The organism is Haloarcula sp. S1AR25-4 (genome assembly GCF_031624555.1).
Classification (GTDB): domain Archaea; phylum Halobacteriota; class Halobacteria; order Halobacteriales; family Haloarculaceae; genus Haloarcula; species Haloarcula pellucida.
Genome location: NZ_JAMQOR010000004.1, coordinates 57,672 through 288,357 on the forward strand (window position 1 = coordinate 57,672; position 230,686 = coordinate 288,357).

General features: G+C 62.8%; 190 protein-coding genes and 4 pseudogenes (1 of these 194 running past the window's edge). 92 read left to right on the top strand and 102 right to left on the bottom strand.

What is annotated here, in order from left to right; all coding sequences use genetic code 11:
* The first annotated feature begins 69 nt into the window (after positions 1 to 69).
* Both NDI85_RS17205 and NDI85_RS17210 read left to right on the top strand, forming a co-directional pair.
* A complete protein-coding gene (locus NDI85_RS17205) occupies positions 70 to 1,809 on the top strand; it encodes an adenosylcobalamin-dependent ribonucleoside-diphosphate reductase (RefSeq protein ID WP_310916462.1) in 1,740 nt (579 codons plus the stop codon).
* 135 nt (positions 1,810 to 1,944) lie between these two features.
* Complete coding sequence (locus NDI85_RS17210) at positions 1,945 to 2,814, top strand: universal stress protein (protein ID WP_188997127.1); 870 nt, start codon at positions 1,945 to 1,947, stop codon at positions 2,812 to 2,814.
* A gap of 57 nt (positions 2,815 to 2,871) precedes the next feature.
* On the opposite strand, the gene NDI85_RS17215 is transcribed toward NDI85_RS17210, so the two are convergent.
* Positions 2,872 to 3,966 carry a sodium:phosphate symporter gene (locus tag NDI85_RS17215; protein ID WP_310916463.1) on the bottom strand — a complete coding sequence of 365 codons (1,095 nt, stop codon included), beginning with the start codon at positions 3,964 to 3,966 and terminating at the stop codon, positions 2,872 to 2,874.
* 320 nt (positions 3,967 to 4,286) lie between these two features.
* A complete protein-coding gene (locus NDI85_RS17220; protein ID WP_188997131.1) occupies positions 4,287 to 5,018 on the bottom strand; it encodes an SDR family NAD(P)-dependent oxidoreductase in 732 nt (243 codons plus the stop codon).
* Positions 5,019 to 5,561: 543 nt separating this feature from the next.
* Between NDI85_RS17220 and NDI85_RS17225 the strand changes: the two genes are divergently transcribed.
* On the top strand, positions 5,562 to 5,840 hold the full coding sequence (locus NDI85_RS17225) for a hypothetical protein (RefSeq protein WP_188997133.1): 279 nt from the start codon (positions 5,562 to 5,564) through the stop codon (positions 5,838 to 5,840).
* A gap of 397 nt (positions 5,841 to 6,237) precedes the next feature.
* On the opposite strand, the gene ppsA is transcribed toward NDI85_RS17225, so the two are convergent.
* On the bottom strand, positions 6,238 to 8,526 hold the full coding sequence (gene ppsA / locus NDI85_RS17230) for a phosphoenolpyruvate synthase (protein ID WP_310916464.1): 2,289 nt from the start codon (positions 8,524 to 8,526) through the stop codon (positions 6,238 to 6,240).
* A gap of 1,036 nt (positions 8,527 to 9,562) precedes the next feature.
* On the opposite strand from ppsA, the gene NDI85_RS17235 reads away from it, so the two are divergent.
* Positions 9,563 to 10,414, top strand: coding sequence for an aldo/keto reductase (locus tag NDI85_RS17235; RefSeq protein ID WP_310916465.1), 852 nt, complete (start codon positions 9,563 to 9,565; stop codon positions 10,412 to 10,414).
* 55 nt (positions 10,415 to 10,469) lie between these two features.
* Positions 10,470 to 11,285, top strand: coding sequence for a sugar phosphate isomerase/epimerase (locus NDI85_RS17240; protein ID WP_310916466.1), 816 nt, complete (start codon positions 10,470 to 10,472; stop codon positions 11,283 to 11,285).
* A 123-nt stretch (positions 11,286 to 11,408) separates the two neighbouring features.
* Here NDI85_RS17240 and NDI85_RS17245 read toward each other — a convergent pair whose 3' ends face one another.
* Positions 11,409 to 12,338, bottom strand: a complete 930-nt coding sequence (locus NDI85_RS17245; protein ID WP_188997141.1) for an EamA family transporter — start codon at positions 12,336 to 12,338, stop codon at positions 11,409 to 11,411.
* 223 nt (positions 12,339 to 12,561) lie between these two features.
* Here NDI85_RS17245 and NDI85_RS17250 point away from each other — a divergent pair, with 223 nt between their 5' ends.
* Complete coding sequence (locus NDI85_RS17250; protein WP_188997143.1) at positions 12,562 to 13,644, top strand: Gfo/Idh/MocA family protein; 1,083 nt, start codon at positions 12,562 to 12,564, stop codon at positions 13,642 to 13,644.
* Positions 13,645 to 13,663: 19 nt separating this feature from the next.
* Here NDI85_RS17250 and NDI85_RS17255 read toward each other — a convergent pair whose 3' ends face one another.
* Positions 13,664 to 14,770 carry a Gfo/Idh/MocA family protein gene (locus NDI85_RS17255; protein WP_188997145.1) on the bottom strand — a complete coding sequence of 369 codons (1,107 nt, stop codon included), beginning with the start codon at positions 14,768 to 14,770 and terminating at the stop codon, positions 13,664 to 13,666.
* A gap of 71 nt (positions 14,771 to 14,841) precedes the next feature.
* On the bottom strand, positions 14,842 to 15,051 hold the full coding sequence (locus tag NDI85_RS17260) for a hypothetical protein (protein ID WP_188997147.1): 210 nt from the start codon (positions 15,049 to 15,051) through the stop codon (positions 14,842 to 14,844).
* A gap of 109 nt (positions 15,052 to 15,160) precedes the next feature.
* On the opposite strand from NDI85_RS17260, the gene NDI85_RS17265 reads away from it, so the two are divergent.
* A complete protein-coding gene (locus NDI85_RS17265; RefSeq protein ID WP_188997149.1) occupies positions 15,161 to 16,228 on the top strand; it encodes a glucose 1-dehydrogenase in 1,068 nt (355 codons plus the stop codon).
* A 50-nt stretch (positions 16,229 to 16,278) separates the two neighbouring features.
* Here NDI85_RS17265 and NDI85_RS17270 read toward each other — a convergent pair whose 3' ends face one another.
* The 4 genes from NDI85_RS17270 to NDI85_RS17285 all read right to left on the bottom strand — a co-directional run bounded on the left by NDI85_RS17270 (position 16,279) and on the right by NDI85_RS17285 (position 20,772).
* Positions 16,279 to 17,418, bottom strand: coding sequence for an ABC transporter ATP-binding protein (locus NDI85_RS17270; RefSeq protein WP_188997151.1), 1,140 nt, complete (start codon positions 17,416 to 17,418; stop codon positions 16,279 to 16,281).
* Between the two features lie 85 nt (positions 17,419 to 17,503).
* Positions 17,504 to 18,421, bottom strand: a complete 918-nt coding sequence (locus NDI85_RS17275) for a carbohydrate ABC transporter permease (protein ID WP_188997153.1) — start codon at positions 18,419 to 18,421, stop codon at positions 17,504 to 17,506.
* Positions 18,418 to 19,362, bottom strand: a complete 945-nt coding sequence (locus NDI85_RS17280; RefSeq protein WP_188997155.1) for a carbohydrate ABC transporter permease — start codon at positions 19,360 to 19,362, stop codon at positions 18,418 to 18,420. The genes NDI85_RS17275 and NDI85_RS17280 overlap by 4 nt, the downstream gene beginning before the upstream one ends.
* A gap of 96 nt (positions 19,363 to 19,458) precedes the next feature.
* On the bottom strand, positions 19,459 to 20,772 hold the full coding sequence (locus NDI85_RS17285) for an extracellular solute-binding protein (protein ID WP_310916467.1): 1,314 nt from the start codon (positions 20,770 to 20,772) through the stop codon (positions 19,459 to 19,461).
* Between the two features lie 340 nt (positions 20,773 to 21,112).
* Between NDI85_RS17285 and NDI85_RS17290 the strand changes: the two genes are divergently transcribed.
* On the top strand, positions 21,113 to 22,120 hold the full coding sequence (locus tag NDI85_RS17290; protein ID WP_310916468.1) for a C-terminal binding protein: 1,008 nt from the start codon (positions 21,113 to 21,115) through the stop codon (positions 22,118 to 22,120).
* A gap of 68 nt (positions 22,121 to 22,188) precedes the next feature.
* Here the strand turns inward: NDI85_RS17290 and NDI85_RS17295 are convergent, their stop codons facing one another.
* Both NDI85_RS17295 and NDI85_RS17300 read right to left on the bottom strand, forming a co-directional pair.
* Complete coding sequence (locus NDI85_RS17295; protein ID WP_188997159.1) at positions 22,189 to 23,166, bottom strand: TIGR03557 family F420-dependent LLM class oxidoreductase; 978 nt, start codon at positions 23,164 to 23,166, stop codon at positions 22,189 to 22,191.
* 436 nt (positions 23,167 to 23,602) lie between these two features.
* Positions 23,603 to 24,838 (bottom strand): mandelate racemase/muconate lactonizing enzyme family protein, encoded by a 1,236-nt coding sequence (locus NDI85_RS17300; RefSeq protein ID WP_188997163.1) that lies wholly within the window; start codon positions 24,836 to 24,838, stop codon positions 23,603 to 23,605.
* A gap of 339 nt (positions 24,839 to 25,177) precedes the next feature.
* On the opposite strand from NDI85_RS17300, the gene NDI85_RS17305 reads away from it, so the two are divergent.
* The gene (locus NDI85_RS17305) at positions 25,178 to 25,969 is read left to right on the top strand and encodes an HpcH/HpaI aldolase/citrate lyase family protein (protein WP_188997165.1); all 792 of its coding nucleotides are present in this window, start codon (positions 25,178 to 25,180) and stop codon (positions 25,967 to 25,969) included.
* Positions 25,970 to 26,112: 143 nt separating this feature from the next.
* Here NDI85_RS17305 and NDI85_RS17310 read toward each other — a convergent pair whose 3' ends face one another.
* Complete coding sequence (locus NDI85_RS17310) at positions 26,113 to 27,618, bottom strand: CoA-acylating methylmalonate-semialdehyde dehydrogenase (protein WP_310916469.1); 1,506 nt, start codon at positions 27,616 to 27,618, stop codon at positions 26,113 to 26,115.
* Between the two features lie 93 nt (positions 27,619 to 27,711).
* Here NDI85_RS17310 and NDI85_RS17315 point away from each other — a divergent pair, with 93 nt between their 5' ends.
* Together NDI85_RS17315 and iolM are read left to right on the top strand one after the other, a co-directional pair.
* A complete protein-coding gene (locus NDI85_RS17315) occupies positions 27,712 to 28,497 on the top strand; it encodes a glucose 1-dehydrogenase (protein ID WP_310916470.1) in 786 nt (261 codons plus the stop codon).
* A 74-nt stretch (positions 28,498 to 28,571) separates the two neighbouring features.
* Positions 28,572 to 29,729 carry a scyllo-inosose 3-dehydrogenase gene (iolM, locus tag NDI85_RS17320; protein WP_188997173.1) on the top strand — a complete coding sequence of 386 codons (1,158 nt, stop codon included), beginning with the start codon at positions 28,572 to 28,574 and terminating at the stop codon, positions 29,727 to 29,729.
* Positions 29,730 to 29,813: 84 nt separating this feature from the next.
* Here the strand turns inward: iolM and NDI85_RS17325 are convergent, their stop codons facing one another.
* Entirely contained in the window at positions 29,814 to 31,553 is a 1,740-nt protein-coding gene (locus NDI85_RS17325; RefSeq protein WP_188997175.1) for a thiamine pyrophosphate-binding protein, read from the bottom strand.
* Positions 31,554 to 31,617: 64 nt separating this feature from the next.
* Positions 31,618 to 32,595, bottom strand: coding sequence for a TIGR03557 family F420-dependent LLM class oxidoreductase (locus tag NDI85_RS17330; RefSeq protein WP_188997178.1), 978 nt, complete (start codon positions 32,593 to 32,595; stop codon positions 31,618 to 31,620).
* A gap of 293 nt (positions 32,596 to 32,888) precedes the next feature.
* Here NDI85_RS17330 and NDI85_RS17335 point away from each other — a divergent pair, with 293 nt between their 5' ends.
* Positions 32,889 to 33,653, top strand: coding sequence for an IclR family transcriptional regulator (locus NDI85_RS17335; RefSeq protein ID WP_188997181.1), 765 nt, complete (start codon positions 32,889 to 32,891; stop codon positions 33,651 to 33,653).
* A gap of 667 nt (positions 33,654 to 34,320) precedes the next feature.
* Here NDI85_RS17335 and NDI85_RS17340 read toward each other — a convergent pair.
* Complete coding sequence (locus tag NDI85_RS17340; RefSeq protein ID WP_310916471.1) at positions 34,321 to 34,785, bottom strand: hypothetical protein; 465 nt, start codon at positions 34,783 to 34,785, stop codon at positions 34,321 to 34,323.
* Positions 34,786 to 34,896: 111 nt separating this feature from the next.
* Here NDI85_RS17340 and NDI85_RS17345 point away from each other — a divergent pair, with 111 nt between their 5' ends.
* Positions 34,897 to 35,502 (top strand): molybdenum cofactor guanylyltransferase, encoded by a 606-nt coding sequence (locus NDI85_RS17345; RefSeq protein ID WP_310916472.1) that lies wholly within the window; start codon positions 34,897 to 34,899, stop codon positions 35,500 to 35,502.
* Between the two features lie 205 nt (positions 35,503 to 35,707).
* On the opposite strand, the gene NDI85_RS17350 is transcribed toward NDI85_RS17345, so the two are convergent.
* The 4 genes from NDI85_RS17350 to epsC all read right to left on the bottom strand — a co-directional run bounded on the left by NDI85_RS17350 (position 35,708) and on the right by epsC (position 38,949).
* Positions 35,708 to 36,046, bottom strand: a complete 339-nt coding sequence (locus NDI85_RS17350; RefSeq protein WP_396275593.1) for a CBS domain-containing protein — start codon at positions 36,044 to 36,046, stop codon at positions 35,708 to 35,710.
* 140 nt (positions 36,047 to 36,186) lie between these two features.
* Positions 36,187 to 36,474: a HalOD1 output domain-containing protein gene (locus NDI85_RS17355; RefSeq protein WP_188997189.1), complete on the bottom strand. Its 288-nt coding sequence runs from the start codon at positions 36,472 to 36,474 to the stop codon at positions 36,187 to 36,189.
* A gap of 371 nt (positions 36,475 to 36,845) precedes the next feature.
* Positions 36,846 to 37,838 (bottom strand): tetrahydrofolate dehydrogenase/cyclohydrolase catalytic domain-containing protein, encoded by a 993-nt coding sequence (locus tag NDI85_RS17360; RefSeq protein WP_310916474.1) that lies wholly within the window; start codon positions 37,836 to 37,838, stop codon positions 36,846 to 36,848.
* A 247-nt stretch (positions 37,839 to 38,085) separates the two neighbouring features.
* The gene (gene epsC, locus NDI85_RS17365) at positions 38,086 to 38,949 is read right to left on the bottom strand and encodes a serine O-acetyltransferase EpsC (protein ID WP_188997191.1); all 864 of its coding nucleotides are present in this window, start codon (positions 38,947 to 38,949) and stop codon (positions 38,086 to 38,088) included.
* A gap of 136 nt (positions 38,950 to 39,085) precedes the next feature.
* Here epsC and NDI85_RS17370 point away from each other — a divergent pair, with 136 nt between their 5' ends.
* Positions 39,086 to 39,283 carry a hypothetical protein gene (locus NDI85_RS17370; RefSeq protein ID WP_310916475.1) on the top strand — a complete coding sequence of 66 codons (198 nt, stop codon included), beginning with the start codon at positions 39,086 to 39,088 and terminating at the stop codon, positions 39,281 to 39,283.
* Between the two features lie 84 nt (positions 39,284 to 39,367).
* On the opposite strand, the gene NDI85_RS17375 is transcribed toward NDI85_RS17370, so the two are convergent.
* Positions 39,368 to 40,261 (bottom strand): bifunctional methylenetetrahydrofolate dehydrogenase/methenyltetrahydrofolate cyclohydrolase, encoded by an 894-nt coding sequence (locus tag NDI85_RS17375; protein ID WP_310916476.1) that lies wholly within the window; start codon positions 40,259 to 40,261, stop codon positions 39,368 to 39,370.
* Between the two features lie 326 nt (positions 40,262 to 40,587).
* Here NDI85_RS17375 and NDI85_RS17380 point away from each other — a divergent pair, with 326 nt between their 5' ends.
* Both NDI85_RS17380 and NDI85_RS17385 read left to right on the top strand, forming a co-directional pair.
* Positions 40,588 to 42,093 (top strand): anthranilate synthase component I family protein, encoded by a 1,506-nt coding sequence (locus NDI85_RS17380; RefSeq protein ID WP_310916477.1) that lies wholly within the window; start codon positions 40,588 to 40,590, stop codon positions 42,091 to 42,093.
* The gene (locus NDI85_RS17385) at positions 42,090 to 42,662 is read left to right on the top strand and encodes an aminodeoxychorismate/anthranilate synthase component II (protein ID WP_188997202.1); all 573 of its coding nucleotides are present in this window, start codon (positions 42,090 to 42,092) and stop codon (positions 42,660 to 42,662) included. Before NDI85_RS17380 ends, NDI85_RS17385 begins: the two co-directional genes overlap by 4 nt.
* Before the next feature lie 15 nt (positions 42,663 to 42,677).
* Here NDI85_RS17385 and NDI85_RS17390 read toward each other — a convergent pair whose 3' ends face one another.
* Both NDI85_RS17390 and NDI85_RS17395 read right to left on the bottom strand, forming a co-directional pair.
* Positions 42,678 to 44,531, bottom strand: coding sequence for a BCCT family transporter (locus tag NDI85_RS17390; protein WP_310916478.1), 1,854 nt, complete (start codon positions 44,529 to 44,531; stop codon positions 42,678 to 42,680).
* 179 nt (positions 44,532 to 44,710) lie between these two features.
* Complete coding sequence (locus NDI85_RS17395; RefSeq protein ID WP_310916479.1) at positions 44,711 to 45,967, bottom strand: NAD-binding protein; 1,257 nt, start codon at positions 45,965 to 45,967, stop codon at positions 44,711 to 44,713.
* Positions 45,968 to 46,146: 179 nt separating this feature from the next.
* Between NDI85_RS17395 and NDI85_RS17400 the strand changes: the two genes are divergently transcribed.
* Together NDI85_RS17400 and NDI85_RS17405 are read left to right on the top strand one after the other, a co-directional pair.
* On the top strand, positions 46,147 to 46,557 hold the full coding sequence (locus NDI85_RS17400) for an EamA family transporter (protein WP_166973673.1): 411 nt from the start codon (positions 46,147 to 46,149) through the stop codon (positions 46,555 to 46,557).
* Between the two features lie 98 nt (positions 46,558 to 46,655).
* Positions 46,656 to 47,036, top strand: coding sequence for a Rid family detoxifying hydrolase (locus tag NDI85_RS17405; protein WP_310916480.1), 381 nt, complete (start codon positions 46,656 to 46,658; stop codon positions 47,034 to 47,036).
* Between the two features lie 27 nt (positions 47,037 to 47,063).
* On the opposite strand, the gene NDI85_RS17410 is transcribed toward NDI85_RS17405, so the two are convergent.
* A complete protein-coding gene (locus NDI85_RS17410) occupies positions 47,064 to 47,336 on the bottom strand; it encodes a hypothetical protein (RefSeq protein WP_188997213.1) in 273 nt (90 codons plus the stop codon).
* 175 nt (positions 47,337 to 47,511) lie between these two features.
* Here NDI85_RS17410 and NDI85_RS17415 point away from each other — a divergent pair, with 175 nt between their 5' ends.
* The 3 genes from NDI85_RS17415 (at position 47,512) to folE (ending at position 53,120) form a co-directional block, all read left to right on the top strand.
* Complete coding sequence (locus tag NDI85_RS17415; protein WP_310916481.1) at positions 47,512 to 49,035, top strand: NADH-ubiquinone oxidoreductase-F iron-sulfur binding region domain-containing protein; 1,524 nt, start codon at positions 47,512 to 47,514, stop codon at positions 49,033 to 49,035.
* Positions 49,032 to 52,319, top strand: a complete 3,288-nt coding sequence (gene fdhF, locus NDI85_RS17420; protein WP_310916482.1) for a formate dehydrogenase subunit alpha — start codon at positions 49,032 to 49,034, stop codon at positions 52,317 to 52,319. Before NDI85_RS17415 ends, fdhF begins: the two co-directional genes overlap by 4 nt.
* A gap of 159 nt (positions 52,320 to 52,478) precedes the next feature.
* Positions 52,479 to 53,120: a GTP cyclohydrolase I FolE gene (gene folE, locus NDI85_RS17425; RefSeq protein WP_310916483.1), complete on the top strand. Its 642-nt coding sequence runs from the start codon at positions 52,479 to 52,481 to the stop codon at positions 53,118 to 53,120.
* A gap of 101 nt (positions 53,121 to 53,221) precedes the next feature.
* On the opposite strand, the gene NDI85_RS17430 is transcribed toward folE, so the two are convergent.
* Positions 53,222 to 54,949 carry a formate--tetrahydrofolate ligase gene (locus tag NDI85_RS17430; protein WP_310916484.1) on the bottom strand — a complete coding sequence of 576 codons (1,728 nt, stop codon included), beginning with the start codon at positions 54,947 to 54,949 and terminating at the stop codon, positions 53,222 to 53,224.
* A 152-nt stretch (positions 54,950 to 55,101) separates the two neighbouring features.
* Positions 55,102 to 56,301 (bottom strand): DHHA1 domain-containing protein, encoded by a 1,200-nt coding sequence (locus NDI85_RS17435; RefSeq protein WP_310916485.1) that lies wholly within the window; start codon positions 56,299 to 56,301, stop codon positions 55,102 to 55,104.
* A 97-nt stretch (positions 56,302 to 56,398) separates the two neighbouring features.
* Between NDI85_RS17435 and folP the strand changes: the two genes are divergently transcribed.
* The 3 genes from folP (at position 56,399) to NDI85_RS17450 (ending at position 59,740) form a co-directional block, all read left to right on the top strand.
* Complete coding sequence (gene folP, locus NDI85_RS17440) at positions 56,399 to 58,786, top strand: dihydropteroate synthase (protein WP_310916486.1); 2,388 nt, start codon at positions 56,399 to 56,401, stop codon at positions 58,784 to 58,786.
* 89 nt (positions 58,787 to 58,875) lie between these two features.
* Positions 58,876 to 59,466 carry a hypothetical protein gene (locus NDI85_RS17445; protein ID WP_188997238.1) on the top strand — a complete coding sequence of 197 codons (591 nt, stop codon included), beginning with the start codon at positions 58,876 to 58,878 and terminating at the stop codon, positions 59,464 to 59,466.
* 46 nt (positions 59,467 to 59,512) lie between these two features.
* Positions 59,513 to 59,740 (top strand): hypothetical protein, encoded by a 228-nt coding sequence (locus tag NDI85_RS17450; RefSeq protein ID WP_188997240.1) that lies wholly within the window; start codon positions 59,513 to 59,515, stop codon positions 59,738 to 59,740.
* A gap of 64 nt (positions 59,741 to 59,804) precedes the next feature.
* Here NDI85_RS17450 and NDI85_RS17455 read toward each other — a convergent pair whose 3' ends face one another.
* Together NDI85_RS17455 and NDI85_RS17460 are read right to left on the bottom strand one after the other, a co-directional pair.
* A complete protein-coding gene (locus NDI85_RS17455; protein WP_188997805.1) occupies positions 59,805 to 60,029 on the bottom strand; it encodes a hypothetical protein in 225 nt (74 codons plus the stop codon).
* A 169-nt stretch (positions 60,030 to 60,198) separates the two neighbouring features.
* Positions 60,199 to 61,995 carry a BCCT family transporter gene (locus tag NDI85_RS17460; protein WP_188997242.1) on the bottom strand — a complete coding sequence of 599 codons (1,797 nt, stop codon included), beginning with the start codon at positions 61,993 to 61,995 and terminating at the stop codon, positions 60,199 to 60,201.
* A gap of 446 nt (positions 61,996 to 62,441) precedes the next feature.
* On the opposite strand from NDI85_RS17460, the gene NDI85_RS17465 reads away from it, so the two are divergent.
* Both NDI85_RS17465 and NDI85_RS17470 read left to right on the top strand, forming a co-directional pair.
* Positions 62,442 to 62,858, top strand: a complete 417-nt coding sequence (locus tag NDI85_RS17465) for a hypothetical protein (protein ID WP_310916487.1) — start codon at positions 62,442 to 62,444, stop codon at positions 62,856 to 62,858.
* A 55-nt stretch (positions 62,859 to 62,913) separates the two neighbouring features.
* Positions 62,914 to 63,075, top strand: coding sequence for a hypothetical protein (locus NDI85_RS17470; RefSeq protein WP_188997246.1), 162 nt, complete (start codon positions 62,914 to 62,916; stop codon positions 63,073 to 63,075).
* Between the two features lie 30 nt (positions 63,076 to 63,105).
* On the opposite strand, the gene NDI85_RS17475 is transcribed toward NDI85_RS17470, so the two are convergent.
* From NDI85_RS17475 to NDI85_RS17490, 4 genes are all read right to left on the bottom strand, one after another.
* Entirely contained in the window at positions 63,106 to 63,552 is a 447-nt protein-coding gene (locus tag NDI85_RS17475) for a universal stress protein (RefSeq protein ID WP_188997249.1), read from the bottom strand.
* A gap of 147 nt (positions 63,553 to 63,699) precedes the next feature.
* Positions 63,700 to 64,947 (bottom strand): threonine ammonia-lyase, encoded by a 1,248-nt coding sequence (ilvA, locus tag NDI85_RS17480; RefSeq protein WP_310916488.1) that lies wholly within the window; start codon positions 64,945 to 64,947, stop codon positions 63,700 to 63,702.
* 61 nt (positions 64,948 to 65,008) lie between these two features.
* On the bottom strand, positions 65,009 to 67,561 hold the full coding sequence (locus NDI85_RS17485; protein WP_310916489.1) for an FAD-dependent oxidoreductase: 2,553 nt from the start codon (positions 67,559 to 67,561) through the stop codon (positions 65,009 to 65,011).
* A 215-nt stretch (positions 67,562 to 67,776) separates the two neighbouring features.
* Positions 67,777 to 70,350, bottom strand: coding sequence for an FAD-dependent oxidoreductase (locus NDI85_RS17490; protein ID WP_310916490.1), 2,574 nt, complete (start codon positions 70,348 to 70,350; stop codon positions 67,777 to 67,779).
* A gap of 286 nt (positions 70,351 to 70,636) precedes the next feature.
* Here NDI85_RS17490 and NDI85_RS17495 point away from each other — a divergent pair, with 286 nt between their 5' ends.
* Complete coding sequence (locus NDI85_RS17495) at positions 70,637 to 71,056, top strand: heme-binding protein (RefSeq protein ID WP_310916491.1); 420 nt, start codon at positions 70,637 to 70,639, stop codon at positions 71,054 to 71,056.
* A gap of 2 nt (positions 71,057 to 71,058) precedes the next feature.
* On the opposite strand, the gene NDI85_RS17500 is transcribed toward NDI85_RS17495, so the two are convergent.
* Entirely contained in the window at positions 71,059 to 71,793 is a 735-nt protein-coding gene (locus NDI85_RS17500) for a creatininase family protein (RefSeq protein WP_188997258.1), read from the bottom strand.
* A gap of 75 nt (positions 71,794 to 71,868) precedes the next feature.
* On the opposite strand from NDI85_RS17500, the gene NDI85_RS17505 reads away from it, so the two are divergent.
* The 5 genes from NDI85_RS17505 (at position 71,869) to NDI85_RS17525 (ending at position 77,275) form a co-directional block, all read left to right on the top strand.
* Entirely contained in the window at positions 71,869 to 72,825 is a 957-nt protein-coding gene (locus NDI85_RS17505; protein ID WP_310916492.1) for a succinylglutamate desuccinylase/aspartoacylase family protein, read from the top strand.
* Positions 72,826 to 72,964: 139 nt separating this feature from the next.
* Positions 72,965 to 74,029, top strand: coding sequence for a hypothetical protein (locus NDI85_RS17510; RefSeq protein WP_310916493.1), 1,065 nt, complete (start codon positions 72,965 to 72,967; stop codon positions 74,027 to 74,029).
* A 78-nt stretch (positions 74,030 to 74,107) separates the two neighbouring features.
* Positions 74,108 to 74,968, top strand: a complete 861-nt coding sequence (locus NDI85_RS17515; protein WP_188997264.1) for a methylenetetrahydrofolate reductase — start codon at positions 74,108 to 74,110, stop codon at positions 74,966 to 74,968.
* Positions 74,969 to 75,116: 148 nt separating this feature from the next.
* Positions 75,117 to 76,364, top strand: coding sequence for a serine hydroxymethyltransferase (glyA, locus tag NDI85_RS17520; protein WP_310916494.1), 1,248 nt, complete (start codon positions 75,117 to 75,119; stop codon positions 76,362 to 76,364).
* 92 nt (positions 76,365 to 76,456) lie between these two features.
* A complete protein-coding gene (locus NDI85_RS17525; RefSeq protein ID WP_310916495.1) occupies positions 76,457 to 77,275 on the top strand; it encodes a universal stress protein in 819 nt (272 codons plus the stop codon).
* An 89-nt stretch (positions 77,276 to 77,364) separates the two neighbouring features.
* Here the strand turns inward: NDI85_RS17525 and NDI85_RS17530 are convergent, their stop codons facing one another.
* Positions 77,365 to 78,750 (bottom strand): aminomethyl transferase family protein, encoded by a 1,386-nt coding sequence (locus tag NDI85_RS17530; protein ID WP_188997272.1) that lies wholly within the window; start codon positions 78,748 to 78,750, stop codon positions 77,365 to 77,367.
* Between the two features lie 108 nt (positions 78,751 to 78,858).
* Positions 78,859 to 79,362, bottom strand: coding sequence for a dihydrofolate reductase (locus NDI85_RS17535; RefSeq protein WP_188997274.1), 504 nt, complete (start codon positions 79,360 to 79,362; stop codon positions 78,859 to 78,861).
* Between the two features lie 655 nt (positions 79,363 to 80,017).
* On the opposite strand from NDI85_RS17535, the gene NDI85_RS17540 reads away from it, so the two are divergent.
* Positions 80,018 to 80,281: a hypothetical protein gene (locus NDI85_RS17540; protein WP_188997277.1), complete on the top strand. Its 264-nt coding sequence runs from the start codon at positions 80,018 to 80,020 to the stop codon at positions 80,279 to 80,281.
* 27 nt (positions 80,282 to 80,308) lie between these two features.
* Here the strand turns inward: NDI85_RS17540 and NDI85_RS17545 are convergent, their stop codons facing one another.
* From NDI85_RS17545 to NDI85_RS17555, 3 genes are all read right to left on the bottom strand, one after another.
* Positions 80,309 to 80,968, bottom strand: coding sequence for a helix-turn-helix domain-containing protein (locus NDI85_RS17545; RefSeq protein WP_188997280.1), 660 nt, complete (start codon positions 80,966 to 80,968; stop codon positions 80,309 to 80,311).
* Between the two features lie 435 nt (positions 80,969 to 81,403).
* On the bottom strand, positions 81,404 to 81,565 hold the full coding sequence (locus tag NDI85_RS17550; RefSeq protein WP_310916496.1) for a hypothetical protein: 162 nt from the start codon (positions 81,563 to 81,565) through the stop codon (positions 81,404 to 81,406).
* A 127-nt stretch (positions 81,566 to 81,692) separates the two neighbouring features.
* Positions 81,693 to 81,983, bottom strand: a complete 291-nt coding sequence (locus NDI85_RS17555; protein ID WP_310916497.1) for a HalOD1 output domain-containing protein — start codon at positions 81,981 to 81,983, stop codon at positions 81,693 to 81,695.
* Between the two features lie 316 nt (positions 81,984 to 82,299).
* Here NDI85_RS17555 and NDI85_RS17560 point away from each other — a divergent pair, with 316 nt between their 5' ends.
* The gene (locus tag NDI85_RS17560; RefSeq protein WP_310916498.1) at positions 82,300 to 84,279 is read left to right on the top strand and encodes an archaea-specific SMC-related protein; all 1,980 of its coding nucleotides are present in this window, start codon (positions 82,300 to 82,302) and stop codon (positions 84,277 to 84,279) included.
* Here NDI85_RS17560 and rdfA read toward each other — a convergent pair.
* The 5 genes from rdfA to NDI85_RS17585 form a co-directional block, all read right to left on the bottom strand.
* Positions 84,276 to 84,890, bottom strand: coding sequence for a rod-determining factor RdfA (gene rdfA, locus NDI85_RS17565; RefSeq protein WP_310916499.1), 615 nt, complete (start codon positions 84,888 to 84,890; stop codon positions 84,276 to 84,278). The genes NDI85_RS17560 and rdfA overlap by 4 nt on opposite strands.
* Before the next feature lie 81 nt (positions 84,891 to 84,971).
* A complete protein-coding gene (locus NDI85_RS17570; RefSeq protein ID WP_310916500.1) occupies positions 84,972 to 86,912 on the bottom strand; it encodes an acetate--CoA ligase in 1,941 nt (646 codons plus the stop codon).
* 196 nt (positions 86,913 to 87,108) lie between these two features.
* Positions 87,109 to 87,294, bottom strand: a complete 186-nt coding sequence (locus tag NDI85_RS17575) for a hypothetical protein (RefSeq protein ID WP_188997291.1) — start codon at positions 87,292 to 87,294, stop codon at positions 87,109 to 87,111.
* A complete protein-coding gene (locus NDI85_RS17580) occupies positions 87,291 to 87,560 on the bottom strand; it encodes a hypothetical protein (protein WP_310916501.1) in 270 nt (89 codons plus the stop codon). The genes NDI85_RS17575 and NDI85_RS17580 overlap by 4 nt, the downstream gene beginning before the upstream one ends.
* Positions 87,561 to 87,915: 355 nt before the next feature.
* Positions 87,916 to 88,101 carry a hypothetical protein gene (locus tag NDI85_RS17585; protein WP_310916502.1) on the bottom strand — a complete coding sequence of 62 codons (186 nt, stop codon included), beginning with the start codon at positions 88,099 to 88,101 and terminating at the stop codon, positions 87,916 to 87,918.
* 75 nt (positions 88,102 to 88,176) lie between these two features.
* Here NDI85_RS17585 and NDI85_RS17590 point away from each other — a divergent pair, with 75 nt between their 5' ends.
* Positions 88,177 to 88,386 (top strand): hypothetical protein, encoded by a 210-nt coding sequence (locus tag NDI85_RS17590; protein WP_188997298.1) that lies wholly within the window; start codon positions 88,177 to 88,179, stop codon positions 88,384 to 88,386.
* Positions 88,387 to 88,412: 26 nt separating this feature from the next.
* Complete coding sequence (locus NDI85_RS17595; protein WP_310916503.1) at positions 88,413 to 89,468, top strand: glycerophosphodiester phosphodiesterase; 1,056 nt, start codon at positions 88,413 to 88,415, stop codon at positions 89,466 to 89,468.
* 161 nt (positions 89,469 to 89,629) lie between these two features.
* Here NDI85_RS17595 and NDI85_RS17600 read toward each other — a convergent pair whose 3' ends face one another.
* Positions 89,630 to 90,247: a class I SAM-dependent methyltransferase gene (locus NDI85_RS17600; RefSeq protein WP_188997303.1), complete on the bottom strand. Its 618-nt coding sequence runs from the start codon at positions 90,245 to 90,247 to the stop codon at positions 89,630 to 89,632.
* A gap of 188 nt (positions 90,248 to 90,435) precedes the next feature.
* On the opposite strand from NDI85_RS17600, the gene NDI85_RS17605 reads away from it, so the two are divergent.
* From NDI85_RS17605 to NDI85_RS17625, 5 genes are read left to right on the top strand one after another with little or no spacing between them, the layout of a single operon-like run.
* The gene (locus NDI85_RS17605) at positions 90,436 to 92,307 is read left to right on the top strand and encodes an ABC transporter substrate-binding protein (RefSeq protein ID WP_310916504.1); all 1,872 of its coding nucleotides are present in this window, start codon (positions 90,436 to 90,438) and stop codon (positions 92,305 to 92,307) included.
* Complete coding sequence (locus NDI85_RS17610; protein ID WP_188997308.1) at positions 92,304 to 93,272, top strand: ABC transporter permease; 969 nt, start codon at positions 92,304 to 92,306, stop codon at positions 93,270 to 93,272. Before NDI85_RS17605 ends, NDI85_RS17610 begins: the two co-directional genes overlap by 4 nt.
* Complete coding sequence (locus tag NDI85_RS17615; RefSeq protein WP_310916505.1) at positions 93,272 to 94,447, top strand: ABC transporter permease; 1,176 nt, start codon at positions 93,272 to 93,274, stop codon at positions 94,445 to 94,447. Before NDI85_RS17610 ends, NDI85_RS17615 begins: the two co-directional genes overlap by 1 nt.
* On the top strand, positions 94,444 to 95,499 hold the full coding sequence (locus NDI85_RS17620; protein WP_310916506.1) for an ABC transporter ATP-binding protein: 1,056 nt from the start codon (positions 94,444 to 94,446) through the stop codon (positions 95,497 to 95,499). The genes NDI85_RS17615 and NDI85_RS17620 overlap by 4 nt, the downstream gene beginning before the upstream one ends.
* Complete coding sequence (locus NDI85_RS17625) at positions 95,492 to 96,781, top strand: ABC transporter ATP-binding protein (RefSeq protein WP_188997318.1); 1,290 nt, start codon at positions 95,492 to 95,494, stop codon at positions 96,779 to 96,781. Before NDI85_RS17620 ends, NDI85_RS17625 begins: the two co-directional genes overlap by 8 nt.
* A gap of 54 nt (positions 96,782 to 96,835) precedes the next feature.
* Here the strand turns inward: NDI85_RS17625 and NDI85_RS17630 are convergent, their stop codons facing one another.
* On the bottom strand, positions 96,836 to 98,143 hold the full coding sequence (locus NDI85_RS17630) for a cytochrome P450 (protein WP_310916507.1): 1,308 nt from the start codon (positions 98,141 to 98,143) through the stop codon (positions 96,836 to 96,838).
* Positions 98,144 to 98,263: 120 nt separating this feature from the next.
* Here NDI85_RS17630 and NDI85_RS17635 point away from each other — a divergent pair, with 120 nt between their 5' ends.
* Both NDI85_RS17635 and NDI85_RS17640 read left to right on the top strand, forming a co-directional pair.
* On the top strand, positions 98,264 to 98,863 hold the full coding sequence (locus NDI85_RS17635) for a hypothetical protein (protein WP_310916508.1): 600 nt from the start codon (positions 98,264 to 98,266) through the stop codon (positions 98,861 to 98,863).
* Positions 98,864 to 99,084: 221 nt separating this feature from the next.
* On the top strand, positions 99,085 to 99,432 hold the full coding sequence (locus NDI85_RS17640; protein WP_310916509.1) for a hypothetical protein: 348 nt from the start codon (positions 99,085 to 99,087) through the stop codon (positions 99,430 to 99,432).
* A gap of 261 nt (positions 99,433 to 99,693) precedes the next feature.
* On the opposite strand, the gene NDI85_RS17645 is transcribed toward NDI85_RS17640, so the two are convergent.
* The 4 genes from NDI85_RS17645 to NDI85_RS17660 form a co-directional block, all read right to left on the bottom strand.
* Complete coding sequence (locus NDI85_RS17645) at positions 99,694 to 100,947, bottom strand: Glu/Leu/Phe/Val dehydrogenase (protein ID WP_188997326.1); 1,254 nt, start codon at positions 100,945 to 100,947, stop codon at positions 99,694 to 99,696.
* A 123-nt stretch (positions 100,948 to 101,070) separates the two neighbouring features.
* A complete protein-coding gene (locus NDI85_RS17650) occupies positions 101,071 to 101,373 on the bottom strand; it encodes a hypothetical protein (RefSeq protein WP_188997328.1) in 303 nt (100 codons plus the stop codon).
* A gap of 193 nt (positions 101,374 to 101,566) precedes the next feature.
* On the bottom strand, positions 101,567 to 101,710 hold the full coding sequence (locus tag NDI85_RS17655; RefSeq protein WP_166973830.1) for a rubrerythrin-like domain-containing protein: 144 nt from the start codon (positions 101,708 to 101,710) through the stop codon (positions 101,567 to 101,569).
* 112 nt (positions 101,711 to 101,822) lie between these two features.
* On the bottom strand, positions 101,823 to 104,705 hold the full coding sequence (locus NDI85_RS17660; protein WP_188997330.1) for a bacterio-opsin activator domain-containing protein: 2,883 nt from the start codon (positions 104,703 to 104,705) through the stop codon (positions 101,823 to 101,825).
* Positions 104,706 to 105,008: 303 nt separating this feature from the next.
* Between NDI85_RS17660 and NDI85_RS17665 the strand changes: the two genes are divergently transcribed.
* Positions 105,009 to 107,315: a heavy metal translocating P-type ATPase gene (locus NDI85_RS17665; RefSeq protein WP_310916510.1), complete on the top strand. Its 2,307-nt coding sequence runs from the start codon at positions 105,009 to 105,011 to the stop codon at positions 107,313 to 107,315.
* A gap of 33 nt (positions 107,316 to 107,348) precedes the next feature.
* On the opposite strand, the gene NDI85_RS17670 is transcribed toward NDI85_RS17665, so the two are convergent.
* The 6 genes from NDI85_RS17670 to NDI85_RS17695 all read right to left on the bottom strand — a co-directional run bounded on the left by NDI85_RS17670 (position 107,349) and on the right by NDI85_RS17695 (position 112,127).
* Positions 107,349 to 108,338 carry a ring-cleaving dioxygenase gene (locus tag NDI85_RS17670; RefSeq protein ID WP_188997332.1) on the bottom strand — a complete coding sequence of 330 codons (990 nt, stop codon included), beginning with the start codon at positions 108,336 to 108,338 and terminating at the stop codon, positions 107,349 to 107,351.
* A 445-nt stretch (positions 108,339 to 108,783) separates the two neighbouring features.
* Complete coding sequence (locus NDI85_RS17675; protein WP_188997334.1) at positions 108,784 to 109,809, bottom strand: NAD(P)/FAD-dependent oxidoreductase; 1,026 nt, start codon at positions 109,807 to 109,809, stop codon at positions 108,784 to 108,786.
* The gene (gene trxA, locus NDI85_RS17680) at positions 109,810 to 110,169 is read right to left on the bottom strand and encodes a thioredoxin (RefSeq protein ID WP_188997336.1); all 360 of its coding nucleotides are present in this window, start codon (positions 110,167 to 110,169) and stop codon (positions 109,810 to 109,812) included. It lies immediately after the preceding gene.
* Between the two features lie 162 nt (positions 110,170 to 110,331).
* Positions 110,332 to 110,736, bottom strand: a complete 405-nt coding sequence (locus NDI85_RS17685) for a helix-turn-helix domain-containing protein (protein WP_188997338.1) — start codon at positions 110,734 to 110,736, stop codon at positions 110,332 to 110,334.
* Positions 110,737 to 110,914: 178 nt separating this feature from the next.
* Entirely contained in the window at positions 110,915 to 111,973 is a 1,059-nt protein-coding gene (locus tag NDI85_RS17690) for a sulfite exporter TauE/SafE family protein (RefSeq protein WP_188997348.1), read from the bottom strand.
* The gene (locus NDI85_RS17695) at positions 111,963 to 112,127 is read right to left on the bottom strand and encodes a hypothetical protein (protein WP_188997351.1); all 165 of its coding nucleotides are present in this window, start codon (positions 112,125 to 112,127) and stop codon (positions 111,963 to 111,965) included. The genes NDI85_RS17690 and NDI85_RS17695 overlap by 11 nt, the downstream gene beginning before the upstream one ends.
* Positions 112,128 to 112,404: 277 nt before the next feature.
* Here NDI85_RS17695 and NDI85_RS22325 point away from each other — a divergent pair.
* Positions 112,405 to 112,650: pseudogene (locus NDI85_RS22325) on the top strand (universal stress protein); the annotation flags it as partial.
* Positions 112,651 to 112,661: 11 nt separating this feature from the next.
* Here NDI85_RS22325 and NDI85_RS17705 read toward each other — a convergent pair.
* Both NDI85_RS17705 and NDI85_RS17710 read right to left on the bottom strand, forming a co-directional pair.
* A complete protein-coding gene (locus NDI85_RS17705) occupies positions 112,662 to 114,419 on the bottom strand; it encodes a carbamoyltransferase C-terminal domain-containing protein (protein ID WP_310916511.1) in 1,758 nt (585 codons plus the stop codon).
* A gap of 7 nt (positions 114,420 to 114,426) precedes the next feature.
* Positions 114,427 to 115,413: a hypothetical protein gene (locus tag NDI85_RS17710; RefSeq protein WP_310916512.1), complete on the bottom strand. Its 987-nt coding sequence runs from the start codon at positions 115,411 to 115,413 to the stop codon at positions 114,427 to 114,429.
* A 286-nt stretch (positions 115,414 to 115,699) separates the two neighbouring features.
* Here NDI85_RS17710 and NDI85_RS17715 point away from each other — a divergent pair, with 286 nt between their 5' ends.
* A complete protein-coding gene (locus NDI85_RS17715) occupies positions 115,700 to 116,059 on the top strand; it encodes a helix-turn-helix domain-containing protein (RefSeq protein WP_220639439.1) in 360 nt (119 codons plus the stop codon).
* Positions 116,059 to 116,373: a hypothetical protein gene (locus NDI85_RS17720; RefSeq protein WP_188997360.1), complete on the top strand. Its 315-nt coding sequence runs from the start codon at positions 116,059 to 116,061 to the stop codon at positions 116,371 to 116,373. The genes NDI85_RS17715 and NDI85_RS17720 overlap by 1 nt, the downstream gene beginning before the upstream one ends.
* 153 nt (positions 116,374 to 116,526) lie before the next feature.
* Here the strand turns inward: NDI85_RS17720 and NDI85_RS17725 are convergent, their stop codons facing one another.
* Together NDI85_RS17725 and NDI85_RS17730 are read right to left on the bottom strand one after the other, a co-directional pair.
* Positions 116,527 to 117,588, bottom strand: a complete 1,062-nt coding sequence (locus NDI85_RS17725) for a TrmB family transcriptional regulator sugar-binding domain-containing protein (protein WP_310916513.1) — start codon at positions 117,586 to 117,588, stop codon at positions 116,527 to 116,529.
* 32 nt (positions 117,589 to 117,620) lie between these two features.
* Positions 117,621 to 119,678, bottom strand: a complete 2,058-nt coding sequence (locus NDI85_RS17730; protein ID WP_310916514.1) for a glycoside hydrolase family 15 protein — start codon at positions 119,676 to 119,678, stop codon at positions 117,621 to 117,623.
* 97 nt (positions 119,679 to 119,775) lie between these two features.
* Here NDI85_RS17730 and NDI85_RS17735 point away from each other — a divergent pair, with 97 nt between their 5' ends.
* The 3 genes from NDI85_RS17735 (at position 119,776) to NDI85_RS17745 (ending at position 123,048) form a co-directional block, all read left to right on the top strand.
* A complete protein-coding gene (locus tag NDI85_RS17735; protein WP_188997369.1) occupies positions 119,776 to 121,263 on the top strand; it encodes an extracellular solute-binding protein in 1,488 nt (495 codons plus the stop codon).
* Positions 121,264 to 122,329: 1,066 nt separating this feature from the next.
* Positions 122,330 to 122,500 (top strand): hypothetical protein, encoded by a 171-nt coding sequence (locus NDI85_RS17740; RefSeq protein WP_310916515.1) that lies wholly within the window; start codon positions 122,330 to 122,332, stop codon positions 122,498 to 122,500.
* A 125-nt stretch (positions 122,501 to 122,625) separates the two neighbouring features.
* A complete protein-coding gene (locus NDI85_RS17745; protein WP_188997373.1) occupies positions 122,626 to 123,048 on the top strand; it encodes a hypothetical protein in 423 nt (140 codons plus the stop codon).
* Between the two features lie 253 nt (positions 123,049 to 123,301).
* Here NDI85_RS17745 and NDI85_RS17750 read toward each other — a convergent pair whose 3' ends face one another.
* Both NDI85_RS17750 and NDI85_RS17755 read right to left on the bottom strand, forming a co-directional pair.
* Entirely contained in the window at positions 123,302 to 124,522 is a 1,221-nt protein-coding gene (locus tag NDI85_RS17750; protein WP_310916516.1) for a digeranylgeranylglycerophospholipid reductase, read from the bottom strand.
* A 98-nt stretch (positions 124,523 to 124,620) separates the two neighbouring features.
* Positions 124,621 to 124,953, bottom strand: a complete 333-nt coding sequence (locus NDI85_RS17755) for a multidrug efflux SMR transporter (protein ID WP_188997377.1) — start codon at positions 124,951 to 124,953, stop codon at positions 124,621 to 124,623.
* A gap of 83 nt (positions 124,954 to 125,036) precedes the next feature.
* Here NDI85_RS17755 and NDI85_RS17760 point away from each other — a divergent pair, with 83 nt between their 5' ends.
* Complete coding sequence (locus NDI85_RS17760) at positions 125,037 to 125,825, top strand: helix-turn-helix domain-containing protein (protein WP_310916517.1); 789 nt, start codon at positions 125,037 to 125,039, stop codon at positions 125,823 to 125,825.
* A gap of 164 nt (positions 125,826 to 125,989) precedes the next feature.
* Positions 125,990 to 126,666: pseudogene (locus NDI85_RS17765) on the top strand (IS6 family transposase).
* 119 nt (positions 126,667 to 126,785) lie between these two features.
* On the opposite strand, the gene NDI85_RS17770 reads toward NDI85_RS17765, so the two are convergent.
* Positions 126,786 to 130,424 (bottom strand): UvrD-helicase domain-containing protein, encoded by a 3,639-nt coding sequence (locus NDI85_RS17770; RefSeq protein ID WP_310916518.1) that lies wholly within the window; start codon positions 130,422 to 130,424, stop codon positions 126,786 to 126,788.
* Positions 130,417 to 133,604: pseudogene (locus tag NDI85_RS22330) on the bottom strand (PD-(D/E)XK nuclease family protein). Before NDI85_RS22330 ends, NDI85_RS17770 begins: the two are co-directional and overlap by 8 nt.
* A 230-nt stretch (positions 133,605 to 133,834) precedes the next feature.
* Here NDI85_RS22330 and NDI85_RS17785 point away from each other — a divergent pair.
* The 12 genes from NDI85_RS17785 (at position 133,835) to NDI85_RS17840 (ending at position 160,404) form a co-directional block, all read left to right on the top strand.
* A complete protein-coding gene (locus NDI85_RS17785; RefSeq protein ID WP_310916521.1) occupies positions 133,835 to 134,674 on the top strand; it encodes a BrxA family protein in 840 nt (279 codons plus the stop codon).
* Positions 134,674 to 138,429, top strand: coding sequence for a hypothetical protein (locus NDI85_RS17790; protein ID WP_310916522.1), 3,756 nt, complete (start codon positions 134,674 to 134,676; stop codon positions 138,427 to 138,429). The genes NDI85_RS17785 and NDI85_RS17790 overlap by 1 nt, the downstream gene beginning before the upstream one ends.
* Positions 138,426 to 139,016: a BREX protein BrxB domain-containing protein gene (locus tag NDI85_RS17795; protein ID WP_310916523.1), complete on the top strand. Its 591-nt coding sequence runs from the start codon at positions 138,426 to 138,428 to the stop codon at positions 139,014 to 139,016. Before NDI85_RS17790 ends, NDI85_RS17795 begins: the two co-directional genes overlap by 4 nt.
* A complete protein-coding gene (locus tag NDI85_RS17800) occupies positions 139,013 to 142,873 on the top strand; it encodes a hypothetical protein (RefSeq protein ID WP_310916524.1) in 3,861 nt (1,286 codons plus the stop codon). The genes NDI85_RS17795 and NDI85_RS17800 overlap by 4 nt, the downstream gene beginning before the upstream one ends.
* A gap of 145 nt (positions 142,874 to 143,018) precedes the next feature.
* A complete protein-coding gene (locus NDI85_RS17805) occupies positions 143,019 to 143,204 on the top strand; it encodes a hypothetical protein (protein ID WP_310916525.1) in 186 nt (61 codons plus the stop codon).
* On the top strand, positions 143,191 to 145,716 hold the full coding sequence (locus NDI85_RS17810) for an AAA family ATPase (protein WP_310916526.1): 2,526 nt from the start codon (positions 143,191 to 143,193) through the stop codon (positions 145,714 to 145,716). The genes NDI85_RS17805 and NDI85_RS17810 overlap by 14 nt, the downstream gene beginning before the upstream one ends.
* 59 nt (positions 145,717 to 145,775) lie before the next feature.
* Complete coding sequence (gene pglX, locus NDI85_RS17815) at positions 145,776 to 149,984, top strand: BREX-5 system adenine-specific DNA-methyltransferase PglX (protein ID WP_310916527.1); 4,209 nt, start codon at positions 145,776 to 145,778, stop codon at positions 149,982 to 149,984.
* Entirely contained in the window at positions 149,984 to 150,520 is a 537-nt protein-coding gene (locus tag NDI85_RS17820) for a hypothetical protein (protein WP_310916528.1), read from the top strand. Before pglX (NDI85_RS17815) ends, NDI85_RS17820 begins: the two co-directional genes overlap by 1 nt.
* The gene (gene pglZ, locus NDI85_RS17825; RefSeq protein WP_310916529.1) at positions 150,520 to 152,694 is read left to right on the top strand and encodes a BREX-5 system phosphatase PglZ; all 2,175 of its coding nucleotides are present in this window, start codon (positions 150,520 to 150,522) and stop codon (positions 152,692 to 152,694) included. The genes NDI85_RS17820 and pglZ overlap by 1 nt, the downstream gene beginning before the upstream one ends.
* Before the next feature lie 67 nt (positions 152,695 to 152,761).
* A complete protein-coding gene (gene pglX, locus NDI85_RS17830; protein WP_310916530.1) occupies positions 152,762 to 157,054 on the top strand; it encodes a BREX-5 system adenine-specific DNA-methyltransferase PglX in 4,293 nt (1,430 codons plus the stop codon).
* Positions 157,054 to 157,491, top strand: coding sequence for a group I intron-associated PD-(D/E)XK endonuclease (locus tag NDI85_RS17835; protein ID WP_188997402.1), 438 nt, complete (start codon positions 157,054 to 157,056; stop codon positions 157,489 to 157,491). Before pglX (NDI85_RS17830) ends, NDI85_RS17835 begins: the two co-directional genes overlap by 1 nt.
* Positions 157,492 to 157,494: 3 nt before the next feature.
* The gene (locus NDI85_RS17840) at positions 157,495 to 160,404 is read left to right on the top strand and encodes a helicase-related protein (protein WP_310916531.1); all 2,910 of its coding nucleotides are present in this window, start codon (positions 157,495 to 157,497) and stop codon (positions 160,402 to 160,404) included.
* An 18-nt stretch (positions 160,405 to 160,422) separates the two neighbouring features.
* On the opposite strand, the pseudogene NDI85_RS22335 reads toward NDI85_RS17840, so the two are convergent.
* Both NDI85_RS22335 and NDI85_RS17850 read right to left on the bottom strand, forming a co-directional pair.
* Positions 160,423 to 160,865, bottom strand: a pseudogene (locus NDI85_RS22335) (PD-(D/E)XK nuclease family protein); the annotation flags it as partial.
* Positions 160,866 to 161,227: 362 nt separating this feature from the next.
* Positions 161,228 to 161,713: a hypothetical protein gene (locus NDI85_RS17850; protein WP_310916533.1), complete on the bottom strand. Its 486-nt coding sequence runs from the start codon at positions 161,711 to 161,713 to the stop codon at positions 161,228 to 161,230.
* Positions 161,714 to 161,915: 202 nt separating this feature from the next.
* On the opposite strand from NDI85_RS17850, the gene NDI85_RS17855 reads away from it, so the two are divergent.
* Positions 161,916 to 162,200, top strand: a complete 285-nt coding sequence (locus NDI85_RS17855) for a hypothetical protein (RefSeq protein ID WP_310916534.1) — start codon at positions 161,916 to 161,918, stop codon at positions 162,198 to 162,200.
* Between the two features lie 94 nt (positions 162,201 to 162,294).
* Positions 162,295 to 162,723 (top strand): IS1595 family transposase, encoded by a 429-nt coding sequence (locus tag NDI85_RS17860; RefSeq protein WP_396275568.1) that lies wholly within the window; start codon positions 162,295 to 162,297, stop codon positions 162,721 to 162,723.
* Positions 162,724 to 162,884: 161 nt separating this feature from the next.
* Here NDI85_RS17860 and NDI85_RS17865 read toward each other — a convergent pair whose 3' ends face one another.
* From NDI85_RS17865 to NDI85_RS17890, 6 genes are all read right to left on the bottom strand, one after another.
* The gene (locus tag NDI85_RS17865; protein WP_310916535.1) at positions 162,885 to 163,238 is read right to left on the bottom strand and encodes an SHOCT domain-containing protein; all 354 of its coding nucleotides are present in this window, start codon (positions 163,236 to 163,238) and stop codon (positions 162,885 to 162,887) included.
* Positions 163,239 to 163,295: 57 nt separating this feature from the next.
* Complete coding sequence (locus NDI85_RS17870; RefSeq protein ID WP_310916536.1) at positions 163,296 to 163,616, bottom strand: hypothetical protein; 321 nt, start codon at positions 163,614 to 163,616, stop codon at positions 163,296 to 163,298.
* A gap of 233 nt (positions 163,617 to 163,849) precedes the next feature.
* The gene (locus tag NDI85_RS17875) at positions 163,850 to 165,256 is read right to left on the bottom strand and encodes a multicopper oxidase family protein (protein WP_310916537.1); all 1,407 of its coding nucleotides are present in this window, start codon (positions 165,254 to 165,256) and stop codon (positions 163,850 to 163,852) included.
* A gap of 122 nt (positions 165,257 to 165,378) precedes the next feature.
* Positions 165,379 to 165,969: a MarR family transcriptional regulator gene (locus NDI85_RS17880; protein WP_310916538.1), complete on the bottom strand. Its 591-nt coding sequence runs from the start codon at positions 165,967 to 165,969 to the stop codon at positions 165,379 to 165,381.
* Between the two features lie 132 nt (positions 165,970 to 166,101).
* Complete coding sequence (locus tag NDI85_RS17885; protein ID WP_310916539.1) at positions 166,102 to 167,505, bottom strand: permease; 1,404 nt, start codon at positions 167,503 to 167,505, stop codon at positions 166,102 to 166,104.
* Between the two features lie 417 nt (positions 167,506 to 167,922).
* Positions 167,923 to 170,661 (bottom strand): bacterio-opsin activator domain-containing protein, encoded by a 2,739-nt coding sequence (locus NDI85_RS17890; protein ID WP_310916540.1) that lies wholly within the window; start codon positions 170,659 to 170,661, stop codon positions 167,923 to 167,925.
* A gap of 623 nt (positions 170,662 to 171,284) precedes the next feature.
* Here NDI85_RS17890 and NDI85_RS17895 point away from each other — a divergent pair.
* Positions 171,285 to 171,707: a hypothetical protein gene (locus tag NDI85_RS17895; RefSeq protein WP_310916541.1), complete on the top strand. Its 423-nt coding sequence runs from the start codon at positions 171,285 to 171,287 to the stop codon at positions 171,705 to 171,707.
* A gap of 1 nt (position 171,708) precedes the next feature.
* On the top strand, positions 171,709 to 176,208 hold the full coding sequence (locus NDI85_RS17900; protein ID WP_310916542.1) for a S8 family serine peptidase: 4,500 nt from the start codon (positions 171,709 to 171,711) through the stop codon (positions 176,206 to 176,208).
* Positions 176,209 to 176,394: 186 nt separating this feature from the next.
* Here NDI85_RS17900 and NDI85_RS17905 read toward each other — a convergent pair whose 3' ends face one another.
* From NDI85_RS17905 to NDI85_RS17920, 4 genes are read right to left on the bottom strand one after another with little or no spacing between them, the layout of a single operon-like run.
* Positions 176,395 to 176,892: a hypothetical protein gene (locus NDI85_RS17905; protein ID WP_310916543.1), complete on the bottom strand. Its 498-nt coding sequence runs from the start codon at positions 176,890 to 176,892 to the stop codon at positions 176,395 to 176,397.
* A gap of 5 nt (positions 176,893 to 176,897) precedes the next feature.
* On the bottom strand, positions 176,898 to 177,665 hold the full coding sequence (locus NDI85_RS17910; RefSeq protein ID WP_310916544.1) for a methyltransferase domain-containing protein: 768 nt from the start codon (positions 177,663 to 177,665) through the stop codon (positions 176,898 to 176,900).
* Between the two features lie 12 nt (positions 177,666 to 177,677).
* A complete protein-coding gene (locus NDI85_RS17915; RefSeq protein WP_166973893.1) occupies positions 177,678 to 178,283 on the bottom strand; it encodes an OsmC family protein in 606 nt (201 codons plus the stop codon).
* 3 nt (positions 178,284 to 178,286) lie between these two features.
* On the bottom strand, positions 178,287 to 178,460 hold the full coding sequence (locus tag NDI85_RS17920) for a DUF1059 domain-containing protein (protein ID WP_188997427.1): 174 nt from the start codon (positions 178,458 to 178,460) through the stop codon (positions 178,287 to 178,289).
* Between the two features lie 529 nt (positions 178,461 to 178,989).
* On the opposite strand from NDI85_RS17920, the gene NDI85_RS17925 reads away from it, so the two are divergent.
* Positions 178,990 to 179,370: a hypothetical protein gene (locus NDI85_RS17925; RefSeq protein ID WP_188997429.1), complete on the top strand. Its 381-nt coding sequence runs from the start codon at positions 178,990 to 178,992 to the stop codon at positions 179,368 to 179,370.
* 144 nt (positions 179,371 to 179,514) lie between these two features.
* Here NDI85_RS17925 and NDI85_RS17930 read toward each other — a convergent pair whose 3' ends face one another.
* Positions 179,515 to 180,321, bottom strand: a complete 807-nt coding sequence (locus NDI85_RS17930; RefSeq protein WP_188997431.1) for a winged helix-turn-helix domain-containing protein — start codon at positions 180,319 to 180,321, stop codon at positions 179,515 to 179,517.
* 204 nt (positions 180,322 to 180,525) lie between these two features.
* Here NDI85_RS17930 and NDI85_RS17935 point away from each other — a divergent pair, with 204 nt between their 5' ends.
* From NDI85_RS17935 to NDI85_RS17950, 4 genes are all read left to right on the top strand, one after another.
* The gene (locus tag NDI85_RS17935; RefSeq protein ID WP_166973906.1) at positions 180,526 to 180,726 is read left to right on the top strand and encodes a hypothetical protein; all 201 of its coding nucleotides are present in this window, start codon (positions 180,526 to 180,528) and stop codon (positions 180,724 to 180,726) included.
* A complete protein-coding gene (locus NDI85_RS17940; protein ID WP_310916545.1) occupies positions 180,727 to 183,603 on the top strand; it encodes a tyrosinase family protein in 2,877 nt (958 codons plus the stop codon). It abuts the gene before it with no gap.
* A 374-nt stretch (positions 183,604 to 183,977) separates the two neighbouring features.
* On the top strand, positions 183,978 to 184,220 hold the full coding sequence (locus NDI85_RS17945) for a DUF4242 domain-containing protein (protein ID WP_310916546.1): 243 nt from the start codon (positions 183,978 to 183,980) through the stop codon (positions 184,218 to 184,220).
* A 5-nt stretch (positions 184,221 to 184,225) separates the two neighbouring features.
* Positions 184,226 to 184,618 carry a cupin domain-containing protein gene (locus tag NDI85_RS17950; protein WP_188997437.1) on the top strand — a complete coding sequence of 131 codons (393 nt, stop codon included), beginning with the start codon at positions 184,226 to 184,228 and terminating at the stop codon, positions 184,616 to 184,618.
* Between the two features lie 436 nt (positions 184,619 to 185,054).
* On the opposite strand, the gene NDI85_RS17955 is transcribed toward NDI85_RS17950, so the two are convergent.
* The 3 genes from NDI85_RS17955 to NDI85_RS17965 form a co-directional block, all read right to left on the bottom strand.
* Positions 185,055 to 186,155, bottom strand: a complete 1,101-nt coding sequence (locus tag NDI85_RS17955; protein ID WP_188997439.1) for a Gfo/Idh/MocA family protein — start codon at positions 186,153 to 186,155, stop codon at positions 185,055 to 185,057.
* Between the two features lie 121 nt (positions 186,156 to 186,276).
* Positions 186,277 to 188,097, bottom strand: a complete 1,821-nt coding sequence (locus tag NDI85_RS17960) for an asparagine synthase-related protein (protein WP_310916547.1) — start codon at positions 188,095 to 188,097, stop codon at positions 186,277 to 186,279.
* A 779-nt stretch (positions 188,098 to 188,876) separates the two neighbouring features.
* Positions 188,877 to 189,365, bottom strand: a complete 489-nt coding sequence (locus NDI85_RS17965; protein ID WP_188997445.1) for a universal stress protein — start codon at positions 189,363 to 189,365, stop codon at positions 188,877 to 188,879.
* Positions 189,366 to 189,540: 175 nt separating this feature from the next.
* Between NDI85_RS17965 and NDI85_RS17970 the strand changes: the two genes are divergently transcribed.
* Positions 189,541 to 190,956 (top strand): aldehyde dehydrogenase family protein, encoded by a 1,416-nt coding sequence (locus tag NDI85_RS17970; RefSeq protein ID WP_310916548.1) that lies wholly within the window; start codon positions 189,541 to 189,543, stop codon positions 190,954 to 190,956.
* On the opposite strand, the gene NDI85_RS17975 is transcribed toward NDI85_RS17970, so the two are convergent.
* The 6 genes from NDI85_RS17975 to NDI85_RS18000 all read right to left on the bottom strand — a co-directional run bounded on the left by NDI85_RS17975 (position 190,953) and on the right by NDI85_RS18000 (position 195,363).
* Positions 190,953 to 191,699 (bottom strand): 3-oxoacyl-ACP reductase FabG, encoded by a 747-nt coding sequence (locus tag NDI85_RS17975; protein WP_310916667.1) that lies wholly within the window; start codon positions 191,697 to 191,699, stop codon positions 190,953 to 190,955. The genes NDI85_RS17970 and NDI85_RS17975 overlap by 4 nt on opposite strands.
* A 5-nt stretch (positions 191,700 to 191,704) precedes the next feature.
* On the bottom strand, positions 191,705 to 192,679 hold the full coding sequence (locus NDI85_RS17980) for an ACP S-malonyltransferase (protein WP_310916549.1): 975 nt from the start codon (positions 192,677 to 192,679) through the stop codon (positions 191,705 to 191,707).
* Positions 192,672 to 193,109, bottom strand: a complete 438-nt coding sequence (locus NDI85_RS17985; RefSeq protein WP_310916550.1) for a holo-ACP synthase — start codon at positions 193,107 to 193,109, stop codon at positions 192,672 to 192,674. The genes NDI85_RS17980 and NDI85_RS17985 overlap by 8 nt, the downstream gene beginning before the upstream one ends.
* Positions 193,106 to 194,311 carry a beta-ketoacyl-[acyl-carrier-protein] synthase family protein gene (locus NDI85_RS17990; protein WP_310916551.1) on the bottom strand — a complete coding sequence of 402 codons (1,206 nt, stop codon included), beginning with the start codon at positions 194,309 to 194,311 and terminating at the stop codon, positions 193,106 to 193,108. The genes NDI85_RS17985 and NDI85_RS17990 overlap by 4 nt, the downstream gene beginning before the upstream one ends.
* Positions 194,312 to 194,314: 3 nt before the next feature.
* The gene (locus NDI85_RS17995) at positions 194,315 to 194,563 is read right to left on the bottom strand and encodes an acyl carrier protein (protein ID WP_188997459.1); all 249 of its coding nucleotides are present in this window, start codon (positions 194,561 to 194,563) and stop codon (positions 194,315 to 194,317) included.
* A gap of 236 nt (positions 194,564 to 194,799) precedes the next feature.
* A complete protein-coding gene (locus NDI85_RS18000) occupies positions 194,800 to 195,363 on the bottom strand; it encodes an OsmC family protein (RefSeq protein WP_188997461.1) in 564 nt (187 codons plus the stop codon).
* A 213-nt stretch (positions 195,364 to 195,576) separates the two neighbouring features.
* On the opposite strand from NDI85_RS18000, the gene NDI85_RS18005 reads away from it, so the two are divergent.
* The 3 genes from NDI85_RS18005 to NDI85_RS18015 are packed head-to-tail and all read left to right on the top strand — an operon-like array spanning position 195,577 to position 197,642.
* On the top strand, positions 195,577 to 196,551 hold the full coding sequence (locus NDI85_RS18005) for an NADPH:quinone oxidoreductase family protein (protein WP_188997462.1): 975 nt from the start codon (positions 195,577 to 195,579) through the stop codon (positions 196,549 to 196,551).
* A 19-nt stretch (positions 196,552 to 196,570) separates the two neighbouring features.
* Positions 196,571 to 197,101: a GNAT family N-acetyltransferase gene (locus tag NDI85_RS18010; protein ID WP_188997465.1), complete on the top strand. Its 531-nt coding sequence runs from the start codon at positions 196,571 to 196,573 to the stop codon at positions 197,099 to 197,101.
* 40 nt (positions 197,102 to 197,141) lie between these two features.
* Entirely contained in the window at positions 197,142 to 197,642 is a 501-nt protein-coding gene (locus tag NDI85_RS18015) for a GNAT family N-acetyltransferase (protein ID WP_310916552.1), read from the top strand.
* On the opposite strand, the gene NDI85_RS18020 is transcribed toward NDI85_RS18015, so the two are convergent.
* Positions 197,632 to 198,750, bottom strand: coding sequence for a mandelate racemase/muconate lactonizing enzyme family protein (locus tag NDI85_RS18020; RefSeq protein WP_188997470.1), 1,119 nt, complete (start codon positions 198,748 to 198,750; stop codon positions 197,632 to 197,634). The two genes, NDI85_RS18015 and NDI85_RS18020, sit on opposite strands and share 11 nt — an antisense overlap.
* A gap of 182 nt (positions 198,751 to 198,932) precedes the next feature.
* Between NDI85_RS18020 and NDI85_RS18025 the strand changes: the two genes are divergently transcribed.
* Together NDI85_RS18025 and eis are read left to right on the top strand one after the other, a co-directional pair.
* On the top strand, positions 198,933 to 200,159 hold the full coding sequence (locus tag NDI85_RS18025; protein ID WP_310916553.1) for a cytochrome P450: 1,227 nt from the start codon (positions 198,933 to 198,935) through the stop codon (positions 200,157 to 200,159).
* A 119-nt stretch (positions 200,160 to 200,278) separates the two neighbouring features.
* Positions 200,279 to 201,436 (top strand): enhanced intracellular survival protein Eis, encoded by a 1,158-nt coding sequence (gene eis / locus NDI85_RS18030; RefSeq protein WP_188997474.1) that lies wholly within the window; start codon positions 200,279 to 200,281, stop codon positions 201,434 to 201,436.
* Positions 201,437 to 201,463: 27 nt separating this feature from the next.
* Here the strand turns inward: eis and NDI85_RS18035 are convergent, their stop codons facing one another.
* Entirely contained in the window at positions 201,464 to 202,528 is a 1,065-nt protein-coding gene (locus tag NDI85_RS18035; protein WP_188997477.1) for a methionine synthase, read from the bottom strand.
* Positions 202,525 to 203,511 carry a 5-methyltetrahydropteroyltriglutamate--homocysteine methyltransferase gene (locus tag NDI85_RS18040; RefSeq protein WP_310916554.1) on the bottom strand — a complete coding sequence of 329 codons (987 nt, stop codon included), beginning with the start codon at positions 203,509 to 203,511 and terminating at the stop codon, positions 202,525 to 202,527. The genes NDI85_RS18035 and NDI85_RS18040 overlap by 4 nt, the downstream gene beginning before the upstream one ends.
* Before the next feature lie 171 nt (positions 203,512 to 203,682).
* On the opposite strand from NDI85_RS18040, the gene NDI85_RS18045 reads away from it, so the two are divergent.
* The 3 genes from NDI85_RS18045 to NDI85_RS18055 are packed head-to-tail and all read left to right on the top strand — an operon-like array spanning position 203,683 to position 206,101.
* Complete coding sequence (locus NDI85_RS18045; RefSeq protein ID WP_188997481.1) at positions 203,683 to 205,023, top strand: Rieske 2Fe-2S domain-containing protein; 1,341 nt, start codon at positions 203,683 to 203,685, stop codon at positions 205,021 to 205,023.
* A gap of 5 nt (positions 205,024 to 205,028) precedes the next feature.
* Complete coding sequence (locus NDI85_RS18050) at positions 205,029 to 205,586, top strand: aromatic-ring-hydroxylating dioxygenase subunit beta (RefSeq protein WP_310916555.1); 558 nt, start codon at positions 205,029 to 205,031, stop codon at positions 205,584 to 205,586.
* Positions 205,583 to 206,101 carry a hypothetical protein gene (locus NDI85_RS18055; protein WP_188997487.1) on the top strand — a complete coding sequence of 173 codons (519 nt, stop codon included), beginning with the start codon at positions 205,583 to 205,585 and terminating at the stop codon, positions 206,099 to 206,101. The genes NDI85_RS18050 and NDI85_RS18055 overlap by 4 nt, the downstream gene beginning before the upstream one ends.
* 76 nt (positions 206,102 to 206,177) lie before the next feature.
* On the opposite strand, the gene dapF is transcribed toward NDI85_RS18055, so the two are convergent.
* The 6 genes from dapF to NDI85_RS18085 form a co-directional block, all read right to left on the bottom strand.
* Positions 206,178 to 206,990, bottom strand: coding sequence for a diaminopimelate epimerase (dapF, locus tag NDI85_RS18060; protein ID WP_188997489.1), 813 nt, complete (start codon positions 206,988 to 206,990; stop codon positions 206,178 to 206,180).
* Positions 206,991 to 207,097: 107 nt separating this feature from the next.
* A complete protein-coding gene (locus tag NDI85_RS18065) occupies positions 207,098 to 207,694 on the bottom strand; it encodes an aminodeoxychorismate/anthranilate synthase component II (protein WP_188997492.1) in 597 nt (198 codons plus the stop codon).
* On the bottom strand, positions 207,694 to 209,172 hold the full coding sequence (locus NDI85_RS18070; RefSeq protein WP_310916556.1) for a chorismate-binding protein: 1,479 nt from the start codon (positions 209,170 to 209,172) through the stop codon (positions 207,694 to 207,696). The genes NDI85_RS18065 and NDI85_RS18070 overlap by 1 nt, the downstream gene beginning before the upstream one ends.
* A gap of 183 nt (positions 209,173 to 209,355) precedes the next feature.
* Complete coding sequence (locus NDI85_RS18075) at positions 209,356 to 209,724, bottom strand: chorismate mutase (RefSeq protein ID WP_188997498.1); 369 nt, start codon at positions 209,722 to 209,724, stop codon at positions 209,356 to 209,358.
* 4 nt (positions 209,725 to 209,728) lie between these two features.
* Complete coding sequence (locus NDI85_RS18080) at positions 209,729 to 211,126, bottom strand: amidase (protein ID WP_220639443.1); 1,398 nt, start codon at positions 211,124 to 211,126, stop codon at positions 209,729 to 209,731.
* 167 nt (positions 211,127 to 211,293) lie between these two features.
* Positions 211,294 to 211,815, bottom strand: coding sequence for a GNAT family protein (locus tag NDI85_RS18085; RefSeq protein ID WP_310916557.1), 522 nt, complete (start codon positions 211,813 to 211,815; stop codon positions 211,294 to 211,296).
* 170 nt (positions 211,816 to 211,985) lie between these two features.
* Between NDI85_RS18085 and NDI85_RS18090 the strand changes: the two genes are divergently transcribed.
* Complete coding sequence (locus NDI85_RS18090) at positions 211,986 to 213,248, top strand: alanine racemase (RefSeq protein WP_310916558.1); 1,263 nt, start codon at positions 211,986 to 211,988, stop codon at positions 213,246 to 213,248.
* 1 nt (position 213,249) lies between these two features.
* Here NDI85_RS18090 and NDI85_RS18095 read toward each other — a convergent pair whose 3' ends face one another.
* From NDI85_RS18095 to NDI85_RS18110, 3 genes are all read right to left on the bottom strand, one after another.
* Complete coding sequence (locus NDI85_RS18095; RefSeq protein WP_310916559.1) at positions 213,250 to 214,506, bottom strand: dihydrolipoamide acetyltransferase family protein; 1,257 nt, start codon at positions 214,504 to 214,506, stop codon at positions 213,250 to 213,252.
* Positions 214,507 to 214,509: 3 nt separating this feature from the next.
* Positions 214,510 to 216,663 carry a thiamine pyrophosphate-dependent enzyme gene (locus NDI85_RS22340; RefSeq protein WP_396275580.1) on the bottom strand — a complete coding sequence of 718 codons (2,154 nt, stop codon included), beginning with the start codon at positions 216,661 to 216,663 and terminating at the stop codon, positions 214,510 to 214,512.
* Positions 216,664 to 216,758: 95 nt separating this feature from the next.
* Entirely contained in the window at positions 216,759 to 217,892 is a 1,134-nt protein-coding gene (locus tag NDI85_RS18110; RefSeq protein WP_310916560.1) for an acyl-CoA dehydrogenase family protein, read from the bottom strand.
* 282 nt (positions 217,893 to 218,174) lie between these two features.
* On the opposite strand from NDI85_RS18110, the gene NDI85_RS18115 reads away from it, so the two are divergent.
* The 3 genes from NDI85_RS18115 to NDI85_RS18125 all read left to right on the top strand — a co-directional run bounded on the left by NDI85_RS18115 (position 218,175) and on the right by NDI85_RS18125 (position 220,039).
* Positions 218,175 to 218,576: a VOC family protein gene (locus tag NDI85_RS18115; protein ID WP_310916561.1), complete on the top strand. Its 402-nt coding sequence runs from the start codon at positions 218,175 to 218,177 to the stop codon at positions 218,574 to 218,576.
* A gap of 48 nt (positions 218,577 to 218,624) precedes the next feature.
* Complete coding sequence (locus tag NDI85_RS18120; RefSeq protein WP_310916562.1) at positions 218,625 to 219,563, top strand: glutathione S-transferase family protein; 939 nt, start codon at positions 218,625 to 218,627, stop codon at positions 219,561 to 219,563.
* A gap of 95 nt (positions 219,564 to 219,658) precedes the next feature.
* On the top strand, positions 219,659 to 220,039 hold the full coding sequence (locus NDI85_RS18125) for a helix-turn-helix domain-containing protein (protein ID WP_310916563.1): 381 nt from the start codon (positions 219,659 to 219,661) through the stop codon (positions 220,037 to 220,039).
* Positions 220,040 to 220,331: 292 nt separating this feature from the next.
* On the opposite strand, the gene NDI85_RS18130 is transcribed toward NDI85_RS18125, so the two are convergent.
* Positions 220,332 to 220,691, bottom strand: coding sequence for a group 1 truncated hemoglobin (locus tag NDI85_RS18130; RefSeq protein ID WP_188997529.1), 360 nt, complete (start codon positions 220,689 to 220,691; stop codon positions 220,332 to 220,334).
* A gap of 238 nt (positions 220,692 to 220,929) precedes the next feature.
* Here NDI85_RS18130 and NDI85_RS18135 point away from each other — a divergent pair, with 238 nt between their 5' ends.
* Positions 220,930 to 221,172 carry a hypothetical protein gene (locus NDI85_RS18135; RefSeq protein WP_188997531.1) on the top strand — a complete coding sequence of 81 codons (243 nt, stop codon included), beginning with the start codon at positions 220,930 to 220,932 and terminating at the stop codon, positions 221,170 to 221,172.
* Positions 221,173 to 221,415: 243 nt separating this feature from the next.
* Positions 221,416 to 222,669 carry an endonuclease/exonuclease/phosphatase family protein gene (locus NDI85_RS18140; protein ID WP_310916564.1) on the top strand — a complete coding sequence of 418 codons (1,254 nt, stop codon included), beginning with the start codon at positions 221,416 to 221,418 and terminating at the stop codon, positions 222,667 to 222,669.
* A gap of 261 nt (positions 222,670 to 222,930) precedes the next feature.
* On the opposite strand, the gene NDI85_RS18145 is transcribed toward NDI85_RS18140, so the two are convergent.
* From NDI85_RS18145 to NDI85_RS18155, 3 genes are read right to left on the bottom strand one after another with little or no spacing between them, the layout of a single operon-like run.
* Positions 222,931 to 223,251, bottom strand: a complete 321-nt coding sequence (locus NDI85_RS18145) for a DUF5783 family protein (protein ID WP_310916565.1) — start codon at positions 223,249 to 223,251, stop codon at positions 222,931 to 222,933.
* A 47-nt stretch (positions 223,252 to 223,298) separates the two neighbouring features.
* Complete coding sequence (locus tag NDI85_RS18150; protein ID WP_188997538.1) at positions 223,299 to 223,685, bottom strand: ACT domain-containing protein; 387 nt, start codon at positions 223,683 to 223,685, stop codon at positions 223,299 to 223,301.
* Between the two features lie 42 nt (positions 223,686 to 223,727).
* Positions 223,728 to 225,953 carry an AAA domain-containing protein gene (locus tag NDI85_RS18155; RefSeq protein ID WP_310916566.1) on the bottom strand — a complete coding sequence of 742 codons (2,226 nt, stop codon included), beginning with the start codon at positions 225,951 to 225,953 and terminating at the stop codon, positions 223,728 to 223,730.
* Positions 225,954 to 226,322: 369 nt separating this feature from the next.
* Between NDI85_RS18155 and NDI85_RS18160 the strand changes: the two genes are divergently transcribed.
* The 4 genes from NDI85_RS18160 (at position 226,323) to NDI85_RS18175 (ending at position 230,410) form a co-directional block, all read left to right on the top strand.
* The gene (locus NDI85_RS18160; RefSeq protein ID WP_220639445.1) at positions 226,323 to 227,147 is read left to right on the top strand and encodes an IclR family transcriptional regulator; all 825 of its coding nucleotides are present in this window, start codon (positions 226,323 to 226,325) and stop codon (positions 227,145 to 227,147) included.
* A 24-nt stretch (positions 227,148 to 227,171) separates the two neighbouring features.
* Positions 227,172 to 228,512, top strand: a complete 1,341-nt coding sequence (locus NDI85_RS18165) for a sulfatase-like hydrolase/transferase (protein WP_188997546.1) — start codon at positions 227,172 to 227,174, stop codon at positions 228,510 to 228,512.
* Positions 228,513 to 228,634: 122 nt separating this feature from the next.
* Positions 228,635 to 228,778: a hypothetical protein gene (locus tag NDI85_RS18170; RefSeq protein WP_310916567.1), complete on the top strand. Its 144-nt coding sequence runs from the start codon at positions 228,635 to 228,637 to the stop codon at positions 228,776 to 228,778.
* Between the two features lie 435 nt (positions 228,779 to 229,213).
* Positions 229,214 to 230,410 carry a C39 family peptidase gene (locus NDI85_RS18175; RefSeq protein WP_310916568.1) on the top strand — a complete coding sequence of 399 codons (1,197 nt, stop codon included), beginning with the start codon at positions 229,214 to 229,216 and terminating at the stop codon, positions 230,408 to 230,410.
* A gap of 44 nt (positions 230,411 to 230,454) precedes the next feature.
* Here NDI85_RS18175 and NDI85_RS18180 read toward each other — a convergent pair whose 3' ends face one another.
* On the bottom strand, positions 230,455 to 230,686 hold the 3' portion of the coding sequence (locus NDI85_RS18180; RefSeq protein ID WP_310916569.1) for a hypothetical protein. It continues 191 nt past the right edge of the window; only the last 232 of its 423 coding nucleotides appear in the window; the start codon falls outside the window, past its right edge — the gene reads right to left on this strand; it ends in the stop codon at positions 230,455 to 230,457.

The window sequence follows — 230,686 nt, forward strand, 5'->3', positions numbered from 1 at the left end:
GTGGCGCTGATCTCTGCCCATCGCTATCTCTGCCCATCGCTTAATAAGCACTCTCCCCTAGTCTGTGGCATGTCAACTCTAGGCACGGTGGCCAAAACCGTTCTCAGACGCCGCTACCTTCGCCAAGACGAGAACGGGACAGTCGTCGAGACGCCCGACGAACTGTTCCACCGAGTCGCGCGTGACGTCGCGTCGGCCGAAGAAGCGTTCGGTGGCGACGCCGACGCCGTGGAGGCAGCGTTCTACGACGCGCTCAGCGGCCTCGACTTCCTGCCGAACTCGCCGACGTTGATGAACGCGGGAACTGACATAGAGCAGCTGGCCGCCTGCTTCGTGTTACCGATCGAGGACTCGCTCGACTCGATTTTCACCGCCCTCAAGCAGGCCGCACTCGTCCACCAGAGCGGCGGCGGGACCGGATTCGCCTTCTCGAACCTGCGTCCGCAGGGCGACGTCGTGCTGAAGACGGGCGGTGTGGCCTCCGGTCCCGTGAGTTTCATGCAGATATTCGACAGCGCGACCGAACAGATAAAACAGGGCGGCCGACGGCGCGGCGCTAACATGGCCGTTCTCGACGCGACACATCCTGACATCGAGCGGTTCGTGACCGCGAAGGCCGACGAGGGGACGCTACGGAACTTCAACCTCTCGGTGGGGACCGACGAACCGTTCTGGGAGGCCTACGACTCCGGTGCGCGATACGACCTCGTCAATCCTCGGACGGGGGCGGTCGTCGACCAGATGGACCCGGCCGACGTCCTCGCCCGGATTGCCGAGATGGCCTGGGCCACCGGTGACCCCGGGATGCTGTTTCTCGACACGATCAACGAGCACAACCCGACCCCGGCTCTCGGTCGACTCGAAGCCACGAATCCCTGCGGTGAGGTTCCTTTGCTGCCATACGAAGCCTGTGTGCTCGGGTCGATCAACCTCGCGACCCACACCGCCGACGGCGAGGTCGACTGGGCAAAACTCCGCGAGACAGTCCATCTGGCCGTCCGGTTCCTCGACGATGCTATCGAGCGGTCCGCGTTCCCCGTCAGCGAGACCGAAGCGATCATGAACGCCAACCGCAAGATCGGACTCGGCGTCATGGGGTTTCACGATATGCTCGTCGATCTCCGCATACCGTATGCCACCTCGGACGCCGTCGAATTCGGGCGCGACCTGATGTCGTTCGTCCACGACGAGTCGTGGGCCGCCTCCAGGGACCTCGCGGAAGAACGCGGCCCGTTCCCGAACTGGGCGGACTCGACACGAGAGCGACCGATGCGCAACGCGACGACGACGACTATCGCGCCGACGGGTACGATATCACTCATCGCCGGCTGTTCGGCCAGCATCGAACCGATATACAACGTCGCGTACACGAAGCACGTTCTCGGCGGTCTCGCGGTCGTCAACGACCGCTTCGTCGACATGGCGAAAGAGCGGGGGTTCTACTCGGAGGACGTACTGGAGGCGGTCCACGGCCGGACCTCCATTCAGGACGCCGAGGGGATTCCCGACGACGTGAAACCGCTCTTTCAGACGGCACACGACGTCTCCGGTGCCCACCATCTCCGCGTTCAGGCCGCGTTTCAGGACCACGTCGACAACGCGGTCAGCAAGACGGTGAATCTACCACAGTCTGCGTCTATCGGCGACGTCGAGGACCTGTTTCTCACCGCCCGAGACCTCGGGCTCAAGGGTGTCACCGTCTTCAGGAGCGGTGCCAAGAGCGAACAGGTGCTCGGTGACGACCCACGCAAGGAGCAGTGTGTGGGAGAGTGTTCGTACACCACTCCCCCGAACAGCGATTCGCGGTAGCGTGGACCGACCGCTGATACACGGGACGGCGGGACACGAGCGGAGGCGATGCCATGCTCGGGACACTGTTCCCGACGAGTGAGAACTAGTCGCATGACTTACGCCGTGGACGACCGACGGGTCTACTAGACGGCCATGTTCGATACCATCCTCGTTCCGACCGACGGAAGCGACGTCGCCACTGCCGCGGCGGACGCGGCGATCACCCTCGCAGACAGGTTCGATGCGACGCTCCACGTGATCCACGTCCTCGAACCGTTCGAACTCCCGCCCGACGTCGTAGACGAGGGCGCGGGAGCGCTCGCTCACTCGGGTGAAGCGGCGATAGCAGATGTCGTGGAGACGGCGACGGCGGCGGGCGTCGAGACCACGTCGACGGTCATCGATACGTCCGGCCAGATTCACGAGAACATCATCGCCTACGCCGGCAAACACGACGTCGACTGTATCGTGATGGGGACGTACGGTCGGACGGGGCTGGACCGATTCGTCCTCGGAAGCGTCGCAGAACAGACGCTCCGCGAGTCACCGATACCGGTCCTGACCGTCCACGAGGAGACGAAGATAGGGGCGTTCGACTCGGTGCTGGTTCCGACCGACGGCAGCGACAGTTCACGGGTGGCCGCCGACGACGCAATCGAGTTCGCACTGTCGACGGGGGCGGCACTTCACATCGTCCACGTGGTCGACGTTGGGGTGGTTCCTGACGGTGTCAACGTCGGACAGGTCATGGCGGCGCTGGAAGATGCCGGTGAACAGGCGATAGACGACGTCATCAGCGCCGCCCAGAACGCGGGGGTTTCGACCATCGAAGCCTCCTTGATGACCGGACGGCCACATCGTGCGATTACCGACTACGCGGCCGACAACGAGGTCGCCTGTATCGTGATGGGGACACACGGCCGAACCGGAATCGACCGGTATCTCCTCGGGAGCGTCACCGAGCGCGTGGTCCGACTGAGTGAGGTTCCCGTCCTGACCGTGAAAGGGGAGGACAGCGAGTGAAGCACCAACTCCGACCGCACCGTCGTCCCGGCACTCTCCGGCGGGCAAGAACCGGCGTCACCCGACGACGAGCGGCAAGACGAGGAGTGCTAGGGGCACGAGGACCAGCGACAGCACGAATAACACGAACACCCTCCGGTCGGCGAGGAGGCGGTCGTTGACGTTGCTGATGACACGACTGTAGGTGTCGTAGGCGAGGAGGGCGACGACGGTTGCGATGGTCGCGACGGTGAGGAGTTCGAGTACCACAGCGACGCCGGCCGGTGACGCCAGTGCGACGGCGACCACCAGCGTATCGAACAGCGTTCCGAGGTTCGCACCCAGTACGTACGGGATGAGTTCGTTTCGCTTGACGTAGCCACGGTTGTACAGCGGAACGACGATACCGAGCGAGAACGCGACGCTGGTGGTGATCCCGGTACCGACGAGTCCGATGCCGAAGGCGACCCACGTCCGTTCGAAGTGGCGGAAAACCCGCCGTCGAACCGTCGACGTATCGACGCGCTCTAGCACCGTATCGAAGACTCTGAGGCTGCCGAACAGGAGACCGACGGCGAGAACGAACGCGGGGACGGGACCGAGACGGTTCGTGATAGCGACGGTGACCGGGTCGAATAGGTCGAGCGTCCGGGCCCCGACCGACCACTCGCGGCCGACGCGCCGGAACGAACCGTGGACAGTCGGCAAGAGCACGTATCCCAGCACTGTCACGGGGACGTATATCGAGTGGGTCAGTAGGAACGTCAGCAGGCCCATGCTGACCGACTCTCGAAACGAGTACTCCGCCTTCTGTACGTAATCGAGCGTCCCGATGAAAACGACGACGGCGGCCGAACCGAGCCGTGACCCGGCAACCATCAGGAACAGTTGTGATACCGAGAGGATGTCCGCCGCGAAAAGCGACAGTGACAACGCGGCGACGACCGACCCGTTCGCGAGAGCGTAGGTCCCCAGCCAACCGAGTCCGAGGGCGGAGGCATCGTCGAATATCATCCGGGAAAAGACGTCTCCCAGAAGCGGTGCCGCCGCGTTCGTGGCCGTACCGAGCAACCGGACGGTAAACAGGAAGAGGACGACACTGCCTGTGATTCCGACGAGCAGGACCCGCGTGGGACCGAGTCTGGTGAGTACCCGGGTCAGCAGTGACGTCATGACGCCGGCGTGCTCCCGATGACACAAGCGTCGGCCCGGACGAGAGCAGATTGCGGGTGTCCCGATTTTGTCAGGGGATGTGTTAGCGGGCACTGTCCACCGAAACGCTCAGTCACAGCCGAAGATAAGTCGACCAAATCACATTAACTCTGGCGGTGGACGGTCCGAAAGTCGCGCACCGAGCGCCAGGCGCACCGCGCTCCTGAACGTCGCTCTGTCCCGGCCGGACCGCTCCAGATGGTTGTTGGACACCCGGTGTATCCAACCCCACAGCGGCCACGATGACCGTCTCACCCGCGAGACGACGTCGCCGGTCGGTCTCAGTGTGCCGTCCACCCGCCGTCGATGGGGATGTTCGCGCCGGTGATGTAGGAGGCGTGGTCGCTAGCGAGAAACACCGCCATCGGGGCGATCTCCGCCGGTTGTGCAGGCCGGTTCATCGGCGTCTCCCCCTTGACGTAGTTGTAGAACCGTTCGGTCTCGAGCAGCGGTTTGGTCATCGGGGTCTCGACGAAGCCAGGACAGATACTGTTGACCCGGACCCCGTCGTCCGCGTAGTCGACGGCGACCTGCTGAGTGAAGTTGACGACACCGCCCTTAGCCGCCGAGTACGCCGCAGCGCCTTTCCCGCCGACGAGGCCGTATATCGAGGCGATGTTGACGATACTGCCCTCGGACTCCATCAGGTGCGGGAGGGCCGTCTTCGTCCCGTACATGACGCCATCGAGATCGATGCTGACGACCCGCTCCCACTCGTCGAGTTCCATCTCTGTCACTGTCGACTCGCTCCCGATGCCGGCGTTGTTCACCATCACGTCGAGTCCGCCGAACTCGTCGACGGTCGCCTCGACGAGTGACTCGACCTGCGCGTACTCCGAGACGTCCGTCTGTACGAACCGACAGCCGAGGTCGTCTGCGGCGGCCTCTCCCTCGGACGCCGTCCGGTTCGCGATGACGACGTCCGCGCCGGCGTCGACGTACGCGTCGGCGATAGCCCGTCCGATGCCCGATGACCCGCCCGTGACGATCGCGGTTTTTCCGTCGAGTTCCATGGGTGACTCCGAGTCGAGGATACTACGACCAGCGAGAAAAAGGATGGGCGTAATTCTCACGGGACGACAACGATCGGCCGTGACGACCGATTACGACGCTGTCGGCGTCGTAACGAACTCCGCACTCGAACCGGAACGCGGTCGACTAGCGGCGGTGAGGAAGTGACAACTGCGGCTAGTCGTTACCGACCTCGACATTCGTCCATCTCTCGATCCGAGCAGGTGTAACTGGTCTACGCGAATCCGTCGACGAATCTCGCGAGCGACCGTGTTGCGACGACAGTCATATCTCACGGCCGAAAAACCTCACAACAGTACGTCTGTTAGTGGTCCTTACTCGACGCAGGAGGTTGGTAGGGCCTCTCTGAACGTACTGCCGCGGAGAACGGCAAACCGGTACGAGGTGCTTTCTGTGGCACACCAGCAGAGTCCGATAGGCCCGACGGACGGACTTATCGCCCGCCCGGCTGTCACGGTTCTTCGTGCAGACGCCGGTGCGGAGAAACCAGAACCTACAGGTCGGTGTCGGGCCTCGTTCGACGTATGTCACCGACCGTAGACGAACTCCGGAACGAGATTCGACAGGCAGTGGGACGATACGAACGCATCGAGTCGACGGCGTTCACCAAGGAGGCCCTCGCGGCGATTTGTGAGGCCGTCGGTCACGACGTCGACTCCAACCGACTCCCACCGAAACCGGAGATGCGGGCCGGAATACTGCGGTGTATCGGTGAAACCGAAGATGACGACCCGGCGGTGGCCGAACGCCCCTTCCGAAAGGCGGAACTGACGGCTATCGCTGCGGCCCTCGACTCGGAATGACCCTGGCTGTGGGTGTTATGTACACACTCACGGCCAGCCGTCGGTAGAATAGAACGGCAACCCGGATTTGGACAGGAAATTCGGTGATACGCCTCCAATATGTGCGGATATGAACATTTTGTGTTCTATTCCGATAGCGAAATGTAGTGTCTGCAGACATCTGTGTCTGCGTACTTCGTCCTCTCTCTCTCAAGTAGCGACACACGTGGTGGACGGACCAACGTATGGTTACGTCTGGGTATCGTAGCGACGAGGCCGAATTCGAACTGTGAAGCGAGTGGCCTGCGGTATCGATGCGCCCCTTCGTCGATGCGCCCCTTCGTCGATGCGCCCCTTCGTCGATGTGGTCGTCCCCCCATTGGTTCCGCATCGGCCGGTAGCCGTCCGGCGTCTGCCCTCAATCCCGAACAGATTCGAGAATGAGGCGCTGTTCGACGCGCTTGGCTTCGCGCTGGGCGTCGTGGACGGCGTCGACGTTGACGCTGACGGAGGTGATGCCGGCGTCGACGAGTTCCTGAATCATGCGCGGCTTCGAGGCCGCCTGCCCGCAGATACTCGTCGATACGTCGTACTCTCGGCACGTCTCGATGACGTCGTGGAGCAACCCCATCACCGCCGGGTGGAGTTCGTCGTAGCGGTCCGCGACCGTACCGTTGTTGCGGTCGACGGCGAGCGTGTACTGGGTGAGGTCGTTCGTGCCGAACGAGACGAAATCCAGCCCCGTCTCACAGAGCTCCTCGATGCAGAGCGCGCTCGCAGGTGTCTCGACCATCACGCCCCAGTCGCGCTTCTCGGGGTCGATCCCGACCTCTCGCAGCGACGCCGTCGCTCGGTGGACGTCTTCGGCGTCGGTCACCAGCGGGAGCATCAACTCCAGACTGTCGTACCCCATCTCGTAGAGTTTCTTGAACGCGCGCAACTGGAGTTTGAAGGTCTCTGGCTCTTCTAGCGACCGGCGGATGCCGCGATACCCCAGCATCGGGTTGTGTTCGCTCGGTTCGTCGTCGCCGCCCTCCAGTTGCCGGAACTCGTCGGAGGGGGCATCGAGCGTTCGAACGCGGACGGGCCGTGGATAGAACGCCTCGGCGACGGTCCGCATGGAGTCCGTAAGCGTGTTCACGAACGCCTCTTCGCCGTGGTCGTCGACGTACTGCTGGGGCGTCTTGTTCGTCGACAGCACCATGTGCTCCACCCGGAGCAGACCGACGCCGTCGGCGCCCGTCGCGGCCGCCCGCTCGGCTGCTTCGGGAATCGAGACGTTGACCTTGATGTCCGTCGCCGTCATCGGTTTGGTGTCGCCGGCCGACCCGTCGGGTCGGCCACTCGACGCCGACCGTGGCTCGCCATCGGTCGCAGGCTCCCTGTGTCCGTCGGCGACCACGCCGCGGTCACCGTCGACCGACACCATCTGGTCGTCGGTCAGCGTCGAGGTGGCGTTCTCGGACCCGATGACCGCAGGGACGCCGAGCTCGCGGGAGACGATGGCCGCGTGACTCGTCATCCCGCCCTCGTCCGTGACGAGCGCCCCGGCTCGTTTCATCGCGGGGACCATGTCGGGCGTCGTCATCTCCGTGACGATGATGTCTCCCTGATTGACTTTATCGAGTTGGTCGAGCGTGCCGACGACGCGGGCCGTGCCCGTGACCGTGACCGTGCCGGGACTCGCGCCGAGTCCGTCGACGAGTACGTCGCTGGTCCCGCCACCGTCCGTATCGGCGTGGTCGTTACGAGACTCGTCGGCAGACCCCTCGATAGTCGTTATCGGCCGCGACTGGAGGAGGTAGATACTGCTGTCGCTGGTGGCCCACTCGACGTCCTGTGGCTGGTCGTAGTGGTCCTCGATCAGTTCCCCGAGGGAGTGTAGCTCTGCCAGTTCCGTCTCGTCGAGGACGCGTTCGTCCTGCTTTTCGTCCGGAACCGACCGTTCGACCGTCTCACCGGTCTCGTCGTCGCGGACGTGCATGGTCTTTTTCGTCGCGACGGTCACCGTCTCGATGGACTCCGCCTCGCGATCGTAGGAGTAGTTGTCCGGCGAGACGGCACCGGAGACGACCGCTTCGCCGAGGCCCCACGCGGCTTCGACGGTGATTTCGGGCTCACCGGTCGAGGGATGCCGGGTGAACATGACGCCGGACTTCTCGGCGTCGACCATCCGCTGGACGACGACGGCGATGTCGACGGTCTCGTGGTCGAAGCCCTGTTGGTCGCGGTAGTAGATGGCCCGCTGGGTGAACAGCGACGCCCAGCATCGCTTGATTCGGTCCAGCAGGTCCGCCCGGTCGACGTTGAGGAACGTCTCCTGCTGGCCGGCAAAGGAGGCGTCGGGCAAGTCTTCGGCCGTCGCCGAGGAGCGGACCGCGACGAACGGGTCACCCTCGAAGTCGTCGTAGGCGGCCAGAATCGACGACTCGACGCGCTCGGGGATGTCCGTATCCACGATGAGTTCGCGCGCTCGCTGTTCGGCTGACGCGAGGGCGGCGGAGTCCTCGCTATCGACGTCGACGGCCTCGAACAGGTCGTCCGCGATGCCGGCCTCCTCGATGAAGGCCCGGTACGTCTCGGCGGTGACGACGAATGCGGGTGGCACCGGAAGCCCCGCGTCGCGTAACTCGCCGAGCGAGGCGCCTTTGCCACCGGCGCTATCGACGTCGCTGGTACTAATCGCACTCAACCAAGCTACTGGCATGTACCTACGATACAGACGTACCGGTATATAAATTCCGTGCCGGGCCGCCGTCACACGACCGATGAGTGCGCCGACAGGACAAGGTTCGACCTACCGCTCCGGCCAAGCGTCACCGGTGTCGTCGTGGATGCCGGGCGTGTCGCCGAGGCGCTCGATATCGCACACGGCCTCCTTCGAGACGCGATACCTCGCCAACGCCGGCGTCGCCAGCCCCGAGCGCCACTAGAGTAACAATTGAAACGGTTCACACACCGACCGCACCGCCGTCGTGCGGTCGGGTGTGCATCGATTTTCGATGGCTACTATAGCAGCTCAGACGGTCCGCTACCGATATCTGACACATACGCTCTGGAACCGGAAGCCGGCACTCGGTCGACTACCGTTCGAAGTGTTGGTAGTTCGCAGAGGCCGAACGAATGCGGCCGCGAAGTCACGCATCGACGGGGACGCTGTCGCCGGACAGGAGGGGGAATCGGCACGAACGGTCGGCATACGACCCGACACGATAGACCCACGCCTGTGACGTCAGTCCCCTGTGACGCGGCGGTATCGGCCACAGAAACGACACGCCGCCCGCACCGGCCCACGTCGGCAGCGACCGACCGGTCAGGGTGGCTGTGACCAACTCCTTGCTATACGTTCACGTGCGGCGGTTGTGTTCGCTACTGACGAACGCTGTGGTCGACAGCGTTCCGACGATTCGCTGATAGAGCGACCACCGTCCGCCTTACGGGACCGCGATATCGGACCGCAGACGGCGGATTCGATGGACTGCCTCGGGCCGTCCCACCGGCCGCGACGGTAATAACGCGTGTACGTATGTTATCCTCTCGTGCCGAAGGCGTTCGCACTACGCGAACAGGTGGTTCGAACGGGACCAACCCACAGACGTAGTGACTCCGGGACTTGTGTGGTCGGAGTATTACGATCGCACGGCTCCCGCTCGTATGGGTCGGAGACGCGACCACGTTGTAGACTCCGGAACAGTCGCGTCGACCGGTATCAGCGACGTCGCGGCCCCGCCAAGGCCCGAGTGATGGCCGTACCCGTCACAGATTTAATCCTCGACCGAGAAGGCCAAGACGTGTTCGACCAACAGACACGGCTCGGCTTGGGAACGTACTCTCTCACGGGAGAGACGGGACGAGACACCATCGCGGCGTCACTGGACGTCGGGTACCGGCACCTCGACACCGCCCGACTCTACGAGAACGAACGCGAGGTCGGGGAGGCTATCGCGGACAGCGACGTCGACAGGGACGACCTCTTCGTCGCCACGAAGGTCGCACACTTCGAGGAGCCAGCGAAGACCGAGTCCTACGTCCGTCGCGCCGTCGCGGAGAGCTTCGACCGCCTCGGACTGGAGCGCATCAACCTGCTGTATCACCACTGGCCGCGAAGCCAGGCCGACATCGAGACGGTCCTCCCGGTTCTCGAAGAGTACGTCGAGGACGGCGTCGTCGACCATCTCGGCGTGAGCAACTACACGATAGCGGACATGGAACTCGCTCGGGACCTCGTAGACGTCCCCATCGACGCCTTGCAGGTGGAGATGCACCCACTGCTCCAGCAGGACGAACTCCGTGACTTCCTCTCGGACACCGACACGCAGGTCGTCGCGTACTCGCCGCTGGCACAGGGCGAAGTGTTCGAGGTGGACGCCATCTCGGCGGTCGCGGAGAAACACGGCGTCTCCGAGGCGGTCGTGACCCTCGCTTGGCTTCTCTCGAAGGACGACGTCGCTGCTATCCCGCGGACGAGTTCGGTCGACCACCTCCGGGACAACTTCGAGGCGCTCTCGGTCGACCTCGACGCCGAGGACATCGCGCGCATCGACGACATCGAGCGGACCCATCGCTGTGAAGACCCCGACTGGATGAGTTGGTAGCGCCGTCGACGGAGCCACCCGAACCTATTTACCGTCTCACGCTCCCTGATGGTGTATGGGCGTTGGATACACGACTATCATGTACGACGCGGCGGACATCGACCGAGCGCTCCGTGACATCGCTGCCTGTCAGTACGACGGCGCAGAGATCGGCATTGAAAAGATCAGGACGACGGGGTTCGACACAGTCGGACGGCTACTCGAGGCGAACGACCTCGACCTCTACTGCGTGATGAGCGAGTGGCTCGAAACCGAGGCGGCTGTCGACCGAGTCGTCGACGACGTACCGAGGGTCGCCGACCTCGGCGCCGAGTATCTCGGGCTCTTGCCACCACAGCGTGGGCGACAGGACGACGAGACAGTCCAACAGTGGTTCACCCAGATAACCGAGGCGGCGACCGACGCCGGCGTGACGCCGCTCGTCCACCACCACGGCGCGACCCACGTCGAGAACGCGGCGGAGGTCCGACACTTGCTCGACGCCGTCGACGGCCTCGAACTCCTCTGGGACACCGCCCACTACTACCCCTATGGAGAGAACTTTCCCGACGGTGACGTGACCGACGGTATCGAGCGGTTCGCCGACGACATCGCGTACGTCCACCTCAAGGACGTGGCCCCGCCGACCGGTTTCGCCGACGTTCGTGACAGTCTCACCGAGGGGGACTTCCACCTCGACAACGTCATCAACTACTTCCGTTCGTTCACGGATCTGGGCGAGGGCATCATCGATTTCGCCGGGGTCTACGAGGCGCTGGAGGCGGTCGGCTACGACGGTCACTACACCATCGAGATGGAGAACCAGACCGAAAAGCCGCTCGTCCACGCGATGGAGAACTACGACTACTGGCGACAACTCACCGCTGAGTGAGGCGGCGAGTTCGGTCGTCTCCTCGGACCCGACGGACCAGTCTCATACTGGTGGCTGTAACAAACTGAAGTAATTCGTCACCCCGGGGTGGCGAATATCTGTACGAACTTACAGCCACCAGTATCAGGCTAACTGCATCAGCGTCGCCCCGACGACGATGCTCGTTATGCCGGAGAGAACGCGGGGCGACTGCGGAACTTGTCGTGCGAGAGCATACGAGAGCGCGACGACGACGAGCGGGTAGACGTTCGAGAGCGGGACGACGGTCACGACGGTCCCGATGCGAAGCGCGGAGAACCACGCGAGCCAGTTCCCCGCGACGAAGACGCCCGCGAGGGTGAACGCGACGAGCGCCACTCGGTCGCGGATACCGACCCGACGGCGCGACGCGCTGGAGGCGCCAAACAGCAACACGAACGCGACGAGCCCCGACGTCTGTCCGACAGCGGTCCCGACCAGCGTGTTACCGTAGCCGTTCAGTCCGATCTTCACGAGGACGAACGAACAGCCGAGTAGTAGCATCGCTCCGACGGGGAGAACGAGGTCACGAACGCCGACGCTCGCGAGTTCCTCCACGAGGAGGTCGTCGTGTGACTCGTCTGCGCCCTCTGTGACCTGTAACACGACGCCGCCGCCGACGATACACAGCAGGCCGATACCCGAGACCACAGTGAAGGGCTCACTGAACAGCGGCACGGCGAGTATCGCGGCGATGGCAGGGTTGGCACTGACGATGGCCGCGGAGACGCGCGCGCCAATGCGGTCGATGCTCTGGAAGTACAGCAGTCGGAACGCCGCCGGATTCGCGAGCCCCGCGACGACGAACGGTGCGGCCGTCTCGATCGTCAGCGAACCGAGCGCGGCACCTCGGACGAACAACAGGCCCCAGAAGACGAGGACGCTGACGAGAATACTGATGAAGGCGGCCGCGAGCGCGGGCGACCGGTCGTCGTCGTACTCCCCGCTCGATAGGCCGTACTCGACGCTGATGGCCTGCAGTCCCGAGAAAACCGATGCGAGTAGCGCGAGCGCTGCGCTGAGTTCGACGATCATCGTCGCCGCTGTTCGGTCGGTCCGTCGTGGCTGTCGGTCGGCGTCTCGATGCGTGATCTGTCGCGGCGGTCTGTCTCTGTGCTCATGATTGTCGGAACTGGTGTCGGTACGTCTCTGGCTCACTGTATCAATGTTACTCCTGTGGACGGTCGGTCGACACACCAGCAGTGGCCGGACCGCGGCCACCAGAAAGTATAAACCTCACGACAGAGAACTGCGGACAATGCGATTTGGAATCGTCGGCTGCGGCCTCGTCGCACAGGTCATGCACATCCCCTACCTCGCCGAGCTACAGGCGGCAGAACTCCACGCCTTCGCCGACCCTGCGGAGGATAGAGCGGAGACGCTCGCAGAGCGGTACAACGTCCCGAACGTGTACGCGGGACACGAGGAACTCCTCGCCGACGTCGGTGACGAACTCGACGCCGTCGTCGTCCTCACGCCGTCACACGCACACGCCGATGTCGCCGTCGATACGCTCGGTGCGGACATCCACACGCTGATCGAGAAGCCGATCGCGGCGTCGCTCGAAGACGCAAACAGGATGGTAGAGGCGGCAGAGGCGAGCGATGCGACGGCGATGGTCGCCTACATGAAACGCTACGACCCGTCCTACGAGCGAGCCCAGGAGGTCGTCGGCGAGTTAGACGAGATAGACCTCGTCACCGCCTACGACGTCGACCCCGACCACTTTCGAATCGTCGAGGAGGTGTACGATCTGGTCCCCGGTTCGCCGCCCGAGTCGGTCATCGAGGAGAGCGGCGCCAAACGGCAGGCCGACATCGAGCAGGCCATCGGCACGGACGACGAGATGCTCGTCGACGCCTACGACTTCCAACTCGAACACGTATGTCACGACGTGAACGCGCTCCGAGGGCTGTTCGGCGACGTCGAACGCATCGACCACGTGAACGTGCTGGCCGACGGCCGCTACGCGACGGCACACATGACCTACGAGGACGGCACCGAGTGCATCTTAGAGACCGGGGACTCCGACCGGAAGTGGTTCGAGGAGTTCATCCGCGTCGACTCGCCGGACGGGATGGTCTCCATCGACTTCTCGAACCCGTTCATCAAGAACACGCCGACGGAACTCCGCATCAAACAGGGGCTCGAAGAACTGACAGACACGGTGGAGACGCCATCGTACGAGGAACCGTTCAAGCGAGAACTGGCGTACTTTATCGAGGCCACCGAGGACGAGTCCCCGGTCCGAACGACGTTCGCAGAGGCGCGAGAGGACCTGCGCGTCATCGTCGACCTGTTCCGGACCTATCGCGGGGAGACGCCGCGCACCGACGACTGACGCGGTCGTAGTCCGGTTCTCACTCCCGTCGACGCAGAGAAACCCACGTCTCCTGACTGTGGCTCCGCTCGATGGCGTCGACGACGCGCTGTGCGGCAAGCCCGGCATCGAAACTCGGCTCGTAGCATCCCCCGTCTGCGATAGCCGACAGGAACTCGAAGTTCTCGTGGACGAAGGTGTGCTCCCAGCCGATGATGTGGCCGGTGGGCCACCACGCGTCCATGTACGGGTGATCGTCCTCCGTGACGAGGATGCGGTCGAAGCCGTCGGTCGTCTCGGTGGTCACTTCGAGTTCGTTCAGCCGCTCCATCGAGAACTTGAAGCCGCCCTTCGACCCGTACACCTCGACCGTATTGTCTCCCTTTCGCCCCGTTGCCACCCGGGACCCCTCGAAGACGCCCATCGCACCGTTCTCGAAGGCGGCGAGGGCGGAGTACTCGTCGTCGGTCGTGACCGGTTCCCTCTCACCGTCGCCGGTCGGACGCTCGTGGATGAACGTTTCGAGGTGGCCAGAGACCCGTTCGAGGTCGCCGACGAGGAATCGAGCGAGGTCGATGGTGTGAGCGCCGACGTCGCCGACGGCACCGCTGCCGGCGCTCGCCTCGTCGTTTCGCCACGTCCACTCGTCGTCGGGGTCGGCCTGCCAGCCCTGCAGGTATTGGCCGTGGAACCGACGAATCCGGCCGAACTCGCCGGCGTCGAGCAGCCGCTTCGCGAGTTGTATCGCTGGAAGATAGCGGTAATTGAACGCCACCCCCGCTATCGCGTCGCTCGCTTCGGCCGCGGCCGCCATCTCCCGAGCGCCGTCGAGCGTCGGCGCGAGCGGTTTCTCACAGAAGACGTGGACGTCGTTCTCCAGTGCCCGAACCGTCGGGTCGACGTGGACGTGGTTCGGTCCGAGGTTGTAGAGTACGTCGACGTCGTCGACGGCGTCCGCCCAATCCGTCTCGACTCGGTCGAACCCCAGTCTATCTGCGGCCGACCGGACCGCGCTCTCGGTCCGGCCGACGAGTACCGAGCGGTTCACCTCGGGTGCGTCCGGGAAGAACATCGGCAGGCGGGCGAGCGCGTTCGCGTGGGCCTTCCCCATGAAACTGTAGCCGAGGAAGCCGACGTCGAGCGTCATCAGTGACCTCGCTTGCCGACCGGCGTATCGAACGATGCCGTCCAGTTAGGGTCGTGTCGTTGCATGCCCACTCACCTCGTGTGGTCGACGACCGCAGTGTCGGCTCTCTGTGTGGACTCGTCGGCTGTCGCCGTGACGCGCGGCGCGTCCCGCGTCGCCGCGAGTGCTGGACCGCCCCGCTCGATAGTGCCGACGACGCTTCGTCCGTGGGGATACCGTTCAGTCCTCGGTCCGCCCTCTCGCTCGGGTCGATACGTTCTCGAACTGGTAGCTGCTACCATACGACAGCATTCGACCGAGGCGATGAAAAATCTATGTGCTGTCGCCGACCGCCGCACGAGCGCAGGCGAATGATTATTACTCGGCGGACTGAACTCTCTCCCTGTTCCAATGCAAGCCGTCGCACTCTATCCTGAGGGGCCGGACCTGCGCGTCGTCGAGAAACCGAAACCAGTGCCGGCCGACGACGAAGTGCTCGTACGGACGCTCCACGTCGGTATCGACGGCTCCGACAGGCGAATCGTCGCCGGCGACATCGGCGGCGACCCTCCGGACGGCGACGACCACCTCGTCGTCGGTCACGAGGCCGTCGGCGTCGTCGAGGACCCGACCGGCAGTTCCTTCGAGCGGGGAGACGTCGTCACACCCATGGTCCGCAGGCCGAAAGACCCGCCGTCGCGCTTCGCCGAGAACGAGGAACTGGACATGGCGCCGCCCGGAACGTTCCACGAGTGCGGAATCACGGGCGCACACGGATTCATGGCGGAGTACTTCACCGTCGAACCGGAATATCTCGTCTCCGTGCCGGACGACCGCGCCGACTACGGCTTCTTCGTCGAACCGGCCAGCATCGCAGAGAAAGCGCTCGATCAGGCGTTCACGGCTCGCTCGGGGTTCGACTGGCGACCGGAGAGCGCGTTCGTCCTCGGCAACGGCAACCTCGGGTTGCTGGCGCTCGCTCGCTTCTCGACGGGCGACGAGTTCGATCGGACGTACTGTCTCGGTCGGCGTGACCGGCCCGACCCGACCATCGAGTTCGTCGAATCGGTCGGCGGGACGTACGTCGACTCGCGGGAGACCGAACTGAGTGAGTTTCCCGCTGTCTACGAACCGGCGGACTTCGTCTTCGAGACGACCGGCTATCCACAGCACTCTATCGAGGCAGTGAGCGCGCTGGGTCCCAACGGCATCGTGACCCTACAGGGGATACCGGGCGATAGCACGTTCGAGGTAGAAGGTGGCGGCTTCCACTCGGACCTCGTCGTCAACAACAAGGGCGTCCTCGGCGTCGTGAACTCGCGCCGACCTCACTTCGAGGCTGCGGTCGAGTGGTTACAGGCGGTGCCTACGTCGCTCCTCGACGGCCTCGTCAGCGGCGTGTACGCCGTCGACGGAGTCGAGGACGCACTGAGCGATACGGACGAGACGATAAAGACGGTCGTCTCCTTCGAGAAGTGACGGACTCTGTCGCGAGCGGACGGGACGAGCGGTAGTCGAAGCGCTTGAGTCTATGACTTCGACCCCGCCGACGAGGAAGCACGCGTCGTCGCAACCATCTCTTCGGGGTCGCCGATTCGGTCGCCCGTATCGGGATCGAAGCCGTGGACGAGTTCGTCCTCCAGCGTGAGCCACACTGTATCGCCACGCGTCGTATCGATGGTACTCGGCGCAACGATGGTCAGGCTCACGTCGCCAGCGGCCACTTCGACTATCTGTTCGTCACCTTGTGGTTCGGTCACTTCGACCTCGGCCTCGACAGCGTTGGCAGTCTCGTCCGTGTGGATGGTGAAGTACTGCGGGCGGACGCCGAGCGTCATCTCGTCGGTGCCGCTGTATCGCTTCGTGACGGCGTCGTCGAGCGTCACGTCGAAGGCCGCCGGCGCGTCGACGGCCTGAATCTGGCCCTCCGAATGCGTGACCTCGATGAAGTTCATCGAGGGCGACCCGATGAACCCCGCAACGAACCGGTTCACCGGCTGGTGGTACACTTCGTCGGGGCTCCCGATCTGTTGGATGTTCCCCTGGTCCATCACGACGAGTTTGTCACCGAGCGACATCGCCTCCTCCTGATCGTGGGTGACGTACAGCGTCGTGATGTCCATCTCCCGCTGGAGCACCTTGATTCGACTGCGCATGCTGATCTTCAGCTTCGCGTCGAGGTTCGCCAGTGGCTCGTCCATCAGGAACACCGCCGGGCGGCGGATGATGGCCCGACCCAGCGCGACGCGCTGTTGTTGCCCACCGCTCAGGTTGGCGATGTCCCGATCGAGCAGTTCCGGAATCTCCAGCGTCTCCGCGACCTGTTCGATGCGATTCTCGCGTTCTTCTTTGTCGACGTCGGCGACTTTCAGCGGGTAGCCGATGTTCTCTCGGACGGTCATGTGCGGGTACAGCGCGAAGTTCTGGAACACCATCGCGATGTTCCGGTTCTTCGGGTGGACGTTGGTCACGTCGTGGCCGTCGAGCGTGATCGTTCCCGAGGTGGGTTCGGTGAGCCCTGCGAGACACCGGAGCGTGGTCGTCTTGCCGCACCCGCTCGGGCCGAGCAGAATCGTGAACTCGCCGTCGTCGACCTCGAGGTCGATGTCCTCGATCGCTATCGTTTCGCCGTACGCCTTCTTGACTGAATCGTATTCGACAGTTACCATTGCTTGTCAACCTCCGTTGTCGCAGTGACTCGGTTCGGTGCCGACCGTCCGGCACGCCCGCTCACCTGTAGACGGCAGTAGGCGGTCATTTGCCGACTGCCCCCATGCTGAACCCTCTGACGAGTTGCTGGCGCGCCATGAACGCGAACAGCAAGACCGGGACGAGGGCTATCGTCGCCGCGACGCTCATGTTGATCCACTGCACCGAGAACTTCGTCACGAACGAAGCGAGTCCCACAGGGACCGTGATGGCCTGCGAGCTCTGTGCGAGGATCACGGCGAACAGCAGTTCGTTCCACGTGATGATCGTCGTGAAGATGGCCGACGCGATGAGCCCGGGCTTTACGAGTGGCAGCACGATTTTGAAGAACGCACCCAGGTGGGTGTGCCCGTCGATCATCGCTGACTCGATGAGACTCTCTGGTACCTCCTCGAAGAACCCCTTCATCATCCACACCGCGAACGGGATGTTGAACATCGTGTAGACGAGGATGAGTCCCCGAAGCGTGTTCACGAGCCCGAACCCGCGGAAGATGACGAACAGGGGAATTATCGTGACGATAGGCGGCATGAACCGCGTCGACAGGATGTAGAACGGGAGGTGAAAGTCCAGATTGTAGGGGTAATCGAACGTCACGAACGCGTACGCGGCCATCGCACCGATGGTCGTCGCGATGACCGTCGTGACGACGGTGACGATGACGCTGTTCGTGATGAACGTCACGAACTCGGGCCGCTCTGCGAACAGTCGCGCGAAGTTGGCGAACTGCGCGTCGACGGGTATCCACTGTGGCGGGAACGACAGCAGCGTCTCGCGCGTCTTCAGGGTGGCCGTCACCAGCCAGTAGACTGGGAACAGCGTCCAGACGAGGAAGACGGCGAGCGCGCCGTAGACGCCGGCCTTCGTGAGTCCCGTCTCCGTGAGGCGTTCGTGTAGCTTTTCGAGCCCCGACGGTTCCGTGTAGGGCATCGTTTCGACCGGGGTGTCTTGTTTCGTCGTCATGAGCCGAACTCCACGTTAGCGATATTGACGAAGCTCATGGCTAGTATCAACACCAACACGAGGAGCGATACGGCCATCGCGGACGCTTCGCCGAAGTTGTTGAACCGGAACGCGGTCCGGTACATCTCCATACTGATCACGTTCGTCGCGTCGGACGGGCCGCCGCGAGTGAGGATGAACACCTTCGCGAACACGCGGAGGGCGTCCACCAGCCGGATGATCAGAATCAACACGATCAGCGACTTGAGGTACGGCAGCGTGATGTCCATGAAGCGCTGTCGTCGAGACGCGCCGTCCATGATCGCCGCCTCACTGATGTCGTCCGGAACCGACTGCAGTCCCGCGAACAGCACCAGCACCACGAGGGGCGTCCACTGCCAGATGTCCGTGAGGATGACGGAGTACAGCGCGACGCTCGTCTCGCTGATCCACCCGACGTTCGCCCCGCCGGTCAGCGGCGCGGCGATGTAGTCCAACAGGCCGTTGGGCGCGTACATGAGCCGCCAGATCAGTCCGATGACCGTCGGAGAGAGAATCATCGGAATCAGTATGAGCGTCTGCCAGAGGCCCCTGACTTTGATCTTCTTGTTCAGCACCAGCGCCATGGCGAACCCGAGGATGAACTCGAGCGTGACGGCGATGCCGACGAACTTCGCCGTCACGACCAGCGAGTTGATGAACGCCCCGTCGCTGAGCAGTTGCACGTAGTTCTCGATACCGACGAAGACCGTCCCGGTCGGCAGATACGATTGCGTCGAGAACTGCAGCGCACGAAGCAACGGATAGAACGTCAGCGAGAACAGAATCAGCACCGCTGGAATCGTCATCAACCACTTCAGGTGGTCGTCGACCCACAGCAGCACCTCCTCACGGCTAGAGGTATCCGTGCTGAACTGCGCGACCTCCGAGGTCACTGTCTCGCCGTCCGTGTCAGTCGCCATCGGTCTCCTCTCTGGACGGTGATGGGGCTATCGCTACGTGACGGGCACCGGGGCACGTCAGGGTCGGGCGTGAATCGCGTTCCATAGTTGTCTGTTTCACTCGTAGTAGTTCGCGTTTGCAAGGATGCCTTCGACCTGCTCTTTTGCCTTCTGGGTCATCTCGCTCGGGGAGAGGTCGCCGGCGAGCGCGGCGTTGAGCAGTTCGCCGTGCCCGATGCCGAACTCCGAGTACAGCGGCGTCCGCGGCCGGTACTGTGCGGTCTGGAGACTCTCGTACAGCGCGGGGAACCACGGCTGGGCGTCCATGTTCTCCTCGAAGGTGTCGTGGCGGAACGGCACGCCACCGAGTTCGACGTATTTGTTCTGTGCTTCCTTCGAGATGGCCGAGCGGATGACCTCGCCGGCCGCCTTCTTCTTCGAGTCGTCGATGTAGCTGTTGATACCCATGATCCAGTTCCCCTGGGTCGGCGCCCGTCGATTCGCACCTTTGTGGCCTTTCGGGATGGGGGTGAACTTGATGTTGTCCGCCTCGTCGGACTCCTCCGAATCGAGGAGGAGCGAGGCCGCCGACGGCCACGCCGGGGCCTGCGCGGCAGATCCGCTCGCCAATCCGTTGAGGATTGCGTCGCTGTCGAACGAGGTGACGCCGTCAGGGCTGATGGACTTGAGGTCCTCGGTGTAGAACCGGACCGCCTCCGTGCCGTTCTCGCCGGCCCAGTTGTACCGCCAGTCGTCGTCGAACATCGTCCCGCCGATGGCGTTCCCGAGGGCGAAGAAGTTCGCCATGACCGGGTTGCCACGTTTCCCACGGATGATGTACCCGTTCGCCCCGTCGACCTGCTGGGAGATTTTCTGCCCGGCATCGTAGACGTCACCCCACGTCTCGGGCGCATCCGCGCCGACTTGGTCGTAGAACCCGCTGTTGTAGGCGAACAACTGCGTGTTACCGACGATGACCTGCCCGCGAATCTGCTGGTCCATCCCTTCTGCGGACGGGATGTTCGGCGCACCCGGCGTGGGCCACGTCGCGATGTCGACGGTGGTGTCGATGAGTTGGTCCGTCGGCAGGTCTTCCGGGAGCCACTGCTGAATCGGATCGACGTGCCCGGCGAACTGCGGGAACCACGGGTCGTCCATGAACGCGATGTCGTACGCATCGCCCTGTGTCGAGAGGACGCTGTTCGTCTTCTCGAAGAGGTTCGCGTACGGGAACAGTTCGACGTTGACCGTGATTCCCGTATCCTCGGCCACGTACTCGTCGACGAGACGTTTGAACAGGCGTCCCGACCCCTCGACGGCCGCGATAGACAGTTCCTGTGCGGTCTGGTTCGATCCGGACCCGGTCGAACCGCCGTCGCCGCCGGAGCCACCGTCACCGCCTCCGCAACCGGCGAGGCCGGATAGGGCCACGACACCTGCGGTCGCACCGATGAACTTTCGCCGTGACGTGGGCCGTCGTCCAGATGAGTCGTTCGTCTCACTGCCACTATCCGTCTCCTCATTGCTAACTCGGGTCACATCACCACCCTATCTTTCCTACGTAATAAATCATGCTGTTGAGTTCAACTGTTTATTTCGAAACTAATGTTTCGAGGTCCGATTCGGGCGTGGAGGACGTCCCGGGCGTCGGGTCATGCTGCTGGTCGGCCCTCGACTCACCGCGACCCTCCGGCATAGTGGCAGCGCAGCGAACGCGACCGACGGCATAGAAAACTACTTTTCGATCGGTCCGAGAAGAGCACGCAGCGGTATGACTAAACCAAACCGTACCAGAACTGTCGGTGTCACCGCGGGGAGCGCGTTCGACCTGCGCGTAGAAGAAGCAGTGTTCGACGGCCTCGACGTGACGCTCCGTCCAGTCGACATCGAAACCACCGACGACCTGAAACGGGAACTCGCCGACGTCGACGCCGTCATCGACAGGCTTCTGGCCGCCCCCTATACGTCTGCTGTCATCGACTCACTCGACTACTGTGGGGTCATCGCCCGCTGTGGCATCGGCGTCGACGGTGTCGATACCGAACGCGCCGCACAGCGGGGGATGTACGTGGTCAACGTTCCCGTATACTGTCAGGACGAGGTGTCAGAGCACACCATCATGCTCTTGCTCGCTCTCGAGCGGAATCTCTCGACGTACGATACCGCCATGCACGACGGCGTGTGGGCACAGGACGTGACGACGACACAGGTTCACCGGCTTCGGGGACAGACACTCGGACTCGTCGGGTTCGGGACGATAGCGAAACTCGTCGCCGAGAAGGCACAGGCCTTCGGGATGGACGTCGTCGCGTCAGACCCGTACATCGACGCCGAGGAGATGGCCCGAGCGGACGTCGAGAAAGTCGAGTTCGAGGAGCTGCTGGCTGTCTCCGACGCCGTCTCGCTGCACGCGCCCCTCGTAGAGGAGACGAAGGGCACCATGGACGCTGAAGCGTTCGAGCGAATGAAGGACTCGGCGTTTCTCGTCAACGTCGCGCGCGGCGGACTCGTGGTCGAAGACGACCTCGTCGACGCGTTGCGCGACGACGAGATCGCCGGGGCCGGACTCGACGTATTCGAAACGGAACCGTCCAGTCAGGACGATGCGGCCCCGCCGTTCGAGAGCCCGCTCCGCGACCTCGATAACACCGTGTTCACGCCGCACGTCGCGTGGTTCTCGCAGGAAGCGAACGAGGAACGACGACGGACGGCCGCCCGGGACGTCCGTCGCGTCCTCGAAGGGACGGCTCCAGAGAACCCGGTCAACGAGCCACAGTAGGTCCCGGCACCGCGGTTTTCGCTGGCAGATGGTTACACGAGAGGCCCGCTCGAGAATCGGTGACGGCGTTACAGCGACGGGATGACGTCGTCGCCCATCACTTCGAAGAACCGCTCGGGTTCGGGGCTGGTGTTCCCGAGGGTGATTCGGTCGAAACCGAGTTCGGCGTACGCCTCCAGTTGTGCGGCGACGTCGCTCGGGTCGTCGGCGATGAGGAACTTGTGTTCGACTTCCTCGCGAGTGGCGTTCTCGCCTTCCGCCTCTATCTCCTTCGGGTTAGCGAGTCCGCGGCCGAAGACGTCCTGTGTCGCGGCCCACCACGGCTTCGTCGCCTCGTAGGCCGTCTCGTAGTCCGGGTGATACGACGCCGTGACCAGCAGCGTGGTCTCGACTGCATCGGGGTCCCGTCCCGCGTCTGCGGCGTGCCGACGGACCGCCGGATAGAGCTTGTCGGTGTACTCCTCGTCTTTCAAGACGGTGATGAACCCGTCGCAGTACTCGCCGGCGAGCGACGCCGTCGCCGGCCCGTTCGCCGCGACGTGTATCTCGGGCGGCGTCTCCGGCTTGGTGTATAGCCGCGCGTCGTCGAGTTGGTAGTACTCGCCGTCGTAGTCGACGAAATCGTCGGATTCCCAGAGCAAGCGGCAGATTTCGAGTGACTCCTTGAGCCGCTGTCGTCGCTCGGGATACTCGGGCCACGGGAACCCGAGTGGCTTCTCGTTCATCGCCTCGCCGGTACTAACGCCGAGGACGACGGTTTCGTCGTGCATCACCTGCAGCGTCGCGAACGCCTGTGCGATGAGTCCGGGGTGGTAGTGTCCGGTCGTCGCCGTCACGCAGGTCCCCATCGGGAGGTCGGTCCGTTCGCTGAGTGCTCCCAGCCAAGACCACGCGAAGCCGGACGACCCCTGACTGTGGAACCACGGGTGAAAGTGGTCCGACGTCCAGATCATATCGAACCCGGCCGTTTCGGCTAACTCGGCGTAGCGGAGTAGTTCGTCGGGTTCGTACTGTTCTTGATGTGCGTCGTAATCGATGGCAACCATGGGTTGTGAATCAAACGGCGGTACCAGTCGTCACGCCGCCCGTCTCTGTCGTCTCTCGCTGGCGACTCGCCCAGCGCCGGCCCGTCGTGTTCGACCGCCCCCCGAGAGAGCGGCGTCGCGTTCGCTCGGCTCGGAGACCCGCTCGGCGAACCGACGGCGGCGTCGTCGACCACGTCTATCAGCAGGATGCTCCCGCGACCCGGGATACCGACGAGGTACCCGACGCTCCTTCTCGAGGCACTGTGCGATGCTTTCACTGCCGCTCTCCCGTGGCATACGCTATCATTCATCGAGAATCGTTATCAGTGTTCTGGTCACACCGGGCCGTTCGGCGTCTGGAACGCTCGGATCGCTCGTTTCGACGGCGAAGACACTGCGGGAGGCGAACGGAGTCGCATACAGAAAAGGGAGCAGGTGTCTGGGCGGCGCGACGCTGCTACTCCTTCCGGTGGGCCTCGACGACGTCCCAGTCCAGTTCGATGCCCAGACCGGGGGCGTCCGGAATCTGAATCCGGCCGTTCTGGATGAAGTCCTCCTCGCGGGCGAGCAGGTCCTCCCACCATGGCACCTCGCGAGCGTGGTACTCCAGTGCGACGAAGTTCGGCACCGTCGCGCCGACGTGAGCGGTCGCCGCCGTCGCAACAGGACTCCCGATGTTGTGCGGGATGAGCGCCTGATAGTAGGATTCGGCCATGTCGGCTATCTTCTTCGTCTCGGCGATGCCGCCGGTCTTGGGGACGTCCGGCGCGAGGAAGTCGACGGCTTGCTCCTCGATGAGGTCCCGGAAGCCGTGGCGGCCGTAGCGGTTCTCGCCGGTCAGGATGGTCGCGTCGACGCGGCGCTTCAACTCTCGCATCGCGTCGGTGTTCTCCGGCGGGAGCGGGTCCTCTATCCACGCGAGGTCATACGGTTCGAGCGCGCGACAGAGTCGCTCTGCGGTCTCGGGGCTGAAGTTCCAGTGGAGGTCCACGGCCACCTCGGCGTCGTGGCCGATCTCCTCGGTGACGGCCTCGACGACCTGCCGCTTGTGTTCGATTTCGGGCGGATCGAAGTGTCGCGAGAGCGTGTCTATCTCCCGCCCCGACGGCACGTCGAGGTCGAACTTCACGACGTCGAAGCCGTCGTCGACGGCCGCGCGCGCCGCCTGTGCGTACGCCTCCGGTTCGTAGGTGGACTCCTCTTGGCCCTCCTCGGCGGACTCGACCATCGCCTCGCCGGCGTGACAGTCGGCGTAGACGGTGACCTCCTCGCGCATCTTCCCGCCGAGCAACTGATACACCGGTTGATCGAGGAGTTTGCCGGCGGCGTCCCAGAGGGCGAGTTCGACCCCGCTGATGGCGATGGTACCGACGCCCTCCTGTGAACCGCGCCCGGAGAGACTCTCGCGCATCAGGTTGTAGAGCCGTTCGACGTCGGTCGGGTTCTCGCCGACCAGTACGGGCCGCAGATAGTCGGTGATGATCTCGTGGACGCCGGGCGAGGGGTAGGCCTCGCCGATGCCGGTGACGCCCTCACTGGTCTCGACGGTGACGATGGTCCACGGGAAGTTCCCGTCGACGACCACCGTCTCGAGGTCAGTTATCTCTGCTGTGGGGCCGTCGGTACGACGGGGCGTCTCGTCGAAGTCGGCCCACATGGTCGCTGCGAGTTTGGAAGCGAAATCTTCGTACATAGTTGTGGTTCGGGATTGCCGTGTCGGCGTCCGGTCGGCCGTCGACCGGGGTGGGTACCGGCGATTCGGCCGTCGCCGAGTAGCGGACGCGTGATAGCCTCGTACGCGGCGACGCCGAATCCCATCGTTTCCCGTATCATCGCTCGGCCTGTTATAAGTTCCGGTGGGTATCCCGCGTCTGACCGGTCGCCTATCGGCGCGGATTCGGAAGCGCGTGGGTGCCACGAACTGTGAGAAGCATACACATTTTTGTGCCTCCGACTAATGAGTCGATATAGGGAGCCAGTATCCGTCGGGGGAGACTCTCGTCTCGGCGATACTGGCCGGACGAAAACAGCTATGACCGATATCAAGGACTCGATCGACGCAGGCGGCCATCCGCTCGGCACGTGGCTCTCCATCGGCCACCCGAAAGTCGCGGAGGGACTGGCACAGCTAGACCTGGACTTCGTCTTGGTCGATATGGAACACACGACGATGTCGCTGGAGACCGTCGAGAACATGGCCCGCGGCGTCGACGCCGCGAGAAGCGGGACGGAGGCCGTCGTCCGCGTCCCGTGGAACGACCCCGTCCGTCTGAAACGGGTGGTAGACATCGGCGTCGCCGGCGTCATGGTGCCGATGATAGACAACGCCGACGAAGCCCGGTCGCTCGTCGAGTCGATTCGGTATCCGCCCGAGGGTATCCGGGGCATCGCCGGGAGCCGCGCGACGGGCTACGGCCGGAACTTCGAGGAGTACGTGAGCAACGCTAACGGTTCCATCCTCACGATCGCACAGATAGAGACCCGGCAAGGGCTCGAAAACGCGGAGGAGATTGCCAACGTCGACGGCATCGACGCACTGTTCGTCGGCCCTGCCGACCTCTCGGGGTCGCTGGGACTGTTTGCCGAGTGGGACTCCGACGAGTTCGGTGAGGCTATCGGACAGGTCATCGAGGCGAGCCAGAACGCCGACGTCCCCGTCGGAACGCTCACCGTCGACATCGACGCTATCGATTCGCGACTGGAGCAAGGATTCGACTTCCTCATCGCCGGCAAGGACATCTCGCTCCTGATGGACAGCGTCGACCGAGCGATAGCGGACTACGCCGCCGCGCTCGACGAACGAGTCCCCGCGTCGTCGGACTGAGCCGTTCAGTTTCTGCCGAAGCGCTCACGACCGAGACACCGCCTCGTGGAGTCGCTGCCAGCGACGAACCGACCGCTTCTCGATCCGAACTATCCCGGAAAACCGCCGTCGCGCTCGAAATTTGGAGCTGGGGCCGCAGGAGTTCAGTCGTTGCTGTACCAGCGCTGGATCTCGATGGTCTTGTCGGTGTAGAAGTTCACCGCGTCCTCGCCTTGGGCGTGTAGGTCGCCGAAGAACGACCCCTTCCGACCGCCGAAGTGGAAAAAGCCCATCGGCGCACAGACGCCGACGTTGATGCCGATGTTGCCCGCGTCGACCTCGTAGCGGTACTTGCGCGCTTCGGCACCGTTCTCGGTGTACAGCGAGGAGGCGTTGCCGTACTCGGTGCTGTTGACCATCTCGATGGCCTCGTCTAGGTCCTCGGCCTTCGTCAGGGCCATCACCGGGCCGAAGATTTCGGTCTGGGTGATGTCCATGTCGGTCGTGACGCTCTCCAGCAGCGTCGGGCCGAGGAAGTTCCCGTCGGGGTAGTCCGGGTGTTCGAAGTCACGCCCGTCGACGACGAGGTCCGCGCCCTCGTCGACGGCGTCCTCGATCATGTCGATGACGCGCTCTGCGGACTCGCCCGTGATGAGCGGGCCGACGTCGGTGTCCTCGTCGAGGCCGTTGCCGACGGTGAGTTCGTCGACGTCGTCGAGAATCTCCTCGCGCAGGTCGTCGTAGACGTCGCCGACGCCGACGACGACGTCGTTGGCGAGACACCGCTGGCCGGCGTTGCCGTAGACGGAGCCGATGATGTTGGGCACCGACGCTTCGAGTTCGGCGTCCGGCGTGACGACGGCGTAGTTCTTCGCGCCGCCCTGTGCCTGCACGCGCTTGCCGTGTTCTGCGGCCGTCTCGTAGATGTGCTGTGCGACGGGCGTCGACCCGACGAAGGAGACGCCGGCGATGTCGTCGTGTTCCAGCAGAGCGTTGACAGTGTCGGCGCCGCCGTTGACGAGGTTGACGACGCCGTCGGGGAAGTCGACGGCCTCGATGGCCTCGAAGATAATCTGGGAGCTGAGCGGGACCTTCTCGCTGGGCTTGAGGACGAACGTGTTGCCCGTCGCGACGGCGTAGGGCAGGAACCACAGCGGAATCATCGCCGGGAAGTTGAACGGCGTGATAGCGGTAAAGACGCCCAGCGGTTGGCGGACGGCGTGTTCGTCCATGTTGCTCGCGACGCCCTCGACGTTGCCGCTGCCCTCCCGGAGCATATTCGGGATGCCGGCGGCGACTTCGACGTTCTCGATGCCGCGGCGAATCTCCCCGCGTGCCTCGCCGAGCGTCTTGCCGTGTTCGCACGTGAGCGCCTGTGCGATGTCCTCTTGGCGGTCTTCGAGTTCCTGCTTCAGATCAAAGAGGTACTGGACGCGATCGACCGGTGAGGTCGCGCGCCAGTCCTCGAAGGCTTCGGTGGCCGTCTGGACGGCCTCGTCGACGGTCTCGGGGTCGGAGAACGTGACGTCTGCCAGTGTCTCGCCCGTCGCCGGGTTGACGACTGGCTGTCCCGCGTCGCCCTCGATCGTGACCCACTCGCCACCGACGTAGTTCTCTACGGAGTCGGGTACGGCAGTCGCCGCTGGCGACTGCTCTTGCTTGCTGGTCATGCATTGGGAACGTCTACACCGAGCTACATAGATGTTACGCACGTAGGGGGTGTGAATCGGCCCATTTAACTGGAACGAACCGTAGATGAGCCTATGGGACGCGTTACCTTCGAGTTCGAGGGAGAGACGGTCATCGTCACTGGCGGCAGTTCCGGTATCGGTCGCGCCATCGCGCTGGCGTTCGGCGACGCCGGTGCGACAGTGTTGAACGCCGACGTCGACTCGGACCCGAAAGACACCGACGCCGACCGCCCGACCCACGAGGCCATCGAGGCCGCCGGCGGGACCGCCGAGTACGTCGAGACGGACGTCTCCGATCCAGCCGCGATCGCGGCCGTCGTCGAGGCGGCCCGCGAGTACGGCGGCGTCGACGTGATGGTGAACAACGCCGGGTGGTTCACCCGCGGCGACCTGTTCTCTGTGGACCCGGACACGTTCGAGACCATCCACGGAATCAACACGAACGGCGTGTTCTTCGGGACGCAGGCGGCCGCCGCCGACATGCGCGACCGCGGTGATGGCGGCGTCATCGTCAACACGGCCTCGATAAGTTCGACGCACGCACAGGCGGACCAGATTCCGTACGACTCCACGAAAGGTGCCATCCGCATGATTACCCGGGGGGCCGCGCTCGAACTCGCAGACCACGACATCCGGGTCAACGCCGTCGCGCCGGGCCACATCGCCACGGAGTTCGGCGCCGGTGCCGACCAGAAAGAAGCGTCCGTCGCGGCGGGCGACCTCACGAAGCCGATTCCGCTCGACCGCCCCGGCTATCCCGAGGACATCGCGCCGACGGTGCTCTTCTTAGCGAGCGAGCAGGCCGACTACGTCACCGGCGAGATGGTGTACGTAGACGGCGGGTGGCAGACGTTCTGAGTGGGGTCGAGACGGCGATTTTCGAGAGGCCTGACCCCGTACAGTTATATTGCGCTGGGTGTTCTGTGCCAACGATGCGAGCACTCGTACTCGACGCGGAGTGGAGTCCGCGTCCAGACTACGACCTGTCCGAGGACGAAGCGAACCGACACCGCGCGATGAACTCCTCACAGGTCTGGAAAGACCCCGAGCTACGTGTCACAGAGCGGGAGCGACCCGACCCCGCCGACGACGAAGTACTGGTTCGCGTAAAGTACGCGGGCGTCTGTGGCAGCGACGTCTCGATGCTGGAGACGGACGACGACGGGTACATGCACTACTCGGCGTACACGCGGTTCCCGACCGTCACCGGTCACGAGTTCTCCGGGGAGGTCGTCGAGACGGGCGCCGACGCCGACCTCTTCGAGGAGGGCGAACCGGTCACCGCCGAGGTGACGGACTACTGTGCCCGCTGTCAGATGTGCCGGCAGGGGTTCCACGGCCACTGTGAGAACTTCGAGCAGATCGGGTTCACGATGGACGGCGCGTTCGCGGAGTACGTCACCGTCCCGGAGAAAATCTGCTGGAGCGTCGCGTCGCTCGAACGGACCTACGACGACGAGGACGAACTCTACCGCGCGGCCGCGACCGTCGAACCGAGCACTATCAGCTACTACGGCCTCTTCGGGCGGGCCGACGGCATCTGGCCCGGCGACTACCACGTCTACCACGGCGTCGGGCCCATCGGTCTCACCGGGATGAACGTCTCCCGGGCGGCCGGCGCCGGCAAAGTCATCGCCTTCGAACCGTCCGACCAGCGCCGCAAGATCGCCCACGACCTCGGGTTCGAACACGTCTACAACCCCATCGAGGTCGATCCGGTCGAGACCGTACAGGAGGTCACTCACGGCGAAGGCGCCGACGTACACGTCGAGACGAGCGGTGCCGTCTCACAGACGTACCCGGTCATCGAGGACACGCTAGCCGAGCGTGCGAACGTGGTTCACATCAGTAACGCCGGCTCTGACCCCGAAATAGCGCTCCGGAAGTATCAGGGCAACAGCGCCCAGTTGTACGGCTCCGAGGGCCACACCGGCCAACAGGTGTTCCCGAGAGTCATCCGTCTGATGGCGAGCGGCCAACTCGACAACCGCGGCATCGTCACCTCGACGTTCGACCTCGAGAACGCCGATACGGCCATCGAACAAGCAACGAAGCGCGTCGACGGGAAAGTCCTCGTCAAGATGAGCTAGGTGGCTATACACTTGCGTATAGCCGATACGTATAGCTAGCGAGTATAGCTAAAGGGGCAGAACCGAAACGCTGCTGTGGGCCGATTACGTTTCTAGGTCCGCGAGGTCCCATTCACCGGTGACGATGGCCCCGGAGTCGGGGTTGTCCGGCTCGACGACGGCCTCGACGATGGCCGGGCCATCGTGGGCGATGGCCGCTTCGAGGACCTCGTCGAGTTTCTCCGGTTTGACGACCCGTTCGGCGAACTCGACGCTGAATCCGTCGGCCATCGACATGAAGTCGATGTCCGTCTCCTCGTTGAACTCCGTGTTGAGTACGCGGTCCCAGCCGTACTTGTCGACCTGCAGGTTCCGGATGGACTTCCAGCCGTGGTTGTTGACGATGAGGTAGGTGACGTCGACGTCGTGTTCGACGGCGCAGGCGACTTCCTGATTGCACATCATGAAGCTCCCGTCGCCCTCGACGTCGACCACCGGACTGTCCGGCTTGGCGAGTTTCGCGCCGATAGCGGCGGAGACGCCGAACCCCATCGTCGAGAACCCGCCACAGGAGATGTTTGTACGGGGTTCGTAGACCGGGAACTCGGGGTTGACCGTCTCCTGTGGTTGGCCCGCACTAGAGACGATGACGCCGTCGCGCGGCAGGACGTTCCGGAGGCTGGCGAGGGCCCGCGAGATGCTCATCGGGACGCTGTCGTCCTCCCAGCGCTCGGCGACCATCCCTTCCCACTCCTCCCAGAGGTCCTGCATCTCTTGGTAGTATTCGTTGTCCTCCCGGGAGACGGGGTCCATGCGCTCCTGGAGTTCCTCGGTAATCTGACGCGTGACGACCTTCGCGTCGCCCTGGATGCCGACCTCGACCGGGTAGTTCTTCCCGATCTCCTCAGGGTCGATGTCGACGTGGATGAGCTTGCTCGGCGGAATCTCGAAGCTGACGCCCTCCTCGAAGGAGGAGGTGTGCATGTCGGTGAATCGACAGCCGACGGACAGAATCACGTCGGCGTTCGAGGCGAGTTCGTTGCCTGCCGACGACCCGATCCACCCGGCGTAGCCGACGAACAGGTCGTGGTCCTCCGGAATGATGCCCTTCGCCTGGAACGTCGGGATAACGGGCGCTTGCAGGTGTTCGGCGAGTTCCTGCACCTCGTCCCACGCCTCGGCGAGCATCGTCCCGCCGCCGGGGACGATGACCGGGCGCTCGGCGTCTTCTAAGAGTTCAGCCGCGTCGGAGACCGTCCGCGGGTCTCCGCCTGGTCGACTGTGGGGCCGGGTCTGTGTGGGTTCCGGCAGTTCGACGTCGGCCGCCGCACCCTGTACGTCCATCGGCACGTCGACGTGGACCGGCCCGGGGCGGCCGGATAAGGCGACCTGGAACGCGCGCCGGAGGATACGGGGAAGTCGTTCGACGTCACTCACCTCGAAGCTCTGTTTCGTCACTGGCTCCATCACGCTCGGGAAGTCGCCGGGCTTCTGGCGCTCTATCTCCTGTAAGATGCCCTGCCCGTACTCGTGGGTCTGTGGGGCACCCGTGAAAATGACCATCGGGATGGAGTCGACGTACGCCGTCGCGGCACCGGTGACGGTGTTGGTCGCGCCCGGCCCGATAGAGGTGAACACGGCCAGTGGCTCCCCGCTAGCGCGGGCGTAGCCGTCGGCGAGGTGTGTCGCCCCTTCCTCGTGTCGTGGTTGTATGACCTCTACGTCGGAGTCGTTGAACGCGTCGAGCAGGTTCGTACTCCCGTGACCGGGGATTCCGACCAGATATTCGACGCCCTCTTTCTCCAGATACTTCGCGATAATCTCGCCACCGTTCAGTCTGGGCATCTCGTTCAGAACGATGCAGGCCCCGTTTATTAAACGTTCCCCCCGACCGCCAGAAGTTCGTGGGTTACAGCGACGGGATGACGTCGTCGCCCATCACTTCGAAGAACCGCTCGGGTTCGGGACTGGTGTTCCCCAGCGCGATGCGGTCGAAGCCCATCTCCGCGTATTCTTCCAGTTGCGCGGCGACGTCGCTCGGGTCGTCGGCGATGAGGAACTTCTCCTCGATTTGCTCCTCGGTGGCGTTCTCACCCTCGGCTTCGATTTCCTTCGGGTTCGCCATCGCGCGGTCGAAGACGTTCTGCGTCGTCGCCCACCACGGCCGGGTCGACGCTCGCGCACGCTCGTAGTCCTCGTCGTAGGACGCGATGACGAGGAGCGTGGTCTCTATCTGGTCGGGGTCGCGGCCCTCTTCCTCGGCGTAGCGCCGGATAGCCGGGTACATCCGCTCGGTGTACTCGTGGCCGGTCTTGACCGTGATGAAGCCGTCACCGTACTCGCCGGTCAACGACGCCGTACTCGGGCCGTTGGCGGCAATCTGCACTTCGGGTCGCTCTTCGGGCATCGTGTACAACTTCGCGTCGTCGACGGTGAAGTGCTCGCCCTCGTAACTGTAGAAGTCGTCGTTCTCCCACAACCCGTGGACGATTTCCAGCGTCTCTTCGAGGCGCTTCCGTCGGACGCCGTACTCCGGCCAGTCGTGGCCCATCGGCTTCTCGTTCATAGCCTCGCCCGTCGAGAGACCCAGAACCACCCGTTCGTCGTGCATCTCCTGTAGGGTCGCGAAGGCCTGTGCCATCAGCGCCGGGTGATAGTGTTCGCCCGCCGGTGTCACACAGGTGCCGATTGGGACGTCGATGCGTTCCGTGGCGGCGCCGAGCCACGACCACGCAAACCCTGCCTCGGCGTCCGTATGGAACCACGGGTGAAAGTGGTCGGAGGTCCAGATGAAGTCGAATCCGTTGTCGGCGGCCGACACAGAGAAATCAAGCAGTTGCGAGGGGCTATACTGCTCCTGATGGGCCATATAGTCGATGCTAACCATCGTGAGTGCACACTGTGGTCGGCGCGTATTATTTGTTTTCCCCGCCGACCGAAATTCGGCGACTCGAGCGCCGGTGAGCGTCTCGTCGGCGCACGTTCGGCTGCTGCGAACGGCCGTCGAACGACTCCGATACGACGCAGTTATTTCCGCCGCTAGGTCTCGCGTATCGGCCTACGAGCACGCGAACGCCGAGCGATTACGGCCAACCCGCCCCCCGGCGTTCGTCACCTGCGAACGCGAAAAACCGTTCGCAACGGACGAACATTTATGACGGTGTACTCGCAACGACGACTATGGGAACGACGTCGACGTCACGAACGGTGGACGCGGTTCAGATCTCGCTGAACATCATCGAGTTCCTGCAGGAACGGGACGGAGCCGGTATCACGGAGATCGCCGAGGCACTGGAGTACTCGAAAGGGACAGTACACAGCCACATGGCGACGCTCGCCGAGAACGAGTACGTCGTGAAACATGACGGCCTCTACCGTCTGAGCCTCAGATATCTCGAACTCGCCGAGACGGTCAAGGACAGACTCCAGATATACGACGTCGTCCGCGAGGAACTGGACGAACTTGCAGCCGACAGCGGCGAACTGGCCCAGTTTGCGACCGAGGAACACGGCCGCGCGGTGTACATCTACAAGACCGGCGGCGAGAAGGCCGTCCAGACGGCGTCGTCGGTCGGCGACCGGGAGTATCTACACTGTATCTCGCTGGGTAAAGCGATGATGGCGCACATGGACGACGACCGTGTCGAGGAGATAATCGAACAGCACGGCCTCGCGGAGTTCACCTCGTCGACGATAACGACGCGAGAGGAGCTATTCGCGGAACTGGAGACCATCCGCGAACAGGGATACGCCTTCGACCGCGAGGAGAAAATCGAAGGACTCCGCTGTGTGGCCGCCCCCGTCGTCACCAAAGGGGAAGTCGTCGGCGCCCTCAGCGTCTCGGGACCGGCAAGCAGGTTCGAGGGCGAGGTCTACGAGGAGGAGCTACCGGAGATGGTGACGCGGTCCGCCAACGTCATCGAGATCAACTCGCAGTTCTCGTAGGCTGTCGCCAGTTTTCGGGTGATCGGCCGTCTCTCGCGGGGGAGCCATCGGGCCCTGTACTCGGCGGACAGATACACACCGCAGCAGCCGCCGGGGCCTACGACTGTCTTGGACCGCTCCGCCGAACGTCGGACGTCGCCATCCCGTGCTCGCCGTCGTCGCACCGCCCATCCTGCGCTGTTCGGACTCCCCTTGTTCGTCGGTGGCACGTTCGCTGCCCGCCGTGGTATCTCCGACGCCGAAACTCGTCGTTCGGCTCTCGCAAACCGACGGCACGGAACGCGAGTAGACGGAAGCGAGCACCGCCATCACTGTAACAAATGTACTTGTGTTAGTGCCGTCTTCGAGGTATCGCGCCGCCGCGACCGACCGACCGACGACGATTGTCGCCCCAGCGGCCGACGGTAGAGAACGCTGATCGAGTTCGCCGATATATCGACATACGACCGGATATGCACCTCTACTTCCCGACATCCACACTCGTATTAGCGCATATCGCGGACGCCCGCTGGCAAATTCTGCAATTCACACTTCCAAATCACCAAATCGCGGTGATATATGCGGAGAAGAGAGCTACCACCGACATTTCGACACTCGAACCGGGATACGGCCTGTCGCTGGGAACGAAACAGACGCGTCGAGTGGTCTCCGCGCCTCGATGGGCAGTCTATTCGTTAGGCGTCGATGTCGAGTCGCTCGCCGCCTCGAGGATAGTCTGTCGGTCCTCGAAGTACGCTGGGGCGTCGTGTTCGTGTTCGAAGTGGACGATACTCGTGAGCGCTTCCTCGCCGTCGTCGACGCTCGCGTCTAGGTCTTCGGCCAGTTCGAGGTAGGCCGAAGCTAACTCTTGAAACGCGGTGCGGCGTGCCTGCTTCGCCTCGGCGACGGCCTGTCTCTCTTCGAGTTCCGATTCCAGCGCTTCGAGTTCGTCGGTGTCGTCCGTAGCCGACCCGCTGCCGGCCGAGTGCTCGTCGAGTCGTGTTCGAACGTCGGCGATGTCGTCGTCTATCTCTGTCAGTATCTCGTCGGTCTCCTCGTCGAGCGTCTCGACGCGCCCCCACAGCAGTCTCGCCTGTGTCTGACAGTATTCGACTAGTTCCCCCACCGAGAGCGCTGTGTCGTCTTCGCTCATTGTCACGCGTTCGCGCCCCGGGTAGAAGGGCCTTGTCACACGTCTGTCCCGGGGACAGTCGATAGCGCTCGGGGTGAAACCTTCTTGAGGTCGAGTCGAGTAGGGACGAACATGCGCGCAGGCGTCGTCATCGCCGGAGGTCGCTCGACGAGATTCGGTGACCGCGATAAGGCCGTCGCGGACCTCGCTGGAACGCCGATGATTCGGCGCGTCGTCGACCGAATCACGCCGGTCGTCGACGAACTCGTCGTGAACTGCCGGACCGATCAGGCCGACGACATCGAGACGGCTCTTGCGGGTTGTGGCGTCGCTCCGACGTACGCCTTCGACGACACGCCCGACGAGGGGCCGATGGCCGGTATCGGCCGTGGTCTCCGTGCCACCGAAAGCGACTACGGTCTCGTCGTCGCTTGTGATATGCCGTTCGTCGACCCGTCGTTCGTGGACTATCTCTTCGACCGGGCGGCGGGGTACGACGCCGCAGTGCCGCGTCCGGACGAGTGGTTCCAGACGACACAGGCGGTCTATCGCGCCGACGAGATGGCGGCGGCGTGTGAGCGAGCGCTCGGTCACGGTGAGCACAGAATCGTCGAGGCGCTTTTCGACGTCGACTACGTCGTCGTCGACCGCGAGGAGATAACCCGTCACACGACCATGGCGACCTTCGAAAACCTGAACACGCGCGAGGAGTTCGAGGCGGCCGTCGAGCGGTTCTAGCGGGCGTCGGTGGCGATACGGCCGCGGGAGCTATCGACTATCGCCGTCCCTCGTCGACGAAGGCGTCACAAAGCGGGTGATTGACCCGTCCCAGAGAGTGAGGGGCGTCGCTTTCACACGTAGGCGGCCGGACGTATACACGAAAATACACCGTGTGTTTCCCCGTCGAGCGGTCCGAGTGACCAAAGATAGCCGGGGCCAGCGACTACGAGAGCGTGGCCGTGATGTCCGTAGAGGAGATCATCCCGATGAAGTCGTCTTCGACGACTGGGAGGTGGTTGATACCGAAGTTCTCCATCATCGCCGCCGTCTCTACGAGGCGGAGGTCCGGCGGGACCGTCTCGACGGACTCGGTCATGATATCGGCGACGTCTAGCTGCGACGTGTCTCGTTCCTCGGAGACGGCGGCGATGATGTCGGTACTCGTCACGATGGAGGGCGGCGCCGTCGTGACCAGCAATGCGCTGATGTCACGCTCTCGCATCTCTTTGGCCGCTTCGACGACCGTCGCGTCGGGTGCTATGGTCACGAGCGGCGTCGACATCACGTCTTCGACGATTGCCTGATCCTGTGATGGCATGCACCTACCAACGGGTACAGGGGTCTTCGTTCTTGTTCTTGGCCGGTTGACTGTCTGTGGCCGCGACAGGCCCGCAGCACGTGGTGTGGGGTCCTGTCTTCGAATCAGGCGTAATTCGGATCTGACTCTAGGTCCTCTACCTGAATCGTGACGTCACCGTTGCCCCACAGAACCACGATCGCGCCGTGAGTCGTGAACTCGACTTTGACTGTGTCGTCGTCGCTCCGATCTCTGAACAGTTTGTCCAGCGCGTCCGGGTCGATACTGTCGTACAGGACACATTCGTCCTCGGTGATGTCCCTGCCCTTGGCGTCCGAGAGCGCCGACACGATAGCGGTACTCAACTCCTCGTCGTCGTCGGGCGTGTATATCAGGGTCGGACTAGCAGTCACGTACACGGTGTAGTCACACTGGCGGCAAAATAATGTGGCCTTACTCTTCAGGTACTCACGTCGTCTTTGCGGCGCTGTTCCAGTCGGATCGGTTTCAGACCGTGTGGACGCCGGTCGTCACGGCGACACGCGCAGTGGGGGAGACGACGCTCTCTCCCGTCGTCGGTATCGTGCGTCTCCGAAGAAGTGGATGCGTCGGAAGCACCCACAGTATGCCAGAGGGATCCGCTACCAGCGTTCGGGAGTGGGCTACGACGCTCGACCGCTCACGGAACCCACCCGGACGCAGACGGAGCTCCTACTTAAAGATAGGTCGGGAGATGCGTTGCGATTTAAGTTCGATGTGGGAACGGTGCCGTCGGGGACGACACTCAGGGACCGTCGACGACGTCGACGCCGGTCTGTCTCGCGGTCACGTCGACGACGTTCCGGAGGACGAACGCGAGCGTCAGCGGGCCCACGCCGCCCGGCACGGGCGTAATCGCGCCTGCCACCGATTCGACGCGCTCGTAGTCGACGTCCCCGACCAGTTCGTACCCGCGCTCGGTATCGGCCGGCACGCGGTTGACGCTTACGTCGACGACGCTGACACCCGGTGACACCATCGACGCGTCGACGAGTTGTGGAGTGCCCGCGGCCGTCACGAGGACGTCCGCAGTGCGAGTCTTCGCGGCGAGGTCCCTCGTCGCGGTGTGACAGACAGTCACCGTCGCGTCACCGTCCGGTCCGCGGGCCAGCAACAGGTTCGCGAGCGGTTTGCAGATGGCCGTGGTCCGCCCGACGACGACCACGTCTCGGCCCGCCGTCTCGACGTCGTACGCCGAGAGGAGCTTCAGGACTGCCGCGGGCGTCGGCGGGACGACCAGCGGGTCGCCAGCGACGAGTCGCCCCAGCGTCGCCGGGGCGAAACAGTCGATGTCTTTCGCCGGGGGAACCCGTGCTCTGACGGCCCCGGCGTCGACGTGGTCGGGGAGCGGCACCTGCACGAACAGGGCGTTCACTTCGTCGTCGGTCGCCAGCCGCTCGACGGCGTCGTAGAGCGCCGCTGCCGAGTCGTCGGGAGAGAGGTCCGCTCGCTTCGTCCGGACACCGACGGCGTCACACCGCTCGTGTTTCCGGTCCATGAACGAGACGGCCGCGTCGTCGTCGCTCATGAGTACCGTACCGAGCGTCGGCCTGACCCCGTGGGCACGGAGCGTGCCGAGATCCGTCTGTACGTCGTCGAGGACGTCGTCGGCGAGCGGTCGGCCCCGGAGGAGCGTCGTCTCTCTCACTCGTCGTTGTATCTCCTCGCGGCGAATAAAGCCGTCGGCGAACCGATCCAGACCCGTTCTGCCGGTGTCGAACGTCGACCGTGCGCTCACGACCACGGCCCGTATAAAACGGTGTACATATCGCTGTCAATCTTGAACGGTCGGCCGACCGAGCGACTCCGTATGATCCATCGGTCCGTCCGAACAGATGGGGGCGGCGGGGTCGAGCGTGAGAACGAACCAGTGGCCTGTCCGACGTGTCGCGGGACGCTCGAACACCGCTCCGGGCTCCTCGTCTGTCGCTCGTGTAACTGGCACTGTCGACGCCCCGCAGACTGAACGGCTGCACACCGCCGAACTAGTCGTTACGCTTTCGCTCCTGCTCCGGGTGTTCGCTGACGAACACCTTGGTGTTGTCGGGGATGTCCTCGGTGACCCACGAGTTCGCGCCGATGCTAACGTGGTTCCCGACCGTGATGTCGCCCAATACCTTGGTGCCGGCACCGATGACGACGTGGTCGCCGATGTCGGGGTGGCGCTTGTACCCCTTCTTCAGCGCGTGTTCCTCGCCCTCTTCTTCCTCGAAGTGGAGCGCGCCGAGGGTCACGTCCTGATAGATGCGGACCCAGTCGCCGACGGTCGTCGTCTCGCCGATGACGACGCCGGTGCCGTGGTCGATGAAGAAGTAGTCGCCGATTTCGGCCCCCGGGTGGATGTCGATGCCCGTCTCCGTCTTCGCGTACTCGGTCAACTCGCGGGCGTACTCTGTCGCACCTAATTCGTACAGTTCGTGTGCGACGCGCTGGACTTCGATAGCGAGAAAGCCGGGGTACGAGCGGATGATCTCCATGTACGTCTTCGCCGCCGGGTCGCCCTTGTAGGCGGCTTCGACGTCTTTCTTGAGCCGACGCCGAATCCCCGGGAGGCGGTCGATAGTCTTTGCGACCGTCTCCGAGATGTCGCCGTTGGAATAGGGCCGCATACCGGCATAGAAGAGCGCACCGAGTGCATCGAGGTTGTTCAGCACCGCCAGTTCGTCCTGTATCAATTCGTCGGAGTTCCAGCAGGTGGGGAAAAACAGTCGCTTGAGGATGTCGACCTCTTTCCGTCGATGTTCCCGTTTCGGGAACTCCATCGGCGTCTGTTCCGGGAACGGCTCCGAGTCCGCCTGATACGACTCGAACAGCCGTTCGTGAGCGTCACCCGTGTATCCGTATTCCATACCCGACGTTTCCACTGCATAGCCTTAGTTGTGGCAGTGTTAAGACGGCTTAATCTCCCCACAAGCGAGCACCGCCGTCGGAGCCTGTGACGGTCTGTGGGCTAGTTATTTATCGTCGGGTTCCCACCGTTCCTGTATGAGCGGAGAGTGCCACTACTGTCACGGGTTAGTCTCGGCGTCGGAACGGGACCACATCGTCCTCGACCAACACGGGAACCACGAGGTGTACTTACACGAGCAGTGCGCTGACGGGCACAACCTGATCGGGTCGTCCGCGGCGTCGGGTGAGGTCGAAATCGTCTGTCCCGAGTGTGGCACAGTCGAGACACACTGACGTGACCGACCCGACGAACCTCGTCTTATCGGGTTCCTAATACGACGTGGAAGCGGCTACGCGGGTCGCGAGCCATCCGCTCGGCTAGGGGAGTTCCACCGCGACGCCCGACTGGTGACTCGCCGCCTTGACGGTGTTGTACAGCAACATCGCGATGGTGAGCGGTCCGACGCCGCCGGGGACGGGCGTGATAGCGCCCGCCGTCTCCCGACAGCTCTCGAAGTCCACGTCACCGACCAGTTCGTACCCCTTCTCCGTGTCGGCATCGACGCGGTTGATCCCCACGTCGATGACCGTCGCGCCCTCCTGAATCATGTCGCCGTCTATCATCTCGGGGACGCCGGCCGCCGCGACGAGGATGTCGGCGTTCCGGGTCTTTTCGGCGAGGTTCCGGGTCCGGGAGTGACAGACTGTCGTCGTCGCGTTGCCGCCCTCGCCGTACTGAACGAGGAGGTTCGCCATGGGCTTGCCCACGATGTCGGAGCGGCCGACGACGACGGCGTCTTTGCCCTCCGTCTCGATGCCCTCCGCGGCCAGTATCTTCTGGACGCCGTGAGGCGTACACGGCTTGAACCGCGCGTTCCCGGCGACCAACCGGCCGACGTTCTCGGGGTGGAAGCCGTCGACGTCCTTCCTCGGGTCGATGCGCGCTAACACCTCGCGCTTGTCGACGTGGTCCGGCACCGGCAGCTGGACGAGGATACCGTGTACCGTCGGGTCCGCGTTCAGTTCGTCGATGCGGTCATACAACACCGCCGCTGGCTCGTCCGGGTCGATCTCGTGGTGGAAGCCGTCGATACCCGTCTCCTCGCAGGCCTGCTGTTTCATCGAGACGTACGTCTCACTGGCCCCGTCGTCGCTCATAAGCACCGTCGCGAGTCCCGGTCGGACGTCCGACGCCGCGAGCGTCTCTGTACACGCACTGACCTCGGCCCGAATCCGGTCCGCGATTTCGTTGCCGTCGATTATCGTAGTCATAGTGATGTCACTGTCGTGGGTGGCGACGCTCGGTCTCCGTGCGCCGCTGGAACGGGACGGGACCGACACCAGTCGACCCCTGACTGTGTGGCCACCGCACTCGCTCACCACCTCAGTCCCCGACGACATAACCGCGGATGGGGAATAGTCCGCCCGTTGAAATACCGTCGGATGTTCGTCGCGGAACCGACCCTATTGCGCTCCCAATCCGGAACCGTTTCGGCGGAATCCACCGTTCACGCAAGGTTTTTGTCGGGTCCAGTGCTTGGTGTTAGGCAACCACATCGAGGGCTGCATATCGGCCCTCGCGGAGGCTCTAGTACCAGATGAGTGATATACGAACCGTCACGGAGCGAGCAACGTTCGTCGAAACTGCCGCGTCGGCACCGGACGGTGCCCGCGTGCCCGTCGAAGTACGCATCACCGTCTCGGACCCGTTCGAGGCCTACCGCCGCGCCCGGACGGGCGAGGACGGCGTCTATCTCGAAACCACCGGTGGGCAGTCCGGATGGGGGTACTTCGCCGTCGACCCGGTCGAACTGGTAGAAGTCGGGGCAGACGCGACGCCGGACGGCGACACAAGCCCCAGTATCGAGGCCATCGACGCCGTGCTGGATCGTGAGACACTCGTGCGCGGAGAGTGTGACGTACCCTACCCCTGTGGGGCGTTCGGATGGCTCTCCTACGACGTGGCCCGCGAACTCGAAGACATCCCGGCGACGACGGTCACGGACGGCCTCCCCCGTCTCCAACTCGGCGTGTTCGACTGCGTCGCCGCGTGGGAGGAACCACACGACGGGGAGGTGACCCTCCGGGTGACCGCGTGTCCGGTGGTCGAGGACGACGCCGAGGCGGCCTACGACGCCGGACTGGAGCGGGCGACGGCGCTCGCCGAATCGGCGCTCCACGGCGACCGGCACGTCCAGTCGCCCCCCACCGCGAGCCAGCAGGCCACCTTCGAGAGCGAGTGTGGTGAAGCGGCCTACGCCGACCGCGTCCGGACTATCAAACAGTACGTCCGCGACGGCGACACCTTCCAGACCAACGTCTCCCACCGACTGACGGCCCCGGCGGCGGTCCACCCCGTCGAGACGTTCGACGCCGTCCGGCGGGTGAACCCCGCGCCATATTCGGGACTACTCGAGTTCCCGGGCGTCGACCTCGTCAGTGCCAGCCCGGAACTGCTGCTGGACGTCGAGGGCGACCGCCTCCTCACCGAACCCATCGCCGGCACGCGTCCCCGGGGTGACACGCCCGAGGAAGACGCCGATCTGGAGCGTGACCTCACGACCGACGAGAAGGAACGGGCCGAACACGCGATGCTCGTCGACCTCGAACGCAACGACCTCGGAAAGGTCAGCGAGTACGGCAGCGTCGACGTCGCGGAGTACCGCCGCGTCGACCGCTACTCGGAGGTGATGCACCTCGTCTCGCTGGTCGAGGGTCGGCGGCGCGACGACGTGAGCATCGCCGACGCCGTCGCCGCCGTCTTCCCGGGCGGCACCATCACCGGCGCGCCCAAACCACGGACGATGGAGATCATCGACGAGGTGGAGACGACCCGGCGCGGCCCGTACACGGGGAGCATCGGCGTCTTCGGCTTCGACGACCGGGCGACGCTGAACATCACCATCCGGACGCTGGTCCGCCACGAGGGCGAGTACCGTCTCCGCGTCGGCGGCGGCGTCGTCCACGACTCGGTGCCGGCCAAGGAGTACCAGGAGACGCTGGACAAGGCCCGTGCGCTCGTCAACGCCGTGGACGAAGCGCTCGGTGAACAGGGGTCGTTCGCCGTGGAGTCCACCGCCGACCCGATGGAGGGCGTCCGATGATACTCATCGTCGACAACTACGACTCCTTCGCGTACAACCTCGTCCAGTACGTCGGCGAGTTCGACGACGTGGAGGTCCGGCGCAACGACGCTATCGACGTCGCCGACATCCGCGACCTCGACCCGGACGGCATCGTCGTCTCGCCGGGCCCGGGGACGCCGGCCGACGCGGGCGTCTCTATCGACGTGTTCGCCGAGACCGCCTACCCGGCGCTCGGCGTCTGTCTCGGCCATCAGGCGCTGTGTGCGGCCCACGGGTCGCCCGTCGGTCACGCGCCCGAGGTGGTCCACGGCAAGCCCTCGGAGGTCAGACACGACCACACCGGTCTCTACGAGGGTGTCGACGACCCCTTCGAGGTCGGTCGCTATCACTCGCTGGCCGTCGAGGACGACGACCTACCGGACGAACTCGTCGAGACGGCCCACACCGACGACGAGCAGAGCGTCGTGATGGGGGTCAAGCACGTCGACCGCCCGCACGTGGGCGTGCAGTTCCACCCCGAGAGCATCCTCACCGACGCCGGCAAGCGGATCGTCGAGAACTTCTGTACGAACGTCGCCGGCGTCTGAGTGAGGTCCGTCGGATCACTTCTCCTCGGGCGGGTCTACGTCGTGGTGCGTCTGAATCGACGGGAGTCGGTCGAGCCCCCGTCTGAGAACCGACGTGTGGCCTCGCTCGTGTCGGTACCACGTCAGCGTCAGGCCACCGACTGCGACCACCGAGATGACGGCGAACGGCCCGCCGGTGAGCACGGCGAGCGCCTGTAACGTCCCCGCACCGCCGACGAGCAGTACCGCCGTCGCCACCGCGCCCTGAAAGACGCCCCAGAAGACGACGCTGCCCGTCGAGGGGACCTGTCCCCGTCGGGTCGCGAGCAGCGAGACGACCAGCGTCGACGTGTCCGCAGAGGTCGTCATGAACACCACGATGAGCGCCAGGAACAGGAACGAGAGGAGGCGTCCGAGCGGTAGCGACGCGAACAGTGCGAACCCGGCGACGGCCTCCGAGGCACTACTGCCGGCAATCGCTCCGAGGATGTCCGCTCGCCCCGTCTGCTGGACGAACAGGGAGGCCCCACCCAACAGGAGGAACCAGACCGCCGTCGCGGCGGCGGTGGCGACGACGCTCGTGAACACGACGGTCCTGACGCGCCTGCCCCGGGAGAGCGCGGCGACGAACAGGCCGGCGAACGGCGCCCACGAGAACCACCACGACCAGTTCCAGACCGTCCAGTTGGCGACCCACTCACCGCCGATGTGGAGACTCAACGGGACGAAGTGGACGACGTAGCCACCCAGCGCCCGAGTACCCCGTTCGACGACGAACGCACGCGGGCCGACGGCGGCCAGTACGAGAGCGAACAGGCCAAAGAGCACGACGTTCAGCCCGGCGATGCGGCGGATGCCGCGGTGGATGCCGGTGACGGCCGAGAGGACGAAGACGGCCGTCAGGCCGCCGACGAACAGCAACGGCCCGGTCCCGCCCACGGTAACGTCCCACTGGAACGAGATACCCGCGAGGAACTGCTGGCTCACCAGCGCCACCGACGTCGCGATACCGCCGATGGTGGCGAACACGGCGAGGGTGTCGACGAGGCGACTCCACACCGAGTCGAGGCCCGAGACGCCGAGGAACGGGGCCAAAATGGTCGATACGCGCAGCGGTGCGCCGCGCTCGAACACGAAGTACGCGATTGGGACGCCGATGACCGCGTACGCGCTCCACGCCGAGACGCCCCAGTGAAACAGCGAGTAGACCAGTGCGTCGTTGCTAGCGGCTGTGGACCGTGGCGTAGCGCCGAAGTACGGCGGCGGGTCGCCGTAGTGAAACAGCGCCTCTGCTGGCCCCCAGAACACCAGTCCCGCCGCGATGCCGGCAGTGAAGACGAGCGTGAAGTACGTCGGGTATGTGTACGTCGGGTCCGTATCGTCCGGCCCGAGCGTGATGTCGCCCCACGGGCCGAGCAACAGAAACAGGCAGTAACAGACGGCGATGAAGACGGCGACGACGAACAGTGGGCCGCCGGTCCGCAGAACCGTGCCCGTTGCGGCGTCGACCGCCGCCGACGTCCGGTCCGGTAACGCGACCTGCAGGCCGAAAAACAGCACGAACACGACGACGGGCAGTCCCAGCGTCAGCGGGTCCTGTCCGGCGAGGAACGTCCGGATAGCGTCCCGCAGTCCGGTCTGTCTGATCTTCAGGAGGTAGCGGTCGGCCGACTGCGCGTCGTCCGGTCGATGGGGCAACACCGCGAGGTATCCGAGCCCGGAACTGAAAAACAGGAGTGCGAGTGCGAGCCACGCCGCACCGCTCACCGCCTCGCCGACGAACGCCGGAAAGAAAAAGCCCGAGAGGACGATGGCCCCCGAGACGACACACAGCGGTGCGAGGACGCTCGCGACGACTCGCCCGATGCCGCCTCCCGCTGACGTGGCCATACACTGACAATCAGTCTCGGATCGGTTTATTAGTATCGTAGCCACCGACACGCTGTCGGGTCCGCGACGCGGTTCGGCACCGTGACACGCGGTCGGGTGTCGACTTGCTCACGGGACCGGTCGACGGCCCGACACCCTCCCGCTGGTCCCGGTACCCACGCACGGGCCGGACGGCGCACTCAGTTTCCGGCGTCCCCGCCGTCCGGGTCTGTGGACCGCTCGGGGCCGGCGTCGTCGGTCACGGACAGGGTCGTCACCTCGCCCAGTACCGATCGACCGAGGAGGCGGCCGCCGATGGTTCGAGGATTGAGGACCTCGTCCGCACCGACCGAGTCGAACTTGTCGACGTGTTTCTCCTCCGTTGCGGCCGCGACGACGCGGACGTCCGGCGCGACGTTCTTGGCTGCGATGACGGCGAGGACGTCTCTCGCGTCGTCGTTGCTCCCGACGACGACTCCGCGGGCAGTGTCGACGCGGGCGTCCGAGAGGACGCTCTCGTCCGTCGGGTCCTCTGTGAGGACGCTCACCCCGTCGGTCTGGAGGGCGGCGGCCGTCTCGGCGTCGTCTGTCACGACTACGACGTCCGTCTCGTCTCGCAATTCGTTCAGTAGCGATTCCGTCACGTCGCCGTACCCGAGCACCACGACGTGGTCCTCGAGGAGTGTGAGTTCTGCGGCAGTCATGATTCCGAACGCTGTCGCCATCCGCGACTCGATGACCGGGACGATGAGTGCCCCCACCGCCACGGTGAACGCACCCGTACCGAACAGGATAACCGAGAGCGAGAACCACCGTGCCTGCACCGTCGTCGGCGTGATGTCGCCGTACCCGACCGTCGCGATAGTGACGATGACGTAGTACACCGCGTCGCTCCACGTATCGAGTTCGAGGAACTGGGCACGGAGCGTATAGGAGCCGACGACGCCGTAGAGGCCGACGCCGACCATCGCCGCTAGCGACGCTATCTGCAGCGGCGAGAGGTCGACAGGCTGATCGAAGGCGGCCCTGTTCCAGACCAGCGAGGGAACGGCGACGACGACGAGGACCAACAGCGGCACGTCCGTCGTCTGGAGCGTCGCAAGCGGCAGGAGCGCGAGGCCCGGCAGCGCGAGGACCGCCGCGCGCCAGGCGAGTCGCTTTCGCCGCTGTAACCCGACGGTGACGAGGCCGAGTACGAAGGCAAAGAGGACGCCCGAGAACCGTGCGAACCCGACCGGAACGGTCACGACTGCGGTGAGCGGACCGTCGAGAGCGAAGGTCGGTTGGCTGAGGTTCGACAGGCCGGTCACGAACGCGAGCAGCGTGATGGCGCCGGTCAGGACGACGGTGGGTCTGGCACCGGAGAACTGCTCCCACTCGACGAACGGCACCCGATCCGTCGGATAGAACACCTCTTCCAGCGCGGGTTCCCGGCGCTCGTCTGGCACGTCAACCATTACCAAGCTATTGGCCGTCTCGACATAAAAATACCCGCGCAGTACCGCTGACGCTCCGGCACGAGATTCAATACCCCGGGGGGAGAACTGCCGACGATGCATCAGTGTGAGACGGGCGTGTTCGCGTGGACCGATCTCTTCGAGACCGACGTGTCGGGGCCTGAACCGGGTGATGCCGAATGAACCCGGCCGTTCTGTTCGGCCTCGGTACTATGATCGCGTGGGGGTTCTGGATAATCCTCGGCGACGTCGCCTCAAACAGCATCGACCCCGTGATGGCGGCATTCCTCTCCTACGCGACGGCCGCAGTGGTCTCCGGTGTCTACGTTGTCACCTCGGACGCCTCGCTAGCCGTCACTAATCGCGGATTGGTGTACTCCGGTGCGGCGGGTATCGCGGCCGCCATCGGCGTCGTGTCGACGTTCATCGGCGTCTCAGTCGGCTCTACGGCCGTCGTCTCGACCATCGGGGGCATGTACTTCATCACGGCGGCGGTCATCAGTACCGTCGCGCTGGGCGAACCGGTGTCGGCCCAGAAAGTCGCCGGCATCGGACTCGCGCTGACCGCTATCGTCGTCATCAATCAGTAACTGGCTCGCATCACACAACACATCACACCGTTGACGTGCTGTGGCGCCAGCGGGCCGCTCGACCGGGGTTTAAGAAACCGGCCCGGCTACGGGCGAGCGTGAAGCGCACAATCAGTACCGACGATGCGCCGGCGGCGGTCGGCGCGTACAGTCAGGCGACGACCAACGGCGACCTCCTCATCACGGCGGGGCAACTGCCCCTGACGACGGACGGCGAACTGCTGGACGACGAGTCCGTCGCCGACCAGACACGGCAGTGCATGGAGAACGTCGAGGCCATCCTCGAATCCGAGGGCCTCTCCATCGACGACCTGCTCAAGACGACGGTGTTCCTCGATGACATCGACGACTTCGACGAGTTCAACGAGGCGTACAGCGAGTTCTTCGACGAGGACCCGCCGGCCCGGAGCGCCGTCGGTGCGGGCGCCGTCCCGAAGGGCGCCGCCGTCGAGATAGAGGCCATCGCGACGACGGCGTAACGTCCCTCTGCGAGCGGTCTCGCGCCGTCACCGCAGTTCCATGTTCTGGGCGCGCTCGGCGGCGAGGTCGGTTATCTCCGCGACGCTGCTGTCCGAGCGGTCCGCGAGCACGCGCACTAGCATGCCGAGCTGGACTGCGGCAGCCTCGCGGAGTTCTTCGGCCGATTCGGTGTCGTTGCCGAAGTAGTACTCGTGTCGGCCGTCTCCGTGGACGAGGCCGGCGTACACCGAGTGCAGGTCGTCCTCGGTGATGGCCGCCGCGGCGTCCGTCTTGACCGACTCGAATTGCGGGTTCGTCATCACCTCAGATACGGTGACAGAGGTCCCTAATCGCTTCGGTGGGCCGTGCGGTCCCGTCCGCCAACGTTTCGGCGAACGGACTCGTTGTGTCGGTGGTCGTCACCTGCGGGTCGTCGACGGACGACTGCCGGGCCGCGTATGGGATTTTTATCCTTCGGGCTCCTCGTGCGAGCCAATGACACGAGGTACAGGTGCCGTCGGCCGCTCACCCCTCGTCCGCGTGGCGACAGACGTCCGGACGGACGCGGGCGAGGCGGTCGTAACTGCGGCACAGAACTCCGCCGACTCGGTCCCGGTCGTCCGGACGGGGCCGACCGGCACCACGGCGTACGACCCGCTCGTCATGCTGACGAGTGCGGGCCAGACAGCACTGTTCGGCGGCCCGTCGCCGTCGCTCGTCCGGGACCTCGTCGCGACGCTCGAAGACGGGGACCTCCCGACCGACGGGGCGACGGCCGTCGTCGGCCACGACCCGGAGACGCCGACGCTCCCGATACCGGACGCGGGGCCGCTCTCGGTCGGCCGACGGACCGTCCTCGGTCCCTGTGGCTGGGCCGACCCGCTCGAACCGGACGACTGGTCGTTCGTCTCACCCGACCGGACCGCGGAGGCGGCGACAGCGTTCGGGATTCTTGGCCGCGGCCGCGGCGACGCGGCGGCCGACGACCCGGTGATCGACGTGTGGGAAACCGCACGCGAGGCCGACGGCGACCCGGTGGTCGTCGTCAACGCCAACGACGCGAGCGACCTGCCGCGGGCCGACGAGACGCTCCTCACCGCCGCGCCGTTCGCCGTCCTCGACGGGCTTGCGGCGGTGGCCGAGTACGTCGGCACCGAGGACGCCGTCGTCTACCTGAACGAGGCTGACTCCCCGCTACACCGGCATCTGCAACGGGCCGTCGACGCCGCCGCGGAAGCGCTTCCGGTCGTCCCCCAACTGGTGGCCGGTCCCGACGAGTATCGGGCGGGCGAACCGACGGCGGCGCTCGAAGCGCTGGAGGGCGCAGACCGCATCGAACCGCGGCTTCAGCCGCCGACGCCGGCCGAACGCGGGCTCTACGGCCGACCGACGGTGATTCACACGCCCCGGACCGTCGCGCAGATTCGACAGGCTATCCAGGCCCCAGCGACGATGGACACCGACGTCGCCGACCCCGGGACCCGACTCGTCACCGTCACCGGCGACGTGGCGAACCCGGCGACCGTCGAACTGGGGTCGGGCGGGAGCCTCGCCACGGTACGGGAGGTAGTCGAGATGGACGGCGCGTTCAAGATGGCCTGCGTCGGCGGCGTTCTGGGCGGTATCACCCGTGACCTCGACGTCGCCCCGACCGCACAGTCCTTGCGCGCCGCCGGTCTCGGCACGGACGGCGTCGTGGAACTGCTCGCCGACGACCGCTGTGCGCTGGCGACCGTCGGCGAGCGAGCGCGGTTCGCCGCCACGGAGAACAGCGGTCGGTGCGTCCCCGGCCGCGAGGGGACCAAACAACTCGCCGAACTCCTGCGCGAGGTGTACGACGGATCGTTCGACACCGAGAAGATACGCGAACTGGGGCGGGTGATGCGCCGGTCCAGCAACTGTCAGGTCGGCGCGCACGCGCCCCGGCCCGTGACCACCGCCATCGAGGAGTTCGAACCGGAGATTCGCGCACACGCAGACGGCCACTGTCCGGCCGGCACCTGTACGGAGCAACTATGAGTACCGACGAGACACTCCCCGGCGTTCCCGACCTCACCGATCCGCGATCGGAGACGCCGGTCACGGCCGAGTTCGAGACAGGCACCGCCAACGACCCCGACGTGGGGACCATCGGCGACGCACCGACGACCGTCACCGTCGACGGCGAACCCGTCACCGTCCCGCCCGGGTCGACGCTCGTCGACGCCATGGAAGCGGCGAGTGGCGTCTCGGTCGACCCCGGCGCCGACGGCTTAGAGGACGCGGACGTCCCCGCGCTCTGTTACTACGACCGCGAGGGCGACTGCAGCGACGAGGTCGGCCCTCGTAGCGAGTGTCGTACTTGCATGGTCGAGACGGACGCCCACGGCCTCGTCCCCTCCTGTTCGCATCCTGCCGAGGACGGCCTCAACGTGCGAACCGACACCCCGGACGCCGAGGAAGCGCGAAGCGTCAACCTCGATCTGGTCCTCTCGAACCACAACCTGCGGTGTACGACCTGCAACGGCAACGGCCGCTGTGAACTGCAGGACGCCGCCATCAGCGAGGGCGTCGACCACCCGCGCTACGGCGTCTTCGACGAGCGAGACGAGTACGAACCTATCGACGACACGTCGTCGTTCATCCAGATAGACCGCAACAAGTGCATCCTCTGTAACCGTTGTGTCGACGCCTGCAACGACGTGCAAGTCGAGGGCGTCCTCCGAATCGAGGGTCACGGCGAGGACACCCGCATCGGCTTCCAATCGGACGCCGAGACCATGGGCGATTCGGAGTGTGTCTCCTGCGGGCACTGCGCCACAGTCTGTCCAACGGGGTCGCTCACCGAGAAGGGTATCGGCGGGGCCGCGACGCTCCCGCTCCCCGGATTCACCCAACGCAACTCCGTCGGGAAGGTCATCGAACACGAGGACGTCGAGACCATCGACGACACGACGGCACCGAACCGCACCTTCGGGGCCGCCGAACCGCTCGACGGCGACGAGAAAGGGCTGGCGAAGTTCGTCTCGAAGGCCAAGCGCAACGCGGGCGACCTCGCGAAGCAGTTCGGGAACGAGGCGTTCCTCGCGGCGGAACACACCGCCGAGAGCATCGCCGCGAACACGCTCCCGGAGGGCCGCCTGTTCGACGTGGCCAGCATGGTGAGCAAGTACCGCCTCGGAAAGATAGACAAACAGGAGACGACCTGCGGGTTCTGTGCCGTCGGCTGCCGGTTCGAGATGTGGGGCAAAGACGGCGACTCGCTGGGGGTCGTCCCCGTCGACGACCCCGATACGGCGCCGGCTAACAACTTCTCGACCTGTGTGAAAGGGAAGTTCGGCCACGAGTTCGCCAACAGCGGGAAGCGCGTGACCGAACCGCTCGTCAGGAACGACGACGGCGAGTTCGAGGCCGTCGAGTGGGACGAGGCGCTGGACTACGTCGCCGACCGACTCTCACAGATACAGGACGAGCACGGTATCGACGCGCTCGGCTGTCTCGCCTCCTCGAAGGGAAGCAACGAGGAGGCCTACCTCGTTCAGAAGTTCGCCCGGCAGGTGCTCGGGACGAAGAACATCGACAACTGCGCGCGCCTCTGTCACTCCTCGACCGTGGCGGCGCTCCAACAGACGGTCGGGTACGGCGCGATGACCAACCGCATCAACGAGGACGTCGGCGAGGCCGACGCCTACCTCATCAGTGGGTCCAATACGACAGAATCGCACCCAGTGCTGGCGACTCGCATCAAGCAGAACGTCCGCGACGGCGCGGACCTCGTCGTGTTCGACCCGCGCAAGGTCGGCATCGCCGAACACGCCGACCAGTACACCCGCACGAATCCGGGGTACGACGTGGCGTGGCTCAACGGCCTGATGCGCTACATCATCGAGAACGACCTGCACGATACGGCGTTCATCGAGCGCAACACGAAGAACTTCGAGGACCTAAAGGAGAAGGTGCAGGCGTTCACGCCGGAGACAGTCGAGGAGTTGGCCGGGGTCTCTCCGGACGAACTCGCCTCGGCCGCCGAGACGCTGGCCGAGGCCGACACCGTCGTCTTCGGCTGGGCGATGGGGATGACCCAGCAGTCCCACGGCACCGAGAACCTGCTGGCGATGGCCGACCTCGCGCTGTTGCTCGGCCAACTCGGCAAGCCCGGTGCGGGCCTCTCGCCGTTCCGGGGCCAGAACAACGTGCAGGGCGGCGGCGGCGACATGGGGACTCTCCCCGGGAGTCTCCCGGGGTATCAGGACCCCGCTGACGACGAGGTGGGCGAGAAGTTCGCCGAGGCGTGGGGCGAGCGCCCGCCCGAGGAACCCGGGCTGAAAGTACCGGAGATGCTGGCCGAAGCCCACGAGGGCAACCTCCGCGGGATGTACGTCGTCGGGGAGAACCCGGCGCTGTCGGAACCGGACATCCAGCACGCCGCCGAGGCGCTCGAAGACTTGGAGTTCCTCGTCGTGCAGGACATCTTCATGACCGAAACCGCGGAGTACGCCGACGTGGTTCTGCCGGCCGCGACGTCACCGGAGAAACACGGCACGTTCACGAACACGGAGCGGCGCGTCCAGCGGGTGCGCCCGACGGCGGAGCCACCGGGCGAGGCCCGGCAGGACTGGGAGATCACGCAGGCGCTTGCGAACCGACTGGGATACGACTGGGACTACGACCACCCGCGCGAGGTGATGGACGAAATCAACTCGCTCGTGCCCATCTACGGCGGGGTCACCTACGACCGACTCGAATCCGGCGAAGAACACGGCCTCCAGTGGCCCTGCTGGGACGAGGACCACCTAGGGACGCCGTACCTCTACGACTACGAGGAGGGGAACTTCAACCACGACGACGGCCTCGCCCGGTTCGTCCCCGCGGACGGCGGCCATCCCGGCGAGTTGCCGGACGAGGAGTTCCCGCTGACGCTCACCTCGGGGCGCGTGCTGTACCACTGGCACACGGGCCAGATTACGCGGCGCGTCGAGGGGCTGATGAGCCACGTCGGCGAGAGCTTCGTGGAGATTCACCCTGATACGGCGGAGCAGTTGGGCGTCGCCGACGGCGAGTACGTCCGGGTGGAGTCCCGCCGTGGGTCCATCGTCGTCAAAGCGCAGGTCACCGACCGAGTGGGGCCGGGGACGCTGTTCATCCCGATGCACTTCGCGACCGGCGCGGTGAACAAACTCACGGGCGAGACGTTCGACCCGACGGCGGGCATCCCCGAGTACAAGGTATCGAGCGTGCGTCTGGAACCGCTCGGTCCCGAGACGGACGAGACGGTGCTGCGGACGCCGGACGCCGGCGCCGGGAGCGTCGCCGGCGACGACTGAGGCCGACTCGCTCCCGAAACTCTACCGTTCCGTATCTCGACAGTTCACTCTGAGTTACGTATTTTTCACAGCGTTAACGCTGTTACGCACACCGGTCGAACGGCGGTTCGGCCCCGCTCGACAGTAGCTTTATACGCTGGATTCCGTTTGTCCGACGTAATGGATTCGCAGGAACAGCAGGCCGAGTTCCAGTACGACACTGGCGGCGAGACGACCGGTCCGATGGCCGGGTTCGACGAACAGAAGGCCCGAGAGGGCGCACGACTGCTTCTGGAAGCGGTCGGGCGGAACCCCGACGAGGCAGGTGTCTACGATACGTGGTACCGCCGCGTCCCAGCGATGCTGGAGACGCTCACCGAGGGGACGAGACACGAGGAGAAGCCAGTTATGCGAACGTTCGAGGCCGAGACGGACAGCCTCGTCGTCAAGACGAGCATTCCACTGCACAGCATGTGCGAACACCACCTGCTGCCGTTCGACGGCGTGGCCCACGTCGCGTACCGACCGGACGAGGAGATGGTCGGCCTCTCGAAGCTCATCCGCTACGTCCGGTGGCAGTCCCGACAACTGACCACACAGGAGGCGCTGACCCACGACATCGCGACGGGGCTGGCCGAGGAACTGAACGCCGGCGGCGTGACCGTCGAGGTCACGGCGACGCACATGTGCGAGGTGATGCGCGGCGTCGAGACGGCGACCGAGACGACGACCAGAGCGGAAGCCGGGTCGCTCACCGACGCCGACCGCGAGCAGTTCCGCGAGTCGGTGCGGCGACAATCCGCGTCGGCAGCGACTCGCTGAGGCGCCCGGCCGACGGCTACGTATTTTGAGACAGTCTACGAACGAAAACGGGAACGAACAGCGGCGCACGAAACGGTTAGGACAGCGTGAGGCTCGCCTGTTCAGAACAGGCCGGTGATGTTGCCGTCCTCGTCGATGTCCATGTCGGCGGCGGCGGGACGCTGTGGGAGTCCCGGCATCGTCAGCGCGTCGGCGGTCAGCGCGACGATGAAGCCGGCACCGGCCGACGGGTACACCTCGCTGATCTCCAGTTCCCAGCCCTCGGGTGCGCCCTTCTTGCTTGCGTCGTCGCTGAACGAGTGGAACGTCTTCGACATACAGACCGGCACGTCGTCGAAGCCGAGGTCCTGCATGCGGTCGATGTCGTCCAGCGCGCCCCCGGTGAACTTCACGCCGTCGGCACCGTAGATTTCGGTGGCGACGGTCTCTATCTTCTCCTTGATCGGGGCCTCCTCGTCGTATAGGTACTCGAACTCGTCCTCGTCGCTCTCCTCGACGGCGCTGATGACGTGGTTACCGAGGTCCTCACCGCCCTCGCTGCCCTTCTCGAACACTTCGGATTCGGCCACTCGCACGCCGAGGTCGTTCTCGCAGTGGTCGAGCACTGCCTGTACCTCTTCCTCGGTGTCGTCGGGGAAGCGGTTGAGCGCGACGACGACCGGGACGCCGAACTGCTGGAGGTTCGAGACGTGCTTGTCGAGGTTCTCGAAGCCCTTCTCGACGGCGTCGACGCCGGACTCGTCGATCTCGTCGAAGTCGACCGGCCACTGGTCCAGTCCGTGGTACTGGAGCGCACGGATCGAGGAGACCAGCACGACGGCGTTCGGCGTCATATCTCCCAGACGGCAGACGATGTTCATGAACTTCTCGGCGCCGAGGTCCGACCCGAACCCGGCCTCGGTGACGAGGTAGTCGCCCATGCCGAACGCGGCCTTGTCGGCGATGAGCGAGTTCGTCCCGTGGGCGATGTTCGCGAACGGGCCGCCGTGGACGAACGCGGGCGTCCCCTCGATAGTCTGGACGACGTTGGGCTTGATGGCGTCTCGGAGGAGCATCGTGACCGGCCCCGTCGCCTCGATGTCGTCGACCGTGATGGTCTCGCCGTCCTCGCCGTAGGCGACGATGATACGCGAGATGCGCTCCTTGAGGTCTTCGAGGTCCGAGGCCAGACAGAGGACGGCCATCAGTTCGGAGGCTGCGGTCAGTTTGAACCCGTCTTCCCGCGGGGTCCCGCCGCTCTCGCCGCCCAGTCCGACGACCGTCTCGCGGAGCGCGCGGTCGTTCATGTCCAGCGCGCGCTTCCACGCGACGTCGTTGACGTTGATGTCGAGGTCGTTACCCTGCGAGAGGCGGGCGTCGAGCATCGCCGCGATGAGGTTGTGGGCCGCCGTCAGCGCGTGCAGGTCGCCCGTGAAGTGGAGGTTGATGTCCTCCATCGGAAGGACCTGCGACCGGCCGCCGCCGGCCGCGCCGCCCTTGACGCCGAACACCGGGCCGAGCGACGGTTCGCGGATGGCGATCATCGCGTCCTCGCCCAGATGGTTGAGCGTCTGGCCCAGACCGACTGTCGTGACGGTCTTCCCCTCGCCCTTCGGCGTCGGCGTCATCCCCGTTACCAGCACGAGGTTCTGCTCGTTGTCCTCCGCTCGTTCGCGAAGACGGTCGATGGCGTGATGTTTGACCTTCGCGGTGTACTCCCCGAAGTACTGGAGGTCGTCGAGACCGAGGCCCCACGGCTCGACGAGTTCCCAGATGGGTTCCATGTCTGTCGACTGTGCGATGTCGTAGTCCGTCGGAATCGGGTCCTGTGGGTCGTCGTCTAGAGACATCTCACCCGGACGTTCCCCGCACCGCCGTAATAATGTTAGTGTAGCTGACAAGTGGGGGATAGGATGTGTTCGCGTCCACCGCGTTCACTCGTCGTGTCCGCCAGCCGACGTGACGAGGTTCCGGCCCACCGTACTCGTCGCTGGACCCCGCGTTACTCGCCGCGCAGATACTCGACGACCGTCTCGGGGTCGGCGCCGAGGCCGCCGCCCTGTGCGAGCGTCGGTTGGCCGCCGCCGCCTCCGCCGAACTCGCCGGTCACGTCGTCGATAACGTCGTTCGCGTCCGTCTCGCCGTCCGTGCCGACGACGACGAACGTCGCCCCGTCTCGTCCGACGAGGACGACCACGTCCGCTACGTCGTCGTCCAGCGCTCCCACGCGGTCGGCGACGGTGTTGGGACCGACGCCGTCGACGGTGCCGACCAACCACGCCGCTCCGTCTCTGGCCGTCGTGTCGGCCGCCAGCGACGAGATGCGCGCGTCCAGCAGGCGCTCGCGGAGGTCCTCGCTGTCGGCCTGTAGCGACTTCTTCTCCTCCAACAGCCCCTGTGCCCGCTGTGCGAGGTCCTCGACGCTCGTATCGAGTGTATCGGCGGCACGGGACGCGCTCCGTCGTCGGTCTATCTGGCGCTGTATCGCCGACGGTCCGACGGCGTACTCGACGCGGACGAGGTCTGCACCCGGGTTCGAGACGTCGACGACCTCGATGGGTCCGATTTCGTTCGTGTTCCGAACGTGCGTGCCACCACAGGCCGAGACGTCCCAGCCGTCGATTTCGACGATGCGGACGCCGTCCGCCGGGTCGGCGTCGCCGAGGTTGAACACGATGTCGTCGTCCGCGCGTGCCTCCTCGACGTCCATCTCGTACCACTCCACCGACCGACTGTCCCAGACGGCCTCGTTGGCCATGCGCTGGAACGTGAGGGCGTTTACTTCGTCGGCGTCCGCGTCGGCGTCGAAGTCGAGGCGGACGGTGTCCTCACCGATGTCGAACCCGCCGTAGCCGTGACTGTCGAACAGTTGCCGGCCGACGCCGTAGACCACGTGACTCGCGGTGTGGGCCCGCATGCTGTACGTCCGGAACTGCTCGTCTATCTCGCCGCTTGTCGTCTCGCCGACTTCGATTTCGGGTGTCTCAGCGAGTGTATGGACCGTTTCACCGTCGCGTTGCTGGACGTCGACGACGTCGACGCCGGCGAGTGTGCCCTCGTCGGCCGGTTGGCCACCCCCTTCGGCGTAGAAGTACGTCCTGTTCAGCGTCACGTCGCGGCCGTCGACGGAACGGACTGTCGCGTCGAACGACGTCACGTATGGCTGGTCGCTGGCGAGGTTGGCTGTCGCTTCCACGGTCATGCCCGTCGCCTCGCGGGCCGTGCCAATAAATCACGTGTTCGAGGCCGCTCCGTCGGACGGCGATAGCTTAATCAGGCCGAAGCCGACCATATGTGCTATGGAGTACCACGAGTCAGCCGACTACCTGCAGTCACTACAGCGCCGTCGGCCCAAACTCGGGACGGAGACGACGGCGCGGATGCTCTCGCACCTCGGGACGCCGCAGGCGTCCCTCGACTGCGTCCAGATTGCCGGGTCGAACGGCAAGGGTAGTACGGCCCGCATGCTGGAGAGCGTCCTCCGAACTGCCGGTCTGGACGTAGGGCTGTTCACGTCGCCGGCCCTGAACGACTTTCGCGAGCAAGTGACGGTCAACGGCCGCAAGGTCCCCAAAGCGCGGGTCACGGAGTTCGTCGAGCGAATCGACCCCTGTATCGAGCGGTTGCGAGCGGACGACGACATGCCCACGCACTTCGAAGTCCTCACTGCCCTCGCGCTGTACCACTTCGGCGCCGAGGACGTGGACGTCGCCGTCCTCGAAGTCGGCATCGGCGGCCGGTACGACGCGACCAGCGCCGTCGACCCGGTCGCGAGCGCCGTCACGAGCGTCAGTTTGGAACACACCGACCTGCTCGGTGACACCGTCGAGGAGATCGCTCGCGACAAGGCACAGGTCGCGCCCGCGGACGCACCGCTGGTAACCGGTGCCGACGGTGCGGCGCTCGACGCCATTCGGACGGAGTCGGACGTGATACAGGTCGGCGGAGACGAGGCCGACGTTTCTGCCGTCGAGGACGGGATGTCTTCCGCCGTCGAGAATCACGTCTCGATAACCGGGTCGGAGTGGGCCGTCGAGACGAACCTCAAACTGTTAGGCCAGCATCAGGCGACGAACGCGGGCGTCGCCGCGACGCTCGCGAGACAGGTCGCGTCGGTAACCGAACGGACGATAGCACACGGGTTGCGAAAGGCGACGTGGCCCGGCCGGTTCGAAGTCCGCTCGACGGAACCGCTGGTCGTCCTCGACGGGTCGCACAATCCCGGCGCAGTAGCGACGCTCTCCGACTTGCTCTCGCGATACGACTACGACGACCTACACCTCGTCTTCGCGGCGATGGGTGGGAAGGACATCGACGGTATGGTCGCCGAACTACCGCGGGTCGACACTGCGTACGCGACACGGCCGGATGTCGACCGCGCGGCGACTGTCGAGACGCTCGCCGACGCCCTCGACGGTCACGCCGAGACCGTCCAGCGTATCGAGCCCGTCCCCGAGGCGACGGAGCGAGCGCTAGCCGCCGCCGACGAGTCCGACTGTGTCCTCGTCGCCGGGTCACTGTACGCCGTCGCGGAGGCACGGGACCGCTGGACGCGGAGCGTGGTCCCCAAAGACGCCGGGGCGTCGAGTTCGGTGACGCCGACGGCCAGAGCCGACGGAGGGACGACCGCCGACGGCGTCGACAGTCGCGTGCTCTCGACGACACTTCGACCCGAACAGGCGGCGGTAGTCGACGAGCGCCTAGCGGCCATCGGCGGCACGTGTGTACACACCGAACGCGAAGCGCCAGAGAAACTGGTCTCGACGACCCTCTCGGGGACACCCGCACAACTGCGTACCCTCACGAGCGCCCTCGAAGACGCGGGTCACGGCCTCGGCCGTCTCGCCGAGCAACTCCAGACGGTGCTGGACGGACCACCGTCGGCCGAGGCGGTCGATACCGAGGGGACGGCGGTGATGGGTATCCTGAACGTCACGCCCGATAGCTTCCACGACGGTGGCGAGTACAACCGTCTCGACGCGGCGGTCGAGCGCGCCGAGGAGATGGTCGCGGCCGGCGCGGACATCGTCGACGTCGGTGGGGAGAGTACTCGTCCCGGCGCCGACCCGGTCTCCGTGAGCGAGGAAATCGACCGGGTGGTCCCGATAATCGAGGCGCTCTCGTCGCTAGAGGTACCCGTCTCTGTCGACACCCGGAAAGCCGCCGTCGCGGACGCCGCACTGGCCGCCGGTGCCGACATCGTCAACGACGTGTCGGGACTGTCGGACCCCGAGATGCGGTTCGTCGTCGCCGACCACGGCGCCTCGCTGATCCTCATGCACAGCCTCTCGGCACCCGTCGACCCGGACCGGACGACGACGTACGACGACGTGGTTACAGACGTCGTTTCCGACCTCCGCGAGCAGGTGTTGCTCGCCGAACAGGCGGGTATCGACCGGGAGCAGATTATCGTCGACCCGGGTTGTGGGTTCGGCAAGGACGCGGCCGAGTCGTTCGCGCTGGTCGACCGCCTCGCGGAGCTACGAGCGCTCGGCTGTCCCGTGATGGTCGGCCACTCCCGGAAGTCGATGTTCGAGCGAGTCGGCTGTCGGAGCGGGGACCGTCTCCCGCCGACCATCGCCGTAACGACCATGGCGGCCGAACGGAGCGCCGACGTGGTTCGGGTTCACGACGTCAGCGAGAACGCGGCGGCGGTGCGAACGGTTTCGGAAGCGGACGACGTGTAACCGACCCACCGCTGGCGACGGAGACACGGCTACCGCAGCGGACGATGCCGACCGACAGTTTTTCACATCCCGTCGAGAAACTGCGTAGCATGCTAGCAGCAGACGTGGCAGTCGTCGCGGCGGCGGTTCTCGGGCCGTTCTCGACGCTCTCCCTGCAGGCGTTCGACCCGACGACGGTCACCGACGCATCCCCGACGTTTCGGGCCGCGGCGTCGTTCTTCCTGACGGTGCTGTTCGGCGGCGCCGTCATCTATCGGGACGGCGGCCGCATCGAGGCGGCCGTCGAGTCGTCGCGTCGACGGCCGCTCGTCGCCGCCCTGTACGGCTTGATGGCCTTCGGTGTCGTCACGTTCTTCGTGGCGTACGCGCTCAGCCAACTCGCGAACCTCGGCGTCGGCGCGACGGCAGTGGGCGTCATCGGTACCGTCGTCCTCGGTGTCGCCGTACTCACGCTGGGCGGTTTCGGCTTCGCCGTCGTCGGCGTCTGGGTGACCGAGGCCGTCGGCGGGCGAGACCCGTGGATCGGGCTGGTCGGCGTCGGCGCCGTCAGCGCCATCGCGTGGTTTGTCCTGCCAGTCGTGGTGAGCCTCGTGGTGTGGCTTGCCATCGCTGCCGTCGGCATCGGCGGGTCCGCACGAGAGTGGGTCCACGGCAGTGCCCGCCCCGCGAAATCCGCATAGCGTCGGTCTGCCAACGCACAAACGTGTGCGGTCCATAGCGGTCAGCATGGAACCGCTTCAGCTACCGTTCGATTCGGGATTCGTCGAGATAGCGGCTCAACTCGTCGGGGCTGTCGGCGCTCTCGTTCTCCTCCTGTTGCTGGTCGCCTTCGGTGGGTTCGCCTACAAGAGCCTCGCTGGCGACGGCATCCGCTGGCCCGACGAGACGGAGGAGGCCGAAGAGGAGGACGGCGTCACGCGAGGGTCCGACGAAGACGACTGGAAGTTCTATTGAGGGCCCTCATACTGATGGCTGTAAGTTCGTAACGATATTCGCCACCCCGGGGTGGCGAAGTACTTCAGTTTGTTACAGCCACCAGTATCAGTCGCCCTCGGCGCTCGCCGTCGAGCGGAGCGCTGATACCCCCGCCGACGATGAGCAGGGACGGACCGCCCATCAGACCGCCCCAGATGACCCGATTGACCGTCGAGGGGTGTTGCTTGCCGCCGGTCGCGAGCATGCCCAGCGCGAGTGTCGAGGAGTTTCGGGGCCCGGTGGTCGATCCTGCGACGATATACGACACCCGTTCAACTGTGGCTGGTCGATCGTGGGATGTCACACTGTCGCTGTTTTATTCTCGCGTTGCAATGACTGCGTACAGAACTCTCGGTGTCGTCGGCACGGTGCTGCCGCTGCTTTCGGGGTACGGCCCTCACCGTCGTCGCGAAACCGAGAAAAACCGCCAGGACGGATCAGTCGCTTCCTTCGGCGTCGGGGTTGCCGGTTACGTCCGTCACCACGTCGCTACCGGTTTTCGTGACGTCGACGTCTTCTTCGGCGGTCATGTCCTGGATGCGCTCCTGGAACTGTTCGGACTCCAGAATCTCGTACTCGTTGTCCAGTCCCAGATAGACCGTATAACACATCAGACACAGGATGACCGCGAACGGCAACCCGGTCGTGATTGCGGCCGTCTGCAGGGCGCCGAGGCCGCCACCGACGAGCAGACTCGCGGCGACAGCACCCTCGGTGATCGCCCAGAAGACCCGCTGGACCTTCGGCACGTCGTGTTTGCCGCCCGAGGTCAGGTGGTCGACGACCAGCGACCCCGAGTCAGAGGACGTGACGAAGAACGTCACCACGAGCAGGGTCGCGAGCAGGCCCGTGACGGCCCCAAGCGGGAACTTGCTCAACATGGCGAACATCGCGACCGTCTGTCCCTGATTCGCGACGGCCGAAGCGATGCCACCGCTGCCGACGAGTTGGACCCAGAGGGCCGACCCGCCGAACGTCGCCAGCCAGAGGAACGAGAACATGGCTGGGAGGAACAGCACGCCCAATACGAACTCTCGTACGGTCCGTCCCTTCGAGATGCGCGCGATGAACATCCCGACGAACGGCGACCACGCGATCCACCAACCCCAGTAGAACACGGTCCAGCTCCCCATCCAACTCTTGACGGTGTAGCCGCCCAGTGCCGCCGAGCCACCGATGGTGCCGGTGAAAAACGACAGCGACAGGAAGTTACCGAGGTACGCACCGAGTCCGTCGGCGAACGTCCCGAAGATGTACACCGTCGGGCCGACGACGAGCAGGAACGCCAGCATAGTGAACATCAGGTAGAGGTTGAAGGTGCTCAGCCGTTTGACGCCGCCTTCCAGCCCTGCGGCGACGGAGGCCGTCGCGATGCCGGTGATAACCGCGATGAGGATGACCTGTGGCACCGTCCCGGTCGGCACGTTCACGAGACCGAGGATGTCACCCCCGACGTAGGACAGACCGGTGTTGATCTGTGCGACCCCGAGCCCCAGCGACGTCGACAGGCCGAACAGCGTCGCGAAGACGGTCACGAGGTCGATGACGTGGCCGGGCCAGCCGTAGATTCGCTCACCCAGCAGGGGCCAGAAAATCGACCGGAACGTCAGCGGGAGCCCCCGGTTGAACGAGAAGAAGGCCAGTCCGAGGCCGACCAGTCCGTAGATGGCCCACGGGTGAAAGCCCCAGTGGAAGAACGTCTGTGCCATCGCGGCGCTTGCGGCCCCGGCCGTGCCGCCCTCTGCACCGAACGTGGGCGGGACGACCATGAACTCCGATGCGCCGGAACCGAAGTGCCACATCGGCTCGGCCACGCTGAAGAACATGAGTCCGATACCCATGCCCGCGCTGAACAGCATCGCCATCCACGAGAAATCGCTGAACTCCTTTTCGGCCTCTACGCCGCCGATTCTGATGTTCCCGTACTTACTGACGGCGAAGTACAGTATCGTGACGATAAACAGGTTCACCGCCAGGATGTAGAACCACCCGAACGTTCCGTTGATGAAGTTGAAGACGTCCGTGTACACCGTCGACGCCTGATCGCCGAGGGCGATGGTCGCCGCGACGAAGGCGACGATTATGACCAGCGATATCGGGAAGACGATCGGATGAACGTCAAAGCCCAGCCGCCGGATGTTGGTGTCGCCGGGTTCTCGGTCGGACTCCGGATGGAACAGCTCCACCTGCAGCCCGTCAGACATCTGGCCAGTCGTCTCGTCACTCTCTGACATGCGTTACCCCCGTCGTGTGTATCCGCGTTGTCCGTGGTTTCATTCTCGATGTTCCCGTCGTTTCGGGTCGTTTTTCGCCCGATTCTCCGTGTCGTTCTGGCACGTGGCCGAAGTCCTTCCCGGACGAACCTGAGTCGTTCACCGGGCCAGTGTACGCGGTACGACGAGTCGCACCGCCAGTTTGGCCGTCGGTGTCCGAGCCACTGTGGTGTGCTACACTACCTCAACCCGAAGGTGCGATTGGACTATATTAAAACTTCGCCTGTATACTGCGGGTAAGGACCTACTAACCTCCGTCTCCGAGGACGCTATCCGAGCAGACACCGGGGCAGCACGGTGGTTTTCGTTCGACCGTCGCTGCGCGTACCGGTGACCGTCTTCGCACGACCAGCGTCGGAATCCGGTGACCAGTGCGAATTAAGACGGCGAGTCTACAATAACCAATAATGATAGAATTCCTGAAGGTCGTGTTTGCTCGGCTCGGAAAGGCCGTCGAGGCGGTCCTCGAACCGCTCAGGGCCGACCCGGAGTCGGACCACTTCCGGCTTTCGAGTCCGGAGACACACACGACTACTATCGACGGCGACGTGGGGTGGGGCCGTCGCCCTCCGGCGGTGGTGCGGTGTCCCCGCTGTGGGGCAGACATCGACCAACGCGACGCACGGGACGACATCGACTGTTCCCGGTGTGTCGCCGAATTTTCCCACGAGGACTTTCCCGAACTGGCGTTGCAGTATCTGGTCTGTCCGGTCTGTGGCAACCGGATGGAACACGGTCAGCGTCACCCACACGCCCTCGACGTGCCCGAGTGGGCGACGTGTCACGGCTGCCGCTATCACTGGGAGTTCAGACACTCGTACTGAGGCCGGCCGCTCGGTGTCGGGGTGGCTTTATTTATCAGCCGACCGTCCTGTCCGCATGGAGAACCTGTTAGGGACCGTCGCGGCGGGTCTCGCCGTCCTGTTGATAGGGACGGCGCTGCTCGCGATGTCGAACGGCGACTTGCAGGTGGCGGGATTTAGCTTCCTGTGTGCGAGTCTGGTCATCTACCTCCGCGAGACGCGACTCGTCGACACCTGAGTGCCGGACCATCGAGCGGCGTCGCCGTGGTCACGACAGTTCGTCCATCTCCATCCGCTGTGTGATGACCGGAACCGTCGCGGTCCGGACCACCTTGTCCGTCGTCCCCCCGAGGATGGTTCCTATCTTCCCGCGATACGCCGACCCCATCACGATGACGTCGAGGCCTTCCTCCTCGGCGTAGTCGACGATCTCCTCACTGGGCGTGCCTGTCCGAAGCGCTCGTTCGCACTCGACGCCGTACTCCGCTGCCACCTCCGCTATCTCGTCTAGGGTCTCCTGCCCGTACGTTTCGTACTCTTCCCGGACGCTCTCCTCGTCGTCCCGTATCGACATCGCCCGAGGAACGCCGGGAAGGTCCATGACGTAGAGCGCGTGGACGGTCGACCCGAGTTCGGCAGCGAGTTCGATACCGTGTGTCGCGCCCTTCTTCGATTCTGCGCTTCCGTCGTACGGAATCAATATGTGCTCGTACATACGCTACAATACAGTCGTACTTCCACGACTGCGCAGAAATAATTTCCCCCGTGAACTATCACTATTCGATCAACACGCGGGTCGGGAAACCGGCTCTCAGGCCCCCTCTAGCCCCGACTAACTACGGGAGGACGTGCTACCTATCACTCAGACAGTCCTGGCAATGTCCTCGACGGGGTAGCCGGTCTCGCGGATGGCCTCGACGATGGCGTCGGCGTGTTCCTGTCCGCTCGTCTCGACGTTGAACACCAGATAGGCCTCGCCGACGTCTAAGTCCTCGACGGAGCGCTCGTGGCGCACGTCGTGGATGTTCGCGCCTTGGTCCGCGATGGTCCCGGAGATGTCCTCCATGACGCCCGGTCGGTCGTCGATGCGCACCCGCAACCGCATGAGCTGGCGGCGCTCGGTGAGCGCGTGGATGAGCACCGTCCGGAGTTGCGTCATGTCGAGGTTCCCGCCACAGAGCAGGGGCATCACCGTCTCGTCGGTGACGTCCAGATCGTCGCTCAGGATGGCGGCGACGGAGGCGGCGGCCGCGCCCTCGACGACCTGTTTGGCGCGCTCCATCAACAGGAGGATGGCCCGGGCGATCTCGGTGTCGGTGACGGTCACCACGTCGTCGACGTTCTGCTCGATGATGCGCAGCGTCGTCTCGGAGATGCCGCCGGTCGCGATGCCGTCGGCGATAGTGTCGACTTCGTCGAGCGTCACGGGCATCCCCTTGTCGAGGCTCTCGTGGACGGTCTCCGCTCCGGTCGCCTGCACGCCGACGACGCGCGTCTCCGGCGAGAGGTGCTTGATGGCCGTCGAGACGCCGCTGATGAGGCCGCCGCCGCCGATAGGGACGACTACGGTGTCCACGTCGGGACAGTCGTGGTACATCTCGGCGCCCAGCGTCCCCTGCCCGGCGATGATGTCCGTATCGTCGTAGGCGTGGACGAACGCGGCGTCCGTCTCCTCGACTTCGGACTTCGCGTGGGCCATGGTCTCCTGAAAGTCCTTGCCGACGAGTTCGACCGTCGCGCCGTACCCTCGGGTCGCGTCGACTTTCGCCTGCGGGGCGTTGACCGGCATGAAGATGGTCGAGTCTGCTCCGCACTTCGTCGCGGCGAGGGCGACGCCTTGGGCGTGGTTGCCCGCGCTGGCGGCGACGAACTCGTCGACGCCCGCTTCGACGTCCTGTGAGATCTTGTTGTACGCGCCTCTGGTCTTGAACGACCCCGTCCACTGGAGGTGTTCCATCTTCAGGTACACCTCGCCGCCGACGAACTCGTCGAGCGACGAACTGCGTTCGACCGGCGTCTTCTTGACGACGGTGTCGTCGTCGAGGCGTTCACGCGCCCGTTCGATGTCGGCGTAGGTGACGGGCAGTTCCGCGGATTCTGTCGTTGTCATGAGTGGATTGTCGGTGCCGGGACTTACCCCCGGTCGGTCGTCGAGCGATGCCGGCGACGGCTCATCGGAGTAGCTTCTCCCGGCCGGGGTCGAACAGCGGTTCGTCTCGGACCGTCGCGTCGTAGGTCTCGCCCTCGCACTGGATCTGGACCGACGTGCCTGCATCGGCGTACTCGCTCGGGACGTACGTGTAGGCGATGGACTCGCCGATGCTGTAGCCGTAGTCGCCGGCCTGCACGTAGCCGATGGCCTCGCCGTCCTTCAGGACGGGACGTCCCGAGAGCATGATGTCCGACGAGCCGTCGAGTGTGAGCGGCGTGATGCGGTTGTCGATGCCGTCGGCTTTCGCCGATTCGAGTGCCTCCTTCCCGATGAAGTCGGTATCCATGTCGACGGCGAAGGGCAACCCGGCCTCGAACGGGTTCGAGTCGGTATCGATGTCCGTGCCCCAGAGCCTGAACCCCTTCTCCAGTCGCATCGAACTGAGAGCGCCGCCGCCCATCGGCCGGACGTCGAGGTCCTGTCCGGCCTCCCAGAGCGTCTCCCAGAGGCGCTGGCCGTACTCCGTCGGCGTCCACAGTTCCCAGCCGAGTTCACCCACGTAGGAGACGCGCAGGGCGACGACTGGCACCTCGTCGACGTACATCTGCTTCGCGCGGAAGTACGGAAAGCCGTCGTCGGTCACGTCGGCGTCCGTACACCGCTGGAGCAGGAGGCGCGATTTGGGCCCCCAGAGGCCGATTGTGGACTTCGCACCTTCCTCGATGTTGACCGACACCGTCTCGGGTGCGTGGTCTTCGAGCCACCCACCGTGGATGCCCGGCGAGTTGCCGCCGCCGGTAGTGACCATGTACTCCTCGTCGTCGAGGCGGACGACGGTGACGTCCGCGAGGATGCCGCCGCCCTCGTTCAGCAGCAGCGAGTAGCGGACCTGTCCGACGTCGATGTCCACGTCGTTGCTGCACACTCGCTGGAGGAACCCTTGACTCCCCTCGCCGGAGACCATGATGGAACTGAACGAGGTCATGTCGAACATCGACACGTTCTCGCGGGTGTGGAGGTGTTCGGCGGCTTCGATTTGCGAGCGATTGATGCCCTGCCAGCCGTCCTGTTCGGAAATCTGGTCCTCGTAGCGGTCCACGAGGTCCGCGTTGGACTCGTAGTACTGTGGCGACTCCCAGCCACCGCTCTGGTAGAACTCCGCACCCAGTTCCTTCTCCTGATGGTAGAACGGACTGGTTCGCAGGCGGCGGTGGTCGTCTGGTTGCCAGCGTGGTTCGACGATGCTGTACACCTGCTCGTAGCGCTTCGCGCCCCGGTCGACGAAGTAGTCCTTCTCGCCCGCGTGGGGTTCGAACCGCCGGACGTGGATGCCGCCGGTGTCGACGGGACCGGACGGGAGGCGGGGCGTCCCGTTCTCCATCCACTCCGCGAGGATGCGGCCGTACCCGCCGGAGTGGGTCCACCAGATGGCGAGCGCCGTCCATAGGTTGTCCACCTGCGCTGTCTCACCGACTGCGGGCATCCCGTCGGGCGTGAACACGAAGATGCCGTTCTCCGTGACCTCGTAGTCCACGTCTCGTGTCGCCGGGAGCAGTTCGTCGAAGGCCTGCTTCGCGGACTTGTCGCGATTGCGGTGGGTCGGCTCCGTCCAGTGTTCCTCGGTGAACCCGCGAACGGAGGCCTGTCGCTCCTCGGAGTTCTTTCCCATCGCCTCCGGGTCGACCGAGAGCGTCTCGTGGTTGTACGACCCCATCCCCAGCGAATCGCCGTGGGTTCGGAAGTACAGCGAGTGGTCCTGATCGCGACCGACCGGTTGGTGTGGCCCTTCGCTCATGTACTCCGCGATGGAGCGTTCGCCCGGCACGTCCAGTCCGGTCGTGTTGTCGCCGACGGAGGAACCGGCGTCGGCCAGTTCCGACATCGGTTCGGTGACGACGTACTGGTGTTCGACGGGCGCGATAGGCAGGTCCAGACCGGCCAACTGCCCGGTCTGGTAGCCCCAGTTGTTCGTCGCGATGACACAGCGCCCGCACTCGATGCGCCCCTTGTCTGTCTCGACGGCCTGAATCTCGCCGCCGGAGACGTCGAGGTCGGTCACTTCGGTGCTGCCGTAGAAGTCCGCAGACGATTCGCCGATGTACCACTGGAGGGCCGCGATGCCGTCGACGCGGCCGTCCGTCGGGGAGTAGTAGCCGCCGAGAATCTCGTCCTCGTCGACCATCGGCAGGTGGTCGGTGACCTCCTCCGGCGAGAGGAGTTCAGGTTCGGGCAACCCGTAGGAAGTCGCCCACTCCTTCCGACGACGGAGGAAGTCCATCCGGTCCTCGCTCCGGGCGAGTTCGATACCGCCCACTTCGTCGTAGACGCCGGCGTCAGAGAGCAACCGACTCGTGTAGTGGGCCGCCTTCGTCTGAATCTTCGACGGCGACGTCTGGAACATGATGCCGGGCGCGTGGACGGACGACCCGCCCGTGACCGGCAGCGGGCCTTGGTCGATGACCGTTACGTCCTCCGCGCCGAGTTCCGTCAGATGGTACGCGACACTACACCCGACGGCACCGGCACCGATGATGACGGTGTCCGCCTGTGATGGGGGAGCCTCTGTGCTCATGTATCTCGTATCGAGGTCCTTCTGTCACTATCTTAAATACACCGACGGGTTCGGATGGGGTATCTGAGGATGTCTGTGGAGAGTGCCTGAGTGGTCCGAAAATGGGACATTCGGTTTCTGCGGCAGTTGGCGGACACACGGTAGAAGACGGCGTGTGTCTCTCGAACCACAGCGTGACAGGAACGCGACACGATCGGATGGACGCGCGGCGAACGTCAGGAGACGAGCGGTTCCTCGCGGACCGTCGCGTCGTAGCGCTCGCCCTCGTAGAGAATCTCAACCTCGGTACCGGGTTCGGCGTACTCCGGTGGGAGGTACGTGTAGGCGACGCAGGCTCCTTCGGTGTACCCGTACTCTGCGCTGTGGAGGTACCCGAGCACCTCGTCCCCGTCCAGCACTGGCCGGTCGTCGAGGACTACCGCCTCGGGGTCGTCCAGCGTCAGACAGGCGACCTCGTGGTCGATGTTGTCGCCGTCGGCGGCCGCGGCGACGGCCTCCTTGCCGATGAAGTCGGTTTCGAGGTCGACGGCCCAGCCGAGGCCCGCCTCGTAGGGGTTGTGTTCGGTGTGGAGGTCTTCGCCCCACAGGCGGAACCCTTTCTCGATGCGCAGGGCGTCGAGTGCGCCGTTCCCGTAGGGCCGTATGTCGTACTCCTCGCCGGCCTCCAGAACGTGCTCCCAGAGGCGCTCCCCGTACTCGGCGGGCGTGTACAGTTCCCAGCCGAGTTCGCCGGCGTAGGACACCCGGAGCGCGGTCACGGGGACGTTCTTGACGAAGAACTGCTGGCTCGTAAAGAACGGGAAGGCGTCGTCCGAGAGGTCGACGTCGGTGACTTTCGAGAGCACCTTCCGGGCGTTCGGGCCGGTACACACCATCGCGGCGAGGTTCGAGGTGACGTCGTTGACGAGGACGCCTTCGGGCGACTGCTCGCGGACCCACGCGACGTGGTTGTTCCCGACTTCGCGGCCCGTCGTCAGCAAGAGGTAGCGGTCCTCGTCCGTGCGCGTGACGGTGATGTCGGCGCGGACGCCGCCGCCCTCGTTGCACATGAGCGTGTACTTCACGTCGCCCACGTCGATGTCCATATCGTTCGTACAGAGGTACTGAACGAACTCGCCGGCGTCCTCGCCGACGACCTCCATCTTGTTGAAGGAGGTCATGTCGTGCAGGCCGACGTTCTCGCGGACGTGTAGCGCCTCGGCGCCCTCGATGGGCGAGTAGTACTTCCCTTCCCAGCCCTCGCGGTCGGGAATCCGGTCGCCGTACTCCGCCAGCAGGTCGGCGTTGGCGTCGAACCACTGCGGGGCCTCCCACCCGGCCTCGGCCCACATCTCTGCGTCCCACGCCTCGTGGGAGTGGTACATCGGCGTCCGCCGGATGTCGCGCTGTTTGTCCGTCCACACCCACTTCGGATGCATGATGTTGTAGACGATGCGGTACTCCTCGCCGCCGATGTCGCGGGCGAAATCCCAACTGCCCTCGTGTTCGTCGAAGCGGTTGACGTCGCAGTGCGCGAGGTCTATCGGGCCTTCGGGGAGTCGCGGGACGCCGTTCTCCATCCACTCGGCCAGCGCCTTCCCGGCACCGCCGGCGTGGGTGACCCAGATGGCTGCCGCCGTCCAGAGGCCGTCGTACTCCTGTACCGGCCCCATGACGGGGAGGCCGTTGGGTGACTCGGCGAACATCCCGTTGTACTTGTGTTCGAGTTTCTTGTCCTTCGTGGCCGGGATGAGTTCGTCGCTGGCCTGTCGCGGCGCCTTGTCCGGGCGGTCCGGGTGGGTCGCCGTGTTCATGTGGTAGTCGGTGAACTCGTGGACAGAGCCCTGTTCACCGTCCGGGTCGTTCCCACCCAGTTCCTGCGGGTCCGGAACGATTGGCTCGTGGTTGTACGAGCCGATGCCGTAGGCGTCCCCGTGGTTCCGGTAGTACATCGCGTTGTCCTGGTCCCGGAGAATCGGTCTGTCGGGGCCGACGAGCAGTCGCTTTGCCTTCTCGCCGGAGACGTTCTCGTAGTTCTCGAACAGCGGGTGGTCCGTGATGTCCACGGCGCTGTCTGCGAGTTCGTCGAGCGACTCCGTCATGGTGTACTGGTGCTCGACGGGCGTCACCGGCAGGTGGACGTCGAGTTTCTCACCGAGTTGGCGGGCCCAGATGTTCGTCGCGACGACGACTTCCTCACAGTCGATGGTGCCGTGTTCGGTGACGACGCCCTCGATGGAGTCGCCGTCCGTCACCACGTTCTCCGTACGGGTGTGCGGGACGAACCGCGCACCGTTGTCCATCGCTTCCCGAGCGAGCGCGTCACAGGCCACGACGCCCGACACCTGTCCGTCCGTCGGCGAGTAGTACCCGCCGAGTATCTGGTCGGCGTCGACGAGCGGTAGATGGTCGGTGACTTCCTCCGGCGAGAGGAGTTGCGGGTCGTCGATGCCCCACGCCTTCGCGTGTTCGACGCGGCGTTGGAGGAAGTCCATGCGCTCCTCGCTTCGGGCGACTTCGATGCCGCCCACCTCGTTGTAGGCCTGCTGGCCGTCCGCGCCTTCGAGTTCGGCGTACAGGCGACGGCTGTAGTCCGCGAACTGGCTGAGGACCTTCGGTTCGGCGGTCTGGAACATGATACCCGGCGCGTGCGTCGAGGACCCGCCCGTCGTCGGCATGGGCCCTTGGTCGACGACGACGACGTCGTCGCGGCCGAGTTCCGTGAGCTGATACGCCAGATTGCAGCCGACGATACCGGCACCGACGATGACGGTGCCAGCCTCGGTCGGCAGGCTGTCTGTCGTCTCCATAAATCTGATTCGTAGGTGATTCTGGCGGCCAAATATAGTTATCCCCTGTCCTCTCGGCGGTTTTCAACCAGTCACTTTGCTGTCTGGTAGAGCTTCCGAATTTCACAATGATAGTACTGTGAAATAGAGGGTAGTGTCGATTCAGTCCACCCGACCGACGGCTCCCAGATATTCGAGTATACGGACCCTAGACGGCATGAAACAGCCGAATGGTCGGCCTTCTCCGTGGGCTCGCTCCGCGGGTGGTGACAACCCTTTTCCCTCTCTCGAGTGCGCTCTCAGTTGCATGGTCGACTCCATCTCGCTGGAGACAGCGACAGAACTGATAGCGGCGGCAGAAGCGAAGGCAGAGGAAATAGCGAACCCGATGGTCATCACGGTGGCCAACAGCGAGGGGAACCTCGTCGCCCAGCACCGGATGGACGGCGCGTGGCTCGCGTCGGTGAGCATCTCGCGAAACAAGGCGTACACGTCCGCTGCACTGGAGACGCCGACACACGAACTCGCCGAACCGTCGGAGCCCGGAAACTCCCTGTACGGACTCCAGACCACCGACGAGGGACGTATCGTCATCTTCGGCGGCGGCTACCCGCTCGAACGCGACGGCGACATCGTCGGCACTATCGGCGTCTCTGGCGGGGCCGTCTCACAGGACCGAGACGTCGCGGAAGCGGGCGTCGAACGCTGGAACGAACTCACGGAGTAACGCTAGTCGTCCCGCGGACCCGGCTGACGCGCTGCAACGGCGTCGAGCAGGTCCACGAGGGCGTCCGCGGCCGCGGTCAGCAGTGTCTCACCCAGTTCGGCGCTCCCCTCGCGCGGGTCGCCGACCACGCCGTTTTCGGTGAACTCGTCGGCGTCGAACGCGAGGTTGACGCGACCCTGCCAGTCGCCCCAGCGTTCGCTCCCGTTCTCCGCCGCCGAGTCGAGGCGGTCCTCGTGGACCGTCTCGGGGTTCGCGTGCTGGAGGAGGGCCGTCTCCAGCGGACCGCCGTGACCCATGTCGGAACTGTGCTCGCCCACTTCGTCGAACCACGTGAACGGGACGGCGTACGCCTCGTCGTGTCTCGAAATCCGGCCGGCGACCTCCCGGAGGGCCGCGATGTTGCCGCCGTGACCGTTGACGAGGACGACGCGGTCCCAGCCGTGGTGGGCCAGACTCCCCACGACGTCTCTGACGTAGTCCCGGAACGTGGACTCGGAGGTCCAGAGCGTCCCGCTGAAGGCCCGGTGTTCCTCGGCGACGCCGACCGGAACCGCGGGCGCGACGACCACTTCGCCGTCGTACTCGTCGGCGGCGCGTTCGGCCACCGCCTCCGCGTTGAGCGTGTCCGTCCCCAGCGGCGCGTGCGGGCCGTGTTGCTCCGTGCTCCCGACCGGGAGCAGTGCCAGATTCGTCTCTGTCTGTTCGGCGTCGGTCCACGTCTCGGATTCGATGTGCATACGCGCACCTCTGTGCGAACTCGAATAAAGCCCCTACTCCCGGTGCTTTTTACGCTCGCGCCGCAGTGGCGACGTATGGAGTACGAGTCTGTGACGCATACGACGAGTGACCGTTGTCTCGGTCGTCTCCCGTCGGGCAGCGACGTGTCGGTGACTGTCCACCGGTACGTTGGTGGCCCCGGCCCGGCCGTCTACGTGCAAGGGGCCCAGCACGGCATCGAACTCAACGGCCCGGCGGCGTTGCGCCGTCTCCACGGGCGATTGATCGACGCCGAAATCGCTGGGACCGTCGTCGTCGTTCCGGTGGTGAACCCGCTGGCGTTCGACCACCGCTCGTACATGACTCCCGCGGAGTACGACGTGATGAACCCGAACCTGAACCGCGTCTGGCCCGGTGACGAGGCCGGCAGCCTGCAAGAGCGACTGGCCGCCCGGTTGTGGGACCTCGTGACCGACGCCGACGCCGCCGTCGACTTACACACCGGCACCGCGGACATGCTCGAACACGTCCGGTATCAAGACGGCGAGGGCGGGGCCCGGACGCTGGCGAGGGCGTTCGGGACGGAGTACCTCGTCGTCGACAGCGACGAGGCACCGGCAGACGACGACTTCAGGGGGACGTTCCGGACGGCCGCCGCACGCGCGGACGTCCCGGCGATAACCGTCGAACTCTCGAACAGCAGGACGGTCACGCACTCGGCTATCGACACCGGCGTCGTCGGCGTCGAGAACGTCCTCCGCGAACTGGGCGTCCTCCCGGACGACCCGGCCCGACCGCCCGACCAGACGCGCCTCCGGAACGACGGTGCCACCACCGTGGCGGCGGAGTCGGGCCTGTTCGAACTGCGCCCGGACCTCGGCGTCGGCGACCACGTAGAGGCGGGAGAGACGCTCGGCGCCGTCTACTCCCCCTCGACGTTCGAACGACTCCAGACGGCCACCGCCGACGACGGTGGCGTCGCCTACTCGCTGGCCCGTGAGGCCGTGGTCGTCGCTGGCGAGCGAATCGCCGGCATCGCGACGCCGGTGTGACTGGCGTCGCAGTCGACAGCCGGTCAGCCGTATCTGTCGGGTGCAGTCTCGGTACCGCCGCCGTATTCGGGGATTTAAATGGGTTGGTTATTACTGACACACTGTTATGCTCCGTGATGTGTCATAGATACTCAATAACATGGGACTACAGACCGCCTTCGACGTCCTCTCCCAGATCGTCGAACAGTACGAGTCGCGTGGTCGGACCGTCCGACACGTCGAAGCGACGGCGAGCGACGGCGGGTCGCTGCAGGTCTCCATGGCGGTCCCGGTGTCGCTCTGTGCCGCGTCTGGCGACGGCGTCCACTCCGACCTCACCCCGGAGACGGCGACACTGACCGACAGCGGTGGGCTACGGGTGGAGTTCTCGACCTCCGCCCTCGCCGCGCTCCCACCGACGACTGCGGCGTCCATCTCGGTCAACGAGGAGGCCGTCCGCGTCGAAGACGGCGGCATCGTCCTCGGCGTCGAACTCACCGTCGACCCGTCTGCAGACGGGACGGAGCGTGCCGCAGTCGGCGAGGACGCCGCCACCGACTCTCGGACGACGGCGCAGTCGGCCACGGAACCGACAGACGTAGACGGGGCGTCGCCCGAACCGTCCGCACCGCCAGCGGACAGCGAGGACGCGTCACTGGCGGACGAACTCGCGGCGATCCGTGACGACGACGTCCCGCCCTACGAGGACACGGCGTACCTCAAGCGTCTCTATGACGCCTGCGAGAACTTCACCGAGATGAGCGAGCGAATCGAGATGGACGTCTCCTCCGAGACGGTCCGACGCTACATGATCGAGGCAGATGTCCACGACCCGACGTCCTACGACACCTCGACCAACTCAGATACGGGGCGGGCTGGGGAGGGACGCGCGGACGCGGCGACGAGCGCCGAGCCGACTCCGGCGGCACCCACGGCGCCCGACGATCCGATGGAGACGATCCCGGACGAGCAACTCGTCACCGACGGCCTCGGCCTTCCGGAGAGTGTCCATCTGGCGGACGTCGCCGACGCCGTCGTCGACTCGGTGACCGTCTACGAGGTCCAGCGACACCTCGACCTCGAACGCCAGCAGACACAGGAACTGCTCGAAGAACTCAATCTGCTGGACCTCGTCATGCGGCAGTTGTCCGACAACCCGGAACAGACGGCGTCCTACGAGCAAGTCGCCACGCGCATCCGGGAGTGCGCCCCCGGCCCAGCGTGACTCCCCGCTGGCAATTTAAAGGGGTTCTGTGACCCACCCACAAACAAAAGTGTCCTCCACACATCCTACCGATACGTAATGTCGTTGCGAAGTCGTACCATGACGCCGCAGGACGGGGTCGAGAACCTCCTCACGAACGCACGGTTCGAACTGATGCCGTTCGAGAGCTTCGAGGAGGAGATAACGCACCTGCCCGACGGTGCGACCATCGCTATCACTACCTCGCCGCAGTTGGGTATCGAGGCGACGCTCGAACGGACCGAGGAGGCCGTCGAACAGGGGTTCGAGGTCGTTCCACACATCGCGGCCCGCTACGTCCGTGACCGGGAACACCTAGCGGACATCGCCCGGCGACTCACAGAGGCCGGCATCACCGACATCTTCGTTCCGGGCGGCGACCGGGACGAACCGGAGGGGGAGTTCGAGTCGGCGTACGACCTCCTCTCGACGCTCGACGGGATGGAGTACTCCTTCGAGGAGGTCGGCATCACCGGCTATCCCGAGGGCCACGACTTCATCGACGACGAGACGCTGGCGGAGTCCATGGAGCAGAAAGCGCCCTACGCGACGTACATCGTCACGCAACTCTGCTACGACCCGGAGACGGTGCTCGAGTGGATCGAGGAGATTCGCGAACGTGGCGTCACCCTCCCGGTCGAAATCGGCATCCCCGGCGTGATGAAGTACAAGCGATTGCTCCAGATCTCCCAGAAGGTCGGCGTCGGCGACTCGATCAAGTTCCTCCGGAAGACCACTGGCGTCGTCGGCTTCATCCGGCAGCTCGTCGGGTCCCGCGGGACCTACAAGCCCGACGACCTCATCGACGGCCTCGCCCCCTACGTCGACGACGAGGAGTACAACATCAGCGGCGTCCACATATACACGTTCAACCAGACGCCCGATACGATGTCGTGGCGGTACGAGCGCCTCGAAAAGTAGGCCCAGCGACACGCCGTATTCTCACCCAGCCGTCCCCCTCGAACCGTAGTCAGTGCGACACGTCGGCGGGGCCAGACACGTCCACTCACTCGCCAGACACGTTCTGTCGGGAGCCAGTTTATTGCCGCTCTAGCTCCTGTCCTCGACCATGACGTACGAAACCGTCAGAGCGACGGACCCGGCCGTCGCAGACGCCCTCGAAGGTGAGCGAGAGCGACAGAACGACACGCTGGCGATGATAGCGAGCGAGAACCACGTCTCCGAGGCCGTCATGGAGGCCCAGAGCTCGGAACTCACGAACAACTACGCCGAGGGCTACCCCGACGAGCGCTACTACGGCGGCTGTGAGTACGCCGACGACGTCGAGCAGTTGGCCATCGACCGCGCGAAGGAACTGTGGGGTGCCGACCACGTCAACGTCCAGCCACACTCTGGCTCGCAGGCAAACATGGGCGTGTACCTCGCTGCTCTGGACCCCGGTGACAAGATTCTCTCGCTGGATTTGACCCACGGTGGCCACCTCTCACACGGCCACCCGGCGAACTTCGCCGGACAGGTCTACGAAGTCGAGCAGTACGAGGTCGACGAGGAGAGCGGCTACGTCGACTACGAGGGCCTCCGCGAGACGGCCGAGTCCTTCGACCCGGACATCGTCGTCTCGGGCTACTCCGCGTACCCGCGCGAAGTCGACTTCGAACGGATTCAGGCGACGGCCGACGCCGTCGACGCCTACCACCTCGCCGACATCGCCCACATCACCGGGCTGGTCGCCGCGGGCGTCCACGAGTCGCCGGTCGGCGTCGCCGACTTCGTCACCGGGTCGACGCACAAGACCATCCGCGCGGGCCGTGGCGGCGTCATCATGTGCGGCGACGAACACGCCGACGACGTCGACAGCGCCGTCTTCCCGGGTTCGCAGGGCGGTCCGGCGATGCACAACGTCGCCGGCAAGGCCGTCGGCTTCGGCGAAGCGCTCGATCCGGCCTTCGAGCGATACGCCGAACAGACCGTCACCAACGCGAAAGCGCTCGGCGAGCGGTTACAGGACCACGGCCTCGACCTCGTCTCCGGCGGCACGGACAACCACCTCGTGCTGGTCGACCTCCGCCCCTCGCATCCGGACACCACGGGCAAGGAAGTCGAGGAGAGCCTCGAAGAAGCCGGCATCGTCCTCAACGCCAACACCGTCCCCGGCGAGACGCGCTCCGCGTTCAACCCCTCGGGCATCCGCGCCGGCACGCCCGCCCTCACGACTCGCGGGTTCGGTGAAGAAGCGTGCTGCGAAGTCGCGGACCTCATCTACGAAATCGTGGACGCCCCCCACGACGAGGCCGTCGTCGCCGAGGTCAGCCAGCGAGTCGACGACCTGACCGACGAGTACACCCTCTACGACTGAGCGGCTGACCGGGGACTCACCACTCTGGTCGCCCCCGCTCCTCGATTTGTTGGCGAGTCTATATTTGTCGTCGCACACGAGTGTAGCGTGGGATGTACAGTACCCTCATTCCGGTCGACGAGGACGAGAACCGAGCGCTCCATCAGGCGAGATACGTGGCGTCCCTCGCGGACGCGACGACGGACGTCGAGGCGACAGTCTTGCACGTCGTCTCTCCCGGCGAAGTAACGCGAGCAGATACTGCCTCGTTCGAAGCGGTGGACGCCGCCGTCGCAGCCGCAGAGCACCTGACGGCGGCCGACGTCACCGTAACCCGTCGCGTAGCGGACGGCAGCGTTCCGGCGGCCATCGTCGACACTGCGGACGAACTCGACAGTCAGGAAATCGTCATGGGTGGACGGAAGCGTTCCGGCGTGGCGAACGTTCTGCTCGGCAGCACCGTCCACGACGTGTTCGTTTCGACTGAGCGCCCGGTCACGATTACCGGCACCGGGATGGTGTTTGGGGAGGGCGACAGACACGTCCTGGTTCCGGTCGACAAGCGCCGCGAACGCGCCCTGAATCAGGCGGAGTACGTCGCTCAGTTACCCGGGGTCCCAGAGAGCGTCACCGCGACAGTGCTGTACGTGTACCCGCATCAGGATTACGCCGGTGCGCCGCCCCACGACTTCGGAGAAATCGGAGCGGCCGTCGCCGCTGCGGAGTTCCTCGAAGACAGGGACGTCGCGGTCGAACGGGTCACGGTCGGCGGCGAAGTCGCCAGAAAGATTCTCGCCACCGCTGACGACGTCGACGCGAGCAGCATCGTGATGGGCGGCCGCAGGCGAACCGGCGTGCAGAAGGTCGTCATGGGCAGCACCGCACAGGATATCCTGCTGTCGTCGGACCGCCCGGTCACGATTACGGGGTAGCACCTCGGCAGTGACACTGACGGCGAGACGGTGGTCAGCACAAAAAAGCGGCGTGATGGTATGTGGTATGAGCGACAGGGTGGCGCCGATCAGTCGTCGCTGGACTCTGCTTCGGCTTCCTTGCGCGCGTTGAGTTTCGCCTGTTCGCGAGCGCTTGGGTTGACGGACTCCTTGAACGGCACCTTCGCGACCGTTGCGAACACCGGCTCACCGGACTCTTCGGCGTACTCGTCGGGCAGGTGGACTCGGAACTCGAGGTCGAGTTCTTCGTCGTAGATCTCGTCGTTGAGCGGCGTGTCGGTGACTTCCTGCAGTTTGTCGGCCGGCACGAATCCCATGGCGATGTTCGTCTCGAGGTCCGGGTTCCACCACGGCGAGGTGATGTAACCGCACTCGTCGCCCGTCTCCGGGTCGGAGACCAGCCAGAAGTCCGGGGCGTAGTCCCGAATCGGTTCGCCGGCCATCTTCAGGCCGATGAGCTTGTGCTCGAACGGGTACTCGCCGTTCTCGATGAGTTCCTTCTGGCGCTCGAGTTCTTCTTTGCCGATGTAGTCCGCGTCCTTGTCGTCGGGCACGTGATAGCCGAGGTTGACCTGGAACGGCGACGTCTCGTGGTCTAGGTCCTGCCCCCACGACATGATACCGGCCGCGATGCGGCGGTGGTGGCCCGGCGCGATCTGGCGGCCGCCGTGGTCCTTGACTGTCTCCATCACGGGGTCCCAGACACGTTCGGCGTTCTTCGAGGCGTCCTTGACGTAGATCTCGAAGCCGGCCTCGCCGGAGAACCCGGTCTGACTGATGAGGACGTCACAGCCGTTGATTTCGGCGTCCATCAGCCCGTAGTACGGGACGTCTTTGACCTTGTCACCGACGACATCGACCATGACGTCCTCGGATTTGGGGCCCTGAATCTGCATCGGGGCCACGTCGATCTCGTCGATCTCGACGTCGAAGTCGTTATCGACGTTGACTCCCTGGAGCCACTGCATCAGGGTCGAGTCGGAGATAGAGAACCAGAACTCGTCCTCTTCGGGACGCAGCAACACGGGATCGTTCAGAACGCCACCGTCCTCGTTGCAGAGGATGACGTACTTCCCGTCCATCGCGTCCATGCTCGTCACGTCGCGTGTGACGACGTAGTTCGTCAGTTCCTCGGCGTCGGGGCCCTTGACGCGAATCTGGCGCTCGACGGCGACGTCCCACAGCGTCACGCTGTTGGTGAGCGCCTCGTACTCCTTCATCGCACCGCCGTCTTCGGGTTCGACGAGGCCGCGCGGGTGGTAGATGCGGTTGTAGACGGTACACCGCCACGCGCCCTCCTCGTTGAAGGACTTGTGGAAGAACGGTGACTTGCGCACACGCGTGGAGACCAACATCTCGATGTTGGGGTCGCCCGTCTGCCGCAAGTTCCGTGGTACCGTCCGATCCGACTGGTCGACACTAGGGTGATTGGGATGGCTTTCGTTCCCGGACATGCTTGTGGACAAAGATCAGAGACTCTCATAAAAGATGACGCTGATTACCCCTGCCGTTTATGTACCGGTAGCAATCTGGACGGAGAGATATCGGGCGTCCGCCCACGATTACCGGCCGGTGGACGACGCGTCTCGGCGCTCGTACCAGACGATATCGAACGCCTCGTGCCGGTCACGGTCCGTCTCACGCCACTGGTCCCACTCGACTGTCGGAAAGGTCGTGTCACCGTCGACGGCCGTCTGCAGTTCGGTCAGAATCAGTTCGTCGGCACACGGGAGAAACTGCTCGTAGACGGTGCCACCGCCGACGACGTACGCCGTCTCGACGTCCGTCGTCTCGGCCGCGCGAAGCGCTTTTGCCGTCGATTCGACGGTGACGACGTCGTCCGGCAGACGCTCTGGACGGTGCGTGAGGACGATGTTCCGACGCTCTGGCAGCGCCGTCCCCAACTGCCGATAGACGTCGTCGAAGGTTCGTCTGCCCATGATGACCGGATGGCCGACAGTCGTCCGCTTGAAGTGGTTCAGGTCTGCCGGATAGTCCCACGGAACGCGCCCGTCGGACCCGATGACCCCGTTGGCTGCGACGGCAGCGACGAGTGCAATTCGCATCTCGTTTGGCGAAGAGGACGCCTGGACACAAAACCTGTCTCATCGACCGGTCCCGACGGCACGCCTCGGTTTCGGACACCCGGTGTCCTCGATCGCCGCTACCGACGCTTGTGGCAATCATTTCAGAAATATAGCTATATCGGATATACTATTGTTTTGGCGAGCGCTCGCCGTGGACTACGGGTGTCGCTCGACCGAATTCGCTTCCCACGGCCGGTCTGTCGGTCGCGTCTCGCGTCGAGATGGTGACGGAGTTCGACTGCTTCGCCGCCGATCTCGTGACTGGATAACGTCGAATTAAGGCCTAAAGATGTCAATAACGTCCACTCTCGACAGTTCGAGTCGTCGTTGTGAGATTCACGGTACGGCCTGTGTGACGCACAACGGTGACCAGCGATTACCGGTGTAGTCGGTGAGGCGGCGTGCAATCAGAAACTCGAATATACATATATGAATACTTATGGGACTATCGAATAAAAAGCAATCTTATATGATAGAATCCCCTCCCCGAGCCCGCCACAACGAGCTGTTCGAATGACACGCTGGGGAACAGCGTCGTCACCGCCGAGGCGCTGCTGTCTGCCAGCACGACGTGTGTGTCAATCGATACCCTCTGTCTCGCGCGACTTATTGGATTGGAGCCGCAACGGCCCACATGAGTGCGATTCGGACCAGACCGGGTCCGGCCGCGGCCTACGCGTTTCGACTCGGCATCGTCGCCGGTGCCGTCGTGGGACTCACTGCGGTCGCGTTACTGTATCGTCTCGGCGCCATCACGCCGGTCATCGCGGGATACACGTTACTCGTCTTGTTCCCTGTCTATCTCGTCTTCGTGGCCAGCGCCCTCAGCATCTGGCTCGGATACGACAAGGACGCGACGTCGCTCAGGCCCGTATACCAGTCGAAGGAGTCGGAGTAACGTCCCCGCAGGAATCGGTCGGTGGCGTTACTCCTCGGCCTCGTCGTCGACGAGCGTCGCCCCGACGAGGTTGCGCATCCCGCGACGGAGACGCCCGCTCATGGCCGTCGACGAGAGGCCGATCACCTCGGCTACCTCGTTCAACGAGACGTCGCGGGGTTCGCCGAAGTACCCCTCCTCGTAGGCTATCGTCAACGCCGTTCGCTGCTCTGCGGTCAGGCCGTACGAGGGTTCGCCGCCCGTCTCGCTGTTGCCGTATATCTCGATGATGTCGAGTGCGATGTCGTTCTCGTTCGCGTACTCCCAGATCGTGTTTAACGCCGCTCGGTCGGGGAGGAGGAGGCGAACGAGCCACCCGTGGCGTTTCGTCTCGGTGTGGACCAGAAACCCGTTGACGTCGGTCACGACGGTGCTGATGAGTTTCGTCTCCGGGGTGTGTTCGATGTAGTAGATGCCCGTCCGGTCGGTCCAGTCGACGAGTTCGTAGTTGTCGACCGTCGGGTCCTCCTCCAGTGCCGCCTCTAACTCGCCCCTGTCGTCGTACTCGATGAGAAACGGGAACACGGTCGAGCCCGGGTCGGTGTTCCCCTGGGTGATGACCCGGATGTCGACGTCTTCGAGGGTCCGAAGCGTTGGGACAAGCGCGAGTCGTTCGTGCTCGATGTATACTTTGGCTGTAATCGACATATAACGTACAGGACTCGTTGTGGTACCGTCACAGATCGGACCCGGATGCGGTCGCAGTGTGGCGGTGTGTTCGGTCGTACCCTGTTCGTTGAACCTACACAATCGTCGTACAATAATGTTTAGATGTCTCCGACGGTGCCGCCGTCCGAACGATACTTTCGCCGCTCGCACACGAGTGGTGTCCTATCGGGCCACGGCTACCGGTGGACTGACCGCTGTCGGGGCTGACGTGGTCGGGCACGGAAAATATGGGGTCCGACAGCGACTCCGTCGGTAGATATGGTAGCCATTGACAATCAATGCACACCCGACCGCACGACGGCGGTGCGGTCGGTGTGTGAATCGTTTCAATTGTCACTATAGCGCCGACGTCGCGATGTCGGCGCGGCTACAACTGAACACGGCGAGTGCCTCGGGGCTTGACCCCGAAGCGGTTCACTCGTTGTACGTCTCCGGCATGCGAACCACACCGTGGAACTCGAAGAGGTCGGTCACGACGTCCTCGATTCGGTCGAGGTGCGGTGGCAGCGCGACGGCCGGCAGGTAGAACTTCGCTGTCGTCGGCCGCTTTTCTTTCTGTGTCTCTATTTCGTTCATCTCGATCTCAGATACCGGTTCCCCACCTGTAGGTGTTGGTGGGTAAAATTACGGATGTTTAAACCGGGAATTTACAATGTTTAATTGGGCAGGTTGCCGCACTAGCCCGAGACGCCGTCAGCCGCGGTCAGGTCTCTCTCAAGAATATCTGTCCGGTACTCTGGACGACGACGGTGTATCCGTAGTACGAAAACGTAACACACCCCGGTGTCGCAGTGTTCGCCGACTTCGTCTCGAATAAACTGTCCAGCGCGTCCGTGTTGATGCGTTCGTCCATCGGCGGCAGCGATTCGAACGACACGCCGGCGTACTCCGCGACAGCGCCGCGTATCGTCTCGCTCACCTCGGTGTTACCCTCCCACTGGTGACTGAGCTGATAAGTCGTGCCGTCGAAGTTGTCCGTCCGTGCTACACCCATGCTACCGTATGGCGCGCCTCTATATGATGGGTGTTAATGCGGAATATACAACGTATTTTTATACCGGTCGAGGCGATCCACGCGCATAACGTACATACGTCAGCGTACACAATTGCGGGTACCCAACTCGATAAGCGAGTCACGAAGCAGTCATCGGTGTCAGTCGATAGCACGTCCACGGCCGATACGTCGCGCTCCCCGTCGGAGCCGTCCGCAGGGGGAAGAGCGCTCGAACGGCGGGCAAGCGACGGCAACACATCGCGACTGTCCGTCGACGACGGCGCGTTGGTCCCCGACCACGTGGCCGACGACTGACGTGACGACTCACCGATACGAACACTGGGGGAAGTACACGATGGATATGAAGAACGACGACGCACTCGAAGCACGCGAGACAGACAGTCAGCTCACGCTCACGGTGGAGAACATCGGCGGCATCGCCGCCGCAGATGTGGCCCTCACCGACGGCGTCACGCTCCTCTCCGGGCGTAACGCATCGAACAAATCGTCGCTCTTACGTTCGCTCGCCGGTGTCCTCGGTGGCCCGTTGCCACCGCTGAAGAGCGACGCCGACGAGGGGCGCGTCAGCATGACTCGCGACGGTGCGACGTACCACGTCGAACTCGGCCGCGACGGGACCGACGCCGTCGTACGGAGTGCCGACCGGTACACAACCGCGGACGACCTCTGTGAGTTGTTCGTCGCGCTGACCGAGACGAACCCGATACGACGGGCGGTGCTGGCAGACGACGACCTCTACGAGTACCTGATGCGGCCCGTGGATACCGACGAAATCGAGGCCGAAATCCGCCGCCTGAGCGACGAGAAACAGTCGCTCGACGACCGCCTCGCGGAACTCGACTCCATGGCGAACCGACTGCCGGGCCTTCGGACGCGACAGAACACGCTTCGGGAGCAACTGGACGACGTCGAAGCGGAACTCAGGGAGAAGCGAGACGCTATCGAGACCCTCGAAGCTGAGGCGGACGACGACAGCGAGACGGAGGCGTTACGAGAGAAACGGAGCGAGCGGAACGAACTCCGCCAGCGTCTCAGCAGTCAGGAGGCCGCTATCGAGGAACTGCAATCGGAACTGGCGTCGGTAACCGACCGGCTAGACGATACCGATGGTGACGAACCCGAGGCGGACCTCGCGGATATCGAGGCGGAACTCGAAGACCTCCACCAGCAGAAACAGCGACTCACGTCGACGATCAACGCACTGAGCCCCATCGTGGAGATGAACTCGCAGATTCTCGACGAGTCCGCGGACATCCCGAGCGCGATGACGTCCGACGACATCGTCGCCGAACTGGACCCCGCCTCGCAGTCCATCACGTGCTGGACGTGCGGCAGCACCGTCGAACGCGCGGAGATCGCCGAACAGGTCGAGGCCGTCAGCGGCATCGTTCGGGAGAAACGGACCGAGCGCGAGGCCATCACGGACCGTATCCAGACGCTTTCCGAGCGGAAGCGCGATCTCGAACAGCGACAGGAGAGTCGCGAGGAGTTACGCGCCCGTCGCGAGGACCTCGTCGACGAGATCGAGCGCCGAGAGGAGATGCTCGAAACCCTCGACGCGGACCGTCGGACACTCGAGACCGAAATCGAGGACCTGCAACGAGCGATCGACGACACGTCCGAGGACGACGACCGGTTAGCCACCTACTACGACGCGGTGAGCGACTTAGAGTACGAACGCGGCCAACTCGCAAACGACTTAGAGAGCGTCGAGTCGGAGATAGCCGACGTCGAGGCCGCCCTCGCCGAACGTGACGACATCGAAGCAAAGCGGGAGGCGGTCGCGTCCGAACTCCGCACCCAGCGTGACCGCATCGACGAACTCGAACAGGACCTCGTGGGTACGTTCAACGAGACGATGCAACAGGTCCTCGAGACGCTGGGGTACGACTCGATAGAGCGCATCTGGCTCGAACGGCGCTCGTCGGGCGACCGCGTCACCGCAGAGACGGCGTTCGAGATTCACGTCGTCCGAGCCACGGAGGACGGCACGGCGTACGACGACACCGTCGACAGTCTCAGCAAGAGCGAACGGGAGGTCATCGGCCTCATCGTCGCTCTGGCCGGCTATCTGGTCCACGACGTCGCCGAAGAGGTCCCGTTCATCGTCGTCGACGCCGTCGAGATGTTCGACGCAGAGCGTATTCACGGCCTGATGCAGTACTTCGGCGAGTCCGCCGATTACGTCGTCACGTCCGTGTTGCCGGAGGAACGAGCGCAACTCGACGGGCGCTACGACACTATCTCGACCCAGTCGTTCGTCGCGGATTCCTAGGGATCTGTCGCTTCCTCGTCGGCGCGACAGGAACACCCGCCCCGTTCCAGCAGTCCGGTGAACGTGTACTCGTCACCACACTCCGAACAGGCGACCCGCAGGCTCAGCGTGACGGAGGGGGACGGAATGGTCAGCGACCCCTGTTCGGTGAGCCGAGCGATAGTCTGGGTGGTCACGGATTCGGTCCGAGAGACGAGTTTGAGGACGGTGTTCCGAGCGCTGTCGACGGAGAGCGTGCTGTCGCGGGCCGTCGTCACGTCGAGACAGTCGTTGAGGTGGGTTCGGACGGTCTGATAGCTCACGAAGTCGCTGGTGAGTGTCTCCGGGTCCAGTCCGTTGCGCTGGAGTCGGGACTTCGCGTCGATTCGCTTGCCGGGACCGACGTCGTCGTCGGTGAGGAGTCGGTAGAGGTTGGCCGCCTCGCCGTCGAGCGTCTCCATCCCCGCCGCCCGCATCGCGGACCGCAGTATCGCCTCGTTACAGTAGCGTTCGAGGTCACGGAGGCTGTCGCCGTCGGCCCAGCGCTCCCGCAACTCGTCGTCCAGTTCGGTGAGTCCCCGCTTCTCGGCGACCCGGTCGACCTTGCACGTCGTGCCCGACTCCGCTGACATCGTGTGGTGACTTCGCCGTCGCCGTTGATTAAGGATGTGTTCTGCCCAACGGGGCGTGACGGGCGAGTGCCGGGGGTGCAGTCAGTTCCCGACGTCGTCGTCCGCGTCGATGTCCTCGGTCGCGGCTTCGATTTCGTCGACGGCGGACTCGTCTTCCATCGTCGAGACGTCGCCGAGGTCTTCGTCCAACATGATGTCCCGGATGGTCCGGCGCATTATCTTCCCGGACCGCGTCTTCGGCAGTTGGTCGACGAACTCCAGTTCGCCGACGATAGCGATGGGGCCGACGTCCTGCCGAACCGCCTCCCGGAGTTCCCCTGCCAGCGCTTCGTCGCCGTCGAAGCCGTCTCGGAGGACGACGAACGCGGCGGCGACTTCGGTCTTCTCCGGGTCGGGTTTGCCGACGACTGCGGCCTCCACGACGGCCTCGTGGGCGACGAGTGCGTCCTCGATGTCGGTCGGACCGATGCGGTGGCCGGCGATGGTGATGACCTCGTCTGCACGGCCGCTGAACCAGATGTAGCCGTCCTCGTCCATCGAGACGGCGTCGCCGACCCAGTACAGGTCCTCTATCTGTTGCCAGTATTCGAGTTCGTACCGGTCGTGACCCTCCCAGAGCGTCGGCGTCATGCCGGGGAACGGCTTCTCGACGACGAGCGCGCCCTCCTCGCCGGGTTCGAGCGGTTCGCCGTCGAAGTCGACGACCGTCACTTCGATGCCCGGCAGCGCGATGCCCGCAGAGCCCGGCTTTATCGGGAGCGTGTTGATGCCGTACGGGTTGCCGATAATCGGACCGCCGGTCTCGGTCTGCCACATGTGGTCGATGACGGGCACCTCGTCGTCGAGAACTTCCGTCTGGAGCCACTCCCACGCCGGCGGGTTGAGCGGTTCGCCGGCCGAGAACACCGCTTCGAGCGAGGAGAGGTCAGCGCGTTCGTGGAACGTGTCGTCGTAGCCGGCCAGCGCGCGAATCGCCGTCGGCGCGGTGAATATCTTGTCTACGCTGTGTCGTTCGACGAGGTCCCACCAGACGCCGGCGTCTGGATACACCGGCGTCCCCTCGTAGACGACTGTCGTCGACCCGGCCAAGAGGGGCGCATAGACGATGTAGGAGTGGCCGACGATCCAGCCGATGTCCGAGGTGGCGAACCACGTGTCCGTCTCGTCGAGGTCGAACATCCACTGTCCCATCCCGTAGACGTGGGTCTGATAGCCGCCGTGCTGATGGACGGTTCCCTTCGGCTTGCCCGTCGTCCCCGACGTCGGGAGGATGAACGCGGGATCGGTCGCGTCCAGCTCGACGTGTGAGGTGTCTTCGCCCGCGCCCGCTGCCAGTGCGTCGTCCCAGTCGGTCTCGGACTCGCGCAGGTCGGCCGACGCCTCACCGCGGGAGAGTACGATGGTGTCGTCGACGATGTCGTTGACCGACTCGTGGTCGTCGAAACAGCGGTCGACTATCGACTTTAGGTCGACCGTGCCGCCGTCGCGAAAGCCCACGTCGGCCGTCAGAAGGAGCTTCGGTTCGGCCAGTTCGATGCGGTCCGCGAGCGCACCGGCCCCGAACCCACCGAAGACGACAGAGTGAATCGCACCGATGCGCGTACAAGCGAGCATGGAGACGACGGCCTCCGGACACATGGGCATGTAGATGGTGACGCGGTCGCCCTTCTCGACGCCGTACGCCCGGAGCATTCCCGCGACCCGTTTCACTTCGTGGTGCAGTTCTGCGTAGGTGTACACCGCGTTGTCGTCGCGTTCGCCGGTCTCGAACACCATCGCCGCGCGGTTGCCGCCGCCGTTCTCGACGTGGTAGTCGACGGCGTTGTAACTGATGTTCGTCCGTCCGCCGGGGAACCACGCGAAGTCGCCGACGCCCGCCTCCTCGTACACGGCGTCCCACTGCTCGAACCAGTTCAGGTTGTCGGCGACGCGTGCCCAGAGCGTCTCGGGACTCTCTTTGCCTTCCCGAATGAGCGCGCGTAACTGCGGCGTGACGAGGTCGTAGTCCGTATCGGTCGTCATAGTGTCTGTCTCGCTCTTCAGTACATCATCATTTATCAATATGGTTTCCGGGCGACGTTTCCGGAGGCTCGCGCTCGACTGATCGGGGACAGTGGTACGACAGACAGGCGGCACGACGAGCGGGCGCCGTCGAGCGTGAGCGCGTTCGCCGGCGGTCGCTGCGGACGGGACGTCGAGACGCGGCGGCGAACGCACCTCAGAACTCGGGGTCGTCGACGACGGCGTCGCCACACCGCGGGCACAGCAGACGGCGGCGTTCGACCCCATCGTCGGCGACCCAGTCGCCGTCGGCGGGGCTCTGATGGTCACACGTCGGGCAGAACAGCATCGTCTTCGCGTGGTGCTGGTCGGGAGGTTGCGAGGAGGGTCTGAGGAGGGTCATCTCTCGGGGGAGTACTCGTGGCCGATGGCCGCACACAGGACGTTCAGGACGACGAGGCCGACGACGAACAGCGGCGCGGTGGCGACGACGCCGGTCAGGAGCGACCCGACGATGACCAGCGGGAGGGGAATCGTCGCCCAGAAGGCGGCGGCCCGCACGGCCGTGAGACACGACGTGGCGATACTGGACGCCAGCGTCCGGACGGTCCCGGTGGCTGGCAGTCGTGGGAGGGAGGAGTCGACGGTGGACATGAGTGCTTCGGGCATCTCTTCTGTGGACCCACACCCCAATATAACGGACAGACGGTTAGCGTCGATTCAGAACGGTTCAGTCGCGAACGCCGATTTTAGCCGATTTTACGGACCGTGCTGGCGCAGATAAAACGATCTGAAAACGCTTTAGACTCTTCATAATCGGTTTGAAGGCGTTTTCCGCACCGGCGCCCCGGCTTGAATCGAGGGTATGACCGGCACGAATCAAACGGCACCGACGCGACGTGTCGACGGCCGAGGAACGTTGACGGCGAATCTCGTCTGTGAGGCACACCCACCGTACACCGACGATGGTCGATGCGATTCTCCCACGTGGCGACAGGGTGAATCGGTCGGCGTCCCTCGGCGGCTATCCTCGAACTTCGAGGAGTATCGCGGGGAGCACGACACCGATGAGCAATCCGACGCCGATGGCGATCTCGACGCTGTTGGTCAGTTCCTGACTCGCGTAGAACCCGACCAGCGCGAGTACGATACCTGCGCCGATGATCGAGTTGTCACTCGGGTCCATCGCTGACGTGTTCTGTTCGCTCATGTCGGTGTGTAATTATAGCGGAGAGAATAAAAACTATATGTTCGTTGAAGGGTGGCGCGCGGCGACGACCGCTGTTTGGAGACGGAATTTCGGTCCCAGTGGACCGAACGGATGGCGACGATGGCGGACGAAGGCGACCTATTCACCGAGTTCGTCGGCGGCTTCGACCTCGACGAGCGAATCCTCGCTGTCCCTCGGTTCCGGATCGGTACGTATCGCTCTAGCGTCTATATGTGCGTACTCGCCGTCGTCGCTACTTATATAGGGCTATTAGAAGCGCTCTAACCGGACCCGTTCGGAGTCGGTGCTGTATGTCGGATGGACCCGAGACGTCGTCGGGGCGAACAGCCAACGGAGTCACACAGCGAATCGGTCGCCGGGCGTTTGTCGCCGGGACGGGTGCCGTCGGCGCGACGGCACTCGGCGTCCCGGGTGTCGCTGCCTCCGCGGTCGACGAGAGCGACGACGATGAGACTGGTGAGGGAACCTGTGGCGTGAGCAGCGTCGACTCGGACCCCGAACTCATCGCCCATCGGGGATTCGCGGGGGTCTACCCGGAGAACACGGTCGGTGCCGTGGAGGCTGCCTCTCGCGGTGGCAAGGCACCACAGGCGGCTTCACGCGGGGCCGATAGTATCGAGATAGACGTCCTCCCGACTGCCGAGGGTGACGTGGTGGCGTTCCACGACTCCCGGCTGGCCGAACGTGACGGCGGCGAACGCGGACTGACCGACACGTCCGGCGTCGTCTGGGAGACGGACACGGAGACGGTGACGAACGCCGAGGTGCTTCGGAGCGGTGAGACGGTCCCGCTGTTGACCGACGTGCTGGACGCGATTCCGTCCGGCGTGGGCGTGAACGTCGAGTTGAAGAACCCCGGGTCGTTCGACCTCGAGTTCGCCGTGAACCTCTCGGCCGAGAAACTCGCCGCACAGAAGTCGACGTGGCGATCGTTCGTCCACCGTGTGCTCGACGTCGTAGACGAGTACTCACACGAGTTCCTGTTCTCCTCGTTCTACGAGGCGGCGCTGGCCGTGACGCGAGCGAACTCGTCCTATCCCGTCGCACCGCTCCTCTGGGACTCCATCGAGGACGGCCTCGACATCGCCCGGACCTACGACGCCGAGGCCATCCACCCGCCGTACAACATGGTGCAGGGGACGCCGTTCTACGCGGACGACTACTACACGGAGGGCTCGGAGTGGGCAGACATCGACCTCGTCTCGGTCGCAGACGAGGAGGGCCGCGCCGTGAACGTCTACACAGTCGGTACGTGGTATCAGTACGACCGCCTCGCGGCCGCCGGCGTCGACGGCGTCATCGCCGACTACCCTAACCTGGGCCGCTTTGGCGCGAGAGACGACTGAGCCGAGTCAGGGCGGTTCCGACCGTCAGGTCGCCTTCGTTCGGCGTCGGACCCGCCAGCGAAATAGGGGATCGTGGGAGGTGGACCGGCACCCGGTTCCGTTACTCGCTTTCGTGGCTCCGCTTTTGCTCACCGCACGCCTGCGGAGGCGGCGTCGCCGCGTTACAGTCCCCGGAACACGCGTATCGTGTCCCGCGCCGTCGGTTCCCGGATGAGTTGGGCGAATCCCAACTCGGAGAAGACAGCTTTCCAGTTCCGATGGAACAGCGGGAACTCGTCGTCGACGTAGCTCACCTCGCCGTCTTCCCGGCCTCGCTCGGGGCTGTTGCCCTCGTTTTCGGCAGTCACCAGCAGGTCACCGCAGACGCGGGCTATCTCCTCGAACACCCACACGTCGTCCGGGTGGATGTGCTGGAGCGTCTCGACGGTGTAGACGACGTCGAACGCGTCGTCCGAGAACGCTTCGACGACGTCCTCGATCGCGCCGGTGTGGAACGTCCCGGTCTCGGCGAGTCGCGGGTAGGTCTCTGCCATCACGTCGAAGGCGTCGGGGTTGATGTCGACGCCAGTGAGGTCCTCGTAGCCGTGGTTCCGGAGGTGTGCGAGGTGGCGGCCGGAGCCACACCCGATCTCGAGAATCGCTGCGTCGTCCGATACGTAGTGGCCCAGCACGTCGACGAGCGTCTCGCTCACCTCGTTCGGACCGATGTCGGCGTAGTACGTCGGCGAGTACTTGCCCGAGCGCTCGGCCCAGTCCCGGCGAACGTCGTCCGGTTCCATAGGGGGACCCACGCAGTCGAGTGGTAAATGGGCCTCGGACTCGGGCCGGCCGCGGTCGTCCGGTCGCAGCGTCGTCACGCTTCGGGGAGTGTCGTGGGACGGCGGCGACCCGACTGTGGCTTCGGATGGTCCCAGACGGTGGACCCACCCAAATGGTTAATAAATACACAGTTCCTCTGTGCTAGGTAATGTCAATCGATGATGGGGTTTCCCACACGCTCTCTCGTCCGACCAGGCGTGGTCTGCTCCGGGCGCTGGGCATCGGCGTCGCATCGTCGGCAGCAGGCTGTAACGGGCTGTTCGGTGACGGTGGCGGCACCACTACCACCCAGACGCAGACCGGCGTCGACACCGACGAGGCGGGACGACGGGAACCGGCCGGCGAGTTCGTCGGCGTCGCCGGGTCCGACGCCAACTCGCTGAACTGGCTGTTCACCAACGACACCACGTCCGGGGCGTTCGTCGGCCTCACGCTCGACGGTGCGTGGGCCGTGGACGACGACCAGAACGTGTTCCCGCTCTGGGCCGAACCGTCGACGGACGACGGCCAGACCTACCGGATCACGCTCCGTGACAACCTCCGATGGGGCGGCGGGTACGGCAGGATGACCGCCGAGGACTGGGTGTACATGATACGGAACGTCTTTCAGGGGGAGGACAACTGGGCGGGCTATACGAACGCTGGCGACTGGTTCCGGCAGGGCGAGCCGATTCCGGTCGAGCGGATCGACGACCTGACCTTCGAGATCCGGCTTCCCGACGTCGACCCGTCGTTCCCGCTCAAGCCAGTCATGTGGGGCCAGAGCTGTCTTCCGAAGGGGATTCTGGAGACGTACGTTCCCGACAAGGACACACAGGGCCTCCAGCAGGACGAGGAAATCAACCAACTCCAGTACACCGGCAATCTCGGCCCGTACACGTTCGAGGAGTGGGAGCGAGAGTCGCAGTACGTCACCACGCGCAACGACGAGTACTACGTCCGTGAACTCGACGACGTCGGCGAGGAGTGGCGCAACGCACCGTACTTCGACTCGTACACGATACGGGTCATCTCCGAGGAGTCCTCTCGGTTGAACGCGCTTCGGGAGGGGGAAGTGACGAGCGCCGGCATCCCTCCGCAGAACGCTCGGGAGTTTCAGGAACTCGAAACGGTCGACGTGTACGTCCAGCCACAACCGTTCGTGCAAGCGCTCAAGTACAACATGCGGGCCAACGGGTGGCGACTGTTCAGGAAGGTTCCGGTCCGGCAGGCGTTCGTCTGTGCCGTCAACAAGCAGACGCTCGCAGGGAACCTCTATCGCGGGTTCGCCGAACCGGCCTTCACGATGCAGCCACGGTTCTCTAAGTGGTACGTCGAGGCGGGCATCGAACAGTACCGCTTCGGTGTCGACGACCTCTACGGTCCGGACCCGGCCAGACGGCGGATGCGCCGTGCCATCGAGGGGACCGACTACCGGTACGACGGTGACACGCTCCTCGGCCCGGACGGGTCGGCGGTGACGCTCTCGCTGTACGCCAGTACAGCGAGCAGGACCAACCAAACGCTGGCGGAACTCGTCGCTCAAGAGGTCGAATCGAACCTCGGTATCGGCGTCCGCATCGAGACGGTGCCGGGCAACACGTTCCAGCAGAAGTACGCGGCGAACAGTCCGCCGAGGGGGACGGAGGTCCCGTGGAGCGCCGGCCTGTTCAACGGTGGGCCACGCGACGTCTCAGTCAGTCAGGAACCGTGGGACATGTCCGTCGTCCTCGGGTTCAACACCTACCCGCGAACGCCAAGTTCGAGTGCCACGTTCTTCAGGACACGGGGGAACGTCAATTATTACGGCTACGTCCCCGAGTCGAACATCCCGGAACTGTACGCCAAGGCGTCCCGAACCGTCGACGAGGAGCGGCGACGAGAGCTATTCGCCGAGGTGTTCGAGAAACTCGCCCGTGAACAGCCCTTTGGCTTCCTGCTGATGCCGTCGAACATCGTCGGCGCACAGGACGAACTCGTCGGACCGACGGAGACGTTCGCGAGCGGCTGGAACTCCCAGACGTACTACTTCGAGTCATGAGGTGGTACGTCGCCCGGCGGCTCCTCTGGGCGGTCGTCGCCACGTTCGTCATCCTCTCGATAACGTGGGCACTGCTGTACGTCACAGAGCAACAGGCGCTCACCAGCATCCAGTTTCAGGCCGCCGTCTCCGGTGGCGACGCGGAGGCCGCCAGAGCGGCCTACGAGCAACAGCGCGGCCTCGACCGGCCGCTGTGGCGGCAGTACGCCGACTACATGACCAACATGGCGACGTTCAACTGGGGATACAGCACCTCTCGGGGCCAGCCGGTGACCGCGGCTATCGCGGACGCGCTCCCGTATACGATGATGTACTCCGTGCCGTGGACGATTCTGACGGTCGCCTTCGGGCTGTCTATCGGCCTGTACTCGGCGACGCACCAGTACTCCCGGTTCGACTACGCCGCGACGTTCCTCGCCTTCTTCGGGTACGCGATTCCGAACTTCTGGTTCGGCATCGTCCTGCTGGTGCTCTTTGGCGTCCACCTCGACCTCGTCCCTATCGTCTTCGACCCGGACGCACCCGTGTTCAGTCTGGCCAACGCCAGACAGCTCGTCTTGCCCGTGTTCGTCCTGACGACGGGGTCTATCGCGAGCCTGACGCGGTACACCCGGGCGGAGGCACTGGAGTACGTCGAGGCCACCTTCACGAAGACGGCGAAGGCGAAAGGCGTCTCGGAGCGACGGATACTGCTGTTGCACGTGCTTCGGCCCGCCGCCGTGCCGCTCTCGACGATTCTGGTGGCGGACCTGCTCGGACTGTTCATCGCGAGTTCGTACCTCGTCGAGGTGGTGTTCGGCATCCCGGGGCTCGGACAGTTGAGTTTCAAGGCCATCCAGAATCAGGATACGCCGCTGGTGCTGGCGACGACGCTCGTCGGCGTGTTCATCGCCGTCGTCGGCAACCTGTTACAGGACATCGCTTACACGGTACTCGACCCCCGCATCGACTACGGTGACCGCTGATGAGTCTGGACTCCCCACGCCGTCGCTTCGAGGACATCGACTGGGAGGCCAAACGCGGCATCGTGCTGCGCCGACAGACAGCAGGGTTCCTGACCACGCTCGCGGCGCTGGCACTCGTCTTCGCGTTCGACTACGTTCGAGAAGCCCCGCTGTTCTCGCCGAATCCCGTACTCCGTGACGGCTGGGACCTGTCCCAACTGGACTGGCTGTTCGTGGTTTCGCTTGCCCTGTTCGTCTTCTACGTTCTCGTCCCGCTGGCGACCCACCGACGGATGACCGCCCACTACTGGCGGGAGTTCCGGAAGAATCGGGCCGCCGTGGTCAGCCTCGGATTTTTGCTTCTCGTCTTCACGCTGGGACTCGTCGGGCCGCTGCTCGTCAGCAAGCCACAGGTCGAACTCACACAGAGCTACCAGCCGCCGGTCGGTCTCGCCGTCGACAGTTCCGTCCCGCTCAGTTGCGGCGGTGACGTCGTCGACGGGCGATGTCACGGAAGCTGGCAGTTCCCGCTCGGGACGACCGGCGACGGCAAAGACATCCTCTCGCTGGTCGTCCTCGGGATGCGCGTCTCGATTCGTATCGGCCTGATAACGTCGTTTCTCATCATCAGCATCGGCGCGACGGTCGGCACCGTCGCCGCCTACGTCGGCGGCCTCGTCGACGAGGTGCTGATGCGCTACGTCGACATCCAGCAGGTGTTCCCATCCTTCCTGCTGTACCTCTTGCTCATCTACCTCTTCGGCGGGAGTCTGCTGATGTTCATCCTCGTGTTCGGGCTGCTCAGTTGGGGCGGGACCGCCAGACTCGTCCGGAGTGCGGCCCTCCAGCGGTCGGAAGACGAGTACGTCGAAGTCGCACGCTGTGCCGGCGCAGGCACGGGACACGTCATCAGACGCCACATCCTGCCGAACGTCTCGGGGACGGTCATCACGAACCTGACGCTGTTGATCCCCGGGCTGATTCTGTTCGAGGCGGGGCTTGCGTTCCTCTCGCTGGGCGACCCGACGATACCCTCGTGGGGCCAGACGATTGCCGCCGGCCGCTCGGACCTCCGGACGGCGTGGTGGATTTCGACGGTCCCGGGGGTCTTTCTGTTCCTGACGATTCTGGCGTTCAACTTCGTGGGCGACGCGCTACGGAACGCGCTCGACCCCCGTTCGGAGGGGGAGCGATGAGTCAGCACCAGCGGGGGGCGACCGAGACACAGCAAGAGATGTCGCTGCTGTCCGTCCGTGACCTCACCGTCGAGTTCGAGACTGACCGGGGGCCACTCCGGGCCGTCGACGGCGTCGACTTCGACGTAGAGCGGGGCGAGACTGTCTGTCTCGTCGGCGAGAGCGGGAGCGGTAAGACCGTCACCGCAGAGACGATAACGAAGTTGATCCGGATGCCGCCGGGGCGTATCGTCCGCGGCGTGGCCGAACTCGACGGCCGAGACCTGCTGTCGCTCTCTGAACGAGACCTACGCGCCATCCGCGGCGACCGCATCGCCCACGTGTTTCAGGACCCACAGCACGCGCTCAACCACTGCTACACCGTCGGCTGGCAGATTCGCGAAGCGATACAGGTCCACGAGGACGTAAGCGACGCCGCGGCCAGAGAACGCGCGCTCACGCTCCTGGATCAAGTCGGGATTCCGGACGCGACGACGCGGTACGACGACTACCCACACGAGTTCTCCGGCGGGATGAAACAGCGAATCGTCGTCGCGATGGCGCTCGCGGCCACTCCGGACCTGCTCATCGCCGACGAACCGACGACGGCACTCGACGTGACGATTCAGGCGCAGTTGCTCGACCTCCTCGAATCGATCCAGACGGAGTACGACATGGCGATTCTGCTCATCACCCACGACCTCGGCGTCGTCGCCGAACTCGCCGACCGGGTCGTCGTGCTGTACGCCGGGAAAGTGATGGAACGCGGGAGCGTCTACGACGTGTTCGACACACCGGCCCATCCGTACACGCAAGTGCTGTTTGACTGTCTGCCCGGCCGCGGCCGGCCGCTCCGGAGTATCGGGGGCACGCTACCGGACCTCCACGACCCCCCGCCGGGATGCCGATTCGCCAGCAGGTGCGAGTACGCTCGCAACGAGTGTCACACGGGCGACCAGCCGCCGCTGTACGACGTCGCGGACGCCCAGACCGCGTCCTGCGTGTACTACGGGCCCGGCGGTGACCCGGACGCACTCCGAAACGGCCAGTCAGAGGGTGACCCGGATGGCTGAGCCGCCGCTGTTCGAGGTGGAGAACCTGACGAAGCACTTCCCTATCACCGAGGGCGTTCTCAGGCGACAGGTCGGGACCGTGCGGGCCGTCGACGGCATCGACCTCTCGGTCCGGCGGGGCGAGACGGTCGGCCTCGTCGGGGAGTCCGGGTGCGGGAAATCGACCGCGGCCCGGACGATGCTCCGACTGGAAGAACCCACCGCCGGGTCGATACGCTTCGAGGGCGAGGAAGTCACCGACCTCTCCGGACGGGCGCTGAAGGCGTTCCGGCGCAATGCACAGATGATCTTTCAGGACCCGAGCGCCAGTTTCGACCCCCGGATGACCATCGGGGAGTCGGTGGCCGAACCGCTCGTCATCCACGGCGTGACCGACCGCGAACTCCGGCGAGAGGTGACCACGGACCTGCTAGAGCGGGTCGGCCTCTCGGCTGACGACGTCGACCGGTACCCCCACGAGTTCTCCGGCGGCCAGAAACAGCGCGTCGCGCTGGCTCGTGCGCTCGTCCTCAACCCGAGCCTGCTGATCGCCGACGAGCCGACGAGCGCGCTCGACGTGTCCGTCCAGTCGGCGATTCTCGGGTTGCTAGAGGACATCCAGCGGGAGTTCGGCCTCGGGCTCCTCGTCATCACCCACGACATGGGTATCGTCCGCGAGATCTGTGACCGGACAGCCGTGATGTACCTCGGCGAAATCGTCGAGGACGCCCCGACGGCTCGGTTGTTCGACTCGCCACAGCATCCCTACACGGAGGTGCTCATCGCCTCGATCCCGACGTTCGACCCGCGGAAACGTGGCAACCGGGTCGAGCTACGCGGGGACGTGCCCTCTGCCGGTGACCCACCGAGCGGCTGCCGATTCCACACGCGGTGTCCGAAGGTCATCCCGCCGCCGGGATACGACATCGACCAGCGGGCGTGGCGCGCCGTCCTCGATTTCCGCCGTCGCCTCGCCACGGACGGCGTCGACCCCGAGTCGGTCCGGGAGTTCGTCGCCGCCGAAGCCGACACCCCGGTCGGGGCGGTCACCGACGAGCAAGTCCGGGCCGCCATCCGTGCGGAGTTCGACATCCCCGACACGCTCGGGGACCCGGCGGCCGAGGAAACCCTCGACGCGGCGCTGACGAACGTCCTCGGCGGCGACGTGGACCGCGCACACAGACGCCTCGAAGACGCCTTCCCGACCGTCTGTGCCCGCGAGGTCCCAGCCGAGGTGTGGGTGACCGACGAGCATCGTGCGGCCTGTCACCTCGTCGAATCCGACGGGGCGCGCCACTCCTGAGTCGACTTCCCGCGGGTCGCCGCCCGGACCAGCCGAAAACGCGCGTCGGCGTCGTCAGGTTCGGTCCGACACCCGCAGGTTCACCGGCCCCTCCGGTTGGGTCGTCATCTGCGGTGCCACCTCGATACCGCTGTCGGCGTCGAGGCGGTACCGCCGACCGATTTCGGCGAGCACCGCCTTCGCTTCGAGGCGAGCGAAGTGCCGTCCGATACAGGTGCGTGGGCCAGCCCCGAACGGAACGAACGCGTGTCCTCGGTCTCTGGGCGAGGTCTCCGCCCACCGTCCCGGGTCGAACGTGAGCGGGTCGTCGTAGAACCGCGGATCGCGGTGGAGACACCAGACGCTGAGCAACACCGTCGCGCCCTCGGGAATCGCGTAGTCGCCGACGCCGACGGACTCGGTCGTGACGCGCGGAATCGCGTGTACCGGGGGGTACAATCGGAGCGTCTCGTCGACGATCCGTTCGAGGTAGTCGAGTTCTTGCAACTGATCGAACGACGGCCGTCCGTCGAGGACGGCGTCGATTTCGGCGTGGAACCGGTCGGCGACCGTGGGGTGTGTGGCTATCTGGTGTAACGCGTAGGTCATCGCGAGCGCCGTCGTCTCGTGTCCGGCAAACAGCATCCCGACCACTTGATCGAGCACCTCCGACTGGTCGTACGCCGAGTCGGGGTCGTCGCGCAACTCGGCGAGCGTGGCGAGCAGGCTATCCTCCTGTGGCCGCTCACCGGACGCTGCCAGCAAGGTCCGCGCTCGCTCGCGCAACTCTGCGCTCCCGCGCTTGAACTTGTGACGGGCGGGTGTCGGCACCCACTCGGGGAGGGCCCACGACGTCGGCTTGAACCACAGATTGAGCGCCTGTGCGGCGGTCGACAGTTCGTCGATTTCCTCGTCGGAGAGCGACTGGCCGAGCACCACCTCGAACAGGTTGTGCAGGGCGATAGCTTTCATCTCTTCGTCGACGTGGACGGACTCCCCCGACGCCCAGTCAGCGACCCGAGACGCGGCGACCTCGGTCATCGTCTCGGCGTGGTCTGCGAGACGCCTCGGACTGAAAAACGGCTCCATCGAGTGGCGCTGTCGCTGCCACTGGTCGCCTTCGACCGCGAGCAGGGCGTCTCCGAACGCCACTTCGAAGTCGTCGGGTTTGGCGAAGGTATCCGGATTCGACAACGCCGTCCCCACGTAGTCCGGATGTGCGAGCACGTACACGTCTTTGCCCAGTAACTGCATCCGGAACGCGTCGCCGGTCGAGTCCACCGACTGTCTGACGAAGCCGAACGGGTCGCTCACGAAGGCCGCCGTATGTCCGACTACCGGCTTGCCGGGTGGTGTCGGGGGACGGGAGTTCGTCCGGGGCATCTACTTCGGCCGTGGACCGCGGCAGGCAAAGGTGTTGGTTCTCGCAGTTCGCCGGTGCAGTGCCCGACGTCGACGGCAAACCGAAACCGCCACAAGCGACACGTACGGTCGCTGTTCTATATGCTCACAGATATCGCCAAGACGTACTCGGCGGTTTTCGCGCCCGAACTCTTCGTTCTTCTCTGTAGCGTCCTCGTCATCGGCTTCGAGTGGCACCGCGATTCAGCGCGCTCGCCCGCCGGACTGACTGCTCGGTTCGCCGTCCTCGGTCTGGGGTGGGGCGTCGCGTTCGCCATCTATCAGGGCGTACCACTGGCGGTCGAGACGGTCCCCGAGTGGGGGGTAGACGCCACTGGCAGCGCGGGGTTGGGAATCGGGGTACTCGTGATCTGGTTCGTCTGGCGGAGACGGAACTGGGGGGCTATCGTGCCGGAGTACGCGCTCCTCCTTGTCGCCGCGACCGTCCCACATCTCCTCGTCACCCCGTTCTGGGACATATCGAGTCACGTGCTGTACGCACTGGTGCCAGCGGGCTATCTGCTGTTCGTGGATAGACGGTTCGTACCACTGTTCGCCGTCGCAGTGGGGATGGTCTTCGCTCGCCCACTCGCCGGAGCGCATACGTGGCTGCAGTCCGTCGGCGGGGTCGCGCTCTCTGTCGTCCTCTTGCTCGCGGTGTCCCGTCTCGAATCCTCGGCGAACGGCGGTGGTGTGCGATGAGACGTGACTTCGCGCCGGGTCACACTTCGCCCACGATGCCCTGAGACATCCCGCGCAGGTGTCGAGGCCCCGGGAGGACCGTCGCAACGCCCCCTCGCGACGGTACGGGAGACACTTCGGATGCGTCGATACAACAGGATCGTTGCGTTCCTCAACCGTAGACAGAGGCTCACGCTGACGCAGTCCCAAGAAATAGGTGCTATCGGTTGGTATCGGCACCTATGACTCGCTACGAGAATCTCCTCGAAGTCGAACTGGACGAGTGGGAGGACGGCTACGGGGTCTTGCAGGTCGTCAAACCCGACGACGCCGACGAGGCGGAACTCCGGTTCTGTTACTACAACGAGGACGGCCGGTTCACGAACCGGCCGCTGAGTCTCGCGCCGGACGCGGACGTCCTCGAACGAACCACTGAGATGGTCGAGAACCTCGGCTACGTCGCCCGGACGTTCGACCCCGACGAGATACGGGAACTGATCGACACGCTCGGCGAAGAGCGAGTCGTCGAACTCGCGCAACTGGTCGACACGCTCGGGGAGGCGCGGTTGGCCGAGATTCTGGACACGTGACTACGCGTACACGACGGACGGGAGGTCTCCCCACCGCTTCGATGCGAGCGTCGACGACGTCGGACGCTGCCCACGCCCGAGATGCGTTCTCATACTGGTGGCTGTAACAAACTGCAGTAATTCGCCACCCCGGGGTGGCGAATATCTGTACGAACTTACAGCCACCAGTATCAGGCAGTGTCACCGGTAGACGGTGACGACTGGTCTATCCCTGCGTCGTCGCGCCGTCCTCGAATGACGGGGGACACCGGGGAGTCCGTATTAGGGCCACCGGCCGGCCTGCTCGCCGGCGTCGATGACGCGCTGGAGCGCGACGACGTAGGCGGCAGTCCGGAGCGACGGTAGCTCTCGGTCCTCGTAGGCATCGACGAGGTTCCAGAACTGCTCGACGATGGTCGCGTCCAGTTCCTCGTTGACGCGGTCTTCGGACCAGTAAAAGCGCTGACGGTTCTGTACCCACTCGAAGTAGGAGACGACGACACCGCCGGCGTTCGCGAGGATGTCCGGAACGACGAGGACGTCGTCGTCACTGAGAATCTCGTCGGCCGCGGGCGTGATCGGGCCGTTCGCTGCCTCGGAGACGACGTCGGCAGAGATTTCGTGTGCCAGTGACTCGTCGATGGCGTTTTCCAGCGCAGCCGGGATCAACAGGTCCACGTCGAGCGTCAGCAGTTCGTCGTTGGTGAGTTCGTCCTCGGCGTCGGAATACCCGACGACGCTCCCGGTTTCGCGTTTGAACTCCTTGACCGCGACGGGGTCGAACGACTCCTCGGTGTAGATGGCACCGCTGGAGTCCGAGACGGCGACGACGTCGGCGCCCATCTCGTAGACGAGTTTCGCCGCGATCCACCCGGCGTTACCGTAGCCCTGCACCGCGACCGTCGCGCCTTCGATGTCCTTCCCGAGATAATCGAACGCCTCACGCGCTGCGACGACCGTCGAACGGCCTGTCGCCTCGACACGCCCCTCGCTCCCACCGCTCGAGAGGTCTTTACCGGTGATGACGCCGGGCTCCGTCGTGTTTTCGATGGTCTCGTACGTGTCTTTGATCCAGTTCATCTCACGCTGGCCCGTGTTCACGTCGGGGGCGGGCACGTCACGGTCGGCGCCGATAAGCGGGGTCAGTTCCTTCGCGAAGGCGCGCGTGATTCGTTCGAGTTCGCTCTCGGAGTACTCGGCCGGGTCGATGACGATGCCGCCTTTCCCACCGCCGAGCGGGATATCGCTCGTCGCCGTTTTATAGACCATCCACCCCGAGAGGGCCTTGACCTCGTCGCGGCTGACCTGCGGGTGGTAGCGGATGCCGCCCTTGTACGGCCCACGGTCACCGTTGAACTGCGAGCGGTACGCGCGGAACACCTCGACCGAACCGTCGTCCATCTCGACCGAAAGGTTCGTCTCTAGTATCCGCTCGGGATTTTTCAGCCGCTCGATCTGCCCGTCGGAGACGTCAAGGTACTCTGCTGCCTCGTCGATCTGTGTCCGTAAACTCTGGTACGGATTTACATCGGACATGTATCGACCAGCGAAATCGAGACACCAAAAGCTATCCATTTCATCCGGAGACTTACACTATCTGGCGACAGCGTAGCCACTGGATACAGGGCTTACTCCGCTCGGTTTCTCGGTTTTGTGTTGTTACAGTATTATCTTCTTATCAAATTCTTTAATAATCACACGGCCCTGTTCTTCGGAGACACGAACAGCGGTCTCCGTATCGAGTGCCACAGCATCTCCGACCCGCTCTCTCTCGCTCGCTGGAACGTCGACGCGGTCGACGTTCGGCAGTAGGCAGTCGCGATGATCTGCGAGTTCGAGGAGCGCGTCTCCACTGGGGAAGTGCCAGATTCGCGTGACGGACCGGAAGACCGGCAACGACGTCGGTTCCGCTACGTGTCTGACGGCTCTCGTCTCTTCTAGGCGACTTTGGACGTCTGTCATAGCTGAGTCGAATCCTGAGAGTGTCGCTGTCCCTCCCCGGACGTCTTGGTCAGACCAGCGGGCCCGCGTTTCGCGGCAGCCGTGTTCACGGCCATCGGTGAGCGCTCCGTACCGGCCGCCGAATCAGATATCGGCGGGCCTGCGTGGCCATCGGTCGTTCCGGTGGCGGCGATTCCCGAACCGAGCGACATCGTTACTCCATCGGAGTTTGTCGGTTTCGCATCTCGCCGCCACAGTTAGGACAGGGGTCTGGGTTGTCCTCCGCAACGACGACGGACCCACACTCGAAGCACTCGTACGGCGTTTCCTCGTCGGGGGTCTGCGAGACATCTCTCATTGTGCGTTCACGAGTGCCAGCCGTCGGTCCGTGGCACTCACGTGGTACAAAGGCGGGTACGAGCGAATATCCAGCAGTTTAGCATCAAAGTACGCTGAGGGCCGGGTGTTAACTATTGAACCCTGTCGCCCGATGCCGCAACCGAGACGCTCTGTTCCTCGAAGAGCGTCGTGAACAGTTTCCGTTGGACCGTCCGGACGTGCTGATAGAACGCTGGCGGAGAGATATCGAGCATCGTCGCGACGTCTTCACCGGTACTCTCGCGCGGCGACTCGAAAAAGCCGCTGTAATAGGCCGTCTGAACGACTTCGAGTTGCCGTTCGGTGAGGTCAGAGAGGAACCGCGAGTAGACGTCGTGTTCGGCCGCTTGGTCGAACGTTTGCTTACTGTGGAGTTCGACGTCGGAGAACGCTTCGTCGACCAACTGCGAGATGTTCCGGACGTCGATACTGTCCGGGACGTCGATGGTCAGTGTCGTCGACGTCGCATCGGCGGTCGCCTCCCGGAAGACGGCGCCGTGGTCGGCCAACTCCAGTGCGAGAAACGGCCGAGCGAGTCCAAGCCGCAGGACACCGCCGTCGCTTTCTTCGCTTATCTGTCGGACGTCGTCGATGCCGGCTAGTTCGGATGCGGCGGCCGCCACGGTCTCGACGACGGCGTCCTCGACGGTGACGAACACGTAACTCCCGTCTGTCGTCTGCTGTACGCCCCCCTGATACGAGAGGGTGCAGTCGGCCACCCGAGCGAGACGCGAGAGGATGAACGTCTCGTCGTCGATTTCGAACGCGACGCGCGTCAGCGACGTCGTGAGGAGGGCGTTCTTCCGCTCGATGGCACTGAGTGCGGAGGCGATCGTCTCCCCGAGTTCGGCCAGTACGGCACGGGCGGTCTCGTCGAACGCGTCCCGGGTATCGGCGTAGACGGTCAAGACGCCGTGCGTGAGATCGTTGTACACGAGGGGGATACTCAGCACGGACATGAAATCGCGGGTGAGCGCGTCCGCTCGCCACTCGTCTTCCCGGAGGTTGGTCGCGACGTTGGGAACCATGGTCACGTCGCCGGTCGCCGCTGTCTTCCCGGCTGGCTCGGTGCCCGACGCATCGACGGTGAACTTCTGACTGTCCAGGTATCCCTGTTCGTCCCCCGCCCACGCCCGTGGTTCGAGGGTGTCGGTCGTCGAATCGACGCCGCCGATCCAGGCGAAACTGAACCGCTCGTCACTGGTCAGCAGTTCGCTGACGGTGTGGTCGATCTCGTCACGCGTCTCCGCCTGAACGATCGCCCTATCGATGGCTCTGATCGTCTCGTTGATACGGTTCAGTGCCGTGAGCTGTTCGTTTTGCTGCTGTAACTGTCTGTCCTGTGCGCGGAGCTGTGACTCCCGTCTGACCCGATCGAGCGCTGCTTCGGCGGTCGCCGCGAGCAGGTCTGCCAGTTCTCGGGTGACGTCGTCGAACGCGGCGACGTCCGGAGACCCTGCGACGAAGATACCGTGGTCGCCCAGCGGGACGTAGCCCGCACTTCTGAGGTCTGTGGCCCGGTTTTCGAGTCGGTCTGCCTCGTGGACGTCGTCGAAAAACAGCGCCGTCCCTTCGATAAACGCGTACCCCGGAAGCGAGTCACCGTCGGCGTGAATCCTCGGCAGTGGGCCGTGGAGGTCGCGCATGGTCTGTGAGTGTGTGGCGGGCCGGAGTTCGTTGGTGTCGGCGTCGAACAGATATATCGCGGTCGCCTCGAGATCGAGGGCGCTCGGCGAGTCTTCGACGATATGTTGGGCAATCTCGTCGTGCGTTCCGGCGTACAGGAACCCACGCGCCAGTTCCTGAAGCGTCGCGAGCGCCTCCTCGCGTTGCTTGCGTTTCGTGATGTCTCGACAGCTATAGAGGAACTTACCGCCCTGAATGTCGACCGCTCGGACGTTGACGAGGAGCGTGTGCTCACGGCCGGCCTTGTCCGTCGCCGTACACTCGATGTTCTTCAGGCTCCCGGTCGCTGCGAGTTCGTCGCGGTCGAAGAGGTCCTCGCCGAGGAGGTCGTCGATCGTTCCCCCGTCGCGAATCTCCGCTGCCGTGTATCCGAAGATGAAGTGGACGTTGGGACAGACGTACGTGTACTCGCCGTCCTCGTCCGTGATGAGGACGGTGTCGGTCATGTTGTTGAGTGTCACTCGGTGGAGTTCCTCTGACTGTCGGAGGTCGCGTTCGAGCGAGACTCGTTCCGTGATCTCGACGCCCCTGATCACGATCGACGTGAGGTCGCCGCGTTCGTTTTCGACGGGGCGAACGGACAGATCGATGACGCGCTGGGATTCGCTGTCCGGTGGTTCGGAGAGTATCGAGTTGCCGGCGGTCCCGTCCCGCGTCTCCTCGACGAGTTGTCGGACGTCGTCCTGCATCGCCGCCGTCTGTGACCACCACGGCAGCGTCCAGAAGGGCTCGCCCAGAACCGCTTCGGCGTCTACGTCGATCATCTCACGCGCCCTCTCGTTCGCACGGACGAGCGTCCCGTCGGGGTCTAGCACCCACGTCGCCGTCTGCGTGTCGTTGAACACTGCGTCGAACTGCTGTGCTCGGTCGCGCTGGACGTCCGCCTGCGACGTGGTACGGAGCGCTTCTTCGGTACGGTTCAGTACCGTGTCGACAGTCCGGTCGATCGGCTCCGTTACCACGATATAGTCGGTGACGCCGGACGCGATCGCGTCGCTGGCGATAGTCTCGTTCCCGTTGGCCGTCCCGAGGAGAACGGGTACCGCCGACTCTTCGCTTCGAACCGCTTCTACGAGTTCGACACCGGTCGTCTCATCGAGCGCGTACGCCGTGACGACACAGTCGACGAGGCCGTCCCGGACGGCATCGAGCGCGTTCGCTGCCGTCTCGGCGGTGTGTACTGTCCCAGCGGTGTCCGAGTCGATCCGTTCGGCGAGTCGTTCGAGCCAGCCAGCCGTCCCAGCGAGGAGGATGCCCGCGGAGTCGAGCGGTGAGTCAGAATCCGCCATCAGTCTCCCTCAGACGTAACGTCGCTTCGATACGGTGTGTCGGAACGGGCTCGGGACCGGTCGCGAAGACCCGCTGTCGAACTGCAAACGGTGTCCATCGATAGTTCACTATCTAGCCCCTGTTTGGTAAAGACGTTTGGTACTCAACCAGCGCGGTACCCAACGGACTCCACCGGTCTCTCACTGCCGCTCGCCCCCCAGGGACTGACCGAGGAAGTCGACTCCGTATGCCCGTCCGCCCCACTCGCCGACTGCTGTCAACTGTACAACAACATGATGGTGGGTGCGCCCGATAGCTAACCCATGGACGATCATCCGGAATACGGCCGGTCAGACTCGCTGGAAGCGGACGTTCCTCACCGGTCGGAATCGACGGTTCCGTGCTGTCGGATTTGCCAGCTAGACGCGAATACCGAGACGCGCGGGCCGGGACCACCATCGGCCGAGCAGCACACGCCGTCACCCGCCCACACGGAACACGTCCACGGCGAGTCTGCCCACGACGCACCAGACCCCGACGGTCACGGCGGCCACGGCACACACACCGACCACAGCGGCCACGAACGGTTGTTCAAGCGCCGGTTCTGGGTGTCGCTCGTGCTCTCGATTCCGGTCGTCTTCTTCAGCGAGTTCGTTCAGGACGTGTTCGGCTACACTGCGCCCGCGTTCCCGGGTAGCGTCTGGATTACGCCTGTCCTGTCGGTCGTCGTCTTCGCCTACGGCGGCGTCCCGTTCCTCTCGATGGCTCGCGCGGAACTCGCGAATCGCGAACCGGGGATGATGCTGCTCATCTCGCTCGCCATCACCGTCGCCTTTGGCTACTCCATCGCCAGTCTGTTCCTCGAGGGCACGACGCCCTTCTTCTGGGAACTCGTCACGCTGATAGACATCATGCTGCTTGGCCACTGGATGGAGATGCGCTCCGTTCGACAGGCGTCCGGCGCACTCGACGAACTGGCGACGCTCATGCCCGACACCGCCGAGCGCGTCACCGAGGGTGGGGACACGGAGACGGTTCCGGTCTCCGACCTCTCGGAAGGCGACGTCGTGCTCGTCCGACCGGGCGCCAGCGTCCCGGCCGACGGGACAGTCGTCGACGGCGAGTCGTCCGTCGACGAGTCGATGATCACCGGTGAATCCCGGCCCGTCGGCAAGGAACCCGGTAACCCGGTCGTCGCCGGGACGGTCAACCAGGACGGCAGTCTGCGCGTTCGCGTCACCGAGACGGGCGAGGAGACCGCACTCGCGGGTATCATGCGACTCGTCGAGGAGGCCCAACGATCCAAATCCCGGACCCAGCTACTCGCCGACCGCGCGGCCGGCTGGCTGTTCTACGTCGCCCTCTCCGTCGCTGGCATCACCGGCGTCGCGTGGGTCGTCGCGTCAGGGCTCAATATCGGCGTCCTCGAACGGGTCGTGACGGTCCTCGTCGTCGCCTGTCCGCACGCGCTCGGACTCGCCGTCCCGCTGGTCGTCGCTATCAACACCTCGACGGCCGCGGAGAACGGGATACTCGTCCGCGACCGCATCGCGATGGAGGAGGCCCGAAACCTCGATACGGTGATGTTCGACAAGACGGGGACGTTGACGAAAGGCGAACAGGGCGTCGTCGGCGTCAGCGTCGCCTCGGGGACGCCACGAGGGGACGCCGACAGCGAGGCACAAAGCGCCACGGGCCGGTCGCACGGGGCAGGTCCGCGCGAAGAAGCCGCCGACGTACGCGCGTGGGACGAGGAGCGCGCGTTCGCGGTCGCCGCCGGCGTCGAGGGCGACTCCGAACACATGATCGCCCGCGCCATCCGGACCGCGGCACAGGAGCGCGGCGTCCAGCGAGCGCCGGCCTCGAACTTCGAGAACCTCCGTGGTCTCGGCGTCAGAGCGACCGTCGACGGCGACCCTGTCCATCTCGGCGGCCCCAACCTCGTCGAGAAACTCGACATCGAGCGGCCGCCCGCCATCACGGCGTTCGCCGACGAGGCGGGGGCGAACGCACGGACCGTCGTCTATCTCGTCCGTGACGAGACCGATATCGTGGCGGCGTTCGCGCTCGCGGACGTCGTCCGCGAGGAGAGCTATCGGGCCGTCGAGGCACTGCACGCGATGGGCATCGAGGTAGCGATGCTGACCGGCGACTCAGAGGACGTGGCACGGGCCGTCGCCGAGGAACTCGGTATCGACCAGTACTTCGCCGAAGTGCTGCCAGACGAGAAGGACACGAAAGTCAAACGGCTCCAGTCCGAGGGGAAACTGGTCGCGATGGTCGGCGACGGTGTCAACGACGCCCCCGCGCTGACGCGGGCGGACGTCGGCATCGCCATCGGCTCCGGGACGGACGTCGCCATCGAAGCGGGCGACATCGTCCTCGTCGACAACGACCCGGTCGACGTGGTACGCCTCGTCCGCCTCTCGAAAGCAAGCTACCGCAAGATGCAGGAGAACCTCGTGTGGGCGACCGGCTACAACGTGTTTGCACTGCCCCTCGCGGCCGGGGTTCTCGCGCCGGTCGGCGTCCTCCTCTCGCCGGCCGTCGGGGCCGTCTTCATGTCGCTGTCGACGATTATCGTCGCCCTCAACGCCCGCCGGCTCGGTGGCCTCGACCTGACCGCGTGACCCGACTGCCGCGGCCGACCCAGCGACGCCCGCTCAGTCGTCGGCCTCGGCCTGTTCGGCCCGCGGCACCGTCACGTCGGTCAACCCGGCCTCTATCTGTTCGCGCTGGCCCTCGAACTTCCCGGGGAGGACGAGTCGCTCGCCGAGTTCCTCGAGCGGTTCGTCGTCAGTGTAGCCGGGGTCGCTGGTCGCGAGTTCGAACAGCACGCCGCCGAACTCCCGGAAGTACACCGAGCGGAACCAGTGGCGGTCGATCTGCTGTGTGGGTCGGAGTCCCGCCGACTGGACGGCCTCGCGCATCGCCTGCTGGTCCTCGTCGGTCGGCGTCTGGAACGCGACGTGGTGGACCGTGCCGTGACCCTGCCGGCCGCTCTCGATGGTCGGGAGGACGTCGACGTACGTCCCGACCGGGCCGGTAGCGGCAAAGCGGGTTCGCTCGTCGCCCGGCCTATCGCCCTGTGCCTGTTCGGTGCCCACTTCCGCAAAGCCCATGGTCCGGAGCAAGTCCGCCGTCGGGGCCGGATCGGCCAGCCACAGCGTCACCGAGTGGAACCCGCGGATAGCGGAATCCTCGGGGACGAACTCCGTCCACGGGACCGTCGGATCGTCCTCGGGAATCTCGACTTCGACGAGTTCGACCGGGAGGCCGTCGGGGTCGCGGAACGGGAGGACCGTCTCTCCGAACCGCTCGACGCGGTCGTCGTAGTCGACCCCGTACTCGTCGAAGCGGTCCTCCCAGTAGTCGAGACTGCCCTCGGGGACGCGGAACGCGGTCCGGGAGACCTGTCCCGACCCGACCGTCCCCCGCGTGAGGTCTTCCCACGGGAAGAACGTCATGCTGGTCCCCGGCGTCCCCTCGGCGTCGGCGAAAAAGAAGTGGTAGGTCTCGGGGTCGTCCTGATTGATGGACCGTTTCACGAGTCTGAGACCGAGCGTCTCGATCCAGAAGTCCACGGTCCGCTGTGGGTCGCTGGCGATACACGTCACGTGGTGGATGCCCGGTGTGGGAGTTGGGTCCGTCATTAGCCGGGATACGCGCCGAAGCCACTTCAATACGTGTTGACGTGAGTGTTACCGGGTCTCAGCGGGGCTCACCCGCGACGACGTGGTACGTACCGCTCCGGTCTCTGCCCGACCCTCCTCGGCGGCGGTCGCCGCCGAACCACACACCTCGAACTGTCACGTCGAAGCGTGCCTTCGGGCAAGAACTATCGGTGCTACTGCCGGCAGTTTCAGGCCGCTTATCACCGCCCGGCGAGGAGATCCATCTCGGTCGCTGGTCGAGTACTTTGTTGCCCACCACGCTCTATCGGCGACCGACCCCCCCAACTCATCTCTTCGGTGCCGTTTTTGTTCACGTCGCCGCCTCGGTGCTCGTCGTAGCGTTCGAGTGGATACCCGAGCGGCGGCCGTCGACGTGGTCGCTCTGGGCCGGGCCGGCGCTCCGTCCGACGTCGCCGGCGCGGTGTCAAGCCGGTGTCTCGACAGGGGACTGCGCTTCTTCCGCGAGCGTTTCGAGGAACTGCTCGGCGTCGAGGGCCGCCATACTGCCGGTCCCGGCGGCCGTGATCGCCTGTCGATACGCGGGGTCTGCTACGTCACCGGCGGCGAAGACGCCGTTTACGGCCGTGTTCGTCGTCGGCCGTCCCGTCTCGTCGGTCCGGGTCCGGACGTAGCCCTCCCCGTCGCGTTCGACACCGGTCCCGTCGAGGAACTCGGTGTTGGGCGTGTGACCCACGGCGTAGAACACGCCGCCGACGTCGACTGTCTCCCGTTCGACGTCGGTACCGGACTCGGCCTTCTCTCTGGGGAACCCGTCGGGATGTGAGACGAGCGTGGCACCGGTGACGCCCTCTTCCTGCGAGCCGTGGATGGCTTCGAGTTCCGTGTTCCAGCGGACCCGGACGTTCTCGTGTTCGCGGACGCGGTCAGCCATGATTTCGGACGCACGCAGTTCCTCACGGCGGTGGACGACCGTCACGGAGTCGGCGAACTTCGCGAGGAAGAGTGCCTCCTCCATCGCGCTGTCGCCGCCACCGACGACGAGGACGTCGTCGCCGCGGTGGAACGCGCCGTCACAGGTGGCACACGTCGAGAGGCCGTGGCCCATGAGTTCGGCCTCGTTCTCGGCACCGACCCAACGTGCGCTCGCACCGGTCGCGACGACCAACGCTCGTGTGCGGATCGTATCGCCGGTCGACAGCGACAGTTCCAGCGGCTGGCCATCCAGAGTGGCGGACTCGATGCGGCCGTGCTGGAACTCCGCGCCGAACTGTTCGGCCTGCGATTTCCCGCGCTGGACGAGTTCCATGCCGCCGACGCCGTCGGGGAACCCGAGGTAGTTCTCGACGTCGGTCGTCAGCGTGAGCTGGCCGCCCGGTTCGTCGCCCTCGAGGAGGAGGGGGTCGAGGTCGGCGCGCGCAGCGTAGACCGCCGCCGAGAGGCCAGCGATCCCCGAGCCGGCGATGACGAGGTCGTGTACGTCCTCAGTCATTTATTCCGTGTAGGACTCGATGAGCGCTCGGAGCTCCCCTTCGGCTTTGAGGCCGACGACCTCCTCGACTCGCTCCCCGTCGGCGAACAGGACGAGCGTCGGGACGCCCCGGACGCCGTAGGCGGCCGCGAGTTGCTGGTTGGCGTCGACGTCGACTTTGGCGACGGTCGCGTCGGTCTCTGCGGCCAGCGTCTCGACGATGGGTTCGAGCATCTGGCAGGGGCCACACCAGTCGGCGTAGAAGTCCGTGAGGACGACGTCGTGCTCGGCGACGACGTCGTCGAGTTGGGACTGCCCGTCGACGTGGAGGGGTTCGTTCGTGGTGGTAGTGCCGGTGTCGGCTGCAGTATCAGTTGCCATCACCAGTTCGTAAGCGCCAGTGCCAATTAAGTGTTTTGGGGAATACACACAATACTGAACAATTCTAACTGTCGAATCGACGTGTCGGCAGTGTCCCTTCGTCCCCGCGAGAAAACCAGCTCGCCGTCGGAAAACCGGACCGCTACACGGTGAGAGACGAAGTTAGCTTTCGACAGTGGGAGTCGAGGGCTCAGACTGCTCGTACTTCTCTTCGAACTCCTGGATGAGCTGGCCCATCTTCGCGTACCAATCGTTGAGCATCCGCTGCATGTCGTCAGCGATGTTCGAGGGGTCGGTCGGCCTGTAGACGTGGTAATACCCGCCCTGCTCGTAGTTCACCTGCTCCTTCTGGATGAAGCCGGCCTGCAGTAGCCGTTGTACGGCACGATACGCGGTCGACCGCTCGCGGTCGACCTTTTCGGCGATCTCGTCGATCGTCAGCGGCTCTTCGGTCTGGACGAGTTCCTGAAATATCTCCTTATCGAGCTGCTTGAGCCCGTGGAAACACTCGAGGAGCCCCTCACACACCATGTCCCGCTGGAGTTGTTCGGACATCGAATCTGGCATCGGTATCACGTATTCGTACGTGCTGTGTTGTTAAAAGATTTGTGTATGGATTGCACAATTGCGCGCCACACCTACTGGAGAGCGCGGTGGCGACGAGTCCGCGATGTGTCGTCTAGTGGGCAGACAGCAACAGATGACCGCGGCCGTGAGACGGCATATCGACGCCGGGTAGATCCAGTCAGTCCGCGGTGACTGCTTGCTGCTTGCGCGTCGTGCGTAGTGAGACGACCGACGTGTAGAGGATCGCAACGGCGACGACGACCGCCGCACCGATGACGAGTACCAACCCGACCATCTCGAGAGTCGGACTCCCGATGTAGGAGCCGACCTCACCGATGCCGACCGCGGTAGCACCGACGAGTAGCATCCCGCCGAAGTAGACTTTGATACCGTCGGCGTCGACGACGGCGGTCGCGGCGGAGCCGATACGGGCACCGAGTGCGCTCCCGAACAGCAGCGGAACGACGATACCGAGGTCGACGCCGCCGCCCTGTCCGTAGAGATAGCTCCCGAGACCGCCGGAGAAGACGATCTCGAAGAGGTCGGTACCGACGGCGACGGGAACCGGGACGCCAATCGCGTAGATCATGGCGGGCATCCGGATGAAGCCGCCACCGACGCCGAGAAAGCCCGACAGGAGGCCGGTCGCGAAGGCGACGGCCGTAATAACCCACGCGGAAACGCGGACGTCACCACGGAGCGTCACCATCGGCGGAATCCGAACGGTCTGCTGAATCGTTTTGGCGATTTCGGGAATCTCGTACTCGCTGAGGTCCTTATCGGCGGCCTCGTGGTCGATGTCACCGCTGCCGTCGCCTCTTCGGGCGTCACGGGTGACCATCGCACCGACGCCGCCGAGCAGGACGACGTACGCGACGCTGATGAGAGCGCCGGCCAGTCCAAGCGATTCGAGGTAGTAGACGCTGGCGCGTCCGACCTCGATTCCGATAGTCGTCCCGGTGATCATGATCGCGCCGAGCTTGTAGTCGACCTGCCCGAGGTCGTGGTGTTTCAGGGTCGCGATGACGGCCGTCCCGAAGACGAACGCCATCCCGCTACCGACCGCGACGGGCGCCGGGTAATCCAGCATCAGCAGGGCAGGGGTAACGAGGAACGACCCGCCCATGCCGAAGAACCCGAACAACACCCCGACGACGAGGCCGAACCCGACGAACAGCGCCAGCATCTCGGGGCTGGTCCCCAAGATGCCGAGCCCGTCGAGGACGCTATCGAGCATTCTCTTCACCTCCGACTATGAACGCCATGAGTCGTGGCCCGAAGAGCCGTTCGAGACCGCCATAGCCCACGTACAGCAGGACCGCTTCCAGCAGGATCGTGCCGATGAGCAAGGCCGTCTCCGGGTCCCACGTGGGAATCTCTAGTCCTGCCATCTGTTCACCCTCCGATACCCGAACACAGTAATTCGTTGTTGGCACATTTCTGTTCAATACCACCTATCGGATCTACTCCTATAACGGTTTTGGAGATATTGCACAATACTATATTCCGATATCCTCCCCAGCACTACTGATAACGTATCAGAACGATATGGTCCGCAGATAGTGTGCCTCGGTGGTGTACTTGACGCCCCGCCCAGCGCTGGGAGCGGCGACCGTTACTCGGGACCGACCATACTCCTCCCGGTCGGCGAACAAAACCGTATTGTAGCGCTGTGTCGACGGCATCGCCGAAACCGTTCAGCCGCCGTCTCAGTCGCTGACTCACGGGGCCACAGCCGACTGGCGAACCGCGTCATTGGGCCGACTGCCCCAACTCGCACGGACCACGGTCGTCCCGTTGCTGGTCAACCGCGTCGAGCGGACCACCGACGACCCCGGTATCCTCCGCGAGTACCGCTTTCAGCGTCGCCTCTTTCCGACAGATGTTTCGGCGAACGCCGAGCGTGCCTTCGACGACGTGCCGGTCTAGAGCGACTCGACAGAGCGTGCCTCCCGCTTGACAGCCGCGTCCGTTTTCGTGACGACCATATCCTGCAAGACCAGCACGTCCAGTCCCATGCCGAAGAAGTCCTTCAACGCCTCGGTAGGTGTGTTGACGATCGGTTCGGCGTGGTCGTTGAACGAGGTGTTCAGTACCACCGGCACACCGGTGAGCGCCTCGAACTCGGAGATGAGGCGGTGGTACCGGGGGTTCTGACGGGCGCTGACAGTTTGGGGTCGCGTCGTGTCGTCAGCGGGGTGGAGGGCCGCCGGAATCTCGTCACGCTTCTCGGGTCTGACGTCGAACGCCGAGATCATGAACGGGGCGCGTTCGCCGTCGACGAGGTACTCCTCGACCGCCGATTCGAGCATCGAGGGGGCGAAGGGCCGCCACTCCTCCCGGTGTTTGACGAACCGATTTACTCTGTCCCGAGAATCGATACTCCGTGGGTCGGCCAGAATACTCCGGTTTCCGAGCGCGCGCGGTCCGAGTTCGAGACGCCCGTTGAACCAGCCCACCAGCGCACCGTCCGCGAGGCGCTCAGCGATATGACGTTCGACGTCGCCCGGTTCGCTGTAGGCGATCTTGTTCATTTCGAGAACAGTCCGGATGTCGCCCGTATCGTACGACGGGCCGTGGTAGACCGTCTCCATCGTCGGTACCTGCGACGGTCGCTGGTCGAGCAGTCCCGCTCCGAGGGCGAGTCCGGCGTCGTGTGCGGCCGGCTGGACGAACAGCTCGTCCACGGCCGGCGACTCTCGGAGACGCTTGTTCAGCTTGCAGTTCAGCGCGACGCCGCCCGCAACGGCGAGATTTGCGGTCCCGGCCACCTCGGCGTGTCGCTCGATGATATCTAGCACCGTCTCTTCGAGGAGTTTCTGTGCGGTGTGTGCCAGATTCTGCTCCCACTGTGTGAACGCCTCCGGCGCGTCGTTCCGGTCCCGGCCGAAGGCGGCTTCGAGCCGTCTGACGCCGTATCCGGTGCCCCAGCGTCTGGTGAGTTCCGTCACGTCGTAGTCGACGCCGGTGTCGACAAGCGAGCGAAGCGTACGTTCGATGTCGGGGTCGTCCTCGCCGTACGGCGCGAGTCCCATCACTTTCCCCTCGCCGTTGAACATACGGTAGCCCAGATACTCCGTGATGGCGGCGAAAAAGAGCCCGAGACTGTTCGGGTGTTCGTACGTCCGGACCCGTTCTAAGCCGTCCTCGTCGCCGTGCCAGACCACGGTCGCGTCGTACTCGCCTTTCGCGTCGATGGTAACCACGAGCGCTTCGTCGAATCCCGACGGATGGAACGCACTCGCGGCGTGACACGCGTGATGAGGGCGGGTCTCTATCGGCGGCACCGGTGTCCCGATATCCGCCAGCCGCGACTCGATGCGACGTGTGGGCGCGAAGCGACTCTCTAACTGTGTCTTGACGACGTTCTCTACCGCGGTCACCTTGCGAAGCACCCCGTCTACCCGAACCGCGTCGCGAACGTAGTGTGGGAGGATATTCGAGCGCAGCGACGGGTCGTACGGGAGCAACACGCGGTCGACCGCCGGCAGGTCGATGCCGGCGTGGTCGAGCGCTGCACGGATGGCGCGCTCTGGGAAGGTGTCGACGGCGTGCTTCTCACGGGAGAGCCGCTCCTCCTCGACGGCGAATACGAGGTCCCCGTCCTCGAAGAGCGCCGCACTGGGGTCGTGCTGACCGTACAGCCCGATTGCCGGTTTGAACGCCAGCGTGTACGTGGTCATAGTTGTCTCAGTTGTTGTTGGGTGCGTTATCCGTGTGGACGTACACCCAGACGACGTCGCCGTCTTGCAGCTCGTAGGTGGTTGGATCGACTGGGGTGGCCCGCTGACGGACGAGTATCTCCGTCGCGTCAGCGGCGTCGTGATAGGTGCCGCCGAGGTCGCCGCCGGTTCCGTAGTCGAAGACGTGGTCGCCCGCGCTGTCCTGTCTGTACTCCACGTTCGGCAGCGCTCCGAGTGCTTCGGCTACCGTCACCGGTTCCCCGGTGTTGTACCACCGATATCGTTCGCCGTCGTCGCGGAATTCGAACTGATCGGTGTCGACGCGACGGAACGTCTCGCCGCCCTCGTTCAGTCGGCGGTTGTTCACGTCGACGACGAGCTGTCCGGACCGATCGGAGCCGGCGGTCGAGCCCTCGGCCGTCCGGACGCTAACCCAAAAATCGTCGCCGTTTTCGACCTCGTAAGTCGTCGGATCTATCCGCTCGGTCCCGCGGTGGACGGAGACGTCGGTCCCGTCGTCGGCGCCGTCGTAGGTCGTGCCCTCGTAGCCGACGACGTGGTCGCCGTCGCGTCGCGTGTACTCGATGCCCGGAAGCAGATTCAGTGCGCGCTCGAACGTGACCACCTGCTTCTCGTTGCTCCACTCGTTGGGTCCGTGGGCGGAGTCATGGAAGTGGAAGTACACCGTCTCCGGTCGCTCGTCCTCGATGTTGTCGAGGTAGTACTTCGGTTGTGCGAAGTCGACGATGTCGCCGTCTATCTCGACGAAGAGCCGCCCGTGCCAGTGGTCCTCGATGTATCCCGGAACGTCTTCTTCCGTCGCTGTCTGAGATACCGTCTCAGTCGGCGAGGCGGTATCCGAAGCCTTCTGCTGCGTCGTCTCCGTCTCCGGCGTGGTCGCCTCGTCGGCGCCGAGACTGGTACACCCCGCCAGTCCGACGAGCGTGCTCGCACCCAGCAGTATGCGTCTCCGCGTCGGGTTCTTATCGCTCATTTGTCTCCAGACGACCGGCGGCTCGTTCGGAGTGCTGTTCGAGAACGGCTGTAGGCGAGGTGTGCTGCGTTTGCATGAGTTCGTATCAGTGTCTCATGAGCGAGCCGGACTGGCTGTGCCGGCACTCATATATCAGGTGAGAACGCTGTCGGAGATAAATAGGGGAGCGCGTTCGCAGCCGGTGCGAACGCACTGTACCAGCGTCACACTCCCCACCGAGACCGGTGAACCGGCGGCTTATACAGGGGGTAAGTAAGTCCCCGAAGCCCCGAGAGGGCATACCTGTATGGCCGGAACCGAGGGGGCAAACGACCGGATACTCGACTTGCTCAGCGACGACGTCGTCAAACGTATTCTGATTGTGGCCGACCGCGAGCCGATGTCGGCTCAGTCCATGGAGCCACACTGTGACGCATCGCTGGCGACCATCTACCGACGTATCGAGGACCTGCTGGAATTCGGTCTGCTTCGCGAGCGGACGGAACTGCAGTCCGACGGGAACCATTACAGACGCTTCGAATCGAATCTGGACCGTCTCTCGGTCAGTCTCGACGACGGTGATCTGGCGATCGACGTCGACAGGCGCGACGACGCACCGGACCGTCTTCGGACGATGTGGGACGCGATGCAACCGAGGTGGGACTGATGCTCTTTGGGTTACTCGCCGCGAAGGCCCTGACTGTCTTACTCGGACTCGTAATCGCACTGCAAGGGTATCGGGCCGCTCGTCGTGAACGCAGTCAGCGGATGCTACTCGTTGCGAGCGGGTTCACGCTTCTCAGCGTCGGCTCAGTCCTCGAAGGCATCTGCTACGACGTGTTTCACCTCTCGACACTGCTCTCTGGCGCGATCCAGACCGGGTTCGTCGGTCTGGGCATGTCACTCATCGTCGTCTCGCTGTACGCGCCCGGCGCTGGCGGACGGCGAACGGAGCCACCGGAGGTCCAGAACCGCAACTGATACTGGTGGCTGTAACAAACTGAAGTACTTCGCCACCCCGGGGTGGCGAATATCTGTACGAACTTACAGCCAGCAGTATGAGCGTGCTACCGTTCAGTACTCGACCAGCGAACAGTCGAACACGAACCGCCTGTACCGACTCGACCCGGTCGATCAGTTCACGTTCGAGTCAGCGAGCTGTTGGAACGAGACACGCTGTGCCTCAAAATCCTCTAAAAACGCCTTGGACCCACCGACAGTGAACCGTTCGTCGTCTGTTTCGACGACGAACGACTCCTGTGTGGGGAACTCGTTCGTGAAGGGACGAACGATGCTTTGCTTTACGTCGACGATGGTTCCAGTCGTCGTCTCGAACGGCCTCTCGCTTTGTGTCGGCCGAAGCTCCATTTCGGCGGTGACGACGTTCCCGTCCTGCAGATGCAATGTCGCGTCGAACACCGCGTGACGAAAACTAGCGTACGTTTTCGGAACCGGCCCTCTTGGCCCGACGTGAATTTGCTCACCCATCGGCCAGTAGTTCGCGATGAAGCTATCGAAGAGCGAGGAGACGATGTGTTCTTCCGCGTGGTATATCGCGTACTCGTCCGAGTTCGAATTTAAGATGGCGTCGGCTGACGAGACGATTCCGTCCGTCCGGTCGGTTGTGAGGGTGACCGGCGCGGGTGCACTCCACGTTTGTACGATGTTCGCAACCGACCCGTCTATGGGCGTCTCGCCGTCATACTCCGTTACCAGTAGCATACAGAACACGCCCCGCTCCTGTGCCGTTTTGAGTGCGTCTTCGACTCTATGGAGTACTGAGGCCGGTAGCGCCAGCACGATCTCCGATTCCGCGGAGTCGATCAGCTCGTTAAGGTGTGTGACTATCGTCCGACGGGACTTGATGATGCTGAACTTCTGTTGTTCGTAACTCTCTGAGTCGAACAACTCCTCTAGTTGCGTCTCGACCGTGTGTAACTGAGACACGAGATTCTCGATACCGTCGGATGGCGGAATGGCTCGCAACTGCGTCGGCTGGACGTGGTCGTCGATGTCGATGAGGTCGCGGTCTTCTAAGCTACCCACGATGTCATAGGCGTAGCTCTTAGAGATGTCTGTCTCTTCAGAGACCACCCGAATCGTCGTCGCTCCGTTTCGGAGAATCGTCACGTATGCGAGTGCCTCCTTCTCTGAGAGACCGAACTTTTTCAGACTATCGACGACCTCGTCCTCCATAGCTACTTTTGAGCCAAGGCGCTGTATAAACGTTAGTATGAGTGGTCGCGTCGTCCGTCGCCACCAGACGGCGGCGTGTTGGTGCACTGATCGGGCGGATGCGTCTCTCGCGTCGTTCGGGTGGCGTACGTCGCGAGTCGAATGGCATGGGACCACCCGAGTGGCGTTGCACTATCTGGCACACCGGAGTCGAAGAACTGTTCTGGTAAGTACCCTGACTGAAGACACAGCGAGCCTGTCAGATCGATTTCCGCGAACAATCGATCGGACCACGATCTCGGGTCGAACTGCTCTGTTGTCGGGAACAGCTGAATCGCTTTTTCGGCCGCGTATGCACCCCAGCCGGTCGAGACGGTCCACACTTTTTCACTCTGCTGGCCCCGTCGACGCCAGGTATCGTCCTCGAACCGCGTCAGCCCACGTACACTGTCGGTTTCTTTCCAGAGCCGAGAAAACGCCGTTTCGAGGTGCGATTCGAGTCGGTGGAGTCTCTCGTCGCCGATATCGCCCACGTCCGCGTAGGCGAGATGGGCATCGATCAGTGAGAACGTGGTACTGTCGACTCGCGTGTCCAGTTCATCGTCGACCAACCGAAGCCCGTAGATCCCCCTTTCAGGACACCACATGGTCTCGAGTGCGTCGTAGAGGTGGGTTGCCTGCGTTGCCGCGCGTTCTCGGGTGGTCGAGTCACACGGTGCAGTCGCGATTGCGCTGTACGCGTGCAAGAACTTCGCGGCCGTGTGCGTAAACCGGCCGTTCATGTTCTCCCACGCGTTCTCACACACCGTCGGTAACCCGTCTGCTTCCATCGAGATGTCCAGTCCGTTCAACCCCGACTGTAACGCGGCCTCGATATCGCTCCTGAACTCCTCCTGCAGTGACGTACTGTGTGTCGCGAAGTACTCCGCGAGGAAGACGAGGACACTCGCGGTCTGGTCGGCTTGATACTGCGTTTCTGTTCCCTCAATGTGCCCGTTTGCCCAGCCCGGTGCCAGTCGTCCGTTCATCGGCCACACGCGGTGGGGCCATCGGCCGTCCTCTAACTGCGTTTGGAGATAGAACTGGGCACTCTTCCGGTGGGTCTCCTGCAAGTCGAGGTCGAGTCGCTCGTCGGCTTCGAAGAGAAACATCGCGATTTCACCGTCGTCCCTGAACCACGTGTATCCATATCCACCCGAGTACTGGTAGTACGGGTCGAAATCGGGGCCCGCTATTCGTCCCCCGGTCGGTGCGGACAACAATTCGAGCACGTGGAGGTCGGTCCCGACGAGTTGGCCCGGAACCGCCGGAGAGTGACCCGCTCGTCGTGCAGCGGTGAGTATCGTCGATGGCTCGTCGTAGCGCTGTGTCTGATCAGCGATAGAAGCGAGACTGTCTGCACGCGACTGGGCCTCGATATCTGATAGCATGTTGACGACTGTGGTCGTCCCATTCACCACTGCAGCACTGAAGCCCACACCACCGGTGAGGCGGCTGCCCTCGTAGTTTTCAGCCGTACCGACCCTCGGGAACGACTGTGGTTCTTCGGCGAGGATTTCGTCGAACGCCTCCAGCGATTCGGGGTCTCGTTCCACTAGCTCGGTCGACGTGCCGAGATAGTCGTGCTCTCGATTGTGATACACCTCCAAGGCGTCCTCGTGAACCAACTGTCCGACTCGACCTTCCTGTCCTTCCGGAGCGAATTCGATGAACCCCACGATTTCTGCGTTGTCCGGCGATTCTGCCTGCAGTTCGAAGGCGGTCACGTGTGAGTTCCCCGCAGTAAAATCGCGTTGCACTACATCGAACGCCTCGAACTGGTGGACCGTTTCGACGAGCGACGTGCCTTCGTGATACGTCTGGGTCGACGTATCGAGACTATCGAACCACCGGACTGTTCCGTCGACGTTGATACCAAACCGCGAAGATGCGATCCCGTGAAGTCCGGCGAGTGGATACGAATGATCCCGAATCGAGCCGTTCGGGCTGACGTATACGAGGCGCTGGTCTGAGCCGGTAAACCGGCCCGACTGTGTTCGCCGCTCGCCCGGAAACACGTCCGTTTCTCCGCCGTTTCGCTTGTAGTCGTCGAGTGACCGTCGGAGCGCCATAGCCGAAGAGTGTCCGCGGTGCAGATAAAGTTCTTGTGATATCCCAAACCAAATCCCTAAGGTATAAGTGGATGTATTTTAATGAACAAAACGAGCGATGACAGAGACCGAAGACACGACTCAGAACGGCAGTAGCGTCTCACGACGGCGATTCGTCCTCGGTGCGGGGGCATCGGGCCTCGCAGCCGGCCTCTCGGGTTGCGCAAGCGTATTCGATGGGGGGTCGAATTCCGGAGCACAGACCGGCAGTTCCGACAGTGGTGGAACGACTGTGACTTGGGGGTTCGACGCGACCGTTGCGCAGGACCACGCTGCACAGGTCCGCGAGGCACTTCACAACAAAGGCGGCCTCTCAGACGACATCCGGGTCGAGTTCCAACCCGGTCAACCGGACAGCGGGAAGCGACGGGCGGCCTACAACCGCCTGCTGAGCTCGCAAGAAACGAGTCCCGACATGTTCATGATGGACAACGGCTGGGTGAACATCTTCATCCAGCGGGGACAACTCGCCAACCTCTCTGAAGTGCTCTCAGACGAGACGCTCTCGACAATCGAGAACGAGTACTTTAGCGGGTTCACCGAGACGGCTATCGACCCAGCTAGCGGTAACCTGTTCGGCGTTCCGCTGTACCCCGACTACCCGACGATGCTGTACCGAAAGGACCTCGTCGAGCGGGCGGGCTACAACCCGACCGAGGACAACTGGGCCACCGAACCGATGACGTGGGAAGAGTGGTCGAACATCGCCGCCGACGTGCAGGACGACGCCGGGCTCGATTACGGCTTTACCACCCAGTGGGACATCTACGTCGGCACTGCCTGCTGTACGTTCAACGAGGTCATGTCCTCGTGGGGTGGTGCGTACTTCGGCGGCCGAGAGAACCTCTTCGGCCCGGTCGGCGAGCGGCCCGTCACCGTCGATTCCGAACCCGTCATCGACTCGCTGAACATGATGCGGAAGTTCGTCCACGACGAGGACTCCGGCGGGCAGTTTAGCAGCTACGGCGGCGGTTTCACGCCGACCAACATCCTCAGCTGGATCGAGGACAGCTCCCTCGCCCCGTTCATCGACGGTAACGCCGTCTTCCACCGCAACTGGCCCTACGCCATCAACCAAGCAGCCGGTGAGTTCGGTGATGATCTCGGAACGATGCCGATTCCGTACGCCGTCTCAGAGAGCGAGGCCCAGTTCCCCGGTACCGGCGGGACGACATCCGCACTCGGTGGCTGGCATATCACTGCCAACCCGTACAGCGAGAAACTCGACGCGGTGGCAGAGGTCATCCAAGCTGCGACGCGCGAGGAGTTCCAGTTGTTCTTACTGGAGATGGAAGGCTGGCTCCCGCCGCGCGCAGACCTGTTTGGCTCTAGCACGGCCGAGAACGTCGAGCCGATCGGGAACTACATGGACACGCTCCGTGTGGCCGGAGAGAACACGATGGCGCGTCCGGTCACGGCCGTCTGGAACAACCAGTCGAGCAAGATCGCCCAGCAAACCAACCGGGCAGTCGACCGGGCAGCCACCTCCGCCGAGGCAATGCGCTCCCTCCAGTCCACTCTGGAGCAGACTGAACAGCCCAACTGACTCAACAACTGATCGCACGTCCCGACACGGGACAGTACTATAGTAGCCATTGAAAATCAATGCACACCCGACCGCACGATGGCGGTGCGGTCGGTGTGTGAATCGTTTCAATTGTTACTATAGCACGGCACGTTCGTCTCTTGGGACTGTCTGCGTACAGATATGGCAGCCACGCAGGTGCTGGCATCTTGCCAGTCAGGTCGATCTCGACGTCGAACGTGCTATCGTGGCCGAACGTGGCCTGCCGTTCGACGTCGGGGTCGGAGGGAACGTCGTCGACGACGGTCGGGTCGACTGCGTCGTCTTGTACGTCGTGGACGGCACATTCACTATTGGACTGCGTGATTCGGTCACGGTTGGCCAGAAATATCACTTCCGAACAGTTGATACTGCATATGACAGTACTGCCAATGGAACGACGACAATGAGCGAACCCCAGCCAGGATTCTGGTAACACGTAGAAACAAATCTAACGAGTTCTGACCGTCTTCTACCCATATAATATCTGCCAGCAAAATTGATTAAATGGCTGGCGATTAAAAAGAAAAATAGTCATGCAATTCAGTCCTCTCGCCTCGACCGTTTTAGCCGTACTAACGGTTTTCATAGGTGGATATATACTTACCACGATTTTTGATGACCCACCTCTCGTCCTCCCGGCACTAGTCGGCATAGTCTTATTTCTGGTTATTTCGATGAATAGAAACATTACGAACGGCTATCTCTAATAAATACCTTCGCTCTTGCGTTGGAGGTCGTTGATACTGCTGAGCTATAGCTGTGGAGTCGAAGAGGACAAGGGCACCACGTCAGCGGTGCCCGACACGAATGATTCCGCTAGCTGTGTTTGAGTCGGAATCGGTCGCAGCGGGCTGGATATCTGTCTCTGCGTTATCCATGACGGACCGCCATCACCCGCCGAGCTAGCAGAGCGTCTGGGCTACGCTGAGGGGACGGTCAGAACATGCCGCACCGAGCTGGTTGCGTTCGGACTCATACAACAATCACAGCTCAACAGGTGTCTGGCAGGTTTGTCAACGTGTATCACTCCATCGGCCGCAAAGAGATGCGCGAAGAGACGCTTATCGCGTTCTATATCTGGGCCGGCGAAGCAGCACCCCTCATCGAAGAAGCCAATCTCACGAAGGAGGACTACCGCGATGCCGAGTACGGCGAGGGAGTAGACGAGGTATTTCGCGACCGGTTCTCCAACACCTCATCCGACAATACAAACTAATCAGGGACTCTCGACTGCAAGCGCCCCAGTTCCTGTGGTGTCATCCGGCCATTCGGTGCCTTCGTCGACGAGGCCGGTGTGTAATGTAAACTATAATGGGTGATCGGAGACGTCTCTCCGGTAGCATGCACATCTCCGCCATCGAGACCACTGACGCACGCGTCTTCGCGGCCCTCGGAGGCGCTATGTACGCGATCGTCGTCCTTTCGTGGTTCCTCTCGGTCGGTGTTCATTTTTCTTCGCAGGACGGAGCGGCCATCGCATTCGCTTTTGCGTACTCGTTGGTTGGGCTGTTCTTGACAGCCGCCGTTCCGCTGTACCTGTTTGGTCGCTTCTCTCTCGTTTCTTCACCGCTTGCAACGCTCTGGGTCTTTACCGAGACAGTGTCTCAATGGCTATACGGAGCGCACCCCCATCCGCTCTCGTCGTATCTGACGGTTTGGCCCATTCTCCTTGGGTTCGTATTGGCAATTACGCTCGGCGAAGCCGTACTTAGAGTGGGGCTTGACCACGCTCTCGGTCGGTTCGGTCTCCGACCGGTCTTTTAGCCCGAACTGGCACCGCTACTGGTCACGCCGCCTGCGAAGAGTGACCCGATTCCCGTGCTTCGTCGCCGTCGACGCCGTCGGCGACCGCCAATCAGTACGACGCCCCGATGCTCGACGCCGTCCCAAGCCACGTCTCGGGCGTCGTAGCCACGTAGGTACCGATAGCGAACCGGCCATGCCCAGCTGATCGATCCTCGACGACGGTTGGTTTTACCAGCGAGAGTAGTGGTGTAGACGAGCGTCGGTCCCCAGACTACGTTTCTCGCCAGTACTTCCAGAGGTAGGATATGTCTGTCGGATACAACAGTTTTGCAATCTCACGCGTGTTGCCGTCGTTAATATCCGACAGAGCATCGCGGTTGCGCTCGTTTAGATCTCGCATGAGCCGGTCGTATCGTTCATTCGATGCAAGGTATAGCAACTTCGTCATCAGCAGGCGACGGTCTCGTCTGGGCGCGACTTGCTCGTGCCAGAGGTCGTCGTAGGTCGCCATCTCCTCAGCGGAGGTGTCTACCTTCCTCGTAAGGCAGCGATCGGCTGTCATCGCGGCTGCGCGAGCTGATTTCATACACTTGTAGATCCCCTCGCCCCACACAGGGTCGACTGACGGAACGGTATCACCAATCGCCATGAACGAATCGGTACTCAGCGAATCCGGGGCCTGAACGTGTGCAGAACCCCGTACCTGATTATCTGCAACTCGTCTGGCGTCCTCGAAACGCGGGTCGGTGTCAAGCCAGTGTTCGAGGTAGCCATCAACAGTACGATCTTGCGTGGCGTGTTCTCGATAGCGCTCGTTCTGGATGTAACAGATACCGACTTTCGCTGTGTCATCACCGGTGTGGAAAATCCACGAGTACCCACCGGGGGCGTACTCGTGGTCCAGCCGCAACATCATCGCGTCAGTGAGATCAGCAAAATCGGGATGAGTGAGATCGACGCCCTCAAACACGTACTCGACGCCAATTGCGTGGTTCTTTCGCTCAAGCGTTACTATCCCTACGTCTTTGGCCAGTGGCGCGGCCGGCCCCGTGGCATCGATAACAATCTCGCCGTAGACCTCCTGATCGCGATTATACCGGACACCGACAACGGCGCCGTCTTCGACGATTGGTTCTCGGACGCGGGCATCAAACCGATACGCAGCACCTTTTTCCCGACCGTCCTCGACGAGGAACTTCTTGAACGCCCCGAAGTCTAAGACGAAGCCTGGCTGGTCCTGGATGACGTTTTCATTTGGTGATTCAAGAACTACCGACTCGGTCGCGTGCATGACCACGTCGTCCGGGATGCCGAAGGCGGTCATCAGAGACGCGAACGTGCCGCCGGTGGATTTGTTGCTCTGTGCTGGGAACGCGGTTTCCGCTTCGGTTTCCAGAACGACGACCTCGTAGCCACGCCCAGCGAGATCTCGCGCACACTGCGCCCCCGCTGGACCTGCCCCAGCGACGATCACGTCATACTGATCGGACATGGATAGTCCACACATAACCGAAAGAGGGCGAAAAGATATTGAAACACACCACCACTTACGGTTTGTTTTTCTCTCAGTGTATCATCTCGCGATATGCGTTAGTGAGCAGACGTCTGTGACACGACGGTAATGCAGTACACGCCACTGATGATAAGGAAGATACCAAGTACCCCAGCCAGATCGATGGGTTCGTCGAAAACGACGACACCGATCGCTGCCACCCCGACGATTCCCAATGCGGCCCACGTCCCATAGACGACACCGATCGGTAGTTCCTCTACCGTCAGCGAGACGAGATAGAAGGCCAATCCGTATCCGAGAACGACGCCAAGACTGGGAACGAGTTCCGAAAACCCATCTGAGAGTTTAAGCGCGGTCGTTCCGAGCAGTTCAGCAAGTATTGCACCAGCTAGCAGTACGTATGGATTCACATCGATAGGTCCGAAACCCACCGATATGCGCCTATTGAAACAAAACAGCACTTACAATTCGTTTGGCTGTGCAACGACAATCCATGACGGAATTGAGCGAGCTTGGTCTCTCAAGTTACGAGGAGAAGGTCTATCGGACGCTCCTCGTGACAGGTGCTGTAACTGCGGCTGAACTCTCCGATATTAGCGGGGTTCCAAAAGGCCGTATTTACGACGTGCTCAACGGCCTTGAAGCTCGCAAACTGATTCGGCTGCAGTCAAATGACCCGAACCAGTACGTCGCCGTACAGCCAGACACTGTGGTTGACAGGCTCCTCGCCGAACGAGCATACGAACTGAAACAGAAGTGGGATCGTTACCGTGAGAGAGCGGCGACGATCCGTTCAAACCTTCTGCCGACACCACCTACGGAGAGTAGTTTCTGGCTGGGGTCACTCGGGAGTGACGAGATGCGTACAGCGCTACAGCAACACGTGCGAACCGCCGAAAACGTTGTCCATGCGACCGTCGGAACGCCCTACGAGAATACGACGTGGGAGACGCTCCAAACTGAAGTGGAGGCCTTTTTCGAGGGCGCTAGCGCAGATCTCACTGTGGACCTTCTGATTAGTGAAAAAGTAGTTACCGTACTTCCCGACCGATTCCCGCGTCTAATCGAGGGCCAATCAGCAGACGTGACTGTCAGGACGATACCTGATGTCGTCCCTTCATTCGATGTGATCGATCACGTCGAAACGACGATCGATATCCCACATCCGGTATCCGATGCGGATCGAATCGGCGTCCTCGGCATCAAAGATTCGCAAGTCGTCAAAGAATTTGAGCAGTGCTTCCAACGACTGTGGATCGACGCTGACCCCCTTCTCGAGTAAGGGAGGACCGCTCCAGAAGCGTGCCGTCGTCCCGAAGTGATGGATCGAATAAGGGGGTGGCGTGATCGGCTCTGTTGAAACCCTCAACAAGTGATATATTCTGACCCGGGCCCTGTCTAGTTGAGCGAGTTCGAGAAGCGAGGAGGTCGTAGCGAGAAGTATTCATGCCACTCGCAGACCACCTCAGCGAGACGTTGAACGAGGACAATGGAGACGTTTGGGAGAACGAGCGCACCCCGACACCCGTCCGGCGGTTTGTGGTTCGTCTCCATACGGCGGGGCTGTCGATCAGGGAGACGGTCGCCATCTTAGACCTATTGAGTGTCGATCGCTCTCACAGCGCGGTCTGGAACTGGGTTCATACACTGTCTGAAGCCCAAAGCGACCCGTTGACGGCGGAGCCGTCGCGGGTCGCGGTCGACGAGAAACAAATCACGGTTGACGGAGAAAAGAAATGGTTGTACGCCGCTGTCGACACCGACTCGAAGTTACTGCTCGAAATTGACGTGTTCAGCCGCCGCGGGACTGACCCCGTGGCGGCGCTCCTGCATCGGCTCACCGAGAAACACGATGTCGACGAGACAGAGTTTCTCGTCGATGCTGGTGGCTATCTGACTGCCCTTGCTCGTCAGAAATTGAGCGGTCGGTTTGACTACCGAACTCGGAACCACATCGAAAAATGGATCCAGACTGTGACCATGCGAATCGACCGCTTTCACTCCTTTTGGGGCAGTCAATCCAGCGCGAAACAGTGGCTACGATGCTTCAGACACCACTACAACCCGAACGACCCAATCAAACGCTCGACGGACGAACGCCAGCTGAGGAGATCCAGAACTAGACAGTGCCGATGAATCCGTCGTCACAGCGCACCGAGAAGTAATCGAACTGCTCGAGAAAGCCTTCGAAATAGAATCCGACTGAGAGATGAAAACGTGGACTCTACTCTCAGCCAATCGACTACATCATCAGACCGACCATCTCACGTAGCTCGGACTTGATGTCCTCCAATTCGTCTGACTCCCACTCGAATCGTTCTTCGACGCCGGCGTCGGTGAATCTGAGAGAGGCTCGAACTCGTCGACTCGGATCGTGCTGGAAGAGAGCAAGCGCGTACGAGAGCATCTGTGGCCGGTAATGTGCCGCCAGGTTCCCCGATGTCGTTGCTGAAAGGTCGTTGGTCTTGTAATCGATGATGTGATACCGGTCTGGCGTGACGAGCAGGCGGTCGATATCGCCGACAATTCTGGATCCGTCCAGACGTGCCATCACCGAGTACTCATCGTGGACTGCTTCGAGAGTACCCGAAGCCTCGAGGTCGTCGACGAACCGAATCGCGTCGTCTGCGTGGTCGATGGCCGCGTGGATGTCGTCCGCTGTCGGTTCCTCACCGGCCATCTGACTCACCCGTTCGACGAACGGTTCCCACTCGTCTCTCGGCGGGCGAAGCTCGTTCAGTCGATGGACGACAGTTCCGAACGTGGTCGGGCTGAGGCCTGGTGATTCTTCACCCGCTGCGTAGGTGTGTCCGTCACCGGAGTGGTCGGCCACTTCGTTCACGAGCGTCGTCGCGGCCACACGGATCCCAGCGTCGCGCTCGGGAGGTGACGGAATCGAGATTTCAGGCATCGTCTCGTCGACGTCTTCGTCGGATGCCCAGTCCGTCGGGTGTGGCGGCGTTCGAATCGTATAGCCTGCACGACCGAGTTGACCACGAGTGTCGCCGTTCTGGACAGCCTGGCCTAAGAGTTCGCCATCTTCGAGGAGGTGGGGTTGAAGCCAGTCACGCCAGCGGTCAGCCTCGTCGAATGCCGCCGGCTCGCCGAGTTCTATGTCTCCAGACTCGCTACGCCCGATGTCGTGTGTTCCACACAGCAGGAGATGGTCGCGAGTCCTAGTGCAAGCGACGTAGAGGAGGCGTTTCGCCTCCGCTCGTTCCTGTGGCAGTGAGAGCCGGTCTGCGTACTCGTGGACGGCAGTCTTCTCGATCGAGAAGGCGTCTCTGGGATGCGGACCGCCGACAGCGGGAAGCGGTGGCGCATCTGTAGTTCCCTCCACCAGTCGGACGTAACCGTAGTCGTCGACGCTTCGCCCGAAGTTCAGACTGCTTCCGATATCCGGGATCGTGACGATCGGGAACTCTAGTCCCTTCGAGGAGTGAATCGTCATGATTCGAACGCCCTCGGCATCGCCAGGAATGTCCGCTTCACCCTCACGTGGATCGATTTCTGCCTGCCGGTCGATCCGATGTAGCAACCCAGCAGTCGTGTGAACGCCGTTTTCGCTCCAAGTTCGGACCTGATCACGGAACTTCTCGACGTTCGCAACTGCCTGCTGGCCGCGTTCGTCGGCACTGACACTCGTCAGGTACCCGGTATCGTCGATGACGCGCGTGAGGACGCGATTCCACGAAAGGACGCCCTCTTCTCCCGGCTCCGCACACCCACTCAGCGTACGCCAGTTCGATAGCAGCTCGAACGCGTCCGTAAGCTGTGGATCATCGGTCGTTTCCAAGGCCGTCCAGATCGAGTCTGCACGTGCGATTGCGGGGGCGAGCCGGTCGTCGGTAAACCCGAATAGGGGTGATCGGAGCACACCGTACAGAGAGATGTCGTCCGTCGGATCGCCGAGTACCCGGAGGAGATTCGTGAGCGCCTGCACCTCGGGCGTATCGTAGAACCCGACACCGCCGATGACCGTATACGGGATGTCGTACGCTTCGAGGGCTCGCTGATACCGGTCGAGGTGTGTTCGCCGACGGAGCAAGATTGCCACGTCGTCAGGGGTCGCGGAACGGTGCTCACCAGTATCCGTGTCTTGAACGAGCGGCGGGTCGTCAAAGAGGGTCGTCAGTCGGGCTGCGAGTGCCTGTGCCTCTGCTTCGATTGTATGGTCCAACGCTCCCTCAGCGACGGGGTGGTCGTCACCGAAGAGCGTCGCTGCCGTCTCTGCATCGTCAGGGACGACGAGATATTCGATACTGCCGTCGAGTCCCTCGATGTCTTCGACTCGGTCTCGTCTCGCAGTGAGCGGTTGCGGCGGCGCTTCGAACGGTGCATGCTCGTCGTCTTCGGGCTGGAACAACTGATCGAAGAGTCCGTTCAAGAACGTGAGCGGATCTTCGAGCGTCCGGAAATTACCCGAGAGTTCGAGGGAGGTCGGGCTCTCGACGTCGCTGTCGGGAACCTCGTCCAGCCCGAGACTGCTGTTTACAGATTGCAGTTCGTCCCGTGCTGCGCCGAACGTCGTGACGTCAGCGCCGCGGAAGGCGTAGATACTCTGTTTCTCGTCACCGACGAGGAACACGTTCGTCGCCGTCTCCTCGTCGACGCCGGTGAGGAGCTTCACGAGCTCCCACTGCCGGTCGTCCGTGTCCTGGAACTCGTCGACCATTACCGCCGCGAACGTGTCCTGGAGACGGCGACGAACCTCCTCATTCTCACGGAGGAACGAAATCGCGGTCTCGATCACGTCGGGGAAATCGAGCGCATCTCGACGGTCCTTCCCGGCCTCGTAGCGTTCCAGAACGCCATCGAAAACACGCATCAGCGCCAGCGCGTAGTGCGCACTGTTCTCCTCGAGTTCGCCCGGCGTCGTGTCGACAGCGTCCTCGTGGGATTCGACAGCCCCGATTACCACGTCGACAGCGTCTTTCAGATCGTCGTAGACGTCACCGTGTTCGTGCCAGTCCTCCCGAGACCCGACGACGTAGCCTGAACTACTGTAGAGTCCACCGCTCTTCTTCTCACACACCTCGTAGAGGTCGAGAATCGCGCGCTGGCACCTGCGGGGATCACTCTCCGAAGGAGACTCCGGAAGCGTCGTCGCGATGTCCTCGAAGGTCCGATACGCTCGCAAGCCGTCCTCGTCCTGAACGTCGGCACCCGCGGGGAGCCGGTCAGCCAGCTCTCGCAGGGTTTCCAGAACGCCGTGTGTGTAGAGCGTCTCACGAGCGTCATCGGCGTCGAGGTCACAGACAGTCTCCCAGAGGACGTCCACGTACTCCTCGACGTCAGCATCTCGCCAGCGTTCGAGGACGGCCTCGCTCTGTGGGCGCTCGTCGAGCAACCCGGTCAATACGTCGACGAGTTGGCTTCGTCCCCAGAGCTGGGCGAGCAGCGCGACGTCCTCGTCGCTCTGATTTCCTTCGAGGAACTCCGTGACGACTTCTCGCTGAAGGGTTGCGGCGCCGTCCTCGTCGAGAACATCGAACCCGAGTGGGACTGGCGCTTCGACGGCACGTTCTCGTAACAGTCGGGTACAGAATGCGTGTATCGTGTGGACGTAGCCGTCTTCGAGTTCGTCGAGAACGTCCCGCCACCGATGGTATCCATCAGGCGAATCCTCGGCAGCGAGCCGGTCGTAGACTTCCGTCCGGACGCGTTCGGTCAACTCCGCTGCGGCCTTTCGCGTGAACGTGATCGTGACGATGTTCTCAGGAGTGAGTGACGGATTCTCTTCGAGAATGGTGACGTATCGCTCAGTCAGTGTCGTCGTTTTGCCGGTCCCAGCGCCGGCGGTGATGGCCACGTTTCGGTCCTGAACGAGTGCGTCTTCCTGTTCAGTGGTCAGCTGAATTGCATCGTCCTCATCAGTCATCGCTCATCACCGCCTCGAGGTCCGCATCGTCCTGAACGCGTAACGGAACATACGCTGACTCGTCTCCCCGTGCGTGGTCGACGCGCTCGCGCTTCCGATGGTGGCGGACGTCACAGGCGCGACGATAGTCACAGTAGCTGCAATTCGCTCCCCGACTCGACAACAGCGTCGTGTGGAACCGCCCGTTCGCGATTGCGTCGTCGATCTGACCGAGCCACTCCGGCACGACTTCGTCCAAGAATCGATGTAGCTCTGCCTGTGAATCGAACTTCGATTCCACACCGCGTGGGACTTTGACGTCGTTTGGCGGCCGGACTTGGTAGTACGTCGCGGACAGTGCAGCGTCATCGAGATCGTCCTCACTCAAGACGGCCTCCGCAGCGAGGAGATAGATCGGGAGCTGGAACTTCGTCCCGCCCGTCGTCTTGGTCATATACGGCGCGCGTCCGGTCTTGTAGTCGTATAGCGCTAACTCCGGTTGTTCGTCGGTACCGGCCTCGTCGACGCGGTCGATGTACCCACGGATCGAAACGGTCGACCCGTCAGGATGTTCAACCTCGAACGGTCCAGTGTCGGAATCAGGTAACCCGTCACCGAATGGGGCTTCGAACCAGCGCGGTCGGGTATCGCCGCCTCGCATGAGTTCCTCTTCGATGAACGTCGCGAGCAACCCTTTCTCGGGTGCTTCGTGCGGTATCGAACTGCCCGCGTACGGGTTCGTTTCAGAGTCGCCCAATCCGGCGAACAACTCGGTGAGCCAGCGTTCATAGAACAGGCCGTCGTACTCGAAGTCGGCGTCCGCCAGTTCGTCGAGTGCGATATCGAGGAGACGGCCTTCCAATTCGTCTCTCTCGTATGCACTGACATCGAATTCCTCGGTCGACTCCGCCGCAAGCTCCACATAGAAGCGTTCGAGAACGTCGTGAACGTAACTGCCGGTCTCGAGCGGCGTCGGCGTCACTTCGACGTCGTCCGGCTCCTCGATGTCGAGAACGTTCTCCGCGTAGAACTTGAACCCGCATTCGACGTACCGTTCGATTCGACTCGCGCTGTAGGGTTCGCGCTCAGAGGGAGGATACACTGCATCGACAGTGTCTGCATCGAGAAGGCCATCGTGAGATGTGAGATCTGGATCGCTTCGATTCTCGGCACAGCTGAGGCCCCGGTCAGTTCGTTTCGTCTGCTCGGGTGTGAGGTCGCCCTGCTCGCCGGCGTGATCGACAGCAACTCGCCGACGTGCGTGAGCGGCGAGGCGACGCTGGAGGTCTTCACGGGAGCCGATGCGCTCGTCAAGACCGTCTACTGGTTCGATACCGGTGACTCGTTGGAGTTCATCGAGTACCGGTGAGCGGACGACTGCCGATGCATCATCGCCCGATGCTGGAGTTGTGAGTGTGACTTCATCGACGTTCGCGAGGAGTGTCGCGAAGAGATAGCGGCCTCGAAGGCGCTCGTCACCCGTGTCGAACCGAGGATGAGCGTCGGTCATCTCGTCGAAAAATGCCGGTCGTTCCGGTGAGACGGGGAACTGTTCAGTCGTGAGCCCGACGACGTAGACGTTCTCGAACGAGCGCATCCGCGGTCGAGCATCCCCAGAACCTCGACGTGACCGCTGGCAGCACCCTGAGGAACACGAATCGGAACGCCATCGAACGCCCGAGTGAGCAACGCCAGTGGCGAGAGATCATTGGAAACAGATTGCATCGATTCAAATGAACTGAGAACCTCGTCGACGACGGCGTATGCTTGCTGCTCCGTCGCCTGTGTCGTCCCGCCGGCATAGTTCTCGACTGCAGATTCGAGCTCGAAGTCGTCAGCCAGCACTCGACGGAAAACGTCGAGCGCTGTTTCGATGTCACCCGTACGGAGCGTACCGAGCGACGAGATGAGGTCTTCAATATGTCTCCTCGCGTCGTCGTCGATGTCGTCGAGCAGCGGATCGAGCGCGACAGTGTCGCGGCGTCGAGCAGCTGCCGTGATAGCGTCAACGTGCTCTCGGGAGAGGAAGTCGACGAGTGGATTCGCCAGCAGCGATGTCAAATCCTCAGCGTGGGGGTCCTGCTCGGCAAGACGAAGCAGATCGTGAACGACGCTCCCTGCAAAGGTCCGATCCAGTTGGGATGCAGCGGTCGTCACGTGGGGAATGCCATAGGTCTCGAAGACATCGTCGACGTACCCCGCATACGCCTCGGTGCCTGGAATCACGACCGCGAGGTCGTCCGGATCGCGACCGTCAGCGAGTTCCGCTCGGAGTTCGCGAGCGACGAATCGAACCTCGCGTTCCGGCGTCGGTAACTCCCGCCAGCGGAGTGTCTCTGGCGTCGGTACGTCACCGGGGTCGTGGCGATACATCGCGTTCGTGACTGTGGCGACGTCGACAGCAGTACCCTGCTGTGGTTCGACCACGTTCCGCTCGAATCCCAGCTCCTCGTAGACCCCCAGTCCATCGACGGTGACACTGTCGACGCCCCCGTCGCCGTGCTGGTGGAGCGGGAGAATCGCGATCGTATCGAACGCATCGACGATCCGCTCGATCACAGCACGTTCGACGGGTCGGAACTCGTGATAGCCGGAGAGTATGACGGCGTCGAGTTCTGGCGAGAGGTCTGCTAGATCAGCGTCGGCAGTCGCGACGGCCTGGAAGATCTCACCACGTGTCGCGGTCCATTCGTCGACGTGGTCGCGATGAAGCACTCCATAGGATCGATAGGCATCGACAGTCGCCGTCGCGATTCGTTCGTCGAGCTCTGATCCGTCGAATTCGGTTGCGAGTTCCTCAGCCGTAGAGACGCCAGCGTCATCGAACAGCGAGAAGCGACTACTGAAACCGTCCGCGAGTGCCGCAGATGCTGGCTCGCCTGCAAGAATGCTCCCCTCGCTCTTGGTCGCCTGGTCGAGAGCGTATTCCGTGAGACGACGGTTCACCTGCCCGGAGAGTCTCGCGATTGGGCCGTCGAGCGCTTCGTACCAGTCACGGACGACTGCGTCGAGCGTCTCGGCTCGGAGGCGAAGTGGACGGTGTGTATCTGCCCACGCATCTTCGACGTGACCTCGTCGAGCGTCGTTTCGCGTGATGTAGAGAATACTACCGAGCGAATCACCAGCAACGGTGTCGGCTTTCTGGAACGCCTGCTCTTCCAGAAGTGAATGTTTTGGACCGGTGAGAAGCGTGGAATCCATCGAACAACCTGTACGATGACGAGGCTGTTACTTCACTCTTGGTAACAGTAATTAGATGAATGATACCTTCTCAGTGTATCCCAGTTCCTCAGACAAATTCACCGCTCAGTTGGAGACAGTTTAGGAATCTTCACCAAGTCCAAATAGGCTAATCTGACCACAGCATCGGCAATAATCGGGCCATCGGTGATAGACGAAATATAAAGTGGGTCGGTTTAGTCTACCAACGTATGACCCTCATATCCGATGGAGGTGACGCTCCTCTCTCATCTTTGTCTGGACAACTTTCGCCGGATGAAGTCAACATGGATCTCACGATGTGCGGTCTCCTCGTCGATCGGGCTGAGGAATTGGCTCAGCTCTACGCAGACAAGGGGAACTGGAACGATGTGAAGGAGATCTGGTTCGACGAGCGCCTCTCGAATCGGAGCACACGGGGGAGTTCTCAGAAAATCTACCGGGTGCTGACATCGCGGTTCAAAAATGCACCAACGGCTCTCCCGAACCCGAGTGTTCTCCCCCAGGTGTTTGATCAGTGTGACACGTCCCGAGACAAGGCACAGATCCTCTATCTGTATCTTGTTTCTGACGATAGCTTGGTTCGGTACGTCGTCCACGAATACAGTGCTCGTGTAGCTCGAGGCGAACCGAACCCACTGGACTTCTCGAACGAGACTCTTTCAACGATCCTCGGCAACCTCACCTATTCCGATGGTAGCAGCTTCGATTACGCAGAATCGACGACGGAACGCTGGTGCGAAGGGATCAGATCCGTAATGCGTGAAATCGGTGTTCTCGAGGGACAACAAGCAGTAGAAGGAGAATTCCCTTCTGTAGGAACCACACCACTTCTCGTTGCGTTGGACTATTCGTTCGAGACAGGCGGTGAAGATTGGATTACAGCCCCTCGAGGATTGCTGTACCTCTTCCAACCGGAGCAGCGCTGGGAAGAACTGTTCGACCGTGCTGCCACCACCACCGCTTGGGAATATCTCGAACTCCACGGCGACCTCGACCTACGCCCCAGTGAAGAAACATATTCGTGGGTACAGGATGGGGGTGACAGTTGATGGTCGATGCGAGTTGGTTTGAAGACCTTCCAGACGATTTCGAGGAATCGGTCCGTATCGACAGGGATGAACGCGATCATCGCGAGCGGGCCATCCAGTCATACCACGTAACGGCGGACTCCCAACGCTTTATTCGAGACTTCGTCGACCGGATGCTCGGACAGGCGGACGATATGCGTACCGGGTCGAACTACTGGCTCTACGGCTATTACGGCAGCGGAAAGAGCCATCTTCTGACCGTCCTCGACGGACTGCTCGACACCGACTGGCTCGAAGGACAGTATAGCGAGGTCTGGGATGACCTTACGCAAGTAACAGAAGATGCCAGCGAGGACCAACTGCGTGCGCACTGGCAGAATATCCACGAGGAATATTACGTCATCCCTGTCTCGATCAATCTCCTGAAATACCAGGGGCAAAAGCAGCGAAGTTTCAGCGAGATCGTTCTCAGACACGCCCATCAGGACCCCGATCTGACCGGCGTCGACGATGAGATCTCGACAGGACTCTCCTCGCAGCTTGACGTCGCGTATTTCGAGAAGTGGTTCCGGACGACGGAAGCATGGCCTGACCGCCAGACTCGTGCACAAGCGGTGCTTGAAACCGTTACTGCCGAGAGCGGTGGATACGACTGGGATTCAGAGGATCTCTGGAAGGATATCCAGAACTACAGTGCGCTCGCAGATGTGGTTCTACCCAAACTCTTCGAGGAGGTCAACGAAACCCGTGATGGGTACACGGACCTCAGACCGTCGGATATCGATCCAGAGGAAGTGGTGACACGGCTGAATCAACTGCGTGAAGAGCGGGAGGATGAGTTAGGAAAGCCGGTGAAGTTGGTGTTGCTTCTCGACGAGGTGAGTCTCTTTATCGGGACGGACTTCGAGCGCCTGACTGAACTCCAGACGCTCGCGGAGAACATCGACGATATCGGTGATGGCGACATCCAGCTCGTTGCGACTGCACAAGCCAAGATCGAAGACGTCCAGCCGAAGTTCGCCGCTCACGGTGCCGACTTTAGTATCGTCAAAGACCGCTTCCCGCACCGCTACCAGCTACCCAGTAAACACGTAGGCGACATCGCAAAGCGGCGTCTGTTCGAGAAATCCGACCGAGGCGAGGCCCGAGTTCGTGAGGTACTCGACGAGGCCTCGGTGAAACCGACCGAATCACTGGTTTACAACGAAATCAAGCAGAATACGAAACCGCCACTCGACAGCATCGACGACGACGAGCTCGTCGAGTTCTACCCATTCCTTCCCTATCACGCTCCGCTGTTCCTCGAGATACTGTTCAATCTCAGGCAGGAAGCCCCCGATCCAGCAAAATCGATCTTCTCGGGGACCGCTCGCGCGATTCTCGCGCTCATGCACAATCTCCTCCAGAGTTGGGTTGAAGACGGAGAACCTGACCACGTCGTTACGTTGGTCGATTTCTATGAACTGATCAAACCAGAGCTGGAGGAGACCCTCGAGAAAGACGTTCGAGTTATCGGAGAGCTACCCGACGATGACGAGGCTGGAGCGAATGAGTCCCATGAGGGGGGGAGAAGTATCGCAGACGAAGTCGCGGATGGCAATCTGGAAGCGTTCGACCTCGACGTGGCGAAAGCGGTCTTGTTGCTGCAGCACGTCCACGATATCGTCCCACTGAACGAGGGGAACATCGCCGTCTCCGTGATGTCCGATCTCAACGGTCGGTCGTGGATCAGTACGCAAAACCGAGTCGAGGAGTCGCTGGGTCGGCTCCAGAAGTTCATCCGGCCGACCGAGGACGAATCCGGTGCGAGATATCGGTTCGCCACACAGGAAGAGCGCCTCATCTACGACGATACCGAGGCAAACGAGGAGAACCCAGACTGGGATGCTATTCTCCACGCATTGGACGAGCATCTCTGGGAACGGATCATGCAGGATCTTTCCCTCCCGGAATCCGTTCCGTATAGTGAATCTGGTGACGAATATCCCGTCGCATACGAATTTAGTCTCGACGGAGTCGGATTCGAGACGACCAGGGAAGCCGAGGGAGGGTTAGAAGTCTCCATTGCAGTGCAGGGCGTCCATCCCGCTCATTCGCCAGACGATGGGGATGAAGAAACGCTGTACTGGGAGATCGACACTGACGGACTCGACGACCTTCGGAAGCACATCGTCGAGTGGTGGGCGCTTCGAGACGCGATTTCGACACACACCGTCCCACCTGCTGTTGAACGCGATCTCGACCGGCGGGCGAGTGCTGTCAGAAGCAAACTCGTCAGCGCGATGCAGAGCGGTTCCTACACGGTGAAAGATCGAACGAACATCGGGAGTCTCACGAAAGCAGTGCAAACTGCCGTCGACGTCGGATATCCGGACGACTTCCATCCGATGATGCTCCAGGTGGACGACGACCGACTGCAGGAACTCGCCGAGCTTTCCACTGACGATCCACTCCCAGCGTGGGCACATACGATACAGGTCCCCTCCTCGGATCCATCCGCGAGGCAAGGAAAGAAAAGCATTCAGCGAAACGTGTTGTCGCTCACTGGCCGGCAGCTGAAGGACAAGGACGATGGCCTCAACATGAACACGGTCCTCGATGGGATCACCGACGAAAAGCCGTTCTACGACGAGGCCCGCCCTGCATTGTGTGCCATCATCTGGGGGTTCTGTCGCGAAGGCCGACTCGTTCCTGTCGACGAAGACGGCAACACCCTCGCAAACGAAGTCGTTCTCGATCAGAGCCAGCTATCGACGACGAGACTGAAGCTCCTTCCACGTGAGCCGATCGGGAACCTCCTCGAAGAGGGCGGCTTCAAGGAGACTACAGAGACTGTCGCTGATGGACTGATTAACCTCCAGAACGCGAATACACAGCTCCGTTCGGCGCTCACTGGTCTCCAAGAGGACGTCCAATTGGTCGCAGACACGGATATCCGTTCGGACGCTGTCGCCGGTTTGCTCGACAGCCTCGTCGAAGCGTTATCAGAGCGTATCGATGCAACCGCTGACCGGCTCACCGTCGTCAGGTCACAGGGGGACGGACTGGGGGATGCGATTGAACAGACGAACGCCGGACAGGAATGGCTCGACGAAGTCGTAGATGTCTGGAATCGACGGCTCCTGTCGCTCTACCGCTTCGATGCACAACTGGCCGTCGGTGACCGTGAGTTCGAATGGATCGATGAGAAGGCGCAGTCATTGGTTGCGGAGCAGCGTGATGCGCTCCATGCGTTCGATGGGAGCTGGTGGACGACCGATGGGTGGAAAGTCCTGGTTGGGGAGACTGCTACCGACTGTAGCGCCGAATTCCAACGCTCTTGGAACGCGTACGTCGATGAGCACGGACTCGCTACATTCGTGGAGCGGCTGGAGGAACATCCGTGGGTCGTTCCTGCAACGGAACTCCCGTCGAGTGTGCATGTCGCCTTCGAGCGGACCTACATCACGCCGCTTCGTGAGCTTCGGCGCTGGTACGAAACCGTAGACGAGGCAGTCACGGCACTAGACTCGGACGACGAAGATACGCTGGCATCGGTGGCAGATGACATCGCTGGTGTGCAACCTCGGACAGACGCTACCGAAGACGACGTCGACGTACTCGAATCCAGACTCGATCGCCTCTCTGCAATCGTCGGCGACCGGTCACCCAACGACGTGGATCAAATCGGAGTTCTCCCGGACGACCGACGGGGAATCGATCAGCGTCTCGAACGTCTCGTCGAGAGCAGAGAATTGGATGTAGAGCGGGCTGATTCGGGGGTGATCATTCGATGACTGACTCACCGTATCTCGCCTTCAAAGAGAAGCTGTGTACGTTCGCTGATGGGCAAGCCGGCATCCGGAATCCATTCGTGATCGCAGCGGTCGATCCATCAATCGAACACCGGGTTGCGGACCGACTCAGCGGATGGGCGACGGACGCAGAAGAACCGCCAGTTGTCGATGAAGGGGTCACGGTCCAGCCGATTTGGCTCGACGAACTCCTCCCGAAGACGAAGGTCTACAATCTCTCGGTGGCACTGGGTGGCGAGACGACCGCTGAGCGTATTGAAGAGACGATGCAGGATCGGTTGGCGGAGGAGCTCGTCGAGGAGATGATCACGAACGAGATCGACGACGACCGGCTGGAAACGCAACAACACGTCGTCTTGCTTCTCAACCTCGGGAGCCTCTATCCGTTCACTCGTGCGTCCGAGCTCCTCGACGAACTCGACCGTCGCAACGTCAGGTCTACCATCGGTGTAATGTACCCCGGTGATGACGTCGGCGGGAAGCTGAGTTTCTTCGACGGAGAACCACGACACTACTATCCAGCGCACCAGATTCCGGGTCCCGTCCAGGAGGTGCATCTCCAACAATGAGTATCAATGAGCTATTCCGTAGCGATCCGACACGCCAACTCGAAGAAGTCCAGAAGGTCAATGCGCGAGAGCGCGCAGCGACCGACGTCGCAGAGTTCCACGAGACTGACAGTGCAAAGCGTGTGCTCACGGAGCTCGGAGAGGTCATCCAAACCCATCCCGGAGAAGCAGCACGCTTTCTCTATCTCCACGCGACCTTCGGATCAGGGAAAACCCACCTCCTGAAACTCATCGGGCTCGTCGCAGACAGCGAATCAGAGTTCGCACATCTGGGTGACGAACTCGCTCAGCAGTGGCCCGGATTCGACAACCTTGCCCGCTCGATCGACGACTCACACGTCGATCGACTCAAGCCGGTCTTCCTGAATCTCCTCGACCGGGACGCCTCGAAAGAACCGCCGCTTCCGTTCCTCATCTTCGAGGCGATCGGTCGCGAACTCGGCTATCCGACAGACCCGAACTGGTTGCTCGAGTGGGCCTGGACCGTCGATATGGAATACGACGGTGTCTGGGACGCGCTCACCGACGCCGAGCACGACGGCCAGACGTTCGAGGACGTTCTCGAAGAACGGGCATCCCTACGTCGGTGGCTCTACGAAGCACTTCCGTCGTTGACGGAGACAGCAGGCACCGAGCTCGACAGTAAAGCTGGCGTCAAAGCATCCATCGAGCGAGCGGAGGACGATGTCGATCCCGAGTCGTTCGATCCCGCAGAACTGGTACAGCGAGTGGAGACCGTCACCGACGCACTGAACGAAGGCGGTCCCCGGACCGAGTTGCTCCTTGGACTCGACGAGGTTGCGCTGTTCGTCGGCGATAGTCGGCATCGCTACCGCGAGTTCGAGGAGACGATGGAAGCGCTTCAACACGGCCCGAATCCGGTCGTCGTCACGACTGGGCAGTACTCGCTCCCGGCGACACGTGAGAGTCTGATCGGTGAGCCGGCGGACGACCACTGGACACACCAGCAGGTCCCACTCGAAGGCGCTGACACGGAGATCATCGTCCGGAAGCGGTGGCTGCAGAAGGACAGTTCGGGCAGTGAGCGAGTCTCGTCACTCGTTTCATCGATGCCCGATCTGTCGCTGGAAACGTATTCCCCAGTCGGCAGCGCCGACCCGGATCCGGTCGAGTCGTATCCCTTCCGCGAGTACGATCTCACGCTGCTCCGAAAGGTGATGCAGGAGTTGATCACCCAGGGGAGGGCGACGGATCGGGACTACATCCAGGGACGAGCGCTGCTCGTGTTGGTTCGGTCGCTGTTCACGAAGTTCGACTGGGCAACAGCCGAGGAGGGTGCGCTCGTCACGTGGGACGAACTGTTCGACCTCCTGGTCGAGGAGACGACGTATGTCCCGCTGTGGGTGCAGGAGATGCTGGACAACACGCTGATCCCGACCTTCGACGGCGATGAGAACGCCTGGGAGGTCCGAGTATCGAAAGCGCTGTACCTCCTCAACCAGACGCCGGCCGTTCCAGCGACGCCGGAGAACTTGGGTCGGCTGATGCTCGACGACGTCCACGCCTCTGTCGATGAAAGCGTCGAAGAGACCGAGTCGGCGCTGAATACGCTCGTCGACAAGCGAAAGGTGCTCACTGAAACGAACGACAAAGGTGACGAAGTATACACGCTGGTCTCGGAAGAACAGGAGAGCATTCTCAGTCGAGCCCAGACCAAAGCCGAGCAAATCTCGCCGCATCAGCTATCCGCTTGGTTGGAGACGCGACTCAGAGAGAACGACGGCTTCTTCCGGAGCGATAGCAGCCTTCACGAAGCGGACGTCGGCGACGAACGGCTCGTCCCGCTCCGGTACGAGTACTCCATCCTCGACCCAGTTGGTCGAGCGCCAACGACGGAGTTCGATGCCGTTCGGATCCGGGTGCTGGCCGACGATCCAGAGACGGTTACTGATCAGGTCGGCACGTGGAAGGACGTAAACGACGGCCGAGCCGGTGGAGAACACATTCTCATCGCAATCGAGGTGCCCGAGACGACGCTCGACAGGATACGGAACGTCCTCGGTATGGGGAAGGTTCTCGACGAAGAGACGGAGACACACGAGGAACTCGAACGAGAACATCGAACCGACAAACGTCGACTGGAGTCTTCGGTGAGCGATCTCCTCGAGAATGCAGCAGTCCATACGGTTCACGAGTACCGTGGAGAGCGACCGAGTGTCCTCGAAGACACCGTCGAAGACCAAGTTCAGTCCGTGTTCGGGTCGACTCGGAAGGTACTGTCCCGCCCGCTCGTCGAGGTCGACGATGCGAAGGGGTTAGCGAAGTTCTTCAGAGGGAGCGGCGATTGGCCGCTCGCCGATAGCGATGCAGTCATGTTGGGCGTGGACACGTCGAATCGAACTATCGGTAGCAGTGGGTGGTGCCGGGAGTTCATCGACGAATACGAACAACAGAGCGCAGTCGACGTCGAGACGTTACTCCAGCAAACCCGGACGGCGAACGGAGACTATCGAGGGACGCCCCAGGAGTCGATGGCAGCGTTGCTCATCACGCTCGCCACGTCCAACGAGAAGGTTGCTCTCAAACAGGACACCGACTACGTTACCGATCCAGCAGCGATCGGACGCCAGGTGCGTACGAAGAGCGGTCTCACCTCGTTGCAGGTGCGGTTCGGCGTCGATACGATCAATCCGAAGGAGATTCGGACCGTCGTGTCGACTGTCCTCGGTCACGATCCGGACGGCGACGACCCGGACGCTTGGGTCGACGAACTCGCTACCTGGGTCGACGAACACAGCGTTCTCGTCAAACGGACGTTCAAGGGCGTCTCCCGCGAGTTCGACGTTTCCCTGGATGCCCTCGAAAGCGCACTGTCGCCGGCGTACAGTGGTGGCGAGATCACCACCTCGGATCTCGTCGAGGATGGCGTCAAGTCGGATGCCGAGACGTTCGCAGACGCGCGTGAACTGTTCACTGGGAGACTCGTTTCACTCGACTCCCAAGCCCGGCCTCACCACGTTCGGCCGGACGCCGTCGAAGAGGGCGAGAAATCGCTCTGGGCGCAGTTCTCGGAGACGCTGGAGTTGCTGGAGTCGTTGTATCCCAGCGCAACGATCACGTCGCGAATGCAGACCACGGCCGAAAGTAGTTCCGTGCCCACGAAGGAGACGCTGACGACCCGGATCGCCGACGCGACCGGTCACCGCGTCGACGTCCTCTCAGATCAGTACCGGCGAATCACTGCTGAGGCGGTGGACAAATCAGACCCAACGGCAATCTGTGGAGATCTCACGACGTGGGTGCAGGAGCACGAATCGTCGGTTCGAGCGCTGCTCGAAGACGCCACAGACACGTTCCGTGGCGTTTCGTTCGACAGCATCGAGGAGGTGTTCGAGACTGCGTGGGCTGGCGACCAGATTGAAGAAGCAGCACTCGTCGCTTCCAGCGTCCGACAGCAGGCCAAAACATACGAGAACGTCAACGAAATCCTCGATGGTGACCCGAGTCCGTGGGCACAGCTCGAATCGGCGGGGGACACCCTTCGTGCGGAGCATCCAGACTCGCCGACGACCGAAGCTGTAGAGACCGTGCTCGGTTCATCTCGACCACCGTCACTCCAGCGAGTACAGCAGCTCATCGATGAAGCGGACGATCCCAGAACAGGCGGTGGTGCATGGGCGGACTTGCAACGCGTCGCAGAGGAACTTCGTCAGGAGATTCCGAACGCAACGATCACTGACGAAGTGACTGCCGTCGTCGACGCTGATGATCGTCCGACCGAAGATCGCGTATCCGAACTGCTCTCAGAAGCGAAGACGGTACTGGATCGAATCAGGGTCGTGAACGAGACGTTGGATGGATTGGCAAATGGCAGTATCGTCTTACTTGAGGAATAGTCTAGTCTCCACCAAGTTTCGTTTATGAATAACCAATCGTCCATATGGTGCCTAAACCTCGCCCCATTTCATTCTGGTATCCAATCAGTGATTAGAATAACCATCTGGCATAGATTTTTATATCAACCTGCAATCGAATGGGACAATGACAGAGGAACTCATCGACCTGCATCAAGAAATTCTGGACGAATTTGAATCTCGACTGGACGCGAACGATGAAGTACCCGATGATGTTCTTGAAAAGATGAGAGAGTTCGAAAGTCTTGCTCTTCGAGAAAATGAGGACCTCAAGCAGGCTATCCAGAACGGGTTGGAAGATGAAACTGCGTGAACTGAAGATAGAGCAGTTTCGTGGAATCCGCGACTTGAAACTGGAATTCTCGGATGAAGGAATCCTAATATATGGGCCAAACGGAGTCGGAAAGAGTAGCACTCTTCAAGGAATCGAATATCTGCTTACCGGAGAGGTAGAAGATCTCAAAGGATCTGGAACTGGGAGACATTCTCAAAAGAGAGATCTGTGGCACAAAGATGCCAGCCCCGAAGTAAGTCAAGTAACCGCCAAATTTTCGCAGAATGGTGAATCGGTGCGAGTTCGTCGGTGTGTTTCTGATGGGGAGCTTCAAATATTATCTGACCAAGACCAGATACCACATTCATTTCAAGCTCTACAGACTGCAGTAAAGAGTAAACAAAACATCCTCACTCGGGATGAACTACTCCGGTTCATAGACGTAGCAGATCATGAAAGAAGTGAGGTATTGAACAACATTCTCCGCCTTGACGAAATTGATTCCTTCAGAAAGACTGTCCAGACCGTTTCAAAGGACTTTAAAAACAATTTTCAGCGCGCAAAGGAGAAAACCGAGGAGCTACGAGCAGAGTTTTATAATGAACTTCAAGGGGGTGCTGAGGATGTTCTTGATAGCTCGACAAAGATAGCCTCAAACGAGACCGCACTGGAGATAGTCAATAATCTTCGGAATCAGTATGCTGCAGAACCACTCTCTAGCCTAGAAGAAAAGGATTTCACAGTAGAGATTTCTGAACCCGAGAACGAACAAGTTCATCCGCTTGCCAGAAGCACCACGAAAAATCGACTAAGCCGCGTCCACAATTGGGTTTCAACTGAACTTCTCGATGTCTGTCTCAAGTACCAGGAACTGCAGGACCAAATCCAGGAGTTCGAGTCAGATCCAGAATTGCGTCGGGATGTCCGCTCCCAAGACTTGATCGCGCAGGGTCAGAGACTTATCGAAGACGATGGAGATAAATGTCCACTTTGCCTCGATGATTGGTCCGATCGAGAGCTTCAATCGTTGCTGACTGAACGGCAACAGAATGCAGAGGAAGCAGCCGAATTGAGAGACAAAATCAGATCTTTAAAAGATGATATCGGCAAAAAAATCCGAAAGGTACTAGTTCCACTGGAAAGCCTCGTTGAGGATCTGGAACGTGCTGATCCATCCAAATTTGAAGACAACATCGCTGAATGGGCCAACTCACTTGACAAGCTTCATTCTACGCTTCACGGATTCGAGAAAGATATCGGAAAAGGCGATCTCTTGGAGATTCCGTTAGAGACAGCAGAAGGTTCGGAATTGAAAACCCATCTCCTCCCCACAGAGTACCAGTCGACGGTTGATGAGTTGATAGAGTTAGAAAAGGATACTCCCGAATCAGACGACACGATGGAAGCATACGGGACGCTAGCAGTTGCTCAGGATCGATTCGAATCGTTCCTAGAGCAGGAGATGTCGCTCGGTTCACACAAGCAGTACATGGAGATCTCCGCCCAGCTCGAGTCGGAATACCAGAGTGTCCGGTCGCAGCTTCTCGATGATACACTCGATGAAATCAAAGAAGAGTTCGTATCTTTATTGTCTAATCTTACAAATGACATTGATGTGAGCTCAGCAGACGTCAAGCTCCAATCGTACGATGATGGCATCAAGTTTCGGCCGCCATTCCACGATGGAGAAACGCGCCGCCCTCAATTGTTCTACAGTGATGGACAGCAAGATATTATGGGTCTTTCACTTTTCCTGGCGATGTGTCGTAGTGTGACAAAGGAAGAAGTTGGTCTCGTTCTACTCGATGACGTTTTATCGTCTGTAGATGCAGAGCATCGTTCACAGGTAGCAGAGATCGTAGATTCTGCGTATGGAGACGAGTTCCAATTCATTCTGACGACACACGACAAAGTATGGAGTCGTCATCTCCGGCAAACAGCCAACATTGACCACGAGAACATCGTTCACCTGAGCGACTGGGATTACAAGAGTGGGACTCGACAACACATTGATATAACTAATCCGTGGAAAAACATCGATTTCCATCTTGAAAACAACGATATAACCGCTGCAGCGGCCTGGGCACGAAAGACGGCGGAATTCTTCGGCGCGAAAGGCTGCAAACAGTTCGACACAGAAGTCCGTTTCAGGGACATCGAACATCTCGGATTCGAAGACTACTTCCAATCTCTGATGCCCAAGCTAACGGAACTGGCCCAAGGAGGGGAAACCGCGAGCGAATCTTCAGGCGACTCCGAAGAGGGAGATGATATCGTTCCCACAGTTTATTGTGACGAAGATCTTGAAGATCTCATCAGTACGCTTGGGGAAATGCAATCGATAAAAGAGCAAAACCTCTGGGGGATGCATAGAAACGTACATCATTCTCAGCCGGAGAAAGCGTCATACTCCGAGACAGAACTACGGAAGAATATCGAGGCGTTCGAGGATATTTTCGATGTCCTCTATTGTAGTGTTTGTGACTGCTGGCGAGAAGAATCAAACCGCGGAATCGAATGTGAGTGTTCCTTACTTTGGCTGACGCCGTAACTCAGTCGCCAAGATTAAAGACGCTCCTGTTGGTCGTACGTATCATACCCTAATCTCATATGGCAAAAAACTCCCTCTCTCATCAGAAGGCGCAGCTGGACAAGGCCGAACGCGAACATCTTGAAGATGTCGTCGAGAATCTTCGGAGCCGTATCGAGGACAACGTTCGGTTCCAACTTACACAGAAAGGACTGGCTGATGAGCCGGAGGACAGGGATTCTCTGGACGAAGATATCGAACAACTCGTTGAAGCTATCGATCTAGAGGGTGTCGACGGCCACACCTGGGAAGAGGCATTCGAGAAGTACATCGCTGGTGTTGGGTACACCATCGTCAATCGACTAGCGGCACTTCGCTGTATGGAGGTTCGTGACTTCACCGACGAGGAAGTCACGGTGTTCAAAGAGAATGGACTGACGCCCGCTGCCGAGACGCTCGTCCACGAAGAATTCCTGCTGGAAGATGAAGCGATTCTCGCTGCGTATCACAATACCTGTGATGAACTCGCCGACGAGATTGAGATTCTCTTCGATCGTTCGTCGACCTACAGTCTGATCGACCCTGACGACGACACTTTCGAGGAACTCTGCGGAATGCTCGACGAAATTCCCGACGAAGTCTGGCGAGCAGACGATATCCTAGGCTGGGTCTACGAGTACTACAATCGCCCTGTCGTCGAGGAACTCGACGCGAAGAACACTCTCGAACCGGAGGACGTTGGACCTGCTAATCAGTTCTACACGCCTCACTGGGTCGTCCGGATGCTGACCGACAACTCGCTCGGGAAGCTATATCTCGAAGCGACCGATCAAGAAGACGCTATTCCGGAACCCGATGCTCTCTCTCCTGAAGAGCGAAAAAATCGTTTGGTCACACCGACAGACGCTCCTACTGTTCCGGAACTCTGTACGTACCTCATCCCGGATGAAGAGGGCGGGGACGCCCCGGATTTCGATCACCCGCGAGAGCTTCGTGTCATAGATCCCGCCTGCGGTAGCGGGCACTTCTTGCTGTACGCCTTCGACATTCTCGAGCGCATCTGGTGGGCCGAGACGGACCTGGACCGATCAAAGATTCCAGCGAAGGTATTAGAGCACAACCTCTACGGAGTCGATATCGACCTACGCTCCTGTCAACTCTCGGCGTTTAATCTTTATCTCAAGGCTAGGACACGCACTGAGGCGGAAGACGGGCAGTTCGAAATGCCTAATGTTGGCATCGTTTGTGCGGACGCCCGCGTCGCCGAGGTCGAAGAGGGTACCGAGGTGCTCGACGAGATCACAGGTGAGGGGTCGGATTTGCGAGAGGCCATCGACGATGTAATTGAGACCTTCCAGCACACCGAAGGCCTTGGGAGCCTGCTCGACGTGAGTGGGACGCTCGAAGAGGCGTTCGATGCCACAAAGACGCAAACGGAGCTCAGTGATTATAATGGGGATGCCCACCAGTCACTTAATTCGTTCCTGAAGGCACTCCGCCGAGCCGTCGAGGATCAGACAAGTGATTCATTCGGAGAGCAGAACCTCCGCAGCTTCCTCCATCTGCTGGTGGTACTAACTCAGAAGTACGAAGTTTCGCTGATGAATCCACCCTACGGGTCTGGTGGACGGATGCCGGATGCCGTACAGGACTACGTTTCAGATACCTACAATTACAAGGAAGAATACTATATCAACTTCTTTGAGGCATGTGATCGCCGAACGAGGGCTAATGGCCGCACAGGAATGCTCGTTCCGCGTTCGTTCATGTTCCTCAAAACCTTTGAGGACTTCAGAGAGGATTTCATAGGCGGCCAAGGTGCGTTTGACTTCCTCGCAGAGTATGGCATCGACATTCTCGACAACGCCACTGTTCGGACTGCTGGGACGGTCGTCCGTTCTGGTGTCTCTGGGAATAGCGAGGGGACATTCCTCAGGCTCGAAGATGTTGAGAAGGGGAACAAGGAACACGCATTTTTAAAACATTCTTTTAGTGTGTCTGAAAAAGAGTCGACTAAGAGACTGTACACCCGTGATGTCTCTGAATTTGGACTTATTCCCGGAAAACCACTCTCATACTGGGTCCCACGAAAACTTAGAGAGCTCTACGATTCAGATTCTGTTCTCGATGAGGACAACGCTGGGTTGCCGAGTCGGAATGGTATTGGCGATATCAAACAGGGCCTCGCAACTGCAGATGATGGGCGATTCCTGAGGAATTTCTGGGAGACGACCGAAACAGATTCTTGGGTTCCGTTTGCGAAAGGTGGAGTTGACTCTTGGCTACTACCGAGAGTGATTAAGACGCTATACTGGAACTCGGATGGAACGGAGATTGACCGATTCGTCAATTCCTACCCGCGTAACACCGACTATTATTTTTCAGAAGGAGTTACCTTTAATCGGGTTAAAACGAGCGGGCGGCGGTTTGGCTATCTCCAAGAGGGGTCAATCTTTGCCGACAAGGGACCCACAATATTCCCTTCGGTCAGCTCTTGGAGACTGATTTCCTACACAAATAGCCGACTATTCACCTATCTGATGCTCGCACAAACGACCGAGCGTATGTGGGAAGTCGGTCAGGTTTCGAAGGTTCCGTGGCGTGAGGAACTCGAATCCATCGACGCCCTCGAAAGACTATCAAAAAGAGCCGTTGGGCACCTTGTTTCGAAGCGACAGTATGATTTCGTCTCGCCGCACTACTCAGGACCAGTCCTTCTTGACGTGCTCGGCGAGAAGAACGTACTCAACCTCCACGAACACCCCCACCGTGAGCTACGAGACGAACTAACTCTCGACTCTCCGTCCTCGACAGCCGACGCAGAAGCGACACTCTCAGAACTCGGGACTGCTGCTGCGACCCAGCTTGAACGAATCGAGGCAAATCTCCAGTCCTGCGCCGAGAAGATGGACGAAGCAGTGTTCGATTGCTTCGATATCTCCGAAGACCAGCGCGAGACTGTTCTCCAAGAGATCGCCCTCCGAACAAATGAAGACCCGCGCAAGCAGGAAGAATACGACCCTGAATCTATTACCGAACCCGGAGAGAACTTCCCAGAACAAGTCAAGGACCTCGTATTGCATTTCGCACTCCGTGCCGTCAACGAAGCCGACGACGGCATCATCCCCGTCTCCGATGTCGAGGGCGAGAAGGACCTCCTTGACCACATTGAGGCTGAGTTCGAGCGCGTTTGGGGCGACCACGCCGACGCACGCCTTGCGGAGGTCGACAACGTTCTCGGGACCAAGAGTGCCGCGGAGGAGGCCTACCCCAACCTTAGAGAGTGGCTGGAAAAAGACCTGTTCGACTACCACGTTTCGAAGTTCGACCGGACGCCGGTCCTCTGGCGGTTCACAACCGAGCGACTCGTCCCGGATCCAGAGGGCGAAGGGTTCGGCTGTCTGGTGGACTACCACCAGCTGGACGACGGCGTCTTCGACCGACTGCAGAATCACTATCTCGAACCGCGGAAGAACATTCTGCGGGAACGCCGCAGCGCCGCGAACCGTCGGCGGAGCGACGACTCTCTGTCGACTAGCGAACAAGCTGAAGCCGCCGAGGAGTACGCCCGGTGTGAGAGCGGTCTCGAACAGATTGAGGTATTCGAGGAGCGGTTGAGCAAACTCGCACAGCCTAACGATCGGGAGTGGTCCGCGGAGCAGCAAGAAGCCGCCAACGCGGCAGCTAGTCGCGTCGCTGAGTTCCGTGAGCGGACCGAGGAGCGACTTGAAGCCGTCGACGAACTTGCCTCTATGGAAGACATCGATATGGGTGAACTGTTTACCGGAAACTTCTACGAGAAGATCGAGAACCAGCGTGGGGAGTGGATCGGAGCGCTGGAGGACCTCGAAGCAGCGTTTGACGCATACGCTGCGGATCCAGATCAGGCCGTGGCAGCACACCTGTACGACCTGTTCGACTACTACACGGACGACCTCCTCGGGAGTTCGCACTTCGCGAGCAACGGTATCCTCTACATGACCTATTATTTCGACAACTTCGAACAGGCCGATCAGGCTCGGCTCGATGACGCCGGGATCTCAAGGCGACAACGGTTGATTTCTCAGCTCGCGAGTGATCTAGATGCGTATACCGAACTCGGAAAGTCCATTTCTGAGGACTGCCAGGAGATCTCGTCGGATATCTCATCCGATTGGGCTGACCGTGCGCTCTCAGAGATTACGACCGCTGGTTATCAGCCCAACCACAAGCACGGCGTCGAAATCAATATCACTCCACTTTCTGACGCCGAAATCGTTCCGAAAACCGTTGATAATGAGGTGCTCTGATGAAGGCGCACGTCTTTGCGGAAGGTTCCAATACGACTGCAGAGGACCGAACGAAGCCCGCGAAGGAATACTTCCAGGGCCTATTCGGAATGGTGGCTGGACTAAGCGAGGAACTCTCGGACTCGGCTGATACTAGTCTCCACGTGCTCTCTGAGGAGTTCGGTGTACTCAGAGGTGACCAGCCGGTTGCTGATGCAATCGAGTCTGAGCAAGATGGGTCTGCTGACCTCTGGGAAAGCGCTAAAGAGGAACTCCTCACTGCTTCGAGGGAGGCTGATGTAATGGTGATACTGCTGTCTACGGACGCTTTTGATAAGACAGCAGGCGAGATTTGGTCAGAACTCGTTGAAGAGGCTAAACCGGACTCAGTCTGGTGTATCGGCGCTGCTCGAAGTACGCTCGACGCCATTGACTTCGAGAAACTGGACAAGAAAGGCTGTTCGGTGATTACCTACCAAAGAGTCGGCGTCGCCCGAATTGGAACAGATACCCGCGAAGACCTCCTACAAGCAGTCGATCGGAAAGCTTCAGAATAATGCCTGCAACGAAGACACTCCCACAGTGCGCCCACGACGCTATCGAGAGTGCCATCGACGAGGCCGCAGACGAGGAGCCTGTCGTCCTCTGGTGGGACGACGGCGGCTACCTCCGAGATATCGTCCGAAACACCAGCCACCAACTCGGCTGTGCGTTTCGGGCCGCGGAACAGACGCCGCTGGAACTTCGCGCCGAGGCACCACGGGACCGAACCGTCTGGTACGTCCCGCAAGCACGCAGCGACGACGTCGACTGGTTCAAAGACGTCGAACACACCGGTGACGTAATCGAACAGCACATCGGGAAGCTCGCAGCCCGCTGTTTCGAGAACGATCGCCTTCAAGCGGCGACCCTCCGGACAGCGTTCGAAGACGCCGAAGTCGACGAAACCGAAGGGAGGGACGAACGGGACAAGGTCGCAGATATCCTCGGAGATGGACTCGACGGAGAGGGTGGGTTACCCGACCTCCAGAGTCTCCAAACCCAGATCGTCCTCGACGGACACGACGATCCCGTGCAGTTCGTCCTCGAACACGGCACCGAGAACCTCCCCGGCGACGACGACCTGATCGAGATTCGGGATCTCCTGGTCGACAACGGCGTGGCCGCCGTCGACGGCGTGAGCGACGCCCAGACGATCGTCGAACGAACGCGACGCTGGGCCGTCGCGGAGTGGCTCGTCGACGAGGGACTGGACAAATCCCGACTCCCACGGGAGTACCAGCCCGAATCCAGCAGTGGGTTCGGCGTCTCCAGACCCGAGCTCCGCTCCGTCCTGAGCAAGACCGAACGCAAGCAGGAACTGGCTCGTGTCTATCTCGACCCCGACCAGCGGTTCTGGCACGACGTCCTTCGTACCTACGACGACCCGTGGGGGCTCGTCGATTGTCCCGTCGACGCCTCGCTCGAACATCGTCTCTGGGACGAGTGGACGCAGTCGTTCCACGCCGGCGACTACGAGCAGTGTGCGACCCAGGCGGAACAACGCCACGAGCGCCTCGACGCGACCTACGGCGACGTTCCGTGGACACAGCTCTGGGACCAGGCCATCGACATCGCGACGCTCGCGAACGAACTCGAAACCTGGGAGGAGGGCGGCGACACTGGTGATGTCGTGGAGCTGTACGGCGACGTAGAGGAGGGAACGTGGCAGATCGACAACGCCGTGTTCAACCTCATCGTCTCCGGCGAGCCGGAAACCGCCCTTCCAGAGGAGCATCCTGCTACCGCGAAACTCGAAGACCTCCGCTCGTCGCTGGTCGAATCCAGATATCTGGAGTACCTCACCGATCTGGGCGACCTCGTCGAGGATCAGATCGAGGCCGGTTCGCCGTTCGTCGGCGAGAATCACGCCCACCAGTTCTTCGCCGAGGAGCAGGAACACCTCCAGAGCGGTCAGAGCGTCGCGCTGTTCATCGTCGACGCCCTGCGCTTCGACCTCGCACACGAACTCGCAGAGTCCATTCGGAGCGAACTTCCCAAGCTCGAAGTTGACGAGAGCAAGTGGGTGGGAACCCTTCCCTCCGACACCGAGTTCGGGAAGGCCGCGCTCACCCCCGGCAGCAAGTTCAGCTTCAACATCGAACTGCAGGACGGCGAACTCGTTCCTGAACGGAACGGACGCAAGATCACGAATCACCGCCGACAGACGCTCCTCGAGAACGACGGCTGGAGCTACATCATGCAGGACGCCGACGACGAGGTCGGCTGGAGCAACACGCGCGTCGCCTACTACTGGAACGACATCGACGAGACCGGCGAGAAGGAACTCACGGACTTCGAGGAGCTGTTCAGCGACCGTATCGACGCTATCTCCCGGATCATCACCGAGAAGCTCCGGAAGGGCGAGTGGGACCGTGCGTACATCCTCTCGGATCACGGCTTCGTCTCACTTCCACGGCACGTCGACATCGACGACCTGCATCCACCGAGCAACGCCGAAAAGGTGACCCGTCGGTGGGTCGCCGGCGCGGATCTGGACGACGACGCCCCTGGTGTCTTGCTTGACGAAGACACCCACCTGGGCTATCTCGACGACGATACCAGAATCAGCATCCTGACCGACCCGATTCAGCGATTCAGGAACCAGGGACTTCCGGATGCCCGTTTCTACCACGGCGGCGTTCTCCCGCAAGAGTTCGTCCTGAACTTCGTCACGATCACGCAAGAGTAGCGCTGTGTACCAATTTCGCCAAGGTTGATATACCCGGGAAAGATGGTAGTAACTATTCATTGACCTCATGGCGGACACTATCTCCTCCCAGCGGAAGGCCCAACTCGACAAGGAAGAACGGGAACATCTCGAAGCCGTCGTCACCGAGATGCGCGAGCGCGTCGAAGACAACGTCCGATTTCAACTCGCACAGAAGGGACTCGACGACGGCCCCGCGGCCGGCGACGTCTCGAACGAGGACATCGCGTCGCTCGTAGAGGCGATCGAACTGGAAGCCGTCGACGGCAACGACTGGGCGGACGGCTACGAACAGTACGTCACGGGCGTCGGGTATACGATCGTCAACAGACTCGCCGCACTGCGATGTATGGAGGTGCGCGACTTCGTCGACGAGGAGGTCACCGTGTTCAAGGAGAACGGCCTCACGCCGGCCGCGGAGACGCTCGTCCACGAGGAGTTCCTCCTGGAAGACGAGGCCATCCTCGAAGCCTACCACCGGGAGTGTGACGCCCTCGCCGAGGAAATCGAGCTACTCTTCGATCGCTCGTCGGCGTACAGCCTCGTCGATCCTGATGACGATACGTTCGAGGAACTCTGTGACATGCTCGACTCCGTCCCCGACGAGGTCTGGCGGGCCGACGACGTACTCGGATGGGTCTACGAGTACTACAACGTCAAGCTGCTCGACGACCTGCGCCGCAAAGGCGACCGAGAAGGCCTCGACCCTGAAGACGTCCCCGCGGCGAACCAGTTCTATACCCCCCACTGGGTCGTCCGGATGCTCACCGACAACTCCCTCGGGAAACTCTACCTCGAACACACCGGCGAGTTGCAAGACGTCGTCGACACCCAGGAGCGCCTCTCGCCGGACGAGCGCAAGAATCGGCCGCTCTCTCCCGACGAGTCACCCGACATCGCTGATTTCTGTACCTATCTCGTCCCTTCTGAAGAGGAGGGCGAGCCGACCGACTTCGACCACCCGGAGGAGCTTCGCGTCATCGACCCCGCCTGTGGGAGCGGACACTTCCTGCTGTACGCGTTCGACGTACTGGAGCGCATCTGGCGTGCCGAGACGGACCTCTCCGAGGAGGAGATTCCACGGAAGATTCTCCAGCACAATCTCTACGGCGTCGACCTGGACATGCGGGCCTGCCAGCTCGCGGCGTTCAATCTGTATCTGAAGGGTCGAACCCGCGCAGAGGCCGACGGTGCTGACGGGTTCGACATGCCAGAGGTCGGTATCGTCTGTGCGGACGCGACGGTGGCCGACGTCGAGGGCGTCGAGGCAGTGTTCGACGAGGTGGCCGGCGACGATCCGAAGGTCGAGGACGCCCTCCGTCGAATCCTCGACGCCTTCGAGGAGGTCAACGGACTCGGGAGTCTGCTCGACGTTCGCGGGACGCTCGGTGACTTGTTCGAGGACGACAGCGAGACGGGCGGCACGCAATTGACGCTGGGTGACGACCCTCGGGAAAGTCACACGCTCGGGCAGGTCCTCCACAGTCTGCGGGAGGCCGTGGGTCAGCACCGGGACGAAGATTCGCTCCTGGCGCAGGACCTTCGGAGTTTCGTACGGCTACTGGACATTTTGGCCCAGGACTACGACGTGGCGCTGATGAATCCGCCGTATGGGTCGCGTAAACGAATGCCGGATACTGTCCAGAAATATGTCGAAAATAGATATACATATTTCCCAGACTATTATATTTCGTTTGTCGAAAAATGTAACGGTATTGTTCGGGAGGGCGCGCGGATCGGCGTCTTAATGCCCAGATCATTCATGTTCAAGAAATCGTTCGAAGCGTTTCGAAAAGATTTCGTCGAACGTGCGGGTTCGTTCGATTTCCTTGCAGAATTCGGTCTGGGTATCTTGGATAACGCCACCGTCCGAACTGTGGGGACCGTTCTTAGATCAGGGACGACAACAGACGGATCGACTGGGACTTTCTATCGCCTCCATGACTTAGAACCAAAATCAAAGGAAGTTACATTCTCTTCTATCCTGTCCAACGATTCCATCGATGGTGTCCAGCGACGATATCGTGTTCCGATGTCTGATTTTCGCAGGATTCCAGGCTACCCGATCAGTTATTATGTCCCTCCAGAAATTCGACGACTCCACGACACAGATGTAAAACTTGACGCTGAAGTCGCAAAAATCGCTGGCGACAGTATCGCCAACATCGCGACCGGTCTCCAGACAGGTAACAACGACCGATTTCTCCGGCAGCACTGGGAGGTTCCCGACGACGCATCATACAAACCGTACGCGAAGGGTGGGAGTGATGCTTGGATTGCGCCGGCTGTACCAAAAATGGTTCACTGGTCCGATGATGCCCGCGAAATACAGCGAATCGATAGCGCCAGATTCCAAAATTCAGACTACTATGGTAAAGAGGGTCTGACTTGGACCTATATAAAGGACACCGGACGTAGATTCGGATACTTGCCGGCTGGGAACAGGTTCGACGTTGCTGGGTCGATGGTGTTTCCAACAGCTGTCCCACCCTTGGAGCTTATGGTTGTACTGAATTCCGAGCTATATCACATGGTTATGCTGTCACTCACGCCAGAACGACAGTGGAATCAAGGAGACGTAGGACGGCTACCTTGGATCAAAAGAATTCGTAACGAAACGCTGGAACAGATTGGCATCAACCAATACAATACTGCGATTAAACAACAATACGACGACCCCACGAGCCCATACTATGTGGGCCCGTCCTTGCTTTTACTTACGTCCAATGAGGGGTTCTTTTATCAATCTCATCAGTTCACAGATCAACAAACTCCCGCCTCGGAGGCAGAAGGCGGTATCGCGGAAGGAGACTCGTTTAAAACGTGTTCGCAAGCAGTTATTGCGCGCCGAAAGTCACATGCGGAACAGTTAGAGGAATACGCTGATCAGTTGGACGATCATATCTATAGCGCTCTTGACTTCGGAGAATCTACCAGAGAGGCAGTTCAGCGAGAGATTACACTTCGTGGCACACAGGCTAAAGCAGGTGATGTCGCGGAAACGCGATTCGATATCGAGCGTGAAATCAAAGACCTCGTCCACCACTTCGCGATGGAAGCCGCTCGCGAGGAGTCAGACGGCATCATTCCCATCCACAGCACCGAAGCCGACATGTTCGACCGGATCATCGAGCGCTTCGAGGACGCCTACGGCGAGTATGCCGGGGACCGCCTCGTCGAAGTCGACGAAATTCTCGGGGCCAAGTCCGCCACCGAGGAGGCCTACCCCAACCTCCGAGCGTTCATCGAGAACGACCTGTTCGACTACCACGTCGACAGGATGCAGAACACGCCGATCCTCTGGAAGCTCACCACCGAACGCCTTGTTGCCGATTCGATGGGTGAGGGCTTTGCATGCTTCGTCGATTACCATAGCCTCGATTCGGGACTCTTGGACCGACTCGCCAATCAGTACCTCGAACCCCGGAAGGCCGAACTCCGAGAGCGCCGCAGTGCCGCAAATCGACGCCGGAGCGACGAATCCCTCTCGACGAGTGAGCAGGCCGAAGCCGCCGAGCAGTACGAGCGCTGTGCGAGCGGGCTCAACCAGATCAGCGTCTTCGAGGACGTACTCCAAGAACTGGGAAGCACCGACGAACGCGACTTCGAGGACGAGGATCGACAACTCGTCGAGGAACTCGCGCCGAAAGTCGCCACCTTCCGCGAGGAGACTCGGGAGCGCGTGGATACGCTGGCGAAACTACGCGAGCGCAACGGCGAAGAGTGGTTCCAGGACACCTTCTCGGACAACTTCTGGAACGCCGTCGACGAGTGGCGAGAGGAATGGATCGACGCCCTCGGCGAACTCGAACGCGCTTGCGAGGAGTACGCCAAGCCAGCAGACGAGTCCGTCGAGGCGCACCTGGCCGACCTGTTCGACTACTTCAACTGGCGACTCAAGGGGTCGGATCACTACTCCAGTACGGGCATCCTCTTCATGACTTACTACTTCGAGCGCGAAGGGGCAGACCGCCTCGACGAGGACGGGGAACCGTTCGATACACTGACCGATGACGAACGCCTGCTCGCCTCGCTCGCAACCGGCCTCGACGACCCCTCGGTCGTCGACGAGGGGTTCCTCGAAGCGATGGCCGACGACGCGGGTGTCGAGGACGTCGACGACCTCCCACCGCTGGCAGAGTTCAAGGCCCTGGCAGCGGAGATCGACGACCGCTGCCAGACCATCGACAAGCGAATCCCCTCGGAGTGGGCTGACCGCGCGCTCTCAGAGATAACGACCGAAGGGTACCAGCCGAACCACAAGCACGGTGTCGAGATCAACGCTGGGCCGCTCGCCGACGCTGAGATCGTGCCGAAGGTCGTCGACGAGCAGGTGATCTAATGGGACGGAATCAGGGCCACGTCGACGGCGAACTAGCCGAGTTCGCCGTGGCGGCTGCTCTCGTTTCGAACGGCTGCCGCGTGTCCTACACCCATGGCGAGTACAAGTACGACCTCGTCGCGGACGCGGACGACGAACTACTTCGGGTGCAGGTAAAGAAGGCGAACCGGGATACCGACACGCCATGGAAATATCGCCTGTTCACTGACCAGTACGACGAGGGCCAAGTCGACCTCTTTGCGGGCTACATCCCCGAGTCCGGTGAGACCTTTTATGCGACAGCAGACGAAGTGGGCTCCGAGTTCAGGATCAACGCCAAATCGGGCGAAGAGATGAACGAACACAACAGGGACCTGGCCAAACTCGTCGGCGAGTACACTTTCGAGCGTGCTGTCTCCCGACTCCGCGAAAACGAGCTGACTGAGGGGGGTACGTAACCGATGGCTGACCTCGAACCCGGAGACACGATTCTCCTCAACGAACAGCCCGCCGAGGTCATCAAGACGTACTCCGTCGGCGATCTCGATTATCTCAGAGCCTACGTCGAGGACGTCGGTGTGAAGACCGTCTGCATCGGCGACGTGAGCATCGAGCCGAAGCGAGAACAACTGGGCACACTCGATACCGCAACTGCCGGGCAACTGCATCCGGATCACGGCGCTGTCTCTGCGGAGTGGTTCGACTTACGCTCGCAGGCCCTCCAGCTCCAGATCGCCCACGAGCAAGGGCAACTGCTCAGCATCTCCAACTCGTTGGTTCGCCTGGAGCCGTACCAACTGGCCTGCGTCAACTGGGTGATGCAGAAGCTCCGCCAGCGTGCGCTCATCGCCGACGACGTCGGGCTGGGCAAGACGATCGAGGCGGGACTCGTCCTCAAAGAACTCACTGCACGCAACCGGGCAGATCGGGTGCTGTTCGTCGTTCCGGCACATCTCCAGAAGAAGTGGGTTCGAGATATGGACCGCTTCTTCGATCTCTCACTGACGCCTGGCGACCGGCAGTGGGTCGAAGGCGAGCGACGCCGGCTTGGCGAGGAGGCCAACGTCTGGAATCAGGACCATCAGCAGATGGTCACGAGCATGGCGTTTCTGCGTCAGGAAGAGTTCCGCGACGAGCTCGACAATGCGTTCTGGGACGTTGTCGTCGTCGACGAAGCGCACAAGGCGGCCAAGCGCGGTGAGTCCCCGAGCAAGACCTCGAAGATGGTGGAACGTGTCGCCGACAATTCCGACTCGCTCTTGCTCCTCAGTGCGACCCCACACGACGGCAAGGGAGACGCCTTCCGCTCACTCGTCGAATATATCGATCCGTTCCTCGTCGCGGAAGATCAGGAACTCTCGAAGGAGGCCGTCGACCGCGTGATGATGCGTCGCGGCAAGCAAACGATCTACGACGACAACGGTGAACGGATTTTCCCGAATCGCGAAGTAGGGACGATTCCCGTCGAGCGAACACACGAAGAGCGGCAGTTCTACCAAGCAGTCACCGAGTACGTCAAACACGTCTACAACCGCTCGGAGCAGCTCAACGAGCCTGCAGTCGGCTTCGCGATGGCGCTGATGCAGAAGCGCCTCGTAAGCAGTATCGGAGCAATCAAAGCCACCCTAAGCCGCCGACTGGCGAACCTAGTCGACCAACAATCGACTGCGACCTCTCTCTCCGAAGAGGCCACGGCCTACCTCGAAGGCGAAGACCTCGACGAAGAAGACAAGCGGAAGGCAGAGGAAGAGCTTGCAGGGCTCACTATCACCGAGAGTGACGCCCAACTCGAAGAGGAGATCGAAACGCTTCGTGACCTCGTCTCCCTCGCCGAAGGAATCCCGGTCGATTCGAAGGCCCAGAAAGTCCGTCGGTACATCCAGCAACTACTCGAAGAGAACCCGAACGAGAAGGTGCTGCTGTTCACCGAGTACCGGGATACGCTCGATTACATTCTCGATATCGTGAAGGACGAACCGTGGGCCGACGAGATTCTAACCATCCACGGTGACGTCGACAAAGAGGACCGGGCGAAGATCGAAGACGAGTTCAACCACGGACAGTCTCGACTACTGTTCGCGACTGACGCGGCGAGCGAAGGGATCGACCTCCAGCACAGTTGCCACATCATGGTCAACTACGAGTTGCCGTGGAATCCGAACCGGCTCGAACAGCGGATCGGTCGCCTCCACCGGTATGGCCAGGACAAGGAAGTGAAGGTGTGGAACTTCACGTTCGAGGATACTCGCGAAGGTGAGATCTTCGAGATGCTCCAGGACAAAGTCGAGACCATCCGGGGGAAGCTCGGGAACACTGCTGACGTCCTCGGGATGCTCGACGATATCGACGTGGACTCGCTCATCATGGAGTCCATCCGGAATGACGAACCAGCGAGTGCGACGAAAGCGGAACTCGAAGAACTCATCGACGAACGACAGCGGACGCTCCAGGAGTGGTACGAGCGCAGTCTCGTCGACACGAGTACCTTCGACCAGGAGAGCCGGGAGAAGATCCAAGAAGTGATGGATCAATCCGAGGACGTCTACGGCAGCGAGGCCGACATTCGGGAGTTCTTCGAACGTGGGATCGGGGCACTTGGTGGCGATGTCGAGAAAGCCGGAACGAATCTGTTCCGGGCCGAGTTACCCGATGAGCTCAGTCGGACTACCGATGGCGAGCCCTATGGTCCGTTCACATTCAATCGCGAGTTCGCGATGGATCACGACGACATCGAATATATCTCCCCGGATGCACAGCTGGTCCAAGAGTTGATGGAGTGTGTCCTCGACGGCGAACAGGGTGCGGTTGGTCTCAAGATGCTCCCGTTCGTCGACGACCCAGGGATCACCTACAACTACCGAGTCCGATTTGAGGACGGTACCGGCGACGTGATTCGTGAAGAGATCCTCCCAGTCTTCGTCGATGCAGCACACAACGATCCCCAAGAGCGTCTCGGACAGCGAGTCGTCGATGGGGATAGCATCAAAGGTTCGCCCGAGGAAGCGCCGATTCGAGTCCTGCTAGAAAACGAGGGTGAGATGCGGTCGTCTGCCGACCGATACATTAGTCAACGAGTCGAGTCACGTCGGGACGAACTCCAGAAACGGAGGCGTGAAGAGACACAGCAAGAACTTGCAGATCTTGAAGCATATGCGGAATCCGAACGGGAACGGATCGAGACGTTTATCGCCGATTATGAGCGGAAGGCAGAAGCTGGGACTGACATGGATATCGCAATTAGAAGACAGCGGGATCGACTCTCGAAGCTCGAAGAGCGCATCGAGCGACGCCGACAGGAGTTACAACGTAAAGCACAGGTCATCTCGCTTGCTCCTGAGATCGAGAACCTTTGCTTAACTCTCTCGATATAACCGAATCCCCGATCGGCTTTCGAAGGACTGCATCCGGGCGTCGAGCAGGCCCATCACTTCGACGTGGCTGCCGGCAGCGCTCTGCGGGATTCGAACCGGCCCACCATCGAAGGCGCGAGTGAACAGTGCCAACGGAGAGAGGTCGCTATTGACCGCCTCCAGCGCCTCGAACGAGGAGCGGACCTCGTCCACGGGGTCGTAGGCCCGCTGTTCGACGGTTCGGTCGGCGCCGCTGGCATAATCCTCGGTCGCCGCTCCAGGTCGAACCGGTCGTCTAACAGCTGTCGGAGCGTCTCGGTCGCATTTTCGACGTCGCCCGTTCGGAGCGACTCCAGTGTAGCCAGCAGGTCCTCGATCAGCGTCGCCGCCTCTTCGTCGATATCATCGAGCAGGGGCGAAATCGAAACCGTGTCCAGCCGGTGGGCGGCAGCCGTGATGGCGTTGGCTTGGTCGGCATCGACGGTAGCTGCCGCAATAGGCTCATCGAGAGCTGAGCTCTCGAATTCCGACGCCGGCGTCGTCAAAGAGCGAGAACCGGCTGTGCGATCTCCGTTCCGTCCACGCAGACCGGGGCATGTTCGTTTCCGATGTAGATGCACGGCTGGTTCCAGTCGTTGACGCCGACCCAGAATCCCGTTGATGTCGAAGAGCGCGTTGCTGATGAGGTCTATGTTGCCGTCGATAGTGAATATCTTGGGAGTCTCGCGTCCGTGAGCGCACTCGCGTCGCTCCTCAGTCGGTCTGTCCTGAATTGCTGCACACAATTCTCCACCACCAGCTGCGTCCGGAACGGCCTCGCAGTAGTTGATGTCGATGTACGCCATTAGTGTTCACCTCCGTCGACTTCGGCGTCTTCCGGAACTGTTCGTTCGTCCACTTGTTTCGGTTCGAACGCTTTGTGCGATGGGGGAATTTTCAGTTCGTACACGAGACCATCTCGCCAGAACTGGACCCGGTTCCCCTTCTTCCAGGTTACGTTAAGAACGCCCGCTACCGAGGCCGACGTTACCTGGTATATCGCGTCTGGATTCGACGTGAGAGAGTCCACGCCGTCTGCAACGTACAGTTCCAGTCCGTCACTAAACACGGACGTCGAGAAGGCAATCCGATTGTGGTGTGGATGCTCCGAGGCCGATTCGGGCGAATCGACGACTATCTCGGAAAGCGGAGCGTCACTTAGGTCTCCCTCGTCGACTGTTGGGTAGCTTTCTTTCGCGCTTACCGTTAGCGGAAGGATAGTCAACGCCGATGCCGCACCAACATTCTTGAGGACTGTGCGTCTGTCCAGTGGGCCATTTCGATCGGCCATTGAGTTCGAACCAGACCTACTTAAATTAATAACATTGCCAATTGAAGACCATCCATAAATAATATCAATTCTGCAACTATTTATTGTAATAGTAAATCCGGTATAGTAAGATTCTCTTGTCTGTGACGAGAACCGACAGTTATGGTTTCGGTTTTTGACGCGATAGCGTCGTTTTAGTTTACGATACGTCGCCTTCGGAGTAGTGTTCCTGGTCCTCGGATACGCAATTAGAGAACAGAAAGTACCGTCCCGGGTATTCGAGATCGAATTCGTACCGCACAGGACCGTCATAACCGGAGAGAAAGATCAGCAAAGAGAGGAGAAGATAATCGGGAACCTATTGATCCATTGGGGGATTATATCGTTTCTGTTCGTGGTTATTAACGAAGCCATCGACCAGGTAGTCGTTCTGATTCAGATACTAGTCGTCGTCGCCGGACTCGACGGGCTTCGGGCGATATTGAAGATCCGTTTGACGGCTGAGTAATCCGTCAGGCTATCTGTCCTGTCTGACAGTTCCTTGTCGAATCCGGTGTAGCGGTCACTGTTTGATCGAACGCTCGAGGTTGTAAACGGCGACTGTGAGCCCCAGTTCGCGGAATTCTCGGAACCAGGCGCGTGGCCGTGGTTCCTACGATGGCGACAAGCCATCCGTGTTCATTCTCGCTGACCGAGGTACTGGACAGCGGTACGTGATCCCGGCGAAAGCCGCAGACGAATCGACGATTCGACTCCTGTTGGTCGACCGCCAGCAGGAGTCGTTCACCGTCTATACCGACGGCTTTCGAGCGTACGAACCGCTCGAAGAAGACGACGCATTCACCCGCGAGTACGTCGTCCACGGTGACGGTGAATACGCCGACGCCGAGATGCACGTCAACAGCTGCGAGAGCCACGTGTCGCTGACGCGACGGTGGCTCTCACCCCATCAAGGTATCTCGAAGGACAAGCTGACACAGTATCTCAGAGCGTTCCAACTCCGGCGGAAGCTGTACCGAAAACCGGGATGAGACGCACTCAAACACGATGTTCGACCGCCGCTCTGAAATCAACAATGTGCTACGCATGAGCGTAGCTCGTAAAATACACGCCCCGTCACGGGGTTAACGGTTGGTGCCGCAACGGCGGGTGTTGGGGTGTGGTGTATCGGCTGGAACAGCAACTGCTGCGGTCATCCGGTACGTTCGAGCTGTGTTCGCCGTCGATCGAATTCGTCGTCCGAGATCTCACCGCGGGCATAGCGTTCACGGAGAACCGACAGCGATTGCTCTTCGTTCCCACCGGATCCTCGGTCGAGGAGCGCATAGACGAGGTAGAGGGGGACGGCGACGAGGAGCCCCATCCAGAGGACTCCCCAGAGGCCCATCGTTCCGCCGAAGAGGCCCCAGTCGCCGCCCATCATACCGCCGCCGTAGCTCCCACCGCCGTGGGCAGCAGCCGTTCCAGTCGCCGCGACCAGCAGCGGGACGGCGAGTATCGCGAGTCGACGAGCAGTGCGTCCGATGTGAGTGGTGAGTTGCGTCATTATCCTGCGTTGGTGAATCGTGGTGTTCGGTTGAAGCGATCGAAACGGTCAGGGCCGTCAGCAGTGGCCCTGCCCGTACATCCCGCCGTTGTAGTCGTCGTTAGCCCCGTCGTGGTATTCCTCGCCAGCCATATCTTGGACCATCTCGTCGACGGTCACACCCATGTGTGACTCCATCCACTCGACGCTACCCGGACCCATGTGTTCGGTCATCTGTGCCTCCATCCAAGTGGCCCATCCATCTGCGGTGGCATTGTCCGTGGGCGCGTCGTCAGCGGTCGTGTCGGTGCCGTGTGCGCTGACCACGGGCGCGGCGAACGCGAGTCCGACGATCGCGAGCGCCACGAGCAGCCAGCGGCCGAGTGTGAAGTTGGTCATTGTCTTTCTCCTCGGTTACTCGTAGGACTGCTCGGGAGTTATCAACGTGGGTGTGAATCCACACAGGAGATCGTTCGAGAACGTGTATAGGGCGCTCTAAACGTTTTTCAGGAATAGAATCGTTCATCCGGCTCGCATTCGCTGGGGTGGCCCCTCAATCCTTCCTCTCCCGGACAGGGCCAAGACCACACGAACGATAGTATGAACGATCCGAAACCGGCTCTTCAACCAGATCATTCGACGTATTTCACGACACGCGCCATCCCCGCATCGAGATGATACAGGTTGTGACAGTGGAACAACCACCGGCCGGGGTTGTCGGCGTGGAAGTCAATCGTCACCTGCCCTCTATGCCCGGGCACGATAACCGTGTCTTTGATCGCGTTGCCGACTTGGAAGAAGTGGCCGTGAAGGTGCATCGGGTGAACGACCGGACTCTGATTGGTCATCCGAATTCGGACGTGTTCGTCGGGCCGGACCTGGAGCGGGTCGGCGTCCGGGTAGGCCTGCCCGTCTATCGTCCACGTGTAGGACTGGCCTCTGCCGCGGGAGAGCGTCAGATCGAACGTTCGATCCGGATCTCCACTCACCCCGTCGAGTGAGGAGATCGCCCGCAAGTCTCCGTACTGCAGTCGGTTACTGGCCGACGACGGACGCTGTGGGCTCCCCCCGCCCGCTGACTCGTACTCGACGACAGCCCTGGCTGGTGGTTCGTTTCCATCGAGCGCATCCGCTTGAACGGCCCACGTGCCCGGGTTCGTCGTCTCAATCACGACGTCGTAGCGCTCACCGGCCCCAAAGACGAACGAGTCCACGTCGACGGGTTCGACAGGTCGACCATCGGCGTGGGTCACTGTCATCTCGTGGCCTGCGATTCGTACACCGAAGACTGTCGCGCTCCCGGCGTTCACGAACCGGAGGCGCACCCGCTCCCCTTCTGCCACTCCGAACGTCGGTGGATCCGCTGGAAGCCAACCGTTTAGCAGGAGACCCTCGTACGGTGGACGAACGTCACCCATCATCCCACCTCCCCCACCCCTGCCGCCGCCGGAGGGGAGTTCCGGCTCTCCAGGGAGGTAATCGTCGACGACGACGACGTACTCGCGGTCGTACTCGACGTGTGGCTCACGCTCTTCGACGATCAGTGGCCCGAGCAATCCCCGGTCGAGTTGGAGGCCGACGTGGCTGTGATAGAAGTACGTGCCAGCGGGTTCGGCACGAAACGTGTACGTGAACGTCTCACCGGGTGCGATCGGGTCTTGCGTCACGTTTGGCACGCCGTCGACCGGGTTCGGAACGGGAACCCCGTGCCAGTGAACCGTCGTCTCTTCTTGAAGGTCGTTGGTCAACTCGACGCTGAGTACGTCACCCTCCTGAACGCGTAATTCCGGTCCCGGAAATTGACCCTCGTACATCCAGTTCGTCGTCGAAGTCTCGGGGGCTGGCCGAATCGTCCCGGACCCCGCGGTGAGGCTGACGGAGCTATCTGGCTCGGACGTGACTGTCGAGCGTGGCGTTACCTCACGACCACCCTCATCGCCGGTGCCCGGTAGCTGACCGGCACAGCCCGCGAGCGCTCCGAGAGTAGACGCGCCCGTCAACTGGAGAAGCCTGCGACGGGAGAATCCTGTGGAGGTCATTTCCCGTGTTTTCGTACTCAGCGAGTATAGGCCTCGCGCTGAAGGAGGGTCATACGACCATCGCTCGGTTCGATTTCAGCACCCGGTGAATGGTTCTGTATCGGCGGAAATGGCCCGCTAGTTCACCTACTTCTCTCTTGTAGGTCGTCACTCGGATAGATACGATACGTCCGCCCTTGGCGCTCGCGGTACAGCAGGCCGCGTTTCTCGAGGGCACTAACCGTCTGGCTCACCTTGCTCTTCGAGAAGTCCGAGCGATCCCGTAATTCGATCTGCGTGATGCCGGGCGAGGAAAGGACCGGTTCGAGGATGCGGCGTTCATCATCTGGCAAGAGGTCCAACACGCGAGCCTGTGGCTGAGACTCTGGATTGATGGCCCCATCTGGTTGTGTGGCCTCCTCCGGTGATTCGGCGATCTCGGGGTCGGTCGGGTTCGCCATTTCATTCTGTGAGCGGACGGTTACGTCTGTGCTAGTGAGGTCGTCCCGCACCGCGAGATACCCCCCACCGAGGACAGCCGAGACGAGGAGTGTTCCGAGGACGTACCAGAGCTGATTCGTTCCGTGAACCGCCCCCATCGATGTTCCCATCATCGAGCCCATCTGCTCGAAGGCTTGCTGTTGCTGGTACGCTTGCCAGCTGAGTGCTCCGCCGACGATGAGGACGGCAGCGACGAGAAGCCCGACCACTGTATCGGCTCGCTGTCGGTTCATCCATCCCGCCTCGACCTGCCGTTATGCTTGTTCATGCCTGAGAGTTGGCGAGACATCGGTGTACCAGTTGTGATTGGGCGGGACAAGACTCGGGACTGCCTGGCCGCGACCCTTGGAATCAAGCCGTGGCGTTCAGTGATGTTCATGGCTCTGGGAAGACCCCGTCTCTGAGACTCGCGGGTGTTGCTGTGCAAATTCGGAGGGACGGTTCTCGAACGATCGCTTGCACCGCTCCGAGCAGAAGTAGTACGTCTCGCCGTCGTGGGTGAGGCTCGGCCCGCTGTCGTCGGTTCGCATCCCACAGACTGGGTCACGGTACTGGCCGGGTGCACCGAGTCCACGTCGGTAGACGTAGAGGAGGAAGCCAGAGAGGGCGAACGCGACGATGTTGAGGTAGAACGTGTAGTTAAGTTCGAAGTACGTCTGTTCGGAGGCTGTCTCCCCGCCAGCGAGATTCGGGACGATACCGAGAGCGCTGAACAGTTCCTCCATGAGAAAGCCTGTGAACGCCATCGTCACGAAGAAGATACCGAGTATGTACAGCATCACCTTCCAGCCGTAGTACTTCCGATAGACGTTCAGGACGGGAATCGTGATGAGGTCGGCGTAGACGAACGCGATGACACCCGCGAAGCTGATGCCGCCACCCCAAAGCGCGACAGCGAACGGGACGTTGCCCATGCTGCCGACGAAGCTGATTACGGCGATGGCGACGCCCATGATCGCGTTCTCGGCACTGACGAGGAGTCCATCACCCTGGAGGAAGAGCGTGTTCCACACCCACTGCGGGACGAAGACGATGACGAATCCCGAGATGAGAAAGCCCGCAACGACGTCCGTCCAGATCATCGACCACTCCTTGCGATACTGATTCCCGACTTTGTACCAGCCGCCCCACGAGAGGAGTTCGTCGCGCCATCCGCCGCTACTTGCGGCCTCCTGCTGGTATGTCTCCATGCAACCTTCTGAACAGAACTTCAGCGTCTCGCCGCCGTCGGTCGTGATCGAGTACTCGTCTTTGCCCTCCATCCCGCAGGTCGGATCCTCGGTGATCCCCTGTTCGTGGTCGCGTTGATTCAGTTCCTGTCGTACTTGCTCGAAGAGGTTCTCGGGGAGCGTCAGATGGACGAGGATCGCCATCACGGCGATGAGGACGACGCCGCCAAGGAGTTCTGCAACCAGAAACTCCCAGCCGAGGAGGATGAGGATCATCAGCCCGAGTTCGACGATGAGGTTCGTCGAGGCGAACATGAACGCGAAGAAGTTCACCGTGTGCGCTCCCTTCTTGAACAGCCCCTTCCCGATGGCGACCGCGCCGAAGCTACAACCACTACTCGCGGCGCCGAATACGGTTGCTTTCGTGAGGCCACTCAGGTTCCCCTCTCCGAGTACGTTGGCCATCCGCTCTTTCGAGACGTAGACTTGAACGAGACTCGTGATCACCAGGCCCATGATGATCGCCCACGCCGCCGTCCAGAGGAATCCGACACCTATTCGTACGGATTCGAGGATTCCGTCGACGAGGACGGCTTGCATACCTATACCATCACGGGCATCTGTTTTGGTGTTTGTTCTTACGAAACTGGGGCAGTGGGCGGAGTAGAGCTTGTATTCGAAGGTAATACGTCACCGACAGAGCCGGCATCGTCATCGACGCGTCCCCCGAGGAGAACTGGGAGTCCGTAACCGACCCGTCCACTGGACGGCGTCGTATCGGCTCCTTCTCGGACTCGCCACCGATAGCGTCGGAGGTGCTGGAGCAGTTCTCGGTCTCACACTCTGACGAGGGATTTCAATCGCTGGCGACGCTCGCCGGTGACCATCGACTCCGCGACGGCGGACTGCCCATCGACGACGCGCTGTCACACGGCACAACCCAGTTCGCCGTCCTGCCCGTCTCGTGGCTGTACACCCGCGACCTGCACAGTACGACCGGATGTGCTATTCTGCCAGCTACTCGTCTAAAAGGGACGAAATCACGGTGTGGTGTGCTTTCCGGAGTCGGTAGTGCAGCGCTGGCGAAGAGATGTCGAACGTTTCGGCGAGTTCCTCTACTGTCGTATCGCGTGGCCAGCGGTAGTATCCTCGCGAGTAGGCCGCCTTGATCGCAGCCCCCTGTTTCGGTGTCAGCAGATCGTTCACCTGCTCTCGCAGGGCGGTTACTGTCCTCGTCGGCCGGTCGACGTGCCGTTTACTGACGACCTCGATCGTGGGGACAATCTCACGGAGATCAGTAAGCAGGGAGCCGACAGCCACTTCCGGTGGCAGTTCGACGCTGAGTGAGATGTCACCGTCGTCTGCGCGCGCTCTCGTCATGGACGCGCCATAGTCAGTGAGGACGTCGAGCGGCAGCCGAGGTGTCTCCTCGAGACGGGTCTCGACGAGTCCCGGCTCGTCGTCCGTCGTGGCACGCACCACGCGACTGTCTCTCACCAGACATCCCTCCTCCAGATGGTCACATACCCGTGCTGAATCACCTCCCAGAACCGTGAGATAATAGATGTAGCCGCCACCGCTGGTCGGAACACGCTGTTCGAGTTCGAGTTCGCATCCTAGCTCGACCGTTACTTCGGCGAAAGCAATCGCGGAATCGGCAATCCGAAATTCGAGAGCAACAGCGGTCTCGGCTGTAAGCGAGCGCTGGCTGTGCACTCGCTGAATGGCGAGTGCGATACTCCGCCCGAGATCGACGAGTACTTTCTGCTCGGCCTCACTGATCGTGTGCTTTTGTGGCGTGTAGACGACCAGCACGCCGTACGTCGTTTCGTCAGTGGCGATGGGGACCGCCGCAAGCGAGTGATGCCCGTTTTCGAGCGCTATCTCTCGTCGGTAGTCCGGGAATCGATCCGCAGTGGCGATATCGTCGATGACCTGTATCTCACCTGTCTGGACTGCGACGAGTGCAGGGCCCGGTTCGCCGCCCGGAATCCCGCCGAGATAGTCGTCGCCGACGCCGGCACTCGTCTGTGGGACGACGGTCGAGTCGTTCGAGTCCGACTGGCTCCGCGTGCCGATCCAGACCGTCTGGTACAGGTCGGAGTCGGTCAGACGGTCACAGACGGCAGTCTCGATGCCGTCTCGCGTGGTCGTGTTCTGGAGTGCCTGTGTGAGGTTCCGAACGAGCGTATTGAGCCGTTTTAGCTGGGTGAGTTCGTCCCGCTGCTGTGCGAGCGTCTGCTCGCGCTTTTTCCGCTCGGTAATCTGCTGTGAGATGACGCTGACCCCTCCTTTATCGGGATACGCCTGCAGTTCGATCCAGTAGTCGTCGCTCTCGTAATAGAACTCACACGACTTCGGCTCCTGTGATTCCATGGCGTTCCGGACCGTCTCCTCGTAGACGGTCCCTTCGAGTTCGGGATACACGTCCCAAAAATGCTTGCCGAGGATATCCGCCGCTGGCATATCGCCACGGTCCGCGACGGTGTCGTTCCAGTAGGTGACGTTCCAATCGGCGTCGAAGGCGTAGTAGGCGTCAGTAATCCGCTCGGTCAGCCGCCGGTACTTTTGCTCGCGCTCTTTGCGTTCAGTGATGTCACTGGCGATGCCGACGATGGCTCGGAGCGTCCCGTTGTCGTCGTAGATGCCGGACGACCGGTCGTGAATCCACCGTATCTCTCCGTCTGGCTGGACGACGCGGTATGTCTCCTCGTATGCGTCAGGGTCGGTCCGCTGGGCGACGAGCGCTTCTTGTACTCGCTTCCGGTCGTCGGGATGGATGGCGTCGACGAACGACGTGGCGTCGGTACGCAGTGTTTCGGGCGGGCGGCCCCAGACGTCTTCGTACGAGTCGCTGACAAACTCGATCTCGTCTTTCTCTGGGCTGCTTACCCAGACGACGTCAGAGACGGTCGTCTTGATCTGCTGGAGTTGTTCCTCGCGTTCTCTGCGTTCGAGTTCGTGTCCCACCCAGTTGCTGAGACACTCTACGAACGTCACCGCCCAGTCAGGGAACGCTTCGGCACGTGGGTCCATGCTATAGAAGCAGAAGGTGCCGTACACCTCCCCGTCGACAGTGACTGGTGCGCCGATGTAACTCTCGATTCCCCACTCGGGATCCGCCAGTTCAGGGGCTTGCTCTGTAACGTCCCTATGGACTAGTGTCTGGGTTTGCTCGACGACGCGCTCGCAATTCGGGAACGCCGAGAGCGGGGCTGTTGTCCCCCGAAGGTCGTCGGCTGCTGGTGTCGCGACCGATTCGAATACGTACTTCTCGTCTTGTACACGTGAGAGGGTTGCATAGTCGATTCCGATGGCGGTACGCCCGAGTTCTAAGAGTTCGGCAATCTGTTCGTCGAACGAGCGGTCGGGCGCTGTGCTGATTTCACACGCCTCGCGTAAGACCCGCTGACCGTCCTTCCGGGCGGTGGTCTCACAGTGAGTGATCGTAACGTGCTTTGTGCCGTCGTGCACGACGGTGGTCGCCTGCGTCGCGAACCATCGCGGTCCGTCAGGGGATTCACAGGCGTACTCGATTTCGAACTGTTCGCGGTCCCCCGCTAACAGTTCCCGGACTCCGGCAGCCACGCGGTTCGCTGACGTCGATTCGGCTGTGTCGAGGGCCTTTAGATAATCTGTTCCATCCCCAATAGGATGCAACCAACTATCGGTCGTTTCGGCGCTGTCTTGCCACGCAGAGTTCGTCGCGAGAATCGTCCCGTCGGCGTCGAGGATAGCGGCGCTATTCGGGGCCATCTCGATAGCAGAACCCAAAAATTGTCGCGGAGGACCTCCATTCGGGAGGTTCGAAACCATATCAGCGTCACTTGCTACGACAACTTAACCCACTCGGTATAGACTACTGACAAGAAAGCCACTTACTGCGTGGTCACCGTGGAAGACTGTCGTCTGGAATTGTTGGCAGCCGTACTGCTTCGACCCAGCTCGTCCTCAGAGAGCGGTGTCTCTCTATAGTAACAATTGAAACGATTCACACACCGACCGCACCACCGTCGTGCGGTCGGGTGTGCATTGATTTTCAATGGCTACTATAGTCCTGGGCCCAGTGAGCGTCTTCGGCGTCGCGCTACTGCTCCATCGCGTGTCGACGCCGGCGTTGCTGTTCCAGATTCGACCGCCTCGCTCTCGCGAACGCCGGTCTCGACGGGACGTCGGATCGCGTCCGTTCGGTATCAGAACCGGTACTCTCCGAAGTGGACGGCTACGTCGCAGTACTGTCGCCCGCTCAATCGCGATAGCGCTTCGCTATCGCACAGTAGGTGTGCCTGCGATGGCAATTGCCTCTGCAGCAGCTGATATACTAACGTGAGATATCTAGAATCAAAATACTTTACTAAGATACTCGATCTGGCTAATACGTGATAGCTGCATGGAGAGTAGTGGGGATTTGCGGTCTACTGACAGCACTTCTTGCGGTATCCGGCTGTGTCAGTACACCGAATCAGGGGAATACTACGGTTTCAGCGACTGAAACGACAGCACCGCGCCAGACCACACCGGCACAGCCGGCGGGACTGGACGACCGACTCTACGAGCTGACGCGTGCGGACAATCGGACCCGCTACGCCGAGTCACACGGGCTCCGATTGCAGAACGGCTCTGTGCAGGCCGTCGTGATACTCACGGCGAACAGCACGCTGCCACAGGGCTATGGTATCACGGTCGACATCCGCTCGGACGACCGTGTCCAAGGGTGGGTACCTGTCGATTCGCTCGTCGACGTCACTCAGGACCGCAACGTGAACAGGGTCGAACCACCGCTTCGCCCGGGAAGTGCCTGAGATGCGTCGGGTACTCACACTCGCGCTGGTTCTCCTCGTGCTTGGGTCGGTGGTCACGCCGACCGTGGGCACGGCAGTCAGTACGCCGTCGACGACACAGCCAGTTGAGACGACCGCCGGGGAACCGGTGCTACGCACAGCCGGCAATCAGGGGGGCCATCCAAACGAGCCAACACCGGCCAGTCCGACCACAGACTCGACCCGGAGCAAAAAAATCGGATCACGACTGGCGGACGACCTCGCCACCGACGGTCCGGACGGCACTGTGACGACTGCCGACGTCGAATACGTCCAGGTCGTCGTTCGCGCCACCGACGGCAGCGGACCGGCCGTTACCGAAGTGATCGAGAACCATGGTGGTCGGATACAGGTTCGGGCTGGTGACTCCGTACAGGCGATGGTTCCGAAAGCGGCAGTACAGGCACTCACAGACAGTGAGGCGGTCGTTCGTGTTCGACGCCCCATTCGTCCACAGACCGCCGGTGATCAGGGACACGTCGTCAGCGACGGCCTCGACAACATGAACGTGACGCAGGTCCACGACCGCGGCGTCACCGGCGAGAACGCCACGGTTGTCGTCATCGACGGCGGCTTCGATCTCACACACCCAGAGATACGGGGCCACGTCGCCGACTACTACGACCCCGGAGGCACGTTCACCAACGAGAGCGACCAACACGGGACAGCCGTCAGCGAACTCGTCGTCGATACGGCACCGAACGCCTCGCTGATCGCCATCGAAGCCGATACGTACACTGAGTGGCAGAAAGCGGTCGATTACATCAACCAGAACACTTCGGCCGACGTCGTCACCATGTCGATGAGCTACTACGGGTTGCCACTCGACGGCCAGTCCGCGATGGACCGAGACGTGAATCGGACGGTCGAGAACGGAACGGTCTGGATCAACTCGGCCGGGAACGACGGCAATCGAGATCACTGGAACGGGACCTTCCAAGATGGCGATGCCGATAGCTACCACAACTTCGCCGGGACCGACGAAGCGCTCTATCTGGGCACGCCGTCGTCGGTCGACATTTGGACGACGTGGGACGACTGGGAGCGCGGAACCGAAGACTACGATCTGTATCTGATCGATACCTCGGGTGCAGTCGTCGACAGTTCCACGAATCGTCAAGACGGGACGTACCCGCCGCGTGAGATCATCCAGAACAGCTCGCTGTCCGGGACTCGGGACCTCTATCTGGACATCAGGAAGGTGAATGCAAACGGCGACGCGACGTTCAACACGTTCTTCCGTGGTGGGTCGACGCCCGAGTACTGGACCTCGGAGATGAGCGTTACGGTGCCAGCGGCGGGTTCGAACGCGATCGCCGTCGGGGCGACGGCGGAATCCGACGACACGCTGGCAGCGTACTCCTCTCGTGGACCGACTATCGACGGCCGCCGCAAACCAGACGTTGTCGCACCGAGTAGCGTGAACTCCGACGTGTACGGGACGTTTTCCGGGACGTCCGCATCGGCACCGCACGTCGCCGGCGTCGCTGCGTTGGTAGCTGGCACAAACGAGTCGGTCACGGCGTCTCGGCTCACGCAGGCGCTTACCAACCAGACCACGACAGTACAACGCAGCGAACCGAACAATCGCACTGGATACGGAATGGTCGATGGCTGGGCGGTGGTCGACGCCGCCACTGGAACCGACGTCACCCCACCGAGTGTGCGTTCGGCAACGGTCGTCGACGAGACAGACGGAAATGGGACCCTCGATGGTGGTGACGTCGCGACGATCAACGTGACCGCGACGGACTCAGAGAGTGGCGTGCAGTCGGTCGTGGCGAACGCCTCGGTCCTCGGTGCCGGCAACGTGACGCTGACCGACGGCGACAACGACACGGTCTACAACGCGACGGTCACCGTCGATGCGTCTGCAGCGGCGGACAACGGGACGTACACGGTACCTGTGACGGTAACCGACGCTGTCGGGGCGACGGCGACGGCACAGACCGGCACCGTCGAACTGGCACTCACGGACCGGACTGCCCCCACGCTCTCCGATGCGTCAGCAGTCGACGTGACCGACGGCGATGCGGAAGTCGCGGGTACCGATACGGTCCGGCTAACCGTGGGCGTCAGCGACGACGACTCCGAGATTCGGCACGTCACGGCCAACGCCTCCTCGTTCGGTGCCGGGAACGTCACACTCTCGGACAGCAACGACGACGGCGTCTACAATACGACATTCGGTGTCGACGCATCCGAGGCCGCTGCCAACGGTAGCTACGCCGTCACGGTTGCAGCGACTGACGACGCCGGCAACACCGGGACGCTGGACACGAACCGACTCGACGTGGCCATCAGCGACCGAGCGCCGCCCGCGATCTCCGGCTTCTCAGTGCAGGTCGTCGACACACGCTCGCTCTACACAACTTTCGACAGCAACGAGAGTCTCTCGGCTGTCGAAGTCCAGATCACGAACGCGAGCGGCCAGACCGTCCGGACGCTTCGTGACCCAGCGTTCGGGACCGCACAGGGGTCGTATTTCAACACGACCGACCTCGGTACCCCTGGCCAGTACACCGTCAGTCTGGTCGCCGCCAACGACTCCTCGGGCAACAACGGGGCCACCGACCAGAACGAGACGGTGACACTCGTCACGAAGACGGTGTCCGTCGAACACGTCAACGGTACCAGACCGTCCGATATGGCGAACCTGACGAGTAACGTCTACCTGACGCAGGGTCCTGATGGCCTGCTCCAGATCCAGTTGCGTGATGGAACGGCGACAGCCCTCACCGACAGAACCGACCTGTCGGATCTGGGCGTCGCTTCGAACACGACGCTCGCGATCAACATCACGGTCCAGGACTGGACGCCGCGGTTGATTCTGGGGGCTGGCCGCAGCGCGACCTGGACGACGACGTCGCTCGGTCCCAACAGGACCGCGATCAACGTCACCACTCGACCAGCCACCGTCCAGTACAACGAATCGAAGCTACAGAACGGCGGCGACTGGAACGAGAGCGAACACGCCGACGTGGCCGCCAACGCCACCGTCGATATGGCGATCAGTGACGTAGGAACCTTCACCGAGAGCCGCCGGAACCAGTTCACCGGGACGATGTTGCTGACCGACGCACAGACGTTCGGGATGCCTCGGTACGATGCCCAGACGGACGCACTCAGCCTCCACGTCGGCGCACCACACTACAACGTCAACGACACGCAGAACCGGGGGTTCTTCGATGCGTTCCTCCCCACTTCTCTTCTCACCCGGTGGGGAATTGACGACGCACAGAATATCACCGTCACGTCGATGGGCAACGCGACCAAGCCTGCGTCCACGACGGTGACGGCCGAGGGCGTCCGACTTACGGTTCCGATCCACTACTCCGAGGGCGACGTTGCGCTCGCACCCGCCGACACGACACCGCCGACAGTCGACTCCGTGACGATTACCGACGCCACCGACGGCGATGGTACGGTCAGCGACGGCGACACGATCGACGTCTCGGCGACCGTCTCTGATGCCGACTCCAGCATCACGACGGTAACGGCCGACGCTGCAGCGTTCGGCGCCGGCACTGTCTCGCTGACAGATGCTGATGGGGACGGTACCTACACGGGGCGTGTTTCGGTCGATCGGGGCCCTACCGTGTCCGATGGGTCGCACTCGGTGTCCGTAACAGCCATCGACGCGGCTGGCATCGAGACCACGGCCACATCGAATACGCTCTCCGTTGCCAGCGCTGACGACGGCGACGGCGGTGGCTCGAGCGCTCCAGCACCGGCACCGGCGCCGGCGCCCGAGACAACACCAACCCCGACGCCGACGCCCACACCGACACCCGTCGAGAGTGAACTCGTAGACACCGGGACTGGTGCCAACGCGACCGTGACGAACGTCCGGGCAAACTCGACCGTCGACGTCGACTTCGAGAACACGACCAACTCGACTGCAGGCGCTGTCACACGGGTTTCGTTGACACCGAACGCCGCGACATCGCGATTCACCGTCTCGGTTACCGCGCCGTCGACCGACGCATCCGGGGTGCCGCCAGTCGAGACGGCGACGACGGAAGCGGTCTTCTGGGCCACCGTCAGCGGACTCTCGGATTCGGAGATCAGTACCGCGTCGGTGCGGGTCTCGGTGCCGCTTTCGACTCTCTCGAACGAGACGGACCCCTCGAACGTGACCATCTACCGTCACCACGGCGGACGGTGGCAGGCACTGGAGACGGTGCATCTCGGTGGTGGCGTCTTCGAAGCCCAGACGCCGGGGTTCTCGGCGTTCGCGATCGGTCGCCCGCTGCCAGTTGGCGTCACTGCGGATACGTCGACGCCGACACCGTCGCCGACGGCGACGCCAGTGGCGACGGCCACAGCGACTGACGTCACACCGACTACTGCCACGCAAACAGCAGCACAAACGACAGCCACTACGACGACCGGTGACAGTGGGCCGGGCTTTACCGCCGTAGTCGCGCTGCTTGCCGTACTCGGGGCGGCAGTATTGGCAGTCCGGCGACCCGGTAGCTGATCCACCAGTACCGGGTCGGAACATCTCGGCGACGACCCGGCCTCGACGGCGAGGTCGAGGTCGACAGAACGGGACACTCGGCGGCAACGAGGTCCCGAAACAGGGACTCGTTCGGGGGTATGCCCTGTCTGCAGTACGAGAACGGATAGTGAGATCGTCCGTGAAGAGAAAGTGCGGTACGATCGGCTAGGCGGTCCGCAGTCCGCGGTACGACAACACGACCCCGACGACGAAAACGATCGTCGCGAGGTAGATCGGTCCGAGATGCGTCACCCAGTCATGAGCGAACGCATCCCCCGTCCAGTGCATCGGTAAGGCGAGCACTAGGCCGACAACGGCGGCGACGATCGCAGTCGCCCACGCCCACGTGAGCCGCTGGCGGACGCCGTACCACGAAAGGCCCGCGATGGCGATGCCCGTCGAGATGATGAACGCAGCGGTGGCGACGTGGAGGTGACTGATGTAGTACGCTACCGCCGGATCGAGATCGGCGCTCGTCATCCCAGCCAGCGTACTGACGCCGAGTTCGAAGCCACTCCCCACGAAGTTCAACACGAGAAACACGACTCCGTACCCGACGAACGCGATACCGGCGAGTGCCATCAACGCGGCTCCGTTCCGGACCTGTGACTCGTACTGGACCTGTTCTCCCTGTTCGTCCGCGACCGATTGGTTTGTCGCCATGGTAATCACTTGGTTGCCCCTAACGAGATGCTCTTGACGCCGTACTTCTCGCACGCGTTCGCCGCCCGCTCCGAGATGAATTCGTACTGCGTGTTCTCTCGGACGTCCGTCACCGAGAAGCCAGCGTCCTCTATGGCCGCCGTGTACCGGTCGATCTGTTCGGCGCCGCCGATACAGGCCGCCCAGAGGTCCTCGTCGTTCTTGATGCTCTCCGGCATCACCTCCTCGCTGATGATGTCGGAGATGGCGAACCGGCCGCCGGGAACGAGTACCCGCTGGGATTCCGCGAACACCCGCTCCTTGTCCGGTGAGAGGTTGATGACCCCGTTCGAGATGACGACGTCGAAGGTCCCGTCGTCGAAGGGAATATCCTCGATGTACCCCTGCTCGAAGGAGACGGTCTCCATTCCCGCCTCGTCGCGCAACGCGCGGGCCTTCTCGAGTTGTTCGTCCGTCATGTCCAACCCGGTCACGCTTCCGGAATCTCCTGCGTGAAGTGCGGCGACGAAGACGTCCGTGCCCGATCCACTGCCGAGGTCTAGCACGTCGTCTCCGTCCTCGATGGCAGCGAGGTCGAAATGGTACCCCACACCGGCGAACGATTCCATCGCCGCCGCGGGAATCTGATCGAGCTGTTCCGGCGGATAGCCGAGGCGTTCCGCCAGCGGTCGCCCCATCTCGAAGTGATACTCCTCGCCGGGGTCCTCAGCGACGTCTTGGTAGACCGATTTCACCGCTTGTTCGAGTTTGTCGACGTCGAGTGAGTTTGCCATTTGCCTGTCCTCTCAGTCGTCGGCTTCCACCTCGGCAGGTGTATTCACGTTGAGGTTGACGTCCTGTTCGAGCGAGACGAGCGTGTAGACTGGCGCCCGTCGGGCCCACTCGTCGACTTCGTCCTTATCGAGGTCCGGGCTCTCGATCTCGACCTCGGCGGTCAGGTTCTCGAACACCGTATCGGCGTTCCCGAGATCGTCCACACTGAAGAGGACACTCGGGTCGAAGTCGGTGCGCACGCGCGTCTCGAGGTGGTCGATATCGACGCCGTTTGCGACGGCGTTGATGGTGATGCCGACGTTGATGCACGAGACGAGCGCGGAGAGCGCGACCTCGATCGGTTCCATTCGATCCGTTGCCCCGACCCAGCCGCCGGCCGCCAACACTTCCTTCCACCCCCCGTACGGGATGGTGTACTCGCGGGTGTCGCGCCGGATCGTCTCGCCACCGAGGACGTACGAGTCTATCGTCGCCAGACTGTGGGCGCACGTTCCTTCGTAAGTCGATCGGGCGCTCAGTCCGAGTTGGACCTCCTCGGGATTCTCGGCGGCGTGTTCCGCGAACGCGGCGAGTTCCTCGGTATCGACGCCGTGGTTGACCTGCCGCTCGGATACCATGGGTTAGACCACCTGAAGGTGTTCTTCCCGGAGTTCGTCGTCCGAGTAGTCCTGTCCGTGACCCTCTCGCATGTGTTTCTTGGCCAGTTCGATCGCTTCGGTTTCGTCTTCCGACTGAACGATGAATCGGCAATCGCCCGCTTCCGATTCACAGTCGAGCTTGTATGCGTCAGCCATTGTCGTTTCCGTTGCCTTGCGGCAAGATGTAGTATGATCTCGAAGGGTTAGATAACTAACTAGTAATGGTCGCGCAGCCGGTACCGCCCTCCGTAATGCCTGCGGGGTTGGCAGTCGTTGACGATCGCGCAGGTGATGCAAACCTGTCGTCATCGCATACGAGTTGGTTGGACGGCGACACACCGTCGATCACCACTCTCTCTTTTCCGTTACGAACGCTTTTTACCGCCCTCAGAAGGCCCAACCGTCCCGCGTGGAGTCGAGTGCGAACGCCGTGGCCACCCCCGGGATCGATATCGCTCCCATCGTCTACTCCGGCCAGTGAACTCTCCGAGAGCGGGGATACGAGACTCCGCTGACGCTCTCAGCAGTTGACAGACTCCGCGTGCCGAATACAGCGCATGACTACAGCAAGCACTCCCACGAATTGTCGTCGGCACCACCGACGACTGTCGGTCCCTCGTGACCGCTGTCAGGGGTGCAGTGACGGAACGGTTATCTCGGATATAGTTGTATGTTAACAGGAACCATGGAGTTTGCCTGGCAATCCTTCGATGAACCTGACCCGGAATCCGAACTCACAGGAGTCGTCGGGTATCTGCACCCCTCGGGGTACCGGACCGTGCCGAAAGTTCTCTGGCATACCCGGGAGATAGAAGCGCAACTCGCCGAGTCGGCTGGGCTGGTCGGCTATGCCCTGCGCGCCAAACTGACCCAGAAGAAGTTCTGGGCGGTCGCTGCCTGGGAAAGCGGCGAATCGCTCCAACGATTCGTGGAGAGCGATCCACACGCGGGGATCAGAGCGGCGCTCAAACGAGACATGGCGGAGAGTTGGTTCAAACGGTTCGATGTGAGCGGCGAGGAGGTCCCGCTGGACATCGATTGGGCTCTCGAGCGAGTCTACCGGTAACTAAGCGAGTTGATTTCGGAGTGACAGCGACGGCTCTGTATTCAGCACCACCGCAGCGAACCCTCAGCGATGGAGGGTTTCAACAGAGTCGGATATGACGAACGTCAAACAGTCCGGTCGTGGTCGAGGTGTTCGAGTACCGCCTCAAAGGTCGTCCTCGATGGGGAGGATCGGAGTCTTTCGTCGGTGGGACGTGAACGTCGACTCCGCCCAATCACGTGCGTCCGCGTCGTCAGTATCGACCAGAACCCGAACCGTAACAGCCTCGCGGTCGTACCCAGTTACTGCGATTCGGTCGTCGAAGATACTGACCCCAAACGGCGGTAACGCATCGTGTAGTCGGACGTCGAGATTGCCACTCTCTAGTGCCTCCGAGAACAGCCCCGGGCAGTCCGAGCGAATGTAATTGGCCACTCTCGGCGGGTTAATCAGCTCTGTTTCCATGCCGTCGACGATTCGCTCACAGAGTTCCTGCTTACACGAATCAAGCATGGCAACGTCGAGTCCGGTAAATCGCAACCGCTCTGTGTCCTCGAGTAGCGAACAGAAACGAGCGATTGGACGGGATGGATTCTCGGGTTCGGCCACCGTTACGGTTGCATCCGAACACATATCGATGGTGAAACCGCTGTCTTCGCCCGGTAGTAATCGCCAAACGTCGCGTAGCTTCCGTTCGGTTTCCACTCGGTCGATCAACTCCGCCATCGCTGAAGCAATGAAAGCGCCCAGCTGTGTCACTTCGTACTGATACCCGTCCCTTTGAACCCAATCGCGTTCCTCGAACTCGCTAAGCGTACGTCTGATCGTGGACTCCGAAACGCCGGTCATCTCCCAGAGTTCGGAGCGACTCCGGGGACGAACCGTGAGCGCGATAAGCGTTGGCGCGCGGTGTTCGGATCGGGTGAGGTATGCTATATCGTCGATTGGCGTCTCACTGCTATATTGCCCCATGGTACTAGTACACATGAATAATTAATAACGACTGTGCCCCGTTGAAACGTCGATCGAACGGTCATCCGCCCGACGTGCGCACTCGACTCGCCGCTCTACTGAATACCGGAGCGCCGTCCCACGATTTACATATATTGTGTATCACAAACCTTGAATAATTATTATGTAACTGGAAAGTAACTGGAAACTTGGTGATGGGTCACCATGGCAGAGAAAACAAAGCAGTACGGGAGACACGAAATTGTACTGAACGAAGAGGGTCCCGAGTTGGCGATAGACGGGACGGAGATAGCGGTCTCGGACAGTGACGGCACGTACTGGACGCCGGAGCGGCCGTACGAGCAGTACCTCTCGCTGGAGGAGATAGCGAAGACACTGATCGACGACGATCCGGAGGTGTGGTAGATGGATTGTCGTAAGCGTGTTCGTGATCTCACGGAGGACGAGCGGCGCGATTTCGTCACCGCGGTCCGGAAACTGAAAGACAGCGGCGAGTACGACAGGTTCGTCAAGACGCACTTCGAGACGGCCTACGAGCAACAGTCGGGGTCCTGGCGTTCCAAGGGACAGGGGCCACGGAACGACGCCCACGGGGGACCGGCGTTTCTCCCGTGGCACAGGAAGTACATCCGCGAGTTCGAGAAGAAACTCCAAGAGCAGGTCCCGGGTGTCACGCTGCCGTACTGGGACTGGACAGCGGACGCGGAGAAGTCGGGTTCGTTCGGCCAGCCCGAGGAGATACCGGTACTGAGCGGCGACCCGAACGACCCGACGGACGGACTGCTCGGTGGGATAACGGAGCTGTCGATCGACGACGATCAGGACGCGTCGAACCACTCGGTCGGACCGGTCGAGGACGGGCTGGACCCGTCAGATTCGTACGACTGGTGGATCAAATACCGTCACGAGAGAACGCCGCTCGGTGAGGTCTCCCTCGTGGAGTACGACTCCTCGGACGAGGTGCGGCTCCGGCGGAGTCTCGACCCGGTCGACGATCTGCCCGACGCCGAGACGGTCGAGGCGGCACTGCAGATCGAGAACTTCTACGAGGAAGGATTCGACTGGGGAACCCAGTCGTTCCGGAACGTCCTCGAGGGCTGGCAGCCGCCGCCCGCCGATAACTTCGACTCGCCGTCGGACCAGCCATCCAGCAGCGCGTACCTGCACAACCAGGGCCACGTCTGGATCGGCGGCGACATGGGTCCGATGACCTCGCCGAACGACCCGATATTCTTCCTGCACCACTGTTTCATCGACAAACTCTGGGCGGACTGGCAGGCGCGTCACCCCGACGCCGAGCAGTTCCCGCCGACCAACAGCAACGCGCCCGACGGCCACAAGCTCGGGACCCAGATGCCGCCGTGGAACATCGACCCTGGAACGACGATCGACTACCGTTCGATGGGATACGTCTACGACGAGTCGCCGCCGCGGGTCGAACTGACGCGACCGGCCGGGTCGCCCACCACGCTCGCTTTCAACGACGTCCCTGAAGGTCGCGAAACCTCGCGAGCGGCGGTCTTCGAGGTCGTCGGCTGCGAGACGTCCGTCACCCTCGAAGTCGAGGACGTGACCGCCCCCTTCTCGGTCAAACCGGCTATGAAGACCAGGACACACTCGACCGACGCGGAGACGGCCCAGACGGAGGCGAACGTCTGGCTCACCTACACCGGACAGTCGCCGGGGACGAACGCCTCGGGGTCGGCGACGATCTACTGCCCCGAGACCGACGAGCGCTGGACGGTCCAGCTGACGGCCAACACCATCTCCGAACCGACCGCGGGAGTCGCGGTAGTGCTGGACGAGTCCGGGAGCATGGCCTCGGCGTCGGGCGACGGCAACCGCACCCGGGTACAGGTGCTCCGGGACGCCGCCGAGGTGTTCCTCGACCTGCTGCCAGCGGGCAACAGCCTCGGCATCGCGACGTTTCACTCCGACGCGTCGCCGGCGCTGTCGATGCGGCAACTCGGCGGACAAGGCTCGTCGGCCCGCTCGGACGCGCGGACGACGATCAGGGCACTCTCACCGACGGAACCCGACCCCGCGACCGACGCCGGATACACCTCGATAGGTGACGGCGTCATCACCGGCCGGTCGCTCCTCTCGGCGGCTTCGGACGTCGACGAGCGGGCCATGGTGGTGTTCACGGACGGTCGCGAGAACCGGCCAGAGTACATCGCCGACCTCGAACCCAGTGGGACGGACGACCAGACGTTCGCGGTCGGTCTCGGCACGCCCTCGCAGGTGCGTCCGAACGCGCTCCAGCGGCTCACGAACGCCGGCGGCCCCGACGAAGGGTACGTGCTCGTCAGCGGGCAGCTCTCTGACGACGACCGGTTCCTGCTCGATAAGTACTTCCTGCAGGTGCTCGCCGGCATCACCAACCGCGAGGTGGTCGTCGACCCGCAGGGCCGTCTCCGACCCGAGTCCGAGACGAGCGACAGCGTCCTCAGTATGCCATTCGACGTATCGAGCGCCGACCTCGGCGTCGACGTGGTGGTGCTATCGCCGGGCGAACACGTCTTCGACGTGGCGGTCGAGACGCCCGACGGCGTCGTTCTCGAACCCGGCGACATGACGGGCTCAGGCGGCCAGTTCGTCGACGGCGAGCGGGTCGACGCCTTCAGGCTCCAGTTGCCCTACGACACCGGCGAAGGACAGGCCCGTGCTGGCGAGTGGACAGTCCACCTGCGGATCAACGAGAAGGGGTTCGACCGGTATCTCGGTCAACTCGAGGAGACGAACATCGACGAGTACGAACGGACCATCGCCAGCGGAGTCCCGTACAATCTGTCGGTCAACGCCCGGAGCAACCTGTCGCTCGACGCCTCGGTCCAGCAGTCGAGTTTCGAGCCGGGCAGTTCGCTAGCACTGACCGCCGCACTGGACGAATCGGGACTGCCGCTGTCGGATGCGACGGTCACCGCCGACCACGTCCGTCCCGACGGCACTCGCCAGACGGTCCGGCTGGCACGCACAGAACCCGGGACCTTCGCAGCGAACGTCGACGACGCCGCCGAAGGGCGCCACGCCTTCCGAGTGCAGGTCGAGGGAACCACGCTGAGCGGCGACCCCTTCACCCGCGAATCGCTCGCGACGGGGTCGGTCTGGACCGGTGGCGACGACCCGCTCCCGAGCAGGAAGGGAACGGGCGGCGGCGACACGCTGTCGGAACTGCTGCCCTGTCTGATCCGCAACGATGCCCTCGAAGAGTACTTCCACGAGAACGGGATCGATCCGGAGATCGTCCGCGAGTGTCTCGAACGGACCGGGGGGAACTGAGACGCGCTCGACTCCGCACCCCACCGTCGGCTGACGGCGGCACACGTTTTCGCCGTTTTCGACGGGCCCCGCGAGTGCTCCGACCGACGACGGATACGAGTATACGGCCCTGTTGAAACCCTCAAGCGGTGATCGGTTTCAACAGTCTTGCTGAATACATCGCGCGTACGTAGATTCAGCTGGCGTTCAGTTAGAAGGGGTAGTTATCGTTCGGTACAGGGCAATGATGTATCACTGCGGACTCCAATCTACCAATCCGTATTGAGCGTCGTGACTGTGGGGTGTCACTCGCTTAGTCAATAGTCGACTTTGCGTGAAATTGTTGGGAAGTTAATGATTTTACCACTGTATCGCTATGTGCCATGCCACTATTCATGGACGTCCACAGAGATGTGGACGCCAGTGTCGAAGACGTTGTAGAGGCTCACAAGAAAGACGTCGAGGCCCAGGAGAAACACGGGGTGAAATACCTGAACTACTGGGTCGACGAGGACGAAGGTGCCGTCTTCTGTCTGTTCGAAGGCCCAAGCAAAGAAGCGGGTGAGAAAGTTCACCAAGAAGCACACGGTCTCACCGCAGACGAGATCTTCGAGGTTGAGCAGGGCGAGGGGAGCTGAAACCAATGAAAGTAGCGAAAGAAGATATCCCGGCCAGAATCGACACCCCAGCCGCTATCGCTCGCCACCAACCGGATTTCGGTGATGCAACCGACTATGGTCACATCGCCGCAGAATATTTCACGCTCACAGAAGGGACCGATATCTCCACACTCCTTGACGGACTGGAAAACGACCTTTGCCAGTGTCCTCACTGGGGATATGTCGTAAGCGGCGAACTGACTGTCACTTATACCGACGGCAGTGAAGAAGTAGACAGAGGCGGCGATATGTTCTATTGGCCGCCGGGGCATACGCTCCGAGCCGGCGAAGATACCGACTTCGTTTTATTTAGTCCACAACACGAACACGGGGAGGTCATCGCTCACATTCGGAACAAAATGGAAGAGAGTGCGTAAGGACAGTCCACTCCACCGTTCATCTGGGCGGTACCACTCCAGTCAGGAAGGCGGGCCACCCGTCAGCCGACTCTCCCCAACTCTGTAAGATTACCCTGTGGAACAGTTACCCACCTGTGGCTCCCGGAGGCCGACCGCGAGTTCTACTTCGGACAGCGCGAGATCTATACCCAGGAGGCACACGAGCAGAGTGGCTACGCCGCGTCCGACTTCGAGGTGACGAGGCGCGAAGAGCCAACCGACGTCGTAACTGTTGTCTCGTGAGATGTGTCCGTTTCGTGTCGCGGGTTGCGGTATGGGCTCGTTCAAACCCGGACACATCGATGCCGGTGACACCGTTGACTGGCAAATCTGCCAGCGAGACGTTCAGTACCACTCGCCAAATGGCCGTCTCTGGGCGGTCGAACGCCGCTACCCCGGGCGAGTGCGAAGCGACTCAATCCTCCGGGGTCGGGGTGGCGACGGCCGGTCCCTCGGTGGCCGCATCGCGGATGGATTCGAGCAGTCGCATCGTCCACCCGGCCTCGGTCAGCGGAATCGGCATCGGGTCGTCGTTCAGGATGGCGCTTGCCTCCTCGTCGAACTGGTAGTAGTGTTCGTTCAGCTCTTTTTGAATCGGCCACTCGCCGAACGCTGCCCGCTCGGCGACGGCACGGGCGTTCTGGGCGGTTCCCCACACGCGGTCGCCCGCGCGGTCGAGGTTGTTCAGCGCCCGCCCTATCGACGACCCGCTGTAGTCCCGGTCTAGCGAGACGAGCGTCTGTGAGACGATGTCGGCGACGAGCGTCCCCTCCTCGCCGTGGACGTAGACCACCTTGTTCGGGATGCCCCCGCCCATGAGGGTCGCGCTGCACTGCACGTCGTCCTGACTGACGTACTGCAACTGGACGGTATCGTAGCCGAAATCGCGGTCGTACTCGCGGTGGCAACTGGTCTGGACCTGTATCGCTGACTCGTCGCGAGGGTAGCCACCGGCACGCAGGAGGATGTAAAGCGGGTGCGGGAGTCCCTCCTCGAACTCGCCGCCCAGCAGTTCGAAGGCCCACTCGCCGCGCATGACCGCGTCCGGCGGGGTGTCTCCGGTGTGGATGTGGTCGACGGCCCGGACCTGACCGACGTCGCCGCGTTCGACCCGCCGGGTCAGTGCCCGCATTACGGGCGTCAGGTTGTGGTTGTGGACCGCGCTCACGCGCACGTCGTACTCGCGGGCCGCACTCGCTAGACGCTCGTACTCGTCGACGGTCTCCGTGATCGGCTTCTCGATTAACACGGGAATCCCGCGCTCGACCGCCCCGAGCGCGAGTTCGAGGTGGGTCTGGACCGGCGTACACAGGTGGACCCACTCAACGTCGGCCTCGTCCAGCATCCGCTCGTAGTCGGTGTAGACGGCCGCGTCGTTGTCGGCCGCCATCGCACGGGCCCGCCGTTCCTCGATGTCACAGACCGCGACCAGCGCTGTCTGGGGACAGGCGACGATTCCATCGAGGTGCGTTTCCGACACGACGCCGCCGCCGACCACTGCTGTCCGGAGTGTCATCGTCTCCGGTGTTCGTCGGTGCCCCCATTGTTATAGAGCGCCAACTCCGCTCAGACAGGCGCCGACGACACCACTCTCCGGCGGCCAGCAACCGGGTCGAGCAGTCCACGCCGCTTCGGCGTCAGTCCGTGGCACGCGGGGTGGTCGCCTCCGCGTCGGCGATCTCGGCGACGCCGACGGTGTCGGCGTACTCCTGCAGCCAGCACTCGACGGTCGTCACCACCGAGAGCGCGTGCAGGTGACCGGCCTGCCCCTGCTTGTGTTCTCGCTGAAGTCTCCGGAGTGTGGTCTCGTCGAACACGTCTCGGTCGCAGGCGTCGTCTATCCAGCCGTCGATGATCTGCCGGACCGCCTCGTTTTCCCGGTACCAGGCCCCGAGGTGTCCCTCTGGACGACCATCGCCCAGTAGCTTCCAGCCGACGCGCTTAGCGACGAACGTAACGTCGTGTTGCCACATCGGCCGGGTCAGTGGCAGGCGCGTCCGCTCGTAGGGAATCCCGGCCTGTCCGGGGTCCATCTCGTTGATCACGTCCTGTTTCAACGGTGCCATCGAACGCGGGATGCGCCCGTTCGTGCCCGGCACGTACCCGATGCGGAACTGTCTGTGCGGCATCTTCGCCAGGTGGTCTAACAGCGACCGGTCGATCCAGGGGAGTCGCATCCCGACCTGACTCCGGTAGAGTTCGCTCGACCGGAAGTGCGTGTTCGAACAGAAGTTGCGGTACCACACGTCCATCACGGTCTCGGTTTGTGAGTCCCCTTCGCTCTCGGTGAGTTCGGTTTCGATAGTGTCGTGCGGGTCGGCGTCGCCGGCCACGAGGTTCCTGATGGTGTCTCTCCCGACACTTCCACCGAGACGCCTGATGCCCTCGAAGGCCGAGTCGACGCCAGTCAAGTGGTAGAGCCAGGGCTGCTCGCCGAACAGTTCTCCCTGCGGGGCCGCCTCCATCACGATGTCGGTCCTGTCGTGGAGTCGGTCCATGATGTAGTCGGGGTGGAGATACACCGTCCACGGCTTGAGCCCGCTGGTGACCCTGATACCGCGTTTGACCTGCTTTGCGAAGTCGCCGGGTTCGAAGACGACCCGCTCGTTGTCCGCGTCCAGATGGTCCGCAACCTGCCGGGCGATTTTGACGTTGCTCCCGTCCCGTGGGTTGCTGTCATACGTCAACGTGTCGAACTCGACGTCCTGCTCGGCTAGTGCCGCCGCCAGCGTCCGGCTGTCCAGGCCGCCCGAGAGCCACAGGCTCACGTCACCCGTCAGCGTGTCGGCCACGTTGCCGACCGCCTCGCGGTACCGCTCGACGGTCTCCTCGACGTACCCCTCGACGGGTTTCGTCCCGTAGTCCGGTTGCCAGTACCGCTCGGTCGTGACCGTCCCGTCGTCCGTCAGCAGGGTCGCCGGGCGGAGCGCCGACACTTCTTCTAGCAGCGTCTTCTCGCCGAGAACGCCGCCAAAGGAGAGCATGTCACCGACCGCACGCGGGTCCACAGAGAGGGTATCGAGGTGGTCGGCGACGGCCCCGACTTGCGAGGCCACCACCAGTCCGTCATCCGTCTCGGCGTAGAAACAGGGCCGCGAGCACAGCAGGTCGCTGGCGACCAGCACGCGCCCGTCGGCGTCGACACACGCCACCAGGAACGGCCCGTTCAATTCGGGCAGAACCTCGCGTGGTCGCTCTAAGAGCGCGCTGAGCAGGGCCTGATCGGTCCCGTATCCGAGGTCCGCTCGGTTCGAGACGACACCGTGGACGACGCCCGCTCGACCGTCCGCTCGCAAGACTGTGTGGCCTTCGGGGTCCTTCGCCCCGTGGTGGACCAGTCCCAGTTCGGTCCCCCCTGCCGTGACCGTTTCGACCTCGTACCACGGTTCCTGATGGAGTGATTCGACGAGTGATTCGGCGGTTGCAGTGGGCCCGCTGGCGACGACGATGCCAACCATAGCCGTGGTGTGACGAAGTGCTACGATTGTTATGCGGCGTATTCGAAGTCGTCCCACAGTGAAAGAAACGGCCGTAGGAGCTGTCTAACTCGGCGAGTTTGCGAAGCGACGGCGGGTTGCTCCAACAGCGCGGGCCCCGGTCGGTCTACGAACCGAACCAGTCGGCCGAGCCCGCTGGGACGGAACGAGACGACTCCTTCTATCAGACCGTCTCGAAAGAACTCGTCGCCGATACCGTCGAGACAGACTGCGGCGTACTCGGTGCGAGAACCCGACCGGCGGTTTCCATGCTGACTGGAGGCGGTTCCACGGTGTGTCGAATTAGCGACGCGGCCGACGGCGGCTGTATTCCCGGACAGCGAGCCGGTGTGGGAACGCCATCGACTCGTCTGAATGCGGTGGTCGAGGCAGATAGCGGGTTTGCCGTGGGTGGTGCAGTCGTACTCAGTCCCGTCTCGGGACGACGCGATTGACGCTCGGAACGTCCAACACTAACAGAGGTACGGTTGAAATACCATCAGATTGTCAAAGATGGCCGACACACGACGACGTCGACGGCCACCGAACCCGAACGGCGATCCGTTCAGTCCAGTCGAGGCCGAGACGATGTAGACGAGTCGGCCACCATCGCCTCGGGGGACGTCCCGTATGGAAACTGTTGTGATACGGGTCCCGGCGCGGTCAGTCCCGCGTCGATACGTTGCGATGCGGTTGTCCGTGCTCCAACCACACCACGCTGCGTGCTGCTGACTGAGACGGTGTGCTACTGCCTGTCGCTGTCATTCGTCTGGACGGTCACGAACGAACGTCACTGGACACGGTGCGTTCAACATCACTTCCTGTGCAGTGCTCCCGAAGATAGCCTTCCCCGCCGGAGAGCGCTGTCGCCCACCGATGACCACCCGATCGGCATCGACATCTTTGGCGATCGAGACGACCCCTTCACCGCTGGTCCCGGTCGTGGCACGCGGTTCACACTCGATTGCACGCTGTTCGAATTGGTCCGTTATTTCCTGTGTGATCGCCATCCGTGCAGCCAACTCGTCGGGTTTGACCTCCGCTGTGGGCGTGTCCAACATCTGTTCGACGACTTCCTTGTAGGACTGTGCATCGAACACGTGGGCGATGATGACCCGCGTGTTCTCCGGGGACGCGATCTCACACACTGTCTCGATAAGCGCCGTAACACGAGTGTCATCGCGGTTACCGACGGCGAGCACCACGGTATCGAGTGGCCGAACACTCGGGCTTCTGGTGTCTACACACATTTGGTTAGGCGCAACGATCTGTAGCTGTAAATATTCTCTCTTCTATTTACTACCTTCATAGTAATTATTCGGAGTGGATGTCGGCGCGGGTCGCCGCACCGTTCTTCAGCACGGGCCGGATGGCATATATTTCTATTAGAAAGTGTTAAAATGAATCGTAGAGAAGGCGGTTACAGTGACTGGCTCCGAATCGGAATCGAAGGAAACCATCGCAACGCAGGTCGAACGTGCACGGGACGCACAGGCAACAATCGACGCCGTGGGACAGTCCCGCGTTGACGAACTGACCCAAGCGGTCGGGTGGGCACTGTACCGTGAGGGCGCTGCCCGCGACGTGGCAGCGAAGGCGGTTTCGCGGACCGGCGTCGGCAACGTCGACGACAAGGTATTCAAGACGAAGCGACAGATAGTCGGCGCCTTGGAGGATATGCGCGGTGCACCCTCGGTCGGGACCATCCGCCAGCGCGAAGGGCTCGTCGACATCGCAAAGCCCGTCGGCGTCATCGGGGCGTTCCTCCCGGCGACGAACCCGGTTGCCACCATCCCCCATCTGGCGATGCTCGCGGTGAAGGGGCGCAACGCCGTCGTCTTCTCGCCAGCGCCCGGGACCAGAGACGCCTGCCAGCACGCGGTCTCGCTCATCCGTGCGGAACTCGCACGCGCCGACGCGCCGCGTGACTTGGTACAGGTCGTCTCCGACCGCGCGACGCGGGACAACGTCGTGGAACTCGCCGCGGCGGTCGACTTCGCACAGGCGACGGCCTCACAGAGCGTCGTTGATATCGTCCAGCAGTCCGGGACTCCCAACCACGCCGTGGCCGTGGGCAACGTCGTCACCGTCGTCGACCAGTCTGTCGAAGTCGCCACGACGGCCACCGAGATAGCGACCAGCGCTACGCTGGACCACGGAGCGACCTGTGTCAATGCCAACACGGCCGTCTTACACCGGGCGGTCGCGGAGGACGTACTGACGGCCCTCGAGGAGACCGGTGCCTACCGCTGTTCGAAGGCCGAGCGCGATGCGGTCACAGCGTGTCTGTTCGACGAGAACGGTTCTGTCAACCGCGACTTAGTCGGGTCCGACGCGGCGGCCATCGCCGACGCTGCCGGGTTCTCGGTATCCGCTGGGACCGACCTACTGGTCGTCGACGGTGATGACCTCTCGGTTCCCCACTCACTGTTCGGGGAGACGCTTTCGCCGGTTCTGACCACGACGGTCGTCCCCGACTTCGAGACGGGACTGGACGTCACGGATGCGATTCTAGCCTACGAGGGACGGGGCCACTCCTGTGGCGTCTACACGACCCGGGACGACCACATACGGGCCGCCGCCGAACGGCTCCCGGTCGGCCGTCTCATCGTCAACCAGCCGAGCATCGCACTGGCCGGCGGCAAGCACAACCGCCTGCCGTTCACCCTCTCGCTGGGCGGGGGGAGCTGGGCCGGTAACCAGTCCGATGGCAACCTGACCTACCGTACCTTCCTCGACGTGACGACCATCGCGAGGTCGACCACCGAGCGGGACTGTGATCCAGAGTCAGTGTTCGAGGAGTACGCTGTCGGCGAGACAGACACGCCGTTCGACGGCTAGCCGACGAGGCCGTCGTCGACTCTGAGGACCTCGCCGTGGACGTACGACGACCGCTCGCTCGCGAGAAACAGGATCGCCTCGGCGACGTCCTCTGGGGAGGCCGGTTCGCCCGTGGCGGTCTCTGTGGCCACGACCTCCGCTGTGGCGTCCGAGAGCTCTTCCTCGTACATATCCGTCCGTGTGTACCCCGGCGCGACGGCGTTCACTCGGATAGACTTCCCCCCGAGTTCGCTCGCGATAGAACGCGTGAACCCGACGATTGCGGCCTTACTCGCAGCGTAGTTGGATTGGCCGGCCCAGCCCTGCTGTGCGGCGACGGAGGCGACGTTGACGATACGCCCGCCGTCGCCCCTGAGCATCCGGCGGGCCACCGCTCGCGTGCAGTTGAACGTCCCAGTCACGTTCGTCCGCAGTACCTGCTCCCACTGCTCCGGGTCCATCCGGACGAGCAGACCGTTGGACATGATCCCTGCGTTGTTGACGAGTACCGTCGGCTGGCCGTACTCGTCGGCAACGTCGGCGATGGCGTCTGTGACCGCCTCGTGATCGCCGACATCGAACTGACGGGTGCCGACGTCGTCGTGGTCGGCGCGCTCGGCCAGCGCGGCCCGCGTCTCGGCCGCCGCCGTCTCGTCGCTGTGGTACGTCGCGACGACCGTCGCCTGTCGGTCGGCGAACGCCTCGGCCGTCGCCCTGCCGATACCACGTGTCCCGCCGGTGATGACGACCACCTCGTCGGCCATCGACGTCACGCCGTGAACACCTCCGCCGCGTCCGCGGGCGACTCCAGCGGTATCGTTTCGAGGTCCGGGCAGCGTGTGTCGACGAACCTCGAGAGAGTGCCGGCGGGGGGTACCTCGACGAACCGTTCGACTCCCCGGTCCCTGAGCGTCTCGACGACGGCACGCCAGTCGACGGTCTCGACGACTTGCGTGCCGAGTTCGTCGGCGGCCCGCTCGCCCCCGCCGTACACCTCGCCGGAGACGTCCGAGACGACAGGAACGGCGGTTGTCTGGAACGTCATCGCGGCTAGATCCTCCTCGAAGGCCGTCGCGGCGGGCTCCATCGCCGCCGAGTGGAACGCGGCCCCCACGTCGAGTTCGGCGAACCGAGCCCGTGCGTTGTCGGCGATGCGGTCCCGTACCTGCTCGACCGACGGGGCAGGACCGGCTACGACCGTCTGGCTGTCCGTGTTCCGGGCGGCGAGACTCACGCCCTCTATGTGGTCACAGGCCCGCTCGACCACGGCGGGGTCCCGGCAGATGACCGCCAGCATCACGCCGTCGCCGCCGCGTTCGGCGGCCCGCTGCATATGCCGCCCGCGTTTGCGGACGAGTTCGACTCCCTCTGTCGGGTCGAGACAGCCGGCGCTCGTGAGCGCACCGACGTGTCCGAGGCTGTGGCCAGCGACGTAGTCGGGGACGACCCCGTAGCGACTGGCCAGCCCCGCGAACGTGGCGACACTCACAGTGTACACGCACGGCTGTGTGTACTCCGTCGTCGAGAGCGTCGCCGCGTCGCCGTCGAAACACAGGTCGGTGACGTCGACGTCGACGGCGTCCGACAGGGTCTCGAACCACTCGCGCGTGGTCGGCCACGCCTCGTAGAACGCCCGGCCCATCCCGGGTTGCTGGCTCCCCTGTCCCGGAAACAGGACGGCGGTCGTGGGGCCCTCTTCGTGCTTTGCGCCCGTGGTGTCGTGTGATTGGATTTCCTCAAGCATCTCTCTGGAGTCCCAGCACGGTTACGTGCGCGCTGGCGATGCCGGACGCGCGGTCGTGACTCAGGCTGACGCTGACGCTTGCCCGTTCTGGGGCCACCGAGTTGGCCCGTAGCGAGTCCGCGAGCGCCGTCGTCGCGCGCTCACCGAGCCGCAATTCTGGCCCGTCGCCGGTTCGTTCGACTGCCACTTCGTCGAAGGGGGGCATCTCTACGGATGCCGAGAGAGCCTTGCGGAACGACTCTTTGGCCGCCCAGCGGGCGGCGTAGTGTTCGGACGGGACTCGGGTCCCCTCGCAGTAGGCGCGCTCGGCGTCGGTAAAGAGACGACGGGTAAACGACTCGCCGAACTCCGCACGGAGTGACTCGAACCGGTCGATAGCGACGACGTCCAGCCCGCTACTGACGAACGGCGTCGGGTTGGCGTCGGTCATTTGGCCCCGGTGAAGACGACGGCCCCGTTCGTCCCTCCGAACCCAGCCGCGACGTTGAGCGCGACGTCGACGTCGGCCGTCTGCGGTTCTGTGACGACGGGGACGTCACAGTCAGGATCCGGCGTCTCGTGGTTCGCCGTCGGGGGGAGCCGCCCGTCGCGGAGTGTCTGTGCCGTGAACACGCTCTCGATGGCACCGCTAGCACCTAAGGTGTGTCCGGTGAGGCTTTTCGTCCCCGTCACCGGCGGACACTCGTCGAAGACCCTGTTCAGTGCCGTCGCCTCGTGCTGGTCTCCCCGTGGGGTGCTGGTCGCGTGGGCATTGACGTGGTCGACCGCGCCGGGGTCTACGTCGGCGTCGGTCAGCGCTCGCTCGATACAGCGGACGAGACCGTCGGCGTCGTCCGGCGGTCGTGTGGGGTGGACGCCGTCGGCGCTCCGGCCGGCCCCCTCGACGGTGGCGATGGGCGTCACGCCACGGTTCTCGGCGTGCGCACGCGATTCGAGGACGAGGACGGCCGCCCCCTCGGCGATCACGAACCCGTCGCGGTCGGCGTCGAATGGGCGACTCGCGCGTTCGGGCTGGTCGTTTCGCGTGCTGAGCGCACGCATCGCGTCGAACCCGCGGATGCCGTGGGGGCTGAGTATCGACTCACTCCCCCCGGCGAGCATCACGTCGGCCGTGCCACGTCGGACCTCCCGCATGGCGTCTGCCATCGCATGGACGCCGGCCGCACACGCCGTCGACGCGGCCCGGTTGGGCCCCTCCGCGCCGAAGACGATACTCACCTGACTCGACGCGAGATTCGAGAGGTACCTGACGACGAACCGGGGTGAGACGCGGTCTTCGATGGTGTCCTCGACCTCTGGGAGTCCGCCGATACTAGACGCGATGCTCGTTCCGACCTGCGCTGACACCCAGTCGGGGTCCGCGGGGTCGAAACCTGCGTCCGCGATGGCCTCGTCGGCAGCCGTGACCGCGAGTTCCGCGTACCGGCCGACTCGGTCCGACTCGACCGGTGTCTCGTCAGGTAGCGTCGCCTCGCAGGCGATGTGGGACCGACAGTTCGCGTCGGCGGGGTCGAATCGCGTTATCGGACCGGCACCGCTCTCTGTGGCCATAAGGGCGTCCCAACTTTCGTCGGCCGTCGTCCCGAGTGGCGTGACGGCACCCAAGCCCGTTACGACGACATCCCCCGCCATCGCTTAGTTCCCCTCGAGTTCCGACGCGACGAACGACTTGAGGTCACCCACCGTCTGCATCTCCTCGATGTCGTCGACGGTGAGGTACACCCCGAGTTCGCCGTCGATAGCCTCGGCGATCTCGACGATGTCGAGCGACTCCGCGTCCAGTTTCTCTCCGGTAATCACGGTCTCGTCGTCGAAGCCAGATTCCTCGACGTGCAGACGGTTCGAGATTATCGATTCGATTTGGTCTGCTGCGGTCGACTGCATATATTTCCGATCACTGTATACTAATTAAAGGTTTTTGGTATGCAATAAACCGGCGTTCGGGCACTCACCGAGCCTATGGGTGGGTTCCAGGAGACGTCCCCCTCATGTATACTGATTCCTATAGCAGTAGATAGTCGCACGATTTCTTTATTCAGAAAACGCTGTGCAACTCACGTTTCGTACAGTTCAGAATCTGCCGGAGCGAACAGAAAAACACCGCAAGGAACCGATCGGCGTTATTCTACGACGATGTGGGTTTCGAGCGGGACTTCGTTCGTGATCGCGTCCACCAGTGGCGAGGTCGCCTCGACGCGCTCGCGGAGTTCGGCGAGTTCCTTCTCGGTCGCGTCGGCGTTCACGTAGACCGTGCAGGTGATCGACTCGTAGCCGGGACGGATGTCCTCGGAGATACCGAGGAACCCTCTGAGATCGACATCACCTTCCATCTCGAATCGAAGATCGTCGAGTTCGATGCCCATATGCGCGGCGTTCGCCGCGTAGCCGACGCTCAGGCACGATCCGAGCGCGCCGAGCAGAAGTTCGACAGCATTCGGCCCGGTGCGCTCGCCAAGGATCTGCTCGGGTTCATCCCCCTGAAGCGTGAACTCCCGAGTGTGAATCGTCTCCCCCGATTGGTCGAACTCGTCGATCGTCGTCACGGACTTGAGCGCGTTCTCCCACTCTGTTTCGGCCCGGAACGTGAACATCCCAACACCGGGATCGTCACTGATCGCTTCGACCGCATCTTCAAGTCCCGAGACGTTGACACCATTGACTATCCGTTCTTCGGTGGTTGCCATTTCGAATCGCCAATGGTCCAAACGGCGGATGCGAACATTAAGACATATTGACGTATAATGTCCATTTGCATTCCTTCGCGTGAGAGATACGCAGCCGTACTTATCGAGGGGAGTGCCTCAATTTCACCAACCATCCTGAATAAAGAACTTTCAGTATCAGATGACAGCAAAATAAATTTTATAAGATAGTTATTTGAAAGAGAACTCGCCACTATGCGTACTATCCAAGCGCAGGCACACGGAGCACCGGAGGTCCTGGAACTTGTCGAGAGGGAAACGCCGACCCCAGACCGAGGGCAAGTCTGTATCGACGTCGCCGCTGCCGGCCTGAACTTCGCCGACGTCGAGAAACGGCGCGGACGCTACCCAGACGGCCCGCAGCCACCCTACACCCCGGGGATCGAGGTCAGCGGGCGCGTCGTTGCGACGGGCCCCGAGACGTCCGTCGAGACGGGCGATACGGTCGCGGCCTTCGTCGACGGGGGCGGTTACGCGGAGCGCGTGCTGGCCCACGAAGAGACCGTTTTCGAGGTCCCGGACGCCGTCTCCACGCCGGCCGCCGCGGGGATGCCGGTCCAGTTTCTCACCGCCCACAACGCGCTCGTCGAGTGGGGCGGTCTGGAGGCCGGCGAGAACGTCCTCGTCAACGCCGCCGCGGGAGGTGTCGGCACGGCGGCGGTCCAGATAGCCTCCGCCCGGTCAGACGTGACGGTGATCGGGACGGCGAGTACGGCGGAGAAACGCGACCTGGCCGCCTCACTGGGCGCCGACGACACCATCGATTACACCGAGGCCAGCGTCGCCGATCGACTAGCGGAACTCACCGACGGGGACGGGATCGACCTCGTCCTCGACGGGGTCGGCGGTGAAGCGTTCTACGAGGCGCTCGATGCCCTCGCGTCCTGCGGCCGCATCGTCTCTTACGGCATGGCAAGCGGTACTGTGCCGTCGGTCTCGCTCCCTCGATTGCTCTTCGAGAACCAATCGGTACTGGGATACCACCTCGGACACGCACTCGAAACCCAGCCCGAACGGGTCAAAGAGGCCGTCCCCAAACTGCACTCGTTGTTCGAGTCCGGCGATGCGGCGGTCCACGTCGGCGACCGGTACCCCCTCTCGGAAGCCGGGACTGCCCACAGCGCCCTCCAGAACCGCGAGAGTACTGGGAAGCTACTTCTCATCCCCTGAATACCCGGAGTACGCACCGATGCCAGGACCCGTATTCTGTCACAGCGAGCGGTTGACGTACAGGCTCGTCGACGAGGGCGATTACGAGTTCGTCCGATCGAACTGGAACAACCCGCACGTGTGGCGACGGATGCCGATCAACGAGGCGCTCTCGAGGGACGGAATCGCCGAGTGGGTCGAGGCCGACGAGACGATGCACCTGCTCGTGTGTTCGGACGACGACCCGGAGACGCCTCTGGGCCTCGTCTACCTCTTCGACATCGCGCCCCGGAGCGGCCACGCGGAACTCGGCTATTGGCTCGTGCCGGAGGCCCAGGGACAGGGCTACGCCACCGAAGCCGTCGACCGCTGCCTGCAGTTCGCGTTCGGTGACCAGCGACTGCACAAGGTCATCGCCAGAATCTTCGCGGCGAACGGCCCCTCCCGGCGAGTCGTCGAGCGGTTCGACTTCCGAGAGGAGGGGCGTCTCCGCGAGTACCACTACACAGACGGCGAGTACCGTGATCTGCTCATCTACGGCCTCCTCTCGTCCGAGTGGGACAGCGCGTGACTGGCACAAATCTTAACTTATTCCACTATAATTTTGCTCTATGAATATCAAAATAAAATCGGGTGTCACTGACGACGTCGTCCGAGGCGTCACGGAGTGTTACAGAACGTACGCATCCTGGGCGGACCGGGACCGAGAGCAGGTCGAGACCGCGATCGAACACAGCGACGAACACCTCTACGCACTGGACCTCGGGAGCGACGAGGTCGTCGCCTCGGCGCGTGTACTCACCGACTACTGCTACTACGGCGTCGTCTACGATGTCATCGTCCACGAGGAGTACCGCGGGACGGGTGTCGGACGGGCCGTCGTCGAAGCGGTCACAGACCACCCACCGCTCGAAGACGTCACACAGATAACGCTGATTGCCCGTGACGGGTTGGTCCCGTTCTACGAGAAATGCGGCTTCGAACGCCACCCGATGACGATCGAGGTCGACGGGGAGACGGAGGCGTTCAATCGGATGGTCCTCGACGACGGCCCGGACGACGACATCGAGAGTCAGTCCCGGAGTCCCAGCGACGTACCGACTACGAACTGACCGACGACAAGTCATAGCGGTCGAGAACCCGGTCGGGAAGCTCGACCCCCAGGCCCGGATCTGACGGCGGGGCCACGTATCCGTCGGCGTCGACGTCGACGTCACTCACCAGCAGTTCGTCGATGAGTGGGTACGGAGTCACGTCCCATTCGATCCACTCGCAGGCCGGCGAACAGCCCAGCAGGTGCAACGACGCAGCCAGGTTGACGCCCGTCGAGAACGAGTGTGGCGAAACACCGACACCGAACGTCTCCGCGAGGGCGACGATCTTACGGGCTTCGGTCAACCCCCCACATCGAGTGACGTTGGGTAGTAACTGGTCAACCGGCGTGGGCTGGAGCAACTGCCTGAAGCCCCACTTCGTGTACTCGTTTTCCCCACCGGCTATCGGGACCCGTAGTTCAGCGGCGAGCGCACTGTAGGCATCGTGGGCGTGGGGGCGGACGGGTTCCTCGTACCAGTGTACGTCGTACGATTCGAGCATATCACCGACCTGCACGGCCTCGGCCTCGTCGTAGCCGCAGTTGGCGTCGACCATCAGCGCACACTCCTCGACACGGTCGGTGATTGCCCGCACCCGGCGTTCGTCCGCCTCGCGACTCCGACCGATGTGGATCTTGACACCCTGGAACCCTCGGTCGGCGTACTCGGCCGCCCGGTCGGCCATTTTCTCGGGGTCGTCCCAGTAGAGGTCGTTGGCGTAGGCTCGCACGCTCGGGTCGTCCCGCGTCGCACCGCCGAGGAGTTCGTACACCGGCGCGTCGTGATACTTCCCCGCGAGGTCCCACAGTGCCAAGTCGACGCCGCTGATGGCGGCGATCACGTGGCCCTTCTGGTCGAAGTAGCCGCCGTCGGTGAGCATTCGCTGCCAGAGGTGCTCGATGTCCAGCGGATCTTCGCCGAGCAACACCGGGCGAAGTATCTCTTCGACGACTGTTTCGACCACGGCCGGATTCGGACCGTACCCCTCCCCGATGCCTGTCAGTCCCACGTCCGTCTCGACGAGGACGAACGCGCTCGCACGGACTTCCATGGTCGCCCGCGCGTTCTGAATCGGCCGCTCCATCTCGGCACCGAGCTTTACCGTCCGCACGTCGGTTATCTCCATACGATACGCGAAGGAGAAATAATATTAATACTATTCGAATCGAAAATAGCATGGCTACGTCCCCCTATCGATTCGTCTACGGGCGTGCCCGGCCAAAATTAGTACGCTCTTTGTAACTTTATTTTTTATACTATTTATCGGAATTATTATTAGGGCATCGTTCTCCATACGAGGTGTACAACATGGCGACAGCGAACCAACGAGAGTACATCCCGATGCCGAAACCGCTGCAGACCGACCGGGCCTGGCTCGACCCATCAGACTGGTACCGAGAGCAACGCGCCGAGAACCCCGTACGGTTCGACCCCGAACGGCAGGTCTGGGACGTCTTCACGTACGAGGAGACGAAGGAAATCCTCGAAGACCACGAGACGTTCACCTCGGACCTCACACAGGCGACAGCATTCGATTTCCCGGCCCCGGAGGAGGGGTCGCCCATCCGCAACAGCGTCCTCCGGATGGACCCGCCGAAACACACGGCGCTACGGGGCGTCGCCGACGACGAGTTCCTCCCCGGCGTGATTCAGAAACTCACGCCACAGATAGCGGCCCACACGGACGAACTCCTCGACGCCGTCGCCGACGACGGCGAGATGGACGTCATCGAGGATCTCGCGTATCCGCTTCCGGTGACGGTCATCGCGCAACTCCTCGACATCCCGCCGTCCGACAGCGATCAGTTCAAGCAGTGGTCGGACCTGCTGCTTGCCGACGCCGGGTCCGCCGACGACCCGGAGGCCGTGCTAAAAGCCCAGCGGGACGCGCTCACGGATATGCGGGCGTACTTCCTCGACCTCATCGAGGAGCGGCGAGCGGACCCCTCGAAGGATCTGGTGTCGGTCATCGCTACCGCCCAACCCGACGGCGAGTACCTCGCTGATGAGGACGCCGTGGGGTACTGCATGATCCTGCTCATCGCGGGCAACATCACGACGACGAACCTCATCGGGAACTCGCTGCGCACCTTCAAGGAGAAGGGTCTCATCGAGCAACTCCGGAACGACGACGAGCTACTCGATGCGGCTATCGAGGAGGTCCTCAGGTACCGGTCGCCTTCACAGGCGCTGACCCGCGTGGCCACTCGCAAAGCCGAGGTGAACGGCCACACCATCGAACCGGGTGAGTTCGTCATCACCTGGCTCGGATCCGCCAACCGGGACGAGGCGCAGTTCGAGGACCCGGAGACGTTCAACCTCGACCGCTCACCGAACAACCACCTCGCGTTCGGTCACGGCATCCACTTCTGTCAGGGGGCGTCGCTCGCTCGCCTCGAAGCGAAGGTCGCCCTGAAAAAGCTGCTGGGACGCTTCGAGTCCATCCAACTGACGCACGACCAACTCGAACCCGTCGACAGCGCCTTCCTCTATGGCACCACGTCTCTCCCCATCGCGTTCGAACAGCGGACGTGACCGTCGCCGCCTGACGCTCCGACCGACCACTTCGACACTGCCTCGTGTACCGACACCGCCACACAGAGTGTCCGAGAGCAGGAGACTGTCCCCGTTCGGTCGTACACTCACCACACGCTATGGATCTCGAATACAGACAACTCGATCCGCACGAAGAATCGACGTTCAAAGAACTCGTCGAGTACTCTATGCCCCCCGTACTGGAGTATCTCGACGGACCCGAACACTACTCGACACGGGTCGACATGATGGAGAAGTGGGGGCTGTTCGACGACGAGATGCGGGCCGCTATCGGCCACGAGCGATTCGACCTCAAGGTCCGTGAGCAGTGGCTAGACACCGTCGGGTCGCTCGTAGCCGTCGACCCGACCGAACGCGAGCGAGGGCTGACAGAGACGATGCTCCGGGAGACCTACCGCGAGTTTCGTGACCGAGGCATCGTCCTCGCGGCCGGGTGGCCCTTCGACAGGGAGTTCTATCGGCAGTACCACTCTGCCACGCTCGCCCGCTTTGCCCGCGTCGACGGCCCCATCTCCTCGCTGCCGGCCCGGCCGATAGAGCGTGATCTGGAACTGGTCTCGGAGACGGACTACGAGCAACTCGATACGGTGTACCGTACGTTCATTTCCGACTACGGTTTCACCCCTGATCGGACTGCCGAGTGGTGGACTGCGGGGCTGTTCGAGGACGAGGAGACCCACGCCGTACTCCTCGGTGCGACCGACCCGGTGGGGTATCTGGTCTACCGTATCGTCGACCACACGTTCGTCGTCGACGACGTTGCCTTCGCCTCCGAATGTGCCTGGATCGACCTGCTGAACTACATCCGGCGCCACGCGTCCCAGGCGACGTCCTTCCACCTCACGCTCCCGACGGACGTCGAACTGCTGGCACTACTCTCGGACCCCGCCGCCGTCGACTACGAGGTAGTCCTCGGGCCGGTCGGTCGCGTGCTGGAGTTCCCGACGGCCGTGGAGCGACTCGACTACGGGACGACCGACGCGACACTCACCGTCGCCGTCGAGGACGACGTGGCCACGTGGAACGACGGGACCTTCGAGGTGACCGTTCGCGACGGAGACGCGACGGTCACCGAGAGCACCGAGCGGCCCGACGTCCGACTGGACATCGGGACCTTCACGCAGCTGTTCGTGGGCTATGGCGGCGTCGAGCGAGCCATGCTGACCGGGACTTTCCAGGCCCACACTGACGGCGTGGTCGAGACGCTGGCGACGCTCTACCCCCAGCGGTCGCTGTTCTGTCCCGACCGGTTCTGACGCAGGCCGTCTATCGGACGTTCGCGATCAGTCGGCGCTGGCCGAGGACCGCGCGACGTCGACGATGCCCTCGTCCAGTTCGGCCTCGACCTCTCGGGCGGCCTCGACCATGTTCGCCATCTTCTGGTAGGCGGCCGCACGCGGGAGCAGTTTCACCCCGCAGTCCGGGCTTATCGTCAGTTGCTCTGGCGGGACGACCTCTAGCCCGCGCTTGATATTTGCCTTGATCTCTTCGACGGACTCGACCTCGGACCGGTGGGCGTCGACGACGCCGAAGCCGATGTTCTTGGTGAACGCCGGGTCTTTGAAGACGTCCAGTTGCTCGTAGTTCCCGTTGACCAGTTCGAGGTCGAACTCGTCGACGGGGAACTCCAGCATCTCCGGGTAGATACGCGAGTAGTCACCGTAACAGACGTGTAGACCGACGTAGACGTCGTCCGGGAGGTCGCTTACGATCCGCTCCAGACACTCCTCGACGATGGCGTAGTCGTCGGGCGTCGTCGCCAGCGCGGCCTCGTCGATCTGGATGTAGCGAGCGCCCGCGTCGACGAGCTTTTGGATCTCGTCGTTGACCAGTTCTGCCACTTCGAAGGCCAGTGTCGCGTCGTCCTCGTAGACCTCGTTGAAGCACCACTTCGCGAGCGTGTACGGACCGGTGATGGGGACTTTCACCGGTCGATCCGCCACGGAACTGGTGAACTCGTACTCCTCGACGAGCCACGTATCGTCGTATTCGACCTCCGTCCGGACGCTGGGTTTGTTGAAGTAGTTGTGACCCCAGACCTTGACGAGGCCGTTGAACTCGTAGCCCTCGATGCGGTCGGCGAAGTACTCGACCATCTCGTTGCGTCGCATCTCGCCGTCGGTAACGACGTCGATACCGGCCCGCTCGTGTTCGCCCGTGACGAGTCGTGCGGCGTCGTTTTTCGCTTCCTGCCACTCGGAATCGCCGAAATCCGCGTCGGGATTCTCGTACATCTCGCGGGCACGGTCGTGCCATTTCGGTTTCGGATAGGCCCCGACGATAGTCGTCAGCAGGAAGTGGTCGTTCGGGTGGTCCGCCGGCCGGAACTGGTCTCTCAGAGACGTCATGCGGACACCTCCACGGAGTCGACGGCCCGTGCCAACGTCTCCAGTTTGGCCTCACAGCGGTTCGTCGGGAGATAGAACAGTTCGGTGTTGGGGGCCGCGTACACTCGTTCCAGCGTCGCGTCGGCCCGGTCTACGAACTCGTCGATGTCGCGTCGCACGTCTGTGGCGTCCTCTAGGATCGTGTTCTGTCCGTTCACGACACCGAGCACGACCTCCTCGGGGGTGCCGTACTCGTCTGCGAGTGACGTCGACCCGACACGCGAGGTGACGAGGTCATAGCCCACGCCTTCGATGGCGGCGTCGAGCAGGTGTCCGTACACGTTCTCTGGGATAGTCCCCCAGTAGGTGTGGACGAGCACCGACGCGTCGACGGCGTCGGCGACGGTGTCGATGGCCTCGCGGACGCGGACGGGTTCCTCGGTGTCGTGTACGGCCAGCGACGGTTCGAGGAGGAACAGCGTGTCGAGATCGGGACACTCCGTGGCTTCTCCCGCGAGGTACGTCGCCAGCGCCTCGAGGAATCGGTCCTCGCCGTAGAACTCGTCGGTCGCCAGTTCCGCGAGCGAATACGGGCCCGGCAGGACGCCGCAGAGAGTACCGTCGGTCGTATCAGCGGCCCGTTCGAGGTCCCGAGCCACGTCGCCGGTCGGTTCGAGCGCACCCGTCACCACGGGCTCTCGATAAAAGTTGTTGTTGTCGTAGTAGCGGACGATACCTCTGGTATCGACGTTATCGTTGACCGAGAGGACGTGTGAGAGCATATCGTCCCACCTGAGTTGCCCCTCGGTCACGAGGTCCAGCCCGGATTCGGTCTGGGTCGCCAGCACATCGGCCCTGGCACGGTCGTAGGCGTCCTCTACGTCGTCGTTCGCCGTCCCCGTGATCAGGTCCTGTTTCTGATGGCCCTTCAGTTCGCTGAGCTCTTCTTTGGCCCAGTCCGGGAGTGGTAGCAATCCCGTAGCCGCGGATTCGTATTCTACCATGTGTCCTATATTTTAATCATTCGCGGTTATAATACTTACTGTTCGTATTAACGATCTTGCGAGACTGCTCGGAGTCCGTCTCCTCGTGAATCCGGGTTTCGCCGACCGGTGGCCCTATATTGCATTTTGTATAGTAATAAATTTATGTCTTTGATACTATGTCTGAACCGAATGTCGAAGGCAGGAAACCGAGCAGAACGTGCCGAGGAGCTCATCGAACAGACAGGAGAGGCGTTAGACGACGGGAAACATCCCATGCGTATCTTCAACGACGACGGGATCTACGAGCGTGAACTCCAGCGCATCTTCGCAAAAACGTGGAATTTCATCGGCCACGAGTCGGAACTCGAGGAGCCGGGCGACTACGCGCGACGATACATCGGTGAAGACCCCTACATCTTCGTCCGCGACGAGGAAGGCGAACTCCACGCCTTCTACGATAGCTGCTGTCACCGCGGTGCACAGTTCGTCCGGGCCGAGCAGGGCAACACGTCCCACTTCCAATGCCCCTATCACGGTTGGACCTACCGGAACGACGGCGAGTTGACGGTCGTCCCCTACGAAGACGAACGGTACGACGACCTCGATAAGGAGGCCGCCAGCCTCGTCGAGGCCGAGGTCGAGACGTACAAGGGATTCGTCTTCGCGCGCGTCGTCGAGGACGGCCCGAGCCTCGACGAGTACCTAGAAGAGTTCAAGTGGTACCTCGACATCGCACTCGACCCCACCGAGGAGGGGCTGACCGTCGTCGGCGAACCGCGACGCGTGCGAGCGGAGGTCGACTGGAAGGTCCCCGGCGAGAACTTCGCCGGTGATTCCTACCACCTCGCGCACACGCACGGGTCCAGTTTCGAACTGGAGTACTCCTCCTCGATTTGGGAGCGGTTCGACGCCGCCGGCCCACTCTCCCAGTCGTACTCGGTGATGACCGATACGCACGCCGGGGAGTACTACCTCTTCGACGAGGAGCCGATCTACATGGACTACCCCGAGAAGATCGAAGACCACATGAACTCGGACCTCTCGGAGCGCCAGCGGGAGATGTTCAGCAAGTCGATGTTCATCACGGGGACTATCTTCCCGAACGCCTCCATCTGGCACGGGTTCAACCCCATCGGCGGGCCGTGGGCCAGCATTCGTCTCTGGCGGCCCGTCGGCCCCGGCGAATCCGAGATCGTTAGCTGGCTGCTCGTCCCGAAGGAACTCGAAGACGACGAGGAGTTCCTCGAACGGGCGAAGGCCGGCTACCAGAGCCTCTCGCCGGGTGGCGTGCTCGAAGCAGACGACACGGAGGTCTGGAGCGGCATCTCCGAGAGTTCCAACAGTGCCACCGCCATCGAGCGGGACGTCCGGGCCGACATCAGCGGCGGTCTCGAGGAAAGCGACGCCGTGCCGATCACCGACGGCTCCCACGGCCCCGGGGAGGTCATCCGGGCCGGTCCGTACCTCGACGAGGTGTACGCCCGGACCCTGTTCAACTCCTGGCACGAGTTCATGAGCGAGCAACGGTGACTCCCATGCAATCAGGTACACACTCCCAGTTGGACGAGACCGGCGACGAGTGGACCCCCGAACGGATGCAGCGGTTCTTCGAGGTCCGAGAGTTCCTGCTTCGCGAGGCGAACCTACTTGATCAGTTCGAACTCGAACGGTGGGCCGACCACCTCACGGAAGACGTCGAGATCCGCGTCCCGGTCCGCGTGGCCCGCGATGCGGGGTCGGACCGACCGGAGTACAGCGATTCGAACCACCACCTCGTGGTCGGCCACAGGGACCTCCTAGAGCGTGTGGCCCGTCTGGAGAAGGAGTACGCCTGGGCGGAAAACCCCCGCTCGCGCGTCCGCCACACCATCGGGAACGTCCAGTTGGGCGAGGTCACGGCGGACACCGTCGAGGTGTTCAACAACCAGGTCGTCTACCGCGAGCGCGGGACCGACGGCGAGTCCGACACGATCTCGGCCCGCCGCCGGAGCCACCTTCGGGAGACTGACGAGGGATTCGCACTCGCTGATCGGGACGTGTTCATCGACCACACGATCGTCCCGAGCCGTAACCTCACGCTCCCACTGCTATGACTAGCGACCGAACAGCCCCCACCGAACAGCGGCGTCGTCCCGACGACCGCGGTCTGGTGACCGACGGCGGCCCCCGAACCGACGCCCCGACAGTCACCGTCTCGCGGCTGGTGACACGCCGCGGTAAGCGCGCCTCGGTGTCGGTCCCGGCCTTCGACCAGTCAGTGTCGCTCGACGCCATTGCGCTCGAGAGCCTCACCGACCAAGACGAAGCCACAGACCCCATCGAGGCGCTCCGTCCCCGGATAGAGGATCCCGGGACCGACGCGGAGCCGACGCTGTCGATAGCCGAAGACACCATCCGCATCGTCAACGAGTACTCGGAGGCCGTCCTCACTTCGGCGGCTGACGGGCTCCGAATAACGTCGCCGCCCACCGGTCACAGCGTGGTCCTGTCCCCCCGGCACGTCTTCGACCTCGCCTTCCTCGAAGACACGTACGCGTTCACCGCTCTCCTTGCGGACCCCGTGACACTCGAAGAGAACATCGGTGCCATGCAGTCGGCCTTCGAATAACCCCGGCCGACGCGCCCCCGTCCACGGGGGTGTTTCTCCATCCATCCCAGCCCCCTCACACGTCGCTTAGGGGCCGCTACAGCGGGACATCGACCTGTCCGACCTCCTCTGCGGGTCCGCTGAGAACCGCGTCCTCGGCCCGCACCGCAACCTGTAGTTCGCCGCCCGGCGGGCGGACGGAGACCGTTCCGTCGGCGACGCCCGTCCGATCGGTGTGGTACCCGATGGCCAGCGCGCCGGTCCCGCAGGCGTCGGTCTCGTCCTCGACGCCGACCTCGTAGGTCCGCTGGTCGACGCCGCCGGCCGCCGGCGCCCACAGCGTCACGTTGATCCGCTGGGGCGGTTCGACGGTCCGCCGGACCTGCTCGGTCAGCGCTTCGAGGTTCTCTTTGGCGACGTCCCCGACCTGAACGAGGAGGTGATAGACGCCGGAGTCGACGAGCGAGACGTCGCCAAGTGCCGTCTCGACCGACAGCGTCTCGCGGAGACCGGTCTCGTCGACGCCGTCGACGTAGCTCGGTGAGCCAAGTTCCACCGTCACGCCGCCGTCTGCGTCGATGGTCGCCGCGCAGGTCCGAGCCTCCGTCTCGACGGTCACGTCAGTGTACCCCAGTACGTTGTGTGCCCACTTCGCCACGCATCTGACGCCGTTGCCACACATCGGCGACGTGGTGCCGTCCGGTTCGAAAAGCTCCATCTCGAGTGTCCGCTCCGAAAGCGGTTCGACGCGGAGCAGACCGTCGGCCCCAGTCTCGCCGCCGCGGACCGTCAGCCCGGAGTCGGAGTCACACCACTCCCGTGCCAACGCCGACGGCGAGTCGGTCGTCTCTGCTGCGGACAGGACGAAGAAGTCGTTTCCGAGCGCGTCGTATTTTTTCACAGTATTCATACTTTAAAGTAATACTTCAGGACTTAAAATCTGGCGGTGCAGCGAGATTCGCCCGTCTCACGGCGGGATGGGCCCGCTATCGGGCCTCGACGAATCGGCACGGACCCCTACAGTGGGCCGACGGGGTTGCGCAGTGACTTCCGGCAGAAGGTCTTGACCAGCGTCTTCCCGGCGTCGGTGAGGATGCTCTCTGGGTGGTACTGGATACCGATGTGGGGTTTCCGCGTGTGCCTGACGCTCATTACGACGTCGCCGTGGTCGCCCTCCTCGGCGCTCCCGGTGACCTCGATGCACTCCGGGAGCGTCGCCGGGTCGACGGCCAGCGAGTGGTACCGGCCGACCCGCAACGGGTTCGACACCTCCTCGTAGATCCCTCGACCGTCGTGGCGTATCGTCGAGGACTTTCCGTGGACGACCTCCGGTGCGTGACCCACAGTCGCCCCTTCGGCGGCACACAGTGCCTGATGGCCCAGACAGATTCCCAGCGTCGGAATCTCGGTCTGTTCGAACACCGGGATGGAGACCCCCGCATCCTGCGGTGTGCCCGGCCCCGGCGAGACGACGATGCCATCGGGGTCTAACTCCACTATCTCGTCGACGGTTATCTGGTCGTTCCGCCGGACCTCGATGTCGGCGGTGTACTCGCCGACGTACTGGACCAGATTGTACGCGAAGGAGTCGTAGTTGTCGATGACGAGAATCATCAGTCGGTCACCTCGACGGTGAAGTCGCTCTCACAGTCCAGTGCCTCGCCAACGGCCGTGACCAGTGCTCGGCCCTTGTCGAGTGTCTCGTAGAACTCCGCTTCGGGGTCCGAGTCGTCGACGATGCCGGCCCCGACCCGCAGATAGTACTTCTCGGCTCGGCGGACCAGCGTCCGTATCGTCATGTTGAACGTGGCTCGCTCGTCGAACCCGAGGACGCCGATGCTTCCGGTGTACGGGCCACGGCGTGTCGTCTCCACCTCGTCGATTATCTCCATGGTCCGTGGCTTCGGCGCGCCGGTGATGGTGCCCCCGGGGAACACCGCCGCTATCGAGTCGGGAATAGACTTATCGTCCCGACGGGTCCCCTCGACGACCGAGACGGTGTGCATCACCTCGGAGTAGCGGTCGATGCGCCGGTAGTCGGTCACCTCGACAGACCCGTACTCGGAGACCTTCCCGAGGTCGTTCCGTTCGAGGTCGACGAGCATCGCGTGTTCGGCGTGTTCTTTCTCGCTTTCGAGCAACTCCGATTCGAGCGCCTCGTCGTGTGTCTGGTCGTCCCCGCGGGGACGGGTCCCGGCGATGGGCTCTGTCACGAGGCGGTCACCGTCACAGTGTAACAACAGTTCCGGGCTCGCGGAGATGATGTCGACCCCGGGGAACTCAAGCAGTCCGGAGTATGGGGCAGGATTGACGTCCCTGAGCGCGTCGAACACCGCGACCGGGTGGACGCCGGCGTCGGAAGTGAGCCGCTGTGAGATGTTCGCCTGGAACGTATCACCGTCGCGGATGTACTCCTTGACTGTCTCTATCCGGTCGACGTACTCCGCTTTTCCGGTCTCGTTGGTGAACGTGATGTCGCTGTCGACCGGCGGCTCTGGCACCGTTTTACTTCCTTCCTGTATCGCTTCGACGTGTGTGCGGAGTCGCTTGCGGCCGGCCTCGTAGACCGCTTCGAAGTCCGCTTCGGGGGCGACGGTCGGACAACAGGTGACGACGAGTTCCGTCCGTCCCTCGTCGGTGGGCTCCTGCCAAGAAGCGATGCAGTCGAACACGCCGAACTGTAACCGGGGTAACTCCCGCTGGTCGTCGGTCGTGTTCGGTAGGTCCTCCAGTTCTCTGGCGATGTCGTAGGACAGCCACCCGAACGCGCCACACGGATACGGAACCGTACAGTTCCCCCGGACGAGGCGTTCGTCGTCTACGATGTCCTCTAGTTGGTCGAAGCTGTCGCTCTCGCCCTCGGAGCCATCGACGATGTACGCCGGTTCGACACCGAAGTACCCGTGGCCCGCCTGTCCACCCGTCGTCTCCAAATATACCCCGTTCGTATCGCCTCTGATGCGCTTGTAGGCGGTGAACGGGTCAGCGACCACCGTGGTTGCTTCGATGGGAATCCGGGCCGGTTCCGAGAGCGTCGATGCGACCGACGTGAACTCACTCTGTGTCGTGGTCACGGTCGACTCAGGTTGCATTGGTCGGCACACCCCAGGACAGTTTCATTTAGTGGTTTTATACAGTAGTAGTTTCTACTTAAGTTTTGTCCTATATTTATTAAAATAACGTGCGGCTGTCCCGCTGGCGCTCCCTCGGGTACCTTCTCGTCGCGTCTCGGTATCCACTGGCACTGCTCTGGGCTGTCCCTCTCCGGGTCGACCCTAGAGGCGGTCCGGGGCGTCGCCAGTTGTCTCCCGGGCGGTCCGGTCTCTCCACTCGGCGGTCATCCCCATATGGACGAACAGCCTGAACGCTGCCGAGACGACGTTCTCGTCGACATCGCGGTCGACGGCGTACTCCCGGGCGCGCTCGACGACCCTGTCAGATTGCGCTTCGTCGACGAAGTCGTGGTCGTCGGACTGGAGTTTCAGCTCCCCGGCTCGTTTTGCCAGTTTCGTTCGCGTCTCGAGTAACTCGGTTATCTGCCGGTCGATATCTGCGATACTCGCTCGAACCTGTTCGAGGTCCGTCTCGGTTGGGTCGTCGGTTTGGGGCGGTACGTCGACGCCCTTCGTGTGGTTTCGCTCCATCGTCTTACCCCCCGTAGAGACACTGCCACGGTTGCTCGCGCTCGAATGCCGCACTGGCGGTCAACACTGTCTCGTCGCCGAACCGGGGGCCGACCACTTGCAGACCGACCGGGATGCCGTCGTCGTCGGTACCCGCCGGTACGGATGCCGCCGGGTGGCCGGTGTAGTTGAACGGCCACACCGGGACGTGGTCCGTCCACCACTCGACGTGCTGCTCGAAGTCCTGCGTGAGGTCGATGTCGTTGTTCCCTACCGTCGGCGTGACCAGGAGGTCGTACTCCTTGAACAGTGATTGGACCCGCTGGAACAAATCCGTCCGGATCGATGCAGTCGCCGCGAGGTCGGCCGTCGAGACCGTCTCGGCGGTGTCGAGAACCGTCTGCAGACTCCGGGAGAGGCCCGCAGGATGGGCCCGCAGGTCGAGGTCCTCCCTGACGTCGATGGTCGTCACCGTCGAAGCCATGAATGTCGAAAACGTCGTCTCGAAGGCCTCGGTGAGGTCCGCATGGGAGAACGGGAACTCCACCTCGACAGTCTCGACGGAGGCACCCGCTGCCCTGAAGGCGTCTAGAGAGTCCGCGACCGTCTCCCGGATCGCCTCGTCGACGTCGAACAGGCCGAGGTCGGGACTGTATGCGATGTCGAGGTCGGCGGCCGGGGCTTCGACTGCCCCTCGGAAATCCATGTCGACGGGTCGACTCGCGGGGTCGCCCGGGAGATGGCCGGCCATCGCCGACAGCATCTCGGCCGCGTCCTCGACCGACCGCGTTATCGGTCCGACGACGGCGTGGTGGATGCGGTTGCCGAGGACGTCCTGAAACTCGTCCCACGGAATCACTCGGTAGGAGGGTTTCAGGCCATAGACGCCACACAGCGCCGCTGGGATACGGATCGAACCACCGGAGTCGCTACCGGTCGCCAGCGGCACCATTCCTGCGGCGACGGCGGCCGCGGAGCCACCGGAGGACCCGCCGGCGTTCCGGCCGGGGTCGTGTGGGTTTGCCGTCGGTCCGACGACCTCGTTGTCGGTCATCGCCTTGTGACCCAGTTCCGGTGTGTTCGTGGTGCCGAGGACGACGGTCCCGGCCGCCTCGAGACGGTCGACGCTCACCGAGTTGGACTCGGGGACCACGTCCGCCTCGGCGAACACGCTCGACCCAGAGGTGTGTGGCACGCCGGCGACCTGCCCGGTCAGGTCCTTGATACCGACCGGGACTCCCGTCAGGGGACCGCCCCCTGTATCGCCCCGGTCGATACGGTCGGCCCGTTCCCGGGCGAGTTCGGGTGCCGTCGCGAGGAACGCGTTGACGTCTCCTTCGACACGCTCGATCCGAGCGATGTGTGCGTCGACTACCTCGCGGGCGCGCAACTCGCCGTCAGCGATCCGTTCGCGCAACTCCACCGCTGACAGGAAGCATATTTCTTCCACAGTAAACGGCTATTAATATTATGGCGACAAAGTTTTTCTGATATAACACTCCTCGTGCCGACGGCGGTCCGTCTGGACACGTGGGCCTCCACGGGCCGAAGCGTCGCGAACGGTGGGGTATCGCGTTCAGTCGGCCAGCATCAGCGTTCGCGTTCGTACTCGGGCTCTAACACGCCGTAGAACACGGCGTCGACGTACTCGCCGTCGACGTAGAAGTGTTCGCGGACCCGGCCTTCCTCCTCGAACCCGACTTTCCGGAGCAGGCGTTTCGAGGCCTCGTTGTAGTCGAACACGCGGGCATACACCTTGTGGAGGTTCAGTTCGTCGAAGCCGTACTCGACGGACAGTCGCGCTGCCGCCGTCGCGAATCCCTGTCCGGACTCCTCGGGAACGACCCAGCCACCGAGTTCCGCGCGTCTATGGACGTCACCGGCCAGTTCTAGCCACTCCATCCCGACCGGTTCTCCGTCGTGGCAGATGAGAAAATACAGGCAGTCGTCTTTCTTTCCCTCGACCAGACTCTGGACGGTCACCGGTTCGTGTTTGTTCGTCCCGTGGCGAACGTCCGGGTGGTTCCAGTGTTTGGCCAGAAACTCGTGGTCCGCTGGCTCGACCGGTCGGAGCGTGACGTCGTCACCGTAAACGTGTGGCGCACCTGGCATATACGCCCCAATAGTGGACGCACCCATATATTTTTGTGGATTCGAATCTAAAATGAATGCATTTTGCCGAGGAAGCTGTGCCGGTAGCCGGCCGAGCCACATATCGGGCGACGCCAGACGTTTCGTACAACTGTGAAAGTACTAAATAAATGGGCGTTTCAGGGACCACCATGCGACACTCCCGCAACGATCGGCGGAAACGATTGACCGAGCAGGTCGGCCGGGTCCTCGCGGACGTCGGGACGCCTGTGTTGGTCTTCTTCGAGGCGGATATGCGCGAGAGCTACGACCGACTACGGTCGGCACTCGACGACCAGTACCCGGAGTCGAGCGTCTACGTCGCGGTGAAGGCGAACTTCCTACCGGACGTGTTGGGCCTGTTCTCGGAGTGGGGGGCGCGGGCCGAGGCGTTCGCCAACTGTGAGATCGAGGCCGCGATGCGGGCCGGTTTCGACCCGGGCGACGTCCTCGTGACCGGGATGAACTGGGACGCCGACAGGATCGACCGCGCGCTCGCGAGCGGTGTCGATACGTTTCTCGTCGACAATCGTTCGGACCTCGCGACGCTACGGTCGGTCGCAGTCGAGGCCGACCGCCGCTGTGACGTACTGCTTCGGGTCAACCCGGAACTGGACGTCCCGACCCACCCGGACATCGCGACCGGGACGCCCGGGAGCAAGTTCGGGATGGAGCTATCGGGTGGCGACGTGATGGCGGCCGCACGCACGGTCGCCGGCGACGACCACCTCCGTCTGCACGGCCTGCAGACCCATCTTGGCAGCCAGATCGACAGTCCGACGCCCTACCAGACGGCGACGCGGGCACTCGTGGAACTGGCCGCCGACGTCGAACGCGAGACGGGCGTCGCTGTCGACACCATCGACGTAGGGGGTGGGTTTCCGGTGGCGTACGACGAACAGGTTCCGCCGATCGAGGAGTACGTGTCGGTCATCGCCGAGACGGTTCACAGTGCCTGTACGGACTTCGGCATCGACCCGCCGGAACTGTGTCTCGAACCGGGGCGGTACCTCTTTGCTCCGAGCGGGGCGCTCCTCTGTTCGGTCGGCCTCCTCAAGGAGACTTCCTCGGCGACCTACGCCGTCCTCGATACGGGCAAGAACACCGTGCTGGCCCAGCAGTCGGTTCCGATTTACGCCCCCTTCACTGACGGGCCGTCCCGGGAGTACAGCGTCGCCGGCCCCCTCTGTTACTCCGGCGACGTGTTCGCAGACGGGGTGCTACTCCCGGCGTTGGACCCCGGCGACGTCGTCGCGCTGGACAGGGTCGGCGCCTACGCCATCGGTCGGGAGACGCACTTCAACGGCATGCCGATGGTCCCGGTCGTGGTCGTAGACGCCGACGGTGGGTACGAGGTCGTCCGCGAGCGCGAGACGTGTGCCGACGTGTTGCCAAGCGACGGGACCGGCGACTGAGTCAGGGCGTGACGGTCAGCAACAGTTCGTCCCGGTCTTCGAGCAACGAGAGCAGCGTCGTCATGAACTCGGTCGCGCCCGTCCCGTCGACGACGCGGTGATCGAACGACAGCGACGTCGTCATGCGCTTGCGGACGCCGATGTCACTGTCGTTTATCGCCACCGGTCTGTTCGTTATCGGGCCCAACGCGAGGATGGCGACCTGTGGGTAATTGATTATCGGGGTGCCATAGCGACCATACTCGTCGTAGCCACCGAGGTTCGAAACGGTGAACGTCCCGCCCCGAAGGGCCGACGGTGCGAGTGTCCCCTCGCGTGCGGCCTCGGCGTGACGCCGGACCGTTCTGGCGACCTCGACGATGGACTTCTCGTCGACGTCGTCGACGACCGGCACCACCAGTCCGTCGTCGGTGTCGGTCGCGAACCCGATGTTGTAGAACTCCTTTTTGACGAGTTCGTCGGCCCGGTCGTCGACGGCGGCGTTCATCATTGGGTGGGCTTCGAGGGCCGGGACAACGGCCTTCATCAGCAGGGCCGTGTGGCCCACGTCGGTGTCGTACCGCTCGTCGAGTCGGTTCTTGACCGCGAGGAACGCGCCGGCGTCGGACTCGTACCCCGAGGAGACGTGTGGGACGATGGTCTTCGACTCGACCATCCGCTCGGAAATGCGCTTTCGAATACCGGTCAACGGTTCCCGCGTGGTCGGTCCCGCCGGGTCCTCGACCGAGTGTGGCGTCACCTCCGTGGTCGGGTGCCGTATCGCCTTCCGCGTCGACGAATCTCGCCCCGTGTCGGTTCGCACTCGGTCGACGTCGTTTCTGGTCACTCTGCCGTGTTCGGTGTCGATGGCAGTGATGTCGACGTCGTGGCGGCGTGCGTAGCGCCGCGTACTCGGCATCGCGACGACCCGTTCGGTCGCAGAGTGGGTCTGGCCGCCGCCGTTCGCGCCCGGTACCGGTGTGTCCGCAGGCGGGTCGGTCGTCGCCTCGGACCCGTCTGTCTCACCCGTCGGGACCTCGTCCGTCTCGAAGACCGCGATGACGTCGCCCACTTCGACACGGCCCCCGGCGTCCACACGGAGGTCCGTCACCGTTCCGTCACAGGGGGCGGGTATCTCGACGACGGCCTTCTCTGTCTCGACGTCACACAGCGGTTCGTCCTCCGTGACCGTGCCGTCCGGGTCGACGTACCACTCGAGTACCGTCGCTTCGTGCAGTCCTTCACCGATGTCGGGGAGACGGAATTCGTAGGTTGCCATTGGTCAGTAGGTGTGTTCGACGACGCTGTCCACCGCGTGTGCGATTCGTCGTGCGTCCGGGAGGTAGTCCGCTTCCACGTCGTGGCCGGGAAAGTGGACGTCGTATCCGGTGGCACGTCTGACCGGCGCCAGGAGGTGCTCGACGAGGTGTTCGTTGACGAGCGCCGAGAGTTCTGCGCCCAGACCCATCGTTCGCCGGGCCTCGTGGGCGATGACACAGCGGCCGGTCTTCTTGACCGACGCGAGGATCGTCTCGACGTCTAGCGGTGACAGCGACCGCAGGTCGAGTACCTCCACATCGGCGCTGACGCGGGTCGCCGCCCGCACCGCCTCCGGTACCATCCCACCCCACGTCAGGACTGTCACGTCGCGGCCGGTCTCGACGACGCGTGCACTCCCGAGATCGACTGTGTAAGGCGTCTCGGGAACGGCCTCGGTCTGGCTCCGATAGAGCCGCTTGGGTTCGAGGAACACGACCGGATCGGGATGTCTGATGCTCGCGGCCATGAGCCCCTTCGCGTCGACCGGTGAACTCGGGCAGACGACACGGACGCCAGGGGTGTGGACCAGAAACGATTCCGTGGACTCGGAGTGGTACTCGGCGGCCTCGACGCCGCCGCCGTAGGGAATCCGGACTGTGACGGGGACGTCGATGGCCCCGCCCGACCGCTTGTGCAGTTTCGCCAGCGTGTACATGAACTGGCCGAAAGCGGGGTAAAAAAAGCCCAGAAACTGTATCTCCGGCACCACGCGGTAGCCACGCATCGCCATCCCGACAGCCGTCCCGACGATTCCGTTCTCCGACAGCGGCGTCTCGATGACGCGCTCGGGCCCGAACTCCTCGTACAGCGACTCCGTCGCCCGGAAGACCCCACCCATCGGCCCGATATCGTACCCCAGTAACACGACACTGTCGTCACGGCGCATCTCCTGTCCCAGCGCGTCGTTGATGCCGTCGATGAGCGTCGTCTCGCTCGTCTCGCCGTCGGGGAGGCGCTCCCGGGTCGCAGACAGCGAGACGTCGTCGACGGCCGCGGCCACGTCCGTCGCGGCGTCGAACGGGTTTCCACCCCGTTGTTCGGCTTGGAGGGCGGCCCGCTGTCGCCGTTCCGTCCACGAGTCCCCGTGGAGGTGGTTGTCGAACATCCGCTCTGGGTCCGTCGTTGGGACCGAGCGCGCCCGATCGAGGGCCGCCTCGACGCGCTCAGTCGCCGCCCGCTCGATGTCGGTCACGGCCGCCGGCGTGAGGACACCGGTGTCCAGCAGGTGGGCTTCGAGGCGAGTCTTCGGGTCGCGCTCGGCCCAGAAATCGGCCTCGCGGTCGTCCCGGTAGATACTCGCCTCGTCGGCGGTGTTGTGGTTGCTCCGCCGGTAGGTGACACACTCGATGAAAGTGGCACCGCCCCCATCGGCGGCCCGTTCGACGGCCTCTCGGGTCACCTCGTACACCGCGAGCGGGTCGTTCCCGTCGACGCGTTCGTGCGGGACGCCGTGTGCGACGGCCTTCTGTGCGTACGTCTCTGCGGCCGACTGGGTGTGCGACGGGACGGAGGTCGCCCACTGGTTGTTCTGACAGACGACGACCGCTGGCGCGTCGAACACGCCGGCGAAGTTGAGCGCCTCGTGGAAGTCGCCCTCGCTGGTCGACCCGTCGCCGATGTAGGCAAGCGAGACGTGGTCCCGGTCGGCGAGCGAGTCCGCCATCGCCGACCCGACGGCGTTGGTCACGTTGACCGCCAGCGGCGCGTACATCGGCACGAAGTTGACGCCGTCGGCGCCGTCCCCCGGGAGGTGGTCAGCGACAGTTTCGGGGGCCCGGCCCATCAGCCTCGCAAACTGGGCGTCGAGTGGTGCGTCCCAGTACAGCGCCGCTGCCGTCTGCCGGTAGGTCATAAACACCCAGTCGTCGGGACGGAGCGCGGCCGCCGACCCAAGCGCCACCGCCTCCTCGCCCAGCGACCGCGAGGTGATGCTGATGTCGCCGCGTCGCTGGAGGCTGATACACTTCTCCTCGAAGGCCCGTGTCAACACGATACAGCGGTAGAACGATTCGAGTTCGTCCGGACCCAAGGCCGGCATCTCGTCGACGATATCGCCCTCGGGGTCCAGTATCCGATAGAAATCCATGTCCGGCCGCGATTCGGTCCATTTGACCATCCCTGCCGTATCATTTTACTTCAGATAGATATATTTTAATATAACTAGCTAGCGTATATTTTCGACACATCTCGCGATCCGCTTCCGGGCCGGATTCACTCCTCTAGAAGCTGTCTCGCGATGGCGGACCGTATCGACTCGCTCGTCCCTTCGATAATCGTCGTCGCACGCAGGTCCCGGTAGTACTTCTCGAGCGACGGGCCCGTCGACCCGGTGTCGGGGCCACACAGTTCGAGCCCCCTGTCGACGACGTCGATCGCCGTCTCAGAAGCGTACAGTTTCGCCATATTCGCGAGTCGCTCCGACCGTGCCTCGCCGGGTCGTTCGGACAGTGCGTGCCCGGCACGGTAGGTCAGCGACCGCGCGGCAGCGACTGACGACCTCAGGTCGAGGTAGCACGCGTCGCCACGCGGCTGTGACCGGTGGGACGGCGGACAGTCCTCGGCCGCGATCTGTTCTCCGACCCTCTCGACGACGGCGCTTGCGGCACCGAGCGCCTCGGCGGCGACTGTCGCCCGCCCCGCGGCTAAGAACGTGAGTAGCTGGGCGAACCCGTCGTCGACCTCGCCGACGAGGTTCGTCGCGGGGACCCGGACAGCGTCGAACTCGACGGCGGCGAAGTCGGCCGCACGCAGGCCGAGCGTCCCTGCCAGCGTCTCGGTCTCGATACCGGGTCGGTCACTCGGGACCAAGAACGTACTGATACCGGCGTGTCCGGCGCCGGTGTTGGTCTTTGCGAGTACCACGAGTACGTCGGCGACGCTCCCGTTCGTGACCCACGTCTTCGTTCCGTCGAGGACCCACTCGCTACCGTCGCGACGCGCCGTCGTCTCTATGCTGGCCACGTCGGAGCCGTGGTCCGGTTCCGTGATGGTGATCGCGGAGACGGCTTCCCCAGCGGCGATACGGGGTAACCATCGGGACTTCTGCTGTCGTGTCCCGTAGCGGTCGATGAGCCGAGTGCCGGCGTCGGCGCTGATCAGTGCCGTCCCGATTCCGGGGTCGGCCCGCCACAGTTCCTCCGCGATGAGCTGTGCGTCACGGACGTCCCTGCCCGGGCCGTCGAACGCTGTCGGAACCGTCGGTGCCACGAACCCCTGTTCAGCCGCCTTCCGGCGAATCGCCGCCGGATAGCTCTCGTCGCGGTCGTGTTTCGCTGCTGCCGGCCGAACGTGTCGCTCGGCGAAAGACCTGACCGAGTCACGGAGGGCCTGCCGCTCGTCAGACAACGTACAGTGTGACACACCAGTTGTATCCGGACTCTTCGAACCTTAATCATGGTGGTAAGTGATGAAACGATACAGAATCGACCCGACGAGGGACTCACAGCAGATGCTCTCCGGGTTGTCCCGTCCCGAATCGATCAGCATGGGTGAGTAGGTTCAGACGATCCGACGGTCTCTCCAGACGGTCACTGGGCCATCGACTGGGGTAGTTATCCGGATGTGACCTGCTCAATCGTAGATTGCCTGAACTATATCCCGACAGCCCGTCACTGATGAGACGAACCGATGAAAGCAGCACGTATCGACCACGTTCACCTGCGAATCCCGGAGGACGAACTCGAGCACGCGATCGAATTCTATCAGGGACTCCTCGGGTTCCAGATCGGGGGATTCGACGAGTACGAACGGGGCGAAACGCCGATTTTCCACGTCCGTCTCGCGCCAGAGACGATCATCCACATCAGACCGACAGACGACTTCGTACACCCTGCGCGTCAGAACTTCGACCACCTCGCGATCATACTCGAGGCGGATATCGAAGACGTCAAACAGGAACTGGAGGATGCCGGTGTGATCATCGAGCGGGAAGGGACACCAGACGGAGCGACAGGCGAGGCCCCCGCTATCTACGTTCGGGACCCGTTCGGGTATCTCATCGAACTCAAAGAGCCCGTGGAGACAGCATAGTCGACTAGAACGAGCAGAAACGCCCGACATTACACTACACGATTATATATGGGACGACTCATCGATGGCGATTGGAAGACTGACGCCGAACTGACCGAGAACGACCGGAAGCAACGACAGGATACCTTCCGAGAGCGGATCCACTCTGGGTCCCGATTTCCGCCGGAGCCGGGGCGCTATCACCTGTACATCGCCCGGGCCTGTCCATGGGCACACGGCGCCGTCTTGGTCCGGGCACTGCTCGGGCTCGAAGACGCGCTCTCGATGGACGTCGTCGACCCGTACCGTGGAGCGAATGGCTGGCAGTTCAGCCCCGAGAAATCCGGGTGTACGCCGGATTCACTCCACGGGTCGGACTTCCTCCACGAAGTGTACACGGAAGCCGACCCGGAGTTTACTGGGCGCGTCACCACGCCCGTCCTCTGGGATCGCGTCGAAGGGACCATCGTCAACAACGAATCTATCGAGATCATGGAGACGCTTTCGACGGCCTTCGGTGGCCACAGCGATGGTGCTGACCTGTACCCGGAGGGGAAGCGCGACCGAATCGACGCCGTCGTCGAGGAACTGTACGAACCGATCAATCAAGGTGTGTACACCGCTGGATTCGCCGACTCACAAGCGGTGTACGAGGAGGCCGTCCGGAACCTGTTCGACGCCCTCGACTACTGGGAGGAGGTCCTCGCTGACCAACGGTTTCTGGTTGGCGACGCGCTGACCCTGGCGGACCTCCGATTGTTCCCCGCGTTGGTCCGGTTCGACCCCGTCTATCACACCCATTTCAAATGTACGCTCCAGCGACTCGTCGAGTATCCGAATCTCTGGGGGTACACGCGAGACATCTATCAACACGATGGCGTTCCGGCGACTGTCAACCTCGACCACATCAAGGAGCACTACTACCAGAGTCACACAGCTATCAACCCGACCGGCTTCGTCCCCGTGGGGCCGGATATCGACTTTACGGCCCCTCACGGTCGAGGGTGACGACACGCAGCGGGTTCGACGCCGGCACGCACGGCAGACAGGACGGTGCGAGGGGCCCTAGGCAAACTATTACATGACGACTCCGAACGACTGGTATGGTCCCAGAGCCCGACGAGGAAATCGACGAGAACCACAACGCGGTTCGAGAACGCACACCGACGGCGTGTGCGGGCGTCCGATCGCTCGACCAGTTCGGAACGAAGTGGCGGCTTCGAATCCTCTACAATCTGTTCGAAGGTGACCACAGGTTCAACGAACTGAAACGAGCGTCGGGGGCGAGTTCGTATACGCTCTCACGAGTCCTCGAATCGCTCGAAGAAGACGGTATCGTCGACCGTCGTGTCGAACCGGGTCCACCCGTCGAGACACACTACAGCCTGACCCAGAAGGGAGAAGCGCTCGAGCCGGTGTTCGACGCAATCGATCAGTGGAGTACAGAGTGGATAGCGGAGACAGACGAGGGGCCCTCAGTGTAGGTACTCGTCAGTGAGTGGGCGGCGAGCAGTGGTACCTCGGTACTGACTGGGCGCGCTCGTTGCGCTCACCTCACACCCTGCTGATACTGACGGCCGAAAGTTCGTGTCTCAGCGGCCATCGACGTAGACCATCGCGTTCAGCTGCGGTGCCTCCACGTGAGACCGACCGCCACCCCGACAGCGTCGAGACGGTCCAAACCGACCGCTGTGACAGCTCTCGGTCGTGGTACACGCTGGCTATGTGGCCTCCACCGATGCACCGAGGACCGACGGCAACCGGCGCCGGCCCGGACTACTGGCCGAGGACCGGCGCTTTCAGGTCGGCGACGTCCGCGAGAATCTGTTCGACTGACGCCTCGTCGACCCCGTTCGCTCGCAGCGCCGCCTCTAAGTGTTGGGCCACCGCCTGAAAGTCGCGCTCGTCGAGGTCGAGATGTGCGTGTGCCTCCCGCATATCCGCACCGGTGTACTCGACCGGACCGCCCGTGACCGAACTGATGAACTGAATCTGGTGTGCGCGCAGATCCGCCATGTTCTGGTCCTCGAAGTAGCCGACGAGTCGTTCGTCGTCGAGCACCGCATCGTAGAAGTCCGAGACGACTGCCTCGACTGCTTCGCGACCACCGATCTCGTCGTAGATGCTTCGTTCCATTGTCGCGGTGGAGAATTTTGCGAGCAGCAATAAAAACCCAGTTCCGAACACGTTCGTTCGCCCTGTGTCAGCACGTGCCGCTGTCGCTCCATCGGTGTGAGTGAATACGGCGACCGCACCCCGCGCTCGAACGGCCACGACACCGGCTTCGATCCGTTCGCAGGGTCTCCGTAAGTCCCTACTGCTACCCTATACGGTGCGTAACTAATGGTCGGTCTCCCGACTTCTCGACCGAGCAATGAACGCGACCGTCGACGGGGGCGACGAGGCGCTCACCGAGAAACAGCGGCGCATCCTCGACTACCTGAAAGCGAACGCCGACACGCAAACGTACTTTAAGTCCAGACTCATCGGCCGGGAACTCGGGTTGTCCGCGAAGGAGGTCGGGACGAACATGACCGTCCTCGAGACGGGTGACTACGGTGTCACGGTCGAGAAGTGGGGGTACTCGACGTCGACGACGTGGCGGATCGAGGCGTGACGACGATGCTCGATGCCGTTCGTCGTGTCGGTCTGCGTGGTGGCGAATCCGCCGTCGAGTTCGCCGACAGAATCCCGGCAGTACCCGTCGGATCGTGCTGTGGCCGTCGGTCACGTCCACGACCAACACGCCACCGCGAGCAGTGGGATAGTACTTTGCCACCAGCCAGTCAACACGAGAAAGTGAATGATGCCCTCCGAAGGTAGTCAGTCGCGACTCACTCGTCGGACCGTACTGCACACTATGGCTGGCCTCGGCGTCGGTCTCGCGTCAACGGGGGCCGTCTCGGGTCGCTCGGCGGCCGTGGCGACGCCGACTGTCCTGACACGCAACGTGTATCTCGGACTCGACCTGACTCGACTCTTTCGAGCGGAGTCTCTCGGGGACGTAAAGCGCATCGCAGGGCAGTTTCTCGACGAAATCGACCCGTCGGTGTACGAGGCTCGGGCCGAGGCTATCGCGGGAGAGATAGCCGCGACGGACGCGGACGTCGTCGCCCTGCAGGAGGCGGCAACGTTCCGGAGTCAACGACCGAGCGACTACGGGTCCGAGAGCGAGGCGTCGGCCACAGCGGTCCTCGTCGACATGCTGGCTGAGATAACGTCGGCGCTCGCTGCCCGTGGTCTGGACTACACCGTAGCCGCCGAAACCGTCACGACCGACCTCGAACTTCCCGCGGCCACCGACGACGGGACCGTCGACGTCCGCATCACCGACAGAGACGTGTTGCTCGTCCGCAGCGACGTAGACGTCGGGTCGGTCGTGACCGACACGTTCGATGCCGCGCTCGAACTCCAGATTCCGGACAGTAGCAAGACGGCCGTCCTCCAGCGCGGGTTCTGTTCTGCGACAGTACAGATGGGCGAGGGGACGTTTACTGCCGTCTCGACGCATCTCGAATCGGTGACAGAGCTGTTCCGCCTCTCACAGGCGAAAGAGCTACTCGACCGCGTGCCCACGGCCCAGCCAGTCGTCCTCTGTGGCGACTTCAACAGCGGTCCGGGCGGGCAGACGTACGACCGCCTGACCGCGTCCTTCGACGACGCCTACGCGGTCCGTCGTCCCGACTCGGAGGGGTACACCTGCTGTCAGGCGTCGGACGTGCGGAACGACGAGTCACAGTTGACCCGTCGAATCGACGCCGTCCTCTACCGCGGCGGGCTCCGACCGACGACGGTCCGGCGAGTCGGCCACGAACCCAGTTCCCGAGTCGAAGCCAGAGCCCACGGAGAGACCATCACTGTGTGGCCCTCGGACCACGCCGGCGTGGCCGCGACGTTCGAACTTCCGACGACGACGCCGACGGCCACACCCGAACCGACGGCGGACCCGCCCGCGTCGCCGACCGAGAGCGACCCGACGGCCACCGAAACCCCGTCGCCGACAGCCACCACGTCACCGACGGCCACAGTGGGTGGGTCTGGACCGGGGATGGGCCTCACTGCGGCCGTCGCAGGGATGGTACTGGGCGTCCTCGCTCGGGCGTTCCGCGATTGAACCGTCCCCGACCGCTGTCGGTATCACGGGATACCGCCGCTACCGGCCGTCGAACGCCGAACGCGGCCGACTCGTGCAGTATAGCTGGGCAGATCTACTATCTAGCTATACCACTCCGAACTCCGATTCGAGACCGGCGTCGACGGCGTACTCGTCGTGTGGCCGAGACCGCGTGACGTCTCTGTGTGGAACGCCGATTGCTACTGACAGATTCGCGCCGTCGACAGACAGATTTGCCAGCGCGTGGCTGCTGACGGACGGTTACGTTTCGAACTCGAAGATACGACGCAGTTCGCTCTCGATATTGGCCGTAAATGCCGCGAGGACGGTCTCGAACGTCTCTTCGCTGCCCGGAAGCGACGCCGCACGCGCGTCGGCGTCGTCCGGGAGCGCGATACTGAACTCCCCGTCCCCTTGGTACACTGGTTCGCTCTCGCTGAGGACCTGTCGGTCTATCGCCCGGAGTACCTCGGAGTCGTACTGGCCGTGGAGGTTCTGATAGGCGTTCGAGTACGCCGTCTCCAGTTCCTCGAAGTAGTACCGGTACTTCTCCTCGAACTTGTCCGGGTCGAACTCGGTCATTGTCGAGTGCTGGCCGCACAGGCAGTAAAGCGTTCTGTGACCGGCCGCTACCCGCGTCGAACGTCACAGCCCAGTCCGTCGAGCGTCTGGAGGGCCGTATCGAGGTCCGACTCTTTGATCAGAACGTGGTCCGTGGAGAACGCCGAGAGGACGAACACCGACACGTCGGCGTCGGCCAGCGCCGACGCGACCACCGCCAGAAACCCGACGAGTTCGAACGGGAGCTCGACGTCGAAGGTCAGTCGCTTCCAGCCACGTTCCACGTCGGTGGCCGCCGCCACGGTGGGACTGGCCTCGTCGACGACGACCGTGGTCTCTGTCTCGTCCTGCACGGTCGCGAACGCGTTCGGGTCCGGTCGGTCGGTGCGGCAGACGGCGTACGCGCCATCGTCGACGCTGACTGTGGCGCCCTCCAGAAAGTCGTGTGGGTCCATGCTGGTGTCTATCGATGCCGTCCCACTAGTAGCGTCCGCTCGTCACACCGGAATGAAATCCGGGTCGACTGCGCTCAGTCGGTTGGTGTTTTCGAAGAACTGATAGAACGACTCGTAGCAGTCCGTACACTTGCCGTCGGCGTCGTACCGGAGCGTATGCCAGTCGGCGACGATGGCGCAGTACCGCTGTGCGCGCGTGAGCGCGACGTTCAGCCGGCGTGGACCGTCGACGGGCCGACCGAGAAAGCCGATATCGCCGTCGCCGTTGCTCCGGACCAGCGAGAGGACGATAGCGGTCCGCTCGCCGCCCTGAAACGAGTCGATAGTGTCGACCGTGACGCGGTCGGCACAGTCGAGGTTGTCGGCGAGCGTGTCGCGGATACACGCGAGTTGTGCCGTGTAGGGCGTGATGACGCCGATCTCCTCGGGCGGGACGTCCGCCAGCAACCCGTCGACGATGTGGGTGACCAGACGCGCCTCCGTCGGGTTGGCCTTCGAGTGCTCGACCGTCTCGACCGATCCGCCGACGTTGTACCCCTCGATAGCGGGCCTGTCGGGAAGCGGCTCGACCGCGCGGCCGTTCCGTAGCGTCCCGTCGTAGAACGTCCTGTTCGAGAAGTACGCGATGTCCCGATGCATCCGGTACTGGGTCTGGAGTTGGAGGCCGACGCCCTCGTAGACGCCGCCGTCGGCGTAGACGTGCTCGAACAGCGAGTGGCCGTAACTCGATTCGGGTGGGGCCTCGCCCGCGCTGTAGGGCGGGAGCTGTCGGTGGTCACCGGCCAGCACCGCGCGCTCGGCGCGCACGAGGGGGATACACGAGGCCGGACAGGTCGACTGGGTCGCTTCGTCGAGGACCAGGAGGTCGAACTCCCGAGCCAGCGTCGCGGCGCTGTTGTTCGTCGCCGCGACCACGTCGGCCCGGCCGGACACGTCGCTATACGCGCGAGCGACGACGTCGCTCGCCGAGTTCCCGGCGTTCACGCGGTCGAGCGCGAACTCCTCCTCGCCGTGCTGTCCGTACGCGTGCAGCGACCGACGGTCCGGGCTATCAGCCGTCGAGGCGCCAGCCACGAGGTTGTCGACGGCCTGATTGGAGTCCGCACAGACGAGGACGCTCTCGCCGGCGGCCGCCGCCCGCCGGACGACTTCGACGAGCGTCCGGGTCTTCCCGGTGCCCGGCGGCCCGTGGATACAAAACAGGTCGTCGGCCAGCAGTGCGTGTTCGACCGCGAGTTGCTGCTCTTGGTTCAGCGCCGCGTCGCGCTGCTCGCTCTGTGCAGCGGCGCCGTTCGAGAACGTGATTGGGCGCGTCCCCGCGAGTACCTCGCCGAGGCGGTGGTCGCGTACCGCCTCGATTGCGGCCCGCTCTCTGTCGAAGGGCACGGGATTCAACAGCGCCGTGAGTCCGACCGTCGTGTCCCTGCCAGCGAGTACGGTGTCGAGCGTCGTCGCCCCGGAGACGGCACTCCAGTCGACTCTGAGCCAGACGTTCAGCCCGCGAATGCGTTCGACCGTCGCCTCGACGGGGAACTGGTCGGGACTGCGCCCCTCGACGGCGTGGACCAGCACCTCGTTGCCCTCGTGAATCCCGAACTCGGACTCGACGAAGAACGCCCAGTCGCCGTCGCGCCGGGATTCGAGATGTGCCGGCAAGTCGACGCGGAACCGGTACTGCCCGCCGCCCTCGGACCCGACTGTGTGGAGCCGTGGGATCGCGTCACCGCCGCCCTCGTACAGCGCCAGCGGCGACTGCCCGAGTGCACGCTCGCGGTTCGCTTCGCGCGTCGCCGCTCGCTCGCTCTCGACGAACGACCGGAGACCGTTTACGAGCGAATCGAGGTCGAGCGGGTTCCGGGCCGGTTCGCTGTCGTCGATCGGCGAGTCGTACGTGGGCGGATACGTCTCCGGGACGTAGTCGGAGTGCCAGAACCGGATGCGGTTCGCGAGTCGGGTCTCGCCGAAGGCGTCGGCGTCGAGGAAGTCCCTGTCGCCGTCGCGCTCGAAGACGAAAATCGGTCCGTGGAGGGAGTGGTCGGTGAACGCGACGAACGTGTCGGTGTGGTCCGCCGAGTCCGCTCCGTGGAGCGGGATACACGTCCAGTCTTCCGCCGGATGTGAGAGGTCGTCGTGGTGGCCGGCGAACTCGGCGATCGGTCTGGCTGGAACGGCCGGACCGCCGTCGGCGAGGTCGGCGTCCGTGGCCGCGTGGAGGGTCGCATCCTCGAGCGCGAAGCGCCCGATGATGTGATCGAACAGGAGCGACATCTGTCAGCGCGTTTGTCCCTCTCGAATAAAACACTACGTGCCGTCGGTCCGAATCGCGTCTGACATGTTACACGTGTCTCCAGACGCGTCGGACGGGTGGCCGTGCCGGCCGTGCGGCGGCGGTCAGTCGTCGCCGGTCGCTCCAGTCGCGTCAGCAATCTCTCGCACCGTCTGTAGAAGGTCGGCAACGGTTTCGAGAAGTCGTCTAGCTGCTGGAGCAGTCGTTCGGCGTCGTCCACTTCGCTCTCGCCGCTCGGTGTCTCGGTGTGCGCCCCAGCGCGGATCCCGTTCGTCGGCGGGATAGCACCGACGCACATCTCGTTCACGTTTCGTGAACATTTATGCCCTAGCTACGCCTGCTATTCCGGTATGTCCCGTCCGACTATCTCGGATCCAGCGGAGATGGACGGCAGAGTCGCCCGGACGACGGTCACCAGTTTCCGCATCGTCGACGCGCTTCGGGACCGCGACGCCGTCGGCGTCACCGAACTCGCAGACGAGTTGTCGCTCGGTAAAGGAACGGTCCACAAGCACCTGAACACGCTCCACGAGATGGAGTACGTGGTCAAGGAAAGGGGGAAGTATCGCCTCAGTCTGGGGTTTCTCGGGCTCGGTGCCAGCGTCCGCACGCGGATGCCCATCTACCGAGTCATCCAGCAACCACTGGAGAACCTGGCGGAGTCGACCGGCGAGGCCGCGAGCGTGTTGATTCCGGAACACACGTCGGGCATCTACCTCGCTCGCGTGACCACGGGCACTGAGCCGCCGGCGGAGCTGTACGAGGGCAAACGGGTGCCACTGACCGCCACGGCCGCCGGAAAGGCGATTCTCGCGTACCTCCCGGCGGACGAGCGCGACCGGATTCTCGACGAGTCGGGACTGCCGAAACTCACGGACAACACCATCACCGACCGCGAGACGATGCTCGAAGAACTCCAGACGATACACGACGACAGGACCGCACACGACAGGGGCGAACTGGAGGCAGACCGCCACTGCGTTGCGTCGCCGATCACCGACGCGGACAACACCGCCATCGCGGCCGTCTCCGTCTCGGGCCCGGCCGAGCGGATGCGCGAGAAGTCCATCCGGCAAGACTTCCCGAGCATCCTCGGGAGCACGGCGACGTCGATCAAGAACCGTGTCGCAAACGAGCAGTCGAAGCGGCAGGCGAGTGCGGACCCGAATAGATAAACCGTGGATGATACAGGTACACGCATGACCACCGACACGCCACCCAACGTCCTCGTCGTGATGTCGGACCAGCAGCGGTGGGACACGCTGGGTGCGTACGGGTGCCCCCACGACCTGACGCCGACCCTCGACAGCCTCGCCCGTGACGGCACCATCGTCGAGTGCGCGATTACCCCGCAACCGGTCTGTGCGCCGTACAGAGCGGCCTTCCACACCGGGAAGTTCGCGACGGAGGCGGGCGTCTGGCGCGAGGGGTTGGCTATCGACCCCGACGAGACGACGCTCGCCAACTGGTTCGCGGACGCCGGCTACGACGTCGGGTTCGTCGGCAACTGGCACGTCGGGGGCACCTTCGACGTACCCGTCCCCGACGAGATGCGCGGCGGCTACGAGGACTTCTGGCGGGCAGCAGACGTCCCGGAGTTCACCTCACGACCGACCGAAGGATACCTGTACGACGAGGACGGAGCGGAGGCCCCGTTCGACACCTACCGCACCGACGCCTTCGTCGACTTCGCGCTGGACGCGCTGGACGCGCTCTCAGAGCCGTTCTTCCTCGTCGTCTCGCTGGTCGAACCCCACCATCAGAACGACATGTGGACCTTCGTCGCGCCCGAGGGGTACGCCGAGCGCTACGACAAGAACCCCCACGTACCGGCCGACCTCCAGAACTGCCCGGGGGACTGGTACAGCGAACTGCCCGACTACTACGGGATGGTAAGACGGGTGGACGAGGCGATGGGGCGGCTCATCCAGCGACTTCGTGACCTCGGCATCCGCGACGACACCGTCTTCGCGTACACGTCCGACCACGGGAACCACTTCCGTACGCGCCCGGGCGAGTACAAGCGGTCGCCACACGACTCGGCCGTCCGCGTGCCGCTGCTGTTCAGCGGCCCCGGCTTCGAGGGCGGTGGCCGAATCGAACGGGTGGTCAGCGCTATCGACCTCCCGCCGACGCTGCTCGATGCCGCCGGGATAGACGTTCCAGACGAGTTCCAGGGGGATAGCCTCCTCCCGGTGATTCGCGGCGCCGAACCCGACGAGGGCGGGGAGGCGTTCGTCCAGATAAGCGAATCACAGATGGGCCGTGCCCTGCGGACGGACCGATGGAAGTACGCCGTCGCCGCGTCGAAAGAGACCGGCTGGCGCGGCGGCAACGGTGAACCCGCCAGCGATTGCTACGTCGAGCGGTACCTCTATGACCTCCGTCGGGACCCGATAGAGCGAATCAATCTCGCCGGCCGACCGAACTACCGCGACGTGGCCGACCGACTGCAGCGACGACTGCTCGACCACATCGAGACCGTCGAAGGGGACAGGCCGACGATCAAACAACTCGAACGAGGATACAAGGAGTACTGACCGCGGCCACGGGACAGTCGGACAAGACGAGCGGTACGGCCCGTTCGCAGGCCGAGACGGCCACCGACTGGCACCTGCGATATCTCTTCGCCGCCGGTGGGTGCTTCCTGACGATTGCAGCGGTGTCGAACGGACCGCTGTCAGACTCCCTGTTGTCGGGGGCGAACGTCGGCGTCGTCGTCGCGATGGTGTTTACGCTGCTCGCGGTCAGCCACTGGGCGACCGAGTCGTCGGAGACGGCCGGGGTCGCGATTCGGAGTCCGTGACTTCCTCGACCGTACAGACGATGGCCTCCCGACCGTCGGAGACGCGGACGACGAGCCCCTCGTTTCGGGCGTATCCGATAGGCGATTCACCGTCGGTTTCGGCCGCGGGAGGCAGGCGCTGCTATAGTAACAATTGAAACGATTCACACACCGACCGCACTGCCGTCGTGCGGTCGGGTGTGCATTGATTTTCAATGGCTACTATAGTCTGTCGCCGAGACCCACCAGCGGCGTTCGCACGACGTCGCTCTCAGAACCGGACCGGGTCCGACCCGCGTCTCACGCTGTCGTCGACGGCGTCCCCGAGACGAACGAGTCGGCAACGGCCGGCAGGTCGAACCGCCACGAGGACACGATATAACAGCGCCAAAATAAATAAAAATATTTATTCTTGACCAAAAATATTAAGCCTCGCACCGTTATCTGTCGCCACGTATGGACGAAAAACATACAAGTCGACGAGACGTTCTGCGGGGTATCGGTGGCGTCGGACTCACGGGAGCGGCACTCACTGCCGTCGGGTCGGCGGCGGCACAGGGGAAGGCACCAGTCAAGAAGGCGACTGCTCGCAAGACCGCCCGTGCTGCGGCGGACTACTACGGCGACACCGAGGAGTTCGGCGAGTGGCGTGCAAGCGGGGTCAAAGCCCCGACGCTGTTCTACACGGACGTTCAGGACGGCGGGTCGACGACGCACGTCCCCCGGTCGTGGGTGTTCCCCATCGAGAACCGTGGCGAGGACGTGGGGTACATCAACGTCAGTGCCCGACAGACGGAGCAACCGATACTGACGTTCGGTGCGAATCGGGCCCCACAGCGGCGACTCGCAGACGCGAAACGCAAGACGCCCGCGAGCCCGAAATCCATCACCGGTCGGTTCCTCTACCGCGGCGGCGTCGAGTACTTGGTCGAATCGACGGACGTGGGTGCCGTGGACCTCCGAAGCGGGAAGCCAAAGCAATCGAAGCCAGTCGCCGACCTCGAGACACTGCTGCCCACGGGGAAGCGAAACGACAGTGGCGCAAAGGAACAGACCAGTCAAGAAGACTGGTCCGGCGATACCGACGACGAGGTGTACGGCGTGCCGAACTGGACGGAACACGACGCCGGGAACGCGAACTCGACGAGCATCGGCAGCGGTGACGACAGTTGGGACTCCTGGGACGGCTGCGTTCCGATAGCAGCCTCGATGGTTCTGGGCTTCCACGAGAACCTAGACGACAGCGACGACGACGCTCGCGAATCGCTCATCGACCGACTGCACATGGAGATGGACACGGGCGACGGGAGCCTCTGTTCGTACTGCACGTACTGGAGTAACATCCCGAGCGGGATAGAGAACTACTCCAGCGGGTCACACTCCTACAGCGCGGAGAACATCCACTCCGGGTTCAAGGGGAACGTCAAGACGCAGATCTCGAACGACAACCCCTTCATGCTCAACATGGAGAACGGTCCCTACACCGACAAGGGCGAGGGCCACTCCGTCTGTGGTATCGGCTACCGGGAAGAATCCTGTGGCTGGTTCTGCAGTGACATGTACTACAAGGTCCACAACGGCTACGACGACAGCCCGGACCTCGTCACCCACGGCGCCTGGGGCGACGTCTGCATCACGAAGGTCACGACCTAGCCAGAGCGGCCCTAGCAGACGTTCAGGAGGGGTCGTCGCAGCGGTCAGGCGAACTCGTCGGCGAAGACGATGTTTTCGGCGGCGTTGTACAGGACGTGGAGGCCGCCGTCGCTATCGGCGGTCCACGTCGCCGTTTCGGACGGCCCGCCGTCTACGGAGACCGAGACGTCGTAGTCGGCGTCGAACACGACCTCGTTGTTGAATCGCTTCGTTTCGGCGGACGCGAGGTCGACCGTCGTCTCTATCCGTGCCTCGTCACCGTCGGCGTCCGCCGCC

Coding starts and splice junctions, on each gene's coding strand:
- NDI85_RS17690 (WP_188997348.1), bottom strand. CDS start 111,973: ATGCTCGATAGCGTCCTCGACGGGCTCGGCATCTTGGGGACCAGCCCC.
- NDI85_RS17900 (WP_310916542.1), top strand. CDS start 171,709: ATGCGTCGGGTACTCACACTCGCGCTGGTTCTCCTCGTGCTTGGGTCG.
- NDI85_RS18175 (WP_310916568.1), top strand. CDS start 229,214: ATGGACGAAAAACATACAAGTCGACGAGACGTTCTGCGGGGTATCGGT.
- NDI85_RS17445 (WP_188997238.1), top strand. CDS start 58,876: ATGCTAGCAGCAGACGTGGCAGTCGTCGCGGCGGCGGTTCTCGGGCCG.
- iolM (WP_188997173.1), top strand. CDS start 28,572: ATGCGAGCACTCGTACTCGACGCGGAGTGGAGTCCGCGTCCAGACTAC.
- NDI85_RS17840 (WP_310916531.1), top strand. CDS start 157,495: ATGGCTGACCTCGAACCCGGAGACACGATTCTCCTCAACGAACAGCCC.
- NDI85_RS17915 (WP_166973893.1), bottom strand. CDS start 178,283: ATGGTATCCGAGCGGCAGGTCAACCACGGCGTCGATACCGAGGAACTC.
- folP (WP_310916486.1), top strand. CDS start 56,399: ATGGAGTACCACGAGTCAGCCGACTACCTGCAGTCACTACAGCGCCGT.
- NDI85_RS17555 (WP_310916497.1), bottom strand. CDS start 81,983: ATGGGTGTAGCACGGACGGACAACTTCGACGGCACGACTTATCAGCTC.
- NDI85_RS17820 (WP_310916528.1), top strand. CDS start 149,984: ATGAAGGCGCACGTCTTTGCGGAAGGTTCCAATACGACTGCAGAGGAC.
- pglZ (WP_310916529.1), top strand. CDS start 150,520: ATGCCTGCAACGAAGACACTCCCACAGTGCGCCCACGACGCTATCGAG.
- NDI85_RS18140 (WP_310916564.1), top strand. CDS start 221,416: ATGGCTGGCCTCGGCGTCGGTCTCGCGTCAACGGGGGCCGTCTCGGGT.
- NDI85_RS17245 (WP_188997141.1), bottom strand. CDS start 12,338: ATGATCGTCGAACTCAGCGCAGCGCTCGCGCTACTCGCATCGGTTTTC.
- NDI85_RS17210 (WP_188997127.1), top strand. CDS start 1,945: ATGTTCGATACCATCCTCGTTCCGACCGACGGAAGCGACGTCGCCACT.
- NDI85_RS17295 (WP_188997159.1), bottom strand. CDS start 23,166: ATGGTTGCCATCGATTACGACGCACATCAAGAACAGTACGAACCCGAC.
- NDI85_RS17265 (WP_188997149.1), top strand. CDS start 15,161: ATGCAAGCCGTCGCACTCTATCCTGAGGGGCCGGACCTGCGCGTCGTC.
- NDI85_RS17545 (WP_188997280.1), bottom strand. CDS start 80,968: ATGTCGATTACAGCCAAAGTATACATCGAGCACGAACGACTCGCGCTT.
- ilvA (WP_310916488.1), bottom strand. CDS start 64,947: ATGACAACGACAGAATCCGCGGAACTGCCCGTCACCTACGCCGACATC.
- NDI85_RS17770 (WP_310916518.1), bottom strand. CDS start 130,424: ATGACTGATGAGGACGATGCAATTCAGCTGACCACTGAACAGGAAGAC.
- NDI85_RS17315 (WP_310916470.1), top strand. CDS start 27,712: ATGGGACGCGTTACCTTCGAGTTCGAGGGAGAGACGGTCATCGTCACT.
- NDI85_RS18055 (WP_188997487.1), top strand. CDS start 205,583: ATGACTAGCGACCGAACAGCCCCCACCGAACAGCGGCGTCGTCCCGAC.
- NDI85_RS18120 (WP_310916562.1), top strand. CDS start 218,625: ATGGGACGACTCATCGATGGCGATTGGAAGACTGACGCCGAACTGACC.
- NDI85_RS17960 (WP_310916547.1), bottom strand. CDS start 188,097: ATGGTTGGCATCGTCGTCGCCAGCGGGCCCACTGCAACCGCCGAATCA.
- NDI85_RS17395 (WP_310916479.1), bottom strand. CDS start 45,967: ATGGTTGACGTGCCAGACGAGCGCCGGGAACCCGCGCTGGAAGAGGTG.
- NDI85_RS17500 (WP_188997258.1), bottom strand. CDS start 71,793: ATGCACATCGAATCCGAGACGTGGACCGACGCCGAACAGACAGAGACG.
- NDI85_RS17350 (WP_396275593.1), bottom strand. CDS start 36,046: ATGTCGACGCCGCTCGTGACCATAGCACCCGACGCGACGGTCGTCGAA.
- NDI85_RS17955 (WP_188997439.1), bottom strand. CDS start 186,155: ATGACACTCCGGACAGCAGTGGTCGGCGGCGGCGTCGTGTCGGAAACG.
- NDI85_RS17670 (WP_188997332.1), bottom strand. CDS start 108,338: ATGACGGACCCAACTCCCACACCGGGCATCCACCACGTGACGTGTATC.
- NDI85_RS17805 (WP_310916525.1), top strand. CDS start 143,019: ATGACAGAGGAACTCATCGACCTGCATCAAGAAATTCTGGACGAATTT.
- NDI85_RS17695 (WP_188997351.1), bottom strand. CDS start 112,127: ATGGCAGGACTAGAGATTCCCACGTGGGACCCGGAGACGGCCTTGCTC.
- NDI85_RS17880 (WP_310916538.1), bottom strand. CDS start 165,969: ATGAACCGACAGCGAGCCGATACAGTGGTCGGGCTTCTCGTCGCTGCC.
- NDI85_RS17605 (WP_310916504.1), top strand. CDS start 90,436: ATGTCAATCGATGATGGGGTTTCCCACACGCTCTCTCGTCCGACCAGG.
- NDI85_RS17530 (WP_188997272.1), bottom strand. CDS start 78,750: ATGTCCGGGAACGAAAGCCATCCCAATCACCCTAGTGTCGACCAGTCG.
- NDI85_RS17630 (WP_310916507.1), bottom strand. CDS start 98,143: ATGCCCCGGACGAACTCCCGTCCCCCGACACCACCCGGCAAGCCGGTA.
- NDI85_RS17255 (WP_188997145.1), bottom strand. CDS start 14,770: ATGACGCTCGACGTCGGCTTCCTCGGCTACAGTTTCATGGGGAAGGCC.
- NDI85_RS17920 (WP_188997427.1), bottom strand. CDS start 178,460: ATGGCTGACGCATACAAGCTCGACTGTGAATCGGAAGCGGGCGATTGC.
- NDI85_RS18125 (WP_310916563.1), top strand. CDS start 219,659: ATGGTCCCAGAGCCCGACGAGGAAATCGACGAGAACCACAACGCGGTT.
- NDI85_RS22340 (WP_396275580.1), bottom strand. CDS start 216,663: ATGGTCAAATGGACCGAATCGCGGCCGGACATGGATTTCTATCGGATA.
- NDI85_RS18085 (WP_310916557.1), bottom strand. CDS start 211,815: ATGCCAGGTGCGCCACACGTTTACGGTGACGACGTCACGCTCCGACCG.
- epsC (WP_188997191.1), bottom strand. CDS start 38,949: ATGGAATACGGATACACGGGTGACGCTCACGAACGGCTGTTCGAGTCG.
- NDI85_RS17725 (WP_310916513.1), bottom strand. CDS start 117,588: ATGGAGGACGAGGTCGTCGATAGTCTGAAAAAGTTCGGTCTCTCAGAG.
- NDI85_RS17760 (WP_310916517.1), top strand. CDS start 125,037: ATGACGGAATTGAGCGAGCTTGGTCTCTCAAGTTACGAGGAGAAGGTC.
- NDI85_RS17640 (WP_310916509.1), top strand. CDS start 99,085: ATGACTCGCTACGAGAATCTCCTCGAAGTCGAACTGGACGAGTGGGAG.
- NDI85_RS17495 (WP_310916491.1), top strand. CDS start 70,637: ATGGTCGACTCCATCTCGCTGGAGACAGCGACAGAACTGATAGCGGCG.
- NDI85_RS17620 (WP_310916506.1), top strand. CDS start 94,444: ATGAGTCAGCACCAGCGGGGGGCGACCGAGACACAGCAAGAGATGTCG.
- NDI85_RS17980 (WP_310916549.1), bottom strand. CDS start 192,679: ATGCTTGAGGAAATCCAATCACACGACACCACGGGCGCAAAGCACGAA.
- NDI85_RS17220 (WP_188997131.1), bottom strand. CDS start 5,018: ATGGAACTCGACGGAAAAACCGCGATCGTCACGGGCGGGTCATCGGGC.
- NDI85_RS17610 (WP_188997308.1), top strand. CDS start 92,304: ATGAGGTGGTACGTCGCCCGGCGGCTCCTCTGGGCGGTCGTCGCCACG.
- NDI85_RS17975 (WP_310916667.1), bottom strand. CDS start 191,699: ATGGCCGACGAGGTGGTCGTCATCACCGGCGGGACACGTGGTATCGGC.
- NDI85_RS17525 (WP_310916495.1), top strand. CDS start 76,457: ATGTACAGTACCCTCATTCCGGTCGACGAGGACGAGAACCGAGCGCTC.
- NDI85_RS17330 (WP_188997178.1), bottom strand. CDS start 32,595: ATGGTTAGCATCGACTATATGGCCCATCAGGAGCAGTATAGCCCCTCG.
- NDI85_RS17935 (WP_166973906.1), top strand. CDS start 180,526: ATGGCAGAGAAAACAAAGCAGTACGGGAGACACGAAATTGTACTGAAC.
- NDI85_RS17790 (WP_310916522.1), top strand. CDS start 134,674: ATGGTCGATGCGAGTTGGTTTGAAGACCTTCCAGACGATTTCGAGGAA.
- ppsA (WP_310916464.1), bottom strand. CDS start 8,526: ATGCCAGTAGCTTGGTTGAGTGCGATTAGTACCAGCGACGTCGATAGC.
- NDI85_RS17235 (WP_310916465.1), top strand. CDS start 9,563: ATGGCCGTACCCGTCACAGATTTAATCCTCGACCGAGAAGGCCAAGAC.
- NDI85_RS17485 (WP_310916489.1), bottom strand. CDS start 67,561: ATGAGCACAGAGGCTCCCCCATCACAGGCGGACACCGTCATCATCGGT.
- NDI85_RS17470 (WP_188997246.1), top strand. CDS start 62,914: ATGGAGAACCTGTTAGGGACCGTCGCGGCGGGTCTCGCCGTCCTGTTG.
- NDI85_RS17905 (WP_310916543.1), bottom strand. CDS start 176,892: ATGGCGACAAACCAATCGGTCGCGGACGAACAGGGAGAACAGGTCCAG.
- NDI85_RS18010 (WP_188997465.1), top strand. CDS start 196,571: ATGCCAGGACCCGTATTCTGTCACAGCGAGCGGTTGACGTACAGGCTC.
- NDI85_RS17800 (WP_310916524.1), top strand. CDS start 139,013: ATGAGTATCAATGAGCTATTCCGTAGCGATCCGACACGCCAACTCGAA.
- NDI85_RS18150 (WP_188997538.1), bottom strand. CDS start 223,685: ATGGACCCACACGACTTTCTGGAGGGCGCCACAGTCAGCGTCGACGAT.
- NDI85_RS17300 (WP_188997163.1), bottom strand. CDS start 24,838: ATGTACGAAGATTTCGCTTCCAAACTCGCAGCGACCATGTGGGCCGAC.
- glyA (WP_310916494.1), top strand. CDS start 75,117: ATGACGTACGAAACCGTCAGAGCGACGGACCCGGCCGTCGCAGACGCC.
- NDI85_RS17945 (WP_310916546.1), top strand. CDS start 183,978: ATGGACGTCCACAGAGATGTGGACGCCAGTGTCGAAGACGTTGTAGAG.
- NDI85_RS17415 (WP_310916481.1), top strand. CDS start 47,512: ATGACACGAGGTACAGGTGCCGTCGGCCGCTCACCCCTCGTCCGCGTG.
- NDI85_RS18130 (WP_188997529.1), bottom strand. CDS start 220,691: ATGGAACGAAGCATCTACGACGAGATCGGTGGTCGCGAAGCAGTCGAG.
- NDI85_RS17430 (WP_310916484.1), bottom strand. CDS start 54,949: ATGTCTCTAGACGACGACCCACAGGACCCGATTCCGACGGACTACGAC.
- NDI85_RS18165 (WP_188997546.1), top strand. CDS start 227,172: ATGACCACCGACACGCCACCCAACGTCCTCGTCGTGATGTCGGACCAG.
- NDI85_RS17685 (WP_188997338.1), bottom strand. CDS start 110,736: ATGCCAGATTCGATGTCCGAACAACTCCAGCGGGACATGGTGTGTGAG.
- NDI85_RS17335 (WP_188997181.1), top strand. CDS start 32,889: ATGGGAACGACGTCGACGTCACGAACGGTGGACGCGGTTCAGATCTCG.
- NDI85_RS17340 (WP_310916471.1), bottom strand. CDS start 34,785: ATGAGCGAAGACGACACAGCGCTCTCGGTGGGGGAACTAGTCGAATAC.
- NDI85_RS17710 (WP_310916512.1), bottom strand. CDS start 115,413: ATGAGCGATAAGAACCCGACGCGGAGACGCATACTGCTGGGTGCGAGC.
- NDI85_RS17910 (WP_310916544.1), bottom strand. CDS start 177,665: ATGGCAAACTCACTCGACGTCGACAAACTCGAACAAGCGGTGAAATCG.
- dapF (WP_188997489.1), bottom strand. CDS start 206,990: ATGAATACTGTGAAAAAATACGACGCGCTCGGAAACGACTTCTTCGTC.
- NDI85_RS17370 (WP_310916475.1), top strand. CDS start 39,086: ATGAGCGGAGAGTGCCACTACTGTCACGGGTTAGTCTCGGCGTCGGAA.
- NDI85_RS17600 (WP_188997303.1), bottom strand. CDS start 90,247: ATGGAACCGGACGACGTTCGCCGGGACTGGGCCGAGCGCTCGGGCAAG.
- NDI85_RS17225 (WP_188997133.1), top strand. CDS start 5,562: ATGTCACCGACCGTAGACGAACTCCGGAACGAGATTCGACAGGCAGTG.
- fdhF (WP_310916482.1), top strand. CDS start 49,032: ATGAGTACCGACGAGACACTCCCCGGCGTTCCCGACCTCACCGATCCG.
- NDI85_RS17275 (WP_188997153.1), bottom strand. CDS start 18,421: ATGACGACGAAACAAGACACCCCGGTCGAAACGATGCCCTACACGGAA.
- NDI85_RS18025 (WP_310916553.1), top strand. CDS start 198,933: ATGGCGACAGCGAACCAACGAGAGTACATCCCGATGCCGAAACCGCTG.
- NDI85_RS17740 (WP_310916515.1), top strand. CDS start 122,330: ATGCGCGAAGAGACGCTTATCGCGTTCTATATCTGGGCCGGCGAAGCA.
- NDI85_RS17390 (WP_310916478.1), bottom strand. CDS start 44,531: ATGGCCACGTCAGCGGGAGGCGGCATCGGGCGAGTCGTCGCGAGCGTC.
- NDI85_RS17475 (WP_188997249.1), bottom strand. CDS start 63,552: ATGTACGAGCACATATTGATTCCGTACGACGGAAGCGCAGAATCGAAG.
- NDI85_RS18005 (WP_188997462.1), top strand. CDS start 195,577: ATGCGTACTATCCAAGCGCAGGCACACGGAGCACCGGAGGTCCTGGAA.
- NDI85_RS17705 (WP_310916511.1), bottom strand. CDS start 114,419: ATGACCACGTACACGCTGGCGTTCAAACCGGCAATCGGGCTGTACGGT.
- NDI85_RS17950 (WP_188997437.1), top strand. CDS start 184,226: ATGAAAGTAGCGAAAGAAGATATCCCGGCCAGAATCGACACCCCAGCC.
- NDI85_RS17655 (WP_166973830.1), bottom strand. CDS start 101,710: ATGAGAGATGTCTCGCAGACCCCCGACGAGGAAACGCCGTACGAGTGC.
- pglX (WP_310916530.1), top strand. CDS start 152,762: ATGGCGGACACTATCTCCTCCCAGCGGAAGGCCCAACTCGACAAGGAA.
- NDI85_RS17270 (WP_188997151.1), bottom strand. CDS start 17,418: ATGGTAACTGTCGAATACGATTCAGTCAAGAAGGCGTACGGCGAAACG.
- NDI85_RS17965 (WP_188997445.1), bottom strand. CDS start 189,365: ATGTGTGTAGACACCAGAAGCCCGAGTGTTCGGCCACTCGATACCGTG.
- NDI85_RS17595 (WP_310916503.1), top strand. CDS start 88,413: ATGTCGGATGGACCCGAGACGTCGTCGGGGCGAACAGCCAACGGAGTC.
- NDI85_RS17625 (WP_188997318.1), top strand. CDS start 95,492: ATGGCTGAGCCGCCGCTGTTCGAGGTGGAGAACCTGACGAAGCACTTC.
- NDI85_RS17535 (WP_188997274.1), bottom strand. CDS start 79,362: ATGCGAATTGCACTCGTCGCTGCCGTCGCAGCCAACGGGGTCATCGGG.
- NDI85_RS17375 (WP_310916476.1), bottom strand. CDS start 40,261: ATGACTACGATAATCGACGGCAACGAAATCGCGGACCGGATTCGGGCC.
- NDI85_RS17400 (WP_166973673.1), top strand. CDS start 46,147: ATGAACCCGGCCGTTCTGTTCGGCCTCGGTACTATGATCGCGTGGGGG.
- NDI85_RS17735 (WP_188997369.1), top strand. CDS start 119,776: ATGACAGAGACCGAAGACACGACTCAGAACGGCAGTAGCGTCTCACGA.
- NDI85_RS17990 (WP_310916551.1), bottom strand. CDS start 194,311: ATGGCGGGGGATGTCGTCGTAACGGGCTTGGGTGCCGTCACGCCACTC.
- NDI85_RS17890 (WP_310916540.1), bottom strand. CDS start 170,661: ATGGCCCCGAATAGCGCCGCTATCCTCGACGCCGACGGGACGATTCTC.
- NDI85_RS17575 (WP_188997291.1), bottom strand. CDS start 87,294: ATGACCCTCCTCAGACCCTCCTCGCAACCTCCCGACCAGCACCACGCG.
- NDI85_RS17930 (WP_188997431.1), bottom strand. CDS start 180,321: ATGGGGCAATATAGCAGTGAGACGCCAATCGACGATATAGCATACCTC.
- NDI85_RS17720 (WP_188997360.1), top strand. CDS start 116,059: ATGCTCTTTGGGTTACTCGCCGCGAAGGCCCTGACTGTCTTACTCGGA.
- NDI85_RS17260 (WP_188997147.1), bottom strand. CDS start 15,051: ATGGTAGCAGCTACCAGTTCGAGAACGTATCGACCCGAGCGAGAGGGC.
- NDI85_RS17550 (WP_310916496.1), bottom strand. CDS start 81,565: ATGAACGAAATAGAGACACAGAAAGAAAAGCGGCCGACGACAGCGAAG.
- NDI85_RS18075 (WP_188997498.1), bottom strand. CDS start 209,724: ATGGAGCGAAACCACACGAAGGGCGTCGACGTACCGCCCCAAACCGAC.
- rdfA (WP_310916499.1), bottom strand. CDS start 84,890: ATGTCAGCGGAGTCGGGCACGACGTGCAAGGTCGACCGGGTCGCCGAG.
- NDI85_RS17850 (WP_310916533.1), bottom strand. CDS start 161,713: ATGGCCGATCGAAATGGCCCACTGGACAGACGCACAGTCCTCAAGAAT.
- NDI85_RS17635 (WP_310916508.1), top strand. CDS start 98,264: ATGCTCACAGATATCGCCAAGACGTACTCGGCGGTTTTCGCGCCCGAA.
- NDI85_RS17675 (WP_188997334.1), bottom strand. CDS start 109,809: ATGACTGAGGACGTACACGACCTCGTCATCGCCGGCTCGGGGATCGCT.
- NDI85_RS17515 (WP_188997264.1), top strand. CDS start 74,108: ATGTCGTTGCGAAGTCGTACCATGACGCCGCAGGACGGGGTCGAGAAC.
- NDI85_RS18095 (WP_310916559.1), bottom strand. CDS start 214,506: ATGGCAACCTACGAATTCCGTCTCCCCGACATCGGTGAAGGACTGCAC.
- NDI85_RS18020 (WP_188997470.1), bottom strand. CDS start 198,750: ATGGAGATAACCGACGTGCGGACGGTAAAGCTCGGTGCCGAGATGGAG.
- NDI85_RS17925 (WP_188997429.1), top strand. CDS start 178,990: ATGGAGTTTGCCTGGCAATCCTTCGATGAACCTGACCCGGAATCCGAA.
- NDI85_RS17885 (WP_310916539.1), bottom strand. CDS start 167,505: ATGCAAGCCGTCCTCGTCGACGGAATCCTCGAATCCGTACGAATAGGT.
- NDI85_RS17240 (WP_310916466.1), top strand. CDS start 10,470: ATGGGCGTTGGATACACGACTATCATGTACGACGCGGCGGACATCGAC.
- NDI85_RS17215 (WP_310916463.1), bottom strand. CDS start 3,966: ATGACGTCACTGCTGACCCGGGTACTCACCAGACTCGGTCCCACGCGG.
- NDI85_RS18000 (WP_188997461.1), bottom strand. CDS start 195,363: ATGGCAACCACCGAAGAACGGATAGTCAATGGTGTCAACGTCTCGGGA.
- NDI85_RS17645 (WP_188997326.1), bottom strand. CDS start 100,947: ATGTCCGATGTAAATCCGTACCAGAGTTTACGGACACAGATCGACGAG.
- NDI85_RS17280 (WP_188997155.1), bottom strand. CDS start 19,362: ATGGCGACTGACACGGACGGCGAGACAGTGACCTCGGAGGTCGCGCAG.
- NDI85_RS17875 (WP_310916537.1), bottom strand. CDS start 165,256: ATGACCTCCACAGGATTCTCCCGTCGCAGGCTTCTCCAGTTGACGGGC.
- NDI85_RS17325 (WP_188997175.1), bottom strand. CDS start 31,553: ATGCCCAGACTGAACGGTGGCGAGATTATCGCGAAGTATCTGGAGAAA.
- NDI85_RS17745 (WP_188997373.1), top strand. CDS start 122,626: ATGCACATCTCCGCCATCGAGACCACTGACGCACGCGTCTTCGCGGCC.
- NDI85_RS17810 (WP_310916526.1), top strand. CDS start 143,191: ATGAAACTGCGTGAACTGAAGATAGAGCAGTTTCGTGGAATCCGCGAC.
- NDI85_RS17995 (WP_188997459.1), bottom strand. CDS start 194,563: ATGCAGTCGACCGCAGCAGACCAAATCGAATCGATAATCTCGAACCGT.
- NDI85_RS17750 (WP_310916516.1), bottom strand. CDS start 124,522: ATGTCCGATCAGTATGACGTGATCGTCGCTGGGGCAGGTCCAGCGGGG.
- NDI85_RS17505 (WP_310916492.1), top strand. CDS start 71,869: ATGGAGTACGAGTCTGTGACGCATACGACGAGTGACCGTTGTCTCGGT.
- NDI85_RS18045 (WP_188997481.1), top strand. CDS start 203,683: ATGTCGAAGGCAGGAAACCGAGCAGAACGTGCCGAGGAGCTCATCGAA.
- NDI85_RS18155 (WP_310916566.1), bottom strand. CDS start 225,953: ATGTCGCTCCTGTTCGATCACATCATCGGGCGCTTCGCGCTCGAGGAT.
- NDI85_RS17460 (WP_188997242.1), bottom strand. CDS start 61,995: ATGTCAGAGAGTGACGAGACGACTGGCCAGATGTCTGACGGGCTGCAG.
- NDI85_RS17570 (WP_310916500.1), bottom strand. CDS start 86,912: ATGACGACCGATACGGACTACGACCTCGTCACGCCGCAGTTACGCGCG.
- NDI85_RS17305 (WP_188997165.1), top strand. CDS start 25,178: ATGACCGATATCAAGGACTCGATCGACGCAGGCGGCCATCCGCTCGGC.
- NDI85_RS18115 (WP_310916561.1), top strand. CDS start 218,175: ATGAAAGCAGCACGTATCGACCACGTTCACCTGCGAATCCCGGAGGAC.
- NDI85_RS17795 (WP_310916523.1), top strand. CDS start 138,426: ATGACTGACTCACCGTATCTCGCCTTCAAAGAGAAGCTGTGTACGTTC.
- NDI85_RS17585 (WP_310916502.1), bottom strand. CDS start 88,101: ATGAGCGAACAGAACACGTCAGCGATGGACCCGAGTGACAACTCGATC.
- NDI85_RS17580 (WP_310916501.1), bottom strand. CDS start 87,560: ATGCCCGAAGCACTCATGTCCACCGTCGACTCCTCCCTCCCACGACTG.
- NDI85_RS17510 (WP_310916493.1), top strand. CDS start 72,965: ATGGGACTACAGACCGCCTTCGACGTCCTCTCCCAGATCGTCGAACAG.
- NDI85_RS17985 (WP_310916550.1), bottom strand. CDS start 193,109: ATGACCGACGCCAACCCGACGCCGTTCGTCAGTAGCGGGCTGGACGTC.
- NDI85_RS17540 (WP_188997277.1), top strand. CDS start 80,018: ATGAGTGCGATTCGGACCAGACCGGGTCCGGCCGCGGCCTACGCGTTT.
- NDI85_RS18090 (WP_310916558.1), top strand. CDS start 211,986: ATGCGACACTCCCGCAACGATCGGCGGAAACGATTGACCGAGCAGGTC.
- NDI85_RS17835 (WP_188997402.1), top strand. CDS start 157,054: ATGGGACGGAATCAGGGCCACGTCGACGGCGAACTAGCCGAGTTCGCC.
- NDI85_RS17290 (WP_310916468.1), top strand. CDS start 21,113: ATGACTAAACCAAACCGTACCAGAACTGTCGGTGTCACCGCGGGGAGC.
- NDI85_RS18070 (WP_310916556.1), bottom strand. CDS start 209,172: ATGCAACCTGAGTCGACCGTGACCACGACACAGAGTGAGTTCACGTCG.
- NDI85_RS17435 (WP_310916485.1), bottom strand. CDS start 56,301: ATGACCGTGGAAGCGACAGCCAACCTCGCCAGCGACCAGCCATACGTG.
- eis (WP_188997474.1), top strand. CDS start 200,279: ATGGATCTCGAATACAGACAACTCGATCCGCACGAAGAATCGACGTTC.
- NDI85_RS17615 (WP_310916505.1), top strand. CDS start 93,272: ATGAGTCTGGACTCCCCACGCCGTCGCTTCGAGGACATCGACTGGGAG.
- NDI85_RS17385 (WP_188997202.1), top strand. CDS start 42,090: ATGATACTCATCGTCGACAACTACGACTCCTTCGCGTACAACCTCGTC.
- NDI85_RS17940 (WP_310916545.1), top strand. CDS start 180,727: ATGGATTGTCGTAAGCGTGTTCGTGATCTCACGGAGGACGAGCGGCGC.
- NDI85_RS18065 (WP_188997492.1), bottom strand. CDS start 207,694: ATGATTCTCGTCATCGACAACTACGACTCCTTCGCGTACAATCTGGTC.
- NDI85_RS17650 (WP_188997328.1), bottom strand. CDS start 101,373: ATGACAGACGTCCAAAGTCGCCTAGAAGAGACGAGAGCCGTCAGACAC.
- NDI85_RS17730 (WP_310916514.1), bottom strand. CDS start 119,678: ATGGCGCTCCGACGGTCACTCGACGACTACAAGCGAAACGGCGGAGAA.
- NDI85_RS18040 (WP_310916554.1), bottom strand. CDS start 203,511: ATGGTAGAATACGAATCCGCGGCTACGGGATTGCTACCACTCCCGGAC.
- NDI85_RS17870 (WP_310916536.1), bottom strand. CDS start 163,616: ATGACCAACTTCACACTCGGCCGCTGGCTGCTCGTGGCGCTCGCGATC.
- NDI85_RS17345 (WP_310916472.1), top strand. CDS start 34,897: ATGCGCGCAGGCGTCGTCATCGCCGGAGGTCGCTCGACGAGATTCGGT.
- NDI85_RS17450 (WP_188997240.1), top strand. CDS start 59,513: ATGGAACCGCTTCAGCTACCGTTCGATTCGGGATTCGTCGAGATAGCG.
- NDI85_RS17715 (WP_220639439.1), top strand. CDS start 115,700: ATGGCCGGAACCGAGGGGGCAAACGACCGGATACTCGACTTGCTCAGC.
- NDI85_RS17865 (WP_310916535.1), bottom strand. CDS start 163,238: ATGACGCAACTCACCACTCACATCGGACGCACTGCTCGTCGACTCGCG.
- NDI85_RS17665 (WP_310916510.1), top strand. CDS start 105,009: ATGGACGATCATCCGGAATACGGCCGGTCAGACTCGCTGGAAGCGGAC.
- folE (WP_310916483.1), top strand. CDS start 52,479: ATGGATTCGCAGGAACAGCAGGCCGAGTTCCAGTACGACACTGGCGGC.
- NDI85_RS18015 (WP_310916552.1), top strand. CDS start 197,142: ATGAATATCAAAATAAAATCGGGTGTCACTGACGACGTCGTCCGAGGC.
- NDI85_RS17785 (WP_310916521.1), top strand. CDS start 133,835: ATGACCCTCATATCCGATGGAGGTGACGCTCCTCTCTCATCTTTGTCT.
- NDI85_RS18050 (WP_310916555.1), top strand. CDS start 205,029: ATGCAATCAGGTACACACTCCCAGTTGGACGAGACCGGCGACGAGTGG.
- NDI85_RS17310 (WP_310916469.1), bottom strand. CDS start 27,618: ATGACCAGCAAGCAAGAGCAGTCGCCAGCGGCGACTGCCGTACCCGAC.
- NDI85_RS17205 (WP_310916462.1), top strand. CDS start 70: ATGTCAACTCTAGGCACGGTGGCCAAAACCGTTCTCAGACGCCGCTAC.
- NDI85_RS18145 (WP_310916565.1), bottom strand. CDS start 223,251: ATGACCGAGTTCGACCCGGACAAGTTCGAGGAGAAGTACCGGTACTAC.
- NDI85_RS17250 (WP_188997143.1), top strand. CDS start 12,562: ATGCGATTTGGAATCGTCGGCTGCGGCCTCGTCGCACAGGTCATGCAC.
- NDI85_RS17490 (WP_310916490.1), bottom strand. CDS start 70,350: ATGGAGACGACAGACAGCCTGCCGACCGAGGCTGGCACCGTCATCGTC.
- trxA (WP_188997336.1), bottom strand. CDS start 110,169: ATGGCAACTGATACTGCAGCCGACACCGGCACTACCACCACGAACGAA.
- NDI85_RS17465 (WP_310916487.1), top strand. CDS start 62,442: ATGATAGAATTCCTGAAGGTCGTGTTTGCTCGGCTCGGAAAGGCCGTC.
- NDI85_RS18160 (WP_220639445.1), top strand. CDS start 226,323: ATGTCCCGTCCGACTATCTCGGATCCAGCGGAGATGGACGGCAGAGTC.
- NDI85_RS18035 (WP_188997477.1), bottom strand. CDS start 202,528: ATGACGTCTCTGAGAGACCAGTTCCGGCCGGCGGACCACCCGAACGAC.
- NDI85_RS18135 (WP_188997531.1), top strand. CDS start 220,930: ATGAACGCGACCGTCGACGGGGGCGACGAGGCGCTCACCGAGAAACAG.
- NDI85_RS17660 (WP_188997330.1), bottom strand. CDS start 104,705: ATGGCGGATTCTGACTCACCGCTCGACTCCGCGGGCATCCTCCTCGCT.
- pglX (WP_310916527.1), top strand. CDS start 145,776: ATGGCAAAAAACTCCCTCTCTCATCAGAAGGCGCAGCTGGACAAGGCC.
- NDI85_RS17380 (WP_310916477.1), top strand. CDS start 40,588: ATGAGTGATATACGAACCGTCACGGAGCGAGCAACGTTCGTCGAAACT.
- NDI85_RS17410 (WP_188997213.1), bottom strand. CDS start 47,336: ATGACGAACCCGCAATTCGAGTCGGTCAAGACGGACGCCGCGGCGGCC.